A 230686-nucleotide genomic window follows, 5' to 3' on the forward strand; every position below is an offset into this window, starting at 1 on the left:
CGCGTTCAATAATAAATTGTCCCCCTCGGGTGTCCGTACTGCTAACGCCGCCCCGCCGCGCCCACCCCCCCCCCCCCACCGAACGGGCGGGTCCGGTCCGGTCCGGTCCGGCGGCATCCTCGGCCGAACGGTCTCCCCGGTCAGTCTCGCGCGGGCGCGAGCAGTACGGGCAGGGAACGGTGACTGTTCATCAGGAAGCTGGGCAGCGGCTGGAGTTCATCCGGTCGGCAGGCGAGTTCCATCCGGGGGAAGCGTGCGAAGAGCGCGGCGAACGCGCTCTCCGCCTCCACCCCGGCGAGCGGAGCTCCCATGCAGCGGTGCGGTCCATGACCGAAGCCGAGGCCGTCGCCGTCCTTGCGCAGCACGTCGAACCGGTCGGCGTCCGGTCCGTAGCGCTCGGGGTCCCGGCCGCCGGCCGCGAAGGAGACGAGGATGGCCTCGCCCTTGCGGATGAGCACCCCGTCCAGGTCGATGTCCTCGACGGCGAACCGCATCGGCGAGTACGCACCGGGCGTGTGCACCCGCATGGTCTCGGTCACCACGTCCTGCCAGGTCGCCCGCCCCTCCCGGACGTGCGCCAACTGCTCGGGCCACCGCAGCAGCGCCCCCACCGCGTTGGTGATCAGGGCGGCGGTGGTGTCCTGTCCTCCGGCGATCATGAGGAACAGGGTGCCCAGCAGTTCCTCCTCGCTGAGCCGGTCGTCCTGGTCACGCGCCTCGATCAGCAACGACGTCAGATCGTCGCCGGGTTCGGCCCGTTTGGCCTTGACCAGCTCCGACAGCCGTACGAAGGCCTCCAGGCGCGCCGCCTCGATCTCCTGCCCGCTGATCGTCGTGCCGAACACCGTGTGCAGCGCCGCGCACAGGGCGTCGGTCGCCTCGCCCTGCGGCACCCCGAACAGCTCGCAGATCACCCGCATCGGCAGCAGCTCCGCGAACGAGGACCGCAGATCCACCGGCGCGCCCGGCCGGGCCACCGCGAGCCCGTCGGCGAGCCCGTCTACGAGTTCGCCCGCGATCTGCACGACGCGCGGCCGCAGCGCCTCCGAGCGCCGTGCGGTGAACGCCGCCGCCACCAGCCGGCGCAGCCGGGTGTGCGAGGCGCCGTAGGCGAACAGCATGTTCTCGTTCACCACCCACGGGTACAGCGGCCACTCCTCGGTGATTCTCCCCTCGATGAACTCGGGCCAATGCAGGCGCGCGTCCTTCGAGACCCGGGAATCGGTCAGCAGCCGCTCCACATACTGCTGCCGCAGCACCGCCCAGGCCACCACACCCCCCGGCAACTCCACCCGTACCGCGGGTCCTTTGGCCCGTAGCATCGCCGCTTCTCCCGCGAGGTCACGTCCCGTCACATCGAGGGCGTAAGGGCAGGCAGTCGTGTTCATCGTCGTACTCCCTGGGGTCGTCTTGCGGGCTTCGGCAGTCGCACTCGCCCGGCGAGCCGTTCACCCCACACCACTCCCCGCGTCTCACCACCCCCAACCGCCACTCCCGACCACCGCCCCGCGGCAGCCGGTCAGCCGGTGGACTGGGGCTGCCTCGCCTCCCCGCTCGACCTCATGGCCTCCTCGTAGACCTGGGCGCCACGGCCCGGCGTCGTGTCCAGCTGCAACAGCACCCCCGGCACCGCGATCCCCGCCATCAGGTGCCGCTGGAGGTCCGCCACCCGCTCCGGCAGGTCGGCGTGCCCGGTCATGACCTTCGACAGCACCTGCACACCGGTGAAAGCCCCCACGAACATCCGCGCGGCGGCGGCCACATCGATGTGCGGGAGCAGCTCTCCCCTGTCCTTCGCCCGCCCCAGCACCTCCGCGTTGCGAGCGATCCACCCGTTCATCGGCACCCGCCGGTCCAGCCCGTCCCGCGGCGCTCCCTGGTCCACCGTCAGACGGATGCTGCCCTGCACCAGCGGGTCACCCATCCACAGCAGATGCGCCAGCACGAACGCCTCGTCCAGTCCCTGCTGCAGCATCAACTCCCGCGTCGGCACGGCCGGAACGGCCTCCAGCTGACAGGCGAGCACCGCCTGCGCGAGTTCCTCCTTGGAGGCGAAGTGGAAGTAGAGAGCGCCCTTGGTCACCCCGGCGCGGGCGAGGATCCCCGCGATCGTCGCCGCCTCGTACCCCACCTCCGCGAACACCGCCGCGGCCGCGACGAGGACGGCCCGCCTCGTTCGCACGGCCCGTTCCTGCAGTGCCACGCCCCACCTCCGAGGTAGCTTCCCCGCGATTTCCGGCTTCGGAAAATATACCGACAGGTCAGTCTCCTGCCACCGCGTGGGGCTCTCGGCCGCTCCCCCGGGACGCCGGAACACGGAGCATCAGCCGTACCAGATCCGCTCATCCGACACAGGCAGCACTGAAATCCCGCCATCTGCGCCCTTGCGGTTTGCCGATTTCTGTCTTGATTACAAAACCGGTAGGTCCGTATCTTCTGGCTCACTGCACATCCAGACATCCAGTTTCCGGATCTGCGACAAACGGGGAGAGGGTTCATGGCCCTTCTGGCATTCCAGAGCGGAGAGCGCCCCACCGGGCCACCGCGCGTCGACGACGTCGGCCCCTCCGCCGAGACCGTCCATGAGCTGACCCGGCTGCTGTTCGACGAGGACGGCGAGGGCGAGCGGGTCCACGCCCCCTGGCGCCGTCTCATCGCCGAGGACGTCTTCCGCCATCGGCCCGGCCTCACCCCCGAGCAACGCGCCGCACAGTCCTACACCTGGCTACGCCTGGTCAACGACACCCTCGACGACCCCGGATCCCTCGCCACCGACGTGGCCCTCCTCACCGCCCTGCACGAGTGGGCGGCCATCGTGGAGGGGGGCGGCGGCCTCACCACCGTCGCCAGCATCCACTACAACCTCTTTCTCGGCAGCCTCCTCGACCACGACGCCGACCCCCTGAGGGACCTGTCCGAGTTCACCGCCCTGAGACGCATCGGCACGTTCCTGTGCACCGAGCTCGACCACGGCAACGACGCACCCGCGCTGGAGACCACCGCCCGTCTGGACCCCGAGACCGGCGGCTTCGTCCTGCACACCCCCCACCCCGGCGCCGCCAAGTTCATGCCCAACACCAGCGCCCTCGGCGGCCCCAAGTCCGCCGTGGTGGCCGCCCGTCTCCTGATCGACGGCCGTGACCACGGCATCTTCCTCTTTCTGACGCCCCTGACCGATCACAGCGGTCCGCTGCCCCACATCACCGTGACCCCCCTCCCGCTGCGTCCGAACGCCCCCGTCGACCACTGCCTCACCTCGTTCGACCAGCTGCCCCTGCCCCGCCGGGCCCTGCTGCAGGGCGAGCACGGACGCCTCGGTCCCGACGACTGCCTCACCAGCAGCCTCGGCAACCGCCGAAAACGCTTCCTCACCTCCATCGCGCGCGTCACCGCCGGGAAGCTCTGCATGAGCGCGGCGGCCGTCGGCGCCTCGCGTGCCGCGCTCGCCATCGCCGTCCGCTACGGCGACCACCGTCGGGTCAGCGGGACCCGGCCCGGTCAGCGCATCCCCATCAACACCCACCGCACCCACCACGGCCGGCTCCTCCAGGCCGTCGCCGGCGCCTATGCCATGACCTTTCTGCACCGTTCGCTCACCGCCGAGTGGACCCGCCACACCGCCGACGACCGCACCCGCCTCGAACGTCTCATCGCCCTCGCCAAGGCCTGGATCACCTGGCAGGCCCGCACCATCGCCCTGGAGGCCCGCGAGCGTTGCGGCGCGCAGGGACTGCTGCCCGCCAATCACCTCGCCGGCTTCCCCGAGTACATCGAGGGGACGATCACCGCCGAGGGCGACAACCTCCTCATCACCACCAAGGCGGCCGCCGAGCTCCTGCACCACCCGCCGACGCCGCCCGCCGCCGACCCCGGCCCGCCGCACCTCACCAACCCGCACTTCCTGCGCAACCTGCTCGCCCACACCGAGCACGCCTTCCACGCCCAGGCCCACCACGCACTGCGCAACGGCCCGGCCCACGACCCGCAGGCCCGCTGGAACACCGCCTCCGCGCCCGCCCTCCAGCGCGCTCACACCCACACCGCTGTCCTGGCGGCCGACGCCCTGCTGGCGGCCCTCACCCGCACCGCCCACCAGCCCACCCGTCAGCTCCTCACCGAACTCACGACCCTCCATCTCCTCGCCCAGCTCACCCCGCACACCGGCATCCTGCTCGCCGACGGGCACATCGCCCCTCACCACATCCACCAGCTGCCGGCGACCGTCGACGCCCTCACCGACAGCCTCCAGCCCCGGCTCACCACCCTCACCGAGGCGTTCGACCTCCCGCCCCAGTACCTCGACGCCCTCCCGCTCATCTCCACTCGATGAGCGGGAGCGGGTCCCGCAACAGGTGTGCCGGTCGGGCAGGCTACGGCTTGCGGCCCACGCCGCAGTAGGCGTCGACGGCGACGGCGAAGTTGGCTGAATCGTCGTGGTCGGCACGCCACTTCGTCACCTGGACGATCCCGGGTTCCACCAGTTCCAGCCCGCCGAAGAAGCCGCCGATCTCCTCGATGCTGCGCACGTAGTAGGGCACGGCGCCGCTGGAGTTGTAGGCCTCCGACGCAGCGATCATGCCCTCGCTGGTGGCCGTGCTGTCGCTGATGACCAGGTGGCTTCCGGACGGCAGGCCCGCCATGAGCCGCCGGACGAGGTCGCGCGCCTGCTCGTAGTCGGCCACGTGGCCCAGCGTGTTGAGGATCATCAGGCCGACCGGCCGGGAGAAGTCGAGGGTGCTCGCGGCGGCCTCCAGAACGGCCTCCGGGTCGTACAGGTCCGCGTCCAGATAGGCGGTCTTGCCTTCCTTCGTGCTCGTCAGGAGGGCGTTCGCGTGGGCGAGCACGACGGGGTCGTTGTCGACGTACACGATGCGGGCGTCGGGGGCGACGCGCTGTGCCACCTGGTGGGTGTTGTCGGCGGTGGGGAGACCGGTGCCGACGTCCAGGAACTGGCGGATGCCCTGCTCTCCGGCCAGGTAGGTCACCGCACGGCCCAGGAAGTGCCGGCTGGTGACGGCCACGTCGACCAGCCCGGGGAAGATCTCCTTGATGTGGTCGCCTATCTCCCGGTCGACCTCGTAGTTGTCCTTGCCCCCGACGAAGTAGTTCCAGAACCGGGCCGAGTGCGGCTTCGACGTGTCGATCCGGCCGGGTGTTCCCACAGTCGCATCGGTCTGGGAGGTGGAATCCGACACAGCAAAGCCTCCTGCACAGGTACGTTGATGATCAGGGGCTCCAACCTAGGCGAACTTCCTTTCGACGCATGGACGTTGAGAGCGCTTGCCGTCGCACGGCATGAGGTTTCGGCCAAGTCGGAGGGCCGGGCGAAGCGGGCCCCGACGGTCGCTTCAGGTGGCGGTGTAGCCGAGTTGGCGTCTCATGTACGGCGTCATGAGGGTCTTCGCCTTGGCCAGTACGGAGGTGCGGCCGCCCAGCACCGCGCTCTCGCCGCCCGGCACCGGCAGCAGGGTCAGTCCGTCGGCCGAGCCGAACGGCACGATGAGCGGCGTGCGCTGGAGCGGCCGGTAGAGGCGGGGCTCCTTGCGGTGCCTGCCGGAACTGTGCAGCTGCATGCGGATGTTGTGGGCGGCGAGGTCGGCCTGGGCGAGCGCGGCGGGGGTGATCTTCAGCTCGGTGGCGTCGTTGACGTCGCCGACCGCGAACACGTCCGGACGGCCGCCGACCCGGAGTCTGCGGTCGACCTTGACGTGGCCGCCGGGGTTCAGCCAGTCGCCGTGTCCGGCGAGGCGCAGCCAGAGCGTGTTGGGTGTGGTGCCGGTCGCCCAGAAGGAGACGTCGGCGTCGATGATGTTGCCGTGTGCGTCGCGGTAGGTGCCGAAGTCGTTGCCGGGGGACATGAACGAGTCGAGGCGGACCTCCACGTCGTGGTACTCCAGCCAGGCCAGCGCCCTGCGCCCGGCCCGCTCGCTGCCCGTGGAGTGGAGCAGGGTCGGCCCGGAGTGGGCGAGCGTGACCCGGGCGTCCGGCCGGGCCAGGCGTATCTCCGCGCTGAGTTCGACGCCGGAGGGGCCGCCGCCGACGACCAGCACGTGTCCGGCGGCGGCGATCTTGCGCTGGTGACCGGCGAACGACTTGATCGTCTCTTCGGTGGTGATCCCGGTGAAACGGGCCGGTTCGGGGTAGTCGGCGCCGGTGGCGATCACGACCACGTCGTACGGGAGCCGCTCGCCCGTCGCCAGGACGACCTGCCGTTCCTCGGTGTCGATGCGGGTCGCCTTCCCCACCACCACGCGACCCTCGTGCAGAAGTCGGTCGTACGGGATGAAGGGGGTCATCGACCACTCCGGGCGCACGCCGGCGCGGAGGGAGGCGATACGGTGGAAAAAGACCTCTTTGCGGTCCACCAGGGTGACCCGTGCGGTCGCGTCCAGCCGTTTCGCCAGCCGGACGCCCGCGTAGCCGCCACCGATCACCACTACGTCGCCGTCGCGCACGCGCGTCTCCTGTGCATGGGGGGAAAGCGAGCGGCACGGCGCGTGGGCTGCCTCGGCCACTCGAACTGCCGACGAGCGTAGCGTTTGAATTCTCAAGTTCGCAGGGAACGATGTGGACGTTCCGTGAAGCACTGCGTGTTGGCAGGTGTCACCAACTTCTGAGGCCGGCGCCGGCGGCCGCCGTGACGACACGGTCCCGTTCGGTCGGTGTGAACAGGCCCTCGGAGAGCCAGTCGTCGGCCAGGCCGCGGACCGCGTCCACGAAGCGGGCGGAGGCCGTGAACGGCGCCTGCGCCCAGAGGACGTCGAGGAAGGTCAGGCCGTCGCCGCGGGCGCGGTTCGGCACGCCCGAGTCGGTCGCGCCGAAGACGACGACGGGCTCCGTGCGCCTGAAGTAGGCGTGGTAGCGGGTGTCGTCCGCGAGGTGGAAGGGGGCCAGGGTCAGGCCGTGCGTGGTGAAGTGGTGCGGGCGGCCCTCGGGGCGGATCGGGTCGGCCAGGTCGCCGCGCAGCGTGAAGTCCTTGTAGAACGAGAACGCCCGCAGGCTCGTCGCCCGGCTCCGCGCGACCAGCAGGATCGGCCCGTGGAACAGCGACTGGACGGTCGGGTCGTCCAGGGCCCGCTCGATGCGCAGACGGTAGGGGGCGGACACCGTGACCCGGTCGCCGCGCTGCCAGGTCCGGCTCAGGGTGAGGTAGCTGCCGGGCACCGCCCGCGCCTGCTGCCGGACCCCGTTGACGGTGACCGTGAAACCGGCCGTGGCCCAGGACGGAACCCGCAGCTTCAGGTCGAGGCTGCCGCCGCCCTCACGGAACGTCAGGGTGCGGACGCCTTCGGTCGGGTAGGCGCTCGTCTGCTCGACGACAAGGCCCCGCTCCGGCCACCGCAGCGTCGAGGCGAGGTAGAGGTTGACGTACAGGGCGGCGCCGTCGGCGGAGCGGAAGTACACCGTGTCCTGGTACTTGGTGTGGTTCTCCATGCCGGTGCCGCCGCAGCAGGTGCCGGTGTTGCCGTACTCGCGCACCACTCCCGGGCCCATGCCGACGAAGTAGGTGACCTCGGGACCGTTCGAACCGGCGGCGTCCCGACGGGAGGCCAGGATGTGGTTGGTCAGGCCCCGTTCGTAGTGGTCCAGGTAGGCGGCGTCCGGCTCGTGGAAGAACAGCTGCCGGCTCAGCTTGAGCAGGTTGTACGTGGCGCACGTCTCGGCGTTGTTGTCGCCCAGGGTGGCCGCGACGGCGCCGCGGGCGCGGAACATCTCGCCCTGGCCGGTGCCGCCCAGGCTGTAGGTGCGGGGGCCCGCGACCATGCCCCAGAAGTTGCGGGCCGCCGCCGCGTACCGCTCGTCCCCCGTGTGGTCGAACAACCGCAGATAGCCGGTGAACTGGGGGATGTGCTGGTTGGCGTGCCGTCCCTCCAGAACGTCCCGGTCGTCGGCGCAGGCGTCCAGCAGCGCGGTGTTGTCGAAGCAGCGGGCGGCGGCGAGGTGTTCCGGCCGTCCGGTGAGGGCGTACAGGTCGGCCATCACCTCGTTCATCCCGCCGTACTCGCCGGCGATGTAGATCGACCACATGCGCTCCAACTGCGCCTTGGGCAGTCGGCCGAGTCTGCTGTGCACCCAGTCGCCCATCTTCGAGGCGATGGCGAGGGCCTGCGCGTTCCCGGCCAGGGAGTGCGCGTCGAGGAGACCGCGCATGATCTTGTGGCAGGTGTAGTAGGGCGCCCAGATGGTGGGGTAGGTCGTGTAGCTCTCCAGCAGGATGAACTGGGTCTCGGGGTAGGCCGCCAGATAGCCGGGGTGGGTCGGCTTCGGCGAGCCGTGTTCCGCGAACGCCTGTTGGCAGAGGGCGAGTTCGGCCACGAGGTGGTCGAGCTTGGCCTTGAGGGCGGCCTCGCGCGTGTCGGCGTACGCCTGGGCCACGAGGGTGAGGAAGTGTCCGGCGTAGTGGCCGCGCAGATTGCCGTCGGCGGTCTCCCAGCCGCCGGGCGGCTGCGCGCCGCGGGTGTCCAGCCCCGCGTTGGCGCGGAAGACGGCCAGGATGCGGTCGGCCGGGTAGGCCCGGGCATAGCCGAGCAGCAGGTCGCGCTTGCGGCGGAACACGCCGTCGCCGAGGGCGACCTGGTCGAGGGGGAAGGGCTGTACCGCCCAGGTGGAGGGGGCCGGTGCCGCCGGGGCGGGTGCGACTCGGCCAGATGTCGCTCGGTCAGGTGTCGCTCGGTCGGCTGCCGCTCGGTCGGGTGTCGCAGCCCGCGCCGCGGGGGCGGCGGCTGCGAGCGGGCCGACGGCGGCGCCGCCTGCGGCCAGTTTCAACACCTTGCGGCGGGTGGGGGGTCGGGACATGTCTCGGACTCCGATCATCGGTCGTCGGTGCTGTCCGGCCGTGCGTCGTGCGTCGGCAGCCACACCCTCATCGTCGAGGGCCCGCGGTTCGCCCAGGAGTGGTACGGGACCAGGACGATCCCCGCGCGCCCGGCGGCCGAGGGGCCGGTGGCGGCGTCGAACGGGCGGTACGGCCAGGGTTCCTCGGACGGTGCGTCGTCAGCGGTCACGTCCCCGTCGACCACGACGGTGCCGCCCGGCCCGTCCTGCGGTGCGGTGGACGGATCCACGCGTACGGCGTCGACCTCGTGGCCGTCCGGGAGGTCCACGGACTCGGCGCAGTACACCAGGGGCCCGCGCTCGACGGCAAGGGTGCCTCGTACGGCGTCGATGCGCGGGTCGGGCGCGGTCCAGCGCGGCCCTACCGGCAGGTCGAGGCGGATCTCGTCGCCGGGGCGGAAGACCTGGGTGACGGTCGCCGTCCCGGGGGCTGCGGCTCGGCGCGATCCGTCGGGGGCGGTGAGCCACGCGGTGCCGCCCCGCGTCCAGTCGGGGACGCGCAGGGACAGGGTCCACGGGTGGTCCGGGGTGCGGTCGACGCGTACGGTGACGCTCCCGCCGTAGGGGTAGTCGGTGCGCACGGTCAGCGCGAGGCCGCCGGTGGCGATCTCCGCGTCGACGTACTGATGCAGTTGGATGCCGTGGTCGTCCGCCGTCGCCAGGTAGGCCGGGAGGAGGGCGAGGGTGCGGGCCACGTTGGTCGGGCAGCAGGACACCGCGAACCAGGGTGCGCGCAGGCTCGACTCGGCGCGCGGGCTGTCGGTGTCGGCCCGGGGGACGGTGCCTCGGCGGCGGCGGTGCAGGGTGTTGGCGTAGAAGAAGGCCCGGCCGTCCTCGGCGGGTGAGGTGGCGACCACGTTGAAGAGGGTGCGTTCGGCGAGGTCGGCGAAGCGTGACTCGCCGGTGGCGAGCAGCAGCCGCCAGCTGAGCATCACGGAGGCCACGCCGGCGCAGGTCTCCGAGTAGGCGCGGTCGGGCGGGAGGACGAAGTCGTCGCCGAAGGCCTCGTCCCGGTGGTGGGAGCCCATGCCGCCGGTGAGGTAGGTACGCCGGGCGACCGTGGCCTCCCACTGCCGTACGACTGCGGCGAGCAGATCGTCGTCTCCGGTCTCCACCGCCACGTCGACCGCGCCGGACGCGAGGTAGAGGGCGCGGACGGCGTGGCCCCGGAACACGGTGGCCTGCCGCACGGGCAGGTCGTCCTGGTGGTAGACGCGGCCGAACTCGCCGTCGGCGAGCGTGCGGTGGCCTCGGCGGTCGACGAAGAGCCGCGCCTGGTCGAGGTAACGCTGCTCCCCCGTCGCCCTGGCCAGTTCGACGAGGGCTGGTTCGATCACCGGGTGCCCGCAGACGCGCTCGATGCCGCCCGGGCCGAAGGCGGCGCACACATGGTCGGCGGCCCGCCGAGCGATCTTCGCCAGCTCTCCGTCACCCTCGGCGCGGATCTGGGCGACCCCTGCCTGGATCAAGTGGCCGTAGCAGTAGAGCTCGTGGCCCCATTCGAGGTCGCTGTACCGGGCCTGCTGGCCCGGCCGGTCGAAGGCGGTGTTGAGATAGCCGTCGGGCTCCTGGGCGGGGGCGATGGCCTCTGTGATCGCGTCGAGCGCGTTGCCGTGTCCGCCCTCCCAGGCCATGGCCTCGAGCAGCTTGTAGACGTCGGAGTCGGCGAACTCCCGTCCGCGCCGCTCGTGTTGGATGCGCCCCGCGACGGCGGCGCGGAAGTTGCCGATCCAGCGGACGCGTTCCATCCAGTCGTGGCAGTGGTCCAGCGTGGCGGTCGCGTTGGTGTGCCGGCGCCGGGCCCAGAAACCTCCGGTGATCCGGACCTCGTCCAGGCCGAGCGGTCGCAGTCGGCCGCGGCCGGGTGCCACCGGCACGACGGATGAGCCCACGGTGTTCTCCTTCACGCATCATCCCTTCAGCGCGCCCGACATGAAGCCCCGCACGTAGTGCCGTTGCAGCAGCAGGAAGAGGAGCAGACAGGGCACGGCGAGGACCACCACCCCGGCTTCGGTGGCGCCGTAGTCGACGGCGCCCATGCTCTGTTGGCGCAGGTTCGCGACGGCCAGCGGCAGGGGCGCCTTCTCGCTGTCCGAGATGAGGATCAGGGGCGCGATGAAGTCGTTCCAGGCCGCGAGGAACGCGAACAGCCCCACCGTGATCAGCCCGGGCCGCACGGCCGGAAGCAGGACCCTGCGCAGCGCGCCCGCCGTGCCGCAGCCGTCGACGAGCGCGGACTCCTCCAGTTCGCGCGGCACCGCCTCGAACGAGATCCGCATCATGAAGGTGGCGAACGGGAGTTGGAACATCGTCAGCACCAGGCTCAGCCCGAACAGCGAGTTCTGCAGGTGCAGTCTGCCGAGCAGCACATAGAGCGGGATGAGCAGTGTGGCGTAGGGGACCATGAGGATGGCCAGGGTGAGCAGGAACAGCAGGTTCTTGCCCGGGAACTCGAAGCGGGCGAAGGCGTAGCCGCCGAGCAGGGACACGCCGAGGGTGAGGGCGACGGTGAGCGCGGAGACCAGGGTGCTGTTGCCGAGGTAGCGCCACAGCCCGGCGTCGTAGTCGAGCAGCGTGCGGTAGTTGCCGAGGCCGTAACCGGTTTCCTGCGCGGTGCCGGGCTGCGCGCCGACCGACGCCCAGGCGTTCCACACCAGGGGAAAGAGAAAGATGACGGCCAGTCCTCCGGCGACGACGTAGTAGGGCGTCCGGCCGAGGGCTCGGGTGAGCACCGGTGACTCCTTTCCGCGAGAGGCGCGGGTCATGACTCGTCGGCATGGCGCAGACCGCGGAACTGCGCGGCGTTGAGCAGCAGCAGTGCGGCCAGCACAAGGATCGACAGGGCCGCCGCGGTGCCCAGGTTCAGCCGCTGGAAGGCCTCGCGGTAGATCAACTGCACGACGGTGACGGTGCTGTTGTCCGGTCCGCCCTTGGTGAGGACGAAGAACTGGTCGAAGGCGAGCAGCGATCCGGTGACGCAGAGCAGCAGGGACAGCGCGAGCGACGGACGCAGCAGCGGCAACGTGATGGAACGGAAGATCTGGCCTCTGCTCGCGCCGTCCGTCCGGGCCGCCTCGTAGACCTCGTGCGGGATGCGCTGGAGGCCGACGAGCAGGATCAGCATGTAGAAACCGGCGAACTTCCAGACGATGAGGAACACCGTCGACAGCAGGGCGGAGGTCGGCGTGCCGAGGAAGGACACCGGGTCGTCGACGAGGCCGAGCTTCTCCAGGATGCTGCTGAGCGGCCCGGTGGTAGGGCTGTACAGGCCCCAGAAGAGCAGGGAGGCGGAGGCGAGGCCGAGGGCGCCGGGCAGGAAGTAGACCGTGCGGAAGAAGCCGGCGCCGGGGCGGGACTCCTGCACGAGCAGGGCGAGGAGCAGGGCCAGGCCGAGCAGGACGACGGTGACGATCCCGGTGTAGAGGAGCGTGAAGCGGACGGCGGGCCAGAACAGGGTGCTGTCGGTGACGTCGGTGTAGTTCTCTGGGGCGTTGGCGCCCTGGTTCCCCGCGAGCAGCGGCCAGTCACTGAGCGACATCTGCCCGACGAGGAGGAGCGGCAGCAGGAAGAAGACGGCCACGAACACGGCCGTGGGGGCGGCGTAGCCGAGGCCCTGAAACGTGCGGGAGGCCCGCACCTCAGTCGGCCAGCGAGGCGGTGACCGCCTTGTTGTCCTTCTCCACCGACGTCCCGTCGCCGAAGACGGCGTCGCGCATCAGGGACAGCCAGGGCCCGTTGGGGTCGTTGAAGGTCTGGCCGAACTTCAGCGCGTACGGGGTGCGGCCGTCCGCCACCAGTTGGTTGATGGCGACCAGGCGTGGGTCCGCGGCCGAGTACTTGTTGGACGCGAGGTCGGTGCGGGCCACGACGTCCTTGTGCGCGGCGACGACGTCGACCTGTGCCTCGTCGCCCAGGGACCAGGCGAGGAAGTTCCAGGCCTGGTCGGCCGACTTGCTGGTGGCCGAGATGCCGATGGCGTCGCCGCCGACGAAGGTGGACCCGCCTCCGTCGGGGCCGGGGATGGGCGCGACGCCGAGGTCCAGGTTCTTGGGCATCAGGCCCAGGGTGGTCGACGGCATGGGCATGACGCCGACCTTGCCCTTCGGGAAGACGCCGGTCCAGGTGGCGCCCGTCTCGTCGCGCGCGCCGGGCGCCACGATGTCGTCCTTCACCCAGCCCCGGTAGGTGTCGTAGACCTTCTTCGCGGTGGCGGAGTCGAGGTTCGCCGCGGTGCCTTCCTCGTTCAGCACTTCGGCTCCCCCGGCCCAGATGGACGGCCACCAGGTGAAGACGCCGCAGCCGCCGCAGTTGCCGCCGAAGAAGGTGCCGTCGACCCCGCCGCCCAGCGCGTCCACGGCCCGCGCCTGCCGGTCCCATTCGGCGAGGGTGGCCGGCGGCTTCGCGGGGTCGAGCTTCGCCTTGCGGTAGAGGTCCTTGTTGTAGAAGAGCACCGACAGATCGAGGGTGTGCGGGACGACGTACTTCTTGCCCTCGTACGTGCCGGCCTTGATGTGCGACCGGGCCAGCTCGTCGGCGAAGGGCAGGGCGTCGATGCGCTCGGTGAGGTCGGCGAAGAGACGGCTGGTGGTGTAGTTCGGCACGAACACCACGTCGGAGGCGAAGAGGTCGGGAAGGTCACGGGACCCGGCGGCCGCGCCGACCTTGGCCTGGTAGTCGTCGGTGGGGATGACGGTCAGTTCGATCTTGTTCTTGTGGCCCGCGTTGTAGGCCTTGACCAGCGCCTCGCTCTGCGGCCGGGTCGCCGCCCGGGTCCACATCGTCAGCGTGGCGCCGTCGTCGACGCCGGTGGCGTCCGCCGGGCTTCCGGCTCCCCCGCCGTCCGAGCCGCCGCCGTCCCCCGACCCGCAGGCCGTGATCAGGCTCGCGGCGGCGAGGAGCGCGACGACGCCGGCGGCGAGCCGGCGGATGGGTCTACGTGGTCCGGTCGTGCTCCCCATGACGATCCCCCTAGTGTGGGTTCTGCGACGGAAAGGAACCGAAAAGGCTTTCTGAAAGCTAGGACCCGGCTGAGGGTCCGTCAATCCCCTTGGCCGGAACCGCAGTCGGGGTGGCGGGCGAGGCATCGCCGAAACCTGTGAAAACGCGTTCGACGCACTCCGCTCGAAACCTTTCGCGTACGGTTTACGCACGCAACGCGAGACAGGAGCCCCTCCATGACACCGGCCGCCGGCCCCTCTCGTTCGCATCCCGCCACGCTCAGCGACGTCGCCCGACTGGCCGGCGTGTCCATCGCCACCGCCTCCAAGGCACTCAACGGCCGCAGCCAGGTGCGCGCCGAGACCCGGCAGCGGGTGATCGAGGCGGCCGAGCGGCTGGCCTTCCGGCCGAACCAGCTGGCGCGCGGCCTGCTCGTCGGGCGGTCGGGCACCGTCGGTCTGCTCACCAGCGACCTGGAGGGCCGGTTCAGCATCCCGATCCTCATGGGCGCCGAGGACGCCTTCGGCGCGGGCGAGGTCGCGGTCTTCCTGTGCGACGCGCGCGGCGATGCGATCCGCGAGCAGCACCATGTCCGCGCGCTGCTCGGACGCCGGGTCGACGGTCTGATCGTGGTCGGCAGCCGCACCGACCCGCGGCCCTCCCTCGGCCGTGAACTGCCCGTCCCCGTGGTCTACGCGTACGCGCCGTCGGACGATCCGGCGGATCTGTCCATCGTCCCCGACAGCGTCGACGCCGGCCGGATCGCCGTGGAACACCTGCTGACCTGCGGCCGGACCCGGATCGCGCACATCACCGGCGACCCCGGGTACCTCGCGGCGCAGGAGCGGGCCGAGGGCGCCGCGGCCGCGCTCGCCGACGCCGGTCTCGCCCTGGTCGGCGAACCGCGGTTCGGGGCCTGGTCGGAGGGGTGGGGCCGGGCGGCCACCGCACTGCTGCTCGACCGGCACCCGGACGTCGACGCGGTGCTGTGCGGCAGCGACCAGATAGCCCGTGGGGTGATGGACGTGCTGCGCGAGCGCGGGCACCGGGTGCCGGAGGACGTGGCGGTCATGGGCTTCGACAACTGGCAGGTGCTGACCGCCGCCTCGCGCCCGCCGCTGACGAGCGTCGACATGAATCTGGAGCAGGTCGGGCGCGCGGCCGCGCACGCCTTGTTCACCGCGATCGGCGGAGCCCGCCGATCGGGGATCGAGACGGTGCGCTGCCGGGTGGTCATCAGGGGCTCGACGGCGCCGCTGTCCTGAAGCGCACGCTGTCTTGATGCGAACGCCGTTCGCTCACAGGTCTCTTGACACCGCATCAACTCGCTTCTACGTTGCGAAAACCTTTTAGGTGCCCTTTCCGTGCCTCTCGTCACCCCCACTCAGGGAGCCTCCGATGAGAAGACCGCACGCCTTGTTCGTCGCCCTGGTGCTGATGCTCACCTCGCTGCTCGCCGCGCCGTCGGCGCATGCCGCGCAGACCATCGGGTTCCCCACCTTCACCGGCCCCGCCGTCCCGTCCCCGCCCGTCGCCTACACCCCCGGCGACATGATGCGGAGCATCTACGACGCGGAGAGTTCGGGAACCGATTTCTGGATGGACCGGCTGCTGGCCCGTACCGGCGACGACCCTGCCGGGCCCTGGCTGATGAGCCGGGGGCGCGCGGTCTTCATGAAGACCCACAACCCCGCGGTGCTCGGTTTCGGCGGTCAGGTCGCCTACTGGGAGAGCATCAGCAACAACAACGCCTACACGGTCGCGATCACCCCGGGCACCTTCACCGAGCAGGTCGCGCAGCGCCGGCAGACGCCCAGTCACTGGAGGAGCGTCCACACCAACGGCTCGATCACGGTCACCCAGACCAAGTTCATCACCGACAACAACGTGGCCGTGACCAACCTGTCGATCAAGAACAACGGCACCGGCTCCAGCACGCTGCAACTGCGCGCGACCTCGCCGTACGCCACCTCGGGCACCGGAGCCGAGCTGACCGGTCAGGTGAACGCCTACAACAACCTCACCACCATCCGGCCGAGGCTCACCGGCGACGGCTTCGGCGTCTCCAGCGGCGGCCTGAACCGCTCCGTGACCGTCGGCGCCGGAGCCACCGTGACGGCCAAGGTGGTGATGGGCTTCGTCACCGACGAGATCCCCGAGTCGCTGACCGAGTACAACGCCTACGCGGGCTACTCGGGCGACACCGCCTTCGCGACCCATGTCAGGGCCTACAACCTGTGGTGGGCGCAGAACGTGCCCTACATCGACGTACCCGAACCGGCGATCAAGAAGAACGTCTACTACCGCTGGTGGCTGATGCGCTTCAACAACCTCGACGCCGACATCCCCGGGCAGACCTTCCAGTTCCCGACGTCGGCCGAGGGCGTCCTCGGCTACAACAACGCGATCGCGCTCACCCAGCCCATGCACATCGACGACCTCAAGTACCTGCGCAACCCGGCCTACGCGTACGGCGACTGGCTCAGCGCCGGCCAGACGTCGAAGGGCGGGCGCTTCCTCGACAACCCCGGGGACCCGGAGAACTGGTCCAACAGCTACACCCAGTACATCGCCGAGGCGGCCTGGAAGAGCTATCAGATCCACGGCGGACAGCCCGCGATCGCCGGCAACCTCGCCCGCTACGCCGAGGGCGACGTCAAGGGACAGCTCGCCTACTACGACCACGACAACAACAAGCTCATCGAGTACGACTGGGGCGCGCTGACGGGCAACGACGCCGACGCGGTCTCCTTCCACTGGAAGCCGGGCAACATGGACCGCGCCGAGTCCGCCTATCAGTACAGCGGCGCGCTGGCCGCCGCCGAGGCCTACCAGGCGATCGGCAACACGGCCAAGGCGACCGAGATGCGGACATTGGCGACCCAGATCAAGGATGCCATCGTCAACGTCCTCTGGAACCCCGACCGGCAGTTGTTCGAGCACCGGCTGAAGTCGACGAACGAGTGGGTGCCCTGGAAGGAGATCAACAACTACTACCCGTTCGCGGTCGGCGCGATCCCCAACACCACTGCCTACAAGCAGGCGTTGCGCCTGTACGACGACCCGGCGCAGTACCCGGTCTTCCCCTTCTACACGGCCAACCAGGTCGACAAGCAGGCGGCGGCCGACGCCGGGGAGCCGGGTTCCAACAACTTCTCGACCATCAACTCGACGGTCCAATTCCGGCTGTACTCCTCGGTGTTGCGCAACTACCCCAACTCGTGGATGAACGCGACCGACTACAAGAAGCTGCTCTACTGGAACACCTGGGCGCAGTATGTCGGCGGCAACACCCAGTGGCCCGACGCCAACGAGTTCTGGGCCGACTGGAACGGCACCGGCATCGACTACCGCTCCTGGATCCACCACAACATCCTGGGCAGCAGCAACTGGACGGTGATCGAGGACGTCGCCGGGCTCCGCCCCCGCAGCGACGCCAAGGTCGAGCTCTCCCCGATCGACATCGGCTGGAGCCACTTCACCGTCAACAACCTCCGCTACCGCAACGCTGATCTGTCGATCGTCTGGGACGACCCGGCCGACGGTGTGGTGCGCTACCCGGGCATCCCGGAGGGTTACTCGATCTACGTCAACGGCAACCGGGCCGCCACCGTCAACTCCCTGGTCCCCTTGACCTGGGACCCGGCCACCGGTGCCGTCACCACCAGCGGCACGGTCACCTACAACACGGCCGTCGCCGGACTCCAGGCACCCAACCAGGTCGTCCAGAGCAGCCCCCGGATGGTCGACATGCTCGCCAAGGCGGGCGTCGACCTCACCGCCGACCTGACCAACCTGGCCACCGGAGCGACCGCTTCGGCCTCGTACACCGGGTCGGGCAGCTCGGTCTCGGGCGCGGTCGACGGCTATCCCACCAACGAGCCGTTCTGGGGCGCGGGCGGCTCCGCCAACAGCCAGGACTGGTACGAGCTGAACTTCGGCGCGGCCCGTACGCTCAACGAGGTGCGCCTGTACTTCAAGGACAGCCGCCCGGCGAGTACGACGTACCGGGCGCCGTCCGCGTACACCATCCAGTACCACGACGGCAGTTCATGGGTGAACGCCCCGAGCCAGACCAAGACCCCGACCGCCGCACGCGCCAACTACAACCTCGTGCAGTTCCCGGCGATCACCGCCCAGCGCGTCCGCGTCCTGGCCACCAACGCCTCCGGCGCGAAAACGGGTCTGACCGAGCTGAAGGTGTTCAACCGGGGCGGCGTCCAGCCACCCCAGCCACCCGCCAACCAGGCGACGTCCGCGACCGCTTCGGCGTCGTACACCTCCCCCTGGGAGAGCGTCGCCGCAGTCAACGACGGCGTCGACCCGCCGTCGTCCAACGACACGGTGAACCCGCGCTGGGGGACCTGGCCGGAGACCGGCCAGCAGTGGGCCGAGCTGACCTGGCCGACCGCGAAGACCCTGAACAAGGCCGAGGTGTACTTCTTCGACGACGACCAGGGCATCGACATGCCGACCGCATGGAAGCTCCAGTACTGGAACGGCAGCGCCTACGTCGACGTACCCGGCGCCGGCGGCTACCCGCTGGCCAAGAACCAGTACAACACCGTCGGTTTCACCGCCACGAGCACCACACGACTACGGGTGCTGCTCACCGGCAACGGCACCAACTCCGTCGGCCTCCTCGAAGCAAAGGTGTACGGACCGTGACCCGTTCCCGATGCCTGTCCGCACTCATCGCCCTGTTCACCGTGGCGGTCGCGTTCCTCGTGGCGCCGCCCGCCTCCGCCGCCGTCGCCTTCACCTCGACGGGCGTGAATCAGAACGGCGGCAACTGCCTGGATCTGCCGGGCAGTTCGACGACCAACGGCACTCAGCTCCGGGCCTTCGCCTGCTCCTCGGGCGCGAACCAGAGCTTCGGCTACACCCTGGTCTCCGGGACGACCGACACCTACACGGTCACCGCCCAGTCCGGTCAGTGCGTGGACGTCTACGGGGCGTCCACGGCGGACAACGCGGCGATCATCCAGTGGCCGTGCCACGGCGGCACGAACCAGCAGTGGCGGCTCGTCCCCGTAGCGATCTCCGGAACGGACAAGACCTTCAACCTGGTCTCCGTGAGCTCGGGCAAGTGCGTCACGCCGAGCGGCGGTTCCTCGGCGTCCGACACCGACCTGGTGCAGCTGCCGTGCGCCACGGCGAGCGGCAGGGTGTGGCGGCTGCCCGCCTTCAGCGGCGGCGGCACGAGTCCGCACACGTTCACCAACCCGCTCTCCCAGCACGGCCCGGACCCCTGGCTCACCTACTACGACGGGTACTACTACCTCGCCACCACGACCTGGAACTCGACGGTCACCATGCGCAAGGCGAGCACCCTGGCGGGGCTGGCCACGGCGACCGACCAGGTGATCTTCAACCTCACCCGGCCGAACGGGGCGGGCACGATGTGGGCGCCCGAGTTCCATCTGCTCGACGGCCCCGACGGCAAGCGGTGGTACTTCTACTACACGGCCGGGCGCGAGCCGTACGACCTGGGGACCCAGCGGATCCATGTGCTGGAGAGCGCCGGCCTGGACCCGATGGGTCCGTACAGCTTCAAGGCCGACCTGCTCGACCCGACGCAGGACAACACCTGGGAGCTGGACCCGGGCATCCTGCAGCTCAACGGCCGGCTGTATCTGCTCGGCACCTTCTACAACGGCTCGCAGCCGATGTTCATCCGGCCGCTGTCGAACCCGTGGACCGCGAGCGGCACCCGCCGTGTGCTGTCCACCCCGACCTACGGTTGGGAGACGGTCGGCGGCGCGGTCAACGAGGGCGCGGAGGTCCTCCAGCGGGGCGGCAGGACGTTCATCGTCTACTCCGCCAGTCACTGCTCCACGCCGGACTACAAGTTGGGGATGCTGACGTACAACGGAACCGGCGACCCGCTCGACTCCGCCTCCTGGGTCAAGTCGCCCAACCCGGTGTTCCAGCGCTCCAACGCCAACGGCGTGTACGGCCCCGGGCACAACGGCTTCTTCAAGTCGCCGGACGGGACCGAGGACTGGATCGTCTACCACGCCAACAACTCGGCGGGCGGCGGCTGCGACATGAACCGCACCACCAGGGCGCAGAAGTTCACCTGGAATGCCGACGGCACTCCGAACTTCGGCACCCCGGTGGCCCTGGGCGTCCCCCTCACCTCGCCGTCGGGCGAGTAGGGGTCTTCGGTCAGCTCAGTCCGGCGAGGAACGGTGCGACGGTGTGGATCAGCGTGTTGTGCGCCGGGGCGGCGAACAGCGGGTCGAGGTGGTTCATCCCGTCGTCGGTCTCGTAGACGGCGTACGGGACCCGGGAGTCCGCCACGACCTCGCGGGTGGCCGAGACGATCGTCCCCTTGGCGTAGCTGGTCTGGAACGCGTACAGCGGGGTGTCGAGAGCCTGGGTGTGGAACAGTCGCAGGCCCAGTGAGCGGGCGAGGTCGGAGTCCGCGTAGGGGTCTGCGACGTCCAGGTCCACGGAGAGGCGGGCCGGCCAGTACCACTCCCACACCGCCGGTGTGGGGCCGCCCGCGTATCCGGCCGCCACACGGCTGAGGGGGGTGATGCCCGTGTCCACCCAGCCGCGTACGTCGCCGCTCTCCGCGAGGTGGCCCGAGTGCACGCTGATGACGTCGGGCCAGCCGAACCCGGCGTCCACCAGGGCGCCCAGCAGGCCTGCGTTGGTGACGGGGACCGGTGGGCGCAGGGCGTCGGGCATCCTGGGTTGCAGGACCGAACGTCCCGCCGGGTCGGTGTGGGCGTACCAGCCCGCGAGCTGGTACCAGATCTGGGTGCTCTCCGCCCGGTCGCCCAGCCCGACACCGCTCAGGGTGAGGTCGAAGACCGCTCCGCCGTCGATGGCGGCGAGGCGTTCGCGCACCTCCTCCGGTGAGTTGCGTATCGGGTCTCCCGTCCCGTCGAAGGCCCCGCGCACCCCGCCGTCGATCAGGACGAGGGCCGTGAGCTCCCGGTGGCCGGGACGGCCGTCGAAGTCCCAGGCGGCGTAGGTCATCGCGGTGGTCGCGCCCCAGGAGTGGCCGCCGAGCACCACCCGGCGACGGCCGCCGCAGGAGGCGGTCCGTACGACCGTGTCGAGATCCTCCAGGGTGCGGGACAGGCCCCACTGCGCGGCGAAGGCGGAGGCTGCGGGGTCCTGCGAGCGGTAGTGGCCGTCCAGGTAGTGGGCGGCCGGGTCGGCGCCGGCGAAGCCGGTGCGGTCGGCGAGGTTCTCCTCGCGCCGGTCGACGGCCCACACCTGCACGCCGGGCACGGACGCGACGAGGTCACGGGCGAGCTGCCGGAAGTCGTTCGCCGCCCCGAAGAATCCCGGGACCAGCACCAGGACGGTGGGCGCGCTGTCGGGGCCGACCTTGAGGACATGGACCCGGTCCGTTCCGGCCGGGCCGCCGCCCGCGCCCACCGCCAAGGGCACGTACGGCTCCGGGCCGACCGCCGAGCGCGGCCGCCCGGCTCCGGCGGCCGGACCGCTCAGGCCTGACGCGAGGGCGAGCCCGCCGGCCGTCGCGCCCAGCAGCGCCCTGCGTGACAGAGGCCGGGTCATGCGGCGCACCCGCCCACGCGCCGGGTGCTCAGCGCGATGTCGTCCATGCGGACGTCGTACGAGGAGGGGGCGGGGTCGGCCTGGTAGAGCTGCCAGCCCAGCTTGAGCGTGTCGATGCGCGGGAAGACGAAGTCGTCCGCCGTGCCGCCGTGCTGTCTCGTGGAGACGGTCAGCTCGGACTGTTCCACGCCGTCGAGGTAGACGGTGACGCGGTTGTCGCTCGCGTCGAGGTGGAACTCGACGCAGGACCAGGCGGCGGCCGTGGCGGGGGCGGAGGTCTTCCAGGACGTCCAGTCGCCGGTGGGGCCGAGATCGGAGCCGACGCCCCAGAAGTTGCCCTGGTCGGTGGGGGCGTACTGGCCGCCCAGCGGGCGGACCAGGGTGGGGACGTCGGAGCCGGAGGCCTCGGCGATCGTCCAGTGCGCCCAGTCGGGGGCCGTGGGGAACCGGTCCACGCGCAGGCGCAGCCGGGCCCAGAAGCTGTTGCCGGCGGGTGCGAGGTCGGAGAGCACGAGGAAGGCGCGGCCGTTGCCTTCGGTGCGCAGCCGCAGTTCGCGGCCGTGGCCGGTCGAGCCGGGTTCGACGGTCAGCGAACCGTGGGAGGTGTCGGTGGTCCAGCCGTGCCCCGCGGTCACCGGACCGAGCGGGAGACGGTCGAAGCTCTCCCTGACGAAGGTTCCGGGCGGGGCGGGGGCGGCCGGGGTGGAGGGACTTGCCGAGGCGGTGGGGGGTATCGCGAGCAGCGCGGCCGAGGTGGCCAACAGCGCGGCGGCGATCTTCCGCATGCGTGTCATGGCCACAGTGTGCAACACGCGACACAGCGGTCACACAGCCTGGTCCCCCAACAGCAGCCCGGGGCTTGCCGGTTGGGGAACGCAGGGCGCACCGGCACAGGCACCGGCATCGCCTTCGCCTTCGGCATCGGCCGGCTTGCGGATCAGGAGCAGCGCCGCGTCGTCGTGCAGGCGGCCGCCTACATGTGCCAGCAGCTCCTCGTGGATCGAGCCGAGCGTGCGGGCCGGCTCGTCGCAGAGGTGGCGCGCCAGTCCGTCGACGAGCGGGTAGAACTCCCGGTCCCGGTCGCGGGCCTCGATGACGCCGTCCGTGTAGAGCAGCAGCTGGTCGCCGTCGGCGAAGGGCAGCGTCTGGAGGCTGGGGGTCTGGTCGGTGAGGGCGCGCAGGCCGAGGGGCGGGGCCGGATGCGCGGTCTCCACCGCCGTGACGTCTCCGGACGCGGGCATCAGCAGCGGGGGCGCGTGTCCGCAGTTCACCATTTCCAGCTGCCCGGGCCGCGGGTATCCGGCGACGACGGCGGTGACGAAGTCGTCGGGGCCGAGGTTGCGGGCGAGGCTGCGCTCGATCCGTTCGACGACGGTGAGGAGATCGGGCTCGTCGTAGGCGGCCTCGCGGAAGACGCCCAGGACGAGTGCGGCGGTCCCCACGGCCGGCAGCCCCTTGCCGCGCACGTCGCCGACGATCAGCCGCACGCCGTAGGGGGTGGGCAGCAGCGCGTAGAGATCGCCGCCGATCCGGGCCTCGGCGGCCGCGGCGCTGTAGCGGACGGCCACCTCGAAGGGGCCGACCGTCGCCGGGACGGGCTTGAGCAGCGCGTGCTGGGCGGCTTCCGCGACCGAGCGGACGGCCGCGAGCACCCGTTCCCGGCGTGAGCGCAGGCCGGCGGCCAGGGCACTGGCCAGGGTGACGGCCGTCAGCGCGGCCAGCACGGCCGCCAGCTCGGGGCCGGGAGCGTCGTCCCGGATGCCGAGGGTCGCGCCGAGTCCGGCGGCGAGGAGGCCGATGCACAGGACACCGCGCGGCCCGTTGGTGGCGGCGGCCAGTGCGGGGCCCGCCGCCAGCAGGGGCAGCCAGATCATCCCCGCTCCGCCGAGGAGGTCGCCGAGCACGACGAGGAAGACGATCAGGACGGGGAGGGCGGGGAGGACGGGGAGCATCGGCAGGACGGCGCCTGCCACTCGGTGTCGGTACAGGTCGTGGTTCCGGGCCTGACTCATGCTTCGTCCGCAGTCCTCATCTGTGCGCCGGGGCAGTGTCGAAATGTCCGTTTCATTCAGGAAACCGGATTGCCCCGGGTCCTTACAAGGATCAGATTTTCAGATAGTGAACGATCATCCGGTGAGCGAAAGACCCCTGGTCACGCGGCTCGCGGTCGGGATCAGCCGGGCCCGGATCTGCTCCAGCCGGGGCAACTGGTCCGCGGGCAGGGAGACGCCCAGCGAACCGAGGGTGTCACCGCTGTAGACGGGGACGGCGACACAGACCGTCCCGAGGGCGTACTCCTCCAGGTCGGTGACGGCCGGGGCCTCGGGCGAGGAGTCCAGCTGCCGGAGCAGTACGGGGGCGCTGGTGATGGTCTTCGGCGTGAGGTCGGACAGACGGTGCCGGGAGAGGTAGTCCTGGCGGGCCTCGTCGTCCAGCTCCCGCAGCACGGACTTGCCGAGCGCGGTGGCGTGCCCGGCGTCCTCGAACCCGACCCACAGGTCGACGCGGGGCGCCCGGGGGCCGTCGACGATCTCGGCGACCCGGATCTCGCCCTCCTCGTAGAAGGTGAGGTAGGCGGCGGTCGCGAACTCGTCCCGCAGCGCGGCGAGCGTGGGGCGGACCCGGCTGAGCAGCGCCTGTCCACGGCTCGTGGTGTGCAGTGACTGCAGCCGGTCCCCCAGGATGAACCCGCCGTCCTGGAGTTTTCGCAGGTAGCCGTCGTGGACCAGGGTCCGCAGCAGGTGGTACGTGGTGGCCAGGGGCAGCTCCGTCTCGCGTGCCAGCTGTTTCGCCGGCGCGCCGTTCTCGTGCGCGCTCACCGCCTCCAGCAGCCGGAAGGCCCGCTGCACGGAGCTGATGAGCGTGGGGCCGTCCCGCGCACCCATACGACCAGCGTGCGCCGTCCACCCGGCACAGGCAAGGCGGTCGAAGATCAAGTCAGGGTGTGGGGCGACAGCGCCGCGGTCGATGCGAGGACCGCGGTCGCGAAGGACTTGCCTCAGGGGGACGGGGCTGAGCGAGCTCTACGGGGGCGGAGAGACCGACGTCGAGGAAGTCCTGCCGCCGCCCGGGACCCGCGAGCTGCCGGGAGCCGACGACACCGCGGAACTGCCGCCCCACCCCGGGGACTGACGGATCAGTTCCTCGTCGAGGGACACGTGGTCGAAGGCCGTCCAGCACATCAGCCGGCTGCAGGTGAAGTGCTGCCGGCCGCCGCGGGTCTCCCAGATGCCCTCGTCGGGGCGGTCCCAGTGCTCGGTGAGCCAGTCCAGCAGGGCGGCCAGGCCCAGCCGGCCGTCGTAGCCGGCCCGATGGGCGAGGTCGTCGGTGCGGGTGAGGGCTCCTCGAAGTCCTCCCGCAGCCCGTCGGCGGTCGGTGCGGCGGGCGGTTCCGCTCCCGTGGCCCACACGGTCAGCACGACGGCCGCCCGCTCGCCGTGGCCCAGCTCCACGCTCCCCCGCACGTCCTGGCCGTCGCGTTCCAAGGCCACCGGCCCCGCGCTCTGCAGGAACGCGTCGGTGCCGGGGCCCGTGAAGTGCGCGATGCCCGGACGCAGGTCGAGCCGGTGGGCCGCGCGGGCGTAGTCGAAACGGACCCGGCCCCGGTTCACCCGCATGACCCGGACCAGTCGGCGGACGGCACAGCACCTCGGGCCGCGAATCCCCCGGCCCCGTGCGTCGCCTCCGCGCCCGGGGGAGGCAGGATGGGGGCATGAGCGTAGTCAAGATCAACGTACTGACCGTGCCGGCCGAGCAGCGGGAGACCCTCGAGAAGAGGTTCGCCGCGCGGGCCCACGCCGTGGAGAACTCCGACGGCTTCGAGTGGTTCGAGCTCCTCCGCCCGGTCGAGGGCACCGACACCTATCTCGTGTACACGCGGTGGCGTGACGAGGAGTCCTTCAAGGCGTGGCTGGAAGGACCGATGAAGGCGGCGCACCGCGGAGGCACGGAGGGCGAGCAGGCCAAGCCCGCGGCTTCGGGCTCGACCCTGTGGTCCTTCGAGGTGGTGCAGCAGGCGGCGCCGAAGAGCGAGTAGCCCCCCGAGGGCCTGTCCGGACGGCGGGTGGACGCGGTGGCGTCCACCCGCCTGGGGCCGTCAACTGCGGTAGACGGCGATCTCGGTCAGCGTCGGGGTGTACTGCTCCGTCGCGATCTTCCCGGTGAGCGCCACCCGCAGCCGGGAGGTCGTCACGGTGCCGAAGCCGGTCACGGTGAGATCGTGCCCGATGCCGGTGGCGCGGCTCGCGAAGGTGACCCAGGCGTCGGTTGCGGCGTTCCATCGCTGCAGGTCGAACGACTGCACCCGCGGGTTGGTGCCCGAGTCGGTGTACTCGTCCAGGTAGACCTCGTCGAAGGCGGTGTCCGCGCCGAGGTCGATGTCGAGGGTGATCGGATAGGTCGCGTCGTCCGCGGCGGCCCAGCGGGTCGTGGGACTGCCGTCGGTCAGCTTGTCCGCGGTGAGCGTTCCGTTCGCTCCCGGGTGGGTCGAGCTCGCCGTGACCGGTCTGCCGAGCGCGAGGTCGACCCGGTTGTCCGTCTCCTCCTCGATCGGGTCGTCGTCCACCGGATCGGGGACCCGTGGGCCGATCCGGCTCTCGGCGATGCCGATGTCCGGTGCGTCGCCGTGGTAGAGGGGCGTGCCGAGGAAGTCCTCCGTGCCCAGGTGCGGGTTGTAGCGGCCGGCGTCGACGAGCGGGGAGTCGTCGCGCAGCGCGAAGTGCGCCGCGGCGTCCCGGATCCGGTCCACGCCCGCTCCGGTGACGTAGTCGGCCGGGTCTCCGACGAACCGGGGATCGGCCCGGGTTCCTCTCGGGTCGGCCGGTTCCTGGGTGGAGTGGGCGCCGCCGGCCTCGTAGTAGTCGTTGTTCGAGAAGACGGCCTGTCGTAGCGCGCCGGTTCTGCGGTACCAGGGCGTCGACGTCGTCGTCGAAGTGTTGTAGAAGATGTTGTTCAGGAAGTAGACCCGGCTCAGGAACGTCTCGTCGTGGACGTAGTCGAGGTCCGCGCCGTCGTAGACGAAGGTGTTGTTCGTGAAGTACGTCGGCGAGTAGTTCGTCGACAGCATGTTCTTCACCAGGACGCCGTTGTCGTTGACGCTCAGGTTGTAGCGGGCGATCGAGTTCGAGCTGTTGCCCATGTAGGCCATCCAGCCCGCGGCGTTGTCGTGCGAGTAGTTGAACTGGTACGTCACGTTGAAGTTGGTGTACTCGAGGTCCCAAGGAGTGCCGTCGTACTCGTTGTTCGGGCCGCCGTAGACCTCGTTGTACTGCATCACCGAGTCGGCCCCGGCCCACAGGTAGAGCCCGCAGGAGACCGCGTCGTAGCGCTTCAGGAACCCGTTGACCTCGTTGTACTCGACCGTCATGTTCTTGGTGTTCGCGAGCTGGATCGCGCCCTGGCCGATGCTCTCGGCGTAGTTGTGGCCGATGTAGACGTCCCGGCTGTACAGGTCGCGGGTGCGCACCCAGAGCTGTTCCCAGCCCTCGTGCCACTTCCCGTTCTCGTCGTACTGGCCGGCGTTCGTGCCGTCGGCCGCGAACCAGTTGAACGCGAACTGGACGGCGTGCAGTTCGACGTTCTCGAAGGTGTTGTTCTCGATCCGGACGTCCTTGAAGTAGTAGCCGCCGGTCGCGTAGTCCTTGTAGCTCTTGCTGCCGAAGACCTGGAAGTCGACGGCGCCGTAGTGGATCTTCTGCCAGTGGCTCGGGCCGTCGAGGTTGTGGACGAACACGTTCGAGATGCGGAAGTGGTCCATGACGCTGTCCGCGCCGGCGGCCAGCAGGTCGGCGTTGATCGAGACCATGATGCCGTCGCGGACGTACGTGCCGTCGGTGATGTCGGTCGCGAAGTCGTCGTCGTTGGACAGTTCGACGTTGTCGATGTCCCAGTACTGCTGGTTGCGCAGCACGATCGAGCCGGTCAGTCCGACGGTGGCCGGGTTCTTGGTGCCGTCGGCCCGGAACGGGCTCGGCACCTTGCCGTTCGTCGCGATGTAGGGCCGGCCCGCGTTCGGGTCGCCGTACGCCGAGACGGTGATCGGCCTGCCCGCGCTGCCCGAGCCCTTCGGCCACAGCTGCTGGTCCTGCCACTGCTCGCCGGCCTTGAGCAGGATGCGGTCGCCGGGCGCGAACGTCGTCGCGTTGGCCTTGGCGAGGGTCCGCCAGGCGGTCGCAGGGGAGGTGCCGGCGGCAGTGTCGCGGCCGAGCGTGGCGTCGAGGTAGTAGTCCTTGCCGCCGGTGGTGTTCGGCGAGTTGCCCGGCCAGACGGCCTTGACGGCCACGCGGGCGGGGGTGCGGTGCGGGGCCGTCGTGGCCTGCGCCGCGGGCACGAGCGCGCCGACGAGCAGCGCGGCGAGCAGGGCGACGAAGCCCGCGTACAGCATCCGTGGGGAACGTGGTGGTCCGGTGTCGACGGGTCTCATGGCTGCACGTCCTCTGCGTTGATGGCGTCCACCGCCGAGGTGTCGACATCGATGTCGCTGTGGTCGACGCGGCGCTGGAGGTACTGGTCGAACTTCTTCTCGACGAGCGACTGACGGATCCGCCGGGAGTACTCGGCGAAGGCCTTGTCGTCGTCGACGTTCTCGCCGACGAGCTCGTAGTAGGTGATCTGGCCGCTGCCCGGGACGGGGGCGGAGATCGCGCCCGGTGCGAGCGGGCCGAGCACCGCCATGAGGTCCTGGTCGTGGGCGTTCAGCCCGGTGGAGCCGCCGCCGTCGTAGGTGCCGGTCGTGAGCCTGGCCCCGGGTTCCCGGGCGGCGACGGCCGCGAGGCTCCCGGCGGCGGTCACCCGCCGTTGCAACGCCGCGGCGTGGTCCGCGGGGGCGCCGGCCGGCACGGGCACGACGAGCTGCTCGTACTCGTAGGTGGTCGCGTTGGCGCTCCAGGCGTCCCGGTCGGCGGCGAAGGCCTTGCGGACCTCGGCGTCGGTGACCTGGAGCGGGGCGTCGGCGCCGCCCGTGCCGAGCTGCTTCTCGAGGTTCGTGGTGAGCTCGGTGAGCCGGTGGGTGTAGTACTCCTCGGGGGAGAACCGCGTGACGCCGTAGACGGTGCTGCCCGCCGCGATGCCCGCGGCACGGGACCGGTTCTCGTCGGACAGCTCGGCGAGGAAGTCCGCGTGGTCCACCGAGTCGACCAGCCCGCGTTCCTTCGCGAGGACGAGCGTGGTCTTGTCCCGCCAGATCTCGTCGAGCGCACGGGTCTCCAGCCGCTGGAGCGCGGTCTTGTCACCGGCCTTCGCGTTCCAGTCGATCGTGCCCTGCAGGTGGTACTCGTTGCGCAGTTCGTTCTGCACGGTCGGCGCCAACCGCCGCATGTGGAAGAGGAGTTCGTCCCGGGTCACGGGGTGTCCGTCGAGGGAGGCGACCCGGTCGGCGGTGCGGTGGCCGAGCAGCGTCAGGCCGACTGCGGTCAGGGCGACGAGCGCGGTGCACAGGCCCGCGACGATCAGGGCGACGGCCCGGCGCGAGAGCCTGCGGGCGGTGACCGGCGCACGGGACGGGCTCGCCGCACGCGAGACGCTCGGCCTGCGCGAGGTCGTCGGCCTGCGGGAAGTGCTCGGCCTGCGCCGGGTGCCCGGTCCGGGCAGCGTGCCCTTCATCGGGCCGCTCCGATCGCGGCCACCCGGGCGACGACGGGGGTGTCCCGCGCCTGCGGCACCTCGACCCGCACGGCGTCGACCTCGGCCGGACGGAACGTCAGGATGCGCTGGTGGCCGACCGCGTTCGCCTCGGCGAGCGTCGTCCAACGGCCCTCCCGCCGGCGGCCCCGGACCACGACGTGCTCGATGCGCTGGCCCTGGGCGATGTCCTCGCCCACGACGACCGCCTCGACCGTGCGGGGTCCCGCGAACTCCAGGGTGACCCCCGGCAGGGGATCTGTCGCGTCCGGCCGCCAAGGGGCGCCCACCCTGCCGGGCCACGCGGTCGCCGCGTCGCCCGCCGTACCGGAGGAGACCGTCACGGTCGCCGCCTCGATCCGCCGCGCGCGGAAGTCCTCGATGCGCCGCCCGAGTTGCTCCAGCACCGCCACATCGGCGTCGCGCAGCCGTCCGTCGGCGGCCGGCGGGACGTTGAGCAGGAAGCAGGAGTTGCCGCCGACGGCACGCTGGTGAACGGTGAACAGCTCGTCCACGGTGCGGACTTCGGCGTCCTCGGCCGGATGGTGGAACCAGCCGGGCCGGATCGAGGTGTTGACCTCGGCCGGGTACCAGACGAGGTCGTCCTCGTGCCCGGCGAGCGCGGCGCGGCTGCCGAGGTCGCGGTCGTCGCTGCGCACGAGCCGGGCGAAGCGGCCGTCGTCGGCCTGCTGGGAGCGGTCGGCGGTGCGCTCGGCGTCCTGGAGCGCACGCGGCACCACGCTCCACTCGTCGGGACGGGTGTCCCCGGCCTCGTTGCCGCACCAGCGGACGTCGGGCCCGCACACGCTGATGACCGCGTCCGGCTGGAACTCGCGGATCACCGCGTAGTACCGCTCCCAGTCGTAGAACTGGCGCTTGCCGTTCGGGCCCTCGCCGTTCGCCCCGTCCAGCCATACGGAGAACACCGGCCCGTAGCGGGTGAGGAGTTCGGTGAGCTGGGCGACGTAGAAGTCGTCGTACGCGGTCCCGGAGCCGTAGGACGCCTCGGTGCGGTCCCAGGGCGAGAGATAGATCCCGAACCGCAGACCGTGCCGCCGGGCCGCCTCGGCGACCTCCGCGACCACGTCGCCCGCGCCGCCCCGCCAGGGCGACGAGGCGACCGAGTAGGCCGTGACGTCGCTGGGCCACAGACAGAAGCCGTCGTGGTGCTTGCAGGTGAGGATCACTCCGGTCATCCCGGCGCTCTTCAACGCCGTGATCCACTGGTCGGCGTCGAGGCCGGCCGGGTCGAACAGCGCCGGGTCGTCGTGGCCCTCGCCCCACTCCCGGTCCGTCATGGTGTTCATGCCGAAGTGCAGGAAGCCGTAGAACTCCATGGTCTGCCAGGCGAGTTGGCGGCCACTCGGGCGGATCTCGGCCGGCGTCCGCCCGGTCTTCGCCGCCGCGGTCACCGGAACCGCCGGTTGTAGGCGGCGAGCAGGGCCAGCAGCGCGGCCAGCGCACCGAGCATGACCGCGAGGTGCCCCCAGCCGACCGTCGTGCGCGCGGTGACGACGAGCGCGACGCATGCTGCCGTGACGAGCGTACGGGCGGCGACCAGCAGCGCCGTACGCGTCGAATCCTTCATGTCTGTTTCCTTCCGGGGTCGCCCACGGGGGCGGTCAGCCCTTCACTCCGCCGGCCGCGATGCCCTCGATGAGCCGGCGCTGGATGACCGCGTAGACGATGAGGACGGGCACGATGACGATGACCATGCCGGCGTAGAGACGCCCGTAGTCGGCCGCCGCCTTCTGTGCGGTGAACAGGTTGAGCAGGCCGACCTGCAGGGTCTTGCCCTCGCCGGGAAGCAGGGTGAGCGAGATGATGAAGTCGTTCCAGTAGGCGAGGAAGTTGAACAGGATGGCGGTGGTGACCGCCGGGCGCGCCATCGGGAGCATGATCCTGGTCATGATCCGGAAGCGGGACGCCCCGTCCAGGGCGGCGGCCTCCTCGTACTCGACCGGTATCGACCGGAAGTACGCGGTGAGCAGGTAGATGGTGAACGGGATCGACGTCGCCGCGTAGACCAGCGACAGGACCGCGGGGTTGTCGATGAAGAAGCCGCCGGGGAAGACGTCGACGAGTGCGCGGTCCCAGTCGACGAGCATGAGGAAGATCGGTACGACGATGTAGTTGACGTTGACGAACAGGCCGCCCAGCAGCGCGATCTCCACGAGGCGGCGGCCGCGGAACTCGTACCGGGCGACGACGTAGGCCGCCGGCACGGAGACCGCCATGACGAACACCAGGCCGAGCAGCGTGACGAGCACCGAGGTCAGGAAGTACCGGCCCATGTGCGCGGTGACGAACGCGTCGGAGTAGTTCTGGAAGTGCAGGCTCCCGGGCAGGGTCCAGGGGCTGCCGAAGAACTCGCCCTTCTGTTTGAGCGAGGCGAGCAGCACCCAGACGACCGGCACGGCGATGGCCAGCGCGAGGGCGACGACGAGGGCGTGGGTGAGCAGCCGGGCGGCGCGGGGGCGAGAGACGGGCGGTGCGGTCATGGGGGTCCGTCCTCAGAACTGGAGGGGCTCGCGTCGCGTCGCCCGGCTCACCAGCAGCGACACGAGGAAGGAGAACGCGAAGACGACGACACCGATGGCCATGCCGTAGCCGTACGAGGAGTTCGTGTACGCCTGCTTGTACATGTAGTTGAGCAGGACGTCGGAGGAGCCGTCGGGTCCGCCGCCGGTCATCGCGCGGACGAGGACGAAGCTGAGGTTGACGGAGCTCATGATGAAGAAGGTCAATGTCGTGCGCAGGGTCTGCCAGATGAGCGGCAGGGTGAGGGCGAAGAACTGGCGGACGGCGGACGCTCCGTCGAGAGCGCTCGCCTCGTAGAGCTCCTCGGGGATGCTCGCCATGCCCGCCATGTAGAGGACCATGTAGTAGCCCAGCGACTGCCAGACCATGGCGATCGCGACGGAGTAGATCACGATCTTCTGGTCGCCGAGCCAGATCTGCTGCAGGCTGTCGAGGGACAGCAGTCGGAGCGTGCCGTTGAGCAGGCCGTTCTTCTGGTCGTACACGGCGGAGAAGATCGCCGCGATGACGACCACCGAGAGCACGTTCGGGATGTAGAGGACGAAGCGGTAGAGGCCCCGGCCGCGCAGCTTCTGCCGGGTCATGATCGCGGCGAGGAACAGGCCCGAGCCCATCGTCACGACGGTCACCACGACGAGGAGCGCGACCGTGTTCTGGAAGGCGCGCACGAACTGGTCGTCGTCCAGGAGGCGGCGGAAGTTGTCGAGGCCCACGAACCGCATGTCCGGGGAGAACCCGCTCCAGGTGTAGAGCGACATCCGGAACACGTTCACGGTCGGGACGACCATGAACACCGCGAAGAGCACCAGTGCGGGCAGCAGACAGGCGAGCACGAAGCCGGTGTTGCCGCGTCTGCGGGCCGGGCGGGGCTTCGCCGGGGGCGGCGTCGCCGGTGCGTCCGGTGCGGGCGGGGTGGAGAGGGGGGTCGCCGTGCCGGTCCGCACCTCAGTCGCCCGCCTCGCGCAGCTTCTCGCTGGCCTCGTTCAGCGCGGACTGCCACTTGTCCTCGGTGGTGTCGCCGCTGATGACGCTGTTGGCGGTGTCGAAGAGCGTGGCCTTGATGTCGACGCCCTCGACGGGCGCGGTGCTCGCGAACCCGCCGACGAGCGCGGCGACCGACGGATCCTCGTACACCTTGTAGAACTCGGCGTTCTCCCCGGTCAGGCCGGCGGCGATGCCCTCGATCGGCTGGACGGCGTTGGACTTGGCGAAGGTCTTCGCCGCCGCGTCGGAGTAGAGGTAGGCGATGAAGTCCTTGGCGGCGTCCTTGTTCTTGGCGGCGCTGGGGACCCAGACCGACTCGACCGACGTCGTGATGTAGCGCTTGCTGCCCGCGGTGACGGCCGGCAGCGGTGTCAGGGCCCACTGGAAGCCCGTCGCGCGCGGGGCGTCCGCCATCTCGCCGACGATCCAGGTGCCGTTCGGCATGAACAGCGCCTTGTCGTCGAGGATCAGCTGCTGGTTCTTGGTGAAGTCCTGCTCGTTGGCGTACCCGACGGTGGTCGGCGCGGCATAGCTCAGCAGCCGCGTGGTGATGTCGAGGGCCTTGCGGGCGTTCGCCGACTTCCAGACGTCCTTCTTGTACGTCATGACGTCGGTGTAGAACTGCTCTCCGCCGATGTCGGCGAGGAGGGCGAAGAAGTACGAGTCGAGGTAGCCGGCGGTGGGGTAGGTGAACAGCGGTATGCCCTGCTTCTTGGCGGTGTCGCCGAGCGCGAACATCTCGTCCCAGGTGGCGGGGACCTTCCAGCCCTTCTGCGTGAACAGGCCCTTGTTGTAGAAGAGTCCGGTCGGCGCGTAGTACATCGGCATCAGATACGTCTTGCCCGCGCCGTAGGGGTCGGTGTTGAGGTTGCCGACGATCCCCTCGGTGAGCTTGTCCCCCACGGTCTTGTCCTCGCCGGGGACCTTCGTCTTCAGCACCGGGGTGAGGTCTTCGAGGGCCTTGTCCTTGATGAGGGTCTCGGTGAGGGCGGCCTTCCGGCCCTGGCCGAGGACCACGACGTCCGGGTAGCGGCCCGCCTTCATGTTCGGGGTGATCTCGTCCTCGATGCTCTTCGAGATCTGCAGCTGGACATCGATGTCGGGGTGCGCGGCCTCGTACTCCTCGATGACCTGCGTGTACATGGCGCGGCCGTAGCCGCCTTCGAGGGCGGCGACCTTGAGGGTCGTCCGGCCGGAGTCCGAGCCGCTCCCGTCGCCGGACGAACAGCCGGCGAGCAGTCCGAGCACGGTGACCGCGGTGCCCGCGGTGCCCGCGAGGACGAGCGATCTCCTCATAGGGGGTCCTTCCCATGGACAGAACAAGCCCGGTAGCCACCCGGATTGTTACGGTGGCACCGATAACATGAGGCCTTACGGTGGCACCGATCCCAGGCGGACGCAAGGGGCCCACGGGAGCCTTTTCGGGATACGGGTCAGGAGCGGCGCGGCGGGGCCGTGGAGTCGCGCACCGACAGCGAGGCGGTGCCGGCCGGCTGGTCGACGCCGGCCTCGTCGCCGTGCAGCAGCAGGGCGACGGCCGCCGCGCCGTAGCGGTAGAAGTCCTGCCGCACGGTCGTCAGCGACGGCGAGCAGTAGGCGGCGAGGGCGATGTCGTCGACGCTGACGATGGACACGTCCTCGGGGACCGAACGGCCGCGCTCGCGCAGGGCGCGGATCACCCCGAAGGCCATCTCGTCGCTGGCGACGAAGACCGCGGTCACCTCGGGGATCATGGCGATGATCTGCCCCTGCCGACGGCCCGAGTCGGGCGACCAGTCGCCCTCCAGGACCGGCGGCGGCTCGATCCCGGCCGCGGTCAGGCACTCCTGCCAGCCCTGCCGCCGCTGCCGTGCCTCGATCCACTCGTCGGGTCCGGAGACGTGCCAGACCTGGCGGTGGCCGAGGTCGAGCAGGTGCTGGGTGGCGATCCGGCCGGCCTCCTGCTGGTCGATGCCGAGGACCCGGGCCCCCGCGGTCCGCGAGCCGTCGAGGGTGACGGTCGGGATGTCGCGGGTGATGTCCTCCATCTTCGGCGTCACGGAGATGAGCGGCACGGCGATGACGAAGCCGTCGACGCCCTGGTCGGCGAGCTTGGACAGGGAGCGCTCCATCAGGCCGGTGTCGAGCGCGGCGATGGTCGCGATGTTGACGGCGTACCCGGCCTCGCCCGCCGCCGCCTCGACGCCGGCGGTCACCGCCGAGCGCGAGTAGTACCCGCCGGACGCCAGCAGCACGAGTCCCAGGGTGTGGCTGCGCCCGGAGGACAGCGCCCGGGCGGCGCTGTTGAACCGGTAGCCGGTGTGTTCCACGGCGGCGAGGACGCGCCGCCTGGTGTCGGGGTTGACGTTCGGCGAGCCGCGCAGCGCGCGGGACACGGTCTGCGCCGACACCCCGGCGGTCCTGGCCACGTCGGCCATGCTCGGCTGCCTCGGCCTCTCGACGCCCTCGGTCATGGCGCGCCCCTCTCCCGCGGCCTGCCCGCGACGTCGTCCCTGTGGCTGATCCTATCCGTCTTGTTACGCATGGCATCGATAACATACGCTCGCACCGTGACTGAGCCGAGCACGACCCCCATCTCCCCGGCCCACACCACGACCGCCGCGCTGACCTGGCAGGGCGGCCGCCTGTACCGGCAGGGCGTCCCCCATCGCATCCTGTCCGGGGCACTGCACTACTTCCGCGTCCATCCCGACCTGTGGCGGGACCGGATCCGTCGGCTCGCCGACCTCGGGCTCAACACGGTCGACACCTACGTGCCGTGGAACTTCCACCAGCCCCATGCGGATCGGGCGCCGCGCTTCGACGGCTGGCGGGACCTCGAACGGTTCGTGCGCACGGTGGACGAGGAGAGCCTCGACGTCGTCCTGCGGCCCGGCCCGTACATCTGCGCGGAGTGGTCCAACGGCGGCCTGCCGAGCTGGCTCACCGGCCGGAACGTCGCGCTGCGCAGCTCGGACCCGGCGTTCACCAACCCCGTCGGCCGCTGGTTCGACGAGCTGATCCCGCGCCTCGCCGCGCTCCAGGCCTGCGAGGGCGGGCCGGTCGTGGCGGTGCAGGTGGAGAACGAGTTCGGCAGCTTCGGCGACGACCAGGCCTATCTGCGCTGGAACCGGCGGGCGCTGATCGCGCGAGGCATCCGGGAACTGCTGTTCACCGCCGACGGACCCACCGAGCTCATGCTGGACGGCGGCACCCTGCCCGGCACCCTGACGGCCGTCACCCTGGGCTCCAAGCCCGACGCCGCCCGGGAGCTGCTGGCCGCGCGGCGACCGGCCGAGCCGTTCGTGGTCGCCGAGTTCTGGAACGGCTGGTTCGACCACTGGGGCGAACGGCACCACGTCCGCGAGGTGGAGAGCGCGGTCGGCACCCTCCGCGGCATCCTCGCCGACGGCGGCAGCGTGAGCATCTACATGGCGCACGGGGGCACCAACTTCGGGCTCTGGGCCGGCGCAAACGAGGACCAGGGGCGACTGCAGCCCGTCGTGACGAGCTACGACTCCGACGCGCCGATCGCCGAGGACGGCACTCTCACCGCCAAGTTCTTCGCCGTGCGCGAGGCCCTGGGCGTCCACGGCCCCCTCCGCTCCCCCGCACGCCTGCCCACGCTGGCCCCGGCCCGCGTTCCGCTCGCCCACCGTGCCGACCTGCTCGCGGGACTGCGCTCGGCGTCGGCGTCGACCTCGACCGGGGCGCGCCCCGCCACCTTCGAACAGCTCGGGCTCGACGCCGGCATGGTGCTGCACACCGCGCATCCGCGCATCCCGGCGGGCGAGCACCGACTGCTCCTCACCGACGTACGCGACCGGGCCCTGGTCTTCGTCGACGGCGCCCTGCTCGGCGTCGCCGATCCCGGTTCCCCGCAACTCCCGCTGCACGGAACGGGCGCGGTCGTACGCCTGGAGGTGCTGGTGGAGAACCTCGGCCGGGTGAACTACGGGCCGGGCATCGGCGGGCACAAGGGCCTGCTGGGCCCCGTGCTCGTCGACCGGCGGATCGTGCAGGGCTGGGACAGCACGCCGGTCGCGCTGCAGGAGTGGTCCGCCGCTGAGTTGTCCGAGGCGGTCCGCGGCGGTCCCGCGACCACGGACGCCGGGTTCGCCGTCGCGACCCTGCAGGTCGACACGCCCGCGGACACCTTCCTCGCGCTGCCGGGGTCGAGCCGCGGCCTCGTCTGGGTCAACGGCTTTCTGCTCGGCCGCTACTGGGAGATCGGGCCACAGGTCACCCTGTACTGCCCGGCGCCGCTGCTGCGGGCGGGCGAGAACACCGTGACGGTCCTGGAACTGGAACGGCTCGGCGGAATCGTGGAGTTGCGCGAGGGCCCCGAGCTGGGACCGCCGCAGGAGTACGTGGAGGAGTTCGACTGACGAGGCTCTCGTGACGACGCCGACGCCGACGCCGCCCGGCCGAGCGCCGTCAGCTCTGGACCGGGGCGAGCACCACGAAGTCCGCGCCGGACGGGTCGAGGCAGACGGCGAGACGGCCCACGCCTTCCGCGTCCTCCGGTCCCATCTGCACGGTGCCGCCGTTGCCGGCGACGGCGGAGACCGCGGCGTCGCAGTCGGTGACGGCGAAGACCGGATGCCAGTACGGCCGTCCGTTCGCCAGGGCGAGGACCTCCTTGCCGACCTCCATCAGACCGCCCTGCATACGTGCCTCGGGCGCAAGCCCCGCCGGGGTGATGAGCGTGTACGTGCCACCGCCGCCCGGCATGGCCATGTCGCCGTACTCCCAGCCGAAGACGGTGCCGTAGAACTCCTTGGCGGCCGCTGCGTCGCTCGTGTAGAGCTCGGTCCAGGAGAGCGAGCCCGGCTGGTCCGCCAGCTCGAAGCCCGCGTCCTGCCCCGGCTGCCAGACGGCGAACTGGCCCCCGAGCGGGTCGCTGTACTGCGCCATCCGGCCCCATTCGTCGAGGTCCCTCGTCGGCACCCGCACCGTGCCGCCCGCCCGCTCGACGGCCTGGGAGGTGGCGTCCGCGTCCGTGACCCGGTAGTAGATCATCCAGGCGGAGCGCGCGCCCTCCTCGGTGAGCTTGCCGAGCCCGGCCACGACCTTGCCGTCCTTGCGGAACATCCCGCCTTCCATGTCCTCCCCCGCGCCCTCCATCTCCATCGGCTCGTACTCCCAGCCGAGCACCGCGCCGTAGAACGCCGCGGTGGCCGGGACGTCGGGGGCGCCGAGGTCCAGCCAACAGGGGGCGCCGGGGGTGAGGTCGGTGGTGATCACGACGGTTCCCTTTCGCAGGTGCTGTGTGTGACCAGCCTGACACCCGACGCCGTCCGTCGCGCGTCGGCTGCCTCCGTCGCCCGTCCCGTGTGTCCCGTCGCCCGCCGCCCGTGCTCAGGTGACGGTCAGTCCGTAGGCCCGGTCGAAATGCTGGGCCACGAGGTGTCCGGCCCCGTCGCAGGAGAGCTGCCAGTCGTTGACGCCGGTCTCGCGGCCGTCGGTGAAGTTCCACAGCAGACGGCCGGAGGCGGCGTCGATCGCATAGAAGCCGTTCTTGTTCTCGAAGGCCGGGACGTAGAGGGTGCGCGCCCCCACCGCGATCGGGTTCTCGACGTTGAGGCGGGGCGTCTCGCAGAACCAGCGCCGGGAGCCGTCGGCCGCGTTGAAGGCGTGGACGCCGTAGGGGTCGGTGCCGGTGGCGTAGACCGTGCTGCCGGCCGCCCCGAGGGAGGCGTACATGCCACGTTCGGCCTTCGTCGACCAGCGGGCCTTCCCGTCGCCCAGGTTCAGGGCGAGGAGCTCGGAGCCGATGGCGAAGACCGTCTGGTCGAGCACGGCCAGACCCGGCCGCAGGTCGTAGCCCACCGGGTGCCGCCAGCGCAGGGTGCCGCCGTCCTGGGTGTCGCGGACCGAGACGTTGCGCAGCCCGTCGGCGTAGACGAAGTACTGGGAGGTGATGACGGGCTTCAGCGGAACACCGACGTCCTCCGGGTTGATCGGTATGACGAGGGCCTGGCGGGCCTTGAGGTTGACGCCGAAGACCGCGCTGGTGGACGTCGCGACTCCTTGTTCCGCCGACCGGCGCTGCAGACTGGCGCCGAGGACCGAGACGGCGTAGCCGTCATAGCCGCCGAGCAGTTGTTCGAACTGGTAGTCCGCGCCGAAGTCGAGGGTGAACCGCTCGACGCCGCTGGCCGGGTCGACCCCGATCAGGGTCGCGCCGGTGCCGAGCGCGACGGCGGCGTCGTCGGTCAGCAGCACGGGGGTGGGCGAGAGGCTGATGCCCTGGTAGACCCATTTGGGCTGGGCGCCGTTCTTCAGATCGAGGCAGATCATGTTGCCGGGGCGGGTCTTCAGCAGGGCCGTGCCGTTGCTGAAGACGGCCGGGGCCTGCAAGAGCGGGCCGCCGCGGTAGACCCAGGTCGGCTCCGGGGCCGGGCCGAGCGGGCGCACCGCCTGTCCGCTGTCCCTTCCCCGGGTGACGAGGGCCGCTCCGCCGACGAGGGCGGTGGCGGCGGCCGCGGCGAGGATCACGCGCCGGGTGACAGCGGAGCGGGCGGGGGCGCGGTGGTTCACGGGCGTGGCGGAACGTTCCGGCAACGCCTCCTCGGGGCGCGAGAAGGACTCCGCTTCCGGCCGCCCTGAGCCCTCCCCTGCCGCCGACTGCGCCACGTCGGCGGCGCCGACGGCATAGGCGGCGACGCCACCCGTTCCTCGGGCGCACCCCTCTCCGGCCCCGCCGTCGTCGGCCGTGCCGTACGCCGACCGCCCCGCCGTCTCCCGACCCGAGCCGTACTGGCCCGCCGTCTCCCGACCCGAGCCGTACCGGCCCGCCATCTCCCCACCCGAGCCGTACCGGCCCGGCGCGACCGGCTCGGGGGCGGGTGCCTCGGCGGAGGCCGGCGAGGGAGCCGGGGCCGGGGCGGCGGCCGGTGCGGACGCCGAGGCGCGGGGCGGCGCAGCGGCGTTCGCCCGGACCGGGGCGGGGGCCGGGGTCCGCGCGAGGTGGTCGAGGTCCCGCGCGGCCGCGCGGTGGTCGGCGACCATGGCGGCCACGCGCGCGGGCAGCCACCCCGGGGTCAGCACCTGTTCGGCGCCTCCGGGAGCGCAGGCCGCCGAAAGGCGGTCGGGGCTGATGCGAAGCGCCGGGTCCTTGGCGTGGCAGAGGCTGATGATCTTGTCCAGCGGCTCGGGCACCCGGGTCAGATCGGCCGAGCCGTGGACCACCTGGTAGAGCAGCGCGGCCACCGCGGCTCCGCTGAACGGCGAGTGTCCGGACGCGGCGAACGCGAGCACCGAGCCGAGGCAGAAGACGTCTCCCTCCGGCCCCATCGGGTCACCGGTGGCCTGCTCGGGGCACATGTACTCCAGGGAGCCGAACAGGCCTCCGGTGCCGGTGAGTTCATAGCCGTCCCGGGCGCGGACGATGCCGAAGTCGATGACGCGCGGGCCGTCCTCGGCGAGCAGCACGTTGGACGGCTTGAGGTCGCGATGCACCAGCCCTTCGGCGTGCACCGCGATCAGCGCCTCGGAGATGCCCGCGCCCAGCGCGAGGACCGTCTCCACCGGCAGCGGGCCGTGGGCGGCGACTGCCTCGGCGAGGGTGGGGCCGGGGACGTAGACGGTGGCGAGCCATGGCGTCTCGCCGTCCGGTGCGGCATCCACCACGGGTGCCGTGTAGACGCCGCCGACCGCCGCCGCGGCCGCCACCTCACGCCGGAAGCGGATACGGAAGTTCTTGTCCTCCGCCATCTCGGGACGGATGACCTTGACGGCGACGGTGCGGCCGGCCGACGACCTCGCCAGATAGACCCGGCCCATACCGCCCGCGCCGAGCCGGGCGAGAAGACGGTAGGGGCCTAGCTGCTCGGGATCTTCTGGGCGCAGTGGCTTCATGCCCTCAGCCGCCTGTTCTTCGTGGTGACGGGTGGGAGTCCCGTGCACGCTGCGGGGGAAGGCCCGGTGGGGGTCTGGGAAACAGACTAGGGGCAGAAGTGGCTGACGAGACCACTTCCCGACGGCCGTCATCGATTACCCGAAGGTAGGCGTTCACCTCTCCTTCCAGCCCTGGAACCCCATTTGACGTGTCGTCAGAGATCGGGTGACACGTGCTCCCCCTGCGGGAACAGTGCGCGATGAGCAACAAGTGCAGGATGAAACCACTCACAGGACCGCAGACGTCCGATGTGCCGAACGTCACCCTGCCCGCCTGCGATCTTGGCGTCGTCCGCCCGGAGACCTTCGGTCACCGTCACGGTCACGGTCGCGGGGCGGCCTCGAGGTGGCCGGCGACGATCTCGGCGAACTCGTCCGGGGTCGCGAGGCGGATGCCGAGCGTCTCGGCCTTGGCCCGCTTGGATCCGGCGTTCTCCCCGGCCACGACCAGAGTGGTCTTCTTCGAGACGCTGGAGGAGGAGCGGCCGCCGGCGCGTTCGATGAGCTCGTTCATCTGGTTGCGGCTCAGTTTCTCCAGCACGCCGGTCATCGCACCGGTGACGACCACGGTCATCCCGGCCAGCGCGCCGTCCGCTGCGTCCGCCCCGTCCGCCCGGCTCGCGCCCTCCGCGCCGCCGCCTTCGCCCTCACCTTCGCCGTCGGCGGTCTCGGCCGTCCTCGGGGCGGGCGGGGTGGCGCCGGGCTCGGTCATGTTCACCCCGGCCGCGGCCAGTCTGTCGATGAGCGGGGCGAGTTCGACGAGTTCGGCGACGATGGACGGGGCCTTCTCCGTGCCGATGCCGTCGACCTGCTGGATCGCCTCGGCGTCGGCGGCCCTGAGGTGGTCCATGGTGGCGAAGTACCGGGCGATACGGCGGGACATGGAGCGGCCGGTGCCGCGGACGCCGAGCGCGCACAGCACCCTCGACAGCGGCTGCGCCTTGGCCGCGCCGATCGCGGCGAGCAGGTTGTCGGTGCTGGTCTCGCCCATCCGCTCCAGCCCCAGGAGCTGCTCACGGGTGAGGGCGAACAGGTCGGCCAGGTCTGCGACCAGGCCCGCTTCGACGAGTTGGACGACGCGGGTGTGGCCGAGGCCCTCGATGTCGAGCTGGTCACGGCCCGCGGCGTAGGAGAGGGAGGCGACGAGATGGCAGTTGCGGCCGTTCTCGCAGCGCCAGCGCTGTTCGCCGGTGTCGATGCCCGAGCCGCACCGCGGACAGGCCTCGGGGAAGACGATGGGCTGTTCGTCTCCGGTGCGCAGATGGGCGACGGGGGCTTCGACGCGGGGGATGACGTCGCCCGCCCGGTGGACCATGACGTGGTCGCCCAGGCGCAGATCGCGGCGGGTGATGTCGGCCGGGTTGTGGAGAGTGGCGTAGGTGATGGTGGAGCCGTCGATCTCCACCGGCTCCAGGACCGCGCGGGGGGCGATGATGCCGGTGCGGCCCACGTTCCACTCGACCGCCAGCAGCCGGGTGATCTTCTCCACGGCCCGCAGCTTGTAGGCGGTCGCCCAGCGCGGTGCGCGCGAACCCGATCCTGCGGCCCGCTGGTCCGCCGCCAGGTCGGCCTTGACGACGATCCCGTCGATCCCGAACGGCAGCGAGGCGCGCAGTGCGGCGATCTCCGCCACCCTGGCCAGGACATCGTCGACGGTGTCGGCGGTCACGCCGGGCACGGCGGTGGTGGCCGTGGTGTTCACGCCGTACCCGGCGGCCCGCGCCATGAGCTCGCTGTGGGCGCAGCTCTCCAGCGTCTCGGCCGATGCCGGGTCGGTGTCGGCGAGGGGCAGCAGGCCGTAGCCGAAGAAGGTCATCGGCACGGTGTAGGCGCGTTCCCTGGCGCGCAGGGTGCCCGCGGCGGCGTTGCGCGGGTTGGCGAACGGCGCGCCGCCGTGCGCGGTGCGCACCTCGTTGGCGTGCTCGAACTGCTCGGTCGTCATCAGGACTTCGCCGCGCACCTCCACCGTGACCGGCTCCGCCAGTTCGTCCGGCAGGCCCACGACGGTGCCGATCGCGTGCGAGACGTCCTCCCCGGCCGTCCCGTCGCCCCGGGTGATCAGCCGCGTCAGCCGGCCGTGGGTGTAGCGGGCCGCGATCGCCAGGCCGTCCAGCTTCGGCTCCACGCTGTAGCGCTCCACCTCCCGGCCGATGCGTCGGGTCAGCGAAGCGGTCCAGGCCGTGAACTCCTCCGGCGAGAACACGTTGTCCAGGCTCAGCATCGGCGCCGTGTGCGGGACGTCGCCCTCGACGGCGCCGCCGGCCACCTTGCCGGTCGGCGAGTCGGCCAGCACCTGCTCCGGGTGTTCGGCCTCCCAGGCCGCGATGGCGCGCACCAGCCGGTCGTAGGCGTCGTCGTCCAGCCCGGACGTGCCGGCCGCGTAATAGGCGGCCGACGCCTTCACCGCATCCTCGACCGCCTGCGCGTAGGCGACGGCATCCACAATCACTGCACCGGGTGTTGTCATGGTCGACATCCTGCCTCCCACCACTGACAACGCCCTGGGACAGCGGCCGCGCCCGCTCCCTGTCCCGTTCCCCGCCCGCGGGCCTCCCGGCAACCGTAGATCCGCCCGGATCGCGGGTCGGCCGCCGCAACTTCCCGTCTCGCCCGGTAACTTGACGCGCCATCATATAGTTGCGAACGGCACGCGGTGATCCCTTGTCCCACGCCGCGCGGCCGGAAACCCACTGGAAAGGCACGACCCTGCGGAACGAACCGCACAGCCGCACCGACGACGCGTCCGCCGCTCTGTCCTCGCCCCGCCGGTCGGCGTTCTCCCCCGCGGCCGACGTGATCGGCTCGGAACTCGACCTGCGTATGACCGGCAGCCACGTCGTGCACGCCCTGACCCCCGGCTTCTGCGACGCGGCCTCCGTGTTCCTGCTGGAGCGCTGGCGTGTCGAGGAGAACGCGCACGTCGGCGTGGACCCGCCCCGGATCGAGGCGCGCCGGATCGCGCTGCGCGTCGGACCGGGCGCGCTGGAGGACTGGGAGGGGATGCTGCCGGTCGGCGAGGTGATCGCCTTCCCCCGCGACACGCCCTACGCCCGTGCGCTCACCGCCGGGCACGCACAGGTGCGCGACACCGTGGACCCGCACACCTCCGAGCGGCTCATCGCCTCCGGGGACGGTGCGGCGCGCGCCGTCGACCTGCTGCGGGTGGCGTCCTACCTGGTCGTCCCGCTGCGGCTGCGGGACGTGGCGATCGGCTTCGTGACCTGCACACGAGGACCGGACCGGCCGTCGTTCACCCCCGCGGACGTGGCCGCCGTGGAGGCGCTGGCCGCGCGGGCCGCCGTAGCCCTGGACAACGCGCGCCGGTACGAGCGCGAGCGGCGCACCGCGCTCGCCATCCGCAACAGTCTGCCGCCCGGCACGGCCCAGGAGTTCGAGGGCTGCCGCACCGCCCACGGCTGTCTGCCCGCGGGGCAGGGCAACCTCGTCGGCGGCGACTGGTCCGATGTGCTGCGGCGGCCCGGCGACCGGGTGAGTCTGATCGTCGGGGACGCCATGGGGCACGGTCCGGAGTCGGCCGTCGCGATGATCCAACTGCGCACCGCGGTCCGTACGTTGGCGGCGCTCGACATCCCGGCGGCCGATCTCATAGGCCGGCTCGACACGCTCGCCGGGGACTCCCCCGGCGTCTCCTTCGCGACCTGCATCTACGCCGAGTGGGACGCCCGGCAGCGCACCTGCACACTGGTCGGAGCGGGCCACCCTCCCCCGTTGCTGCGCGGCCCCGACGGTCTGACGGCCCCCGTCACGCTGACCGGTGCGGGTCTGCCCCTCGGGTTCGGTGCGGGCAACTACGAGGAGACCGTGCTGAGCGTGCCGGATCCGGCCCTGCTGGTGCTCTACAGCGACGGTCTGGTCGAGTCCCGGGACGCCGACATCGACCAGGAGATCAGCCGCCTCGCACGCACGGTGGACGCGGCAGCCGCCGTCGAGCCCGTCGGCGGCGACGGCTCGGACGCGCTGCCGTCACTGCCGTCCCTCTGCCATCGGCTTCTGCACGCGCCCTCCGGCGCGGCCGGAGCCGACGACCGCACCCTGCTGCTGGCCGAACTCACGCCCGTCGGCTGCTAGTTCGGCGGCGGCACAGGTTCGCCGGGTGGATCGGCGCAAGGCGACGCCTTCGTGATCCATACTCTGTGTCGGCAGCTTCGGGGAGGGCATGTCCATGCAGCACAGCGGTGGAAGTGCACGAGCGGTCACGCGAGCGGCGTCCGTCGTCGTTGTCGCCGTCCTGATGAGCAGTTGTTCGTCGGGCGATCCGGCACTGGCCGAGGAGTGGCAGCGGGAGTACTGCACCAAGCTGGGGTCCTGGCAGGACGTCGAGCACGCCTCGACGACCGGCGTGGCGGACGCCGAGTCGGCAGGGCAGGCGGTCATCGACGCCTCGAAGAGGCTTGACCGGGAAGGCCTTGAACACGGTGTCACCCACATCCTCGACGACACCGTCAACGCGGTCGGTGGCGACGTCGGGGCCGAGCGCCGTGCAGTGTCCTACTGCGACAGCTCAGGCTTCGAGACTCTGGTCGACTCGGCCGGCTAGTGCGGTGAGCGCATCGCCCGCCGGTGGCGCACCGAACTCGTGCCGCCCCGGCGCGCGATGTGCCATGCGGTCACAGCAACTGGTCACCGCCCCTGGCTCGCTCAGGAGGTCAGGGTCGCCCATACCGCGTTGCCGCCCGTGAGTCTCGACCGGTCGACGCCCCAGGCCTCGGCGAGTTGCTCCACGAGGAGCAGTCCGCGGCCGCCCTCGTCGTCCGGACCGGGTTCGCAGCGGGGCAGGCCGCGGCCCGTGCGGTCCTGATCGTGCACCTCGAGGCGCAGACAGCCGTCCGTGACCAGCCCGACGCCGCACAGGAACCGGTTGCCGAGTGTGTGCCGTATGGCGTTGGTGGCCAGTTCGGACACGAGCAGGACGGTGTCCGCGCACAGCTCGCCGGGCAGCCGCCATGCACTCAGCCGCGCGCCCATGGAGTGGCGGGCCACCGAGACGCTGGAGCGGTGGGCCGGGAGTTCGAGCCAGTGTGTGCGGTCCGGGCTCCAGGTGTCCAAGGGCTGAGGGGAGATCGTGTGGGGGGTCACGATGGTCGCCTTCCGTGGGGGGCGGGAGCAGCGGCCGAAGGCCGGGGAAGGTGAGCAGAAGGCCTGGGAGGAGGGGGTGTTCCGGGCGGGCCCTGCGCCGTGAACGCCCGAGCGGCCCGACTCCGGCGGGGGTGGGGGAGCTTGCTGCGGGAACGCTCGTGTTCGGCGGCGCGGTTCACACAACTAACTATGCTCGCACCTGAGTTCAGGCTGCAACCGACTGCCTGATAATTTCAACAAGCCGATATCCGTCTGTTCACTTCATCCGGTCACGGTCAGACTGGTGTCGGCGGCAGACCTTCAGGGTGAATGACCTTCAGGGTGAGTGACCTTCAGGAGGCGGAGCGTGAGCGAAGGCCGTTCGGGCACGGGCAGCGGCGGCACCGGCACGCCCACCGTTCTGCGCATGATCCTCGGCCGGCGACTGCAGGAGCGCCGCCAGAACGCGGGCGCGTCGCTGGAGGACGCGGCCAGGGCCCTGCGGGTCAAGCCCCTGACCATCCGCCGGCTGGAGAAGGCCGAGGTCGGCCTCAAGCCGCTCTACGTGGAGATCCTGCTCGAGACCTACGGGGCCGACCCGCAGGAGATCGAGGAGTTCGTCGCCCTCGCCGAGCGGGCCAACGAGCCCGGCTGGTGGCATCCGTACCGCGATGTGCTGCCGAGCTGGTTCAGCGGCTATGTGAGTCTGGAGACCGGCGCCAAGACCCTGCGCACCTACGAACCCCACTACGTCACGGGGCTGCTGCAGACCCCCCGCTACGCGCGCGGGGTCCTGAGCGGGGGCTTCCCCAACGACCACGACGACGATCTGCGGCGACGCGTGGACCTGCGGCTGCGGCGCCAGAGCCTGCTGGAGAGAGCCGACGCACCCACGTTGTGGGTGGTGATGGAGGAGGCCGTGCTGCACCGGGTGGTGGCGGCCCCCGAGGTGATGCGGGAGCAGATCGACCGGCTGCTGGAGGTCTCGGAGCTGGAGCATGTGAGCGTCGACGTCGTGCCGTTCACGGCCGGCGCCCATGTCGGCGCGTGCGCCCCGTTCACCTACTTCCGGTTCGAGGAACCCGAACTGCCCGACATCGTCTACACCGAGATCCTCTCCGGCGCCGTGTACCTGGACCAGCGCTCCGACGTCGCGGCACATCTGGAGGCGCACAACCGCATGTCCCTGCTGACCTCGGACACGGTCAGCAGGGCACTCCTGAACCGTATGCGCAAGGAGTACTCATGACCGGCACCGACAGCCAAGTCCACGACGTCTACAACGGGATGCCCGCCGCCGACCTCGGCGAGCAGGGCTGGGAGTCCCCGTGGAGCGGCCCCAACGGGGGGCAGTGCGTGCAGACGAAGCAACTCTCCGACGGCCGTGTCGCGATGCGGCAGTCGACCGACCCCGCCGGTCCCGCGCTGATCTACACCCCCGAGGAGATGGCCGCGTTCGTCGCGGGAGTCAAACGGGGCCTCGCCGACCACCTCGCGGCCGGCTGACCACCTCGCCGCCCGGCTGACCCCGGCCGAGACCCGAGCACACACCCCCCATGCACACCACCGAAGGGCACCGCACATGACCACCTCGAACGCCTCGCGGGACATCGACACCAGCAGGCCGCACTCCGCCCGGATGTACGACTACTACCTCGGCGGCAAGGACCACTTCGAGGTCGACAAGCAGGCCGCCGAGACCGTCGCCGCGGCCTACCCGGGCATCTTCGTGTGCGCGCGGGAGAACCGCGCCTTCATGCACCGCGCCACCCGGGTCCTCGCGCAGGAGCACGGCATACGCCAGTGGCTGGACATCGGCACCGGCATCCCGACCGAGCCGAACCTGCACCAGGTCGCGCAGTCCGTGGTGCCCGAGGCGCGGGTCGTGTACGCCGACAACGATCCCCTCGTCCTGAAGTACGCCGAGCGGCTGATGCGCAGCACGGCCCTGGGGCGCACGACCTACGTCGAGGCGGACGTCAACGACCCCGACGCGCTGCTCGGCGCGCCCGCGCTGGCCGAGGTGCTGGACCTGGACAAGCCGGTGGCGCTGTCGCTGAACGCCCTCATGCACTTCGTCACCGACGCCCAGGACCCGTACGGCATCGTGAGTCGGCTGCTGGCCGTGCTGCCCTCGGGCAGCGCGCTGGCACTCAGCCACTGCACACCCGACTTCGACCCGGCCACCTGGCAGAAGGTCACCGACATCTACACGGGCGCCGGAACGCCAGTGCAGTTCCGCTCGCAGAACGACGTCGCGCGGTTCTTCGACGGGCTGGACCTGCTCGACCCGGGCGTCGCGGTCGGCCACCGCTGGCGTCCGGACAGCGCCCCGCAGGCCACGGACGCCGAGGTCAGCCTCTGGACGGGCGTGGGCATCAAGCCGTAGCAGGCCGACTGACCGTCACAGGAACCTGAACCGGAACCGGAACCGACTCATGATCCGCCGGACAGGTCCTGATGCTCCCGGGCCGGAAGGCCGTCCAGGCCCGTGTCGAGCATGATGCGGTCGACGGTCTGCGTGAGGGTGCTGTCGGCGCCGATGACGGTCTCGGCGCCGTCCGGCAGCAGATCGAGGTGCCGGTACCAGTCGCGCAGGTCCGCCTCGCCGACCTCGTCGGCGTACGGCTTGGTGGCGTGGCGCACGAGGGTCTCGGCGAACGGCACATGCAGGTAGTAGCCGTGGGTCGGGCCGCGATGGTCCGCGCGCAGGCGCGCGAGCATGGCGCCGTAGCGGTCGGCGTACAGGATGCCCTCGAGGACGACGTGGTAGCCGGCGTCCAGGGAGTAGCGGGCGACGGCGTCGATCAGCCCGATGTTCGCCGCGCCGGGCCGGTCGTGCTCGCGCAGCACGACACGCCGCAGGTTGTCCTGCGCGACCAGGGCCAGGCCCCGGCCGAACCGGTCACGCAGACCGGCCGCCACCGACGACTTGCCCGAGGCGCTGTTCCCGCGCAGCACGATCAGCCGGGTCTCCCGGGTGCCCACCATCACACCGCCACGCTACCGGGACCCGCGACGGTGTCATGAGTACGACGACTCATGACGCGGGCCGCGAGGCACGCGAGGATCGACGCATGACGAGGATGAGACGCACGGAAGTCCGGTTCGCAGTACCGCTGTTGGCGACCCTGGCCGTACTGGTCGCGGGGTGCGGAACCGAGCGGGCGGGGGACACGGCCGGGGACACCGCCGGGGACGGCGGCTCCTCGCGGGCCGCGGCGCGGACGCCGAGCGCGCCGGTGGACTTCACATGCCCCGGCGAGAGCCCCTCACCGACGCCCACGTCGAGCGTGCCCGCCGCCGGCTCCTCCTCCGTCTCCGCCACACCGCCCGTCGACCACTACGCCGAGAACCACGGCTTCATGGTGCCGATCCCCTTGCACGGTGAGCGCCGCTGCGCCGGGCTCGCGGCCGCCGAGCGCATCGAGGCCGCGCTGGAACCGCTGCGCGAGCGCGGCGACTTCGCCCCGGAGAGCACCCGTGGCGCGCTGACCGGCCTCGGCTACTCCGCCGAGAAGGTGCAGTCCTACCAGAACGGCCCCACCGGGGTGAGCTTCCTGGTCGACGCCCGCCCGCTGTGCCTGGAGGGCACGATGAACTCCGGGACCACGAAGGTGGAAGCGTTCGCCGGCTATCCCGACCACACCGGCTGCGACCGTCCCTCCGGCGGCCACTGAACCGTGTACACGTGAAAGCACTGTTCGAGCCGGTCGAAAACGCGAACTGGTGTACGTGAAAGGGTCATTGGGACGTAAGTTGTGGCTCGAACTGCTCACGCCTCGGCTGAAAGACGGACGCACCTCATGACCGACCAGCAGAACATCGACACGTCGGTGCCGCACTCGGCCCGCATCTGGAACTACTGGCTGGGCGGGAAGGACAACTACCCCGTCGACGAGCAGGCCGGCGACGCGTACACCGACGTCTTCCCCGGCATCGTCACCATCGCCCGCAGCAGCCGAGCCTTTCTGCGCCGCAACATCACCCACCTGGTCTCCGAGGCGGGCATACGGCAGTTCCTGGACGTCGGGACGGGCCTGCCGACCGCCGACAACACCCACGAGGTCGCCCAGCGCCTCGCCCCGGAGTCGCGGATCGTCTACGTCGACAACGACCCGCTGGTCCTCGCGCACGCCCGCGCCCTGCTGACCTCCACCGCCGAGGGCGCGACCGCCTACGTCGACGCCGATGTGCTGGACCCGGAGCGCATCCTGGCGGCGGCCGCCGAGACGCTGGACTTCAGCCGCCCCACCGCGCTCATCCTCAGCAACATCCTGGGCCATGTCGCCGACTACGACCAGGCCCGCTCCATCGTCACCCGGCTGCTGGCGGAACTGCCGTCCGGCAGCTACCTCTCCGTCAACGACGGTTCGCGGGGCATCGACCCGGTCTTCGAGCAGGCGCAGGACGCCTACAACGAGAGCGGCGCCGTGCCCTACAACCTGCGCTCCGTGGACGAGATCACCGCGTACTTCGACGGCCTGGAGCTCCTGGACCCGGGAGTCGTCCCGGTCCCCCTCTGGCGCCCGGAGGCCTCCTCACCGGCCCCGGCGGTCATCGGCGAGCACGGCGGCCTGGCCCGCAAGCCGTAGCCGCCGGCATTGGTCAGGCGTCAGCGCGCTGAAGGCCTGCGTCCCGATGTCGTCACAGCGGGACGTAGGCCAGATCGCATTCGACGCGTCGCCGCTGCCGGGCCGCAGAGAGCCACGGGTGGTCCGCCCCGACCACGGCGGTGAGCCCCTCCACGGCCGTTCGTTGGAGTGCGTCGGCCTCGGCTCCCTCGCCCAGTCCCCGGAGGTCGAGGGCGAGGTTGGCGGTGCAGGCCAGCGTCAGCGGGTGCCGTGCGCCGAGTGTCTCGGACAGCAGCGGCAGGTGGGTCTCGTCGATCTCGCGTGCCCGCTCGAAGTCCAGTCCCGCGTATGCCGTGTTGGCCCTGCCGATCGCAACGGTCAGCGCCGTCGGGTGGCGGGGGCCGACCGTCTCGTCCAGCCGGTGCGTGACGTCGTCCTCCAGCTCCCGCGCCTCGTCGAGGAGGCCGAACGCCCGCTGGGCGGCGGCGAGGTTGGCCTTCGCCGCAAGGGTGCAGAGGTGATCCTCCCCCAGGTGTGCGACGAGACGGCCCACGGTGTTCTCGTTCAGCTGACGAGACCATTCCACATCCCGGGCCAGACGACCGTCGACGGCCGCGTTGACCGCGGCCGCGAGCGATTCGAGGTGGTCGGATCCATAGCGGGACGTGCACTGCCACAGTGTCTCCTCGGAGAGCGCGGCGGCTTCGGGGAGCGCCCCGTCCCACCGTCGGCAGACCGTGAGATTGACGGCGAGGCGCAGCGTGAGCCGGTGTTCCTCGCCCAGCTCGGACCGCGCCCGACGGTAGAGGTCCTCCTGGAGTTCGCGGGCGCCGGGGTGGTCGCCGCTCCCCCGCAAGTCGATGGCGAGCGCGTTGAGACTGTCGAGGGTGAACTCGTCGACGGGACCGAACAGCGCGTCAGCGAGGCGGGCGTTCTCCCGGGCCAGCGCCAGAGCCTCCTGGGGCCGTCCGCACAACCGCAGGTCGGCGCCCCAGCTGTGGACGGCCCGCAGCGTGACGGGGTCGTCGGTGCCGAACTCGGCGCGGGCCAGCTCGACGGCCTCCTCGCTCAGGAGCCGTGCCTCCTGGAACCGGCCCTGGTGGCGGCGCGCGTCGGCCAGCCCGCACAGGGACTCGATCAGGTCGTCGGGGTCTTCGCGGCGACGCGATACGTCGAGGGCGTTCTCCGTGAGCGGGACGGACTCCGCGATCCGGCCCGAGCGCCGCAGCAGGGAGGCGTAGGTCCTGGCCATCCGGAGGACTTCTTCGTTCTCCTCCCCGGAGGCCGAGAGCCAGGCGGTCCAGGCGTCCCGCCCGAGTGCGAGGGCGCGATCGCGGTCGCCGCAGCTTTCGAGGAACAGCACGGTCTCGTACACGAGGGCCCGCACCCCCGGGTCCGTGCTGGTCACCGCTCGGGAGAAGAGCAGGTGAGGCAGCAGCGACCAGTAGACGGGCCACTCCTGCGGCGCCGACGGACTGCCGGGCCTGGCCGCGGCGAGCAGTCGGTGGGCGGTCTCGCGCTTCCGCTCACGATGCTCGGGGGGCTGTGCCGCGAGCACGAAGGTCCCCAGCGACCCGGGCAGTCGCAGGGCGCCCTGGTCGGCGTCGACCTGCGCCAGGGAGCACTCGCTCAGGGCGCGCACCGTGCGGGAGAGCCCGGTCCGGTCGTCCGGCGGCGGTTCGCTCTGCGCGAGCATGCCGTCGACGGTTCGCGCCTGGTCCAGCAGGGCGAGCGGGACCGGTTCGGAGGCCAGGTGCGCACAGACGTCCAGCAGCCGGCGCGCGTCCGGGTGCAGTGCGTGGAGCCGCTCCAGCGCGATGTCCCAGGCCGCGGCCAGATAGTACGGGCAGCCCGTGTCCCAGCCGAGCTCGTGGACGGCAGCGCCTCGTTCGTCGAGCAGGGCGAGATACTCGTCGGCCGGACTCCCGGTGAGCCGGTGACAGACGCCCGCCTGCTGCACGGCGAGCGGCACGTCGTCCAGGGCATCGGCGAGCCGGTCGGCATCGTCCGCCCCGAGAGCGGGTGACAGCTTCCGAAGCAGTTCGACCGACTCCTCGCGCTCGAAGAAGTCCAGCCGCACCGTGGCGGCCACCCGCTCCCAGCCGGGATGGCGCGAGGTGACGAGGACCTTCCCGGATCCGCCGAGGGGAAGATACCGGCGTACCGAGTCGATGTCATCGGCGCCGTCCAGGACCAACAGCCATCTGTCGTACGGCGCGCGGGCGCGCAGCGCCTCGAGAACGGCGGGAACGGCCCAGTCGACGGCGTGGACCGCACCGGCCGCGCGGCCGAGGCCCAGCGGGTCCGCGAGGCGTGCGAGGGTCGCCAGGATCAGGCTGTCCAGGTCGGCGGGGATCCAGCACACGAGGTCGTAGTCGTCCGCGTGCCGGTGGACGTACTCGAGCGCCAGCTCGGAGGCGCCCACCCCAACGGAGTGGAGCGGCTGAGGCGGCAGCACACATACGACGTCCCTGACCGCGAGCGCGTCCTCCAGCGCACGGAGCTGGGACGTCCGGCCCACGAACGATCCGTTCCGCGAGGGAACGTTCACCAGGACGGCAGGCGCGTCCGGCCCCTTCGCGGAGCTGCCCGACGACGCCTCGACGGCGGTTTCGGGCGCTGCGGCGAGCCCAGGGGCCGACATGAGCTGCGAGCTGTCCTGTACCGATGACGGACTGCTGACCGTCCCCACGAAGTCGGAGACACCTGTGGCCTCGATCAGCCGGGCGCGCTGCGAGTACGGGCCTGAAAGGGCGCGCATCACTGCCAGTTCGGTCCGCATCCATGCCCGGTCGCTCGGATCGGGCAGTCTGGTCCCCGCCGGGTCGCGCAGCGCCGCGCGCAGGGCGACGCCGTGCTCGCCCGCCGCGGGCAGTTCCCCGAGAAGCAGGACGACCGAGGTCAGTTGGGTGCGCGTCGTCGTGGCCAGGAGCGCTTCGCGGACGCCGTCGGCGAACTCGGCGTGCCGCACCTCGGTCTGGTCCCAGTCGATCAGCCCGCCCATCAGAATCTCGGCGAGGTGTTCCGCTCCGGTGTCCGGCATCGTCCGGTCGCGCAGCTGCCGCACGAGGTCGAACTCGAAAGGAGCGGCCGCGAGGTGTGTGGCGAGCCGGCGGGCCGCGGGGGTGGCCAGGTTGAAGAAGCGGCGCACGGCGACGGCCGCGGCCTGCGGCGGCCGAGGGGGGCGCAGTCCGAGCGCGGGCGTGCCCCGGCTCAGCGTCCCTGCCAGCACGGCGGGCAGCTGACGGCGTACGCCACGCCCTCCGACGACGAGATCGGCCCAGGCGGCGAGGGAACCGGACTTGAAGGACAGCACGGGAACGACTGTGGCTTCGCCGTCGGTCTCCGGCAGGGGCCGCAGCGGGTCCTGCATGCTCGACGGCTGTCTGTAGCCGAGATTGCGGTTGGGCGCGCCGAACCCCCCTGACTCCAGTTCCAGGACATGGGGGTGCAGAGAGGAGCGATGCCTCATGTGGGGTGGCAGCAGGTGGACCAGAGCGGTGGGGCCCGCGCCGCCGAGGCGGCCGAGCAGGATGTCGGCGGCCGCTGCGGCCCAGCCGTGCCCGAGACCGTCGGTGACAACGAGGAAGAGTCGGTCTCCTCTCCCTCCGAGGATCTCGGTCAGGCCCGCGGTGCCCCCTGCCGCGCTCCAGCGCAGCCTCGGCACGCCGACGCCGTCGTGCGGCATCTCCAGCCGGGCGGTGCGGACGGACCGGAAGGCCCCGCTGTGCTCGGCAGCGGTCCCGAGCGCGGCCGTCTCGTCGCGCCAGACAGCCATCGTGGGACTGTCGTCGACGAGGACGACCAGATCGAAGGCTTTGGTGTCGGCGGGCCTCAGATACGGCATCCAGAAGGAGTCGACGACCAGCCGTTCGGCGGTGAGCTCCTCGTCGAGCAGCATGGCCCTGCTGGACGGCACCCGCTTCGCGAGCCGGTGCAGGGCGCGGGCCAGTTGCGCGGAGTGGGCCCCCTGCCCGCGTGCGTGCGGCCGGGTCTCGGGCGGCACGAACGGCCCGGTGTATGCCTCTGGCGCGGCTTCCGGACCGGGGGCCGACATGCTCAGCCCGGCGACGGGACGAGGTCCCCCGTCGGTCGGCCCCTCCCGCTCGGCGGGCGGCGGAGGCAGGAACGAGGGCCTCGCGTCCGCCAGGTCCTCGTCGTCCGCCGGCACGGGCTCACCCAGGGCGGTGCGCCCCGTGCCGATCCGGTGGGCCGCCAGCCAGACGGCGTCGGCCACGTCCTCCCAGCGCGGGGAGACGTCCTCCGCTCCCGGCGCGCGCTCCCGTGGCAGGCCGTCCACTCAGCGGCCCTTCGCCAGGTCGCGCAGCAGCAGCTCGACGAGCCGACGTCCCTCACCGTCGGCCTGGAAACCACCGTCCGTGGTCATTTGCACGGCGTTGAGCAGCTGGTCGAGCGAGTGCGTCCCGCCCGACGCGATCCGTTGCATGAAGTCGTCGACCAGACCCCGTGTCCCCGACGGCAGTGTCCTGAGGTGGTTCGCCACCATGGTGATCAGCTGTTCCCGGGAGGGGAGCCGCATCTCCAGGGGCAGACAGCGCCTGCGGAAGGCCGCCGGGAACTCCCGCTCGCCGTTGCTGGTGATCACCACGACGGGGAACTCCATGCACTCCACCCGCCCGTGGCGCACCGTTGCCGACAGCCCGGGATCGCTGGTGTGCACGCGCGCGCTGTCAGCCCTGTCGCGGATCAGCTCGGGGACGTCGTAACTGCCGTTCTCCAATACGTGCAACAGGTCGTTGGGCAGGTCGACGTCGCTCTTGTCGAGCTCGTCGACGAGCAGAACCCGAGGTCGCTCGAACGGCAGCAGCGCGGTCCCCAGCGAGCCGAGGGTGATGAAGTCGCCCAGGACCGGCGGCCCCTGATCGTCGTCGCCGTCCTCCGGCCGGGGCCCCGGCTGCGCCGCCCGGAGGGCCTGCCGAGCGGCGATGGCCTGCGCACGGCCCAGGGCATCGTAGACGTACAGGCCGTCACGCAGCGCGGTGCGGCTGACGATGTTCCACTCCAGTACGCGCCCCAGTCCCAGTTCACGGGAGATCAGGTAGGCGAGGGTGGACTTGCCGACGCCGGGCGGACCGGTGACGAGCAGGGGTCGGCGCAGCACGAGGGCGGCGTTGACGACGTCGACGGTGTCCTCGTCGAGCTGCGGCACGGCGGTCACGGACCCGAGACGGCGGCGTGCGGCCGCCTCGTCGCCAGGCGGCGCGGGCAGGGCCGGACCACCGCGGAAACTGCGCCAGGGCGGGGCCTGCGGCAGGGGCCGGGGCGGCCCGTCCGGAGCGATGCCGGTGGCGTGGAACACCCGCCAGTCCGGTCCGTCTCCCGGTGTGGTCCCGCTCATGTCCCGCTCTCCTCGTTGTCGATGGTGCCGATGACGTCCGTGTCGATGTCCGTATCGACGTCCGTCCCGATGACTGGGTGGTCCTGCTCGATGTCGACGAGTCGAGTGGGATCGTCCCAGAAGAAGGCGATGTGCCGGCCCAGCAAGTGCGGGCCGCTTCGCTGGAGTTCGGCCGTTCTCCGCAGCCTGTGTATGGCGAAGGGCAGTCGGTCGGCGGTCGGTACAGCGGCGAGGACCGCCGTCACGACTTCCCGGCGCTCCTCCAGGAGCGCGCCTCGCCGGTCCCACAGAGCGAGCCCGATCCCCTGCGCGATGGCCGCCTTCAGGGCCTCCGTCGCCGCGCCCCCGACGGGCGGCGTTTCGAGCACGGCCGCCGTGTACGTGGGCTCGGTCGCGAGAGCGGACTGCCAGGCGTCCGGTCGTTGCCCGTCGGTGTCCCGCCAGTCGTGCACCGTGATCCCGTGCTCCCGCAGCGCCCTCCACCGCTCCTGCCACCGGGCCCTGACCCGTGCGTCGTCGGCACGCATCCGCTCCAGACTTCGCAGGTGCACCCCGTACCTCAACCCCAGGGGCAGCGGCCCCCCCTCTCCGGACCGGGCCGTCAGGCCGGCCAGGTCGTGGTTGAGCAGGTCGTAGGGGAGGACGAACTCGACGTACGCAGGTGCCTCGGATCCGGTGGTCGCCGGTGCGTCCGGCTGGTGCGCGAGCCTGGCCAGCTGTCGCAGAACCCGATCCAGGGCCGTCCCGAGGTCGTCGAGGGTGGTCGTCACGGGCTCGTCGGGCAGGGGGTCCCAGCGACCGGGGACCGTGTTGAGCCAGGGCCGGACGACGACCTCTCCGGATCCGTCGTGGGTGGGTTCCACGACCACGACGAGACACCTCGGGACGGAGGGGTCGGTTGCCGTGCGGGCCCGGACGCGGGCGGCCCGGCGCTCTTCGAGCTGCGCGAGCAGCCCGGCCTGTCCCGCCCAGTCCTGCACCCAGGCGGACAGGGCCGCTCGACGCCCGGGTATCCGGACCGACCCGGCAGCGAGGTCCATGAGCAGCACGGCGGGCGGCAGACCGTCCGGCTGTGCGTTCAACTCCATTACATGGGTGAAGAGTTGCACGGGAGTGAGGCCTGAGGGGAGGTCGATGCGGAGCTCTTCCGCGAGCCGGTCGCGCAGTTCGGTCCCCGGCAGCCAGTCCGCCACGTCGGCAAGGAGCACGAGCGCCGTACTCGTCTCCCGCGGGGACAACGGACCGGGCAACTCCGGTGCCAGGCCTTTCGGAACGGCCCAGGGCGCGAACAGGCGCTCAAGGCCGTCGGCTGCCGCGGGTCCTTCGAAGATCCGCACCACGTCGAGGAGAACCCGCTCTCCCCCCGGCACGTTCAGCGCGGCCCGCACCAGGGTGACGACGTCCTCACGCATTCGCACGCCCCGAACGTCGCAGGGGACGCCCAGCTGATCGCCGAGCACGCCGGCGAAGGTGAGACGCCCGGCCGACTCGTGCATGCACGACAACTCGCACAGCGCTTCGGTCAGCCGGAACAGCCGCGCCATGCCGCTGCTCGACTCCCGCTGGAACTGCCCCATTCCGCCGACGACTTCACCGACCTTCCCCGCCGAGCCGGTACCCCTGCTCGGCGAGTGAAGCTAGCACGCCGGCCGCGAGCCCAGCAGGTGGCTTGCCGACATCCCGCACGACGCTCACACCGCCCCCCGGCGCCGCCGCAGGGCCTCGGACTGGCCCACGTTCTCGGCCCAGGTCCCGGCCCAACGGGCCAGCGCGATCCGGTGCTCCGACGATGACACGAGCCGGGACGCGTGCTCGACGAGCAGCACGGCCGGGGGCAGGCCGTCCGGCTGTGCGTTGCGGTGCAGGAGCCAGGCAAAGAGCGCTTCGAGCGGGAGACCGGCGGGCAGTTCGAGGCCGTTCAGATCGTCGGTGAGCGCGTCGCGCAGACCGCTGACGGAGAGTTCGGCCGCCGCGGCCCTCAGGAGGGTCAGAGCCGCGTCCTCCTCCGCGGCCGACAGCACACCGGGCACGGGAAACCCCGGCCCGGCGGTGACCAGTCGCGCCAACTCGTCGGCCGCCTGGCCTCCTTCGAGAATCCGTACCACATCAACCAGCACCTGCTCCCCGCCCGGCACCTTCAGCGCGGCTCGCACCAGAACGACGACGTCCTCACGGCGTCCGGCGCCCCGGATCTCGATCATCTGGTCCAGCTCGTCCCCGAGGAGATCGCCGAACTGCCTACGTCCCGGCAGATCCGCCACGCACTCCAGCTCCTCCACAGCGTCGACCAGCCGCTGTGCACGTGCGGCGGGCCGACCCCCCGGGGACACGACGGGGACGACGTACACAGCGACCTGCGCCGCCAACTCCTCGGCTGCCGGGCCTCCTTCGAGAATCCGGGCCACCTCGACCAGTATGTGTTCCCCACCAGGCACCTGCAGCGCAGCGCGTACCAGGGCAACGGCGTCTTCGCCCTGCCTGACGCCCCGAATCTCGATCGTTCGGGACAGTTCCTCGCCGAGGATCCTGGCGAACACCAGCCGCCCCTCCCGATCCTGTACACACGCCAGCCCGCCCACGGCTTTGGCCAACCGAGTCACATGCCTGAACCGCGCGTGTTCGAGGGTCCCCAGGCGCCCGGCCTCGATGACCTCGCCCGCGTCCATGCCGCACTGCGCCCACCCGATCCCGAAACCGGCCCCGACCCGAACGGCCCGGCCCTCGACATGAATCGGCTCGATGATGTCCTGCCGCAGCCGCCCGGTGAGAGACGCGGCGTCGACCAGGCCCTGCTCTCCCACGAGGATCACGAAGGCGGCCTCGGCGACGCGGGCCACGGTGTCGTCGCCCCGTACGGCGTCGCGCAGCCGACGGGCCACCTCGGCGAGGACGGCGTCGCCGGCGTCGTGCCCGAATCTGTGGATGACGCTCTCGAAGCCGTCGAGGGTGCAGTACAGCACGGCCAACGCATACCGATCGACCTCGGGATCCTCCGAGGGCACGCGAATGTGCCGATGGTCTGTGGTGTCGTCGGACTGTGGGTCGGCGCACAGCAGACCGGAGAGCTGTTCGCGGAGGGTACGGCCGTCACGCAGACCGGTGACGGGGTCGTGGCGGGCCAGGTAGGCGGGCGTCAGATCCCGTGAGGCGGCCGTTCTCCACGTCCCGACGTCCATGCGTGTGGTCACCAGCACCCGGCCGCGGGTCGCCCCCATCCGGTCGACGAGCCGCTCGACGTCACGTTCGTCCGTGACGTGATCGAGGACGAGCAGCCATCCGCCCCGGGCTGCGAGCCACTGCAGGGTCGCCTCCTCGGCGTCCATGCCCTCCGGTGGAAAGGAGAGACCCCGAAACGCGGTCTCCCCCAGGCTCGCGATGCCCCTCGCCCTGGTTCGTTCGGAACTCGCGTCGACCCACCACACCATTTCGTAGTCGTTGAGATACCTGTGCGCGTACTCCAGCGCGACGGTGGTCTTGTCCGAGCCCGCAGGTCCGCACAACGCCACGGGCACGCGGGCTCCGCGCCCCAGGGTCCGTTCCACCCATGCCACGTCCTTCTCGTGAGCGGTCAGGCGGCGAAAGACTCGACGATCGGGCAGGTTGTGGATGCGCAACCACGGCAGCCGCAGCTGAGCCGCCGTCACCGGCCACAGTTCCGCGAGCGGTGCGCCTCCTCTCGGCAGCGTCAGCGTCCCCGTCCGGTCCGCGATGACCGCGGGGAAGTCCGGTGTGCGGCCGAGGCGCGGGACGATGTAGTCGTTCACCGCGTCGACCGTGCGGTTCGCCGAGCCGGCGGTGACCACCGTGCGCAGCACACCGCGCACGTCCGGTGCGAAGACGAAGACATCCTGGTCCTCCAGCGGTTCGCCCACGTGCATGAGGCCGCTCAGCAAGACCTCCGCCAGACAGACCGGGCTGCTGTCGGGCAGGGCGGCGGCCTGGACGAGCCGCATGACGGGAAGCGTCAGCGGATCGACGGCGGCCAGGTGGCCGGCCAGTTCGTAGGCGTGCGGCGAGGCCGTCGCCCGGAAGGTCCGGACGCGTGCGGCGACGGTGTCCGGCTCACCGGTGACGCCCTCGTCGAGGGGCACGGTTTCGGGAAGGCGACCGGCGTCGACAACGCGCAGGGCGGCCACTGCGCCGTGGGACGCGATCAGGTCGGCCCAGGAACGCAGGCTCGGCTCGTCCAGTTCGAGGACGGGCACGGGCAGGCCGGGTCGCAGACTCTCCGCCGCCGGCAGCCAGGGGTCGTCCGCGGCGAGCAGGCTGTTGGGCGGGGCCGGACCCGTCGTCCGCACGATCATGGGCTCCGCCGCCAGCCCGGTGCCGCTCCACAAGCGGGTCGGGAACAGGTGGAGCACGGCCGTCGGGGCTCTGCGGGCCAGCGCGGCCAGCCGCTCGTGGGCGGCACCGGTGTACCAGTGGTCGCCGACGCCGTCGGTCAGGGCCAGCACAGCGGTCCGGTCGCCGGTGAGGGGGTCCGCCGCGTCGAGTGGACTCACGTGTACGGAGCGGAAGATGCCCGAGCCGGTGAGGGCGTGCACCAGTTCGCCCACGGTGTCCCGCCACACCCGCATGGACGGACCGTCGTCGACGGCGAGCACCAGGTGGAGCCAACGGTCCTCGGCCGGTCGCAGCACGGCGTCGAGGACCCCACTCTCCGCGATGGCCTCCGCGGTGGCGTTCTCGTCCAGCTCGTGGCGGTGCGCGGACGGCACCCTGCGCTTGAGCGCGCGCAGCGCCCGGACGACGCCCAGCGGATGCCTGAGGCCCCGTACTGCGGGGATGCGGAGCGGTGCGCCGGCAGCCCCGCCGACATGGGCGCCGGTCAGCGCGTAGACCGGGCGCCGGGCCGCGTCCGCAGGGGTCTTCCCCCGTCCGGAGCGCTCCGGCGGCGCGTCGGCTTCAGGCGCGGGCGGCGGTGGGCGGACGGCGTCGGACTGCGGTGCGGCTGCCGTCGCCGGACCCGGCGACTCGTGCAGGGCGAGCCACAGGAGGTCGCCGAGTTCCCGGGGGGAGAGTTCCACGCCGGCACTGCGGAGCGAGGCGTGCAGGCGGGAGACCAGGAGCTCGTCCTGCTCACCGCACTCCGCCGCTCCTGAGCTCACGCAGCACCGCCCTTCTGAGGTGCTCGGCCTCGGGGTGGACGCCCTGCCGCAGCAGATGGACGGCGTGCAACAACTGGTCGGTGGCGAGACCACCGAGGCTGCGCCGGTCGGTGAACGTCCGGATGAGCTCCAGCACCCGCGGCCACTGCTCCTCCAGCTCCCGCAGTTCCTGGGCGAAGTGCGCCCGGACGATGCCTTCGAGCTGCTGTGGGCCGGGTTCCGGCAGTTCCAGTCGGATGCAGCGGCGCAGGAAGGCCGCCGGGAACTCCCGTTCGCCGTTGCTGGTGATCACGACGAAGGGAAAATCCCGGCAACGGACGGTGCCCTGCCGCACCCGCACCTTCGCCTGTGAACCCTGCACATGGACATCGATCTCCGCCTGCTCCTCGGGCAGCCGGGCGAGTTCGGGGACGGTGAACTCGCCTTCCTCCAACACGAAGAGCAGGTCGTTGGGCAGATCCAGGTCGCTCTTGTCGAGCTCGTCGATCAGGAGCAGTCGCGGTCGCCCCTCGTGCCGGGTGGCCAACGCGGTTCCCAGGGGCCCCAGGCGGACGAAGCTGCCGATGTCGTCGGTGCCGTCCTGCCGCTCCCGCAGCCGTCCGATGGCGTCGTAGCGGTACAGCGCGTCGGTGAGGTTGGCGCGCGTGTTGACCGGCCAGACCAGGACCGGTCCGAGCCCGAGTTCCGCCGCCACGGCGTGGGCGAGCGACGACTTGCCGGTGCCGGGCGCGCCGGTGACCAGGAGGGGGCGGCGCAGCCGCAGGGCGGCGTTGACCACCTCCACCTGTTTCTCGCCGATCAGATACGGCCGCCGCGGCTCTGCTTCGCCTTCCGGTCGCGGCCGTCGCCACGGCGGCGGCTCGGGCAGCGGCACGGCATCCTCGTAGGCGCTTCCATCGCCGCGGAAGAGCCGTTCCTGCGGGCGTCCGCCGTTCACGCGACGCCTCCTTCCCGTCTCGTCGGGTGGGCCAGGCGTTGACGGGGCGGCGCCCAGCTGGGGTCCTCCCACAACAGAGCCAGATGGGCGCCCATGCGCGTGGTGTCGTGCAAGGCGGCGGCGCGCCGCCTTCTGACCTCTTCCCGCAGGCTGTGCGGCCAGTTCTGGGTGACGACGGTCCGCAGCTCGGCGGCGGTCCCGGGCCCGTGGGCGCTGCGCTGCCACAGGACCACGGGCACCCCCAGCCAACGGCACAGGACAAGCGTGGCGTCGTGCTTGTCGGGCGGACAGCAGGCGACGACGCAGGCGATCTCCTCCCGCTCCGTCAGGGTGCCGTTGGCCGCTTCCAGGTCGTGCAGCAGATACGGCTCCGCCTCGGGGTCACGCCCCTTCTCCCACCGTCTCTTCCGGGCGCCGGCCCGCCGCACGCTCTGCCCGCGCAGGACCACGACCCGGTCCAGGCCGAGCGGGCGCGGCCCGAGCGGTCCGGCGCTGGTGGGCAGCCGGTCCACGGCCAAACCGAAGAACCCCTCCTCCAGCAGGAACTCCACCCCTGACGTGTCGTCGTACTGGTCGAGGTCGTCGACGGCGTCGGTGAGATCGGCGCAGAGGTCGGCCCGGCTGCGCAGGGCGTCGCCGTCCGTCCAGGTGCTGACCTGCTGGCCGTGCTCGTCGTAGAGGCGGATGACGTAGTGGAAAGAGTCCGCGGTGGGCTCGGCCGCCCACAGCCACACGCGGAGCACCGGCTGCGAAGTCCGGGCGGACGCGCGGGACTCGGCGGACCAGCGGCACTGCCGCACCGCCTCCGGGCTGACCCCCAGGCGTGAGCTCACGCGGTCCGACCAGTCCCGCAGGGCGTCTCCGTCCTGCCGCCGGGTCGCGGCGACCTCCTCGACGACCTGGATGACGGGCGGTACGACACCGGGTTCGCCGAGGCGGTCCTCCAGGTCCTCGATCAGTGCGCCGACGCCGTGCGCGCCCGGTGTGGCGCTTGCGCCGAGCAGGGAGATGTGCGGTACGGCCAGGCGGGCCGCGGCGCGCACCTCGGGATCGGCGCCCAACCCGAGCAGCACGCCGAGTTCGTCGTACTCGGTCGGGGTGAGCAGGCGCTGGGCGCCCATCCTCACCGCCGTGTCCCGGACCCGCCGGGCGACCGCAGGATGGGCCGTGAGTGTGCTGAGCAGGACCGGGATGCCCCGCGGGTGGTGCAGGGCCGCGTCGACGAGTTCCTCGCACCGGTGGGGTGTGCGGTTCAGAGCGAGGGCGCGGCGGAGCTGCTCGGCGCATCGCTCCCGGCCGTCTCCGGGCAACTCGCTCAGGGCGTCGACCAGTTCTCCGATCCGGGCCAGGGTCCGGGGGTCGGACACCTGCGCGGCACCGGTCGGCGACACGCCGTGGGCGGCGAGCAGTCCCAGCATGACGGAGGCCCGGATGGCGTATGAGCGGCCGTTGTCGGGCTCCGCGGACACCACCATGCCTGCCACACAGCCGCGTTCGCGGTCCCACAGGGGTGCTCCGCTGTGACCGGGCTGGATCTCCAGCGGGGCGTACCCGGGGTCGAGGATGTACCAGGGGCCCATCTGGGCCTGGACGCGGACGTCCACGAGGGAGCGCTGTGCGCCGTTGGCGTACCAGGTCGTCAGCCGTCCGCCGGACGTCTCACGGACGGGCACGAGTCTGACGTCTGCCTGCCGGGGGTCGAACTTCAGCAGGGCCAGGTCGCCGGTCCACCACTGATCGCCCTCCGGCCTGGGGGCCAGCCACCCTGCCAGTTCCACCGCGTGGCGGTCGTCGCCGAGGGCCGGGAAGGAGGCGGCGACCTGGAGCATGTCCTCGGCGGTCGGTTCGACGGGAGCGAGCTTGGGCCTCCCGAGAGCCGCGTTGATCACATGGGCGCAGGTCAGCAGGAATCCGTCCGCGACGACCACTCCCGCACCCAGGCCCGCGCCGGTCGCGCCTCGGGTGTGCAGGGTGCCCCATGCCCGGCGGATCCGGTCGTCCGGGTCGTCGGCGTAGTGCCGGTGCACGGTCAGACCGTCGGATCGGGGGTTTCGAGGTTCCAGGTCGCCGAGACCGTGAGGCTCGCCTCGCCCTTGTTGGCGACTATGCCGAGCGTCAGGTCGTTGCCGATCCGGACGCCGAGGTCGACGGTAAGCTGCTGAGGGCGCCGGTCCATGGCGGACACCGTGTCGTGCACCGACTGCAGGACCGGCACCAACGGCTGCAGGACCTGCCGCAGTGCGCCGCGGGCGGCCCGCGCCACCCGTCCGCCCCCGTCACCCGCTACCGGCACAAGCGGCGCGGAGCCGGGTGTCGAGGTACCGGGTGCCGCACCGCTCGTCGCGGAACCGACCAGTGGACTGGGAAAGACCTCCAGCAGCACCGTCTGGCCGTCTTCGAAGGTGAACTCCACGAACTCCCCCATGGATCCAACTATGCCATCTCCATGGCCACTTGACCGCCCCATCGATCAATCCCGCTACAGCAGCCGGCGGATCTCCCCCCGCACCCGGTAGAAGCCGCCGGCCGCTGTGTGCAGGGCGTCGACGACGTAGCGCGCCCCGGGTTCGCGTATCTCGCGCGGGAACTGGACGTTCCAGGACGTGTCGTAGCCCCCGGAGACGACGTGCACCCGGACGCGGCCGGCCTCCTGGACGCACTCGACGACGATCGCGCCGGAGGGCGCCCGGTCCAGCGTGGCCACCGCTGCGGCGGCCGTGGCCGAGGCGTAGGTCGGCAGGGCGGCGGCGAGCTTGACGTCCCGGGCCACCGGCACCGTGCCCTGCTGCGCCGCGGCGACGGCCGCCTCGCTCGCGTCCACGCACACCAGTGAGCCGTCCGTGGTCACCAGGTACAAGCGGTCGTCGCGGTACTGCATCGACAGGGCCGAGCCGCCGCCGGTGCCGAGCTTCCACAGGCGCGTGCCGTCCCGGTCGAAGCAGTAGACGGACGACGACGCGTCACCGGCGAACACGAAGCGCCCGCCCGGCGAGGTGGCGCACGAGTACACGGCGCTGTCGCAGCCGTAGGTGGCCTCGACCGTGCCGGTCGCCTTCGCCAGCCGCTGGACCACCCGGTGGGCGGTTCCCGCGTACACGGCGTCGTCCTCCTGCCAGCCGAACAGGACGCCGCCGCGGGTGGGCGTGTGCCAGATTTCGCCGCCGCCGTCGGGGGCGTAGGCGGTGACTCCCGCGTGGTGGCCGTGGTAGACGGCACGGTCGTCGGCGCGGACCATCCAGGCGTGCTCGCCCTGGCTGCGCCGGGCCCACTGGTGTTCGTCCTCGTGGTCGATGACGGTGAGCCGGCCGTCGCGGTCGGACACGTTCAGGATGCCCTCGTGGATGTCCAGCCAGAAGATGTCGACGTCGGCCGAGATGTCGTAGGCGGCGAACGGCAGCTTCGAGGACAGGTCGTAGACCTTGCCGTCGTCACAGCCGGCGTAGATCCAGAACTCGTCGGCGACCAGGCACTTCACGCCGTCCGGCAGGCTGAAGCGGGCGAGGACGCCGCCTTCGTGGTCCAGGGTGTAGACGTCGCCCGACTGGTTGCCGACCCAGCAGTGGTCGTCGTCCACATGGATGCCGAACGCCGAGGAGCCGGTGGCGAACCGCCACAGCACGGGTGCCACGGCACGCGCGGTGGAGGGCGCCGAGGCCACCTGACGGCGGGTCACCGAACGCGGGGCGCGCTGCCCGACGACGGCCGGGGCGTACCCCTTGCGGACCTTCTCCCCGACCTTCTTCGCGGCGGCGGCCCGCGCCTTCTCGGCGGTCGGGAACGTCGTCGTCTGCACCTGGCCGGTGGCGCCGATCCGCCCGTACCGCACCGTCACCACCGCGCCGTCGACGGTCACTTCGTAGAACTTGTGCGCACCGTCGCCGTCCTGCGACAGCTCCAGATACGTCGTCGACACCGTGCTGGACGCGGTAGACATGGCAGGCCCCTCCCCAGGGTGGACCCGCGGCCGTTCCGGCGGGTCCCACTGACAGAACCGTAGGCGCAGGCACTGACAATCGCCCTCGCGGCCTGCCCGCGGTCAGCTCTCGGGGTCCTTCGCCGGCCGGCCGGGCGGGGTCTCGCCGGCGGTGAGGTGTTCGAGGACCTCGACCAGTTCCTGACAGGCGCGTTCCACGGAGCGTCTGGTGTTGCGCTGCTCGGTGATCACCGCGGAGAGCAGCAGGGCGGTCAGTGCCATCGTCCCGTTGAAGGCCTGGAGCTTGATCATCACTTCGATGCGGGACAGGCGGTCGAACGGTCCGACCTCGTCCGTCGCGGCGATCGTGGCCATGACCGAGGTGAAGAGGGCGCACAGCATGCTGCCGGCGAGCTGGAACCGCAGCGCCGCCCAGATCAGCATGGGGTAGACGAGGAACAGCAGGCTGACGGGGCTGTGCGTGGCCAGCGGGACGAGGGCGACGGCGACGAGGACCAGGCCCGAGGCCTCTTTCCAGCGGGACAGCCGCAGGGGGCGCTGTATCGCGTGCAGCACGAGCAGGACCGGCGTCACGATCAGTACGCCCATCGCGTCGCCGACCCACCAGGCCAGCCAGACGGCCCAGAAGCTCTGCGGGTCGAGCCTGCCGGAGAGGACCAGGAGGCCGACGCCCACGGTCGAGCTGAGCAGCATGGCGGTGAGGGCGCCCAGGAAGACCAGGGCGAGGCCGTCCCGCAGCCGGGCGAGGTCGTTGCGGAAGCCCACCTTGCGGAGCATGAGGTACGCGCAGACGGGGGCGGCGGTGTTGCCGACCAGGTTGCCCATCACCATGGGCCGCAGCGAGGTCAGGGACATGATGACGAGGAGGGCTCCGAGGGCGATGCCCGCCCAGGTGCGGAGCCCGAAGATCAGCAGGCAGGCCACCGCCACTCCGGTGGGCGGCCAGATGGGGGTGAAGATCGCGCCTTCGACGACGAGCTCCCGCATGAGTCCCAGCCGCCCGGCCGCGTAGTAGCTGAGCGCGACGGCCAGCGTCAGGACGGCGAGGACGGCTGGTCGGCGCAGATCCGGGGTACCCACCACAGCAGCCATCAGACACCGGCGTGGCGCTGTCGGCGCGGCGAGACGCGCCGTGACGGGCCCCTTGGGGCCCTATGGCTGAACCCGGGGTATCTCCGGCCCCACCAGTCCGTCGTGGCCCACCACGAGTACGGCCGCGTCGTCCTCGTGCCCCACGCGCTCGGCGCCCTTGATCACCGCGGCGGCGAGCGAGCCAGCCGTCATGCCCGCGACGGCGGCGATGCCCGCGAGCCGTACGACCTGGTCCAGGCCCTCCTCGACGGTCAGGGTCGGGCCCTCGACGACGCCGTCCGTGAGCAGCACGAACACTCCGCCCTTGGTGAGCCGGTAGCGGGTGACCGGGTAGTCCATGCCCTCCTGGACCCCGAGGGGCGGTCCGCCCTCGTCCTCGGCGACGCCGGACTTGCCGTCGGCCGTGGCCCACACGCACGGGATATGACCGGCCCGGGCGCTCTCCAGGACCCCGGTGGCGGGGTCGAGCCGCATGAAGGTGCAGGTGGCGAAGAGGTCGCTGCCGAGGGAGAGGAGCAGGTCGTTGGTCCGGGCGAGGAGCTCGCCCGGCTCGCTGGTGACGGAGGCGAGGGCGCGCAGGCCGACCCGGACCTGGCCCATGAACGCGGTCGCCTCTATGTTGTGGCCCTGGACGTCGCCTATGGACAGGCCTATGCGTCCGTCCGGCATGGTGAAGGCGTCGTACCAGTCGCCGCCCACGTTGAGGCCGTAGCAGGCGGGCGCGTACTTCACGGCCAGCCGGAAGCCGGGGGCCACGGGCAGGTCCCTGGGCAGCATTCCGCGTTGGAGGGCGAGGGCCAGCTCGACGCGGGAGCGTTGCAGCTCCGCGCGCTCGCGCGCCTGGGCGGTCAGCGAACCGAGTCTGGCCAGCAGCTCGTCGCCGTCCTCCGTGGGGCGCTTGCGGGACATTGATCACTCCGGCGGGACGGCGGCTCGTCAGGAGGGCAGAGGGCGACCATATCGGGCAAACCTCATATTTTACCTTTACAGGATGATAGCGGCCTCGGGGCCTGGCCCGAAACGGGACCCGGAGAGGAGGATGCCCACCGCGACGGTCTTCGGTCACCGACGGCATCGATACGAACTCCGAGGGGCATCCCAGCGTGAACATATCGATCGAGAACATGCGCGACGCCGATGCTCCGGCTCGCTTGTTCGAGGCCGCCCTGAACCGGACCTCGCTCCTCAAGGCGGTACTGCCGAACGACATCGAGAGCCGACGGGAGCGATTCGTCCGCGACCTGCGGCAGGGATCTCCACGTAGTCCGGTATTCACCTACCCCGGGACGGATGCGACCCGAACCGAGCCCCTGCGGCAGATCGTCGACGATTACGGCGCGCACGACGACCCGTTGATCCGGTTGATGGCGGACGAGGCGTCGAAGCACCTCGCAAGATTCCAGGCCTGTGTGAGCCACGAAGCCGACCGCATCACCCAGGAACTGTCCGCCGAGAACGGGGTGCCCGACGAAGCGCTGCTCGCCGAAGCACTCGCATTCCTTCGCGCGAGAAAAGAACGGACGCCTCCCGAGGAGGAGCGGAGATTCTCCGCCGCGGATGTGCTGAAAGCCGTGGAGAAGACACTCTCCGCGCAGGGGCTGACCGACTGGAAACCCCAGATCCATCCGGAGATGGCCGCCCGCATGAGCGTCCGGTCAGGGAACCGGACGGTGAACATCCGCGCGGATCTGCGCCTCGGGGAGAACGAACTCGTCGGGCTCGTCACACATGAGATCGGCACCCATGTCTTTCGCTGGGAGAACGGCCACCGGGTGGCCGACGTCCTGTGCGTTCGGCTCTCCGGGGCCACCGCCACGGAAGAAGGTCTGGCCGTCTGGAACGAACAGCGGGCGACCGGCGGGAAATCGCTCGATCCGAGATTCGCCCTGCGCGTCGTCGCGGTGCACACGGCGTTGCGCGGGAGTTTTGTGGACGTCGTCCACGCCCTGCTGCCTTTCGTGCCGGTCGAAGCGGCCTTCGACGTGGCGACGCGCGTGAAACGCGGACTCATCGACACCGCCGAGCCCGGCGGCTTCGTCAAGGACCACGTGTATCTGGCCGGCTATCGCATGGTGCGGGAACACCTGGATCGGAATCCCGACGAACACGATCTCCTGATGGCCGGCAAATGGCCGCTGAACCGCCTTTCGCTGCTCCGGGACGCGGATGTCGTCTCCGAACTCGGCGACGACATCCGACGACCCGACGAGCTCTTCATCGAGCGGACGCGCGACATCGTGCGGGACCTCTCCATGACTCCGTGACCGGCCCCGCGACCGGCTCAGCGACCGGCGGGTTCATCCCCTTCGGCATGAGCGCCTCGCTCTTCGCCCACCGGAAGCGGCTCCTCCGGAAGCGGCTCCTCGTCCCCGCTCCGCACGCGCGGCACACGAGCGCCCTCCGCAGGCGCCGGCTCACTGCTCGCGAACGCCGCGGCGACTTTCTCCGTCCATTCCTGGTTCGGCACCTGCTCGTCGATGTCGAACACCCGCCCCTTCTTGAACGTTCCGAAGACGATCGAATCGGCAGGGACTTCGTACTTCATCTCGAACTGCCTGCCGATCCCGGAAAGACCGTCCCGCACGAAGCAGCGAAACCGGAAATGGGCCCGATTGGCGTTGCCGTGCGTACGCTGACCCGCGAGCAGGAGGAGATCCGCCTCCTGTCCGCCGTAGGCGATGGTGTAGGTCCCGAGCTCCTTGTCGTTGATCTTGTCCTTCTTGCGCGCGCTGATCGACATCGGGTCCGGCCGACCTCGGGGAATGAGCTTGCTCTTCGTGGCACCGCGCTCGTTCGGATAGAGGAGCGTCAACTCGAACCGAGGCTCCACGAGCGCACGTCGGGTCTTGTTGGAGATCTTGATGCTGTAGCGAAACTCCTGCTTCTCCTCTGACCACCAGACCGATATTCGAGGAGAGATGTCAATGCGCGGCCTGAGCATACGCAGACCCAGCAGCGAGAGTCCCGAGGCGGCGAGAGCGGATGCGGTCTTCTCTACGATTCCGATCAGCAGATCCATGCGGCAGCGGAGCACCTTCTACGATGACGGATCATGGATGGAGCGTGACTGAGCGCTGAAGTGTGGCACAGCACCAGGCCGCGCGGAACCCGACCCGACGCCGGTAATGAAAGGGTTACGCAATTCTGTCGGAACAGGGCAGAGTTGAGCAGTTTCGCGCATCTTCTGGAGTCGCAAGGGGCCGGGCCGCATAGGTGATGCGGACGACGCCGTCGGCATGCCGTTCCGTGTCGCCCCGCACGCCGAACACCTCGCGCAGGAGGTCCGGCGTCAGGACCTCCAACACCGGGCCGGCCGCCACCACTTCGCCCTCGTGCAGGACGACCAGGCAGTCGCAGAGGCGGGCGGCCAGGTCCAGGTCGTGCAGGACCGCCAGGGTGGTGACGCCGGTGCTGCGGATCAGGTCCAGGAGTTCGAACCGGGCGCGGATGTCGAGGTGGTTGGTGAGTTCGTCCAGGACGAGCAGTTGCGGCCGTTGGGCCAACGCCCGTGCGAGCAGGACGCGTTGGCGTTCGCCGCCGGAGAGCGTGGCATAGTCCCGGTGGGCGAAGGGGCCGACCCCGCAGCGGGCGACGGCTTCGGCCACGGCTTCGCGGTCCTCGGCGCCGTCGCGTCCCAGCAGGCCGTGGTGGGGAGTGCGGCCGAGGGCGACGATCTCGGTCACGGTCAGGCCGGTGGTGGTGCCGGCGTCCTGCAGGACGGCCGCCGTGCGGCGGGCGGCGGTGCGGGCCGGGAGCTCCCACACATCGTCACCGCCCACCCTGACCACCCCGCCGGCCGGCCGCAGCGAGCGGTAGACCGTCCGCAGCAGCGTGGACTTGCCGCTGCCGTTGGGACCCACGAGCCCGACGACATCGCCCTTGGCGGCCTCCAGGGTGACCTCACGGAGGATCGGCTTGCGGTCCAGGGTGATGTGGAGCTGGTCGACGGTCAGTTTCATCGGGGTTCCTCCGTGGATACCCCGGCCTGAAGGCCGGAGTGGGGGGTACCCCCGCTTGCGGGGGAGAACCGGACTCCTGCGGAGCGGGGCAGGGAGAACCGGATCGCCGCCAGGGCGATTCGGTGTCCGCCGGTCACCGGCCTGCACCTTGTACTCACACAGAATCCGATAGCGTGTGAAATGTGACGCAGCAGGTCAAGCGGGCGTTCAAGTACCGCTTTTACCCCACGGACGAGCAGGCGGCAGAGCTGTCGCGCACGTTCGGCTGTGTCCGCCTCGTGTACAACAAGGCGCTGGAAGAGCGCACGCAGGCCTGGTACAGCGAGCAGCGCCGCGTCTCCTACGTGCAGTCGTCCGCCGCGCTGACGGAGTGGAAGAAGACCGGGGAACTCGCCTTCCTGACGGAGGTGTCCTCCGTCCCCCTTCAGCAGGCTCTGCGCCATCTCCAGACGGCGTTCGTCAACTTCTTCGCCAGGCGCGCCAAATACCCGCGCTACAAGTCGCGGAAGAAGTCCCGCGCGTCGGCCGAGTACACCCGCAGCGCTTTCACGTGGCGTGCGGGGAAGTTGACCCTGGCGAAGATGGCGGAGCCCCTGGACATCCGCTGGTCGCGTCCTCTTCCAGAGGGTGCGGAGCCCACGACGGTGACTGTGTCCCGTGACAGCGCGGACCGTTGGTTCGTCTCGATGCTCGTCGAGGACGCCATCGCCCCGGCCCCGGCCACGAATGCGGCGGTTGGCCTGGACGCCGGGATCACCTCCCTGATCACCCTGTCCACCGGTGAGAAGATCACCAACCCGAGGCACGAGCGCCGCGACCGCGACCGCCTCGCCCGTGCCCAGCGGGAGCTGTCGCGGAAGGCGAAAGGCTCCGCCAATCGGGAGAAGGCCCGCCGCAAGGTCGCCCGCGTCCACGCTCGGGTCACCGACCGGCGCCGCGACTTCCTCCACAAGCTGTCGACTCGACTCGTACGTGAGAACCAAACGATCGTGATCGAGGACCTCACCGTCCGCAACCTGCTGAAGAACGGCAGGCTCGCCCGCGCCATCTCCGACGCGTCGTGGACGGAACTCCGGTCGATGCTGGAGTACAAGTGCGCCTGGTACGGGCGTGAACTCGTCGTGATCGACCGCTTCTTCCCCAGCAGCAAGCTGTGCGGGAACTGCGGCACGGTCCGCGGGAAACTGCCGCTGAACGTCCGCGAGTGGACGTGCGACAACTGCGGGACCGTGCACGACCGCGACGCGAACGCGGCACGCAACATCCTGGCCGCCGGGCTGGCGGCATCTGCCTGTGGAGACGGCGTAAGACCTCAACGGGAGTCCTCCCGGACGGGGCAGTCGTCGGTGAAGCAGGAAACCCAGCGAGCAACCGCTGGAATCCCCCGCATTTAGGCGGGGAAAGAAGTCAAACGGTGTCCAGGCCCTTGTTGCGGCGCAGCAGCCACAGGAAGAAGGGGGCGCCCAGCAGGGCGGTGAGGATGCCCAGCGGGAGTTCGTTGGGGCGGGTGAGGGTGCGGGAGAGCAGGTCCACGAGGACCAGGTAGACGGCGCCGAGGAGGGCCGTCAGGGGAATCAGCCTGCGATGGTCGGCGCCCACGGTGAGGCGGACCAGGTGGGGGATCATCAGGCCGACGAAGCCCACCCCGCCCGCGACGGCGATGACCGTGCCGGTGAGCAGCGCGCTGATGACCAGCAGGACGGCCCGCAGTTGGTTCACGTCCACGCCGAGCGCGGTCGCGGACTCGTCGCCGGCCAGCAGGGCGTTGAGCCGCCGCCCGAAGAGGGTCAGCAGCACCGCGCTCGTCAGGACCACCACCGTGACGGTGGGCAGCTGGCTCCACTGCGCGCCCGCGACACTGCCCAGCATCCAGAACATGACCGTCCGCAACTCGGTGGGTGTCGCGAGCAGTTGGACGAAGCTGGTCATCGACAGCAGGACGTAGCCGACGGCGACTCCGGCGAGCACCAGACGGGTCGGGGCCAGTCGGCCGCCTCGCTGTCCCAGGGCGAACACCAGCGCCCCGGCCGCCGAGGCGCCCACGAACGCGGCGCCCGAGACGCCGAGTCCGCCGAGGGCGACGCCGCCGAGGGTGATGACCAGGACGGCGCCGAGCGAGGCGCCGTAGGAGAAGCCGAGGACGACCGGGTCGGCGAGCGGGTTGGAGACCAGGGTCTGGAGCACCGCTCCGGCGACGGCGAGACCCGCGCCGACCAGGGCGGCGAGGGCGACCCGGGGGGCTCGGAAGGTCCACACGATCTGGTCCAGGGCCGGGTCGTCGGTGGCTCCCCGGCCCGTCAGGTGGTGCCCGAGGATGCCCCAGACGTCGGCCACCGGGACGTTCACCGCGCCGATGCTGACCGCCACCACCATGACGGCGACGAGGACGGCGAACAGGGCGGCGCAGGACAGCGGGAGCCGGAGGCCGTTCAGACCTTGTCGGGGTGCAGCATCCCGGCGATCTTCTCGACCGCCAGGTCGTTGCTGGGGCCGAGATACATCGAGTCCGACAGCGCCACGTACGTGTTGTTCTTCGCGGCCGGCCACTGGGGGAACTCCTTCAGCAGTTGTTCGGCGTAGGCCGCCGGGTTCGGGTCGTTGTAGCCGATGACGACGAGGGCGTCGACGTCGGTCGCGGCCACCTTCTCCTTGCTCAGGTCGGCGAAGGACGTCTCGGAGGCGTTCTCGAAGGCGTTGGCGCCGCCGGCCTTGGCGAGGATGTCGTTGTAGATGCCCTTGGCGACGACCGAGCTGAAGTCGTTGCCGCCCATGGCCATGTTGGAGAACAGCACCATGACCTTGGGCTGCTTCTCGCCCTTCACCTTGGCGGCGACGTCGGCGATGCGCTTCTCCGAGGCGGCGATCAGCTGCTCGGCCCGCTCGGAGACGTTGAAGACCTTCCCCATGTCGCGCAGCAGTGTGTAGCTGTCGGCGATGGTCATCTTGGTGGTGTCCTGGTCACAACCCTGCGGCGACACATAGGTGTGGGCGCCGACCTGCTTCAGCTGCTCGCGGGTGGCGAAGCCGTTCTTCTCGTCGAAGCCGTACGACGTGGTGGACAGCACCAGGTCCGGGCGCAGGCCGATCATCGCCTCGCGGGGGATGTCGTAGGCGTCGTTCAGTTTCACGTCACCGGTGGGCAGGGCCTTGATGGCGGCGGCCCGCCCGGAGACCTCCGACATGCCGTAGGTCTGCTGGTTGGCGACGATCTTGTCCTGGACGCCGAGGGCGAGGAGCGTGGAGACCTCGGCGACCGAGGCGCCGTTCATGAGGACGACCCGGCTCGGCTCCTCGGTGATCTTCTCGGAGGCTCCGCAGTTCTCGAGGGTCACCGGGTAGCCGGACTTCGCGGCGGCCGCGGAGGCGTCGCCGCCGGCGGCGCTGTCGGTGCCGGTCGAGGAGTCGGCGCAGGCCGTGGTGACCAGACAGAGGGCGCCGGCCAGGGCGACGGCTACGGGCCGTTTCTTCGACATGCTGGCTCCTTGGTGCGGGGGCTCGTGAAGGGCGGGGGGCTCTGTTGCAGTAGTCGGAAGCGAGGGAGGGTGAGTTCCCGGTGGTCCCCGACTAATTTGCGGAGGACGGGAGTTGACTCGGTGCGGGCAGCGCGCCGGTGCCGACGCAGTGGTCGAGGTAGCGGAAGACGAGGTCCCGGTCGACGGGCGGGGAGGCGATGCCGCTGCCGCGCAGACCCTGCACGACGTTGTCCGCACGGACGCGCCCCAGTCGGAGGTCGCCGTCGGCGCCCCAGGAGTCGAAGAAGGCCAGCGTGGTCGCCGCCGCTCCGGAGGAGTCCGGGAGTTCGGCTCTCCACCGGGCCAGGGGCAGACGGCGCAGCGGATAGCCGTACTCTTCCAGCCAGTCGTGGACGTCGTCGAGCCGCACCGGGGGCGCGGTCGCGTGGTTGAAGACGGTCGCTCCGGGCGGTCCGAGCGCGAGGTGGACGACGGCCCGGGCGGCGTGGTCGACCGGGGTCCAGGTCTCCTCCTCGAACAGTTCGGGGACGATCCCGGCGGGCACCCCCGCGCGCAGCACGCTCCACAGGAAGTCCCGCTCGTTGACGTAGCCGGTCTCGTACGGGCCGACGATCCGGCCGAGCCGGTGCACGGTGACCGGGATCCCCCGCTCGGCGGCCTGTTCGAGGAGCCGCTCGGCCGCCCACTTCGACTGCTGGTAGCCGGAGCGCAGTCCGGGATGGGACGGGAGGAACGCCTCCGGCACCTCGGGGCTCAGGGCGAGCGGCGGGGCGACGGAGAGGGTCGACACGAGGTGCAGGGGGATCGGGCGTACGGCCGCCATGCGCAGCAGGGCTCTGGTGGACTCGGTGTTGGCGGCGCGCAGGGTGGCGTACTCGCGCAGGATGCTGACGGTCGCCGCGTTGTGCAGGATCGCGTCACAGGTGCGGGCGAGCTCGGCGAACTCCCGCTCGTCCAGGCCGAGTCCGGGGCGGGCGAGGTCCGCGGGAAGCGCCGTGATCCGCCGCCGTGCCGCGGTCGGCAGGAGGATCCGGTGGGTGTCCAGGGCCTGGTGCACGCGGGCGGTCGCCTCGGCGGGGCTCGGCGCGCGGACGGTGCAGACGATCTCCGCGGCAGTGCTCGTCAGAAGCCGGGCCAGCAGGTGGACGCCGACGAAACCGGTCGCGCCGGTGAGCAGGATCCGCTCCGGTGCGCCGCCGGTCGCCCGGGGGCCGCCGCCTGGGCGGATGTCCGGGTCGAGGACGGTGTCGGCGAGCAGGGTCTCGGGGAGCAGGGTCTCGGGGAGCGCGGGAGCGGCTGCCCCCGGCCGCTCCCGCAGCAGGCGCGCGAGTCCGGCCGCGGTCGGATGCTGGAAGAGCCAGGCGACCTTCACGTCGCGGCGCAGTGCGACGCCGAGCCGGTTGGCGACCTGGATGGCCTGGAGGGACTGGGCACCCAGGTCGAACACATCGTCCTGGGGGCCGACTTCGGCCACTCCGAGCACCCGTTGCCAGGCTGCGGCGACGGTGTGTTCCAGGGTGCCGGGCTGCCCGGTCGGAGGAGCGGGCGGAGTCTGCGTCTTGAGCGCGTTCCGGTCGATCTTCCCGGTGCCGGTCCTGGGGAGGCTGTCCGGGAACTCGACGGCGGCCGGGATCATCGCCGCGGGCAGCGTCGCGCGGAGGCGGTCCCTGATCGTGGACGCGGCCGGGCCTGCGGACCCGTCGCGGACGACGTGCGCGATCAGCCGCCGGGTGCCGTCCTCCAGCACCTGTCCGACGACGGCGGCCTCGCGGACCCCGGGAACGCCCAGGAGCGCGCTCTCCACCTCGGCGGGGTGCACCCGACGTCCGCCGATCTTGAACTCGGCGTCCGAGCGGCCCAGATGGCGCAGTTGTCCGTCGTCGCCGATCCGGACGAGGTCGCCGGTGCGGTAGGCGCGGGGTGCTCCGGGGAGGGCGTGGAGCGGCGCGAAGCGGGAGGCTTCCGCGGGCGCCTCTCCTCGGTAGCCGACGGCCAGGTTGCCGCCCAGGAGGTGGAGTTCTCCGTCCACGACCGCCGCGCGCGTACCGGGCAGCGGGAGTCCGATGGGCACATCGCCGGGTGCGCGTGCGGGGTCGTGGAGGTCGGCGACGGTGGCGACGACAGTGGCCTCGGTCGGGCCGTAGGTGTTCAGCAGCCGCACGGACGGGTCGACGGCCCTGCGCCAGCGGTCGACCCGTTCGGGGAGGGCGGCCTCCCCGCCGATGACGACGGTCCGCACCTCGGCGGGGAGGGCTGCGGTTCCGGTCGAGACGGCGTGGGCCAGTTCGTGCCAGTAGGCGGTCGGCAGGTCGAGGTAGCTGATCCGCGCACGTGCGCAGGCGGCCAGGAAGTCGGGGACCGAGTCGGTCATGTCGTCGGTCCGCACGACGAGCGTGGCGCCCGCACACAGGGTCAGGAAGATCTCCTCGACGCTCGTGTCGAAGTACAGCGGGGCGAACTGCAGGACCCGGTCGCCTTGTCGGGGCCCGTAGCGGTGTGCGGCGCCGGCGACGAAGTGCGCCAGGGCGTGGTGGGCGATCTCGACGCCCTTGGGGCGGCCGGTGGAGCCGGAGGTGTGCAGGACGTAGGCGAGGTCGTCCGGCGTGGGGGCGGTGGGATCGGTGGGGTCGGCCGGGCCGGGCCCCCGCAGGTCGGTGTGGGCGGCGGGCGTCAGGACGAGTGCGGGGCGGGCGTCCGCCAGCAGCTCGGCGCTGCGCGCCGGGGGCGCGCTCGGGTCGAGCGGGCAGTAGGCGGCTCCGGAGGCGAGGACGCCGAGGACGGCGGTGATCGCGTCGATGCCACGGGGCAGGGCCACGGCCACCAGGTCGCCGGGCCCGATCCGGCGGGCCGCCAGCCGGCGGGCGAGGTCCCGCACCGAGCCGAGGAGCTCCGCGTACGTCACGCTGCGTCCGTCGTGCTCGACGGCGACCGAGTCGCCGCGGCGGGCGGCCTGTTCGGCGATCAGGTCGAGCACCGGACGCACGGGTCCGGGCAGCGGCCCGCCGTCCAGGACCGGGACGGTCTCGCGCGCCCGCAGCTCGCCCAGCGCCCGGTCGGGAGCGGCGACGGCGGCCCCGAGCAGGGCGAGGAGCCCGGCCTGGAACGCGGCGAGGTCCGTCTCTGCGTAGAGGTCGGGGTGGGCGTCCACGGCGATGCGCAGGCCCGCGCCCTCGGAGCGGTCATAGACGTTGACGGACAGGTCGTCGACGGGCCCCGCGGAGACGTTGTGGACCGTGCTGCGGTGTCCGGCGAACCGGAGGTCGTAGGCGAACGGCATGATGTTGACGCCCGGGCCGGACAACCGGCGCTGTCCGCCGACGAGTTTGAGGTCGCGCCGCAGGTGTTCGTAGCGGTAGCGCTGGTGCGGCAGTGCGGCGCGCAGCTCTCGCGAGACCCGGGCCGCGAGCTCGCGCAGGGTGTCCGCGTCGTCGACGCCCACCCGCAGGGGCAGGATGTTGCGGACCGTGCAGGGCACCCGGAGGGCGACGGAGCCGAGTCGGCCCATGACCGGCAGGCTGAGGACGATCTCCGGGGCGCCGGTCGCGTGGTGCAGCCCGGCCGCGGTGACCGCCAGCAGGACGTCCGCCCAGGTGACGTCGAGGTCGTGGGCGACGGCGCGCAGGTCCGCCGTCCGCGCCGCGTCGAGGTCGGCCACCCGGCGGTGGAAAGCGCGCGCGGGCAGGGCCGTGCGGCCGGCGGGGGTCGCCACCGGCGGCCGGTCGGTGAACCGGTCCGTCCAGTAGGCGCGGTCCGCGGCGCGGCGGGGCGACTCGCGGTAGGCGTGTTCCTCCTCCCGCACCGAGGCCAGGGTGCCGAAGCCGCTGTCCTGCACCGGTTCGCGCGCGATCAGGGAGGTGTAGACCTGGGCGACCCGGCGGGCGACCAGCGACAGGCCGAAGCCGTCGAGGGCGATGTGGTGGACGCGGTGGTACCAGAGGTACTGCTCCCGGTCGATCCGCAGCAGGGCGTGGCCGAACAGGGGGCCGCGCGTGAGGTCGACCGGGCGGGCGATGTCCTCGTCCATCCAGGCCAGGGCCGCCGCGTGCGGGTCGGGTGCGGCGGTGAGGTCGGCCGTGTGCAGCCGCCAGTCGCCGGCCGGGGCCGCGGTCTCCCAGGGGCGGCCCTGGTCGTCGGTGACGTAGACGACGTTCAGGGCCTCCGTCTCCGCGACGACGTGGTGCAGTGCCGCGTCGAGGACGGCCGCGTCCACCGGGCCGTGGATGTGCGCGTACTCGGCCGTGTTGTAGGCGGGGCTGTCCGGGTCGAGCCGCTGGCCGGTCCAGATGCCTTCCTGGGCGGCCAGCAGCGGACGGCGCACCGTCATGCGGTCCGCCCCTGCCGTGCGGAGAGCAGCTGCCACCACTGGGCGAACGAGGTGCACTCGGCGAGTTCGACGAAGGTGACGTCCACGCCGGTCTCCCGCCACCGTTCGAGGAGGGTGACGATGCGCAGGGAGTCCAGCCCCGCGTACAGGGGGTTCTCGTCGAGGTCGACCTCGTCGGGCCGCTGGTGCAGGTACTCCGCCAGGTCCGCGCGGAAGCCGTCCAGCGTGAGGGGGGCAGGCATGTCGTTCTCTCCAAGGGCCGAGGGGGGCCGGTCAGTTGACCTTGCGGGCGGAGTCGCTCCAGAAGCGGTCGCGCAGTTCGCGGCGCAGGATCTTTCCGCTGGGGTTGCGCGGCACGACGTCGATGAACTCGTACCGGGCGGGCAGCTTGAAGCTCGCCAGCCGCGGGACGAGGAAGGTGTGCAGCTCCCTGGGGCTGGGCCGGTGGCCGGGCGCCGCGACGACGAAGGCGTGCACGTACTCGCCCCAGCGTTCGTCGGGGGCGCCGACGACGACGGCCTCGGCGACGCCCGGATGAGCTTCGAGCACGTTCTCGATCTCGGCCGGGTAGACGTTCTCCCCGGCGACTAGGACGGCGTCCTTGATGCGGTCGCGGATGAAGACGTAGCCGTCCTCGTCGAGGTAGCCGGCGTCCCCGGTGTGGATCCAGCCGTCGACGAGGGTCTCGGCGGTCTTCTCGGGCAGCCCCCAGTACTCGACCATGCGGGCGGGCGTGGCCAGACAGACCTCGCCGACCGCGCCCGGCGGGAGTTCACGGCCCTCGCCGTCGATCACCTTGGCGCGTACGCCCGGATACGGGCGTCCCGCCGCCTGCATGAGCGGGCCGCCCGGGACATGGGCGGCCGGGGGCAGACAGACGGCGGTGTTGCCGGTCTCGGTGAGGCCGTAGATCTGGGCGAACTCGCAGTCCAGGACGGCGAGGCTCTCCTCCAGCAGGGCTTCGGAGATCGGGGAGCCGCCGTAGACGGTCTTGCGCAGGGTGGTGAAGTCCTTCGCGTCGACGCCGGGCTCGGTCAGCATCATGCGGAGCATGGCCGGGACGACGCAGGCGGTGGTGACGCCGAGGTCGCGGATGAGGTCGACGGCCGTGCGGGCGTGGAAGGCGCGCATTGCGACGACGGTCGTCCCCGCGTCGAGGTTCTGCGTGGCCCACCACAGTCCGCCGATGTGGAAGCCGGGGATGCCGATGAGCGCGATGTCCCCGGGCCGCCAGTCGATCCAGTCCAGCCCCTCGCTCGCCAGGGCCTCGCGGATCGCGAAGAAACTGCGGTGCGCGAGGACCACGCCCTTGGGCAGGCCGGTGGTGCCGCTGGTGTAGAGCTGGGCGACGGGGGTGTCCGGGGTCGGGTCGAACTCCGTCTCCCCGTCGCCGTGTTCGGCGCGCCACTCCTGTATCGAGCCCAGGGGCACGACCGTCTCCGGGGGCGCGGTCGGCATCCTGTCGACGATCGGCGCGAACTCGTCCTCCAGGAACAGGAGTCGGGTGCCGGAGTCCTGGAGGACATGGCCGACCTCGGGGGCGGTGAGCCGCCAGTTGACGGGGACGAGCACCGTGCCGCTCTTGGCGCAGCCGAAGAGGATCTCGTAGTAGTGCTCGGACTCCTTGCCGAGATAGGCGACCCGGTCGCCGGGGGCGAGTCCGGCGGCGCGCAGGGCGTGGGCGATGCGGTTGCTCTCGCGGTGCAGATCGCCGTAGGTCAGGGTGCGGTCCTCGCAGAGCACGGCCGGGAGGTCGGGCCGGTTCTCGGCGTGGCGGCGGGTGGTCTGGACAAGCGTCTTCATGACGGACAGCCCTTCGGCGGTCAGGGGATGTTGACGAACGCGAGGGTCGCCTCGCCGTCGCAGCGGCCGGCGCCCGTGTCCCGGAAGCGGTAGGCGGTCTCGGCGTACAGGAACGGGCTGCCGTCGGCCGATGCGCGCCGGGTGACGGAGCGGAATTCCATCTCCCCCGAAAAGGCGCGGGGGTCGACCGGGCGTCGGAAATTCGACGAGAAGCGGGCGATGAGAATGTCCGGCAGTTGGTGCTTCCAGAAGTCGTCCAGCGTCCATGACGCGAATCCCGTGCCCAGCCCGTCCCGCACGGACCGGGCGACCAGGTAGTACATCATCTGGTTGTAGCAGATGTTCACCTCGACGGAATTCAGATGGCCGGTGTCGTCGATGTAGCACGACTCGGGAATCTCGAAATCGCAGCGGGCGGTGATCCGTCCGGCGTCGCCTTCGGTCACTACGGCCGAACGCAGGTACTTGCAGTGGTCCTTGTACGGCAGCAGCACCTGGGCCAGCAGGGCCTCGTCCGTCATGCCGCCCTGATCCCGTCGTGCAGCCCGCGCTCGTCGTGCACGGTGACGCGGTAGGAGACGGTCGGCTCGGGTGTCGTGGTGTGCCGGGCGCGGTGGACGAGGCTGCGGTTGTCCCAGATCAGAAGGTCGCCCTGGGCGAAGCTCTGGAGGTGGATGTTGTCGTGCTCGAAGGTCTCGTCGAGCTGGCCGGTGGCCTCGAACAGCCGCTTGAGGAGTTCTTCGTCGAGCGGTTCGCCGCGCTCGTCCTCGATGCCGACGGTGAAGCCCTCGCTGACGTAGAGGACCGTCTCGCCGGTCATGGGGTGTGTGAAAGCGGTCGGCTGGACGACGGCCGGGGTCTTCCGCTCGACCTCGTCGATGATCTCGGAAAGGGGGCGGTAAACGTCCTGGGGCCGGATCTTGAAGTACTTGCGCACGGAGTGCCGGCAGCGCGTTCCGGCAATCGCCTGCTGAAGATCCTCCGGCAGTTTCCGGTACGCCCGCCCCATGTCGATGAAATACGTTCCGCGGTTCCTCTGCGGGATGACCTGTGGATATATCAGGGTTATCCCGAAGGGGTCCGGCATGAACTGGTAGTCGGCGTGCCAGAATTTACCGGTCTTCGGTACGCCGATCTGCTTACCGTTCTCCGGGACATTGGAGGAGACGAATATCTCTGTGACCTCGGGGTGCTGGTACATCGGCTCGTAGTAGGTCTCCGGGCGGCCCAGGCGCTCGCCGAGCGCGAGAAACTCCTGGGGAGAGAGGTCCTGGCCTTTCAGGACGGCGATCTTCTTCGTGTACACGGCGTTCTTGAGCGCCGCGATGTCGGCTTCCGAGGCGGTGGTGTGGTCGAAGCCCTCGACCGTGACGCCGAGTTCCTTGCCGGGCTGGTCCTGGATTTCCATGTCTGTGCTTCCTTTCGCTTTCCGTCCGTTTGCGGTCCGGGTTCGGTCGGTGTTCGGTCGGCTTTCCGTCCGTGCTCCGCTTGGTTCAGGCAGTCGCGCGGCGGCGGGCGTCGATGAGTCCGGCCAGGTCGCCGAGGGTGAGGTCGGGTTCGAGTTCGTCGTCGCCGATCCGCACGCCGAGGTCGCGCTCGATGCGGATGCTGATCTCGACCGTCGTCAGGGAGTCGACGTCGAGTTCGCCGAGGGTCGCCGCCGGGCGGATCCGGTCGGCAGGGGCGTCGTGGAGTCTCACGAGGAGTTCGGCGAGTTGCTCGTAGGCGGTGCTCATGGCGTCGTCCGTTCTTGTCGAGGAAGCGAGGAGGGCCAGGTCAGCAGGCAGGAACCCCAGGTGAGGCCGCCGCCGAAGGCGGTGAGCAGCAGTCGGTCGCCGGGGCGGACGATCCCGCGCGCCGCCGCGTGCGACAGGGCGAGCGGGATGGACGCCGCGCCCGTGTTGCCGACGGACTCGACATGCGTCACGCACCGCTCCCGGGGCAGACCGAGGTCGTCGGCCACCGAGTGCAGGATCCGCAGGTTGGCCTGGTGGGGCACGAAGTGGTCGACGTCGTCGATCTTCCAGCCGGCCCGGTCCAGCGCGGCCCGCGCCGACTCGGCCATGCGGGTCACCGCGTGGCGGTAGACCTCCTTGCCCCGCATCCGGAAGTGCCGCTCCTCGCGGCTGGGCTCACCGGGCCGGGAGCGCTGCCGGGAGCCGCCGGCCGCGACCATGATCAGGTCCTCGTGGGCGCCGTCGCTGTGCAGGTCGAAGTGGCCGACCGCACCGGGCTCGGCACGGTGTCCGGCGCGCAGGACGACGGCTCCGGCGCCGTCGCCGAAGATGATCGCGTTGGCCCGGTCCAGCGGGTCCACGATCGTGGAGTACGTGTCCGCCCCGATGAGCAGCACCCGCTCGGCCACACCGGCCGCGATCAGCCCGGCGGCGGAGGCGAGTCCGTAGACGAAGCCGGTGCACACCGCGCCGACGTCGAAGGCGGCCGCACCCGTGAGGCCGAGCCGGGCGGCGACCGCGGGGGCGGTCGCCGGGCAGGTGTGGTCCGGGGTGGCCGTGGCGACGACGACCGCGTCGACCGTGTCCGTGCCGGCGGCGGCGAGGGCCCGCCGGCCGGCTTCGACGGCCAGGTCGGAGGTCGCCTGCCCGGTCTCGACGACGTGCCGCAGGCGGATCCCGGTCCGGGTGCGGATCCAGGCTTCGTCGGTGTCGAGCCTTCGCGCGAGGTGCTCGTTGGTCACCACACGCGGCGGCACGTAGCCGGCCACCCCGCACAGAACGGCGGCCGGAGACGCCGGGGAACCGGCGGCGATGGTGGACATAGAGGTTCTCCTGGCATGACGGAGGACGGACCGGGCGGCCCGGGGACGGGCAGGGCGAGACGGGGAGCAGCAGGGCGAGGCGGGGGGGCAGGCAAGGCGAGGCGGGCGGCGGACAGGGCGAGGCGGGGACAGGCAGGGCTAGACGGGCGGGGGCAGGGCGAGGCGGGGGGGCAGGCAAGGCGAGGCGGGCGTCGGGCTAGACGGGCGGGGGGCAGGGCGAGACAAGGACGAGCAGGGCGAGGCGGGCGGCGGGCGTCGGAAGGGGAGGTCGGAGGTGCCTAGGGACTCGTGCTCCCGGCGGTCCGGGTGGCGTCCGCACCGCCGATGGCCTCACCCGGTCCGGCGGTCGGAGCGCCGCGGCCGAGGGCCGGCAGGACGAGTGCGCCGAGGGCGAGCGCGGCCGCCGTCGTGAAGACGGCGGTGCGGATGCCCTCCAGGAGTCCGGGCCCCGAGGCGCTCTGTCCGACGCCGCCGGCGACCGCGACCAGTGCGGCGAGGCCCACCGCGCCGCCCACCTGCAGGGTGGTCGACGCCAGCCCGGAGGCGACGCCCTGGTCATCGGCGGCCACCCCGGCGGACGCGGCGATCCACATCCCCGTCCACGCGGCGCCCTGGCCGAGCCCGAGCAGCACGATCCCCGGCAGGAGTCCTGGATACGAGCCGTCCGAGGTGAGCCCGAGGCCGAGTGCCGCGGCGCCGACCGCGCCCAGCGCGAAGCCGCCGACCAGCATGCGGCGCACTCCGAAGGCGGACACGGCGCGTTCACCGGCCTGGGTGCCGACGGCGACCACCACCGCGGGCACGAGGAACGCCAGCCCGGTCGCCACCGGGCTGTAGCCGTGGACCGTCTGGAAGTAGAGGGTCAGGAAGTACGGCACCGAGCTGAACGTGGCGCTGAACAGGGCGGTCACCCCCATGGCGACCGAGAGGCCGGGGCGGGCGAACAGCCGTGCCGGTACGAGCGGTTCCCGAGATCGCCGTTCCACGACGGCGAAGAGGGTCAGCAGGCAGCCGGAGAGCGCGGCGCTCGCCAGGGCCACGGGTGTGTCCCAGCCCTCCGCCGGGGCCTGCACCAGCAGGAACACCAGGAGTGTGACCCCGCCCGTCGCGGTCAGCGCGCCCGCCGCGTCGAACCGCCGCGAGCGGTCCCAGGGCCCGTCCGCGGGGAAGAGCAGCCGCCCGGCCACCGCGAGGGCTCCGGCGAGGGGCACGTTGACGAAGAACACCGACGGCCAGCCGAACGCCTCCACGACGACCCCGCCCAGCAGGGATCCGAAGCAGAGCCCGCCGGCCCCCGCGGCCCCCCACACCGCCAGGGCCCGGTTCCGCGCGGGCCCCTCCTCGTACAGGGTGTTGATCAGGGACAGCGTCGCCGGGAAGAGCAGGGCGCCGCCGAGTCCCTGGACCGCCCTGACGGCGACCAGTACGCCCGACGACTCCGACAGCCCGCCCACGAGGGACGAGCCCGCGTACAGCAGCGCCGCCAGCACGAACATCCGGCGCCGGCCCAGCAGGTCGGCCGCCCGGCCGCCCAGCAGCAGGAAGCCTCCGCTGGTCACGACGTAGGCGCTGACCACCCATTGCAGGTCGTGGTCGGAGAATCCGAGGCCCGCGCCGATGTCCGGCAGCGCGACGTACACGATGTTGTAGTCGAGCGAGATGACGAGCTGCCCCAACGCCAGAACAAACAGGGACATCATCCATCACCCCCTCAGGAATCACAGAATCCGGAATTCCAGGGAAGGGAATTCCGAAAGGCAGATCATTTTCCGCCACCGTAGCAGCCCGATTCGAGCTTGGGAATGACCAATTTCTACGACCGCACCTCGGCGTATTTCGCATTCCCGGATATCGGGGCAGCCCTGGGAGCCGACAGTGCGGAACTGCCGGCCGAAAAGCACAGGTATTTCACTGGTTGAATTCCTGCCCCCGCTTAATTCCTACCCCCTTGTCACCGCCGCTCAATTTCCTGTGCTGTCCTGGCCCGGGCGGACGACCACCGCGAGTGTCCTGACGGTGCCGCTGCGTTCGAAGTGCAGGGTGAACGACACGAGATCGCCCGATTCCCAGCCCGACTTCGCCGGGACGACGACGTCCACGCCGTTCGGGGACATGGCGAGGCTCTCGCCGGCCGCGACGGCGACGGAGCCGACCGTCTGCGCAGTGGCCGAGCCGGCGCCGGCCATCCGGTGCCTGCTGAGGCGGGACCCGCCCGTCCCGGCCTCTGCGGAGGTCACCTTCAGCAGCCGGTCCGCCGCGCCCCCGCTGTTGGTGACCCGGAAGAAGGCGGCCGTCTCCGCGACTCCGGCGGAGGGCAGGAACACCTTGCCCTCGGTGACCTCGATACGCGCCGGACTGCCTGCGTTGCCGTAGGCGGTCCAGGTGCTCAGGCCGCCGAGTGCGAGACCGCACGCGGCGACGGGCGCGAGCGCGGTGAGCAGTGTGTCGGCGAGTCGGCGACGGGCGGGCCGCCGAAGCTCCTGTTCGGTCATCCGGCGGCCTTCCTGACGGGCGAGAGCCTGGGCGTGGGCTGCCAGGCGCGCAGCCGCAGACTGTTGGCGACGACGAGCACCGAGCTCGCCGACATGGCCGCCGCGGCGAGCATCGGATTGAGCAGACCGACCATGGCCGGCGGGACGGTGAGGACGTTGTAGCCGAAGGCCCACACCAGGTTGACCCGGATGGTGCCCAGCGTGCGCCGGGCGAGCCGTACCGCGTCCGCGAGGGCCTCGATGTCGCCGCGGACGAGGGTGACGTCGGCGGCCCCGATGGCCACGTCCGTGCCGCTGCCCATGGCGATCCCCAGGTCGGCGACGGCCAGCGCGGCGGCGTCGTTCACGCCGTCGCCGACGACCGCGACCCGGTACCCCTGTTCCTGCAGCTCCCGTACGAGGCCGGCCTTGTCCTCGGGGGTGCGGCGGGCGTGCACCTCGTCGATACCGAGCGCGTCGGCGATGGCCCGGGCGGACGCCTCCCGGTCGCCGGTGGCGAGCACCGGGCGGACCCCGAGCCGCCGCAGCCGGTCCACCGCCCGGTAGCTCCCGGGCCGTACGACGTCCCCGATCTCGATCAGGGCCTCGGCGTGGCCGTCCACCCGGACCAGCACGGGCGTGCGGGCGGCGGCTTCGGCCTGCGCCAGCGCATCCTCGAGGACGGCGGGCAACTCGTCGTCCGGCGCGAGGACTTCGACCAGCCGCCCCGCGGCCCGGCCGCGCACTCCCCGCCCGGGCAGGGCGCTGAACCCGCTCACCTCCGGCAGCCGCTGTTCGCCCGACTCCCGCCGGGCGTAGGCGCAGACGGCCCGGCCCAGCGGATGCTCCGAACCCTGCTCGACGGCCCCCGCCAGCCGCAGCGCCTCGTCGCGGCCGAGCCCGTCCGGCACGGCGGTGACCCGGGCGACGCTCATATGCCCGGAGGTGAGCGTGCCGGTCTTGTCCAGGACGACGACGTCCAGCTGTCGCAGCCCCTCGAGCGCCTGCGGCCCGGTGACCAGGACGCCCAACTGGGCGCCCCGGCCGGTCGCGGCCATCAGCGCGGTCGGCGTCGCGAGGCCCAGCGCACAGGGGCAGGCCACGACCAGGACGGCCACGCTCGCGGTGACGGCCGCCTGCGGAGCGGCCCCGGCGCCCAGCCAGAACCCGAGCGCGGTGACGGCCAGCGCCAGCACCACGGGCACGAAGACACCGGCCACCGAGTCGGCCAGCCGCTGCGCCCGCGCCTTGCCGGCCTGCGCCTCGGTCACCAGCCGGGCGATCCGGGCGAGTTGGGTGTCGGCGCCGACGGCCGTGGCCCGTACCAGCAGCAGCCCGCCGGCGTTGACGGCCCCGCCGACCACCGCGGAGCCCGGTCCCACCTCGACGGGCTCGCTCTCGCCGGTGACCAGGGAGAGGTCGACGGCGGAACTGCCCTCCACCACCTCGCCGTCGGTGGCGACCCGCTCCCCCGGCCGGACGACGAAGACCTGTCCCACCCCCAGCTCCTCGATGGGAACGAGTCGTTCGGAGCCGTCGCCGTCCGCACGGACGGACACCTCCTTGGTCGCGAGCCGGGCCAGCGAGCGCAGCGCCGCCCCGGTCCCGTGCCGGGCCCGCGCCTCCAGGAACCGCCCGGCCAGCACGAACAGCGGTACGCCGACGGCCGCTTCGAGATAGACGTGCGCGACGCCGTCCGAGGCGGTCGGCACCAGCGTGAACGGCATGCGCATGCCGGGATCGCCGGCGCCCCCGAGGAACAGCGCGTACGCCGACCAGCAGAAGGACGCCGTCACGCCCAGCGAGACCAGTGTGTCCATGGTCGCGGCGGAGTGCCGCAGGCCTCGTACCGCGCGCTGGTGAAAGGGCCAGGCGCCCCATACGGCGACGGGCGCGGCGAGCACGAAGCACAGCCACTGCCAGTTGCGGAACTGAAGGACGGGCGCCATCGACAGGACGAGCACGGGGACCGCGAGCAGGGCGGTGACGACCAGTCGGTGCCGCTGCTGCCGGGCGACCTCGGACTCGCCGCCGCCGTCGTCATCGTCCGCGGGCTCCCGCTTCTCGGGCGGCCGGGGCAGGGCGGCCGTGTAGCCGGCCTTCTCGACGGTCGCGACGAGTTCGTCCCGGCTGATGTCCGCGGGATGGCTCACCCGGGCCGACCCGGTGGCGAGATTGACGGTCGCCGTGACGCCGTCCAGCCTGCCGAGCTTCTTCTCGACCCGGGTCACGCAGGCCCCGCAGGTCATGCCGCCCACGGTCAGATCGGTGATGAGCATGGTGCCCACCGGGTCGGCCCCCATCAGCCGCCACCCCCGTGCATGTCCTCCATGCCGCCCATGTCACCCATGTCGCCGGTGTCACCGGTGCCGCCCGAGTCGCCGACTCCCCCGCCGTCGTCGCCGCCGCCCGTGCCGGTTTCGGTGCCGTGCATTCCGGGTGCGACGGGGCCGGCGGCCGCACCGGCCGCGTACGACACCGCGAAGACCAGGGCCAGCAACAGGAGGAAGCCGCAGAGGGCGGGCGGGGGCGCGGCTCTGCGTAAGGCCGCGCCCGCACCGAGCAGGAAGGATTGCCGGGACTCGTCCATCAACCGCGTCTCCAGACCACGTCGTACGACGTCGTCGGGACCGCGCCGTACCGATTCAGTAGTCGGACCGGCCGAGGACCGAGTTCCGCGGCAAAGATGTGGCGCGCGTCACATCGTGGGTGAAGGCGAGTTGCGCCGCTCCCGGGCTCAGCCGGCCAGCGCCGCGTCCACCACGTCCTTGGCCTCCTCCTGGACGCGGCGGAGGTGATCGGGGCCGAGGAACGACTCGGCGTAGATCTTGTAGACGTCCTCGGTGCCCGACGGGCGGGCCGCGAACCAGGCGTTGGCGGTGGTGACCTTGATGCCGCCGATGGACGCGCCGTTGCCCGGGGCCTCGGTGAGCACGCCGGTCACCGCCTCCCCGGCCAGGGTGTCGGCGGTGACCTGCGCGGGCGAGAGCTTGCCGAGCAGCGCCTTCTCCTCCCGGGTGGCCGCGGCGTCGATACGGGCGTAGGCGGGCGAGCCGAAGCGTTCCGTCAGGCCGGCGTAGTGCTCGGACGGCGTCTTTCCGGTGACCGCCGTGATCTCGGAGGCCAGCAGCGCCAGGATGATGCCGTCCTTGTCCGTGGTCCAGACGGAGCCGTCGCGGCGCAGGAAGGACGCGCCGGCCGACTCCTCGCCGCCGAAGCCCAGCGATCCGTCGACCAGCCCGTCCACGAACCACTTGAAGCCGACGGGCACCTCGACCAGTCGGCGGCCCAGGTCGGCGGCGACCCGGTCGATCATCGAGGAGGACACCAGCGTCTTGCCGATGCCCGCGGCGGCGGGCCACTGCTCGCGGTGGGCGTAGAGGTAGGCGATGGCGGCGGCCAGGTAGTGGTTGGGGTTCATCAGGCCCGCGTCCGGTGTGACGATGCCGTGCCGGTCGGCGTCGGCGTCGTTGCCCGTGGCGATCCGGAAGCGGTCCCGCTGGTCGATCAGGGAGGCCATCGCGTACGGCGACGAGCAGTCCATGCGGATCTTGCCGTCCCAGTCGAGCGTCATGAACCGCCAGGTGGGGTCGGTGAGCGGGTTGACGACCGTCAGGTCGAGCCGGTGCTGTTCGGCGATCCGGCCCCAGTAGGCGACGGAGGCCCCGCCGAGCGGATCGGCGCCGATCCGGATGCCGGCCGCGCGGATCGCGTCCAGGTCGAGGACGTTCGGCAGGTCGGCGACATATGTGCCGAGGAAGTCGTAGCGGGCGGTCGTGGGCGCGGCGAGCGCCTGGGCGTAGGGGATGCGCCGGACGTCCTTCAGACCGGCCGAGATGATCTCGTTGGCCCGGTCCTGGATCCAGGAGGTGGCGTCGGAGCCGGCGGGGCCGCCGCTCGGCGGGTTGTACTTGAACCCGCCGTCGGCGGGCGGGTTGTGCGACGGGGTGACGACCACGCCGTCGGCGAGGGCGGCGCTGCGGCCCGCGTTGTGGGTGAGGATCGCGTGCGAGACGGCGGGGGTGGGCGTGTAGCCGTCGGCGTCGTCGATGAGCACGGTCACGCCGTTGGCCGCGAAGACCTCCAGGGCGGTGACCCGGGCCGGCTCGGACAGGGCATGGCTGTCGGCGCCGAGGAAGAGGGGGCCGTCGGTGCCCTGGGCCGCGCGGTACTCGCAGATCGCCTGGCTGGTCGCGGCGATGTGGTCCTCGTTGAACGCCGTGTTGAGCGAGGACCCCCGGTGCCCGGAGGTGCCGAACGCCACGCGCTGCACCGGGTCGGCCGGGTCGGGGTGCAACGCGTAGTACGCGGTGACCAACCGGGCGACGTCGACGAGATCCTCGGGGCCGGCCGCCTGACCCGCTCGCTCGTGCTGCATGTGCCCGCTCCTCCACGTCTGTGATCATTGACCTGCGGGTCCCATCCTCCCTTGTGGGAGCGGCGGTCCGCGAGTACGGGGCCGGTTTTCCGTGCGATGCGTCGACCCGGGGCCGGGATCTGAGTAGCCGTACTCAGGCGCGGGCATCGCCGCACCACCAGACTGGGGCTCCGATCACCTTTCAGCGGAGAGGCTCCCTCGTGTTCAGCCGTGCCGTCATCGCCCTGACGCCGTTCTTCGGGCGGCTCACCGTCACCAGTGAGATCAAGCTGCGTCTGCCCGCGGGGACCATCTTCGTGGCCAACCACGACTCCATGGCCGATCCCGCCGTCGTCATGACCGCGCTGCGGCAGTACGAGCTGGAGCCGGTGGTCATGGCGACGGCGGGGCTCTGGCGCATACCGCTGCTCGGCAGGGCGCTGACCCGCGAGGGCCACATCCCGGTCCGGCGCCGGACGGCGCACGCGGCGCTGGCGCTCGACGCCGCCGCCGAGGCGCTGGCGGGCGGGCGGCACGTCCTTCTCTACGGCGAGGGCGGGCTGCCGCGCCGCCGGGACGCTGCGGCGACTCCGCCCGAGCCGTTCCGCACCGGCCTCGCCCGGCTGGCGCAGACGACGGGTGCGCTGGTCGTGCCGGTGGGCCACGCGGGCGCCCGCCGGATCGCCTCGGGCTCTACGGCGAAACAACTGGCAGGCACCCTGACGGCCCCGATCCGCCGCCCCCACTGCCACGTCCACCTCGGCGCACCCCTGCGCCTCCCCGAGGAGACGGAGAGCGGCACGACAGCCGCCCAGCGCGCGGTCACCACGGCCTGGCGGACAGCGGCCCGCGCCATCGGCGAACACCCGAAGTAACCGGGACCGGCACCCGCCTGCGGCCCCGACTGCCCACCGCGGCGAACAACACCCCGGCTGCCCACCGCGGCGAACAACACCACGCCGGCCGCGCCCCTCGCCTTCCCCGCGGCCCTCGCGCACGGCGAACCCGCGCCGTGCGCGAGCACCCCATGGCGCCCGAGCCCGACCCGCACGCCGAACGCGGCCGCAGCCGCAGCCGCGGCCGCGTCGACCATGCGCGAGCACCACCCCCGCCGGCGACGCCGGGACACCCCGACCCCGGCCGCCGCTACGGCTCCTGCCCCTCCCCCTGCCCGGCGCCCGGCGGCGCCGTGCTGTCCCGAAGTACCAGCCGGGTGGGCACCAGCGTCGTTCCCCGTTCCGAGCCGTCCGGGCGCATCTTGCGGAGCACGGCCTGGACGCAGAGGCGGCCGACCTCGGCGAAGTCCTGGTGCAGGGTGGTGAGCGGGGGCAGGAAGGAACCCGCCTCGGGGATGTCGTCGAAGCCGATGACGCTGACGTCCTGCGGCACCCGGCGGCCCCGTTCGTGCAGGGCGCGCAGCAGGCCCAGGGCCATCTGGTCGTTGGCCGCGAAGACCGCCGTGCACTCCTCCCGGGCCGCGAGCTCCAGGCCCGCCCGGTAGCCGGACTCCGCCGACCAGTCGCCCCGGACCAGGGGCGGCGGGGTGCGGCCCGCCTCGGCGAGGGCGGCGTGCCAGGCGTCCGCGCGGCGCTGCGCGGCGAACGAGTCCGCGGGGCCGCCCAGGTGCCAGACGGTCCGGTGGCCGAGGTCGAGAAGATGCTGGACGGCGGTGCGGGTGCCGCCGGCCTGGTCGGTGTCGACGACGGTGTAGTGGTCGCCGGCGTCGGAGTCGACCACCACCACCTGGACGTGCGGCGGAAGTTTGACGGTCGCCGCGTCCAGCAGGTGCACCTCCATGATGACGATCACCGCGTCGACGGCGAGCTCCTCCAGCCGGGAGAACGCGCCGCGCACCTCGTCGGTGGTGGGCACGGCCACCGGGAGCAGCGTCACCGCGTACCCTTCGGCGGCCGCCGAGGTGGCGATGGCCTCCAGGGTGCGCACATTGCCGGTGGTGGACAGCGTGAAGGTGATGACGCCGATGGTGCGGAACTCCCCGCGCTTGAGGGCGCGGGCGGCGCTGTTGGGCCGGTAGCCGAGCTCCTTCATGGCCTCGAGCACCTGCTGCCGGGTCTCCTCGTTCACTCCCGCGTAACCGTTGGAGACGCGGGAGACGGTCTGCGAGGACACGCCTGCGAGCCGGGCGACGTCCGCCATGGAGGCCGTGGCCCGATGGCGTCCCGGCGCCCTCGCCGGTGTTCTTTCAGCCATGTCCACTCGGTGGGCCCACCTCTCTGTCGGCTCGGGTGTCACGGTCTCCCCAGAGGACCCTCACGCATCGTCAGAGGACCCTTGACCATCGTTATCGGGGCAGTGTAGACATGCCGCCATCAGATGTTTACGTAAACATAACAGTTCACCGAGCCTCTTGCGTGGCTGATGTTTGCGTAAACATCATGGTGTCGGCGGGGCGGCCGGAAACCTCCGCGCAACACCTGCCGGTTCCAGGACTGGACGAGCGAGGAACGACATGACGACGCTGCAACCGCCGGTGGCCGCCGAGCCGCGGCCGGCACCTCCGCCGGCGAAACGGGACCGCCGATCCTGGACGGGGTGGGGCTTCATCGGCCCCTTCGTGGCCGTGTTCGCCCTGGTGTTCCTGGCCCCGATCATGTACTCGATCTACCTGAGCCTCTTCCGTGACCAGCTCATCGGCGGCAACCAGTTCGTCGGGCTGGACAACTACACGCGGGCCCTGCAGGACGACGCGTTCTGGTCGGCAGTCGGCCGGGTGGCGCTCTTCCTGGCGATCCAGGTGCCGATCATGCTGGGCATCGCCCTGCTGGTGGCGCTGGCACTGGACAGCGGCCGGCTCTACGGCAAGAGCTTCTTCCGGATCACGATCTTCCTGCCGTACGCCGTGCCCGCCGTGGTCGCCACCCTGATGTGGGGCTTCATGTACGGCACCAAGTACGGCCTGGTGGGCGACATCAACTCCGCGTTCGGTGTCACCCTGCCCGACCTGCTCTCCCCCAGCTGGGTGCTCGCCTCCATCGGCAACATCGTGACCTGGGAGTTCGTCGGCTACAACATGCTGATCTTCTACTCGGCGCTGCGGGTCATCCCGACCTCGCTGTACGAGGCGGCGGAGATCGACGGCGCGGGTCAGTGGCGGATCATCAGCTCGATCAAGCTGCCCGCGATCCGGGGCGCGATCGTCATCGCGACGATCTTCTCCATCATCGGCAGCTTCCAGCTCTTCAACGAGCCGAGCATCCTGCGTCCGCTGGCGCTGAACGCCATCACCACGGACTACACGCCGAACTTCTACACGTACTCGCTGTCCTTCAACGGTCAGCAGCACAACTACTCCGCGACGGTGGCCATCATCATGGGCGTCATCACGATGATCGTCGCCTACGCCGTCCAGCTGCGCGGCATGCGCAAGGGAGCGTGACCCGTGAGCACCTCTGTCACCGCCTCCCCCGCGAAGAACACCGCCCCGAGGCTGCGGACCCCCCGTAAGAAGCACAGCCCGAGCAAGCCGAAGCGCAATGTGCTGCTGACGGTGCTGATGGGCCTGATGGTCCTCTACACCGTGGTGCCGCTGATCTGGCTGGTCATCAACGCCACGAAGACCCAGTCGGGCCTGGCCGACTCGAACGGCCTGTGGTTCGCCCACGACTTCGCGCTGTGGGACAACATCCGGGACACCTTCACCTACCACGACGGCATCTTCGGCCGCTGGCTGCTGAACACCCTGCTGTACGTGGTGCTCGGTGCGGGCGGCGCGACGCTGCTGGCGGTGCTGGGCGGGTACGCGCTGGCGAAGTTCCAGTTCCCCGGCAAGCGCGCGATCTTCGCCGTGGTGATCGGCGCGGTGGCCGTGCCGGGTACGGCGCTGGCGGTGCCGACCTTCCTGATGTTCAGCAAGATGGGACTGACCGACACCCCCTGGGCAGTGATCATCCCCTCCCTGGTGTCGCCGTTCGGCCTCTATCTGATGTGGGTGTTCGCCGCCGAGGCGATCCCGACCGAGCTGCTGGAGGCGGCCCGGATGGACGGGGCGAGCGAGGTGCGGACCTTCTTCCAGGTCGCGCTGCCGCTGCTGGCCCCCGGGATCGTGACCGTGCTGCTGTTCACCACGGTCGCCACCTGGAACAACTACTTCCTCCCGCTGATCATGCTGAAGGACCCCGACTGGTACCCGTTGACGCTGGGTCTGAGCGCCTGGAGCTCCCAGGCGCAGACCATCGGCGGCGACGTGATCTTCAACCTCGTGATCACGGGGTCCCTGCTCACGATCCTTCCCCTGATCGCCGCCTTCCTGTTCCTCCAGAAGTACTGGCAGTCCGGCCTCGCCGCCGGAAGTGTCAAGGAGTGACCTGGGCCGCGCCCCCAAGCCCCACATTTGAGCAACACCAGCACCACCCCCACCCTCACCTGTCCCGCCCACGAAGAAGTGGAAGCAGCCCCATGCGCAGAACAACGAGCCGCATCCTGCGCGGCATCGCCCTCGTCTCCACCCTCGCCCTGGGCGCCACCGCCTGCGGCGGCTCGGACGACGACTCCGACACGAAGGCCGTCTCCGCCGGCGACATCCAGGCTGCCCTGGACAAGGGCGGCGACATCACGGTCTGGGCCTGGGAGCCCACCCTGAAGACCGTGGCCGCGGACTTCCAGAAGAAGTACCCGAAGGTCAAGGTCAACCTGGTCAGCGAGCGCTCCGGCGACAAGCACTACACCGCGCTGTCCAACGCGATCTCGGCCGGCAAGGGCGTCCCGGACGTCGCCCAGGTCGAGTACTTCGCGCTCGGCCAGTACTCCCTGACCAAGGGCCTGACCGACCTGGCCCCCTACGGCGCCGACAAGCTCGCCTCGAAGTACACGCCCGGCCCGTGGAACGCGGTCAGCGACGGCGACAAGGTCTACGGCCTGCCGATGGACTCGGGCCCGATGGCGCTGTTCTACAACAAGACGGTCTTCGACAAGTACAAGATCGCCGTCCCGACCACCTGGGACGAGTACCTGGACGCGGCCCGCAAGCTCCACAAGGCCGACCCGAAGGTCTACATCGCCAACGACACCGGTGACGCGGGCTTCACCACCTCCATGCTGTGGCAGGCCGGTTCGCGCCCCTACAAGGTCGACGGCACCAAGGTCGCCATCAACTTCGACGACGCGGGCGCCAAGAAGTTCGAGACGGTCTGGCAGACGATGATCGACGAGAAGCTGCTCGCCCCGGTCACCGGCTGGACCGACGACTGGTACAAGGGTCTGGGCGACGGCTCCATCGCCACCCTGGCCACCGGCGCCTGGATGCCCGCCAACTTCGTCACCGGCGTCCCGAACGCCAAGGGCCAGTGGCGCGCGGCGGCGATGCCGGCCTGGACCGCAGGCGACAAGGCGAGCGCGGAGAACGGCGGCAGCTCGCTGGCGGTCCCGGCGCTGGCCAAGAACAAGGAACTCGCCTACGCCTTCGCCGAGTACGCCAACGCCGGTGACGGTGTCGCCACCCGCGTCGGCGAGGGCGCCTTCCCCGCCACCAAGGCGGAGCTGGAGTCGCCCGCGTTCCAGAGCAAGAAGTTCGACTACTTCGACGGCCAGGAAGCCAACAAGATCTTCGCCGAGTCCGCGGCCAACGTGGCGAGCGACTGGTCGTACCTTCCGTTCCAGCCGTACGCCAACTCGATCTTCAACGACACGGTCGGCAAGGCCTACGTCTCCGGCACCAAGCTGGCCGACGGTCTGAAGGCCTGGCAGGACGCCTCGATCAAGTACGGCGAGGAGCAGGGCTTCACCATCGAGAAGTAGCAGTACGGCAGTAGCAGAACAGCAGGAGAGAAGCAGTAAGCGCCGGGCGGCGCGGCACCTTGGCCGCGCCGCCCCCGTGCACCACCTTCGGAAGGACCGCCATGATCTCCACCCTCCAGTCCCGCATGCTGCGCGGGGCGGACGGTGACCCCGCCGCGCCGCGTCTGGCCTACGGCGCCGACTACAACCCCGAGCAGTGGCCCCGGGACGTGTGGGAGGAGGACGTCCGGCTGATGCAGGCGGCCGGCGTCAACGTCGTCTCCGTGGGGATCTTCTCCTGGGCCCGGATCCAGCCGGGCCCGGACACCTGGGACTTCGGCTGGCTCGACGAGGTCATGGACCTGCTGCACGCCGGCGGGATCGGCGTCGACCTGGCCACCGCCACCGCCTCCCCGCCGCCGTGGCTGACCACGGCCCACCCGGAGATCCTGCCGGTGACGGCGAACGGCGAGACGCTCTGGCCGGGCGCCCGCCAGCACTGGCGGCCCACCTCGCCCGTGTTCCGCGAGTACGCCCTGCGCCTGGTCCGTGCGATCGCGGACCGCTACAAGGACCACCCGGCCCTGGTCGCCTGGCATGTCTCCAACGAGCTGGGCTGCCACAACGTATACGACTACTCGGACGACGCGGCCCGCGCCTTCCGCCTCTGGCTGCGCGCCCGCTACGGCACGCTCGACGCGCTCAACCACGCCTGGGGCACGGCGTTCTGGTCGCAGCGCTACAGCGACTGGGAGCAGATCCTGCCGCCGCGGCTGGCCGCCTCGCACCCCAACCCGACCCAGCAGCTGGACTTCAAGCGGTTCTCCTCGGACGCGCTGAAGGACCACCTCATAGCCGAGCGGGAGATCCTGAAGGAGATCACGCCCGGCGTCCCGGTCACCACCAACTTCATGGTGATGGGCAACACCAAGGGCATGAACTACCCGGACTGGGCGGGCGAGATCGACTTCGTCTCCAACGACCACTACGTCCACCCCGGCCCGCAGGACCGCGACGAGCTGTCGTTCTCCGCCAACCTGACCAGCGGCATCGCCGCCGGCCGGCCCTGGTTCCTGATGGAGCACTCCACCAGCGCCGTCAACTGGCAGCCCGTCAACGTCGCGAAGCGGCCGGGCGACCTGGCCCGGGACGCGCTGCTGCACGTGGCGCACGGCGCGGACGCCGTCTGCTACTTCCAGTGGCGGCAGTCGGCGGCCGGCGCCGAGAAGTACCACTCGGCGATGGTCCCGCACGCCGGCGAGGACAGCGACCTCTTCCGCGCGGTGGCCGACCTCGGCGCCAAGCTCGAGGCCCTGGCCCCGGTGGCGGGTTCGGAGCGGGAGTCGGCGGCCGTCGGCATCCTCTACGACTGGCAGTCGTGGTGGGCCAGCGAGCAGGACTCCCACCCCACCTCCCTGCTGGACTACCGGCAGGAGGCGCTCGACTGGTACTCGGCGCTGCTCGCCCTGGGCGTGCGCGCCGACCTCGTCACCACCCGGGCCGAACTCTCCCGCCACCAGGTCCTGATCGCGCCCGTGCTGCACGTCGTCCCGGCCGAACTGGCCAAGGACCTCACGCGCTACGCCGAGCAGGGCGGCCACCTCGTCACCACGTACTTCTCCGGGATCGTGGACGAGAACGACCACGTCTGGCTCGGCGGCTACCCGGGCGCCCTGCGCGAACTGCTCGGCATCCGCATCGAGGAGTTCGGTCCGCTGCTCGCCGGACAGAGCGTGGAGCTGGACGACTCCGGCACCGGCAGCCTGTGGACCGACCGGATCACCGTCACCGACGGCGACACCGAGGTCCTGGCGCACTACCGCACCGGGGACCACGCCGGACGGCCCGCCGTGACCCGCCGCCCGACCGGCGACGGCTCGGCCTCGTACGTCTCCACCCGGCTCGGCGTCGACGGGCTGCGCTCGCTGCTGCCGCGGCTGCTGGAGCCGGCCGGCGTGCGCAGCGAACTCCCGGCACAGGCACGGGGATCGGTCGAGCTGACCGTCCGGCGCGGCGCCGAGGAACGGTTCCTGTTCCTGGTCAACCGGACCGACGACACCGTGCAGGTGCCGGGTCTGGACGGAGCGGCGCTGATCGGCGCCGAGACCGCGGACGGCGTCCTCGTCCTCGGGCCGAGGGAAGTCGCCGTCGTGCGGCAGCCCGGCAACTGAAGTCCCCCTCACGACTCCTCGGCACGGTATGCCTCCGTGCCGGGGGCCATCCCCTCCTGCCCGCCCGGCAGGAGGGGCCCACCACAGCGACCGCACCGCAGTTGGGAGCACAGATGGCACGCCGTACCCGCAGCAGACGGACCCTCGGGGCCGCCGCACTCACCGCACTGGCCACCGGGGCCGCCCTCCTCGCCGTCCCCGTGCAGGCGCACGCCGAGGCCGCCGTCACCGTGACGCCGGACCCGTCGTACCAGCAGGAGAAGTTCGAGGGCTGGGGCACCAGCCTGGTCTGGTTCGCCAACGCCACCGGCGACTACCCGCCGGCGATCCGCGAGAAGCTCGCCAAGCTGCTCTTCGACGACGACGGCCTCGCGCTGAACATCGCCCGCTACAACATCGGCGGCGGCAACGCCCCGGACGTCACGGACTATCTGCGGGCCGGCGGCGCCGTCGAGGGCTGGTGGAACGCGCCCGAGGGCACCACCCGCGAGGACACCGACTGGTGGAGCGCGGACGACCCGGCGGACTGGAACAAGGACGCCGACGCCACCCAGCGCTGGTGGGTCGAGCGCATCAAGAAGGACATCACGCACTGGGAGACGTTCAGCAACTCCCCGCCGTGGTTCATGACGGAGAGCGGGTACGTCTCCGGCGGCTTCAACGCCAACACCGACCAGCTGAAGACCGACTCGGTCGACGACTTCGCCGCCTATCTGGCGGGTGCGACGAAGCGGCTGGAGAAGTCCGAGGGCGTCAAGGTCGACACGATCGACCCGTTCAACGAGCCCAACACCGGCTACTGGGGCACCCGGCTCGATGCGAACGGGCAGCCCGTCGGCGGCCGGCAGGAGGGCGCCCACATCGGGCCCGCGCTCCAGCAGAAGGTGCTCGCCGCGCTGGCGCCCGCGCTGAAGCAGGCCAAGGTCAAGGCCGAGATATCGGCGATGGACGAGACCAACCCGTCGATCTTCGCGACGAACTGGAACTCCTACTCGCAGGAGTCCAAGGACCTCGTCGACCAGATGAACGTCCACACCTACGGCACCGGGCAGCGCACCACGGTGCGCGACCTCGCCAAGGCCGCCGACAAGCCGCTGTGGATGAGCGAGGTCGAGGGCGACTGGGGCGACGGGCAGAGCTTCACCGACATGCGGCCGGGCCTCGGGCTGGCCCAGCAGATGGTGAACGACCTGCGTGAACTGGAGCCCACCGCCTGGGTGTTCTGGCAGCCGGTCGAGGACTACGACAACATGAAGCCGGGCGGCGAGTCCGCCAAGGGCGGCAACTGGGGCTCCATCCAGCTCCCGTTCAGCTGCACCGCGACGGACACCCTGCAGTCCTGCCCGATCTACACGAACACCAAGTTCGACACGGCCCGCAACTTCACGCACTTCATCAAGCCCGGCGACAAGCTGATCAAGGTGGACGACACCTCCAGCGCCGCCGCCGTGACGAAGGACGGCAAGGGCGCCTCGCTCGTCCACGTCAACTCCACCACCGCGGCCCGCACGGTCACCCTCGACCTGTCGAAGTTCCGGAACATCAAGGGCAACGCGACCGTCACCCCGACCGTGACCAGCGCCGACGGCAAGCTCCAGCAGCAGGCCCCGGTCAAGGTCGTCGACGGCAAGGCGACCTACACCGTCCCGGCCCAGTCCGTGACCTCCTTCGCCGTCAAGGGCGTCTCGGGCGTCGCGAAGAACGCCGGCCTGTTCAGCAAGGGGCACTCGTACACGCTGACCGGCGTGCAGAGCGGCAAGGCGGTCACCGTCTCGGCCAACGGCACGAACCTGGTGATCGGGTCGGCCAACGGCACCGTCGCGCAGCAGTGGCAGCTGGACGCCCGGCACGGCAAGAAAGGCGCCCGCCAGCACTACGTCTTCGCCAACCCGGCGGAGGGCAAGCGTCTCGCCGTCCGCGACAACGTGCCGGTGATCGAGCCGGACACGGGCGAGCGTGACCCGGCCACCGAGTGGATCATGTCGACGACCGGTGACGGGACGTGGACCCTGGTCAATGTGGCCACCGGGCGCCTGCTCGAGGTCGGCGGTCAGGCGACGAACGAGGGGGCGGCCGTCACGACCTGGCAGGCCAACTCCGGTTCCAACCAGCGTTGGAGGGTCACGGACGTGACTCCGTGACGCCCTGACCCGACGGTGGCCCGCCGCGCGATCCCTCGCGCGGCGGGCCATTCGCGTCGACGGATCACTCGCGTCGACGGGTCACCCGGGCAGTTCGCCCTGGTCCGTGGCGAAACGCTGGCGCTGCCCCGGGCCCTCGCCGTCGTCGCTGCGGTGCCCCAGCGCGTCCCAGGGCAGTTGGCAGGTGCTGACGTGGACGGCCTGGGCGACCAGCAGGGTCAAGGGCCAGCAGAACACATGACCCGCGGCGGTCCAGTACTTCACGCCGTGGACGAACAACAGGTCGTGTCCGGTGTACTCGTGCCGGTACCAGGTCAGGACGAGCCGACTCAGCGGCCGCCCGACCACCGCGGCGCCGTCCCGGTGGGCCGGGGGCCTCGGCTCGTAGACCAGCCGGTTCGCGATCACCGAGAACGCCTTCAGGTTCAGCGTCCGGCGCACGGGAGCGAGGAGCAGGGCCGCCAGACCCCACAGGGGGTAGGTGAGCCGGTTCATCCCGGTCAGCGCGAAGGACCCGAAGAGCGCCAGGTTCCCGGCCGCCAGCGGAACCCCGACCCAACGGACGGCGACCGACTGCCGGAACAGCTCGGTCCGCGTGAAGTGCTCGCGCATCGTCAGCTCGGACACCTCTTCCGTGGCGTACCGGCTCGGGTCGAACCCCATGCGCCGGGCCCGGAGCCACCGGTCCAGCTGGATCCGCAGAATCAGCAGCGTGGCAGCCGCCGAACACCCCAGGAACACCCACCGCCACATCGCGCCCTCCGCCCCCCGCCGGTCATCCGGGAAGTATGACCGGCAGCGGGCCTCCGGTCTGCGGGTGTGCGGGGGCCGGTACACGTTCCAGCACTCCGCCCGCGAAGACGTCGTACAGCGGCAGCGTCTCCAGGTGGACATAGCCGATGTGACAGTCGCAGACGGCGAGCGGGCAGGGGCGGGGGCGCAGGGCCGCGCGGTAGGAGCCGTCGTAGAGGTTGCCCAGCTCGGCGCGGACGAAGTGACAGCGGCGGACGGTTCCCTCGCCGTCGACGGAGATCACGGACTCGCCGGTGCGGCAGGGCAGTCCGGCGCTGGTGTGCGGACGACGGCTGTACGGGAAGAGCGGGTCGAGGGCGGTCCAGAGGTCGGCTTCGGCGTCGGTGTACGTGTGTCCCTCGGCCGCGTTGATCCACAGGTAGACGTGCGCGGGCAGGTCGGCTCGCAGCCGACGGGCCGCTTCGAGGTGCTCGGCGAGGCCGACGATCCCGACGCTGAAGCGGATGCCCCGGTCCGTCAGGTCACGGCATTTGGCGAGGAAGCGGTCGTAGGGCGTCTGCCCCGGGTGGTAGGTGCACCACAGGGCGAGCGTGTCGGGGTCGGCCTCGGCCAGCCAGTCGGTGCGGCAGCTGAGGTTGGTCTGGATCGCGACCCGGCGGATGTGCGGGAGGTGGGAGAGCTCGGCGAGGGTGCGCCGGTACCAGGAGCGGACCAGTCCCTCGCCCCAGGGGGTGAAGAGGAGGGAGAGCCGGTCGTCGGCCTGGGTAGCGGCCCACTGCGCGAAGCGCTCCAGGGCGGCCCGGTCGGCGCGGAGCTGGGCCGTGGAGTCGCGTCGCTTGGCGAACGGGCAGTAGGGGCAGTCGTAGTCGCAGGAGGCGAGCGGGCCGCGGTAGAGGAGGGTCAGGTCCATGACGGCCGGCTCACTTCCGCTCGTAGGCGGCCATGGCGTCCCGTACGGCCGGGGAGAACAGCTCGGGGCCGATGGCGTCGGAGTGGGCGAGGCCCTCGGGGGTGAGCCGCAGCGTCGTCGGGTCGGCGTCGGTCAGCCAGCCGCGGCCGGCGACGCGTTCGAGTTCGGGGCCGAAGTCGTCGGCGGGCGCGCTGCCGGGGAAGCGGGCGCGGTAGTCGTCGAGGCGCAGGCCCTCGGCCTGGAGCAGCGACTGCAGGAGGTGCCGTCGGCGTGCCTCGTGGGCGTCCATGGCGTAGCCGACCTGCGCGTGCGCGAAGTCGGCGGCGTCGCGGGCGACGTAGTCGTCGATGATGCCCCGGATCTGGTGCATGTCGACGGCGTAGTCGAAGGAATAGTGCAGGCCGGCCGTGTAGGAGCGGGCGCCGCAGCCGAGGCCGATCATGCCGTCGGTCTGGCAGGCGTAGTCGTCGGCGCCCTGCGGCGGGGCGTCCGTGCGGCGGAACATGCGCATGGACTGCTGGGTGTAGCCGCGGGCGAGGAGGTGGTCGCGGCCCGCGCGGTACAGACGCAGCCGCTGTTCGTCCCAGGCCGGATCGGGTCCCGTCCGCCGTCTGTCCAGGCCGGTGAGGGGGCGGACGTAGAGGGGGTAGAGGTAGAGCTCCTCTGGGCGCCAGGCGAGGGCCGCGTCGAGGGAGTGCCGCCAGGTCTGCTCGGTCTGGCCGTCGATGCCGTAGATCAGGTCGATGTTGAGGACCGGGATGCGGGCGTCGCGCACACGGGTGAGGGCCGCCTCCACGTCGGCGCGCCGCTGCGGGCGGACGGCGGCGCGGGCCTCGGAGTCGACGAAGCTCTGCACGCCCAGGCTCAGTCGGGTGGCGCCCCGGTCGGCCAGTACGGCGAGGCGGTCGGCGGTGGCCGTGGCCGGCGAGGCCTCGACGGACAGCGGGACCGCGCGCAGGTCGGCGCCCATACGGTGCTCCGCGATGTCGCAGAGGCGTTCCAGCTCGCCGGCGGTGAGGAAGGTGGGGGTGCCGCCGCCGAAGGCCGCCGTGGCGAACCGGACGTCGCCGGTGTCCCCCAGCGCTTCCCGTACGGCGGTGGCCTGGCGTTCCAGGGCGTCCAGGTAGGCGCCGGTCAGGCCGTCGGGGGCGCCGATGCGGGTGAAGAGGTTGCAGAAGCCGCAGCGGACCTCGCAGAACGGTATGTGCAGGTAGAGGGAGAGCGCGTCCTTGGGTTCGGCCGCCCACAGGTCCCGCAGCAGGGGTCGCTCCCGGAGTGCGCGGTAGGCCGTCTTGTGGGGGTAGGCGTAGACGTAGTGCTGGTAGGGGCTGGTGAGCTGGGCGGTGGTCACAGGGCGGCCTCGGCGGGGTCGAGGAAGAAATGGGCGTACGGCACGGTCCAGACGGACTCGTGGCCGAGGCGGTGGCCGGTGTAGCCGTCGTCGCCGTAGGCGGTGCCGTGGTCGGAGCAGACGATCGCGAAGCAGCGGCGTCTGCTGCTCGCGGCGGCGAAGAGCCGCCCGATGTGCCGGTCCACGTACTCCAGGGCGGCGGCGTGGGTGGCGCGGGTGTCCCCGGCCTCGCGGGTCGCGCCGGGCAGATGGAACCAGTTCGGCTGGTGCAGCGCGGAGACGTTGACGAAGAGGAACAGCCTTTGTTCGGCGGGGAGTCGGGCGATGACCTGTTCGGCGTGGGCGACCTGGTTCTCGAAGGAGTCGGCCGAGGTGACGCCGAACTCCGGTGTCCAGTGGGACTCGTGGAACAGTCCGGGCAGCACCGAGCCCAGTGGGCTTTGCTTGTTGAAGAAGCCCACTCCCCCGATGCAGACCGTGCGGTAGCCGTCCTGGGCCAGACCGGAGACCAGGTCCGGGGTGTCGTAGACGTAGGTCCCCGGGGCGGTCGTCTCGCTGCCCGCGAAGCTCGCCGCGAACAGCCGGGGGTGCGGTCCGGGGGCGGCCGGGGTCGGCAGGAAACCGGCGAAGATCGCCTGGTGCGAGGCGTAGGTGAAGCTGCCGGGGGCGTGCCGCTCCTCCCAGCGGCCGCCGGGGAGATGACGGGCCAGGTTGGGGAGGCGGCCGGCCGCCGCCAGCTCGACGGCGACGTCGTACCGGAGCGTGTCGAGCGTGACGAGGAGCAGGTCGTGGCTGCCCACCACCTCGTTCATGTCCGGCTCAGACACGTCCGGCTCAGGCATGGCGTGTTCCGGCCTCGGATGCTCCGGCATCGAGTGCTGCGGCATGGGGTGTTCCCGCACGGGCTGTTCCGGCATGGGGTGTTCCTGTTCTGTGCCGGCTTCCGTGCCGGGCGAAGTCGCGTAGGACGGCGGCCACCTGGGCGGCGTACGTGTCGAGGCCCTCCGCGCCGCTGCCCGGCAGCCCGGTGAGCCGGGGCAGCAGATCGCCGAAGGCGTTGACCTCGCCGATCGCGGCGCTGCGCCAGCCGACGGCCGGCAGCAGGTCGACGCCGACGCACAGGGTGCGCGGGAAGCAGGCGGCGGCCCGCTCGCACACGCCGAGCACCTCGGCCCAACGCGCGCCGGCCGCCTCGAAGGACCGCCGGACGTCGTCGAGATCGCCCCGACGGCCGCCGAGGTGGAGGTTGGTCATGGGGGAACGGCTGGTGCGGACGACCGCATGGGTGGCCCGGCCGGCCACGACGACGACCCGCAGATCGGCGGCCCGGCCCTCCTGGGAGGCCTTCGGCAGCCAGCGTTCGAGGTGCAGTCCGTCCGGGGCGAGCGCGTCGACGATCGCGGCGATGTCGGCCTCGCTCTCGTAGCGGCGGACCTTGAGCGAGTTGTACAGACAGCCGTCGGCGGCGAGTTCCACGGAGGTGGTGGCTCTGACGCGGCCGCCGCCGCCCGACTCGACGGCGAGGACGCCCGACGCCGACGACCCGTGCGGGGGCTTCACGAAGAGCCGGGGCATCCGGTGCTCGCGCATCGCCGCCCGTACGTCGTCCCAGCCGCGCACCGGCGGGGCCTGCGGACCCGAGGTGGGCGAGGCGGGGACCGGGACGCCCGCGGCGTCGAGGACGCCGTGGCAGAGCCGCTTGTCGAACAGCACGGCGACCTCGTCGGGGTCGTCGAGGCGGACGCCGCCGCGCAGCGTGCGCACGGCGGCGGTGAAGCGGGCGTACCAGCGGGCCGAGCCCGCGACCCGGGTGGGGTCCTGGGCGCCGCGCAGCAGCCGGTCCACCTCGGGGTTCTCGCCGGGCGAGTCGATCCGGACGATCTCGTCGGCGGCGAAGTCGGCTCCCCCCGCGCGCAGTACGTCCGTCCAGGCGACGACCCGCGGGGCGGGCAGACCGGCCGCGCGCACCGCGTCCTCGAACAGGGTGACCCGACGGTTCTCGGGGTTGCCGACGACCGCGAACCGCGGCCCCGGCTCACTCGCCGGCGGCGACACAGTGCCCATGGGTGTGCCGCTCACTCCCCCACGGCCACGTAGCGCCAGACGGTGCCGTCGCCGTCCGCGTCCTCTTCGGCGTCGCCGCGGTCGAGGTCCACTTCGACGCCGGCCGGCTCCAGGGTCTGCCGGACCCGCTGCATCAGCGGTTCGCTCAGGTAGTGGTGGTGCAGGTCGAGCTTCGTGAGGTGGCTGAGCGGCTGGCCGCCGAGCAGGGCCGCCGCGCCCTCGTCGGTCAGGACGCCCATGGAGAGGTCCAGCGTCTCCAGCCGGGCCACGACGGGGGCGGCGGCGACCGCGGCGGCCACGGCGTCCTGCATCTCGCTGTTGCGCAGGGCCAGATGGCGCAGGCTCGGCAGCCGGGCGCCGGACAGGATCGGCTCCAGGTCGGCCGGCTCGCTGTCGCCGCCGTAGTCGGGGGTGCCCAGCCACAGGTCGAGGCGGACCAGCGCGGGCAGGTCGCTGCCGCCGACTCCGCGCACCACCGCCACGGGCAGCCCGCCCGTCTCCACCACGAGCCTGCGCAGCGCGCCGTGGCTCAGAGCGGTGAAGCCGAGCCCGGATCCACCGCGCACGCCGAACTCCTCCAGCTCGGGGAACGCGGCCAGGAGGGGGGTGACATCGGTCTGGTTGATCCAGGAGATCTCGCACTCCTCCCCCACCATGTCCCCGAGGAACACGGCCCGCAGGGCGGGGAACCGCTCCCGGGCCGCCACCAGCGCCTCGATGATCTCGGAGGGGTCCTCCTCGTAGGCGTCCTCCCAGGCCCCGACGATCAGAGCCTTCACCCGGGTGGTGTCGACGGCGGCGCAGAAGCGGGCGAACACGTCCGTCCACTTCTCCTCGGCGTCGTAGGCCGCGCCGGAGACCCGCCAGGCGACGGCGTCCGGTTCGACGGGGCGCGGCTTGTGCTTGATGCCGGGGAACGTGTACGCGGGCAGCCCGTACAGCGCGTCGAGGTGGTCACCGATGGTCATGCGGCTGCTCCTGGGAGGAAAAAGCGTGCGGTCCGTGATGTGTTCGCAGTTCTACCAACAGGCACTGACAACGCCCCTCGGCGGGGCCCCGGGTTCGGGGGCGTTGTCAGTGGCGGCCCGTACGGTCTGGGTTCTGAGGCCGGTGCGCAGCGCACCCGGCGGGAGGGAAGTGCCATGTACCGGCAGGGAGACGTGTTGATCGTGCCCGTCGCCGAGGAGGCGGTGCCGCCGCAGGTGGCGCTCGCGCCGAGGGAGCGGCGGGATGCGCGGGGCCGACTCGTGCTGGCCCTGGGCGAGGTGACCGGGCACGCGCACGCGGTGGTGGGCCCGGGTGATCTGGTGCGGGAGCCCGGGCCGTTCGGTCCGCTGCTGCTGCATCTGCCGCAGGGCGGCCGGGTGGTTCATGAGGAGCATGCGGCGATCGCGTTGCCGAAGGGTTGGTTCCGGGTGATCCGGCAGCGGGAGTACGTGCCCGGATCCGTGCGGATCGTGGCGGACTGAACAGAGGGTGGAGGACGGACAGATGACGACTACGGAGATTTCCGAGGCAGTGGTGGCAGTGGTGGAGGGCACCTCCTCCGACGATGTGCGCGACTGGCGTGCCTGCGCCGCGGCGATCGGGCCCGCCGACCGCGCGGCCGCCGAGGAGGGCGTGCGCCGGGCCTACCGGCAGGCCGGCCTTGCCGAGCCGGAACTCGTGGTGTGGGCCGGTTCGCCGCACGAGGCCGTCACGCTGGTGCGGGACCTGGCGGACAAGGGCGCGAGTGTGCGGGAGGCCGTGCGCAGCGTGCCGTGGGCCCGCGAACGACAGCGACTGCACACGGAGTTGGGCCCGGCGGGCTGGGCGGCGCACTGGGCGGCCACGGGCGGGGGCCTGTGGGAGTCCACCCAGGCGCTCGTCGACCGGATCCGCGCCGGGGTGCTGGAGGAGCTGGTCGCCGGGGAGCGGAGCGGCTCCGCCGCCGAGACGGAGATCCGGCTGATCCTGCTGGACGCCGTGCTCGGCCAGCACGACGCGCCCTGGCTCGCCGCGTTCCCGACCGACCACGGCCCGCTCGAGGGGCTGGCCGCGGTCGGCCGCACCGCCGGCTGGTGGTGGCCGTTCGCCCGCGTGGCGGTGGTGTGCGAACGGCCCGTCGCCCTGCACCGCGACGAGGCGGGCCGGCTCGACCACGGGGACGGCCCGGCGCTGGCCTATCCCGACGGTTTCGCCCTGCACGCCTGGCGCGGGATGCCGGTGCCGGCCGACTTCCTCGCGGAGTTGCCGACGCTCGTACCGGAGCGGATCCGGTCCGAGGAGAACGCCGAACTACGCCGGGTCATGCTGGAGTACTACGGCTACGACCGCTATCTGGCGGACTCCGGCGCACGTCACGTCCACCGCGACGAGACGGGCACGCTGTGGCGGATCGACCTTGCGGACGACGAGCCCGTCGTCATGGTGGAGGTCCTCAACTCCACGCCGGAGCCGGACGGGACCCGTCGCACGTACTGGCTGCGGGTACCGCCGGCGACCCGGACGGCGCGAGAGGGCGTCGCCTGGACGTTCGGGCTCCACCCCGACGTGTACGCGCCCGTGCGGGAGACGTGAGACGGGCCGCCCTCAGACCTGGGCGGCGCGGGCCAGCACATCCCCGACCTGCTCGGTGACCGCCGCCCAGTCGGCGGGCTGCAGGCCGTCCAGGTCGGTGCCGGCCAGCTCGTCGAGAACCCGCTCGGCATCGCTGTCGTAGGGCACGCTCTCGCTGATCACCTCGTACCCGTCGCGCACGGCCACCCTGACCCTGCCTGGGCCGTCGCCCTCGGCGTGCACCGCGGCGGCGACGACCAGGGGCGGCGGGCCGCCCGCCTCGCCCTCCACCTTGCGGTAGCCGCTGGCCAGGGGCGTGCGCCAGCGCAGGGCGAGCAGCACATGGCGCTTCGCCAACAGCTCGCTCAGGTCGGTGTCGTAGACGCCTTCGGGCTCCAGGACGGTCGCCCGGGCGTCGAGGACGAGCGCTGCCGGGAGCAGACAGCGCAGGGTGCTGCCGACGATGTTGCCGCCGACCGTGGCCGCCCGGCGCACCGCGCCCGTGCCCACGCCGGAGGCCGCCCGGTGCAGCACCTCGGGCACGGTCGCGTCGACGCGGTGCAGCAGCACGGCACCCCCGAGTTCCTCGGGGCCGACCACGCCCGCCTCCGGCAGGTTGCGCAGCGAGACGGCCTGCTCGGGGAAGCCGTCCCGCTGCCAGCCGGCCCAGACCAGCGTGGCGCCGCCTATCGGTACCGCTCCCTCGGCCAGACACCGCTGTGCTTCGGCTATGGAGGAGGGAAGACGCAACTGCACGACAACCAACCTGCCTTCCCGGATAGTTCGTGGGGAGGACCGTGGCACTCACCCGCATGATCAATGGCAGAACGGATTCTGCCCAGGCGTGCGGGGGCGCATACAGGGCTCATGGCTGCATCTCGCACAACGTCAAATTGCGTTGCGGCCGGTCCCGTCCGCCCGGACCCTGGACTTCATGTCCTACCTCTTGCGTCCCGCCACGCTCGCCGACGCGCCCGCCGTCACCGACCTGCTCAACGAGATCGACCTGCTGGAGATCGGCCGTCCCGAGACGGATCTGCACACCGTCGAGGCGGATCTGAAGCATCCGGAGACCGATCTCACGCAGGACTCGTGGCTCGCCTTCGACGGGGACCGGCTGGTGGTCTACGGGCTGCTGTGGGACGACTCGGCGGGCGAGCGCATCGACGTCGACCACTATGTGCTGCCCGCTCACCAGGAGGCCGGAAAGCTCGTCCTGGAGGCCATGGAGGCCAGGGCGCTGCGCCGGGCGCAGGAGAACGGCGCCGGGCGGGCGGTGGTGCATCTGCACCTGAACGTGCGGCCGACGCTCGACACCGCTCTGCTGGACGAGCGGGGCTGGTCCGCGGTCCGCCGCCATCACGTGCTGCGCCGCGCCGTGGACCCGACGACCGACCGCGCGCCGCAGCCGCCCGCGGGGATACGGCTGCGGCCCTGCGCCACCGAGGCGGACCGGGTCCGCGTCCACGAGCTCCACCAGGCCACTTTCGCGGAGCACTACGACTTCCAGCCCCGCGAGTACGGGCAGTGGCTGCACGACATCCACGCCGAGGAGCTGGACTGGTCGCTGGTGTGGATCGTCACCACGGACGACCTCGGGGACGCGGGGTTCCTGCTGGCCCGCAACAACCGGGAGGCCATGGGGTGGATCCGCAACATCGGCGTCGTGCCCGAAGCCCGCGGCCGCGGCCTCGCCGGGCTGCTGCTGGGGCACGCCTTCGCCACGTTCGCCGCCCTGGGGCGGGACACGGTGGGGTTGGGCGTGGACACCTCCAACACCACCGGTGCTCCGCAGCTGTACGAACGCAACGGGATGACCGTCCACTTCGCCGTGGACACCTGGGAGGCGGTCCTGCGCTGAACCACCCCCAGGGCCTCGCCGGCCGCCGTCCTCAGCCGTTCGAGGTCAGCCAGGGCTGCGGATCGGCGTAGTAGCCGTCGTAGATCACCTCGAAGTGGAGGTGGGGGCCGGTGGACAGGCCGGTGGAGCCGACCCGGCCGATCGGGGCGCCGGTCTGCACGGTCTGTCCGACGGCGACCTCGATGGCGGACAGGTGGCTGTACGTCGTCTGCAGCGGCTTGCCGTCGATCGCGCCGTGGTCGACGACGATGCGGTTGCCGTACGCCTTGGTCATGGCCGCGAACACGACCGTGCCCTCGCGCGCCGACGAGACCTGGGCGCCCTGGGGCGCGCCGAAGTCCACGCCGGTGTGGAGCTTGGTCACGCCCGTGAGGGGGTGCTGGCGCGAGCCGAACGGGGAGGTGATGGTGAGGGCGGTGACGGGCGCGGCCAGGATCGCGTTCGCCGGTGCGCCGGCGGCGGAGTCGTCCCGGTCGAACTCCTCGTACCGCGCGAACAGCGCCTTCACCTCGGTGAGGTAGGTCTGTGCCTCGGCGGGCACCTTCCCTGCCCCGGCGACCGCGTCCGTGCCGACCGCGTACGCGGCGAGGGTCAGGTCCACGAGTTCGCCGGAGACGGTCCCGTCGGTCCTGAGGTCGGTGATCTTCTCGGCGAGGGAGCAGTCCTGCCGGCCCAGCGCCATGATCGCGTCGGCCTGATCGAGCGGCGAGGAACTGCCGTTGCCGTCGTCGTCCTTGCCCCAGGTCCGCCATGCGGCGTCGGTGAACGCGGCGATGCCCTGCTCGTCGGTGGCGGCACCGGCTGCGGAGGCGGCGGCAGTGGCGGGGGCGTCGGTGGCCGTGATGCTGCCGTTGTCCCAGCCGGAGAGCTGGTCGATCTGGGCGGCGAGGAGGGACGGGGTGACGACCGTGCAGGCTTCGGCCGCCTTGCGCAGCCAGGGCCCGTACGTCGCGTCGACGCCGTTCGCGGCGGACTGCTGCGGGCTTTCGTCCTGCGCCCAGTCCGTGGGAAGGCCGCCGGTGAGGGCGAGGAATCCGGCCACCACCGACAGCGTCAGCAGGCCCGGCAGCACCATCAGGGTGAAAGCGCCGGGCCCGCGTCGACGCGGGGGCGGGGCGGAGGGCCGGGGAGGCGGCGGGGGCGCAGTCGCCGGTTCGTCGGTGGCCGTGCGGGTCTCGACGGCGTGCTCGTCGCTCACGCGGAGAACTCCGGACGGTCCGTCATGAGCCGTTCCGGGAAAGTGCTGTTGTTCACGGCCGGACGTTAGTCCGCCGCCCGGCGCACGTCACCGGACGCAGGGGCAGACCCGCTGTCCGCTGGGGCAGACCTGTCCGTCGGCGGTCCGGCACTGGCCCGCTCCGGTCGGCGGGGCTTGTCGGAGGGGCTTGATAGAACAGGCGGCGCACGGGCCGGGATCGTCGCCGGCCGCCGCACCCCACGGAAGGCTCCTGCCTTGACCCTGAGTCATATATCGGAACTGCACGGTCTGCCGGTCCACGACTTCCCGCTGCCCGGCAACACCGCGGACCTGCCGACGGCGGATTCCGTCGCCTGGAAGATCGCCTGGCACGAGGGGAACGGGGAGGAGGACGACTACGCCGAGTGCTGGGACCGTTTCCTGAAGACGGTGGACCCGGCGGGCGTGCGGGCCCTGGTCCTCGGGGCGGGCGCCTACGGCACCGAGAACGACGCCGCGGACCCGCGCGAGACCGCCGAGCAGCTCGCCGCGGCGGCGGACCGGCTCACCGGTCTTCGGGCGCTCTACCTCGCCGACCTCGAATTCGAGGAGTCCGAGCTCTCCTGGATCGTCCAGGACGACGTCAGCCAGTTCCTCGCCCCGTTCCCGAAGCTGGAGGAGCTCGGCGTACGCGGTTCGGGCAACGGCTTCAGCGGCGGCCCGGGGCTCCAGTTCAAGCCCCTGCGTCATGAAGGGCTGCGCATCCTGCGCTTCGAGAACGGCGGGCTGCCCGCCCATGTGGTGCACGGGCTCGCCGCCTCCGAGCTGCCCGCGCTGGAGCACCTGGACATCTGGCTGGGCGAGGAGTGGTACGGCCGCAGCACGACCGTCGCCGACCTGACGCCGATCCTGGACGGCTCCCGGTTCCCAGCGCTGCGCCGGCTGGGCCTGCAGAACGCCGACATCCAGGACGAGATAGCCGCCGCCGTGGCCTCGGCACCGGTCGTCGCCCAGCTCACGGCCCTGCACCTGGGCCGCGGGGCGCTCGGCGACGCGGGCGCCGAGGCCCTGCTGAGCGGTCAGCCGCTGCTCCACCTCGAGGAGCTGGACCTGTCGCACCACTATCTGTCGGACGCCATGATGGAGCGGGTGCGGCAGGCCCTGGAGCCGCACGGGGTGCGGGTCGACCTCTCCGAGCAGGAGGTCGAGGAGGACGGCACGCGGTACGTGGTCGCCGGCGAGTGACCGCCGGCGACCGCGGTCTCACCCCACGACGACGAGCAGGTCGCCGCCCTCCACCTGCTGGATCCGGTTGATGGCCAGCCGCGACACCGTTCCGGCGTTCGGGGCGGTGATCGTGGCCTCCATCTTCATCGCCTCGATGGTGGCGACCGTCGCGCCGGCCTCCACCGCGTCGCCCTCGGCGACCGCCAGCGTGACGACGCCCGCGAACGGCGCGGCGACATGCCCGGGGTTGCTCCGGTCGGCCTTCTCGGTCACGGGGACGTCGGAGGCCGCCGCCTTGTCGCGGACCTGGATGGGACGCAGTTGGCCGTTCAGGGACGACATCACGGTGCGCATGCCGCGTTCGTCGGCCTCGCCGACGGCCTGGAGCTCGATCAGCAGCCGCACGCCCGGGTCGAGGTCGACGGCGTACTCCTTGCCCGGGCGCAGGCCGTAGAAGAAGTCCTTGCTGTCGAGCACGCTGGTGTCGCCGAAGGCCTGGCGGTGGCTCTCGAAGTCACGTGTCGGGCCGGGGAAGAGAAGCCGGTTGAGGGTGCTGCGGCGGCTCTTCTCCAGGCCCTCGCGGTCCTCGGTGGTCAGGTCCTGCACGGGCTTGGCCGCGGCGCGGCCCTGGAGCGCCTTGCTGCGGAACGGCTCCGGCCAGCCGCCGGGCGGGGTGCCGAGCTCGCCGCGCAGGAAGCCGATGACGGAGTCGGGGATGTCGTAGCGGTCGGGCGTGGCCTCGAAGTCCTGCGGGGACACGCCGGCGCCGACCAGGTGCAGGGCGAGGTCGCCGACCACCTTGGAGGAGGGGGTGACCTTGACCAGGTGGCCGAGGATGCGGTCGGCGGCGGCGTACATCGCCTCGATGTCCTCGAAGCGGTCGCCGAGGCCGAGCGCGACGGCCTGGGTGCGCAGGTTGGAGAGCTGTCCGCCGGGGATCTCGTGGTGGTAGACGCGCCCGGTCGGGGAGGCGAGGCCCGCCTCGAAGGGGGCGTAGATCCTGCGGACGCCCTCCCAGTACGGCTCCAGGTCCCCGACGGCCTGGAGGTCGAGCCCGGTGGGCCGCTCGGAGTGGTCGGTCGCGGCGACGATCGCCGACAGGGAGGGCTGCGAGGTGGTCCCGGCCATCGAGGCCACGGCGCCGTCGACGGCGTCCGCGCCCGCCTGGATCGCGGCCAGGTAGGTGGCGAGCTGGCCGCCCGCGGTGTCGTGGGTGTGCAGGTGCACCGGCAGCTCGAACTCGCGGCGCAGCGCGGACACGAGCTTGGCCGCGGCCGGGGCGCGCAGCAGGCCCGCCATGTCCTTGACGGCCAGGACGTGGGCGCCCGCCTCGACGATCTGCTCGGCCAGCCGGAGGTAGTAGTCGAGGGTGTAGAGGCGCTCGTTCGGGTCGGACAGGTCGGAGGTGTAGCAGAGGGCGACCTCGGCGACGGCCGTCCCGGTCTCGCGGACGGCGTCGATGGCGGGCCGCATCTGGCCGACGTCGTTGAGTGCGTCGAAGATGCGGAAGACGTCGATGCCGGTGGCGGCGGCCTCCTGCACGAAGGCGTCGGTCACCTCGGTCGGATACGGGGTGTAGCCGACGGTGTTGCGGCCGCGCAGGAGCATCTGGAGGCAGATGTTGGGGACGGCCTCGCGCAGGGCGGCAAGGCGTTCCCAGGGGTCCTCGGCGAGGAAGCGCAGGGCAACGTCGTAGGTGGCGCCTCCCCAGCACTCCAGGGAGAGCAGGCCCGGCAGCGTCCGGGCGACCAGCGGGGCAGAGGCCAGCAGATCCTTGGTGCGGACCCGGGTGGCGAGCAGCGACTGGTGGGCGTCGCGGAACGTGGTATCGGTGACGCCGATGGTCGGAGACTCGCGCAGCCAGCGGGCGAAGCCCTCGGGACCGAGGTGGACCAGCCGCTGACGGGAGCCCGCCGGCGGCTCGCCGGCGGGCGGCGACGGCAGCTTCGCGGTCGGGTCGATCAGCTCGGGCCGCTCGCCGTGCGGCTTGTTGACGGTGACGTCGGCGAGGTAGGTCAGCAGCTTGGTGCCGCGGTCGGCGGAGGAGCGGGCGGTGAGCAGATGCGGCCGCTGTTCGATGAACGAGGTGGTGACGCGGCCGGCCTGGAAGTCGGCGTCGTCCAGGACGGCCTGGAGGAACGGGATATTGGTGGCCACGCCGCGGATGCGGAACTCGGCGACGGCGCGCCGGGCGCGGCCGATCGCGGTCTGGAAGTCCCGGCCCCGGCAGGTCAGCTTGACCAGCATCGAGTCGAAGTGCGCGCTGATCTCCGTGCCCGCGTGGGTGGTGCCGCCGTCGAGGCGGATGCCGGAGCCGCCGGGCGAGCGGTAGGCGCTGATGCGGCCGGTGTCCGGGCGGAAGCCGTTGGCGGGGTCCTCGGTGGTGATCCGGCACTGCAGGGCCGCGCCGTGCAGTTTCACGGTCTCCTGGGAGAGCCCGAGGTCGGCGAGGGTCTCGCCGGCGGCGATGCGCAGCTGGGCCTGGACCAGGTCGACGTCGGTGACCTCCTCGGTGACCGTGTGCTCGACCTGGATGCGCGGGTTCATCTCGATGAAGACGTGGTTGCCGGCCGGGTCCAGGAGGAACTCGACGGTGCCGGCGTTGCGGTAGCCGATCTCGCGGGCGAAGCGGACGGCGTCGGCGCAGATCCGGTCCCGCAGCTCGGGGTCGAGGTTGGGCGCGGGGGCCAGCTCGATCACCTTCTGGTGCCGGCGCTGGACCGAGCAGTCCCGCTCGAAGAGGTGGATGACGTTGCCCTCGCCGTCGGCGAGGATCTGCACCTCGATGTGGCGGGGGTCGACGACGGCCTTCTCCAGGAAGACGGTGGGGTCGCCGAAGGCGGACGCGGCCTCCCGGGAGGCGGCCTCGATGGACTCGCGCAGGACGGCCGGGTCCGCGACGCGGCGCATACCGCGCCCGCCGCCGCCGGCGACCGCCTTCACGAACACGGGGAAGCCGATCTCCTCGGCGGCCCGCACGAGTTCGTCGACGTCGTTGGAGGGGGCGGACGAGCCGAGCACGGGCACGCCCGCGGCGCGGGCCGCGGCCACCGCGCTCGCCTTGTTGCCGGTCAGTTCGAGGGTGCGGGCGTCGGGCCCGACGAACGTGATGCCCGCTTCTTCGCACGCACGCGCGAGTTCGGGGTTCTCGGAGAGGAACCCGTAGCCCGGGTAGACGGCGTCGGCGCCCGCCCGGCGCGCGGCGCCGACGATCTCGTCCACGGAGAGGTAGGCGCGCACGGGATGCCCGGGTTCGCCGATCTCGTAGGCCTCGTCGGCTTTCTGCCGGTGCAGCGAGTTGCGGTCCTCGTGCGGGAAGACGGCGACCGTGCGCGCGCCCAGCTCATAGCCGGCGCGGAATGCACGGATCGCGATCTCGCCGCGGTTGGCGACCAGCACCTTGCGGAACATCCTGGACCCCTTCAGCCTGACGGTGACGGGACCCATCGTGGCGGTGAGTGACCGGCTTGGCCATGTGAGTCCGGCCACTCACCGCATGTCTCGCTCGTTCGGACCGTGATCGACTACATTCGACGCCCGATCAGGTCGCCGTGGCCGCCGCCGCGGCCCGTCCGGCCTGGCGCCCCGAGAAGAGGCAGCCGCCGAGGAAGGTGCCTTCCAGGGAGCGGTAGCCGTGGACTCCGCCGCCGCCGAAGCCGGCGACCTCGCCGGCCGCGTACAGGCCGGGCACCGGGTTCCCGGCGGCGTTCAGGACCCGCCCGGAGAGGTCGGTCTGGAGGCCGCCGAGGGTCTTGCGGGTGAGGACGTTGAGGCGTACGGCGATCAGCGGTCCGGCGCTGGAGTCGAGGATCCGGTGGATGGACGCCGTGCGGCTGAGCGAGTCGCCGGTGTAGTTCAGGGCGTTGCGGATGCCCATGACCTGGACGTCCTTGGTGTAGCTGTTGTCGATCTCGCGGTCGCGGGCCTCGATCTGCCGTTTGAGGTCGGCGAGCTGGATCAGGTTGTCGCCGGTGAGCTTGTTCATGCCGGCGACGAGGTCGGTGAGCGTCGTGGCGACGACGAAGTCCTCCCCCTTGTTCTTGAACTTCTCGATCGGCTCCGGGGTCTGCCAGATGCGGGACAGCAGCTGCCAGATGTTCTTGTTGGTGAGGTCCGGGTTCTGTTCGGAGCCGGAGAGGGCGAACTCCTTGGCGATGATCTTCTGGGTGGTGACGAACCAGGAGTAGTCGTAGCCGGAGTCGGTGATGGTCTTGAGGGTGTGCAGGGTGTCGTAGCCCGGGATGTCCGGGGTGTTGAACCGCTGCCCCTTCGCGTCGAACCACATCGAGGACGGGCCGGGCAGGATGCGGATGCCGTGTCCGGGCCAGATCGGGTCGTAGTTGCGCAGGCCCTCGGTGTAGTGCCACATGCGGTCGGGGTTGACGATGCGGCCGCCCGCCTTCTCGGTGATGGCGAGCATCCGGCCGTCGACGTGCGCGGGGACGCCGGTGACCATGAACTTCGGCGGGGTGCCCATCCGGGCGGGCCAGTTCTGCCGTACGAGGTCATGGTTGGCGCCGATGCCGCCGGAGGTGACGACGACGACCGGGGCGCGCAGTTCGAACTCGCCGACGACCGTGCGGGAGCTGGGCTTGCCGCGGGCCACGCTGCTGGGCTCCAGGACCGCCCCGCGGACGCCGGTGACGACTCCGTTGGTGGTGACGACCTCGTCGACGCGGTGGCGGAACTTGAAGATCACCTTGCTGGCGTCGACCGCGGCCCGCACCTTCTTCTCGAACGGCTCGACGACGGCCGGTCCGGTCCCCCAGGTGACGTGGAAGCGCGGCACCGAGTTGCCGTGGCCCGTCGCGAGGCCGCCGCCGCGCTCGGCCCAGCCGACGATCGGGAACCACTGCACGCCGAGCCCGGCCAGCCAGGACCGCTTCTCGCCGGACGCGAACTCCACGTAGGCCTTGGCCCACTGGGCCGCCCAGTAGTCCTGGCCCTTGGGGTCGTCGACGCCCCGGTCGAAGCCGGCCGTGCCCTGCCAGTCCTGCCAGGCCAGGTCGTAGGTGTCCTTCACGCCCATGAGCCGCTGTTCGTCGGAGTTGACGAAGAAGAGGCCGCCGAAGGACCAGAACGCCTGGCCGCCGATGCTCGCCTCGGGTTCCTGGTCGAGGAGCAGCACCTTGCGGCCGGCGGCGGCGAGCTCGGCGGTCGCGACGAGTCCGGCGAGTCCGTGGCCGACGACGATCGCGTCGGCGTCCTGCGCGGCGCCGAAGGCCGGGAAGGCCTGGGCCGCGAGGGTCGCGCCCGCGACGACCCCGCCGGCCACGGTGAGGGCGCGGCGGCGGGTGATGGCTGCGGCTGCGGGGATGTCCATGAGCGGCCCTCCTGGGGAAGTTGCAAGGGGCGGTGCTTGGGCGATGCTTGACCAAGGCTTGGGCGGCACATGGGCGCGTGGCACAGGGGTGTTCCTGCGACAGAGGCACTGTTACCGTCGGTAGCCCACAGGAAACCAGGTCGTCACAGCGGTGCGATAGTGCACGGCAGCCAACACGGACACCGCTTGCTTGTGGCCCGGAGACAGCGGCCGGGCGGGAAGGGATGCATGACCGTCGTTCACGGCCCGGAGCAGATCGCGGCCGTCCTGCGGGGCATGGCCGACGATCCCGAAGTGTGCGGCGAACTCGTCGAGGCCGCCCGCAGCCAGTCCCCGGAGCTGTCCCGGCTCGCCGAGGAGGCGACCCGTTCACATGTGACGGCGATGATCCGGGCGGCCGGCCCCTGGTTCACGGCGCTGGAGCGGCGGGGCGCGGTCGAGGAGCAGGACTTCACGGCCGCGCTGCTGCTGGGCGCGGACCGTGCCGTCCAGGGGGTCGCGATGACCTCGGTGCTGCGCGGGGTGCAGGCGGCGCTGGCGCGCGCGGCGGAGATCGCCGTCGACCGCTGCCGGGGCGCGGGGGTGCCGGACCGGGTGCTGCTGTCGGTGGTCCTGCGGCTGCAGGAGTACGGCAACGCGGTGGAACGGCATGTGGTGCACGGCTATCGCGCGGCCGAGCACGAGGCCCCGCGCGCGATGGGCGCGCTGCGCACCCGCCTGCTGCGCAGGATCCTGCTGGGCGAAGTCACCCCGCATGCCCAGGAGTTGGCGCAGGCCGGGATCCGGGCCGACTCCACCGGCCGGTATCACTGCCTCGCCGCGGTCCCGGCCCGCCGTCGCTCGCTGCGCTCGGGGCACGTGGTCACGGGGACGGTCGACGGACACCTGGCCGGGCTGTGCCCCCGGCCGCCCGGCGCCGACGAGATCGCTGCGGACGCCCTCGTCGTGGTCGCGCCGGCCGCCGCGCTGTCCGAACTGCCCGCGCTGTACCGGCTGTGCGTGCGGGCGGTGGAGCTCGGCCGGGAGCAGGGCCTGCGCGGTCTGTACGACGTCACCGACTTCGCGGCCCGGCTCGCGCTCGCCGAACAGCCGTTGCTGGGTTCGCTGCTGAGCAGCCGGTTTCTCGGGGAGCTCGATCCGGCGAACGAGTTCCATCGCCAACTCGCCCTCACCGCCCTGGCGTTCCTCGACAACGGGCGCCGCCTGGACCAGACGGCCGCGGCTCTGTTCACCCATCCCAACACCGTCCGTTACCGGCTCGGCCGACTCCGGCAGATCACCTCCGCGCCCCTCGCCGAGGGCGCGCTGGGTCCGATGGACGGGCTCCACTGGTGGTGGGCGCTCACCTCCTGGCTGGACTTCCCGGGACCGGCGACGCGCGACTGAGCGGTACGCCTCGGCTCATATCCCTCCCTCATTCCCGATGTTCGACCTGTCGGACATTGTTCGAGATCTATTGACGTGACCCACCACACCGTTTGACACTCTCGCAACATCACGTCACACGGCTGAAACGGCGGGCGCATATGACGCACAGGCAACGACTTCGCGGACGCGCGAGACGCGGGGCGGGACAACTGGCCGCGCTGACCGCCGTTTCACTCCTCGTGGGCCTCGCCGGGGCCGCGGCTCCCGTCCAGGCGACGGAGAGCACGGCCGAGGGCGCGGCCGCGAGCGCCGATGTCACGGACGGCCTCGCCCTCTGGTACAAACTCGACGCGGCCTCCGGCACCACCGTCACCGACTCCTCGGGCAACGGCCGTACGGGCACCGTCAACGGCACCGCCGGCTGGACCAACTCCGGTGAGGGGCTGGCCTTCAACGGTTCGAGCACCTACATCAAGGTGCCGGACAACATCATGAGCGGGCTGAGCTCGATCACCGTCTCGATGGACGTGAAGATCGACTCGACGCAGTCCAACCCGTACTTCGTCTACGGCTTCGGCAACACCAGCGGCTCGGCCGGCAACGGCTACCTGTTCACCACGGGCAACTCCTTCCGCACGGCCATCGCCAGCGGCAACTGGTCGACGGAACAGAACACGCGCTCCGCGGGCACCAACCTCCAGCGCGCCGTCTGGAAGCAGATCACCTACACCCAGACCGGCAGCACGGGCGTGCTGTACGAGGACGGCGTGGAGGTCGGCCGCAACACGGCGATCACCATCACCCCCGGCTCCATCGGCTCGGGCACGACCACCGCCAACTACATCGGCAAGTCGGTCTACCCGGGCGACAACCTCTTCAAGGGCAACATCCGCGACTTCCGGGTCTACGACCGGGCGCTGGCGAACACCGAGGTCGAGGAACTCTCCCTCCCCGTCGCCACGCAGGGCGTCGCCGCCGACAAGTCGGCCCTGACCCTGGGCGACACCAGCGCGGTCATCGCCGACCTCACCCTGCCGAGCGCGGGCCCGGCGGGCGGCTCCGCCATCACCTGGGCGACCGACAACGCCTCCGTGGTGTCCGCGACCGGCGCCGTCACGCGCCCGGCCGCCGGCCAGCCGGACGGCCACGCCACGCTCACGGCGACCCTGAAGAAGGGCCCGGTGAGCGACACCAAGACCTTCGACGTCACGGTCCCGGCCACCTTCGACGACACGACGGCCGTCCAGCAGGCCTCCGACGCGCTGACCGTCCCGAACATCGACGACGTACGAGGCAACATCACGCTGCCCTCGACGGGCCTCTACGGCACGGCCGTCGCCTGGTCCTCGGCGAACCCGGACGTCATCTCGGCCGACGGTGTGGTCCACCGCCCCGCGCACGGCGACGGCGGTACGACGGTCGACCTGACCGCGACCCTCACCAAGGGCACGGCCACCACGACCCGCACGCTCACCGCGAAGGTCCCCGAACTCCCCGCGAAGGAAGCCTTCAAGGGGTACATGTTCAGCTACTTCACCGGCGAGGGCACCTCGGACGGCGAGCAGCTCTACGCGGCCCTCAGCAAGGGCAACGACCCTTTGAAGTGGCGGGAGTTGAACGACGGCAAGCCCGTCCTGACCTCCACGCTCGGCGAGAAGGGCCTGCGCGACCCGTTCATCATCCGCTCCCCCGAGGGCGACAAGTTCTACCAGATCGCCACCGACCTGCGGATCTACGGCAACGGCGACTGGGACGCCTCCCAGCGCACCGGCAGCAAGTCCATCATGGTCTGGGAGTCCACCGACCTGGTCCACTGGACCGACCAGCGCCTGGTGAAGGTCTCCCCCGACTCGGCCGGCAACACCTGGGCGCCGGAGGCGTTCTACGACGCCGAACTCGGCTCCTACGTCGTCTTCTGGGCGTCGAAGCTGTACGACAACGCCGACCACTCCGGCGACACGTACAACCGCATGATGTACGCGACGACCCGTGACTTCCGCACCTTCAGCGAGCCCAAGGTGTGGATCGACCGCGGCTACTCGGTCATCGACTCCACGATGATCAAGGACAAGGACACCTACTACCGTCTCTCCAAGGACGAGCGGAACAACAGCTCCTCGACGCCGAACAGCAAGTTCATCTTCGAGGAGAAGAGCGACTCGATCCTCAACCTGTCCTACACCGCCGTCGCCGAGGGCATCGGCAAGGGCGCGATGAGCGCGGCCGAGGGTCCGCTGGTGTTCAAGTCGAACACCGAGGAGAAGTGGTACGCGTTCCTCGACGAGTTCGGCGGTCGCGGCTACATCCCCTTCGAGACGACGGACCTGGCCTCCGGCGTCTGGACCCCGTCCACCAGTTACGACCTGCCGTCGAAGCCCCGCCACGGCACGGTGCTTCCGGTCACCCAGGCCGAGTACGACCGGCTCCTGAAGACCTACCAGCCGGACCAGATCATCACCGGCGCCGAGGACGTCACGGTCAAGACGCGCATCGGTGAGGCTCCGGTCCTGCCCGCCACCGTCATCGCCGAGTCGGCGGACGGTGTGAAGCGGCCCGTCGCCGTCACCTGGGACGCCGTCGACGCGTCGCAGTACGCGCAGGCCGGCGCCTTCACCGTGAAGGGCGACCTCGCGGGCGACTCCGCGATCGAGGTCAGCGCCGAGGTCACGGTCTCCGCCGAGGGCCCGGACGTCCCGGCCGACCTGCTCCTGCACTACGACTTCGACGAGACCGGCGGCAGCATCGCCCGCGACTCCAGCGGCCACGGCTACCACGGCACCTACGTCCGGACTCCCGACTTCGGTACGGGAGTCGAGGGCGGCTCCTTCAAGATGTCCGGCGGCAACAGCAGCTCCAGCTCGCCGTACGTCAAGATCCCCAACGGCGTGCTCAAGGACACCACCGGCGTCACCGTCTCCACGTACGTCAAGTGGAAGGGCGGCGACAACTTCCAGTGGCTGTTCGGCCTCGGCCCGGACAGCAACAAGTACCTGTTCGCCACGCCCTCCAACGGCGGCGGCAAGCTGTTCTCCGCGATCACCAAGGCCACCTGGTCCGGTGAGAAGCAGATGATCGGCGGCTCGCAGCTCACCGCCGGCGAGTGGAAGCACGTCACCGTCACGCTGGACGGCGCGACCGAGACGGCGATCCTCTACGTGGACGGCGCCGAGACGGCCCGCGTGAACGGGGTCACCATCAAGCCGTCCGACCTGTACGACCCGGCGAAGGACTACTCCGGCTACATCGGCAAGTCCCTGTACTCCCCGGACCCGTACTTCGGCGGCGAGGTCGACGACTTCCGGATCTACAACCGGGCCCTGACGCCCGCCGAGGTCCTGGAGATCAGCGGCAACACCACCGGGATCGCCGCGGCGACCCACCCGGCGCTCAAGGTCGACGCGATCATCACCGACAAGGCCAGCAAGATCGTCCTGCCGCTGACCCCGGGCAGCAACCTCAAGGCCCTGGCACCGCAGTTCACCCTGGCCCACGGCGCGACCATCAGCCCCGCCTCCGGCACCCTGCGCGACTTCACCGAGCCGGTGACGTACGAGGTGACCGGCTCCGACGGCAAGAAGCGCACCTGGACGGTGTCGGCCGTGGAGATGAAGAGCCCGGTGCTGCCGGGTCTCAACGCCGACCCGAACATCGTCCGCTTCGGCGACACCTTCTACATCTACCCGACCACCGACGGCTTCGAGGGCTGGAGCGGTACGCAGTTCAAGGCGTACTCGTCGACCGACCTGGTGCACTGGACGGACCACGGCGTCATCCTCGACCTGGGGCCCGACGTGAGCTGGGCGGACAGCAGGGCGTGGGCGCCGACGATGGCCGAGAAGGACGGCAAGTACTACTTCTACTTCTGCGCCGACGCCAACATCGGCGTCGCGGTGTCCGACTCCCCCACCGGGCCCTTCACGGACGCGCTGGGCAAGCCGCTGCTGAAGGCGGGCGACTTCACCGGGCAGATGATCGACCCGGCGGTCTTCACCGACGACGACGGCCAGACCTACCTGTACTGGGGCAACGGCCGCGCCTATGTGGTCCCCCTCAACGACGACATGGTCTCCTTCGACGCCTCGAAGGTCACCGACATCACCCCGAGCGGCTACAACGAGGGCACCTTCGTCATCAAGCGCAAGGGCACCTACTACTTCATGTGGTCGGAGAACGACACACGTGACGAGAACTACCAGGTCGCCTACGCCACCGGCTCCTCGCCCACCGGTCCCTGGACCAAGCGCGGCGTGATCCTGGAGAAGGACCTCTCCCTGGGCATCAAGGGCCCCGGCCACCACTCGGTGGTCAACGTCCCGAACACCGACGACTGGTACATCGCCTACCACCGGTTCGCCATCCCCGGCGGTGACGGCATGCACCGGGAGACCACCGTCGACAAGCTGGAGTTCGACGCCGACGGCCTGATCAAGAAGGTCGTGCCGACGCTCACCAGCATCGACCCGGTCACCGTCGTCCACGCCGGTCCGGACGCCCAGGGCGTCGAGGGCTCCGCGATCGCGCTGAACGGCACGGTCTCCGGGGCGGGCGGCGCCCAGTGGACGGTCGAGAAGGGCGCGCCGTGCACGGTCGCGGACGCCGCTGCCGCCCGGACCACGGTCACCTGCACCGACGACGGCCTCTACACCGTCACCCTGACCGGCGGCCGCAGCACCGACACGGCCGTCGTCACCGCGACGAACGCCGCGCCCTCGATCACCTCCGCCGCCGGCCCGTCGGCGCCGGTCTCGGTCGCTCGGCCCGCGGTCGTCACCGCCCGGTTCACCGACCCGGGTGCCGGTGACACCCACACCTGCACGGTCGACTGGAAGGACGGCGGCAAGCCGGCCGCCGGCACGGTCACCGCGTCCGGCTGCCGAGCGGAGCACGTCTACACCTCGGCGGGCCTCCGTCAGCCGGTGATCACCGTCACCGACGACGACGGCGGCGCGGTCACCACGACGCTGCCCGAGGTGATCGTGTACGACCGGGCGGCCGGCCCGGTGGTGGGCGCGGGAACCGTCGGCAAGGCGTCCTTCTCCCTCTCCGTCGGATACCTTCCCGGGGGCTCCGCCCCGGCCGGGGCGGTCGCCTTCGACCTCGGTTCGGCCCATCTGAAGTTCCGGTCCGCCAAGACCGACTGGCTCGTGGTCGCCGGCTCCCGGGCGGTTCTCCAGGGCTCCGGCACGGTCAACGGAAAGACCGGCTACAGCTTCCGGATCACCGTGACGGACGGCCCGGACACCTTCCGCATCAAGATCTGGAAGACGTCCGACGGACAGGTCGTCCACGACAGCGGCACCGCGCCGGTCCGCGGCATCGTCACGGTCGGCGTTCGACGCCGGTAAGGCAGCCGTGAACGGTTAAGGTCATGGGCCCCCTGTCCTGCGGCAGGGGGCCCGTTCCGTGGTTCTTCCCTGGGGGTTCGAGGCATGCCGACACCTGACGACATCTGGCAGGACGCCGACCTGCCCACCCGGCGGCTCGCCGGGCTGGCGCTGAATCCCGCCGCTGCGCAGGAGATCCTGCTGCACCTGCTGGCCGAGGCCCCGCTCGCCGTACGGATGGTGCTGTGCCGGGACCAGGTCCTGCCGTCGGCGGTCGTCGACGCCGTGATCGCGCACCCCGACCATCGCACCCGCAGCTTCTTCGCCCGCAATCCCCATGCCGATCCGGCCCAGCGGGCACGGCTCCTGGACGATCCGCACTGGTTCGTCCGCGCCCACCTCGCCGCGGGACCCGGGCTGGACTACGACGGCCCGCCGCTGCCCGACGAAGCCGTCGTGCACATGATCAACAGCTACGAGCAGGAACACCTCGGCGGTTCCTTCTTCCGGCAGTTCTCGGTCGGGCTGCGCCGGTCCATGCACACGCATCCGGATCCGAAGGTCCGCGCCTGGGGCGTCAGCTGGGAGTGGGCGTGGCTGCCCGCCGAGACACAGGCCGCGCTGCTGACGGACCCCGACGACGAGGTCCGGTCGAGGGCCCAGCGGCATCTGCGCAACGAGGACCCCGTGTGGGTCGAGAGCGTCCTGCCCGACAGACCGTGTCACGGCCGCACCGACATCCTGCTGCACCGGGCCCTCAGCAGAACGGTCGTGGACGGGGTCCTCAGCGCGCCGGCCGGCCCGCAGGAGCGGTGGATGATCGCCCGGAACCCGACCCTGCCGCCCGACGTGGTGAGGCTCCTGGCCGCCGATCCGGACCCGGAGGTCCGTGCGGAGATCGCCGGCCGCACCGACCTCGGCCCCGCCGAGCGCGGCGCCCTCGCCGCCGACCCCGTGCCGGACGTGCGCAGGGCGGTCGCACGCCACCCGGACCTCGGCCTCGCCGAGCGGCAGTCCCTCGCCACGGATCCCGACCCGGGCGTGCGGCTGGCCGTCTCCGTGCACCCCGCGTGGAGCGAGGAGGGGCGGGCCGGAATCGACTACGCGGTCCCCTCGGACGGGCCCTTCCTGTTCCGTCCCGAGCCGTTGACGCCGCCGGACCCCGAGGCCGTCCGCCGGGACGCGCTGTCCGGTCACCCGATGCTGCGCCGGAACGCCGCGCGGGTGCACACCCTGCCGGCCGACCTGGTGGCCCGGCTGGCCGTCGACGACGACCTGGGGGTGCGCGTCCTGCTGGCCCAGAACCACCCGGACGCCCCGGCGGACCTGCTGCTGCGCAGCTTCCTCGAGTACACCGGCGATGAGCGCGACCGCCTCCTCACCCGCCCGGACTTCCCCACCGTCGGACTCGCCGGTCACGCCGACGACGAGGATCCCGCCGTCCGGGCGCTGGCCGCCCGCGACCCCGAGGCCCCGGCGGCCACCGTGGAGCGGCTCACCCGGGACCCCGACCCCGCCGCCCGGGCCGCGTTCGCCCGCCATCCGAACCTGCCGCAGTCCCGGCTGGCGGAGCTCCTCGACGACGAGGAGCTGGTCCACCACGCGGCCGCCAACCCGGCGTTGCCCGCACCGACGATCCGCGCTCTGGCGAGCGCCTGCACCGGGTCAGCCGACGGCGAGTAGCGCTTCCAGCGCCGTCGCGGTCTCCGGGTGGCGGGCGAGCAGGTCCGCTCCGGCGGGCGTGGCCTCGGCGCTCTCCCAGGTCCCTTCGCAGCCCAGCAGGTCCGCGAGCGCGTCACAGGTCGCGGGGTGGGCGGCCAGGAGCGGGAGGGCGACTGCGGTGCTCGCCGCCGACTCCAGGCGCAGGCGCGGCGGTTCCTGCGGGAGTCGCCAGGGCGGCACCCAGCGGTCCAGCTCCGCGAGCCGGGCGGGGAAGACCCGGCCGGCCTCGCGGATCAGCAGCGGGGCCAGCTCGCTGCCGCCCGCCCGCAGGCCGGTGATCAGCGTCGGGAGCCAGGGCAGCAGCACCGGGTCCGGGAGGCGGGCGAACGCGTTGGACACCGCCTCGACGACGAAGTCGGCCAGCCCCGGCACCGGTTCCAGGGCGTGCACGAACCCGCTGAGGTAGCGGGGGTAGGCGGGGACCACCAGCGGGTTGCCGAGCAGTTCGGCGCAGCGCGCCCGCAGTGCCGTCCTCGACAGCGTGCCCAGGTGGGTCTGCGCGGCCCACAGCAGTGCGGTGCGGGAGGGCTCGGTGGGGTGGGACTGGGCGAGGGCGAGTTCGAGCTGGGTGCGGTCGCAGCCGAGGGACAGGGCCAGGCTCTCCATGCCGAACAGGAAGCCCAGCATGGCCGCGACCTGGCGGACGGTGGCGTCGTCGTCGGTGAACGCCGTCGGCAGCAGCGTGCAGTAGTGCGCGTAGCCGGCCTTGACGAAGGACTCGATCCAGGGCGGCAGCACCGGTTCGGCGGTGCGGTAGTAGGCCAGCAGCCGGCGCACCCGGCGCAGCACCTCCGGCGCGCCGTCGACGCTGCGTTCGCCCGCCAGCACCTCCAGGGCCCGGGTGCCGAGCTCGTCGGCCAGCCGGCGGCTGCGCAGATGCAGGACGGCGTCCTCGACGGCCTCCAGGACCTGGGCCGCCGTGGCCTGCGGAGCGTAAGCGACGCGGCGCAGCCGCTGTTCGAGGACCTGCTCGATGCTGACGCCCTCGTAGCCGAGCTCGATCAGGGCGCGCTGGTGGGTGCCCAGGGCCAGGTCCCAGGACTCCTGGATGGGGCGCTCGCCCAGCCGCCGCTCGCCCATGATGGGCCGGGCGGCGCCCTCGGGCAGCAGTCGGCGCAGCATCCACAGCAGGTCGGAGCAGTGCTCCAGTTCCGGCCGCGAGGCGATGTCCAGCAGGGCGCGCTGCACTCCGCGCTGCTGGAGCCTCAGGTTCAGCGGGGCGAGCCGGTCGTGCACATCGCGGGCCAGCGGCGGCAGCGCGTCGTACCCGACCTGGCCGACGCGGTCGCCGCCCATCATGATCTCGACCAGCCGGCCGACGTCCCGCCGGCCCGGGACGGCGTCCTTCTCGATGCAGGTGACGGCCGCGTCCTGGAAGTCGTACGGCGTCGGCTTGGCGCGCTCGCGCATCCCGGCCAGCAGGATCGACGTCTCGAAGACGGCGATGGCGTCGGCGGTGGACGCGAGGTAGCCGTTGCGGCGCGCCGCGCGCACGATGTCCACCGACCAGCCGAGCAGTTCGGCCTCGTCGAGGGGGTCGAGCGCGGGCGGGCGCCGGAGGAAGCCGGTGAGCCGGTCGGCGGGCGGCGCCGCCGGGACCGGCGCGGGGAGAGCCTTCTTCGTCGTCGGCTTCTTCGTGCCCGCCTGCCCCTCCAGGCGGAAGGGGCGGACGCCGGTGCGCTTGACGTTCTTCGCCCATTCCGTCGCGGCGATGGACACCGAGCCCGCGGCAAGGCCGAACTGCGCCTCGATCGCGGCGTGGCTGGACGGGATCAGACCGTGCCGCCACTTGGTGGGGCTCGGCGGGCTGATGGTGAAGGTGTCGCTGCCGTGCACGCCGAACTCCTCGACCCGGCTGGCCGCGTGGAAGGCGCCGCAGACATAGAGGCAGTCGGCGGGGTCGGCGCCGGTGGCGGCCAGGTGCTCGCGCATCCGCGTCCACATGTACCGCTCGCGGTCCTCGTCGACCCGCGCCCTGCCCGGGTCGCCGGGGGCGAGACGCCGGAAGAGGCTGCCGATGAGCAGCATCACCTGGCGGTAGGTGTCGTGGTCGCTGTCGCCGAGGGGCAGTTCCACGTACTGGTGCCACCACTCCGACCAGTGGCGGACCCGGCCGTGGCGCAGGAGGTGCTCCTCCAGTTCGGCGAAGCGGGGGCGCAGACGGCCGATCTCCACGCCGACGGCGTCGCCGTGCAGGGCGGACTGCTCCGGCGTCTCGGGAGCGTCGGGGCCGGCGTCGGCCTCGGCCTCGGCCACGGAGTCGGTCTCCCACTGGAAGACGTGGTCCGAGGAGCGGTCGACGAGGACCAGTTCGACGCCCGGGGTGTCGAGCGCGTAGGCGATGGCCTGGTACTCGGCGGAGGCCTCGGTGACCGGGGCGACCACGGAGAGCGGCGCCCACTCGAGGGGGAAGCCCTCGATCTCGCTCGCGAAGGCCTGGACCGCCACCGGAAGACGGCAGTTGCGCAGCTCGGTGAGCAGCGGCGCCATGTCCTCGCACAGCTCCAGGTAGACCACCTTCGGCTGCTTCTCGCGCAGTCGGCGGGCCATGGCGATCGCCGAGGCCGGGGAGTGGTGGCAGACCGGGAAGATCTCCAGAGGCTCGCGCACCGCGCGTTCGACGTCGTCGACGATGCCCCGCAGGATGCCCTCCAGGGCTCCGGGTCCGTCGGCGAACGCGGTTGCCGCCTCGTGCAGTTGACCGCGCAGCGCCTCGAAGGTGCCGCCGCTCATGACAGGGTCGCGATCGCGTCACGGCCGCCCTGGAGGAACTCCGGCCAGGAGCCGCCTTCTTCCTTGCTGCGCGGTTCGACCACGCCGTGCAGGTACTTGTTGAGAATGGCGAGGTCCTCGGGCTCACGCCGGGCCAGCGAGCCGACGAGCGAGGAAGCGAGGGCGTGCGCGGTGAGGGCGCGCTCGCCGAAGAAGTTGCTGTGCAGGATGGCGTCCTCGAGGACGCCGATCTGCTCGGCCGTGGACAGGGCGGACTCCAGCTTCTCGTCGTCGCTGCCGGCGGCGGCCGAGGAGGCCCGCAGGTCGGCGAAGCTCTGCAGCAGCACGTCCAGCAGGGTCGGCGGGACGTCCAGCTCGATCTGGTGGCGGCGCAGCAGTTCCTCGGTGCGGAAGCGGACGATCTCCGCCTCGCTCTTCTTGTTCGTCACCACCGGGATGCGGACGAAGTTGAAGCGGCGCTTGAGCGCGGAGGAGAGGTCGTTGACGCCCCGGTCGCGGCTGTTGGCGGTGGCGATGACCGAGAAGCCGGGCTTGGCGAACACGATGTTGTCGCTGTCCTGGTCGCTGCCCAGCTCCGGGACCGAGATGTACTTCTCGGAGAGGATCGAGATCAGCGCGTCCTGGACGTCGCTGGTGGAGCGGGTGAGCTCCTCGAAGCGGCCGATCGAGCCGGCCTCCATGGCCGTCATGATCGGCGAGGGGATCATCGACTCCCTCGACTGACCCTTGGCGATGACCATCGAGACGTTCCACGAGTACTTGATGTGGTCCTCGGTGGTGCCCGCCGTGCCCTGCACGACCAGGGTGGAGTTACGGGAGATCGCCGCCGACAGCAGCTCCGCCAGCCAGCTCTTGCCGGTGCCGGGGTCGCCGATGAGCAGCAGACCGCGGTCGGAGGCGAGGGTGACGATGGAGCGCTCGACGAAGCTGCGGTCGCCGAACCACTTCTGGGAGATCTCCCGGTCGACGCCGTCGGCGCGCTCGGAGCCCAGGATGAACAGCCGGACCATCTTCGGGGACAGCCGCCAGGAGAACGGCTTGGGGCCGTCGTCGACGGACTCCAGCCAGTCGAGTTCCTCGGCGTACTTGAGCTCGGCGGGGGCGCGCAGCAGGTCGGACATGGAGAAGCCTTTCTCGTAAGAGGCGAGCCGTAAGGGGCGAGCTGTAAGGGGCGAGTCGTAAGGGGGGCGAGGCTCAGGTGAGGAACGTCTTGAGCTCGTGGACGAGCTTGCGGATGTGACCGGAGATCACCGGTGTGCCCTGGTCCTTGAAGCGCTCCCGGAACCACGGGTTGACGCTGCCGCGCCCGGAGCTGGTCACCGAGCCGACGGGGATGAACTTGACCCCGGAGCGGTGCAGGGCGGCCATGCTGTCGAACAGGGGCTGGCTCTGCCACTCGTAGAAGTCGGAGATCCAGACCACGACGGTGTTGCGGGGCTCGGCGACCTTCGGCTGGGCCAGGGCCATCGCGACCGTCCCGTCGGTGCCGCCGCCGAGCTGGGTGCGCAGCAGGCTCTCGAAGGGGTCGTGCACCCACGGGGTGAGGTCGAGCGCCCGGGTGTCGTACGCGATGAGGTGGACGTCCACCTTCGGCAGGCCGGCGAAGATCGACGCCAGGATGGTGCAGTTGACCATGGAGTCGACCATCGAGCCCGACTGGTCCACGACCACGATGAGCCGCTGCGGTGTCGTCTTGCGGGCGGTGTGCCGGTAGTAGAGGCGGTCGACGTAGAGGCGTTCCTCTTCGGGGCTGTAGTTGGTGAGGTTCTTCCAGATGGTGCGGTCGAGGTCGAGGTTGCGGAACACGCGCTTGGGCGGGACCGAGCGGTCGATCGCACCGACCGTGGACTTCTCCACCTGGGTGCGCAGCACTTCGGCGACCTCGTCGACGAAGCGGCGGATCAGCGCCTTGGCGTTGGCCAGCGCGACGCCGGAGAGATTGTTCTTGTCGCGCAGCAACTGTTCGATGAGCGACATGCTCGGGGTGAGCCGCGCGGCGAGCTGCGGGTCGGCGAGCACCTCGCGCAGGTGCATGCGCCGCACGAGGTCGGCTTCCAGGGCGCCGAGTTCGGGGCCGATCGTGGGGATCAGGTTGCTCAGGTCGGGCGTCCGGCCGGCCCCTCCGGAGCCGGCCGGGCCGGCGCCGGGGCCGCCCGGCAGCCGGCCGCCGCGCAGCTCGCCCGGTGCGCAGCCGAGCGCACGCTCCAGCCAGCCGGCGTCGCTCTGCCAACGGGACAGCTGTCCGGCGCCGACGGCTCCGGAGCCGGTGGCGAAGACGTTCAGCAGCACCTTGGACACCAGGGCCGCGCGCCGGACTTCGGCGGCACGGTCGCGAGTGTCGCCGTCGGCCGCGCCCTCGGTGTCGGTCTCGGTGTCGGTCTCGGTCTCGGTCTCGGGGACCATCAACCCGTCGAACTCCGCCGCCAGTTCCGGGTGGCGCTGCACGATCGAGTCGACGGAGGCCTGCGGGTCCAGCAGCGCGGGCGGCAGGCCGATGTCCTCGACGACGGCGAGGCTCGCGGACTCCAGGCCGGCCTGCTCCTCGGGGTCGAAGAGACGGGCGAGCAGCCGCCAGTAGAGGACCTGCCGACGGTTGTCGTCGGGAACTGCCGCCGGTGCCTCGGCCGCGTCAGCCGTGTCGGCCGAGTCGTCCGTGTCGGCTGTGTCGGGCGCGTATTCCATGTCGTGGCTCATTTCCGCAGCAGCCTTCCCGCCCGTTCGCGCAGGACGGTCACGGCGTCGGTGGCGGCCTTCTCGGCCCGGGCGCCGGCCTTGTCGGCGGTGCCGCCGGCCCACGCGCCCGCGTGGAGGGCGACGGCCTTCCTGCGCACGGTGGTCTCGACGGCGAGCGGCTGGAGCCGGAACCCGCCGCCGTCCCAGCGGAGCAGGGCGATGCACGCGCCGGAGGCGGCGACGGCCTCGGGGGTCAACGGGCTCGCGGTCGGGATGCGGTCGGTGTCGACGGGGAGAACGCGGCCGGCCACGGTGAAGGTGAGGGTGTCGCCGTCCCGGCTCCTGTCGTAGCCCTCCAGGAACACCGGCTCGGCGATGCGCGCCGGGTGGCGGTCCAGGGGCGCGGTGGGCAGGGCGGTGGCGGTCGGCAGGACGACCCGCGCGGTGGCGAAGGCGTCTGCGGGGTCGCCCTGGCGGGCCCGGGCGTCGTCCCACAGGAGATCGCCCTCGTCGGTGAGGGGCATCGCGTCGAGGTCCATCGCCCGGCCTTCGCCGAGGGCCGTGAGCAGCGACAGGTGCGGCCGCAGCAACTGCCAGACGCCCGCCTCGACGACGGTGTCCGGCTTCGGCACCGAGACGCTCGCGCGGACCAGTCGGGGTGCCGTGCCGTCGGCGGGTTCGAACACGGCGTGGACCTGGGCCTGTGCGGCGGTGGCGTGTTCGTGCAGGTCCACGCCGAGCGGCAGCAGCCGGCCGGTGACGGCCTCGACCGCGGGCACGTCGGCGGCTCCGGGCCGGGTCAGCAGCAGGGCGCGGGCCCACAGGTCGCCCCAGCGGCGCGCCGGGATCCGGTCCAGGGCCGCGCCGGGGCAGGAGGCGGCAAGCTCGGCGGCGAAACCGTCCAGCAGGGTCGCCAGACGGCGCAGACCCGGGTCGGGCAGCATCGCGGAGACGATCGGCGCGGCCCCGCCGGCCAGTTCGTGGTCGATGCCCTGCCAGCCGGTGCGCGCGAGGTCCGACAGCCAGCTGCGGGCCGCTGCCGGCAGGTTGGCCTCGGGCCGCGCTCCGACGGCCGTCGGCCCTCGCTCCTCCCGTGTGCGGCCCGTCACCTCGTCGACGCCGACCGTCAGTGCGTCGTGCACCGCGCCGAGCAGGGCGGTGCGGGCGGCCGCGAGGGCGACGAAGTGGTCCTCGCTCGCGGCTCCGACCGCGGCCTTCTCGACCGCTTCGGCGACCCGGGCGGCGAGCGGGGTGCCGGCGACGGCGCGGGCGAGCTCGGCGAGGTCCTGCACCCGGTCGGGGCGGGGGCGCAGCAGACCGGCCACGAGGGTCCGGTCGAAGGCGTCGACCGCCGCCAGTGCCTCGTCCAGCCCCGCCACGGGCGCGGTGAGCCGGCCGGTCTCCCCTTCCTCGGCCGGTTCGGGCTCGTCGGCGGGCGTGCCCGTGGCGGCCGCGGCCCGGGTCGGCGGGAACCACTGCAGCTCCGGCAGCGGGGCGGTGACCGGGGCGAGTTCCAGATAGGCCAGATGGCGCAGGAACCGGCTGAAGACGGACGCCGCGGCGGCCTTGCCGTCCGCCGGGGAGGGCCGGGTGCCGGTCATCGCGGCGGTGAGAGCGGCGGCGTCCGCCTGCGCGCCCCCGGGCTCGACGCGCAGATAGCGGGCGACGCGGTCCGCGCCGTACTGCAGCACGGCCTCGGTGACCAGGGCGCGGATGTGGTTGCAGAACGAGCCCCGCGCGCCGCCGCAGGGGCGGTTGTTGTTGGTGCTGCACGCGAAGGCGTACGTGCCGGCGGCGACCGACGAGACGTACACCCGCTCGATGTCCGAGCCGCTGGAGACCACGCCCTGCAGACGTCCGTCGGCCAGTTCGACGAAGGGGACCTTGGCGAGCCCCCGCGCCCTCGCGGGCGGTACCACCCGGGCCGTACTCGACTTCTCCCAGTCCGACACGCACCATCTCCTTTGCGGCACAAGGCTTCGCGCACGCCGGATCGGCGCAGCACAGGGGGGTTGTCGCAACCGATCGGCGCGACACTGACGAACTTACCGGCGACCACTGACAACGCCGTCCGAGCACCCGGCGAGGGGCGACGAGCCCCCGATCGGGTCCCGGCTCTTCTAGAATTCAGATGATCATGCTCGGGGGCGACGGCAGGGGCATACCGAGACGAAGGGGCGGAGTTGAGCGGGGAGCGGGCGGCGTTCGGGGCGCTGCTGCGGGAGTTGCGGATGGCCGCGTCGCAGACCATCGAGGGTCTGGCGGAGGCGTCGGGCGTGAGCGTGCGGGGCATCGGGGATCTGGAGCGGGGACGGCGGGCGGCTCCGCAGCGGCGGACCGTCGCCGCCCTCGCGGACGGGCTGGGCCTGGACGAAGGCCAGCGGCAGCGGCTGCTGACGGCGGCGCGGGCCGGGCGCACCGGGGGCTACAGCCCGGTGGGCGTACGGGCGTTCCCGCGGGGCGTGGACGACTTCGTGGGCCGGGAACGGGAGTTGACCCGGCTGGCGGCGCTCGCGGCGCAGGAGGCGGCGGCCCAGCCGGCGGTGGTGGCGGTGTGCGGTCCGCCGGGCACCGGCAAGACGACGCTGGCGCTGCACGCCGCCCGGGATCTCGCCGACCGTTTTCCGGACGGGCAGTTGGTCCTGGACCTGCGCGGCACGGACGACGATCCGCCCGGTCCCGCCGAACTCGTGCTCAGTGTGCTCAGGGCCCTTCAGGTGGCCGACCGGGACCTGGCGCAGGCCGGGCCGTCGGGTCATCCCGCGCTGTACCGACGGCTGTTGGCGGAGCGGCGCTGTCTGCTGGTCCTGGACAACGCCCGGGACGAGGGTCAGGTGCGCCCGCTGCTGCCGGCCGCGGGCACGGGCATGGTCGTCGTGACGAGCCGGCGGATGCTGACCGGTCTGGACAGCGTGCACCGGCTGCCGCTCGGGGAACTGGACCCCGCGGAGGCGGCCGAATTCCTGACCTCGCTCGTCGGGGCCGAGCGCGCCGCCGCCGATCCGGCCGCCCTCGCCGATGTCGCCGAGCGCTGCGGTCATCTGCCGCTCGCACTGCGGGTGGCGGGCAACTGGCTGGCCACCCGCACCGGGTGGACCGTCCGCCGGCTCGCGGACCGCCTCGCCGTCGAGGACCGCCGGCTGGACGCGCTGGCCGCCGGCGACCTGCGGGTGGCCGCCGCGTTCGACCTGTCCTACCGTCAGCTCACGCCCGCCGCCGCCCGGTTGTTCCGGCGTCTCGCCCTCGTCCCCGGCCCGGACGTGGGCGCGGCCGGGGCCGCCCGGCTGACCGGTCAGCCGCTGTTCGACGCCGAGGACACCCTGGAGGAACTGGTCGAGACCGGGCTACTGGGTGCGCCCGGGGACCGCTACCGGCTCCACGACCTGCTGCGGCTGTACGCCCGCAGCCGCCTCGAGGCCGAGGAGTGCGCGCAGGACGCCGACCTGGCCCGGGCGGCGCTGTACGACTGGCTGCTGGAGACCACGGTCGTGGCCGGCCGCTGGTTCGAGCCGGACCACGGCAGCCCGCCGCCGACCTGGCAGGGCACGGTCGATCTGTCGAGCGCGGACCGGGCGCGCGGGTGGCTCCAGTCGGAGGGCGCCAACTGGCTGGCCGCGCTGCGCGCCGCCGCGGCCGCCGGTGAGCACGCCGCTGTGGTGGAGGTGGCCGAGGCCCTGCACTGGTTCTCCGACCAGTGGATCTTCTGGGGGCACTGGCCCGAGGTCTTCGGCACCGCCGCCGACAGCGCGCGGGCGCTGGGCGATCCGGTCCTGGAGGCGACGCACCTCAACTACCACGCCTGGGCGCTGCTGACCTGCGAGGACCGCCCCCACGACAGCCTGGACCGCTCCGCCGAGGCCCTCGCCGCCGCGCTGCGCGCCGCCGACACCCGACAACAGGCCTGGGCCCACATCTATCGTGCGTGGGCGCTGCGCCGACTGGGCGACTTCATACCGGCCGCCGACCACATGCACCGCGCGGCCCCGTTGTTCGAGGCCGCCGACGACCTGCCCGGCAGCCTCCAGGCCCGGCACGGGCAGGCCTCCCTTCTGCTGGACTCCGACGATCCCGAGAAGGCGCTCGTCGCCTACCGCGACACGCTGGCGTTCGTGGACCGGGCCGGTGACCGGCTGCCGTCGCACATCGGCGACTTCTCCCGGGGCCAGCTGCACTCGGGCATGGGCGCCTGCCATGCCCTGCTGGGGCGGTGGGCGGAGGCCGTCGACGATCTGAGCACCTCCGTGGCGATCTCGCGGGAGAGCGGCAACACGGCCATGGAGAGCCGCCAGCTCGTCGACCTGGGCAACGCGCTGCTGTCCGCCGGTCGGCCGACGGAAGGCCGCGCGGCCTTCGCCCGCTGTGTCTCCCTCGGTCTCGACGCCGACCCGCAGCGCGTCGCCGAGGCACGCGGCGTCCTCGCCCGTCTCGACGCGCCCTGAACTCGCCCTCCCGTCCCCGGGGGCGCCGCACCACGGGGAGGGCGGCGGGACGGTGACGGGCACGCGCCATCGACGGGCGAGGTCCCCTCGCCGTGCCCCCATCCTGGTCCCACGGCCTCCCCCGCGTCTTGTCCCGCAGTGCACCGTGCTGTTCCCTCAGTGCACTGCCGTGCGCGGCTCTGCACAGCCACGGCGGACGGCCGCGCCTGCGCCGTCCGCTCTTTCTGCCTGCTTCCTGCCTGGAGACCGCCTGGGCCGGCTGCTTGGCTGGTGACGGCGGGAGGAACGGGCCGCTGTCCGATCCCTCTCCGCCGGTTTCGCACAGGTGGAGAGGAGAGCCCGGTGGCTCTGGTGGTGACGACTGCTTCGGTTCCCGAGGGAGAGCGACTCGCGTACTGGCAGGACGCACTGGGCAGAGCGCTGGTGCCGATGACCGTCACCGCGCGGGGCGACGGCCCGTTCGAGGGCCGGATCTCCACCGAACGACCGGGCTGTCTGCGCATCTCCACGATCGAGGCCGACGCGCACCGCCTGAGCCGCACGCAGGCCCATGTCGCCGACGCGGCCGCGAGCACGGCCACCGCCGGGGGCTGTGTGGCGGTCTGCGTCCAGACGGCGGGCACGGCGACGTTGATCCAGGACGGCCGGCGCGCCGTCGTCGGCGAAGGCGACCTGGTCGTCTACGACACCGCCCGGCCGTATTCGCTGGACTTTCCGCAGCGCTTCTCCGCCCATGTCGTGCACATGCCCCGGCGGGCGGTGGGCCTGCCCGTCGCGGACCTGCGGCAGGTGGCCGGGACCGCGATCGCGGCGGCGGAGGGTTTCAGCGCCCTGCTGGTGAACTTCCTGACCTCGCTGACCTCGTCGGTCCCGCCCTGCGCCCCGGCCGTGGCCGCCCGGCTGGCCACGGGCGTCGTGGACCTCTTCGCCGCGCTGGTCGACCAGCGCAGCGGGCGGGCCGCGGTGCCGGAGCGCAGCCCCGGCGACCACCATGTGCTGCGCGTCCGCGACCACATCGACCGCAACCTCGGCGATCCGGATCTCTCCCCGCAGACCGTGGCGGCGGCGCACCACATCTCCGTGCGCTATCTGCACCGGCTGTTCGAGGGCGAGGGCGTCACGGTCGCCCGGCTGATCCAGCAGCGCCGTCTGGAGCGGTGCGCCCGCGAGCTGGCCCGGTCCGACGCCATGGCCCCCACGGTGTCGGCGGTGGCGCAGCGCTGGGGCTTCGCCAACCCGGCCCACTTCAGCCGGGTCTTCCGCGCCGCCTACGGGCTCTCCCCACGCGAGTGGCGCGACGCGCGGCACGATCTGCTGCCGACCGGCTGAGGGCCGCGGCCGAGGACCGCGGCGAGGTCGGCTCGACGTCAGGCCGAGGAGCGGTCCCGGCTCGCGGTCCACGCGTAGATCAGGGCCGCCCCGGCGATGGTGGCCGCCGCCGGGCCGACCGCGCGGAAGCCGCCACGGGAGCGCCAGGACAGCACCGAGTCGACCGAGTGCGCGGACAGCGCCGACCTCGCGCTGAGCCAGGAGCCCACGGAGACCAAGGACACGGCGGAGCCGACGGACCCCACGGACAGGAAGCTGCCGACCGAGGCGACGGACAGCGAGCTGCCCACGGAGCCGATGGAGAGGAACGAGTCGACCGAGCCGATCGACAGCGCCGAGTTCTTCGACCACAGCGAACGCCAGGAGTTGTCGGCACGGTCGACGCCGCCGGAGCCGCCGGAGCCACCGAAGCCGCTGGAGCCGTCACGCTTCGTCACGGATCTCGTCATGCTCCGATCATAGGCCCGGAAGGCCGGACCGGTCAGGACGACAGCGGCCAGGACGGCGACCGGTCAGGGCGACAGCCGATCAGGACGGGGGCCGATCAGGACGGCGGCCGGTCGCGGTAGGCGATGCGGGCCAGATCGCGGACCTCGCCGACGGTGCCCCACTCGTTGCCGCCGAGCCGGGCCAGGGGCCGCAGCCGCCGGATGTCGGGGTGGCCGTCGACGAGGACGTCCTCGCGTACGGCGGCGTGCACGACCTCGCCGAGGACGAGCGTGGAGCCGCCGATGCCCAGGGTCGAGTGCAGCCGGCACTCCAGGGCCACGGGCGAGGCGGCCACCCGGGGCGGCTTCACGCGCAGCGAGGGCTCCCGCTCGATGCCGACCGCGTCGAACTCCCCCTCGTGCGCGGGGAAAGCGGTGGCGGTGGCGTTGATCTGCTCCAAGAGCTCCTCCGGCGCGAGGTTGACCACGAACTCGCCGGTGGCCTCGACGTTGCGCAACGAGTCCTTGCGGCCGACGGAGGTGAACTGGACGATCGGCGGGTCGGTGCAGGCGACGGTGAAGAACGAGTGCGGGGCCAGGTTGGCGGTCGTTCCGTCCGCCGCCAGGGTCGACACCCAGGCGATCGGGCGGGGTACGACGACGGCGGTGAGCAGCCGGTAGAAGGCTCCCGCGCCGAGGGACCCGGGGTCGTAGTCGATGCGCATGTCGGCCAGTTCTACCCGACGCGGGCCCCCGGCAGCGGAACCGGCCGCGCGCGGCGCTCCGTAACCGAGGCACACGACAGCGGTCCGTGACGGAGAGAGACGAAGGTCACGAATACGTATCGGACATTTGGCCCTTCAACCTTCACACCAGTCACACATGTTGGCTAGGTTGACGCCTAGCCGTTTTGATTGCCCTTCAGGGCACGGGGCTTGGGGCACCCGCACCAGGGGTCGCCCGGATTCCGCCGCCGACTGGCAGGCGGAGCACGGAAGGAGTACGTCTTCCATGGCGACGGATCGCAGCCCGCGCTCCCCAGGCAACAGCACCGACGAGCCGAGCCGGGCGGAGATCCAGCAGCGGGTCAGTTCCCTCTACGACCGCGCCGAAACCGACACGGGCACCTTCAACGCGACCCGTGCCGCGTCGAGTCGCTCACGCAAGGGCGGCGGCTCCGGCGCGCGCGGGACGGACGATCAGTCACTCGAAGCGGTGGCCAAGCAGTGGTTCGACTCGGCGCGCAGCAAAGTCGGGCCGATCACGCCCGCCGTGCTGCCGGCCGATCGTCAGCCTACGCGCCCGGCCCGGACCGCGCGCCCGGCGAGCGCACCGGAGCGTTCGGCCGACAGCCCCGTGGTGCGGGAGCTGGAGGCCGCCACCCGACGGGCTCCCGAGCTGACCGGCCGCGCCGTCGCCGCACTGCCCGCCGTGCCCGAGCAGCGCCGGGACGAGCCCAAGGCCCTCGCGCCCGCCGCCCTCGCCCTTCCCGCCGCGCCCGCGTCGCCCGCCTCTCCGGCCTCGCCCGCCTCCGCTCCCGCGAACCGGCAGGCCTCGCTCAAGAACACCAAGGAGCAGATCGGGCGGAAGCTCGCCACGGCCCGGGAGGTGCTGGCCCGCGCCATCGCGCAGCCGATACAGCCCCAGGCGATGCAGCCGCAGGCCACGCAGTCCCAGCCCATGCAGCCGCAGGCCACGCAGTCCCAGCCCATGCAGCCGCAGGCCACGCAGTCCCAGCCCATGCAGCCGCAGGCCACGCAGCTCCAGGCCATGCAGTCCCAGACGATGCAGCCGCAACCCATGCAGTCGCAGACCATGCAGCCGCAACCCATGCAGTCGCAGACCATGCAGCCCCAGCCCATGCAGTCGATGCCCGCGTCGGCCATGGTCGCATCGGCCATGCCCACGGCCGTCCTGCCGGTGGTCGAGGCGCAGCCGCCTGCCGAACCGCAGCCGGTCCAGCAGCCCTGGGACACCGCGGAACAGCAGGCGTTCCGGGCGGAGATCACGGCCGCGTGGGCGGGACGGCCGGCTGCCGCCGCTTCCGGAGCGGCTGCACCGGGCGACACAGGGAGCTTCCTCACGACCGGTGCACTCGGCTTCGCCACACCGGCGTCGGGCTTCGCCACACCCGAAGTCGTGGCCCCCGCACCCGCTCCCGCACCTGTTCCCGACTACCGCGCGTCGGAACTCGGCTTCGGCACACCGCCGTTCGGCCTGCCGATCCCCGAACTCGGCCTGGCCGCACCGGGAGCCGCCTTCCCGGCACCGGGCGCCGGCCCCGCCGCGTCCGGCTACCAGCCGTCCCAACTCGACGGGTTCACACCGCCCTCCGGGTTCGTGATGCCCGAGCAACTCCCCCTCATGGCACCGGAGTCCGGCTTCGCGGCAGCGCCCACCGGATACGCCTCCGGCTACCAGACGTCCGAACTCGGCGTCATGGCACCGGCGTCGGACCTGATGACGAACGGCGCCGGTTTCCCGGCCGCTCCCGCCGGTCTCCCCGCCGAGCCGGTCCTACCGGCCGCCGTTCCCCAGGCCGCCGCCCCTCAGGCCACCGCTCCTCCGGCCGCGGCCCCCACCGACCTCACCGCCAGCACGACCGGCACCGCGTACCTCGGGAAGGCGGACAAGGCGCTCGCCTTCGCCCGCGCCCAGATCGGCCGGCCGTGCGTGTGGGGAGCCACGGGGCCGGAGTCCTACGACTGCTCCAGCCTCACGCAGGCCGCCTGGAAGGCCGCCGGGGTGACCCTGCCGCGGGCCGCCATCGACCAGGCCCGGGACTTCACCCGGATCAGCCTGGCCGATCTGCGCCCGGGCGATCTCGTCTTCTTCTTCGACGACCTCAGCCACACCGGACTGTGCACGGGCAACGGCATGATGATCCACGCGCCGGGCCCGGGCTCGTACATCCGCGAGGAGGCGATCCTCCCGTTCGGCGAGGGCGCCCTGCGGGGCGCCGTCCGCCCCTTGTGAGGGCGCACGCGCACAGGGGTGCGCGTGGCCGGTTTTCGCGCATCGCGGGAACCGGCGTCCCGGGGAGACTGGCGTCCGGTGCTGCGAAGCGGAGGACGCCCGATGGGGGACTCACGGGAAAGCGTACGCAAGGTCGAGCGGGGGACCGCCCGGCCGGGCTGCCCGGTGCGCCGCGGGGCGGACGGGACCTGGGAGGTCCGGGGCTACACGGCCGCACGTGAGGTGCTGCGCGGCGCGGAGACGGTGCAGGCCGGTCTCGGGATAGAGACGGTGGAGAAGCTGCCGTCCCGTATCCGCCGTCCCGTGCTCTACCAGGACGGCCCCGGACACCGTGAGCAGCGGCGGCAGACCGCCCGCTTCTTCACTCCCCGGCGCGTGGACGAGCACTACCGCGAGCTGATGACGCGGGTCGCCGAGGAGCAGGTGGCGACGGTCCGGGCCGCCGGTACGGCGCAGCTGTCCGATCTGAGCTTCACCATGGCGATCGAGGTGGTGAGCGACATCCTCGGGCTGACGCACAGCCGTCCGGGGCTGAAGTCCAGGCTGGAGCGGTTCTTCCCCGAGGAGTTCGGTCAGCCGGGGCTGACCAGCCTCCGGGGCCTCTACTGGCTGGTGCGCCAGAACGCGAACTGGCTGCGCATCCATCTCGCCGACGTCCGTCCCGCGATCCGTGCGCACCGCCGTCGGGAGCGGGACGACCTGATCTCCCATCTGCTGGCCGAGGGGTGCTCGGACGCGGAGATCCTCGGCGAGTGCCTGACGTACGCGGCGGCGGGCATGGTCACCACACGCGAGTTCATCTGCGTCGCCGCCTGGCATCTCTTCGACGATCCGCGGCTCCTTCAGCGGTACCGCGCGGCGGAGGAGCCGGAGCGGCTGGAGCTGCTCCGGGAGATCCTGCGGCTGGAGCCCGTCGTGGGACGCCTGTCCCGGCGGGCCACCGCGCCGATGCGGGTCGGGGAGTCGTCGGTCGCCCCGGGTGAGCTGATCACCGTCTTCGTCGACGAGGCCAACGCGGACCCGGACGTCGTGGGCCGCGCCCCGGGCCGCCTGCGTCCGGGGCGGCTGCTCGCACAGGGCGCGGGGACGGCCGGGCTCGCCTTCGGCGACGGCGCTCACCGCTGTCCCGGCGCCGGGGTCGCCGTCCTGGAGGCGGACGTCCTGCTGAGCCGGCTGTTCGCGCTCGACGGTCTGCGGATGACCGGCCGGCCGCGGATCTCGTTCAAGGACGAGATCGGCGGCTACGAGATCCGGAACCTGACGGTGACCACGGCCGCGCCGGGGTGACCGCCTCAGCGCGCCGGCTCAGCGGGTCAGCTCAGCGCGGCGTCTCACTCAGTGCAACGCGGAGTCGGGGCGCGCCTGAGCCCTTCTGGCGTTGTTGTAGGCGCGCAGGAGCAGCTTGGAGACGGCGCAGGGCGACCGGTCGAAGTGGCACTGTCGGCACGTGCGTGCGTGCTCCTCGTAGGCGTTGCGGGCCTCTTGCAGGGCATCCTCGGGAGAGGGCATGGGGGGTCCTCCGAACGGAACGGCGGTTACCCGGGGCTTAGCTACTCACCAGTAGGACCCCGTCAAGAGGATTTGACCATGTTACTCACGGTAGCGGAAAATGCGATCCCCCTGAGGAGGCCGGCTTGACGAGCGAGGACGACAGGCAGCGCGCGGCGCGGGTGTTCGACGCGCTGGGACCCGTGTACGAGAAGGCGTTCGCGCACTCCGAGGCGCATCACAGGTCCCTGGAGTGGCTGCTCGGGCGGCTCGCGCCGAGGAGTTCCGTGCTGGACGTCGGCAGCGGGACCGGGCGGCCGACGGCCGCGACCCTGGCGGGCGCGGGCCATGACGTACTGGGCGTCGACGTCTCGCCCGTGATGGTCGACCTCGCCGCACGCCAGGTGCCCGAGGCGGCCTTCCGCTGCGTCGACGTGCGTGAGCTCCCGCTGGAGGAAGGCTCGTTGCACGCGGTCTGCGTGTACTTCTCGCTGCTCCAGATGGAGCGGGCCCGGCAGGCCGAGGTGATCGGCAGGCTGGCGCGGGCGCTGCGGCCGGGAGGCAGTCTCGTGCTCGCCACCGTGCCGCTGGACGTGGAGGGCGTCGACGCCGTGTTCATGGGGCAGCCCGTGCGGGTCACGAGCTTCGCCGTGCCGGATCTCGTCGACGTGGTCACCGCAGCCGGTCTGACCGTGCTGGCCGAGGAGAACGTGCTGTTCACCCCCGACCATCCCGAGGCCGTGCCCGAACCGCACGTCTTCCTCCACTGCGGCAGGCCCTAGGGGGAGCTCAGCCCTCGTTGCGGGCGGCGAGGGCCAGGACCAGCGCCGCCGAGCCCGTGCCCAGCAGGGCGCCGGCCACCACGTCCCCCGGGTAGTGCACGCCCGTGTGGACCCGGGAGTAGCCCACCGCGCAGGCCAGCAGGCCCAGCGGGACCGCGGTGACCGGCAGGGTCGGGCCGACGGCGGCCGCGAAGGCCACGGCCGAGGCGGTGTGCCCGGAGGGGAACGAGGCCGAGTGCGGCATCGGCACATGCCGCCCCGGGAACGGCGAGTCCTCGGCGCGGTGCGGACGCGGGCGGCGTACGAGCTGCTTGCCGAGCAGGTTGGCGGTCGCCGAGGCGATGCCGATGGCCGCGACGCCCATGGCGGCGGCGCGCCGCTGGCGGCCGCCGCGCACGGCGAGCGCGGCGGCGACCGCGAAGGACAGCTTGGAGTGGTCGGCGGCCGCGGACAGCCGGCGCAACGCGGTGTCCAGGGTCGGCGTCCTGGTCACGCTGACCGCCTCGTACAGCGCCTGGTCCAGGGTGGCGAGGTCACCGACCAGGCGCAGGGTGGGGGGGAGCTTCGGGCGGCGGTCAGACATCGTAGGCCTCCTTGATCGTGCGGGGGTCGGGATGGCCGAGCGCGAGGCGGAAGACGCGCCGCCAGTCGACCGTGGGGGGCGCATACACGGCGCCCGGGCGGTGCCGGGGCACCCGGACCCGCAGCGCGGCGGGCCGTACCGTGCACACGACGGGGGCGGTCAGTTCGAGCGCCTCGCCGTCGACGGCCACCGCGATGCGCTCCCGGTCGGCCTCGACGACGACGCTCCGGGAGGTCACCGAGGTGATGCTGCCCGCGCGCTCGCCGAGCAGGGCGAGTTCCGCGGCCTGGGCCGCGCCCTCGACCCGGATGCCGATCACGCCGAGCAGTCCGGCGTCCAGCCGGGGGCGGCGGCCGCCGCCGAGCGGGTCGGCACGGGCGTAGGCGTTGTTGCTGACCAGGAGTGCCTGCGGCGCGTGCAGACGGGCGTCGTCCGTGCGGACGTCCAGCGTCGCGCCGGAACCGCCGAGGAGCAGGTCGGGCAGGTGTTCGAGGGCGGTGGCGGCCTTGGCGTCGCGGTACTCGGGGCTCTGCACTATCTCCGCGTACGCGCCGAAGGAGACGGTGTTGACGAAGGCCCGGCCGCCGACGTCGCCGAGGTCCACGCGCAGTTCGACGCCGTTGGTGAGGGCGTCCAGACTGCGCACGGGATCGGTGCGGTCGAGGCCGAGGTCCATGGCGAAGTGGTTGCGGGTGCCCGCGGCGACGACCAGGAAGGGCACGTCGTGCTCGGCGGCCACGGCCGCGACCAGCGCCTGGGTGCCGTCGCCGCCCGCGACGCCGATCAGATCCGCGCCCTCGGCGATGGCCCGGCGGGCCTCCACCGCCGGGTCGGTGTAGGTGTCGTCCGTGCCGAGCAGGATCACCTGGGCGCCGAGCGCCTCGGCGTGCTCGACGAGGCCGTGCTTGCCGACCTTGCCGCCGCCCGAGCGCACGTTCATGATCAGGACCGGTCGGCGCGGCGGCGGGGTCTTGCGGCCGTGCGTGCCCTTGGGACGGCGCACGCTGCGCAGCGAGGCCCGGGCCGAGGCCAGGGCGCCCGCCCACAGCGCGATCGCGCCCACCGCCACCGGCCACAGGCCGGAGGTGGCGTACAGCACCAGCACGCCCACGGGCGCGGTGACGGCGACCAGTCCGCCGACCAGCCGGGGTCCGCCCCGGTGCGCCAGCATCCACCAGACGCCCGCGCCGGCCAGGGCGAGCAGGGCGAATCCGGCGAGCAGGATCAGCCAGCCGCCGGAGCCGGCGCCCGCCATGACCACCGCGACGCAGCCGGCCACCAGCACCAGCGCGATCCGGGCCCAGCCCCGCGCGCGGGCGACGGCGTCCTGCTGCGCCGGGCGCAGGTGCGGCAGCGCCCATTTCGTCCTACGTGTCTCGTTCACCGTGCGCCCGCCATGCTCCGAAGCTCCCTGTCATGCGTCTACAGCGCCAACGATCTCTGTCAATTGTCCATGCCACAGCACTCCGATGTGACCTCGCCCGCGCCGTCGGCGGTGGCGTCGAGGCGGCAGAAGCAGGACGCCCGGACCGGTACGTCGGCCAGCGCGGCCGCGAACCTGAGCTGTTGGGCCACGATCCGGGCCTCCGCGTCCTTGCCCAGCCGGACCAGACACTCGTGGAAACCGTGCAGCGACCAGACGTTGCCGGGGTGCTGCGACGGGCGCGGCAGGGTGTCGTCGAGTCCGAGATCGGCCCGGTAGACCGCCTCGGCCTCCGCGATCCTGCCCTGTTCGAGCAGCAGTGCGCCGTAGGCGTGCCGGGTGGGCTGCATCCAGCCCCAGGGCTCGTCGTAGGGGAGGGCGTCGTCCAGTGCGACGGACCGCTCCAGGGCGGCGAAGGCCAGGTCGTGGTTGCCCTTGCGGTACTCCAGTTCGCCGTCGAGCATCGCGGACGCGATCGCGAGGACGTCCTGGCAGGTGTTGTTGAACAGCATGCGGGTCTCGGGCACACGGTCGACCGCCGCGTGGAACAGGACGCGTTCGGCCTCGGCCTCGGGGACGCGGCCGGTGGCGGAGAGGGCCACGCCGCGGGCGTAGTGGAACATCGCGGTGGTCACGCTGTAGAGGACCGGGTCGGCGGGCGGCGGCACGTCGAGGACGTCCTGCCAGCGGCCGAAGCGGATCAGCACATGGAACCGCATGGTGAGGAAGGCCTCCAGCCAGTCGGCCATGGGCGGGCTCGGCACGCGCAGCAGTTCCTCCGGGATGGAGGCCTCCAGCCGTTCCACGGTCTCCAGGGCGGTCCCGGCCTGGCCAAGGAACATCGCGCCGTAGATCTTGAAGTGGTAGTCGTGCGACCGGTAGAGCGTGTAGAAGTTCATGGCTCCGGACCGTGCCCGGTACTTCTCGTCGGCTGCGATCGCGGCGGTGTTGTCCGTGACGACGCGCCGGTAGTCGCCGCACAGCACGTCCAGATGCGAGGGCATGTGCTGGAGGTGCCCGGCGTCGGGCACCAGGTCGCGCAGCCGGTCGGCGACCTGGAGAGCGGCCTCGGGGGTGGGCGACATCTCCATGAGGTGGATGTAGAAGTGCAGGACGCCGGGGTGCCGGGCCGCGGCCGCGTCGGCGAGCGCACGGTCGAGCACCGCCTTCGCCTCCCGGGTGCGGGCGCCCTCGGCGGGCTCTCCGGTGCGCAGGTCCCACAGCTGCCAGGGGGTGAGGTTCATCAGGGCGTCGGCGTACAGGGCGGCGACGTCGAGATCGTCGGGGGCGAGCTCGTGGACGGCCCGCATGGCGTCGGCGTAGGGCTCGTTCCACACCGCGCAGTCCTCGGCGGGGCGGGTCTGCGGGAAGCGGGCGCGCAGCGCGCCGATCAGGGCCCGTTCGACGGGGGTGGCGGTCGCGGCCTTCTCGTGGGCGAGCTCGACCGCGGCGTGGGTACGGGCGACGGTCGTCGTCAGGTCCTCCTCGTCGAAGAACTCCCACGGCTTGTTGTAGTTGGGGCCGAGGGCGTAGGCGATGCCCCAGTGCGCCATGGCGCAGTCGGGGTCGGCGCGCACGGCGGTCTCGAAGCAGACGACCGCCTCCTCGTGGTGGAAGGCGTACGACCAGACCAGTCCGCGGTCGAACCACAGCTGGGCCTCGGGGGACGAGGTCGTCACGGACCGGCCGTGACTGCCGAGGTCGTAGTAGTACTCCCCCAGGTCTTCGCCGGTGTGCTCCCCGCTCTCGTTGCTGTCCTTCATGGGTCTCCCGTCGTCGCGCGCTGTTCGAGTCGAGCGACGTATACCGCGTGATCCGGCGCCCGGGCGGTTTCTTGCGTGCGGGAGCACCCGTACGGGGCGGGGACGGCGCGAGCGAGGGGCCCGCCGGCGGTGCGGCGGGCCCCTCGTCGGGTGTTCAGGCCGGAGCTCAGTTGCCTCGGGTGCTGCGGCGCAGGACCACGAAGCCGCCGATCACCAGCAGGGCGCCGAGCGCGCCGGGCCACAGGCTGGCTCCGGTCTCGGCGAGGTCGCCCTGGACCGCCTGCGGTTCGGTCCCGCCGGGGAGGGTCCCGGTGCCCGTGTCGGCCGGCGGCGTCGTCTGCGCCGGGGTGGACACGGTCGGCGGAGCGGTCGCGGGCGAGCCGATCTCGCCGCCCGACGCGCCGGACGCGGCCGACGCGGCGGCGGGCGCCGAGGTGGCCGCCTTGGCCGACGGCTTGGTGTCGCGGGTGGGGTCGGTGGTGACGGGGACGCCGCCGGCACCGTCGTCGCCCGTGTCGGGCTCGGTGTCGACAGGGTCGGTGGTGGCGGGTGCGGTGGTCGCGGGCTCGCTCGCGGGCGCCTCGGGGCTCTGGGACGGCTGCTGGCCGCCGTCGTCCGAACCGTTGTCGTCGCCGTTGCCGCCGCCGTTGTCCCCGTTGCCGTTGTCTCCGTTGTCGCCGTTGCCGTTGTCGCCGTCGCCTGCGCCGTCGTCCGCGCCCGCTCCGCAGGTGCGGCCCTCGTTGATGCAGTCGACCATCTCCCGCATCAGCTTCTCGTCGAAGACGTTGATGAAGTCGCCGTGGTCGGTGACCGGCTTGTGCAGCTGCTCGGGGAAGGAGTCCACCGCGAACAGCGGAGTGGTCTTCCCGCCGTCGTTCAGGCTCGGCGCGTCGACGTCGTACACGATGCGCTGCACCAGCTGGGGAACGGCCTCGAAGCCGGCCGGGCAGGTGCCGTCGGCGGCGGCGAAGGCCACATGGGTGCGGTGGTTGGCGCTGTCGATGTTGGCGCCGTCCCAGCAGCTCTGGAAGCGGAAGGTGCGCACCACGTCGCTGCCGGCCGGGCAGAGCGGGTACTTGTCCTTGAGCTGACGGTCCTCGAACCCGGTGCAGCTCCAGGACGCGTTGGCGTTGGTGGTGCCGTTGACGAAGGCCTTGGCGTCACCGGTGATGATGCGCAGCAGCCGGGGCATCTCGGTCACCTTGGAGCTGGGGTTGCCGACGAAGGTCAGCGTGACCTGCTTGGCCGTGACGATCTCGCCCGCGTTGCCCTCGATGCCGCCGCCGGGGCTGTTGGCGTCCTTCTCCTGGGCGCCGTTCTGCAGACGCAGGACGGGCCAGTAGTAGGTGGACTTGTCGCTCTGGTCCACACAGCTCGTCTCGGCCTTCGCGAGGTCGTCGTCGGAGGCGAAGGCGTTGTTGGACTGGTTGCCGATGTAGTCGTGGAAGTGGTGGGCGCCGTTGGTGACGCCCGGCGCGACGATCACGTTGTCGGAGTTGAACAGCCCGTTGGCGTTGACTCCGCAGCTGGTGACGAAGGTGCCGCGGGAGGGGCCCGAGCGGGGGTCGGGAAGCTGCTGGGTGGCCGCGACGGTCTTGATGTCGACGTAGTCCCCGGCGACGGGACCGTTGCCGGCCTGACCGCCGTTGCCCTGCTGGCCGTTCTGACCGGGCTCCTGAGCCGAGCCCTGTTCCTGGCCTGCGTCCTGCCCCTGCTCTTCGCCCTGCTGTCCGCCCTGCTCCTGCTGCTTCTGCTCCTCGGTGATGCGCAGGGAGCAGGCGGCCAGGGCGTCCACGCCGTCCGGACGGTCGCCCTCGCGGTCGATGGCCTCGGCGATACGGCCGATCGTCGCGCCCCGCTTCTCCTTCAGCGGATTCATCACCGCGTTGTCGGCGAAGCCGGGGTCCTGCCGCACCGCCTGCGCCTGGTCCTGCAGTTGCCGGTAGGCGGCGGCGATCTGTTCGTCCAGGAGCGCGAGTTCACGGTCGACCTCGGTCCTGGCGCCCTCGGGAACGCTGGTGAGGCTGTTGCCGACGTCGGGACAGTCGATGGTGACCGAGCCCCCTCCGGCCAGTTCCACCGTCTCGCCGCTGGAGGTGGCCGAGGCGTAGACGTTCGCCGCCATCAGCCCTCCCCCGCCGAGGATCAGGGCGACCGCGGCGAAGGTCGCCCGCCGCCCACCCGTCTGGCGTCTGCGCCTGTTCTGTACCAAGGAGTGCTCCTACGCGTTGTCGGCGGCCACGGCCATGAAATCCCCCGGCCCAATACGCAGCCGGAGGCGGAAGTGTTCAACCGCCCCACGAATTCATAGCAACATCTCAGGCAAGCGCCGCACCTCGCCCCTCCGAAGCGGCCGTGACCTGCCTCTTACGGCGGGCGCGTTCGTGCAGCAGACCCATGACGACGGCGGCGGCCACCGCGATCAGATGCTCGCGGCCGGCGAGGTTGGGTTTGGCGATCGACTCCAGCACCATCGAGCCGCCGGTGAGCGTGAACACGATGGGCGCGCGGCGGACGACCGACAGATAGGTGAAGAGTCCGACGACCGCGGCGGACGGGCCGGTGTCCAGCACCTGTCCGACCTCGGGCGGCAGTCCGAGGCCCCAGCGGTCCGGCCCCAGCGCCAGCATCACCCGCACGGTGAGGGTGCCGGCCAGGGTGGACGCGTAGGCGATCAGCAGGGTCCTGCGGCGGCCCAGGGCGAGCTCGGCCAGCGCGAAGGCGAGGAACAGCTGGGTGATGCCGGCCCACACCGGCAGGTCCAGGGCCGGGACGTAGAGGGAGACCGGGGTGCGCAACAAGGCCAGCCACAGAGGCAGGTCGCCCTGGACCCCGCCGAGGATCCGCACCGCCGCCGCGCCGGCGGGGTGCTGGGCGATGGCATGGAAGAAGATCACGCCCGCGCAGGCCACGAACGCCAGCAGCAGCGCGCCGGGCCCGCGTCGGCGCAGCTGCCGCAGCGGATCGACGACGATGCCGTTCCACTCGTCCCGCAGCGTCCGGCCGACGAACGCGGCCAGGCGCGCCGGTGCGCCGCGGCGCGGCCCACGGTCGGCCCGGCGGTCCACGGCGCGGCCGTCGCGAGGCTCGTCCTCCACGCGGTCGCCGTGCGGCCGCTCCACTTCCGGACGCAGGATGCTCAAGGTCGTCCCCAAACACTCGTCGCACGATGTTTCGTGCGAGTCACGTCATGGAAGACGCGAAGACGGCCCGGCAGGATCATCCGGCCCGCAAGCCGTCTACCTCACATTTGCCTCGCCGCCGGGCGGCCCGACCTGCCTACGGGCGCTGCGCGCTTGCTGACTCCCGGTCACGCCGCTGTAACTCAAGTGGGCTAATGTCACTTCTGTGGAACGCACTGACCAGCGGAACATGACCCCGGCCAGGTTACGTCGCACGGCGGGACCGACCACCGTCGAACCCGTGCCGACCCTGCTCGCCGACGGCGTCCTCACCGAAGAACTGGCCCTGGCCGTGCCCGAGGGCACCCGGGTCGCGGTGGCGAACTACGCGATTGCGCCGGGCGGTTCGCTGCCCTGGCACTACCACGAGGGCCGGGTCGTCGCCGTGGTGACGGCCGGCGTGCTGACCCGGACCCTGGCGGACGGCTCCGAGTGCGTGACGCCGGCCGGCGGGTGCATCGTCGAGCCGGTGGGACCGCAGGGTGTGCACATGGCGGAGAACCGGGAGCCGGAGCCCCTGCACATCTGCGCCCTGTTCTTCCTCCCGCAGGGCAGTGCGTTGTCTACGCGCGCAGAACCCCCCGAGGCGCTCGCCTACGGCTGACCGGCGCCGGGGATCAGCGTTGCGGTCGGCGACCCGTCTCCTGGGCCGGGAACGTCTGCTCGGCGCCCGGCAGGGTGGGCTTGGGCAGGGTGGCGACCTCCGTCTGCGCCTTCAGCAGCAGTTCCATCGTGTCGTCGGGCAGCACGGGCGGGCGCGGGGCGGTGGACGCGAAGCGGAACGCGGAGGTGAGGTCGCCGAAGGCGTCCCGCCGCCAGGAGCTGATGTTGGGCTCGGCGACCCCGGTGAGCCGCTCCAGGAACCGCAGGGTCGAGGTGTGGTCGAAGGTCTCGGTGGCCACCCAGCCGCCCACGGTCCAGGGCGAGACGATGATCGCGGGGACCCGGAAGCCGCCGCCGATCGGCAGCCCCCCGACGAACTCGCCGGACGTGCCGGCGGGCGGGGTGGGCGGCGGCACATGGTCGAACAGGCCGTCGTTCTCGTCGTAGTTGAGGATGAACGCGGTCTTGGCCCAGACCTCCGGGTTGGCCGCGATGGCCTCGATCTTCGAGGCGACGAAGGCCGCGCCGGCCGCCGGAAGATAGTCCGGGTGCTCCGACTGGCGGCCCGGCGGCATGATCCAGGACACCGTCGGCAGCCGGTCGCTCAGGGCGTCCTCCTCGAAGGTGCCCTCCGGCTGCGGCCGTACGCCCCGCTCGTACAGTTCGGAGCCGGGCTGCGCGTTCTTGAACGCGGCGAACCGTTCCAGCACGTTGCAGCCGTAGTCGTCCACCTGCTGGTAGACCTTCCAGCTCACCCCGGCCGCCTGGAGCCGTTCGGCGTACGTCGTCCAGCTGTACGGCGTCGGCGCGGAGTTGCTGGTGACGGGGCCGCCGGCCACCCCCAGCGGGTCGATGCTGCCGGTCATCCACATCAGGCGGTTGGGGCAGGTCGGGCCGAGCACCGAGCAGAAGTAGTGGTCGCAGAGGGTGAAGGTCTCGGCGAGGGCGAACTGGAACGGGATGTCCTCCCGTGTGTAGTAGCCCATGACATAGGGGCCGTTCGCGCCGTCGGCCTTGCGGTGGGCGGGCAGCCAGCGGTCCATCCGGCCGCCGTTCCACGCGTCGTGCTGCACCGCCCAGGAGTGGCTCGTGGACGGGATGGCCTGGGCGCTGGAGGTGTGGGTGTCCAGGTGGAAGGGCAGCAGGTAGCCCTTCGGGTTCTCGGCGTCGGGCTGATAGAAGACGGAGCGTCCGGTGTCGAGGGTGAGCGCGTCGGGGTCGGCGAAGCCGCGCACCCCGGACAGGGTGCCGAAGTAGTGGTCGAACGACCGGTTCTCCTGCATCAGCAGGACGACGTGCTCGACGTCGGCGAGCGAGCCGCGGCGCGGCTGTCCGGCCGCGACGGCCCGCTGCACGCTCGGCGGGAGCAGGGTGAGGGCCGCGGCGGCGCCCAGCGTGCCGGCGGCCGAGCCCAGGAGCCTGCGACGGGTCAGTTCGGCCATGTGTGGTGTGCCCCTCGGATCGGCGCGGTCCAGCTCATGCCGCTATGCGTTCCCGGTCGGGCCCAGATCTGACGGTGCGTCACTCTTCCGCGCCGGGGCAACCGGGCCGGGCGCCGGAAATCTCGGTGGCGAGGGCCATGACCTCCTCGGTTACAGTGCTCCGCCGGCATCGCGCCGGCGTCGAGAGGAGACACAGCGGTGCGCTTCGGGGTGGGGAACGTGGGGAACGTAGGGCGGGGGCTGACGCTGGCAGCCCTGTTGACCGGGCTGGTCACGGGATGCGGAGCCGAGGACGCCGACTCGGACACGGCGTCGGGGGCGTCGGCGAAGGCGACCGCCAGGACGTCGGCGAAGGTCGCCGAGCGCGGCGGGTCCGTCGGGGCCTCCGGGTCCGCCTGCGAGCTTCCGGTGACCTTCGACATCGCCGAGTTCTGGAAGGCCGAGGCCGTCGACACCACGGAGGCGACCGCCGGCGGCGACCTGGCCGAGCTCGTCGACGCGTTCGCGCGCCAGGGCCCGGTCACCATGGCCTGTGAGATCGACGCCAAGCCCGCGGGGAAGATCGGCTTCCTCCGGGTGTGGACCGGCAAGCCCGGCGACGCCGACGCGCGCACCGTGCTGGAGGCCTTCGTGGCCGCCGAGCCGGAGGCGAGCGGGGCGAAGTACAGCACGTTCGAGGCGGGCGACGTCACCGGCGCCGAGGTCGAGTACGTGACCACGAGCAAGGTCCTCGAGGAGTCGAAGACGGAGCACGCCCTCGCCGTCACGACCTCGGCGGGTCCCGTCGTCCTGCATCTGGGCGGGCTGGACACCGACGAGCACAACGCGATGCTCCCGGCGTACGAGCTCGCCAAGAGCACGCTGCGCGCCTCCGCCGCCTGACCGGCCCGGGCCGCTCCGCCACCTGCCCGGATGCACATCCGGGCAGGTGTGGCGCATTCTTGCTGTGAGGCACACGCGGCGGCGCACGGACGAGGTAGGGCCGATGACTGGGAGCGCCGGGGACGAGCGAAAGCCGTCCGGACCGTCGCCCGCGCTGCTGACCGGGGTCGTGGCGGACGCGCTGCGGGCGGCGGGCGGCAACGCCGGGGGCGTCTACCTGTGCTCGGGCACGTCCGGGCTGCTGCGCCTCGCGGTCCTGGCGGGGCTGCCCGGGAAGCTGTTCCGCCCCTGGTGGCGGCTGAACGTGGACCGGCCCTTCCCGGTGGCCGATGTGCACCGGACGGGCATCCCGGTGGTGCTGGCCAACGCCACGGAGACCATGCGCCGCTATCCGCAGTTCGCGGCGGGGCTGCCCTTCCAGTTCGGTTCGCTCTACGTGCCCGTCGTGGCCGAGGGCCGGTCGTTCGGTGTGCTCACCGTCCTGCGCCCGGCGGCGGCCGACGCGGCGGAGATCCTGGCGGAGCGTGAGCGGCTGACCGCCGTCGCGGACGCCATGGGCGCGGCCCTGCTGCGTCTGGAGGACGACGGCGAGGCCGTCACCTGGGACGACGAGCCGCTGTGCGTCCGGCCGCCGATCGCGAGAGCGGCCCCCGGGCGCGCCGGGCAGTTCTCGTGGGACCCGGTGACCGACGCCGTCACCGTGGACGAGCGGGCCCGCGCACTGTTCGGACTGCGCCCGGGCGACGCCCACGGCACGCTGGACGCCCTGACCCGGGCTCTCGAACCGACGGACGCCCATCGGCTCCCCGGTCTGCTGCGCCGGACGGCCCAGGGGCGGCCCCCGCCGCTGCCGATCCAGATGCGCACCGCCGAGGGCGCGCTACGGCTGCTGGAACTGTGGGAGGCGACCGACGAGGGGGCGGAGCCGGCCGACGCCCCGTCCCGCCCCCTCGTCGGCGTGCTTCTCGACCCGGGCCCGGGCTCCCTCGCCGACGGAGCCGCCGACCTCCTTCCGGAGGGCGTGTTCTGCCTCGACCGGCTGGGGATCGTCGTCTACGCCAATCCCCGGGCCGGGCACCTCCTGGGCGTGCCCCTGGACCGGCTGGTCGGCCGGCCGCTGTGGGAGGCCGTGCCGTCGCTGAACCAGCGCACCTACGAGGAGTACCTGCGCGCCGCCCTGCTGTCCCCGGAGCCCGCGCACTTCCATGTGCGGCTGCCCACCGTCGCCGAGCGGCCCGCCGTCCCGCCGGCGTACGAGGGCGACTGGCTGCGCATGTCCCTGTATCCCGGCGCGGATCTCGTCACCTGGACGGCGGTCCCGGCCAACCGGGTGCCGGACGACGGGGCCCCCGAGCCGGTGGACGCGGACGTCCCGGCGCCGGGCGCCGCCGCCACCGCTCCCCTGTACCGGCCCATCGTGCTGGCCATCGCGCTGACGGAGGCGGTGACCGCCCGGCAGGTGTCGGCGGTGGTCATGAAGGAGCTGCTGCCCGCGTTCGGCGGCCGCATGCTGGCCATCTACCTGCTGCACGAACGGCATCTGTACCTGGCGTGGGAGTCCGGCTTCCCCGAGGGCTTCCTGGCCCCCTTCGAAGGGGTCGGACTGGACGCCCGGCTGCCCGGCGTGGAGACGCTCACCACGGGACGGCCGCTCTTCTTCGACTCGATGCGGAAGCTGGCGGCCGCCTATCCGGGCATCGAGCTCGACGCCCCGGTGGGCGCCCGCGCCTTCCTCCCGCTGATCGCCTCGGGCCGCCCGGTCGGCTCGTGCATCCTCGGCTTCGACCGTCCGCGCAGCTTCAGCACCGAGGAACGCACGGTGCTCACCGCGCTCGCCGGGCTGATCGCCCACGCGATGGAGAAGGCCCAGCGCTACGACACCGAGGCCGCCCTCGCGCGCGGGCTGCAGCAGGCCCTCCTGCCCCGGCGGCTGTCGCAGCACCCGCGCGTGGAGACCGCGGGCCGCTATCTGCCGGGCACCAAGGGCATGGACGTGGGCGGCGACTGGTACGACGTCGTGGAGGCCGGGGACGGGCTGGCCCTGGTCATCGGGGACGTCCAGGGGCACGGGGTGCAGGCGGCGGCCACCATGGGGCAACTGCGCAGCGCGGTGCGGGCGTTCGCGCTCGGCGACCGGCCGCCCCAGGAGGTCATGGGCGGCACGAACCGCCTCCTCATCGACCTGGACCCGGGTCAGTTCGCCAGCTGCTGCTACGTCCGGCTGGATCCGGCCACCGGTGTGGCCCGGGCGGCCCGCGCCGGGCATCTGCCGCCGCTGCTGCGCCATCCCGACGGCCGTACCCAGGTCGTGGAGCTGCCCGGCGGGGTCGTCCTCGGGGTGGACCCGCGCGCCCACTACCCGGTGACGGAGCTGCGGCTGGAGCCGGGCGCGATCCTCGCCCTGTACACGGACGGGCTGGTGGAGCGGCCCGGGCACGACATCGACGAGGGCATCGCCGCCCTGCGCGGGGCGCTGGCCTCGGCCGACATTCCTGCGAGCCGTTCCCTCGGGGATGTCGCGGACCGGCTCACCGCGATGGCCCGGCAGACCGCGGACCGGCCCGACGACATCGCCCTGCTGCTGGCGACACGGCGCGACGGCGAGGCGGCTCCCCCGGGGTGAGGGCAGGGCAAGGTCGGACACGGCCCGGGGGGACGACGCGGCCGGTGACCCTCTGTGACGCCTCTCGCCTCACGCGGCCGGGCAGTGTAGACATGGCACATGGTCCGACTCCTGGGGCGCTCGGATGCCCGGCCGGCCCGTCGTCCCCGGGGCCAGCGGGGCCGGCGCACTCCCGAGTCCGCGCTGGGCGGGCGCAGTCTCGCCGCGCAGGTGTTCGTCCTGCAGGTCGTCGTCGTGCTGCTGCTGGTCGTGGCCGCAGTCGTGGCGCTGCTGCTCCAGGTGCGGCACGACACGACCCAGGAGGCCCGTAACCGCTCCGTCGCCGTCGCCCAGACGTTCGCCAACTCGCCGGGCATGGTCGCGGCGCTGGCGAGCCCGGATCCGACGGCGATCCTGCAGCCCCGGGCGGAGGCCGCCCGTGAGGCCTCGGACATGGACTTCATCGTCGTCATGAACACCGAGGGCATCCGCTACACCCACCCCAAGCCGGACCGCATCGGCAAGAAGTTCGTCGGGAACATCCAGCCCGCGCTGGACGGCGGCGTCGTGGTCGAGGAGGTGAACGGGACCATCGGCAGGCTGGTCCAGGCCGTCGTGCCGGTGAAGGCCTCCGACGGGCGGGTGGTCGGGCTGGTGTCGTCCGGCATCACCACCGAGCATGTCGGCGGCAACGCCGACCGCCAACTGCCGCTCGTCCTGGGCAGCGCCGCGGTGGCCCTCGCCCTGGCCACCCTGAGCACGGCGCTGGTCAGCCGCCGGCTGCTGCGCCAGACGCACGGACTCGGACCGCGCGAGATGACCCGTATGTACGAGCACCACGACGCGGTGCTGCACGCCGTGCGGGAAGGCGTGATCATCGTCGGCGACGAGGGCGATCTGCTGCTCGCCAACGACGAGGCGCAGCGGCTGCTCGACCTGCCCCCGGACGCCGAACGCCGGCAGGTCGTCGACCTGGGCCTCGACCAGGACACCGCCGAGCTGCTGGCCTCGGGGCGGATGGTCACGGACGAGGTGCATCTGGTCGGGGACCGGCTGCTCGCGATCAACCAGCGGCCCACCGACCTGGCGGGCGGACCGGCCGGCAGCGTGGCCACCCTGCGCGACTCCACCGAGCTGCGCGCCCTGTCGGGCCGGGCGGAGTCGGCTCGCGAGCGCCTCGACCTGCTGTACGCGGCCGGGGTGGGGATCGGGACGAGCCTGGACGTGGCCCGTACCGCCGAGGAGCTGACCGAGCTGGCCGTGCCGAGGTTCGCGGACTTCACGACCGTCGACCTGTTCGACGCCGTCCTGGACGGCGAGGAGCCGGAGGCGCGGGGCGCGCTGCGGCGCACGGCGATCAGCGGGATCCGCAAGGGCGCGCCGCTGTATGTGGTGGGCGAGCGGATCCGGTTCGTGGACTCCGCCCCGCAGGCCCGCAGTCTGCACGGGGAACGGGCTGTCCTGGAGGCCCACCTCGCCGAGTCGCCGGGGTGGCGCGCGCAGGACCTCGAGCGGACCGAGCAGGTCGTGGAGTTCGGCATCCACTCGCTGATCACCGTGCCCGTGCGGGCCGGGTCGCTGATCCTGGGCGTGGTCAGTTTCTGGCGTTCGGAGCGGCCCGACCCCTTCGACCCGGACGAGGTGGCGCTCGCGGAGGAGCTGGTGGCGCGGGCCGCGATCTCCATCGACAACGCGCGCCGCTTCACCCGCGAGCACGGCATGGCCGTCACGCTGCAACGGAGTCTGCTGCCCCGCAGCCTGCCCGCGCAGAACGCCCTGGACATCGCCTACCGCTATCTCCCGGCGCAGGCGGGCGTCGGCGGCGACTGGTTCGACGTGCTGCCGCTGTCGGGGGCCCGGGTCGCCCTGGTCGTCGGCGACGTGGTGGGCCACGGGCTGCACGCGGCGGCCACCATGGGGCGGCTGCGCACCGCGGTCCACAACTTCTCCGCGCTGGATCTGCCCCCCGAGGAACTCCTGGGGCTGCTGGACGAGTTGGTGGCGCGCATCGACCAGGACGAGGAGGACGACGGCGCGGGCGCGCCGGTCTCCGGGGCGACCTGTCTGTACGCCATCTACGACCCGGTCTCCCGGCGCTGCACGATCGCGCGGGCCGGCCATCCGCCGCCGGCGCTGGTCCATCCCGACGGCCGGGTCGAGTACCCCGAGGTGCCCGCCGGGCTGCCGCTCGGGCTGGGCGGGCTGCCGTTCGAGACGGTGGAGCTGGAGCTGGCCGAGGGCAGCTCGCTGGTGCTGTACACCGACGGGCTGGTGGAGGACCGGGAGCGGGACATCGACACCGGCCTGGAGCTGCTGCGCACCGCCCTGGAGCGGGGCGCCGACGGCTCGCCCGCGCAGACCTGCCAGGCCGTCCTGGACGCCCTGCTGCCGCCCCGCCCGAACGACGACATCGCGCTGATCGTCGCGCGGACCCGGGCGCTGGACGCCGACCGGGTCGCCGAGTGGGAGGTGCCGGTGGATCCGGCCGCGGTCGGTGAGGTGCGGGCGGCGGTGGCCCGGCAGCTGGCGCGCTGGGACCTGGAGGAGCTGTCCTTCACGACGGAACTGATCCTGAGCGAGCTGGTCACCAACGCGATCCGCTACGGCAGCGCGCCGGTGCGCGTCCGGCTGCTGCGCGACCGCACCCTGATCTGCGAGGTCTGCGACGGCAGCAGCACCTCGCCGCATCTGCGGTACGCGGCCATGACCGACGAGGGCGGGCGCGGCCTGTTCCTCGTGGCGCAGCTCACAGACCGCTGGGGCACCCGCTACACCCCGACGGGCAAGGTCATCTGGGCCGAACAGCCGCTGCCGCGAGGCGCGTTGGACCGACCGTCGGAGGGCCGTCGGACCGGCCGCCCGACCCCGGATGACTCATAAATGATGTTTATGAGCCCATAGACCGGACCCGCGTACCGGGTAAGGCTTGCCTTAGCTTAGGCTTCCCCCGAGTCGATCTGTCGTCACTCGAAGGGAACCTGATCATGCCCCGCCCCCTGCGGGTAGCCATTGTCGGAGCCGGCCCCGCCGGGATCTACGCCGCCGACGCGCTGCTCAAGTCCGATGTGGCCGCCGAGCCCGGTGTCTCCATCGACCTCTTCGAGCGCATGCCGGCCCCGTTCGGCCTGATCCGCTACGGCGTCGCCCCGGACCACCCGCGCATCAAGGGCATCATCACGGCCCTGCATCAGGTCCTCGACAAGCCGCAGATCCGTCTCTTCGGCAACGTCGACTACCCGACCGACATCAGCCTGGACGATCTGCGCGCCTTCTACGACGCCGTGATCTTCTCGACCGGCGCGACGGCCGACCGCGAGATGACGATCCCGGGCATCGACCTCGACGGCTCCTACGGCGCCGCGGACTTCGTCTCCTGGTACGACGGCCACCCGGACGTGCCGCGCACCTGGCCGCTGCACGCCGAGAAGGTCGCGGTCCTGGGCGTCGGCAACGTCGCGCTCGACGTGGCCCGCGTCCTGGCCAAGACGGCGGACGAACTGCTGCCGACGGAGATACCGGCCAACGTCCACGAGGGCCTGAAGGCCAACAAGGCGCTGGAGGTCCACGTCTTCGGCCGCCGTGGCCCGGCGCAGGCGAAGTTCTCGCCGATGGAGCTGCGGGAGCTGGACCACTCCCCCAACATCGAGGTCGTCGTCGACCCCGAGGACATCGACTACGACGACGGCTCGATCGCGACGCGGCGCGGCAACAAGCAGGCCGACATGGTCGCCAAGACGCTGGAGAACTGGGCGATCCGCGATGTCGGCGACCGCCCGCACAAGCTGTTCCTGCACTTCTTCGAGTCCCCGACGGAGATCCTCGGCGAGGACGGCAAGGTCGTGGGCCTGCGCACCGAGCGCACCGCGCTGGACGGCACCGGCAACGTCAAGGGCACCGGCGAGTTCAAGGACTGGGACGTCACGGCGATCTACCGCGCCGTCGGCTACCTCTCCGACAAGCTGCCCAAGCTGCCCTGGGACCTCGACTCGGGCACGGTCCCGGACGAGGGCGGCCGGGTCATCCAGGAGAGCGGCGAGCACCTCCAGTCCACGTACGTCACGGGCTGGATCCGGCGCGGCCCGGTCGGTCTGATCGGCCACACCAAGGGCGACGCCAACGAGACGGTGTCCAACCTGCTGGCCGACCACGCGAACGGCCGTCTGCACACGCCGGCTTCGCCCGAGCCGCAGGCCGTGGACGCGTTCCTCGCCGAGCGCGAGGTCCGCTTCACCACCTGGGAGGGCTGGTACAAGCTGGACGCCGCCGAGAAGGCGCTGGGCGAGCCGCAGGGCCGCGAGCGCGTGAAGATCGTCGAGCGCGAGGACATGCTGCGGGAGAGCGGCGCGTAACCGCCGCACCGGGGGGCTCGGAAAGGCCTCGGCCGACCGGGCCCCCGCCTGTTAGCTTCCCGGGGTGTTCTCTCTCCACGAGCCTCCCCTCTTCACCCGGCTGCGCGACGCGCGCCGGGTGCTCGTCGCGGGTGCGGGCGGCGGTTTCGACGTGTACGCTGGCCTTCCGCTGGCGCTCGCCCTGCGGTCGGCGGGCAAGGAAGTCCATCTGGCCAACCTCTCCTTCGCCGACCTGTACGGCCTGCCCACCGAGTTCTGGCTGCAGCCGGACGTCGCGGCCGTCGGGCCCGAAGTCCCCGCCCACGGCGACTACTTCCCCGAGCGCACCCTGGCCCGCTGGCTCGACCGGCAGGACCTCCCCGCCACCGTGTACGCCTTCCCGCGCACCGGCGTGGCGCCGCTGCGGGCCGCCTACCGGGCGCTCGTCGACCATCTCGGCGGGGTGGACGCCGTCGTCCTGGTGGACGGCGGCACGGACATCCTGATGCGGGGCGACGAGCACGGTCTGGGCACGCCCGAGGAGGACATGGCCAGCCTGGCGGCCGTGCAGGGCCTCGACGACGTGCCGCAGCGGCTGGTGGCCTGCCTCGGCTTCGGCGTGGACGCCTACCACGGGGTGAACCACTCCCTCGCCCTGGAGAACCTGGCCGCGCTCGACCGCGAGGGCGCCTACCTCGGCGCATTCTCCCTCCCCCGCGACAGCGCGGAGGGCGCGCTCTACCTCGACGCGGTCGCCGACGCCCAGGCCTGCACGCCCGGCCACCCGAGCATCGTCAACGGCTCGGTCGCCGCCGCCGTGCGCGGTGACTTCGGCGATGTGCGCTTCACCGAGCGGACCCGCGACAGCGAGCTGTTCGTGAACCCGCTGATGGCGGTGTACTTCTGCGTAGACGCCGTGGGGCTGGCCCGCCGCAACCTCTACCTGGACCGCCTGGCGGACACCGTCCTCATGCGTCAGATCAGCACCCGCATCGAGGAGTTCCGGGACGGGCTGCCCGTCCTGCGGCAGCCTCGGGCGTTCCCCCACTGAACCGAGTCGGGGCCGGCCGGCACGGACTGTCGGCACGGACTGTCGGCACGGACTGTCGGCACGACGGCACACCGTGTGGCCGCCGCTCAGCAGGACACCCTTCGCGGTGAGGCGTTGAATGGTCGGTATGAGTGTTCGACGCGGGACGCGGCACCGCCGAGGGAGGCTCCGGGCGGCGGCCCTGGCGCTGGCGCCGCTCCTCGTCGTCCCGGGCGCACTCGCCGCCGCTCCGCCGCCCCAGCCGCCTCCGCAGCTGACCGGGTCGGAGGTGGACGCGGCCGTCGGCAAGCTCGACTCCCTCGTGCGGGCCGGGATGGACCGCACGGGCGTGCCCGGGGTCGCCGTCGGCGTCGTGTACAAGGACAAGGTCGTCTACCTGAAGGGCTTCGGCGTCCGGCACGCCGGGCGGTCCGCGCAGATCGACCCGGACACGGTGTTCGAGCTCGCGTCGCTGTCCAAGCCGCTGACGTCGACCGTCATCGCCGGATCGGTGGGCGACAAGACCATCGGCTGGGACGACCCCGTGGCCGGCCGGCTGCCCGGCTTCGCCCTCAAGGACCCCTGGGTCACACGGCAGGTGACGGTGGCCGACCTGCTCTCCCACCGCAGCGGCCTGCCCGACCACGCGGGCGACCTGCTGGAGGACCTCGGCTACGACCGCACCTACATCCTGAACCACCTGCGGTACGAGCCGCTCACCCCGTTCCGCGCCTCGTACGCCTACACCAACTACGGGCCGACGGCGGCCGGGCAGGCGGTCGCCGACGCCGCGGGCACGACCTGGGAGAAGCTCGCCGAGGACACCCTCTACAAGCCCGCCGGAATGGACTCCAGCAGCTATCTCTTCGCCGACTACCAGGCCGCGAAGAACCGGGCCGACGTGCACGTCCAGGCCGCCGACGGCGTCTGGAAGGCCCAGTACGTGCGCGACGCCGACGCCCAGGCCCCGGCGGGCGGCGCCAGTTCCTCGGCCCGTGACATGTCCCGCTGGCTGCGCCTGCAGCTGGCGAACGGCAAGCTCGACGGCGAGCAGATCATCCCGGCCGAGCAGCTCGAACACACCCACGTCCCCGCGATCGTCTCCCAGCCCCCGCCGGCGCCTGCGGGCCGCACCGGCTTCTACGGCCTCGGCTGGAACGTGAGCTACGACGACCTCGGCCGGCTGCGCCTGAGCCACTCGGGCGCCTTCGCGCTCGGCGCGAACACCAACGTGACGATGCTTCCCGGCGAGGAACTGGGCATCGTGGTCCTCACCAACGGCAAGCCCGTCGGTCTCGCCGACTCCATCGCGCAGAACTTCTTCGACACCGCCGAGCACGGGAAGCCCACGACCGACTGGCTCGACCTGATCGGGAAGGTCTACGCGCAGCAGGAGGACGCGGAGCGCTCGCCCACCGACTACTCCGAGCCGCCCGCCGACGCGGCCGCGGCCCGCCCCGACGCCGCCTACACCGGGACGTACGCCAACCGCTACTACGGTCCGCTGACGGTCTCCGTGTCGGGCGGCGAACTGACCATGCGGCTGGGCCCGAAGCCGACGACGTTCCGGCTGACCCACTACGACGGGGACACCTTCAGCTTCGCGACCGTCGGCGAGAACGCCGTCGGGCTGTCCGGCGTCACCTTCCGGGGCGACCGGGACGGCAAGGCGACACAGGTGACCGTGGAGGCCTTCGACGAGAACGGACTCGGCGTCTTCAGCCGCTGACGGAAGGAACCGGGTCAGCCGTCGTCGCGGGGGTGGGTCTCTATCACCCGACCGTGCACATCGGCCTCGATCCAGGCGCTGCCGTAGTCGTCGGACAGGTAGACGCTCATCGACGGATCACTGTCGAAAATGGTGGAGGCGGGGCTGATCGACAGGTAGCGCGCCGTGGGCTCCGCGATGTTGAGGGTGGTGTCGGCCTTGGCCAGCAGCGCGGGCACGGCGTCCCAGTCGAAGATGCCGAGGTCGACGGGGACCGCTCCCCTCATGATCGTGCCGCCCGGTCCGTCCTTCACCGCGACGTCCCCGCCCCGGTAGGTGTACCGGTCGTAGAGCTTGGGGTGGCCGGGGACCGGGGCGTTGGCCATGGCGTACTCCCCGTACACGGTGAAGCTGGTGACCTTCGTGGTCCCCATGGCCGCGGTCAGCTTCGCGACGGCCGTCTTGACGCCGTCCGCGTCGAGCAGGTCGACCTTCTCCGCGGAGACTCCGCCGGAGGAGGCCCCGGACGATCCGGACGATCCGGACGTCTGCTTCGCGCTGGGCGAGACCGAGGCACTCGCCGACGCCGTGCCGCCGGCGCCACTGCCGCTGCCGCTGCTCCGGTCGTCGGTCTTCGTCTGCGGGAGCAGCGACCAGACCAGGGTGCCCGTCAGCGCTGTGGCGACGACGGCTCCGGTGACGGCCATGACACGGGCCCGGCGCGCTCGTGGCGGGGAGCCGGCGTTCGGGGCGGTGGTGAGGTGGGGGTGCGGGGCGGGCGTCACATCGGCGACGGCCGCCGCCGCGGGCGGGAAGAGCGGGTAGGACGTCGGCGTCGCGGCGTGTCCGGCGGTCTCCGGCGTCGACGACTGCGGCTGCGGCTGCGGCCGGCCGTCGATCACGGCCGCGAGCATCCGGTCGACCTCCGCCGCCTCGGGGCGGGCCTGCGGGTCCCGGACGAGCAGTGCCGTCAGGACGCCGGTGAGCGGACCGGCGCGGACCGGCGCGGGAACGTCCTCGCCGAGCACGGCGGCCAGCGTGGCGAGCGTGCTCTCCCGGCGCAGCGGATGGTGGCCCTCCACGGCGACGTACAGCAGCATCGCCAGCGACCAGAGGTCGGCGGCGGGACCGCCCTCCTTGCCCCTGACCCGTTCCGGGGCCATGAAGTCGGGCGAGCCGATGACGGCGCCGGTGGCGGTGAGACTGGCGGACTCCCGGATCGCGGCGATGCCGAAGTCGGTGAGCACGGGCCGTCCGTCGGGGCGCAGCAGGACGTTGGCGGGTTTCACATCGCGGTGTTCGATGCCGACGGCGTGCGCGGCGCGCAGCGCGGACAGCACCTCGCGCCCCAGCCGTGCGGCCTCGATCGGGGTCATCGGGCCCTGCTGGAGCCGGTCCTGGAGCGAACCGCCCTTGACCAGCTCCATCACGATCCACGGATACGTGTGCTCGCCGCCGTCGACGATGTGATGGATGGTGACGACGTTGGGGTGGTGGACGCGGGCCAGCGCGCGGGCCTCCCGCAGGACGCGCTCCCGCAGGGTGCGGGCGCCCTCGGGGTCGTATTCGGCCAGGTCCGGGTCCGGGGGCCGGACCTCCTTCACGGCCACGTCCCGGTGCAGCGCCAGATCGTGGGCCCGCCACACCAGGCCCATGCCTCCGCCGCCGAGTCGCTTCACCAGTTCGAAACGGCCGTCGACGACGCGTCTGTGGGGTCCCCCTGTGCTCATGGGAGGGAGCTTAGGGGTACCGACCGACAGCCGGTGTGTCGGCCAGAGGGGGCACACCGCGAATGGTCCGCGGGGCCACGGGCATGCTGTGAACGAGGTCACATCCGGTGGGCCGTACCGGGCCTGCCTGGCCGTGCCTGGCCGTGCCGGAACCCGGACCGCTCCCCACTCGCACCCCCGCTCGCACCCCGCTCGCTCACTTCCCTCCCCTCTCCCTCCCCTCTGCCCACGAAGGACAAGTGCTTTGGCTCTTATGCACCCTGACGCCCCCTCGCCCTCGGCCCGCCGCCCGGGCCGCTGCTGGACGATCCGTGTGGTCGGGCACCGGGACCGCACTGCCTCGGTCACCTGCTCCTCGGCGTGCGCGATGCCGCCGCGCTCGCGGGACCTGCCGGCCCTGCGCCGCTTCGCGGTGGCCCACGCGGCCGCGCACGCCAAGGCGGCCGCGGTGCATCCCGACGCCGCCTGCTGGTGCCGCCGCCAGCGGTGCGCGCTGCACGAGGGCGCCCGGGTGACCTGCGCGGGCGCGGTCGTCCTCGTGCTGCGGCACGACCCGGCGGTCGGCCAGGTGTGGACGCTCAGCGAAGTCTGCTCGGCGTGCGCCGCGTCGCTGCCTCACGCGCGCGTGCTGAGCCGGTCCGCTCCGCCGCGCCCCCGGGTCGCGGAGGCGAGGCCCCCGGCCGTGGGGCCGCGGCGCCTCGTCCCCGGCGGCTTCAGCGCGCCCTCGGCGGAGGCGGAGGCGGAGGACGGCGCGGCGTGACGGGCTCCGGGTGCGGCTGGCTCAGCGCTCGCGCCGGGACTGCGGCGGGATACGGATGGGCAGGGCCCCGAGGAGTCGTTCGCGGGCCGGCGGCGGGGTGGGCTCGCCGTCTGCGCCGACGGGCCGGTCGTCCGTGAACCGGGCGGCCGCCACCAGTTCGGCGATGCGCGCACCGCTGCGCCGCCCCTCCAGGTGCAGCCGTCCGACGTTGGCCCGGTCGTCGGCGAGCAGGGTCAGAACGGCGCTCGGTCCGGCCGCGTACGTCGCGAGGTAGCCGTCGGCTCCGCGCACCAACAGCTCGCGGAACTCGCCGCGGGCCGCGAGGTCGACCATGCGGCTGCCGACGCCGAGCGCCGCCGCGGTGAGCGCGGCCAGCCCTTCCGGCTGTACGTCCGGCATGTCCTGGGCGAGGACGAGACCGTCCACGCTGGCCGCCAACGCCCCCGTCAGCTGCGGCATACGGGCGCGCAGCCGGTGCAGTTCGTGCAGAACCTCGGCCTCGACGGCCATGACCGGTGTCCCTTCGGCGCGTTGTCGTGCCTCCGAGGCTGAGGCTACGGAAAACAACGGCCGGAATCCATGACTTTGGCATTTTCCAAAGGAACATGCTGCACAGCGTGCAGTGATCCCAACCCGCGTACGGAGCAGTCGAGTTGATGGTTGCGTGACCGCCGCGGAGGTTTCATGCCGGCCGCATCACCGAGGCCGGGTGGGTGAGAGCTGCTACAAATTTTCTACTCATTCATAGTCATTTCTAGTCATGTGTCTCACGTACTTTGGTCTCGTGAAGCTTTCGGAGTGGGCCCGTCAGCAGGGCGTGAGTTACCAGACCGCCTGGCGGTGGGTGAAGGACGGGAAGATGCCCGTCCCGGTCCGCCAGGCGCCGTCCGGGACGTGGCTGGTCGACGAGGTCGCCGTCCAGCCGTCCGGGCGTGTGGTGGCGTACTGCCGTGTCTCGTCCGCTGACCGGAAGGCCGACCTTGAGCGGCAGGCCGCCCGGGTCGTGTCCGGCGCGAACGGGCTCGGTCTGGCTGTCTCCGAGGTTGTCACCGAGGTCGGCTCGGGGCTGAACGGGCAGCGCCGCAAGCTGCACCGGGTGCTGTCCGACCCGCAAGCGGCGGTGATCGTGGTCGAGCACCGCGACCGGCTGGCCCGGTTCGGCGTCGAGCACCTCGAAGCCGTGCTGTCGGTGTCCGGGCGCCGGCTGGTCGTCCTTGAACCCACCGAGACCGCTGACGACCTGGTGTGCGACATCACCGAGGTACTCACCTCGATGTGCGCGCGCCGGTACGGGCGCCGCGCGGCGAAGAACCGCGCCGCCCGCGCGGTGGCCGTGGCGACCGGCGAGGCCGCCGAGTGAAGAAGTTCCAGCCGCAGCCGGGGTTCGTGGTGCAGGCGTTCCGGTTCGCGCTGGACCCGAACGCCGTGCAGGATGCCGCGCTGCGCTCGCACTGCGGTGCGGCGCGTGCCGCCTACAACTGGGCGGTGGGCTGGGTGTCGGCGTCGTGGTGGCAGCGCCGCGCGGAGGAGTCCTACGGCATCGCCGAGGCACAGCTGACCCAGTGGCGGCCGTGGTCGCTGCCGTCGCTGCGGAAGGCGTTCAACGCCGCCAAGCACATCGATCCGAGGTTCGTGGCCTGGTGGGAGGCCAACTCCAAGGAGGCGTACTCCATCGGGCTGGCCAACGCGTCCGCCGCGTTCGACAACTACGCGAAGTCCAAGCAGGGCAAACGGCGCGGTAAGCGGATAGGCGCGCCGCGGTTCAAGTCGAAGCGGAAGGCGCGCCTTGCCTGCCGGTTCACCACCGGCACGATCCGCGTCGAGCGCGATGGTCGGCATGTGACGCTGCCCCGGCTGGGCACACTCCGCACCCACGAACCCGCCGTCGAGCTCCTCAACCACATGAACGCGGGCACGGCTCGGATCCTGTCCGCCACGGTGCGCCACGAACGCGGACGCTGGTTCGTCTCCTTCCAGGCCGAGGTCAAGCGCGACCTCGAACGCGTGGCCCGCCCGGACGTGGCGGTCGGCATCGACCTCGGGGTGAAAACCCTCGCGGTCATGGCCGACAGCACTGGCGAGATCCGCACCGTTGCGAATCCCGGGCACTACGACGCCGCGCGCAACCAGTTGCGCCCCGCCTCCCGCGTCGTCTCCCGACGCCAGGGCCCCGACCGCAGGACCGGACGCAAGCCGTCGAAGCGGTGGGAGAAAGCCAACGCCGCCCGCAACCGCGTGCACCACCGGGTGGCGAACCTCCGCGAAGACGCCCTGCACAAGCTCACCACGGGCGTCGCGGCCGAGTACGGCACCGTCGTGGTCGAAGACCTCAACGTCGCCGGCATGCTCCGCAACCGGCGCCTGGCCCGCCGGATCGCCGACGCCGGATTCGGCGAGATCCGCCGCCAGCTCACCTACAAGACCCACCAGCGCCACGCCACCCGCATGATGGTGGCCGACCGCTGGTACCCGTCCTCGAAGACCTGCTCCGGATGCGGCGCGGTGAAAGCCAAGCTGCCGCTGCACGTCCGGACGTACGAATGCGACGCCTGCGGCCTGGTCATCGACCGGGACGACAACGCCGCACTCAACCTCGCCGCACTCGCGGCAGCCGTAGTAGCTGGTACCGGAGTGGCCGGAGACCAGGACACCACCTCGGTGGCGTCGAAGCCTCGTGGAGCCGACCAGAAGACCCGCGCCGCCCGCCCCCGCCGCAAGGCGGAGGCGGGGCGGGCAGGTGGCGCAATCCTGCCGCACCAGCGGCAGACAGAAGCGAGAGACCGTCCTCAAGCCGAGTCCCTGACGCTCTGGTGACGAGACGGACCTTTCGGGCCGAAATGCCCGGAGTGCTGAGACCTGACTACGGTCTCGGCAACGGATGGGCTCCTACGCCGAGCCCCAACGCCACGGACGACGTGCTGGGCATCATCGGCGAACCCGGATGGGAGATCGCGGGCTCACGCGACTACGTCAAGTACGCGAGCGGTGTGGGCTACGCCTGTGTGCGCACCCTCAAGGCCCCGCACCCCGGCGAACCGGGCGGCGGCAGCATGGACATCGACGTCGGCGAGTGCCTGGAGGCCTCGGACACGGGAGAGAAGTACGAGGAGGTCCCCTGCGAAGGCGCGGAGACCGCCCCCGACGGCAAGATCGTCGACACGACGGACGCACACGGCAAATGCCCACGCCCGGACGACACGGTAGTGGTAAGGAACTCACTCGGCTTCAGCCTCCTGGACGGCCTGGGGTACTGCTTGCGCGCTTACACGCAACCGTGAAGCGGAACTGTGCAGAACCGTGAGGACGACCGACCTGCGTCGGCGGGGCGCACCGAGCGTATTTCTACTCCAGCAGCTTTCCGGGGGTGAAGTAGCTTGCCGACGTCGCCGTCAGTCACCCGCTGCCCCGCAGCAGAGCCCCCGGAGAGTCGCCCATGCCCCGAGAGGCGCCGTACCTTGCCGTGGCCGACTCGCTGCGCGCACGGATCCTCGCGGGAGAGTGGGCGGTCGGCGAGCGACTGCCGTCCCGGGCGCGGCTCGCCGAGGAGTACGGGGTCGGGCGCAACGTCACGCACAGAGCCGTGGACCGCTTGATGTCCAGCGGCCTCCTAGAAGGACGCGCGGGATCCGGCACCTACGTCCGGACGCCGCACGAGCGACTGCGAATGGTCCGCTCACGACACCGCCGGAGCCGGGGCGGCCTCCCTTCCCGCGTCGGCATGGAGGAGCGGGGCGGGGCCAACGCCTGGGATTCGCACAGCCAGGCGCGCGTCCCCGCCCCCGAGGCGATCGCCGAGCGGCTCGCGATCGGTCCCGGAGACCTCTGCGTCACCACGCACTACGAATTCCTCGCCGACGGCCGACCCGTCCAACTCTCCGCGTCCTGGGAGCCGATGGCCATCACGGACGGAACACCGATCGTACTGCCCGAGAGGGGCCCTCTCGCGGGAAAGGGGGTGGTCGAGCGCATGCGCTCCATCGGCGTGGACGTCGAGACCGTGGTCGAGCTTCCGCGCCCGGCCCGGGCCACCCAGGCACAGGCGAATCTGCTGGGGATCAGCGTCGGGGACCTGGTGCTCCAGATCGAGCGGACCATCTACGACACCGACGGCCGTCCGGTGGAGACCGCCGACATCGTCATCGCGGACGTACGCCGGGAAGTGGCCTACGAGTTCGTGGTCGACAGGCCGTAGCCGTTGAAACGAGCGGAGCGACCTTTCCCCATCCGGCTCGGACTCCTGCGTGATCCGGACTTCGGGCGTCTGTTCGCCGCCACGGCGCTCGGCCAGTTGGGCGATCGCATCATCTTTCTGGCGTTGCCGCTGGTCGCCATCATGGCCCTGGACGCGGACGAACTTCAGGTCGGAGCGCTGACCGCGCTGACCACGGCGGGCTCGCTCCTGGTCGGGCTACCGGCGGGCGCATGGGTGGACCGCATGCGGAAACGGTCGGTGATGATCAGCACCGATCTCGCGAGGGCGCTGGTCCTCCTGACGATTCCGACGGCGTGGTGGGCAGACCTGCTGACCATCTGGTGGCTCTACGCCGTCGCCCTGGTCCACGGCGTGCTGACCGTGTTCTTCGATGTCGCGTACGTCAGCTGCCTGCCGCACTTGGTGGGCCGTGGAAATCTCGTCGAGGGGAACTCGATGCTTTCCGCCATCCGTTCGGTGACGAGCATCGGCGGACCCGCGGTGGCCGGTCCGCTGGTCGGCTGGGTCGGAGCCCCCGCAACGCTCTTGGCGAGTTCTGCGGGGATGGCCGCATCGGGCCTGCTGGCCATCGGCATCCGCACGCACGAACAGAAGCCGGAGCCGGAGCCGTGGGAGGGCCCGCGCGGGCATCCGCTGCTGCTTCGGGAGATCACGGAGGGCTTGCAGTTCGTCCTCACGCAGCCGGTGCTGCGCGCGACCGTGCTGGGGGACGCGATATTCAACCTCTTTCTGGTCATGTACCAGACCATGCTGCTGGTCTTTCTGGAGCGGGAACTGGGGCTCGACTCCTTCGGCATCGGCCTCATGCTGTCGGGGATGGGCTGTGGCGCCCTGCTCGGCGCTCTCTCGGCGACGAGGCTCTCGCGGCGGGTCGGACCCGGTCCGGTCATCTGGCTCGCGCCGCTGGTCACCTGTCCGTCGACAGCCCTGATGCCGTTGGCGCGCCCCGGCTGGAGCGTGTGCGTCGCGGCGATCGGCCTCGCGGCGCTCTCGCTGGGCGGAGTCGTCCGCGTCGTGGCCCAGTCGAGCGTCCAGCAGGCCCTCACGCCGGATCGGCTCCTGGGCCGGATGAGCGCGACAGCCCGCTGCGTGTCCTGGGGCGGCCTTCCGCTGGGCGCGCTCCTGGGCGGGGCGTCGGGCACCGTGTTCGGAGCGACGACGACCTTGTGGATCGGCGCGGTCGGCATGACGGTGAGCTTCCTCCCGAACTGCCTGTCACCGCTGCGCACCATGCGCGTACTGCCTGCGGACGACGCCTGAGCGAGGCAGTGTTGCACCCGCCCGATCCCTCGGCCCCGAGCCGCCCTCGCCGCGGACACGGCGGCGGGCTGGCGAGTCGGGCGCGGACAGGGACCGCCCCGACGCGGATGGTGGGCGGGCCCTGTCCGCCGGGTCCGATTCTCGGGTCCCGGAGCCCGGCGGGCCCATGAGTGCGGGCCCGCCGACCGTGGTGAACGGCGCGCACCCCGTACGGGCGACGCACACCCGTACGCGATCCCGGGGATCCGGACGCGTGGCGGGCCTCGCGTCGGGGAAGGCGCACCTCGACGGGGCGTCTTCGGCGCCCGCGCCGCCGACCCGCTTGATCGCGCACGCCTCGCGGCGCGCGATACTGGCATGCGTACCTCGCCGCCATGTCGTCGCCGCCCTCACGAATGGACTCATGCACATCTCCGCGACCGTTCCGTCCACGGCTCCCGCCACGGTGTGGCAGTCCCGTGGCCGCCACACCGGCCCCACCGCGCCGGACGTCCTGCGCAAGAACCTCCAGGCCCTGAAGGTCGCCGAGACCGTCCAGGACTTCATGGAGCTGCCCGACGCCGACACCCCCGAGGGGGCGACGGCCTTCGAAGCCCGGTGGCTGGTGGCGGACGATGTGACCGTCCGTGCCCGGCTCACCCTCGCCGAGTGGTCGGGCCAGGGCCAGGAATGGACGCTGACCGCGGAGGCGGAGCAGCCGTGGGATCTGCGCTGGCCGTCGCCCGCCGGCATGTTCTGGCCCTGGGAGGCGGACGCGGCGTGGGGGCACGAGACCGTCACCGGTGAGCGCTACCTGCGTACCAACCCGCTCCCCGCGGACGAGAAGGAGCTGCGGCGCACGCTCCGCAACGCCCTGCGCGACGCCTGGACCGTCCATGTCGTCGTCCACGAGGCCATGACGCCGGACGAGCGGGGCCGGCGGTCGCTGGTCCCGCTGCTGCCGCCCGGGCTGCATCACCGGGTCGTCGAGCACCGGGCCGCCCCGCACCAGCTGCGCACCGTGAACTGGGCTCTCAAGGAGTCCGGGGTGGAGGTGCCGCGCGGCGGTGCGCTGGTGCTGCCCGGCGCTCCGGCTCCGGCCGACTACGACGTCGCCGACTTCTCGGTGCGCAGCGTGTTCCTGGACGGCACGCATCCCACCGAACTGCTCGACGCGGTGCGCCGCTTCGCCGCCCTGCCCCAGCCGCTGCCGGAGGGCGCCGAGGCCGCGCTCACCGAACTGCGCGAGCAGTGGCAGCTGCTGACGCTGGAGGAGGAGCTGGCGCGCGAGCGCAAGCTGGTGGTGATGTACAAGGAGGCGCTGGAGGCGATGACGGAGTCCCGGGACCTGTACCGGGAGGCCGCCGAGCACGCCCACGAGGCGCTGGCCGCTTTCCGGGAGGCGGCCGCCGAGGTCGGTGAGTTCCGGCAGGCGCCGGCCAGGAAGAGCGGCTCGCCCTTCCAGCAGCTGGGCCGGACGCTGGAGCGGCTCAAGGAGACGACCATGGGTCTGCGCCCGGCGTCGACGACGTCCTCCGCCGCCCCGCCGGCCGACCCGCCGGAACCCGCGGACACCGCCTCGGACGCCGCCTCGGACGCCGGAGCCGGCGCCGGCGAGCCGAGGACGAGCGAACGGTAGAACCCCGGCGGGCAGCCGCCCCGGACGGCGCGAGCGCGACGCCGCCGATCCCGCGTAGGACGCGCAGGACGCGTCCAATGCGGTAATCCCGCCGGAAACGGGAATTCGGAACCCCGAAGCGGGGAAATCGTCAGAGAGACAAACAGAGCAGACGCCGCGCGACGGACCATATGGGAGGGCCCGTGGATGCGCCAACCAAGCTCGTCGTCGTCGCGGCGGTGATCGCCGCCGTCCTGTTCGCCGTGGCCGCCACGGTGCTGGTGCGTCTGGTCCGGGCCCGCCGGGGCCTCAGACGGGCGGGACTGCCCACCGGCCCGCGCTGGGTGTTCTGGGGGGCGGTCGCGTACTTCGTGCTTCCGGCCGACGCGCTCCCCGACCCCGTCTACCTCGACGACATCGGCGTCCTCCTGCTGGCCCTGCGTTCGCTGCGCCGAGCCCCTGAGAACGCCCCGACCCAGGCTCCCGACTGACGTTCTCCGAAGCCGATTTCAACCCTGCCCGAGCCCGATCTCCCCTGCTCCGCGCCCTGGTCGAGGCCCAACTCCCCGATGATCACGGAGAGTAAGGAAACCAACCACCCGTTCGATTCGTATAAGTGACTGAAGGACGCACACATCCAGCAGCACTGAAGCGGGCCCGAGTGACGTCGCACAGCGGCACCGCTTGATCGAGGCAGTACCGACGAGGGAGAGACGATGCAACCGTTCACGCTCAACTACGCACGCCCTGCGGCCGAGTTGGAGTTCGCCACTCCGTACGCCTATGACCCCGGACTGCAGTTGAACGTGACTCTCGACGGCCGGATCGCCGCTCGTGATCACGCTCTGCTGAGAGAACTCGGGACCACGACCTCGACTGCGGGCTCCAAGACCCACTTCGACGACTGAACACGGACCGACGAAAATGACCGTGCTCATTCTGACCTGTGAAGAGGACGTCACGGCGGACATGGTGGTCGTGCACCTGAACGCCGCGGGCGTCCCGGTCGTCCGACTCGATCCCGCCGATCTGACCTGTTCCGTCGCGCTCTCCGGCGAGTACGTGCACGGAGCCTTCCGGGGCCATCTGTCGTCCGCCGGGCGGCTGGTGAGCCTCGACGGCGTCAGGTCGGTGTGGGTCCGCCGGCCGGGCTCCCCCGCGGCCAAGGCGCCCGAACCGTCCGCGTGGCTCACGGAGGAGGCCTCGCAGGCGCTGTACGGCATGCTCCGCGGTACCGGCACGCGCTGGATGAACCACCCGGACGCGTCCCTGCGGGCCCGGCACAAGCCCTGGCAGCTCCGGCTCGCGCAGCGCAGCGGCCTGCCCGTGCCGGCCACCCTCATCACCACGTTCCCGCAGGCGGCCCGCGAGTTCGCGGACCGCTATCCGGATCTGGTGGTCAAGCCGGTGTCCGGGGCGCACCCGCAGGATCCGCCGCGTGCCGTGCCCACCACCAGGGTCCCGGCGGACGCCGACTTCGCCACGGTCGCCTACGGTCCGACGCTGCTGCAGCGCCGGGTGGCGAAGCGGGCGGACATCCGGCTGACCGCGGTCGGCGACCGTCTCCTGGCCGCCCGCAAGGAGACGGCCCCCGGAAGCGACCCGGAGGTGGTGGACGTGCGCTTCTCGCCGTCCACCACCCCGTGGCGCCCCGTCGACGTCCCGCCGCGCCTCGCCGAGGCCGTGCGGAGGTATCTGCGGGAGGCCGAACTGGCCTACGGCGCCTTCGACTTCGCGGAGGACACCGACGGGACCTGGTGGTTCCTGGAGTGCAACCAGTCCGGACAGTTCGGCTTCGTGGAGGTGGACACCGGCCAGCCGATCGCCCGCACCATCGCGGAGTGGCTGGCCGGGTCGCCCCCGGAACGCGCCGCCCGGCGAACCGACCGGTGCGGCTCGGCGGCCGGCTGAGACACCTGGGTTCCTGGCCGTCCTCGGACGGCCAGGGACAGTCCGCTCTCCGATTTCCCGGCGGGCACCCGCTCAGACGGCGGCGTCCAGCTCCGCGAGTTCGCCGGCGGTCAGGACGAGGTCCGTCGCGGCGAGGGAGTCGAGGATCGTCCCGGGACGGCTCGCGCCGGGAATGGGCACCACCACCGGCGACCTGGCGAGCATCCAGGCCAGGCAGACCCGCTGCGGGCTGACCCCGTGGGCCTCGGCCACATGGGCGAACGGCGCGTAGGAGGAGCCCAGTTCGCGGGCCCGGGCGATGCCGCCGAGCGGGCTCCACGGCAGGAACGCGATGCCGAGCTCGTCGCACAGACGCAGTTCGGGCTCACTGGAGCGGAAGGCCGGGGAGAACTGGTTCTGCACGGCGACGAGCCGGCCGCCGAGGATGTCGTTCGCCTGCCTGATCTGCTCGGGGTCGGCGTTGGAGACGCCGGCCGCGCGGATCTTGCCCTCGTCCAGCAGTTCGCGCACCGCGCCGACGGACTCCGCGTACGGGATCCGCGGGTCGGGGCGGTGGAACTGGTAGAGGTCGATCGCCTCCACCCCGAGCCGGCGCAGCGAGGCCTCGCAGGCCGCCTTGAGGTGCTCGGGGCTGCCGTCCAGGGTCCAACTGCCGTCGCCGGGGCGCAGATGGCCGCCCTTGGTGGCGACCAGGACGTCCCCGCCCCGGTCGTGGGAGGCGAGGGCCTTGGCGATCAGGGTCTCGTTGTGGCCGACCTCGTCGGCGCCGAGGTGGTAGGCGTCCGCGGTGTCGATCAGCGTCACGCCGGCGTCCAGCGCGGCATGGATCGTGGCCAGGGAGCGGGCTTCGTCCGGGCGTCCCTCGATCGACATGGGCATGGCGCCCAGACCGATCGCGCTGACGTCCTGGTCACCGATGCGGCGGGTCTGCATGGGCTCGCGACCTCTTTCGGAGTGCGGCTGCGGGCGGGCGAGGGGAAGTCCGGTGCACCGGAAGGCGAGGGCGGAACACCGGAGGTCCTCCAGCCTGACCCCGCCGTCGGCCGCGGGTCCAACGCGAGAAAGCGATTGCAGTCAGCAGCACGGCCGCTCAATCGCCGGGAGCGCGTCGTGCGGAGCCTGGCGGCGTAGGGTTCCGGCCGTTCTGTGCCGTCCCCCGAGGACGAATGCCCGGCGCGGGGCCAGTCTGGAAGTGTCACCTGCCGCGGTGACGGCGCCTACTCGCCCGAAGGAGACCAGGACGTGCCGCTTCCCGCCGAGAACCATCACAGCGACGCCACGCCCGTCACGACCGTCGCGCTCGCCGTCCGTCAGGCCGTCGCGGACGGGCTGATCGGGGAGGACCGGCCGGTGGCCGGGTTCGTCGACGTACGGGGCGTGCGCGACACCGTCGCCGGGCTGCACGAGGCGTTCGCGCAGGTGCCGGACGTGCTGCACGCCTTCGCCGCCAAGGCCTGTGCGCTGGTGCCCGTGCTGCGGCTGCTCGCCGACGCCGGGATGGGCTGCGAGGTGGCCGGCCCGGGCGAGCTGCGGCTGGCGCTGGACGCGGGGTTCGCCCCGGCGCGCATCGTGCTGGACTCGCCGGCCAAGACCCGCCGGGAGATCCGCGAGGCCCTCGCCCTGGGCGTCGCGCTCAACGCGGACAACCTCGACGAGCTCGACCGGATCGACGCGCTGCGCCCCGCGGACTGCGCGTCCGTGCTCGGGCTGCGGGTCAATCCCCAGGTCGGCGGCGGATCCATCGGGGCGATGAGCACGGCGACGGCGACCTCCAAGTTCGGCGTGGCGCTGCGCGACCCGGGGGCCCGCGCGCGGGTCGTCGAGGCCTTCGCGCGACGCCCGTGGCTGACCCGGCTGCACGCGCACGTGGGCTCGCAGGGCTGCCCGCTGTCCCTGATCGCGGCGGGCCTCGCGGCGACGCACCGGCTCGCCGAGGAGATCAACGCCCACGTCGGGCGCCGCCAGGTGACCAGCCTGGACCTGGGCGGCGGGCTGCCGGTGAACTTCGCCGACGACACGGTCACGCCGACCTACGCCGAGTACGTCGCCGCGCTCACGGCGGCCGAGCCCGCGCTGCTGGACGGCCGCTACCAGGTGGTCACCGAGTTCGGCCGCTCCCTGATCGCCAAGAACGGCTTCACGGCGGCCCTCGTCGAGTACGTGAAGGACGCGGGCGGCCGCCGGGTCGCGCTCACCCACGCGGGCGGGCAGGTGGCCACCCGTACGGTCTTCATGCCGGAGGCCTGGCCGTTGCGGGTGTCCGCGTTCGGGCCGGACGGCACGCCCAAGCGGACACCCCTCCTACGGCAGGACGTCGCCGGGCCGCTCTGCTTCGCCGGGGACGTCGTGGCCCACGACCGGCCGCTGCCGGAGCTCGCCGAGGGGGACCTGGTCGTGCTGCACGACACCGGCGGCTACTACTTCTCGGCACACTGGTCGTACAACAGCCTGCCCAGGCCCGCCGTCTACGGCTATCTGCTCGACGGCGGTCACGTCACGTTCGCCACCGTCCGGCCCGCGCAGACGGTGCGGGAGATCTCCCAGGAGAGCGGTCTGGCCGAGGCGGACGCCCTGCTCACGGGCTTCACCGCGGCGGCCCGCCCCTGAGACGGGGCTGTCCAGGGCGTCGCTGCCTGTGCGAGGCTCGCCCACGGCAGAGATCACTTGAATGTTGGACAGCAGCAGGGAGAGTCAGCGGTATGCGCATCGGTCTGCTCGGCACCGGCCCTTGGGCCCAGATGGTCCACGCGCCCGTCCTCGCCGCCCACGACGACCTGGACTTCGTCGGAATCTGGGGCCGGCGCCCGGAGGCCGCGAAGGAACTGGCCGACCGCCACGGGACCCGGGCCTACGACGAGGTCGACGCCCTGCTGGCGGACGTGGACGCGGTGGCCGTCGCCCTGCCGCCGGACGTCCAGGCGCGGCTCGCGGTGCGGGCCGCCGGGGCCGGCTGCCATCTTCTGCTGGACAAGCCCGTCGCGGCGACGGTCGCGGGAGCGCAGGCCGTGGTGCGGGCGGCGACGGAGGCACAGGTCGCCTCGGTCGTCTTCTTCACCAGCCGGTTCGGGTCCGAGCCCAGCGCCTGGATCGCCGAGCAGGCGGCCGTCGGAGGGTGGTTCACGGGACACGCCCAGTGGCTCGGGGACGTCTTCCACAGCGACGGCGACAGCCCGTTCGCCACGCCCTGGCGCGGTGAGAAGGGCGCGCTGTGGGACGTCGGTCCGCACGCGCTGTCCATGCTGCTGCCGGTCCTCGGCGACGTCCGCCGGGTGACGGCCGCGGCCCATGGCCCCGGCGACACCGTCCACCTCGTCCTGGACCATGCCGCCGGCGCCTCCAGCACGCTGACGCTCAGTCTGACGGCCCCGCCCGCGGCGACGGGCGCGAGCCTCGAACTCCGCGGCACGGCCGGGGTGATCCAGCTGCCCCGGAGCACGGGAGACGCCCACACCGCCCTCACCCGGGCCGCGGACGAACTGCTCGCCGCGGCCCGCGACGGCCGCCCCCACCCCTGTGACGCGGCTTTCGGGCTGCGCGTGACGGAGATACTGGCCGAGGCCGAGGCCCTGCTGGAGGCCGGGACGCGCTGACTCAGTCCGCCCGGTCCGCTTCGAAGGGCTCGTCGCTCCACCGGAACCAGGCCACGTCGTCCTCGATGTGCAGCAGGAACTCCGGGACGGGCCCGCGGGGCGAGATCAGCGACACCCGGCGGCGTATCTCGGACTGGAGGAGTTCCCACTCCTGCCAGTCCTCGGCCTCCATCAGCACCAGCTCACGGGTGAACAGGGGCTCGACGGCGTGGTACGCCGGTCCGGCGGTGAAGCGCCCCGACAGCCAGGGGAAATCCGCCTCGGCGACGACGATCTCGCCGAGGTCCGCCCGGCCGGCGAGGTCGCGGACCTGCCAGACCTCGCCGTCGAACCCCATCACGCCTCCGTCAGCCGAAGATCACCCGCGGGATCACCCGCCGATCTCGAAATTTACCCGTTCCCGGACGATCGGGTAGCCGGCCCGGGCGAAGTGGGCCGCCATCGGGAAGTTGCCCTGGTCGGTGGCGGCGGCGATGAACTCGGCGCCCCGCTCGACGAGATAGTGGGTGCACTCGGCGAGCAGGTCGTAGGCGTACCCGTGGCCCCGCTGTTCCGGCAGGACGCCGATGAAGCCGACGCACGGGCCGGAGGGGTTGTGGGCCGGGATGTGGATGCCGGCCAGGTCGCCGTCCGGGGTACGGGCGACCTGCCACCACTCGCGCGGGGACGGGCACCAGCGGAAGAAGTCCATCTCCTCCTGGGCGGCCCGGTCGACGCCGCCTTCCTTGATGGCCTTGCGGGCATGGGCGTCGAGGGTGTCGGAGTGGATGCGACGCAGGGCGTCGAAGAAGACCGCGTCGTCGGGTTCGGGCGAGAAGGTCAGCCGGCCGGGGCGCTCGGGCAGGCCGCACTGCGGGGTCCAGCGGTACACGAAGCGCTCGACCAGCGGGGTGTGGCCGGCCGCGCGGGCCACGGCGTGCCGGGCCTCGACGGCGGCTCGCATGGCGGGGTCGTCCCGCCAGCCGCCGGGCATGACCAGCTCCAGGCCGACCTGCCAGGGCGCGGTGCGCAGGAGTTCGGCGGCGGCCTCCTCCTCGCCGTCGGCGAAGTCGAACCACTCGACGACGAGGGGTTCGGCGTCGTCCGGGCCGCCCCACCAGACGGCGCGGGCGACGACCCGGCCGTCGCGCAGGGCGACGCGCTTCCACTGCGGGCGGTAGGCGATTTTGCCGAAGGCCTCGGCGGCACGCAGCGGGTCGGGCAGGGTGTCGAACAGATGAACGTCGCTCTCGTCGAGAGCGCGGATGACCAGATCGGTCACGGATTCCTCCGGGATGCGTACGGCTTGGGTGCGCTCCCGGGCATCTGACACGGAGGTCAGACGGGACACGCCGGGGTCACGGGGTGGGAGCGCGGGACTGGTGTGAACTTCATGGCGCTCGCCTCCTTCCGTGGGTGTCCGGGCGTGCGCTCACACGTTAGGGGGTCGTTCTCGCTCGCGTCCATCGGTTTTCTCGGCGTGCGCGGGCCCGTGCCGGGGTGGAGCGTGGGGGTGTGGCACGACAGGACGGGGACCGGCCGGACGGGCCGGACCGGCGCGGGTGGCTGCGGGGCGCGCCGCCGCCGCGCTGGGTGCGGGCGCTGCCGCTCGTCCTGATCGCGGGCGTCTGCGCCGCCACGCTGGCCAGCCCCGACCCGCTGGACATCGGCTTCGTGCTGGGCGCGATCCCGCCGCTGGCCGTCCTGTCGTACGGGCCCGTGGCGACCGCGCTGCTCGGTGCGGCGGTCGTCGTGATGCTCAACGTGCCCGCGTTCCAGCTGGACCGGCCGGGGCAGACCGATGTGCTGACGGTGTGCTTCGTCGCCGTGCTGAGCGTGTTCGTGGCGTTCGTGCGCCGCCGCCGGGACGTCCAGCTGGACACCGAGCGCACGATCGCCGAGGCCGCGCAACGCGCCCTGGTGCCGCCGGTGCCCGAGCGGGTGGGGCCGGTGCGCTGCGCGGGCCTGTACCGGGCGGCGCAGGAGGGGACGCTGGTCGGCGGCGACTTCTTCGACGTGCGGACGAGCGCCCACGGGGTGCGGGCGGTGCTGGGCGATGTGCAGGGGCACGGGCTGGCCGCGGTGGCGACGGTGTCCGCGCTGCTCGGCGCGTTCCGGGAGGCGGTGCTCGACCTGCCGACCCTGGAGGAGGTGGCCGCCCGTCTCGACCGGCGGCTGGTGGTGGACTCGGCGCGGGTCGCCCATGCCGAGCTGTTCGCGACGGCCGTCCTGCTGGAGTTCACACCGGACGCGGACGCCGTGCGTGTCGTCGTCTGCGGGCATCCGCCGCCGGTGCTGCTGCGCGAGGGGCGCGCGAGCGAGGTGGACGCCGTCCCGTGGACGCCCCTGGGGCTCGGCCTCCCGCAGGGCGCCGCGCTCACCGCGCACGTCCTGCCGCTGCGCCCCGGCGACCGGCTCTTCCTCGCCTCGGACGGCGTCTCGGAGGCCAGGGACGACGCCGGCGTCTTCTACCCGCTCCTCGACCGGCTGCCCGCCCTCGCCGCGGACGGCGACCCCGACCCGGCGGCGACGGCCGACCGGGTGTGGGCGGACGTCCTGCGGCACTCGCCCACCGTCCGCGACGACGTCACGATGCTCGTCCTCGCGCCCCGGGGCCCTGATCGGTGAGGGTCTCCGCGTCGCCCTCGGCGTCGATGTGCGGCAGGATCCGGTCCAGCCATCGTGGCGTCCACCAGGCGTGCTTCCCCAACAAAGTCATCACGGCGGGCACCATGAGCAGCCGTACGACGGTGGCGTCGATCAGCACGCTGACCGCGAGGCCCAGGCCCAGCATCTTGACCACGATGTTGTCGCTGATGATGAACGCCGCGAACACGCTCACCATGATCAGGGCGGCGCAGGTGATGACCCGGGCGGTGATCTCCAGGGCGTGGGCGACGGAGTCCTTGGCGTCGCCGGTGCGCAGCCAGTTCTCGTGGACGCGGGAGAGCAGGAAGATCTCGTAGTCCATGCTCAGGCCGAAGATGATCGCGAACATCATCATCGGCACATAGCTCTCGATGGGCACGTCGCCGTTGACGCCCAGCGCGGGACCGCCCCAGCCCCACTGGAAGACGGCGACGACGACGCCGTACGAGGCCGTGATCGACAGGACGTTGAGGACGGCGGCCTTCACCGCGACGAGGAGGCCGCGGAAGACGGCGAGGATGATCAGGAAGGCCAGGCCGACGACCACACAGATGATCAGCGGCAGCCGGCTGGCGACGATGTCGCGGAAGTCGACCTGGGCGGCCGTGGTTCCGGTGACATAGCCCTTGGCGTCGTAGCCGGAGACCGCGTCCGGCAGGGTCGTGTCCTTGAGCCGGTTCGTCAGCTCGGTGGTGACGGCGTCCTGCGGGGCCTGGGCGGAGTAGACGGTGGCGAGCAGGACGTCGCCGTCCTGGGTGGGCGTCAGCGGGGTGACGGTGGCCGCGTCGGGAACGGCGTTCAGGCTCTTCTGCGCCTGGGACTGGAGGTCGGAGCGTTTGTCGGAGGGGACGGACGTCTGGTCGATGACGACGGTGAGGGGCCCGTTGGAGCCGGGGCCGAAGGCGTCGGTCATCAGGTCGTAGGCCCGCCGGTCGGTGAAGGAGGTGGGATCGGCCCCGTCGCCGATGTGACCGAGCTGGATGGAGAAGACGGGGATGGCGAGGATCGCGATGACGGCGACGCCGCCTCCGAGGTACTGCCAGGGTCTGCGCTCGACGCGCTTGGCGTAGCGGTGCCAGGTGCCGTGCGGGGTGGCGCCCGGTGCGGCGTCGGTCTCGGCGACGGGCTTTCGCACGTGCCAGCGGTCGATGTGGTGGCCGATGAGCCCGAGCATGGCGGGGACGAGGGTGAGGGCGCCGATGACGGCGGAGACCACGGTGATGGCGGCGGCGAGGCCGAGTTTGCCGATGAAGGACACCCCGGACGCGTACAGGCCCATCAGCGCGATGATCACGGTGGTGCCGGAGACGAGAACGGCGCGGCCGCTGGTGGCGGTGGCGTGTCCGGCGGCCTCGGCGGGGTCGGCGCCGTTCATCAGGTTCTGCCGGTGCCGGGTGATCAGGAACAGGGCGTAGTCGATGCCCACGCCGAGGCCGATCATGGTGGCGAGGGTCGGTGAGACGGTCGCGAAGGTGAACGCGGCGGCCAGCAGCCCGAGGACGGCGAGTCCGCCGACGACCCCGACGAGCGCGGTGACCAGGGGCAGTCCGGCCGCGATGACACTGCCGAAGCCGATGAGCAGGACGACGACGGCGACCGCGAAGCCGATCGCCTCGCTGATGAAGTCGTTGGCCTTGGGCCGGGCCAGTTCGCCGAGCGTGCCGCCGTACTCGACGTCGGCGCCGGCCGCGCGCAGCGGCTGGACGGCCTGGTCGACGCCGGTCAGGTAGTCGTCGCCGAGGGTGTTGGGCTGCTCGTCGAAGCGGACGGTGATGTAGCCGGTCTTTCCGTCGCTCGACACCGGACCGACCTTGGTCGGGCTGACCGAGAGGGGGTTCTGCACCGAGAGGACATGGGGCAGTTTCTGCAGGTCGCCGACCGTGGTGGACATCTGCGAGCTCAGGGCGCTCAGGGCATGTTCGTCGTCGTGCAGGACGATCTGGGCGCTGTATCCGCCCGCCTGCGGGTCGTGCTCCTTGAGGACGTCGAGGCCCTTCTGGGACTGGGTGTCCGGCAGTTGGAAGTTGTCCTCGTAGGTTCCGCCGACGGTGCGGTCGAGCACCTGGAGGGCGACGAGGGCCACCAGCCAGGCGACGATCACGAACAGGAAGTGGCGGGCGCACCAGGCGCCGAGCCTGCGCAGTCCCCCGCGTCGCGGTTTCCCAGCGGTGGTGGGTGCCATGGGCCCATTACACGTCCACCCGATCTTCGCGGCATCTCGGACGCACCCGATCCGGAACTGATCGCGATTGCAGGGTGCGGCCACAGGATGAATGGTGTTAGTACATTCCTTCGGACCCGAGGAGCAGATGCCATGCCGAAGCCGAAGCCAGGCGCCTCCGGGCCGTCCCCGGACCGCGTCACCCCGGACGACCTGCTCCACACCCGCACCGGCACCGAGGTGTCACCGGAGGACATGGTCCTCGTCACCGGGCGGGACCTCACACCGCGCAACCTCGAGTGGGCGCGCCGCAAGCTCGACGAGGAGGGACCCTCCGCCATCGAGAAGCTGCTGCCGTGACGTAGCGGCCTCTTCCGCCGCGGGCACCGCAACTGTCAGACTGCGGAGGATGCCCGACTTCGACATGCTCGTCCTCGGATCAGGTCCCGGCGGTCAGAAGGCCGCCATCGCCGCGGCCAAACTGGGCCGCCGGGTCGCCGTCGTCGACCGCCCCGACATGGTCGGCGGGGTCTCCCTCCACACCGGCACGATTCCCTCCAAGACGTTGCGCGAGGCGGTGCTCTATCTCACCGGGCTCACCCAGCGCGACCTGTACGGCCAGAGTTACCGCCTCAAGGAGAACATCACCGTCGCCGACCTGACCGCCCGGACCGAGCATGTGGTCGGGCGGGAGATCGACGTCATCCGCAGCCAGTTGTCCCGCAACCATGTCGCGCTGTTCGCCGGCACCGGCCGGTTCGTCGACGCGCACACGGTCGCCCTGCGCGAGATCACCGGGCAGGAGCGGCTGATCAGCGCCGAGCACATCGTGATCGCCACCGGGACGCGGCCGGCCCGGCCGGACAGCGTGGAGTTCGACGGGCGGACGATCCTCGACTCGGACAACGTCCTGACGGTCGAACGGGTGCCGCAGTCGATGGTGATCGTCGGCGCCGGGGTGATCGGCATGGAGTACGCGTCGATGTTCGCCGCGCTCGGCAGCAAGGTGACCGTGGTGGAGAAGCGGGCCGGGATGCTCGACATGTGCGACGTCGAGGTCATCGAGTCGCTCAAGTACCACCTGCGGGACCTGGCGGTGGCCTTCCGGTTCGGGGAGACCGTGGCCGCCGTGGAGCGGCATCCCCGGGGCACGCTGACCGTGCTGGAGAGCGGCAAGAAGATCCCGGCGGACGCGGTGATGTACTCGGCCGGCCGACAGGGCCTGACCGATGAACTCGACCTCGACAAGGCGGGGTTGGCGGCCGATCCGCGCGGCCGGATACCCGTCGACGAGCACTACCGCACGCAGGTGCCGCACATCTACGCCGTCGGTGACGTCATCGGCTTCCCGGCGCTCGCGGCGACGTCGATGGAGCAGGGCCGGGCGGCCGCGTACCACGCCTGCGGCGAACCCGTCGGGCAGATGCACCACCTCCAGCCGATCGGCATCTACACCATCCCGGAGATCAGCTTCGTGGGGCGGACGGAGGACCAACTCACCGAGGAGCGGGTGCCCTTCGAGGTGGGCGTCGCCCGGTACCGCGAACTGGCCCGCGGGCAGATCATCGGCGACGCGCACGGCATGCTCAAACTGCTGGTCTCGCCCGAGGACCGCAAGCTGCTGGGCGTGCACTGCTTCGGCACCGGGGCGACCGAGCTGATCCACATCGGTCAGTCGGTGATGGGCTGCGGCGGGACCGTCGACTACCTGGTCGACGCGGTGTTCAACTACCCGACGCTGGCGGAGTCGTACAAGGTCGCCGCCCTGGACGCCACCAACCGGCTACGACAGTTGGACCGCATCGGGGACTGAACAGGGACCGAGCAGGGTCCGAGGGGGAGAGCGAGCGGGGGCCGAGCAGAGACCGAGCGGGGGCCGAACCGGCGGTCATGAACATTACCCACCCGTCAATCTTGAAAGCTCAATCGGTGGGGCTATAGTCACTCGCACACTCGGTGTGACCGTCCGCCGACACAGAGCTGGAACGGTATCCTCCGCGCGCCCGCCGCCGACGTTTCCCGAGGTCACCCCCTCGCGATGCGCGGCGGTGCTCCACTCCTCACCCCCCATACGCCGTCGGGTCCTCCCCGCATCGGGCGGCGTGCACGACGGAAAGCGGCACAACGATGAGCAACAGCACCGGAAGAGGGCTCCAGGCGAACGTGCTGGGCACCTTCGACACGGTGGTGATGGCGGTCGCGGGCAGCGCCCCGGCCTACTCCATCGCCGCCACCACGGCGGTCCTGGCCGGCGCCGTGGGCCTGGCCGGTCCGGCCGCGCTGCTGTACTGCGCGATACCCATGCTGGGCATCGCGCTGGCCTTCAGCCGGCTCAGCCGGATCGACGTCAACGCAGGCGCCAGCTACTCATGGGTGGGGCGCACGCTCCACCCCTTCCTGGGCTTCATCAGCGGCTGGGCGCTGGTCATCTCGGCGACCATCTTCATGGTCGCGGGCTCACTGCCGGCCGGTTCGATGACGCTCGCCCTGTTCGACGAGGACCTCGCCGACAACACCGCCCTGTCGACCGTCGTCGGCGCCGCCTGGTTCCTGGTGATGCTGGCGGTGGTGCTGGGCGGGGCCCGGCTCACCGTACGCGCACAGTTGATCATGTCGGGTGTGGAGCTGGCGATCCTGGCGCTGTTCGCGGTGCTCGCCGTCTTCCACACGGACAAGGCACTGCCGTTCGACTGGTCCTGGCTCGGTTTCGGTCACTTCGACGGGGTGTCCGGCTTCGCCTCGGGCGCACTGGTCGCCGCGTTCTACTACTGGGGCTGGGACGTGACCAGCAACCTCAGCGAGGAGACCCGCAACAGCCGCCGGACGACCGGTCTCGCCGGACTCATCGGCGTGGGCATCGTCTTCCTGCTGTTCGAGGTCTTCACCATCGCGGTGAACATCATCCTCAGCTCGCGGCAGATCGAGGACAACGGCGCGAACGTACTGGCGGCGCTGGGCGAGGAGGTGTGGCCCGGCTGGGGCGGCAAGCTGCTGATCGTGGCCGTGATGCTGTCCACCGTCGCCACCCTGGAGACGACCCTCATCCAGGTCACCCGCTCGCTGTTCGCGATGGGCCGCGACCGTACGATGCCGTCCGCGCTGGGCAAGGTGCACCGCGAGTGGAACACGCCCTGGGTGGCGATCTCGGTGGTGGGCGGGGTGGCGCTGGTGCTGTTCGTCGCCTCCAACGCGCTGGGCTCGGTGGGCGACATCCTCGGCGACGCGATCTCGGCGATCGGTCTGCAGATCGCCATCTACTACGGCCTGGCGGGCCTGGCGGCCGTCGTCGCCTACCGCAAGACGCTGCTGAAGTCGCCGTCCGACTTCCTCCTCGGCGGGCTGTGGCCGCTGTTCGGCGCGCTGTTCATGTTCTGGATCTTCGTGGAGTCGCTCGGTGAGCTGGACCCCGCGGCGATCGCCATCGGCATCGGCGGACTCGCCCTGGGGCTGGTGCCGATGCTCTGGTACTGGCGGCAGGGCAGCGACTACTACCGGCCCGCCCGGCTGGACGCCTCGCAGACGGTCGAGACCGACTACCTGCCGGACGGTGACAAGGCCGGGCAGAGCCCTGTCCACGAGGGTCTCTCCACCGACTTCTGAGAGGGGACCCGATGGCGCGGGACCGCTTCGCCCCCGATTTCGACCCCGACTGCGGGGACGCCGCCCTCTCCTCCACCCGGCACGACATCGTCATCGGCCGCTGGCAGGGGCTGCGGGAGCTGCTGCGCACGACCGGACCCGACTGGCTCGTGCGCGGTCACCGGGTGCGGCTGCTGGCGCAGGCCTGCGCGGGCAGTTCGACGGTGGAGACCTGGCTGGCCGCCGAGCCGCACAGCGCCGACGCGCTGGTGCTGCGGGCGGCCACGGAGACCGCCCGGGCGTTCAACGTCGCCATCGCGGCCGGCCGGGGCGCGCCGGTCGACCGGACCCGTGTCGACGCCGCGGTGCTGGCCTGTCTGGCCGCGACCGAGGCGTATCTGGACGACCCCACGCCGTGGACCTCGCTGATCTCGGTCGCCCGGCTCTACCCGTCCGGGGTCCGGCGGCAGGAACTGGCCCGCTGGTGGGACGAGTTGCACCGGCGGGACCCTTACAGCATGGAGGGCCACCTCCAGGTCCTGCACTACTACTCGGCCCGCTGGCACGGCTCGCACGGCCTGATGTACGACTTCGCCCGGGACGCGGCCGGCGTGGCCCCGCCGGGCTGTCCGCTGCCGGTGCTGGTGCAGTACGCGCGCGTCGAGGAGTTCCGCCACGCCCTCGACGCCGCGCAGGGCCGTTCCGCCTCGGTGGCCCTGAGCCAGCACTGGAAGAACGACGGCGCCGTCAGCGACGTCCGCCGCACCTGGGAGCGCTGGATCATGGGCCGCTCGGGAGAGGCCGTCGCCCCGGGCGAGCTGCGCGACTTCAACTACCTCGCGCACGCCGCGTGTTCGGCGGGCGCCCCGGAGGTGGCGGCGCCGCTGCTGCGGGCCGTCGGCCGCCGGGCGACCCGCGCTCCCTGGTCGTTCACCGGGGATCCCACGCAACAACTCGTCAAGTGGCGCAAGGAGTGGGGGGTACGCGACTGAACCGGGCGCTCGGCCCCGGCCGGGTCACGGAGCGGCGTTCGGGCCGTCCGGCCGGCTGCTGCGGCGCTCGACCATCTCACGGCTGAGCGCCTCCGTCTCCGGCTCGGGCAGCCGCTCGAAGCCCTCCTCGGTGATCACCGAGACGATCGGGAAGATCCGGCGGCTGATGTCGGGGCCGCCGGTGGCGGAGTCGTCGTCCGCCGCGTCGTACAGCGCCTGGAGCGCGGCGAGGGCCGCGTCCCGCCGCGACATGTCGGCGCGGTACAGCTTCTTCAACGCCCCGCGCGCGTACGGGGAGCCGGAGCCCTCGGCGTGGAAGGGCGACTGCTCGTACAGGCCGCCGGCCACGTCGAAGCTGAAGATACGGCCCCGGGCGCCCGAGACGGCGGCCGCGGTGTCGTAGCCGACCAGGAGCGGGACGACGGCGAGGCCCTGCATGGCCTGACCGAGGTTCTGCCGGATCATCGTGGCCAGCCTGCGCGCCTTGGCGCCGAGGGTCATGGCGACGCCCTCGACCTTCTCGAAGTGCTTGAGCTCGACCTGGTACAGCTTCACCATGTCCAGCGCGAGGCCGACGGTGCCGGCGAAGGCGACGGCGGTGTGGTCGTCCGCCGGGTGCACCTTCTCCAGGTCGCGCTGGGCGATGACGTTGCCCATGGTGGCGCGGCGGTCACCGGCGATCAGCACCCCGTCGCGGTAGGTGAGGGCCAGCACGGTGGTGCCGTGCGGGAAGCTGTCCGGGGCGGCCCGGACGCCGTCCGGGAACGGCGGGCGGGTCGGAAGCAGCTCGGGGCGGTGCACCGCCAGGAACTCGCTGAACGACGAGCCTCCCGCCGTGAAGAACTCGTCGGCCAGCCGGCCCTCCTGCCCACGCTCGCCCATACCGCTCATGTCATTCCTCTCGCCGCCCGCTCCGACATCCCCTACCTACCAGCGGCCCACGGCCGGGAAACTCAGTCGTGCGGGAACGAATGGTGCTCGTGGGCGATCAGCCAGCGGCCGCGCTCCTTGCGCAGGCCGAAGGTCAGCCGCAGCCGCAGGGTGGGCTGCGCGGCCAGTTCCTGTGGTGTGCCGCAGCGCAGCAGGGCGTGTGCGTAGGCGACGTCGTGCCCGGCGGTGACGTCGAGCGTGTCGATGTCGAACCGGGCGCCCTGCGCCTGCCAGGCGAAGAACGGCGGCCAGCAGGCCCGGTAGGCGGCCAGTCCGCGGATGCCCTCGTGCGGCGCCGGCACGTCGTACATGACGAGGTCCTCGGTGTGTCCGGCGACGACGGTTTCGAGGTCGCCGCGGTGGACGGCGGCGGCCCAGCGGCTGATCAGGACGCGGATCTGCGTCTCGTCGTCGTACACGGTCGTCCTCCTTTCGGTACGGGGGTCTCCTTCCAGGAGACTGCGACACTCGGCTGTGTGCTCACTTTCGACGATCTGCTGTTGCGCGCCCGTGCGCTCGCCGGGGACGGGCGGCGACGTGTGCTGCTCGGCATCGCGGGCAGCCCCGGCGCGGGCAAGACCACTCTGGCCGAGCGTCTGGCGCGGGAGCTGGACGGCGCCGCGCACGTCCCGATGGACGGCTTCCACCTCGCCGACGCGGAGCTGGACCGGCTCGGCCGCCGCGACCGCAAGGGCGCGCCGGACACCTTCGACGCGGCCGGGTACGCGGCCCTGCTGCGGCGGCTGCGGGAGGACACCGACGAGGTGGTGTACGCGCCCGGCTTCGAGCGGGTGCTGGAGCAGCCGATCGCGGGTGCCGTCCCGGTGGCGCCGTCCGCCCGGCTGATCGTCACGGAGGGCAACTACCTGCTCCTCGGCACGGGCGTGTGGACGCGTGTGCGCGCCGAGCTGGACGAGGTGTGGTTCTGCGAGACCGACGAGGAGGAGCGGGTCCGCCGTCTGGTCGCCCGGCACGAGCAGTTCGGCAAGGGGCACGCGGAGGCGGTGGCCTGGGTGGAGCGGAGCGACCGGCGCAACGCCGAGCTGGTGGCGACGACGCGGGAGCGGGCGGATCTGGTGGTGCGCGTACCCGTCTGACGCCGACCGCGTTGTCAGTGCCTGCCGTTACGGTCGGTGGCATGACTGAGGGAATCGTGTGGCTGGTGGACGACAGCGGCTGGACGTCGGGGGTCGTCTTCGCGCGGGGCGTCTCACCCGAGGAGCTGGCCGTGCGGATGGGAGGCGCCCCGGGCGGCGCGACGGAGCCGATCACCCACGCGGAGGTGTCGGAGCTCGAGATGGAGATCTACCGGCCGGGCGCGGACGGGGACGGCGTGATCCGCGTGGGCCGGTCCGGGGAGTGGTCCTTCGCCTTCGAGTACGGCGACTCCACCGGCACCGACCTGCTCGAGGAGATATCCGCGGACGGCGTCGAGGCCGTGCACTACGTGCCGCCCATGGAACACCCGCCCGCCACGTTCCGCTACGCGCGCGACGGTGTGTTCGTGACCGGGTACGGCCTGACGGAGGAGATCTGGCGTTGGGGGCAGGAGCCTGATCTGCTCCTGCCCGACCTGGTCGCCGCGGGGATCCTGAGCGCCGACGGGAAGACGTACCTCCCGCCGGAGGACGAGCACTACAAGAAGGCGTACCGGCGCAGCCTGGGCGTCGTGGAGCGGCGGTTCGGGCTGTCCCTGTCCCCCGCGTTCCTCCAGGACGTCCGGCTGCCCGCGTACGCGGTGCGCGGCGAGCCGGACATGGACCTCAGCAGCTGACCGCCCGCAGCGTGAGCTGCGGCTCGGCGTGCGCGTCGGCAGGGCCGAGTACGGCGGTGAAGCGTTCCGTGGTCAGGACGAGCCCGTCCGCGCCCCACGCCGCCGACACCGCAAGGGGCTCCTCGACGCCGTGGCGCACGGCGAAGACGTGGAGGTCGTCCGGCGCGTCCGCGATCGGGCCGGCCTCCAGGGCGCTCGAACTGACCAGGTGGGCCCATCCCTTGTCCGGGTTCCCGTAGCCGCGCGGGTCCTCGGCGAGGGCGAACGCGGCCTGTTCCTGGGTGAGTTCGGCGCGGGCGTCGAAGTGGTCCGGGCCCTGCGCCTCGGGGTGGGTCAGGCGCAGGGCGCCCGCCGAGGAGACGGCCGCGTGGGCGGTGCGCCGGACCCGGTCGCCGTCGTCCTCGGCGTAGGGCAGTCCGGCCAGCAGGTACGGCGTGCCGGGGAGGCGCTCCACGGCGACCGTCGTCCACAGGGTGGTGCCGTCGGTGACGTACAGGGAGCGCACGGACCGCAGGACGTGGTCGCGGCCGACGACCGGCTTGGTGACCAGTTTGGCCGTGAGGCCGTCGGCCCGGGCGTCGCGGACGCGGACCTCGCCCATGGGGCGGCAGAGCAGGAACCCGTCGGTGACGGGGCCGAAGCCGTGCTGTCGGCCGACCGCGGCGGGCAGGCAGTAGGTACCGGCCGCCTCGATCACCGCCGGGGTCATGTGGTCGTCGAAGGCCACCGAGACCGTGCCGGCGCGCAGTTGGTGCCGTGCGGGCGCGGCCGAGGGGGTGCGGTGCCAGGGTGTGTCGTCCTGGATCTGCCAGACCAGCATCCACGCGAAGTGGCCGTCCACCCCGCCGTCCGCCTTGGCCGCGTGCCGGGCCCAGCGGCTGTCGCCCCGGTAGCGGCCCAGGTCGGAGCCGATGCGGGCGCCGAAGTAGCGCAGGCCGAGGACCGACTCGAAGGCGGAGTGCTGCTCGCTGTAGCGGGGGCCGCCGTTGTCGAAGCCGCCGCCGGTGAGGCGGGCGTCGAGGTAGCGGGCGAGGGCGTCGCCGTCCTCGGCGAAGATCTCCTCGCCGCTGACCCGGTGGGCCTGGGCGAGGAAGGAGAGGGAGATCGGGCCGTAGTTGTTGTCGTAGGCGCCGCCGTGCTCGGGGGGCAGCAGTGCGCCTCGGTCGCGCACCCGGTGGGCGCGGATCTCGGTGGAGTACAGCTCCAGCGCCCGGGCGCGGACCTCGTCCCCCTCGGTGGCGGGCAGCAGGGCAGCCAGCATCAGGCCGCCGACCACACAGCCGATCGCCTGGTTGCCGGCCTCCTGCGGGTTGAAGAAGGTGGCCTCGGTGAGCCAGCTCCAGTAGCCGCGCGCCACTTCCAGCAGTTCGGCGCGCTGGTCGTCGTCGATCAGGCCGTCGGCCGTGTCGAGGACGTTCACGGCCTGGAGCAGCGCCCACACCGTGCTGGGCCAGTCGCCGATGGGGTGTGCGCCGGCCGCCAGGGTGTAACGGGCGTACGGCAGGCCCGAGGCGCGCACCCGCAGGTTCGGGTAGCCGGGGTTGTCGTCCCGGTAGACCCGCTCGCGCAGATGGAAGGCGAGGCTGCGGCGGACCGCGTCCGGCAGCCGCGGGTCCTTGCCGCGCTGCCAGGCCAGGGCCAGCAGGGAGGTGATGCCGAGGGAGGTGTCGCCGATGTCGTCGACGCAGTCGGGGTGCTCGAGGTCGCCCTCCGGCGTCAGCCGCCGCAGGGCCTGCTCGGCGACGTCGGCGAGGACGGCGTCGTATGCCTCGGGGGTGCCGGGCAGGTCGTGCAGCGGGCCGCGCTGGTGGAGAAGGTGCACGCGGGATCAGCCCTTCATGCCGGAGGTCGCCAGTCCTTCGACCAGCCTCTTCTGGAAGATGAGGAAGCAGATGAGCGTCGGCAGGAGGGCGAGTGTCGACATGGCGAACATCGCGCCGTAGGACGAGCCGCTGGTCTGGTCCAGGAAGAGGGTCAGGCCGAGGGGAACGGTGAACTTGTCGTTCTGCTGGAGGTAGACGAGCTGGTGCAGGAAGTCGTCGTACGTCCAGATGAAGGTGAAGATCGTGGTGGTGACCAGGGCCGGCTTCATCAGCGGCAGGATGATCTTCCAGTAGATCTGCCAGGGGTTGGCGCCGTCCATCATGGCCGCGTGGTCCAGCTCGCGCGGGATGGAGCGGATGAACTGGACCATCAGGAAGATGAAGAAGGCGTCCACCGCGAGGAACTTCGGCACGATCAGCGGCAGGTAGGTGTTGATCCAGGTCAGGTTGTAGAAGATCGTGTACTGCGGGATCAGCACGGCCTGGGTGGGCAGCATCAGCGTGCCGAGCATCAGGCCGAACCAGATCTTCTTGCCGCGGAACTCGAAGCGCGCGAAGGCGTAGGCGGCCAGCGAGCAGGAGACGACGTTGCCTATCACCGCGCCGATCGTGACGATCAGCGAGTTGGTGATGTACAGCGAGAAGGAGTTGCCGGAGCCGCTCCAGCCGTCCGCGTAGTTCTGCGGGTTCAGCTTGTTCGGGATCAGACCGGGGTGGGTGAAGATCTCGGTGTCGGGCTTGATCGAGCTGCTGAGCATCCACAGCAGCGGGTAGAGCATGACGATCGCGACGCCGATGAGCACGGTGTGGATGAAGATGCGGCGGGCGCCGGTGGCCGAGCGGAGCTTCTGCAACGGCGAGGCGTTGGGGGTGATGGCGGACATGGTGGGAAGGGACTCCTCGCTCAGACGTCAGGCGTCAGTCGTCGTAATGGACCCAGTAGCGGCTGGCGATGAAGTTGACCGCCGTGAAGCCTGCGATGACCAGGAACAGCACCCAGGCCAGGGCCGAGGCGTATCCCATCTGGAGGTCGGTGAAGCCCTTCTTGTACAGGTAGAGGGAGTAGAGCATCGTCGAGTTGAGGGGACCGCCGGTGCCGTTGCTGATGACGAAGGCGGGGGTGAACGTCTTGAACGCGTCGATGATCTGGAGCACGACGTTGAAGAAGACGATCGGGGTCAGCAGCGGCAGGGTGATCTTGAAGAAGCGGGTGACGGGGCCGGCGCCGTCGATCGCGGCGGCCTCGTACACGTCCCGCGGCAGCTGCTTGAGGCCGGCGAGGAAGATGACCATCGGGGTGCCGAACTGCCAGACGGCCAGCAGGATCAGCGTGTAGATCGCGGTGTCGGGGCTGGAAATCCAGTCCTGGCCCTCGATGCCGAACCAGCCGAGGAAGTCGTTGAACAGTCCGTCGCCGCCGAAGACCTGGCGCCACACGATGGCGACGGCCACCGCTCCGCCGAGCAGCGAGGGCAGATAGAAGGCGGCCCGGTAGAGGCCGATGCCCCTGAGGTCCCGGTTGAGCAGCATCGCCACGCCGAGGGCGAGCGCGAGCTTCAGCGGGACGGAGACGACCACGTACAGGAGCGTGGCGTGCACCGTGTCCCAGAAGACCGGGTCGTGGGCGAACATCCGCTCGTAGTTGTCCGTGCCGACCCACTTCGCGGGCGTCAGCAGGTCGAAGTTGGTGAAGGACAGGTACAGCGAGTCGAGCATCGGGTAGATCGTCAGGCCGAACAGGCCGACGAACCAGGGGGCCAGGAAGAGGTACGGCCACCAGCCCCCGCCCCGCCGTCTGGCGAGGCGGCGGCGCATACGGTCGCGCTCCCGCTGGTCGGACGGGGTCGCCGGGGTCGGCGCCTCCTTCACGACCTCGTCGGTCTTCGCGGTGGTCATACTCATCTCCCTGACCCTCTCCCGGTGTTTCTGCGTGCTGTGCGGGCCGCCGTTACGCGGACAGGATTCCTGCCGCCTGGTCGAAGAACTCGCTGAGCTGGGCCTTGATCGACTTCTTGCCGAAGGCGACAGCGAGGTTGGACTGGAACAGCAGGTCCCAGACCTGGTCGGCGCCCTGCGGCGGGGGCACCGGGTTGGGCAGCGCGTTGGTCGCCTTGGCGACGCGCTGGGAGATGTAGTCGGCGTTCGCCATGTTGAGCTTGTCGGTCTCGGTCAGGCCCGCGGAGATCAGGTTGCGGGCCTTGTCCGTCGGCGGGATGCCGCGCAGCAGCTGGAAGTCCTTGATCGCGCTCTCGTCCTGGGCGATGAACGAGATGATCTTGACGGAGTCGGCGACCTTCGTGCTCTTCTTGGTGGCGCTCAGCAGCACACCGCCGTTGACGAAGTTGCCCTCGCGGGCGCCGGAGAAGTCACCCTGCGGGGTGGGCAGGAAGTCCAGCTGCGCGTCGGTGATCGAGCCGCCCGCGCCGTAGACGCCGGAGTCGAAGGTGAACAGCGCCTTGCCGATGACGACCGCGTTCTTGGTGAGGTCGTTGTGCGCGGCGGAGGTGATCGCCGGCGGCGGGCAGGCGTTGACCTTGCGCATCTCGGTCCAGTACTCCCACCACTCCTGGAGGGTGTCGGAGGTGAAGCCGACCTTCTTGCCGTCGTCGGAGAAGAAGGTCTGGCCCTTCTCCCGGGCGAAGACCTCGAAGCACTGGAGGGTGCCGCCGCCGCCGTCGTCGACGCCGTAGATCTTGCCGCCGCTCTTCTTGTAGACGTCCGTGGAGATCGCCTTGAGGTCGGCCCAGGTCCACTCGCGGTCCGGCAGCTTCAGACCCAGCTTCTCCAGGCCGCTGCGGTTGACGGTGAGCTGGTTGACGCCGATGCCGGACGGGACGCCGTACAGCTTGCCGTCGACGGTGCCGTTCGCCAGGAGCGTCTTGGAGAAGCCGGTGAGGTCGAGGCTCTTGCCGACGTACTCGTCGAGCGGGGCGAGGACGCCCTTGCGGGCGTACTGGGCGACCAGCGCGGTGTCCATCTGCATGAGGTCGGGGGCGCTGCCGCCGGCGACGTTGGTGTTGAACTTGTCGAAGTACCCGTCGTACCCGGAGTAGGTCTCCTGGATCTTGATCTTCGGGTTGGCCTTCTGGAAGGTGGCGAGGGCCTTCTTGTACGCCGCGTGGCGCTCGTCGCTGCCCCACCAGGTCATGGTCAGCTTGCTGCTGGTGCTGCCGGCTCCGGTACCGCCGGAACAGGCGCTCAGCGAACTGCCGAGCGCGCCGGCGACGGCGAGACCGCTCGCAGTGCGGAAGAGGGTTCTGCGCGAGATCTGGTGACCCACCGGGTCCTCCCTGGATGTGCGTGACGGATTTCCGGGCCGGTCGCTGCGGCACGGGTGCATTGTGCGGGAATGTGCGCCTTCCGGGGGGCGCGGCCTCGCCCGGCCGCGTCGTTCCTTGCGGGTGGGGTCCCCGGCCTTCAGGCCGTCGCCCAGCGAGCACGCCCTCGCATGGCTGCCGTACATCTTCGTGTACCGGCGGGACGCTACCCCAAGCCGGTGTCCCGACCGACTTAGAAAGCGCTTGTCCGGACATTGGCAGACTGAGTCCGAGGCCGTCAATCCTTAGCCCCCGCGGCCTCGGTCACGGTTTGGACTCCCCGGGCGACCGCGAGCCGCGCGGCGCCCGCGACGGTGCCGGCATCCCCCACCGTGCTGCTGACCACCTCGGTGGGCCAGCTCAGCCGCGCCAGCTCGGCCCGCACACCCGGCAGGAGCTGCGGATCCGCACCCGTGCTGCCCCCCAGCACGATCAGGCCCGGGTCCAGCACGGCGGTCACGGCGGCGGCCAGCCGGCCCACGTCCGCGGCATGCCGTGCGACGACCTCGAGGGCCGAGGCCCGGCCCTCGCCGGCCAGCGCGAAGAGCCGCTCGGTGGTGCGGGGACACGGGCCGTCGGCGCGGCTCCAGGCCGCCGCGGCCCGGCGCAGCAGGGAACGGGCGCCGATGTACTCCTCCAGGGCCTCCTGGCGCGGCTCACGGGCCTCGTCCCACGGGTAGGGCAGCCGGGCCAGCTCACCGGCGGCGCCGTTCGACCCGCGCAGCACCTGGCCCCCGACGACGATGCCGAGGCCGATGCCCACGCCGATCCGCAGGTAGCCGAAGGTGTGGCGGCCGTGGGCGGCGCCCTCGTGCAGCTCCGCGAGCGCGGCGCAGTTGACGTTGTTCTCCAGGTGGACGGGCACGCCCGGCGGCAGCGCGACGGTCACGGCGTCGAAGACGGGACCGGCCTTGGCCGTCGCGGGCCGCATGCCGCTGCCCTGCCGGTCCCGCTCGGCGACGTCGCCGACCGCGACGACGATGGAGCGCAGCGGAAGGCCCGCGGGCAGCGCGCCGAGCGCCTCGCGCACGGCGCTGGCTGCGTCCTTGCGGGAGGCGGTGGCCTCGGCGAGCAGCGCGCCGTCCAGGGCGCAGCCCCTGACCCGGGTGAGGGCGGGCCCCAGGTCCACGGCGAGGACGGCCCCGGCGGCCGGCCCGAGCCGGTATACGGCGGGAGAGCGGCCGGTGCCGCCGGACACGGTGCCCGAGTGCGCGGCGAGCCGGACGCCCTCCAGTTCCGCCACCGCGGAGGACACCGTCGGCTTGGACAGCCCCGCCATGCTCGCGAGCTGCGGCCGGGTCGCGCTGCCCGCCCGGGCCAGCACGGCGAACACCGCACTGGCGCTCTCGGTGAGGCGGGGGGCTTCAGCCACGTCGAGTTCCACAGTTTCCCCCACACGGGTACAGGGCCGCGCGCCCGGACCGATCGGCTCGGCGGGCTGCGGCGATGGGATGCACCGACGTCGCGCGTTCCCGCCCCGCGACGGCCCCGAAGGCCCCGCGACGGTCGAGTGCGCGATAACTCTTGACGCACTGTACTTCGTTAGTTAACTTCCTAACGAACTTCACGGTACTCGCCTACCGTGCTTCGTCAGAAGCCCGTCCCGGGGCTTCCCTAGTTCACCGAAACCCGGCTTTTTGCAGGTCACGGTTCGCCCGCCGTCGTATGTCAGCGCATCGACGAAAGAGGATCCGTGCAGGACTCTCCCCCTTCGAGCCCCCTCGTGGTCGGCGTCGACGTGGGCGGCACCAAGACGCATCTGCGCGCGCTCGCCGGCGCGGAGGTCGTCGCCGACCATGTCCGCGCCAGCACGGGCTGGCGGCCGCACGACCCGGCCGCCGCCGCGCGCCGGCTGGTCGACCTGCTCCATGAGGCACTGCCCGCAGGCCTGCGCCCCTCCGCGATCGCCGTGGGGGCACACGCCTGCGAGACCCCTCTTCAGTGCGCGCGGATCCGCGTCGCGCTCCAAGAACTTCTCGGCGTTCCCGCACACATCGTGGGCGACGCCGAACTGCTCGTTCCCGCCGCCGGGCTGGAGCAGGGCGTCGGCCTGGTGGCCGGCACCGGCTCGGTCGCGGTGGGCACCGGCCCCGACGGCCACCCCGTCCAGGTGGGCGGCTGGGGCGCGGTCCTCGGCGACGAGGGCGGCGCCGCCGGTCTGGTCCGCGAGGCGGCCCGGGCCGTATGGGCGGCCCATGACCGCGGGGAGGCGCCCGACGCCCTGGCCCGTGGTCTGGTCGCCGCGTTCGGCGTGCCCGAGGTCCCGGCGCTCGGCGCCGCCCTGGAGGCCGCCTCCGACGTCTCCGCCGAGTGGGGACGGCACGCGCCCGTCGTCTTCGCGGCCGCCGCCGAGGGCTCCGCGTCGGCCCGGTCCGTGATCGCCGAGGCGGGCCGGGACCTCGCCGCGCTCGTCGCCCGGCTCGCCGCCCGCGGGGTCCCGGTCGACGACGTGGTGGTGGCCGGCGGCACCGTGCTCGGCCAGCCCGCGCTGTACGAGGCGTTCACCGTCGCCCTCGGCGCGGCCGTACCGGGAGCGCGGCCGCAGCCGCTCACCGTGCCGCCGGTCGAGGGCGCGGTGGCGCTGGCACGTGCACTGCTGGCGCGTTCCCTCCTGTGAGACGCCGGTCTCACGTTCACCTGGAGGACATGCTCCGGTCGCCGGGCCATCGCAGAAGAGTCACAGCCTGGCCGTAGATCTTCGCTCGTACGCGTCATCCGGCTCACAGGTCGTCAGAAGACCCACAGGCCGCAGGTGATCGCACCTCTTCCCTCTGGCCCCTCGGCCGAAGAACTCAAGAGAGGCATTCCCATGCCGTCAACCACCGGGACCCACACCTCCTCGGCCGTGAACAGAAGGCGCTTTCTGAAGGTCTCCTTCGGTGGCTCGGCGGCCCTGGTCGCCGCCCCGACGCTGGTGTCCTGGCTGGGCGCCGCCGACGCCAAGGCCGCCACGAGCCTCCCGTTCGTCGACGACTACAAGACGAACCTCACGACCAACCTCACGCCCGAGACCAACGCCGTGGTGCGGATCCTCGGCGGCTTCGCCCAGGTGTGGAAGACGGGTTCCGCGTGGAACACCGGTACGCCGCTGCGGCCCGAGATCCTGCGCGCCAACGTGCGCTACTCGATCAAGATCACCAAGGCCCGCACCGAGGCGCAGGGCAGGGAGGCGTTCGTCTACGACCGCCAGCACCAGAGCTACGCGATGATCGCCGCCCTCGGTCCGCTGACGGAGCTGTACAAGACCGGCGCCAAGGCCGTCACCTCGATCACCAGCGCGCCGGACACCACGCCCGCGACCACGATCAGCGACGCCGTGCCCGCCGGCGCGCCCGCCGGTTCCGCGATCGGCGCCGGCTCGTACACCTCCGACCTGGGCCAGGTCGCCAAGCTCGTCGACACCGTGCGCGGCCCGTTCGCCTCGGGCAACCCGGGCAAGTACGCCTTCCAGTACCCGCGGCCGTGGCGCATGAACGAGAACAGCCAGGTCGTCGACACCGGGAAGACCGACGCGCTCGGCTACCCGGTGTACGACTCCGAGGTGGTCGTGGTCCCGCAGCTGCTGCGCCAGCGCAGCACCTCCCCCGTCGACGACGGCGGCTTCCCCAGCGGTCACACCAACGCCTTCCACCTGGCCTCGCTGGCGTTCGCGTACGCGGTGCCCGAGCGGTTCCAGGAGCTGGTGACCCGCGCGCTGGAGCTCAGCCACACCCGGATCATGTCCGGCATGCACTCCACCGTCGACGTCATCGGCGGCCGCATCATGGCCACCGCGCTGGCCGCCGCCACGCTCGCCGACCCGGCCAACGCCGACCTCAAGGCGGCCGCCCGCGCCCAGGCCCTGGCCTACTTCACCGCGCAGACCGGCGCCACCGCCGACACCCTGGCCGCCTACGCGCACTCCGACGCCTCGGACAAGTACGCCGACCGGGACGCCAACGCGCGCGCCAACGAGCCCCGCTTCACCTACATCCTGAAGCGCGAGGGCCGCAAGACGCCGCTGACCGTGCCCAAGGGCGCGGAGGTGCTGCTGGAGACCCGTCAGCCGTACCTGACGGCCGAGCAGCGCCGCGCGGTGCTGCGCACCACCGCGCTGGACGCCGGCTATGTGCTCCTCGACGGCTTCGAGCAGTGGGGCCGGCTGAACCTGTTCGCCGCAGCCGACGGCTACGCCTCGTTCGAGTCGGACGTGACGGTCACCCTGGACGCGGCCAAGGGCGGCTTCCACGCGGCCGACGCATGGCGCAACGACATCGACGGCGAGGGCGGTCTGACCAAGCGCGGCTCCGGCACACTGACCCTGAGCGGGCACAACGGCTACCACGGCGCCACCGTGGTGGAGGCGGGCACGCTGGTCGCCGCCCACGCAGGCGCGCTCGGCCGGGGCGACGTACGGCTCACCGGCGGCACGGTGCGCGCCGAGCTGCCGGTGCGGGTGCGCGGCAGCTGGACGCAGACGAAGGGCGCGACCCTCGACCTGCCGCTGCGCCGCAACCACGGCGCCGTGGTCACCGTGTCCGGCCGGGTCACCCTCGGACAGGGGTCGGTGCTGTCGCTTCGCCTCGACGACAAGCAGCCCGCGGTCGCCGGGACCGTCGTCCCGGTGATCGACGCCAAGCTGCGCGGCCAGTTCGACAAGGTGGAGCTGAACTCCGACAAGCTGCGAGCCGTACCCGTGTACACGGCAGACGGTCTGTCGGTACGACTCCTCAAGCGGTAACGCCCTCGGCGGCGGGAGCTGATGCAGAGTAGGCCCATGAGGCCACTCCAGGATCGCTCCCGCCACCGCCCGGCCGGTTCACCGCGGGGCGGATGATGGCGCACCGACCGCACTCGGTCCTGGAGACCGCCCCCGACGCGCGACCGGCACGGCCCGCCGCCCGTCGGCTCCTGCGCCTGCGCCCGGCGCTGCTCGTCCCGGTCCTGGCGGTCGTCCTGCTCGGGCAGCTGGCCGTCGCGATGGTCACCGCCGCGGTGCAGGAGACGCCGACCATCGACGAGCCGGTGTACGTCGCCACGGCGGCCGAGTACCTGCACGAGCACCGTGTGCGCCACAACCCCGAGCACCCGCCCCTCGGCAAGCTCGTCGTCGCGGTCGGCGTGGCCCTCGCCCACCCGCATGTCGACCCCTCGTTCTCCGGCAGCCAGGAGGAGGCGGGGCAGCACCTGTTGTACGAGTCGGGCAACGATCCCTGGCGGCTGATGCTGTGGGCCAGGCTGCCGGTGATCGTGCTGACGCTGCTGTTCGGCCTGGTGGTGTTCGGCTTCGCCCGCGACCTGGGCGGCCCCGCGCCCGCGCTGACGGCGCTCGCCCTGTACTCCCTCACCCCCGACGTCGTGGCGCACGGCTCGCTGGCGACGCTGGACGTCCCGGCGGCCGGCTTCGTGCTGACGTCGGCGTGGCTGCTGTGGTGGGCCCGCCGGGGCAGGCCCGGCCTGTGGCTGCCGCTCGCCGGGGTCGCGCTCGGCGCCGCGCTCGCCACGAAGATGAGCACACTGGCCGCGGTCCCCGTCATCTTGGCCCTGGCCGCGCTGACGGTGTGGGTCCGGCGGCCTCGCGACGTCCGCGGCTGCCTGCTGGGGGCGGGTGTCGTGGCGGTGGCCGCCGTGGCCGTCGTCTGGGCCGCGTATCTCGCGGTCGATCCGCGGCTGCGCTGGGATCCTCGGGCGGCCCAGGTGCCCGCCGTGCACGGGCTGCACGGGCTCCTGGTGCGGGCCCTGCCCTTCCCGCAGGCGTACCTGGACGGCATGCGGATCCAGTTCGGTCTGGAGAACCGGTCGTGGCAGGGCTTCCTGTTCGGGCACGTGTACTCCGGCGGGCGCTGGTACTACCTGCCGGTCGCGCTGGTGGTGAAGACCCCGCTCGGCATGCTCGCCCTGTGGACGGCCGGGGCGGTCGCGATGATCGCGGTGCGCCGGCTGCGGCCCGCCGCGCCGTACGTGCTCCTCCCGGCCGCCGTGCTGCTCGCCTCGGCCATGACCGGGGCCCGGGATCTGGGCACCCGGTACGCCGTCTTCCTGCCGATGTTCCTGGCGGTGGCCGCGGGCTGCGTGCTGGCGGTGCGCCGGCGCTGGACGCCGGTGACGGCCGCAGTGCTGGTGGCGTTCGTCGCCGTCAGCTCGCTGCGCACGTTCCCGTACTACCTGCCGTACTCCAACGAGGCGTTCGGCGGACCGGCCAGGACGCATCTGCGGCTGCACGACTCCAACGTGGACTGGGGCCAGGACCTGGGACGGCTGGCGGTCCGGCTGCACACCCGGTACCGGGGCGAGCGGGTGTGGCTCGTGTACAAGGGCAGCGGCGAGCCCGCCTACTACGGCATCCGCGCCGGCGATCCGCTGCGGGCGCCCGCGCGCACGGTGCACGGACTGCTGGTGGTGTCGGACTCCGCCGCCGCCAAGGCGAAAGGCCGGCTGGCGGTGCTGCTGCGCACCAGCCGACCGGTCGACGAAGTGGGGTACTCCATCACGCTGTACCGGCGGTAAGCCGCGATCACCGGGTGTACGAAGGGGTCCTCTTCGCCCTCCCTGGCCGACCCGGTCCCTGAGCTATGTTGAGCTTCGTGGAAGACAAAGGAGGCGCACCGGTGCCATCGCCTCAGCAGGCACGCGCACAGGCATCCGCGATCACCTCGGGCAGAACCGGTCCGGAGACGGAGGCGTCCCCGACCTCCCGGCTCCGGGCCCTCTTCGACGGACCCCATCTGTCCCCGGGGCAACGGCGCATCGCCCAGTATCTGATCGAGCACATCACCGAGGCGGCGTTCCTGTCGATCACCGACCTCGCGGACCGGGTCGGCGTCAGCCAGCCGTCGGTGACCCGGTTCGCCGCGGCGGTCGGCTTCAGCGGGTATCCCGCGCTGCGGGAGAAGCTCCAGTCGATCGCGCTGGGCACCCTGGCCGCCGGCGGCCCCGCGGCGGCGGAGGTGAACCGGAGCAACGAACTCCAGGCGGCGGTCGACGCGGAGATCGAGAACCTGGAGAACCTGCGGCGCGACTTCGCCGACCCGGACCTGGTGATCGACGTCGGCCGCCGGCTGTCGCAGTCGACGCCGCTGACCATCCTCGGGCTGCGCATCTCCGCCTCGCTCGCCGAGTACTTCGCCTACGCCGCCCGCCGGGTCCACCCGGACGTACGGCTGGTGACCCGGGGCGGCAGCGTCGCCTACGACGCGCTGCTGCAGTCCAGGGAGGCGGGCGGGACCTGGGTGCTGGCGTTCTCGATGCCCCGGCACGCGCAGGAGACGCTGACGGCCGTGCGGGTCGCGCGCAGCGCCGGTCTCAAGGTCGCGCTGGTCACCGACCTGGCGCTGGGGCCGGTGGCCGACGAGGCCGACGCCACGTTCGCGAGCGGCACCGGGTCCCGCCTGGTCTTCGACTCCTACGCCGCCCCCGGCGTGATGGCCGCGGCGCTGCTCCAGGCGATGAGCGACGCGGGCCCCGAACGCACCCAGGCGCGGCTGGAGGAGTACGAACAGATCGCCGAGCAGCACCAGTTCTTCCTCCGGGAGTGACCCGGTCCACGCGACCTCCGGACCCCCCTCCACAGAAAAAGACCAAAGGGATCATTGCGGGTATTTCGCGTATGAATGTTTTCATACGCCTTGCAAAGCCGACGGCATATATAAATACTGCTCACGGCCGCACCCGCCCGCGAAGGGCTCCTGTACGGGCACCCGAAGCCGCCGTCCCCTACCCGCGTCGGCGCTCGAGGGTGTTCGGGGCCTCGCTTGCGCGAGCGCCCGTGGCGGCGGCCCCGGTCATCCCCTGGACCGGGGCCGCCCCGAACCGTCGGACCACCGTCACGACGCCATACACCCGGAAGCGATGATCATGACCCTGACGACGACGCGCATCAGCTCGGACTGGCCGTGCCAGGTCAAGACTCCCGGCAGCTACGACTGGGAGCGCTCGGCCGCCAAGTGGCTGCGCGAGCTGGTGCCCGCGCGCTACGCGAGCTACCCGGCCCTGATGCGCCACCCGGTGCTGCTCGCCCGTCACGCGCAGATCCAGGTCCAGAACGAGGTCCGGGTGGCCCGCACCGCACTGCAGACCGCCCGCGCCGACCTGCCCCGGCTCGGCCTGCCGGAGTCGGTCATCGAGCACACGATCAAGATGTACGCGGCCGAGGTCATGCAGTTGCAGCACATCGCCCGCAGCGTCCGCGCGGTCACCCAGGCCCTGGTGGACCAGAGCACCGGACGCTGAGCGCTCCGCTTCAGGTGCTGCCGCGATGTGCCGTCGTTCCGCTGCGGCACCGTCGTGGCTGGTCGCGCAGTTCCCCGCGCCCCTGAAGGGCGCTGCCGAACCGCAGCCGACCTCCCCGGTCAGGCTCCCGAGGCGGTACGGGACTCCAGGTCGCGGCGGGTGTCGTCGCCGTAGACGCCGGTCTCGTCGCCGCGGATGCCGTACCAGAGCTGGAAGCGCGCCACGGCCTCGGTGAGCACGGTGTCGTAACGGCCGTCGGTGGGGCCGTTGTCGTACACGTTCGGGATCCTCAGCAGGCGCTGCTGGAGGTCGCTCACCTCGGGGCCGCTGTCGCCCTCCCGGAGCGTGCCGGCTCCGTCGGGGTCGGCGGACGCGGTCGCCGGAGCGGTGACGGTCGGAGCGGCCGCGGGCGTGGACGGTTGGGTCTGTGCGGCCGCTTCGTTGCCCCGGCCGGGCAGCAACAGGGCGCAGGCGAAGCCGACGAGCGCCGCCCCGAGCACGGCGACCGCGGCCACGGCGGCGCGCGGCGGCCCGGAGTCCCGTCCGGAGCGCGGACGGCGTTCCCGTCGCGGCCCGCCGCCCCGGTCGGTCACGGGCGGCAGTTGCTGGGTCACGTCCTCGTTGCCGAGCGGCTCCCTCGGCAGCTGCACGGCCTCGTAGCTGCCGGTGGCGTCCTCGGTCATCTCGCGGAACAACTCCGCGAGGGCGTCGGTGTTGCGCGGTCGCAGTACCCGGATGGGTTCCAGGACCGGGCGTTCGTGCGGCTTTCCGGGTTCCTCCGGCGTCGGCACGCTCGTCTCCCTCCCGTCGGTCCCCCGGGAGAGATACGTGTGGACCGGCGGCCGGGTTCAGCTGGCGAGGAAGCGGTGCAGGGAACGTGTCGTCGCGGCGACGAAGGCGTCCCGTCCGGCGTCGTCGAGGGCGTCCAGGGACAGATACGGGTTGAGGTCCTCCAGCTCCACCAGCAGCAGTTCGCCGTCGGGGGCACGGCAGGCGTCGACGCGCTGGATGCCGTGCGCGAGGCCGTTCCAGTCGACGAAACGCCGGGCGAACTCCAGGTCCCGCACGGTGGGCCGGTACGGCTGGAGCTCCCAGCGGCGGTCGGGGCGCGGGGCGTACAGGGCGTACTGGAAGTCGTGGTCGACGTAGTAGAAGGACACCTCGTAGACGAAGTCGACGCACGGCTGGACGAGGACCGAGCCGTCGGCCAGGGCGGACAGGGCGTCGGCGGGGACGATCCGCAGGCCTATGGAGTCCGCGCCCAGCTTGGGCTTGACGACGTACCGGTCGGCCTCGGGCAGCCGGTGCAGGTCCTCGGGACGGTCGACGGTGGGGATCACCGGGAAGCCCTCGGCGCTCAGGTCGAGGAGGTACTGCTTGCCTGCCATGTCGGCGCGGCCGGTGAGCGGGTTGTAGACGTGCACGCCGTCCTGGAGGGCGCGCTCCCGGAAGGCGTCGTACTCCTTCTGATAGCCCAGGACCGGGCCGCTGTTGCGGACCAGGACGCCGTCGAAGGACCCCATGAGCGCGGCCGCGTCCAGCGGATGGCACAGGGCGAGGTCGAAGTGGGCGCGCAGCCGGGAGGCGAGGAAGACGTCCTCGTCGCAGTAGCGGCGCCCGCGGGCCTCGTAGGCCAGGTCCGTGACATGGAGAAGACGGGGGCGGGCGGCAGGCATGCGGGTCTCCCGGTGGGCTGCGGAGCGGTGCGGAAAGGTTACGTCAGAGGGCGAGGGACGGGGCGGGGCGGTACGGCCGCGACGGACGGGACTCCTGGGCGGCGCCGTACGAGCGGGTCGTACGATGACAGGACCGCCGTTTTCTCCCGAAGGGCTCGTCGACTCCCGTGACCACCGCAACCCTCCTCGACGGCAAGGCCGCCGCAGCCGACATCAAGAGCGAACTCGCCCTCCGCGTCCAGGCGTTGAAGGAGCGCGGCGTCACCCCGGGACTCGGCACGATCCTCGTCGGCGACGACGCGGGCAGCCGTTCCTACGTGGGCGGCAAGCACCGCGACTGTGCGCAGGTCGGCATCGCCTCGATCCGCTTGGAACTGCCCGCCGACGCCTCCCAGGCCGACGTCGAGGCCGCCGTGCTGCGACTCAACGCCGATCCGGCCTGCACCGGCTTCATCGTGCAGCTCCCGCTCCCCGCGCACATCGACACCCACGCCGTGCTGGAGCTCATCGACCCGGTCAAGGACGCCGACGGCCTCCACCCGACCAACCTGGGCCGTCTGGTGCTGGGCATCCCGGGCCCGCTGCCCTGCACCCCGCGCGGCATCATCGACCTGCTGCGCCGCAACCTCGTGCCGATCACGGGCCAGCAGTTCTGCGTCATCGGCTGCGGTGTCACCGTGGGCCGGCCGCTGGGCCTGATGCTGACCCGCAGCACCGAGCACGCCACGGTGACCCTGTGCCACGAGGCCACCCAGGACACGGCCGCGCACGCGCGGGAGGCGGACGTGGTGGTGGCCGCGGCCGGAGTGGCCCACATGGTCCGGCCGGACTGGATCAAGCCGGGTGCGACGGTGCTGTCCGTGGGCCTGACCCGCACGGTCGAGGGCATCCTCGGCGACGTCCACCCGGACGTGAGCGATGTCGCCGGCTCCTTCGCGCCGCCGATCGGCGGGGTCGGGCCGATGACCCGGGCGATGCTGCTGACGAACGTCGTGGAGGCGGCGGAGCGGATCTGAGGTCCGCGCGCTTGCTTGGGCACTCGGTTCCCCTTCCGAGGGAACTGAGTGCCATCGACACCTCCCAGATGCTACGTTCCCGTCCATGAGCACCACCCACAAGGCCGAGGCCAAGCCGCCCATGCGGGACGCCCTGGTCGCGGCGGCCTTCCGGCTGTTCCTGGAGCGGGGCTACGAACAGACCACCGTCGACGACATCGTGGCCCTCGCCGGGGTCGGCCGACGGTCCTTCTTCCGCTACTTCCCCTCCAAGGAGGACGTGGTCTTCCCCGACCACGAGCGGTGCCTGGCCGACATGACCGCGTTCCTCGCGGCGAGCGGGACGGAGCACGAGCCGGTGCGACGCGTCTGCGACGCGGCCCGGCTCGTGCTGCTGATGTACGCGGAGAACCCCTCCTTCTCCGTGCAGCGCTACCGGCTCACCAAGCGGGTGCCCGGGCTGCGCGCCTACGAACTGTCGGTGGTCTGGCGCTACGAGCGCGCCCTCGCCGACTATCTGCGGGGCCGTTTCGCCGGCCGGCCCGACGGCACCCTGCAGGCCGACGTGATCGCGGCCGCGGTGGTCGCCGCCCACAACAACGCGCTGCGCTCCTGGCTGCGTTCGGACGGCCAGGGCGAGGCGACCGCGACCGTGGACCACGCGCTGGAGTACGTGCAGTCGGCGTTCGGCACCGCCCCGGCACCGGTGTCGACGCCGCCTCCGACGCCGATGCCGATGCCACATGTCGGCGCAGGGCCGGAGGACGTCGTCGTGGTGGTCTCCCGGCGCGGGGCGCCCCTGTGGCGCGTGGTCCAGGAGATCGAGACGACCCTCGGGCGGAGCTGACCCCTAACTTCAGATTAGGGGTACGCAGTGCCTTTACGGGTGACACTGAGTGCCATACCCTGTGGGCGTGCACGGTGGCACGGCGAACCGGGCACGTGCGTGCACGGGTGAGCCGCGCACGTGGATTCCGGCCGAGTGCAGGGAGTTGACCCGCGTGTACCACTACTCAGGAAACGCCGTTCAGCAGGTCGCCGGCTCCGCGGCGGGCGTCCTCGACCGCGTGAGCGCCGACGGCGACACGATCCTCTTCCAGCGCTGCACCTGGTGCGCCACCGCCATGTACCACCGGCTCCTGTGCCCGGTGTGTCAGGGCAGCGACCTGCGCACCGAACGCAGCGAGGGCACCGGCACGGTTCGCCACGCCACGGTGGTCAACCGCAACACCCCCGGCGCACGCAACGTCTCCCTCGTCGAGATGGCCGAGGGGTTCGTCGTACGCGGCCGGGTCATGGGCCCGCTGATCGGCATCCACAGCGGCGACCGCGTCCGGCTCTCCACGGTCAAGGACCCGGTACGGGGCGAGCCGGTCTTCCAACTCCTCGACGAGCCGTTCCGAGCCTGGCACTAGGACCTGTCCGGTCGATCAACTCGCAGGACCGCACGGTCGGTTCCGGTGACCGGTTTCTTGTCCTTCCCGGGCAGAGTCCGCCGGCACAGGCAACCCACAGGTCCCCTTTCGCTTCCTTCGGGGTGCGAGGGGCTCCCGGTACGGAGGGGGCTCCCGCACTCCGAGTGTTGAGGAGCGGACCTTGATCCGTGCCCGGCGAATAGGTGTCACCGCCGTGGCCGCGCTCGCGGCCCTGGCGGGAACACCGGGACTGGCACAAGCCCAACAACCTTCCGAGACAAGAGCATCGACCGCTTCCGCCGACAGCGGGCTGCCGCCGGGGTGGCAGGTCAGCGGGGCGGGAGCGGCCCGCACGCTGGTGTGGCGGTCGCCCACCCCCGTGCCCATGGGCGACGCCCGCGTGGAGTTCCACGCGGGCGACCGGCTGCTCGGCGTGCCGAAGGCGGGGAAGGACGGCCACACCTTCCGGCTGCCCCTCGCCGACGCCGGCGACGCCCAGCTGAAGGACCTGCAGGTACGGGCGAGCGGGCGGCGTCTGGACGCGCCCGCCGACAACTCCGCCGCGGGCGAGCAGCGTTCACGAAAGAGCGGGCAGCCGCCGGCCTCGACCCCGCAGGCCCCGGCCCAGGCCCCGGCCAACTCCGTCGACCCCGGCAAGCCGGGCTCGTACCGCACCGCAACCGGCGAGTACGACCTCGCCCCGGTACGGCTGCCGGGCTACGCCGAGCCGGTCGAGATGCAGGCCGTGGTGGTCGCGCCCAAGGGGGCCACCGGCAAGCGGCCGCTCGCGCTGTTCCTGCACGGCCGCCACTCCACCTGCTACAAGCCGGGCGCCGAGGACGACGTGAGCGGCGAGTGGCCCTGCCCGGCCGGCACCAAGGAGATCCCCAGCTACAAGGGCTATCTGAAGGACCAGCAACTGCTGGCCTCCCAGGGCTATGTCACGGTGTCGATCTCCGCCAACGGCATCAACGGCCAGGACTACCTGGCCGAGGACGCGGGCGCCCAGGGCCGCTCCTCGCTGGTCCGCAACCACCTCGCGAAGTGGGCCGCCTGGTCCGCCCGTCCGAGCACCGCCCCGGCCGGGGTGCCCGACGCGACGAAGGCCGACCTCTCACGCGTCCTGCTGGTCGGCCACTCGCGCGGCGGCGAGGGTGTCAACCGGGCCGCGATGGACAGCCTCTACCCACCGCCCGCCGACCAGGACGGCTACCGGGGCCCGGTCCGCTGGAAGATCCGTGGAACCGTGCTGGTCGGACCGACGATCTTCGGCCAGAATCCGGTCGCCGACGTGCCCTCGGCCACGATCCTGCCCGGCTGCGACGGCGATGTCTCCGACCTCGAGGGCGAGACCTACCTCGACGGCACACGCGGCATCAGCAACGGAAGCGCACTGCACAGCGCGGTGTACGTGGTCGGCGCCAACCACAACTTCTTCAACAGCGAGTGGACCCCGGGCCAGTCCGAGGCCCCGGCCTGGGACGACTTCTACGACGACCCGGAGCAGCCCGACCAGGTCTGCTCGAAGAGCGCGGCGACCCGGCTGACCGCCGACCAGCAGCACCAGGCCGGCGCGACCTACATCGCCGCCGCGGCCCGGCTGTTCGTCGCCGGCGACGACCGGGTGCGCCCGCTGCTCGACGGCACCGGCAGGCGCGCCCCCTCCGCCGACCCGGCACGCGTGCTGACGCATGCCGTCGGCGCCCGTCGCACGGGTGGTTTCGTGCCCGACGGCGGGGTCACGGTGACCGGCGGCCGGGTGTGCTGGGCGGACCCCGACCCGGACAGGGCCTGTCTGGGCGCCGACGCCCTGGGGCGGTCCCCGCACTTCGGCTGGTGGGACCTGGAGAAGGACAGCGGCAAGAGCGCGGTCGCGATGCAGTGGTCCGCGCCGGGCACGCCGACGAGGATCACCTCCACCGCTCCCGTCTCCCTCTCCGGCGCCAAGAGCCTGGCGCTGCGGGTGTTCGTACCGCCGAACACCACCGGCACCGCGCTGGACGTGTCCGTCACCGACTCCGCCGGCCGCCGTGCCGCGCTCGGCCGGGTCCAGGTCGACGGGCTGCCGGGCTCCGCCTCCACGGCCTCCTACTGGGCCCGTGAGCTGCGCGTCCCGCTGACCGCCGCCACCCGCGCCGGACTCGACCTGAGGCACATCAAGTCCCTCGACCTGACTCCGCGTTCGGGGTCCGGGGAGGCCTGGTTCATGGACGCCTGGGGCTGGTCCCCCGGTCTGCCCGCGGTGCGGGCGGCGGCGCTGCCGCGCGTCGACATCGGCCGGCTCACGGTCAAGGAGGGCGACTCCGGGACCGCCACCTACCACATCCCGGTCAAGGTGTCCGGACACGGCAGCGGCACGGTCCGCTTCTACATCGTCGCTCCGGACGGCGTCGAGGCCGAGGAGAAGGTGCTCCCGGTCCGGGCCGGCAGTGCCCCGATCGACGTTCCGGTCGAGGTGAAGGGCGACACGCGCTTCGGCTACGACGAGGCGCACGACCTCCTCGTGAAGGCCGTGCGCGGCGCCGTCGTCGGTTCCCACCGAGGCGGGGTGACGACGGAGAACGACGACCCGGCGCCGAAGGTGACCATCGCTCCGGTCGCCGACCGGGTGACCGAGGGCGAGTCGCTGACCTGGCGGATCTCCCTCTCCGAGTCCGCCGACGTGCCGATCTGGGAGATGCTCCGGATACTCCCGGTCGCCGCGGGCCCGGAGCTGTCCACCAAGGACGTGGACCCGCAGTGGCTGCTGGACCAATCCGGTGAGGAGGCCGACCCGGAGCGTGCGCTGTCGCAGGCGGACGTCTGGGTGTGGCTGGGCATCGAGCCCGGCGAGACGAGCATCGAGTTCACGGTGCCGACGGTGAAGGACCAGGTGGCCGAGCCGGCCGAGGCCATGAGCTTCGCGCTGACCGACGACTTCGCCGAGCCGCTGCCGGGCCTGCCGGTGCTGACGGGGACCGTCGTGGACGCGCCCTAGCAGCGCACGGAGCTGCCGCTCCACAGGGCGACGGGGGCACGGACCGTACGGTCCGTGCCCCCGTCGCCTTCCCGCTCCTTCGCGCTCACAGGGTGATGCGGATCCCGACGGTCCCGTCCGGGCCCCGCCGCAACCGGCTGCCGAAGAGCGTGAGGCGGCCCACGACGCCGTACTTGCGGGCGAGCAGCGTGCGGTAGCGGGCCGTGGTCGCCGGGTCGCAGATCTCCGCGGTGGCCGGGATCTGCTCGCCGGTCGGGTTGCCGCGGACATCGCAGGGGCCGACGAGGACGTCGCCGCGGGCCCGGATCCGCTTCACCTTCCAGGAGTCCGCGACGGACCAGGCCCCCAGCGCATCCCCGTCGCGCACCACCCACACGGGGGTGGCGACCGTGGTTCCGTTCTTCCGGTAGCTGGTGATCAGCAGGTATTTGCCCGTCGCCAGCCGGTCGAGCGCCTTGTCATCCATTCCCGCAGTCTAGGCACCCGCGCGCCTCACCACCTCGGCAGCAGCAGCTCGTGGTCCGGCTGGAACCGCCGCAGGTACCCGGTGTCGTCGCGGCCCCGCATCCCCGAGTCGAGGTAGCGGCGGTGCAGCCGGTCGAGGGCGTCGTGGTCCAGCTCGACGCCGAGGCCGGGCCCGGTCGGCACCTTCACCTCCCCGTCCTTCAGCTCCAGGACCCCGGGGACGATCACGTCGTCGGCGCTGTTCCACGGGTAGTGCGTGTCGCAGGAGTGGTCGAGGTTGGGGATGGCCGAGGCGACATGGGTCATGGCGGCGAGGCTGATGCCCAGGTGCGAGTTGGAGTGCATGGACAGGGTGATCCCGAACGCCTCGCAGACGGCGGCCAGTTCACGGGTGCGGCGCAGTCCGCCCCAGTAGTGGTGGTCGGTGAGGAGGACCTGGATCGCGCCCTGCTCGATCGCCGGCCTGAGGTGTTCCCAGGCGATCACGCACATGTTGGTCGCGAGCGGCAGCGGCGAGTCCCGGGCGACCGCCGCCATGCCGTCGATCGTCGCGGTCGGGTCCTCCAGGTACTCGAGCACACCGTCGAGCCGGCGGGCGACGTACTTCGAGGTCTCCACCGTCCAGGCCGTGTTGGGGTCCAGGCGCAGGGGCTGTCCGGGGAACGCCTCCGCGAGCGCGTGGATCGCGGCGATCTCCTCGTCCGGCGGGAAGACGCCGCCCTTGAGCTTGAACGAGCTGAATCCGTACCGCTGTTGCATCAGCCGGGCCTGTTCGACGATCCCGGCCGGGTCGAGGGCCTCGGGCCAGTCGTCGGCGATGGCGGGGCGGCCGTCCAGCTCCGGGTGCTCGGCCCACTTGTAGAAGAGGTACGCGGCGAAGGGCACGGCGTCTCGGACCCGGCCGCCGATCAGATCGCCGACGGGGCGGCCGAGCAGCTTGCCCTGGGCGTCGAGGCAGGCGACCTCGACGGCCGAGACGGTCCAGCCGCGTTCATGGGAGCTGGGCACGGTCGGCAGCAGGGCGTCGTCGATCGCGGCGCAGACGGCCGTCGGGTCGAAGACGTCCAGCCCCACGACGGTCCGGGCGGCGATCTCGAGTCGTTCGAGTCGCACCGTGCCGCCCGTCGACTCGCCGAGGCCCACCGTGCCGTCCTCCAGGACGAGTTGGAGGATCACGCGGAGCGCGAGCGGTTCGTGCACGCCGTTGGAGTTGAGCAGCGGCGGGTCGGAGAAGGCGATGGGTGTGACGACGAGTTCGCGGATGCGGGTGGCTGACGTATTCACTCCGTTCATATTCGTGAACTTACTTCACGAATCTAAATTGAGACGTCCAAGCTACGAATCGTTTCGGATACATGTCAAGACATGACGGCGGCCGCCATCCGCCGCACGCCCTCAGTCAGGATCTCCGGCGAGGTGGCCAGGTTCAGCCGTACGTGCCCGGCCCCGCCGGCGCCGAAGGTGAGCCCGGAGTTGAGCGCCACCCGGCCGCGCTCCAGGAAGACCGCGGCCGGATCGTCCCCGAGGTCCAGCGCCCGGCAGTCGAGCCAGGCGAGGAAGGTGGCCTCGCCCGGCCGGTACCGGACACCGGGCAGCCGCTCGGCGAGAAGGGCGGCGAGCAGCCGTCGGTTGTCGTCGAGACCGCCGAGCAGGGCGTCCAGCCAGGCCGTGCCTTCGCGCAGGGCGGCGGTGTGAGCGAGGATCCCGACGTGGCTCGGTCCATGACTCACCTCCTCGGGCAGCCGGGCCAGGTCGGCCGCGGCCCCGGGACCGGCGACGGCCAGCGCCGCCTTGAGCCCGGCCAGGTTCCACGCCTTGGAGGCCGACATCACCGACAGCCCGCTCTCCGCGCCCGGGACCGCGAGGTACGGCACGAAGGCGACCCCCGCGGCGGTGAGCGGTGCGTGGATCTCGTCGGCCACGACCCGGACGCCGTACCGCCGGGCGAGCGCGGCGACGGCCGACAGCTCCCGGGCCGTGTGCACGGTGCCGGTCGGGTTGTGCGGGCTGCACAGCAGGTGCGCGGCCCGCCCGCCGCCCGCGCCGGCCCGCCGGTAGGCCTCCTCCAGCGCATCGAGGTCGAGCCGCCCGTCCGCGCCGAGCGGCGCCTCGGCGATCCGCCGGTCCAGGTGCTCGACGAACTGGAAGAACGGCGGATACACGGGCGGGTTGACGACCACCGGATCACCGGGCCCGGTCACCAGTTTCAGCATCTCGACGACGCCCAGCATCAGATCGGGCACGATCGCCGTCCGCTCGACCTCGAGCCCGTCCCAGCCCCACCGCTCGGCGGCGAACGCGGCCAGCGCCTCGGCGTAGGCCGTGCCCACCGGATATCCGGTGTCGCCGAGCGCGAGCGCCTCCGTCACCGCGCGCACGATCGGCTCGGCGAGGGGTACGTCCATCTCCGCGACCCACAGCGGCAGGACGTCGGCGGGATAGGTGCGCCATTTCATGCTCGTCCGACATCGAAGCTCGTCGAGACCGAGGGCTTGCAGCGGGTTCGGTTCACCCGGCGTCTCGTGCGGGAAGCTGGTCATGGGGCACAAGATAGGGGGCTGTGGTGTGACCTGGGATCATACGAACGGGACATTCCTGGAAGTGGCGTGCGACGAATCGGGTTCCGACGGGGAGAACCTCACCGGAGGGAACACGGATGTCTTCGCACACGCCAGTGTGCGGCTGCCTACGGATTACGCGGTCGCGCAGGTGCAGAAGATCCGCGATCGTATCCGTTCGCCCGCCGAGGAGTACAAGGCGAACCATTTGCTGCGGGAGAAACACCGGCCGGTCCTGGAATGGCTGCTCGCACCGTCCGGCCCGCTGTACGGGCATGCCCATGTGCACCTCGTCGAGAAGGCGTTCTTCGTCGTGGACCGGGTCGTCGACCTGCTGCTGGACGATCCCGAGGCGGCCGTCGCCTTCTTCCGGCAGGGCCGTCGGACCTTCACCGAGGCGGAGTGGCGGACATTCCTGGAGGCGGCCAACCGATTGCTGTGGGTACGGCCCGAAGGCGCACCGGACGAGCCCGTCGAGTTCTTCTTCCGGACGGTCGAGGAACTGCGGCAGCGGTATTCGGGAACACCCGCGGCAAAGACTCTCGCGCGGCTCTCGGCGGAACGTCCTCGCGCGCTCGCCTATCGCACCGGAATTCAGGACGGGCCCTTCGTGCTCGCCCCGGTCCTCAATCCTCTTCTTCCCTCGATCCTGCACACGGCCGCCCATTGGAGCGACGGCGGACGCCCGGTCCGGCTCGCGCACGACCGGCAGAACATGCTCACCCCGGAACGGATCGCCTGGATCGAGGACACGGCCCGGCGGCGGGGCATCCGGCTCGCCGGGCTGCGGCTCGTCGTCGCTCGGCACGACGCGCGGGTGCAACTCGCCGACTTCCTCGCCGGCATCGCCCGCAGCATCGCCTCCGACGAGCTGGGCGGCCGCGGCGACCCCGCGCTGACCGCGCTGCTGCGCCCGTACACCGGCGCGTCGGCGGTGTGGGGCGACGAGCGGAGCGGGGCGCGACTCGGCCAAGCCGCGGCGCAATCCGATGGTCCCGCACCTGACGTCAACTCCCCTGTCTAGATTGCTTGTTGACCGCGCACGATCGCTTGCTGACTGCGCACGTCATCCATCGTCCGCGCCCCTGCCCCTTTCCCGTCGGAGCCGAGCCATGACAGAGAACACCCGTATCGACACCACCCAGCCGCACACCGCACGCATCTGGAACTACTGGCTGGGCGGCAAGGACAACTACGAGGTCGACCGGACGGCCGGCGACCGCATCCGTGAGTTACACCCCGGCATCGGCGAGTACGCCCGCGCCGACCGGCTCTTCCTGGGCCGTGTGGTGGAGCACCTGGTGACCGAGGTCGGCATCCGCCAGTTCCTCGACATCGGGACCGGTCTGCCCACGGCGGACAACACGCACGAGGTCGCCCAGCGGCTCGACCCGCAGGCCCGGATCGTCTACGTCGACAACGACCCGCTGGTCCTGGCCCACGCCCGCGCCCTGCTCACCAGCACGCCCGAGGGCCGCACCGACTATCTCGACGAGGACCTGCGCAACGTCGACGCGATCATCGAGCACGCCGCGAAGACCCTGGACTTCGACGAGCCCGTCGCGCTGATCCTGCTGGGCGTGGTCATCTTCATCGGCCCCGACGAGGACCCGTACGGCCTGGTCCGGCGGCTGGTCGACCGGCTGCCGACGGGCAGTCATCTGGTGCTGTCGCACACCATCACCAGCCCGGCGATGCCCGATGTGGACGAGGCCGTGCAGTTCTGGAACGAGCACGGCACGCCGAAGCTGACCCAGCGCACCCCCGAGGACCTGGCGGGGTTCTTCGACGGTCTGGAGCTGCTGGAACCGGGCGTGGTGTCCTGCTCCCGCTGGCGTCCGCAGGACACCGGGGACGGGGCCGAGCCGGCGGAGGTCGCGATGTTCGGCGGGGTGGCCCGCAGACCCTGAGGGGATCGCTCCCGCGCTGAACGCCGGCGGGCCGCCGCACGTATGAAGGTCAGGGCGCTCAACGACCGGAGAGCCCCGCGGTGTTGAGTCCGCGCGTTGAGGGTTTCGGGAGCCATGCATGAGGCACGTACGACGACGGACCGTCCGGCGAGTGACACGGCTGGCGGCGGTCGGCGGACTCCTCCTGGGAGGGGCCATGGTCACGCAGGCGGCCATGGCCAGCGAATCGCCCGGCACGTCCGCGTTGCCGCGCACCACGGCGGATTCCGTCGTCACGAATCCGGGGACCGCTCTCGTCGAGAAGCTCGGCACCGCGCGCACGGCGGGCACCTGGATCGACTCCGAAGGGCGTCCGGTGGTCGCGGTCACGGACGCGAAGACGGCCGACGCCGTCAAGGCGGCGGGCGCCGAGGCGAAGGTCGTCCCGCACAGCATGAACGAGCTCAAGTCGGCGGCGGCGACCCTGCGTTCGGCGCCCAAGGTGGCCGGCACGGCGTGGGTGATGGACTACCGGACGAACCAGGTGATCGTGCAGGCCGACAGCACCGTGTCAGCCTCGGACTGGGCGCGGCTGACGGACACGGCCGCCGGCATCGGCAGCTTCGTGCGCATGGAGCGCACCACTGGCGAGTTCACCACCCGGATCAACGGCGCGCTGCCGATCCTGTCCACCGCCGGACGCTGCTCGGCCGGCTTCAACGTGACCAACGGAACGAACGACTTCATCCTCACCGCCGGGCACTGCGGGCCGACCGGTTCGACCTGGTTCTCCGACAACCAGGCCAAACAGCAGGTGGGCCAGACGGTCAACCAGAGCTTCCCCGTCAACGACTTCTCGCTGGTGCAGTACGCGAGCGGCAAGGCGGGCGCCGGTGCCGACGTGGTGGCGGTCGGCAACGGCAACGGGGTGCGCATCACGGGCACCGGCGACGCGGCCGTCGGCCAGCGGGTGTTCCGCAGCGGCAGCACCACCGGGCTGCGTGACGGCGAGGTCACCGGACTGGACGCGACGGTGAACTATCCGGAGGGCACGGTCAGCGGGCTCATCGAGACGACCGTGTGCGCCGAACCGGGTGACAGCGGCGGCCCGATGTTCTCCGAGGGGATCGCCCTCGGCATCACCTCGGGCGGCAGCGGCGACTGCACGACGGGCGGCACGACGTTCTTCCAGCCGGTGACGAAGGCGCTGGCCCAGCTCGGTGTGCAGCTGATCGTGGCGGCGCCGTCCGCCGGCGCGCAGGGCGGCGCGGCGACCTCGTCGACCGGTCCGGCGCCGTCCTCCTCCCCCACCCAGGCGGCGCTCGCCCCGGGGGCGGCGTCCCCGGGCTCGACCACGCCCGCGACGGGCGTCGGGGGCGGTGTGGACCTCGCCGCGCGGCTCACCGACCCCAGGAACATCGGCCCGGGTCTGCTGGTCATCGCCGGCAGCATGGTGGCGCTGGTCGCGACCCGGTACATCCGTGCCGAACAGGACCGCAAGGCCTACCAGCGGTACTACTCGGCGACGTGGGGCTGAGCCGGACAGCAGGAAGGGCACCCGGTCGGGGTGCCCTTTTCGGTGAGGGAAGCTCGGGGAGCGTCAGGCCGCTTCGACGGACTGCGGCGCGGCGGCCCACTCCAGGACGAGCCGGCGGTATTCCTCGCGCTGCTCGACGCTCAGTGTCCCGCCCGACCGGAGCCACAGGGCCCTGATCTGGTCGTTCACCTCTGCGGCCGATCGCCCGGAGAGGGATTCAACAGTGGTGGACATGGTGTGAATCTTACGGCGTCCGGGGTGAAGGCCGCGTGAGTCATCACGAACGAACCGGACATACCGGACGTGTTACTGATCACGTCCATCTGTCAACCCCTACAGGCCGGTTCAGCCCTCCGTGACCGCCTCCACTGCCCCCAGGACCAGCACCTGGATGGCCAGCACGGCGGCCCCGCGCGCCCAGTCGTGGAAGTCGGACACCTTGGTCTCCAGGGCCACCGGGGCGGCCAGCGGATGCCGGTGGGCACGCACGGTCGCCTCCACCGTCGCCCCGCCGACGTCCATCAGACCGACGCCCTCACCGGCCAGCAGGATCTTCTGCGGCATGACGAAGTTGGCGATCTGCGCGACCAGCGTGCCCAGGGCGCGGGCCGCCTCGTCGACGACCCGGGCGGGCATGGGCTCCCCGGCGGCGGCGAGGGCGAGGATCTCCTCGTAGGTCCGCTCCCGGCCGGTGGCGGCCTGGACCTGGTAGCGGATGTTGGGGATGGTCAGCAGCGAGACGGCGCTGCCGCGTTCGCCGTCCGGGGTGAGCGGGCCGCTGGGGTTCAGGATCCAGTGCCGGCCGAAGTCACGGTCCTCCTCGGCGCAGGGCACCCGTTGGCCGGCCAGGACCAGTCCGTAGCCGATGCCCGCGCCGATGGTGAGGACGACGAAGCGGTCGAGGCCGCGACCGGCCCCGAACCATGTCTCGGCCTCGACGAGCGCGGCGACGTCGTTCTCGACGACCACCGGCAGTCCCGTGCGCTCCTCGACCAGGGCGGCGAGCGGAACGTCCCGCCACCCCAGGAAGGCCGACTCGCCCACGACGGCACGGTCCTGGACCAGCCCGCCCACGCCGATGCCGATCCCCGCGAGGCGGGGATGGGCGCCGGCCAGTTCATCCGCCATCTCCCCCAGCACGGCGACGACCTCGTCGGGGTCGTGCGAGGCGAGCGGACGGTCGTGGCGGGCGACGACCTGGCTCCTGAGGGTGGTGACGACGCCGTACACCATGTCCGCGGTGATCTTGAAGCCGATGAACGAGCGGGACTCGGCGACCACGTCGAGCGGCTGCGAGGGGCGCCCCTGCCGGGCCTCCGCCGCACCGCCCCCCTCAGCCGCCTCGATCAGCAGGCCCGACTCGATCAGCGGCTTGGTCAACCGGGTGAGGCTGCCCGCGGAGAGGTTCAGCCGCCGCGCCAGATCGGTGCGCGAGAGCGGGCCGTGGACGAGCACCTCGATCGCGACGGAGCGCTCCCCCGCGCTCAGCGGCAGCCAGCTGGCGGTACCTGTGGTCATGAGGGTCAGACTCCCACACGATTTCTTCTGCCCGATTTCTTTTGCCATGGAAGTATCCAGGTCACTATAGGCACCCGCAGCCTGCCGGAAAAGATGTTCCCCTACCTCTTGACGTCTGGATTCTTTCGGCTCAAAAGTAAGTGGCGCCGAGAAGCAGCCGCCGTAGACGAGGGAGTCTCCCGATGACCATCGCGTCCAGCAGTCCCCCGTCGCGTCGAGAGGGCCGGGGCGACGGGTGGCTCGCCGCGCTGTTCCTGGCCCCGGCCATGCTGGGATTCCTGGTCTTCCTGCTCTGGCCGACGCTGCGGGGGATCTATCTGAGCTTCACCCGCTTCAACCTGCTGACGCCGGCGGAGTGGGTGGGGCTCGACAACTACGACCGGATGATCCACGACCCCATCTTCTGGGACTCGCTCAAGGTCACCGTCGAGTACGTCGCCATCAACATCGGCGTCCAGACCGTCGCGGCCCTCGCCATCGCGGTGCTGCTCCAGCGGCTCACCCAGTCGGCCCTGCTGCGGGGCGTCGTCCTCACCCCGTATCTGATGTCGAACGTCGTCGCCGGTCTCGTCTGGCTGTGGATCCTCGACACCCAGCTCGGCATCGGCAACGAGATCATCGGCGGCCTGGGCCTCGACCGCATCCCCTTCCTGGCCGACGAGACCTGGGCGATCCCCACCATCGCGCTGATCAACGTCTGGCGGCACGTCGGGTACACCGCGCTGCTCCTGTTCGCCGGGCTCCAGGCGATCCCGAGCGACATGTACGAGGCCGCCAAGGTCGACGGCGCGAGCGAGTGGCGGATGTTCTGGCGGATCACCATGCCGCTGCTGCGGCCGGTCCTGGCGGTGGTGCTGATCATGACCGTGATCGGTTCGTTCCAGGTCTTCGACACCGTCGCGGTGACCACCGCGGGCGGTCCGGCGAACGCCACCAACGTCCTGCAGTTCTACATCTACGGCTCCGCCTTCGGCCGCTTCCAGTTCGGCTACGCCTCGGCGATGTCCGTCGCCCTGCTGGTCGTGCTGAGCGCGATCACCATCCTCCAGTACCGGCTCACCCGGGCCGGCCGGACCGATCTCGGATGACGGAAGGAGTCACCGTGGCTGCCGTGACGACAGTGCCGACCGCACCGCCGACGACCACGACCGGCACACCGCCGGCCCGGCGCAGGCTCACCCTCGGGCGGGCCGCCGCCTGGACCGTGATGGGCGCGATCGCCCTCATCACCCTGCTGCCGTTCTACTGGATCCTGCGCACCGCCCTGTCCACCAACGCGGGACTGAGCGCCGACCCCACCAGCCCGCTGCCGGTCGGCCTCACCACCAGCGGCTTCGAGCGGGCCCTCGGGCTCCAGTCGACCGAGGAGGCGATCGCACAGGGCGGCGCGGGCGGCGGGCTGGACTTCTGGCGCTACCTGCTCAACTCGGTGATCGTCTCCACGCTGATCACCGGCTGCCAGATCTTCTTCTCCGCGATGGCCGCCTACGCCTTCGCCCGGCTGCGCTGGCGCGGCCGGGACCAGGTCTTCGGCCTGTTCCTGGCCGGGCTGATGGTGCCGACCATCTTCACCCTGCTGCCGAACTTCGTGCTCATCAAGCAACTCCACCTGGTGGACTCGCTGTTGGGCATCGCACTGCCCAGCCTGTTCATGACCCCGTTCGCGGTCTTCTTCCTGCGCCAGTTCTTCATGAACATCCCCCGCGAGGTGGAGGAGGCGGCGCTGCTCGACGGCGCCGGAAAGATCAAGATCTTCTTCCGGGTGATCCTGCCGATGGCGGCCACTCCGGTCGTCACGCTGTCCGTGCTGACGTACATCACCTCCTGGAACGACTACTTCTGGCCGCTGATGGTCTCCTACAGCGACAGCTCACGGGTGTTGACGGTGGCGCTGGCGGTGTTCCGCGCGCAGACCCCGGCGGCCGGCACCGACTGGTCGGGTCTGATGGCGGCCACCCTGATCGCCGCGCTCCCGATGCTGGTGCTGTTCGGACTCTTCGCGCGCCGCATCGTCAGCTCCATCGGCTTCACCGGGATCAAGTGAGGGAACCGAGATGCGACTTCGTACGCTGACCGCGCCGGCCGGAGCGCTGGCGCTGTCCCTGTCCCTGTCCTTGTCCCTGGTGAGCGGCTGCGCGAACGGCGACTCCGCCGGATCGTCCTCGGACACGGTGACGTACTGGCTGTGGGACGCCAACCAGCTGCCCGCCTACCAGGCCTGCGCCAAGGGGTTCGAGACGGCGAACCCCGGGCTGAAGGTGAAGATCACCCAGTTGGGCTGGAACGACTACTGGACCAAGCTCACCGCCGGTTTCATCGCCGGTACCCAGCCGGACGTGTTCACCGACCACATCCAGAAGTTCGGCCAGTTCGTCGATCTGAAAGTGCTGGAACCGCTCGACGACCTGGGCATCGACGAGTCCGACTACCAACCGGGGCTCGCCGCCAACTGGCTGGGCCAGGACGGCCACCGCTACGGCGCCCCCAAGGACTGGGACACCGTCGCGCTGTTCTACAACCAGAAGATGACCAAGGCGGCCGGTCTCACCGCGGAGCAGCTCAACGGCCTCTCCTGGAACCCCGAGGACGGCGGCACCTTCGAGAAGGCGATCGCCCACCTCACCGTCGACAACAACGGCAGACGCGGCGACGAGCCCGGCTTCGACAAGAACGACGTCAAGGTCTACGGGCTGGCCACCAACGGCGGCGGCGACGCCGACGGCCAGACCCAGTGGAGCCCCTTCACCGGCTCGGCCGGCTGGAGCTACACGGACAAGGCACGCTGGGGCACCGACTACCAGTACGACAGCAAGACCTTCCAGTCCGTGGTCAAGTGGTACTTCGGCCTGGCGAAGAAGGGCTACATGGCGCCCTTCACCGACTACAACATCCAGTCGAACCAGTCGAACGTCCAGGTCGCCTCCGGCAAGGCCGCGACCTCCTTCGACGGCGCCTGGATGATCTCCACGTACACCGGCTTCAAGGGCCGGGACGTCGCCACGGCGCTCACCCCGACCGGGCCGACCGGCAAGCGGGCCACGATGATGAACGGGCTCGCCGACTCCGTCACCAAGGGCGCGCACAACAAGGCGGGCGCCAAGAAGTGGGTGGCCTACCTCGCCTCCGACGCCTGCCAGCAGGTCGTCGGGAAGTACGGCATCGTCTTCCCCGCCACCCCGGCCGGTACGCAGGCCGCCGTCGCCGCCTACGAGAAGAAGGGCGTCGACGTCTCGGCGTTCACCGAGCCCGTCGCGGACAAGAAAGCCTCTCGGACCTTCTCGTACCCGATCACCACCTACGCGGCCGACGTCTACGCCCTGATGCATCCCGCGATGGAGGACGTCTACGGCAACGGCGCGCCCGTGAGCGGCCTCGACGAGGTCAACGACCAGATCAACTTCATTCTCGACCAGTGACGACTCACCCGGTAAAACCAGTAAGAAGGGGCTCCACCCACATGACGTTCTCCCTCGGCATCGTCGGCGCCGGGCAGTTCTCCGGCCAGTTCGCCAAGCTGTTCCTCGCCCACCCGGGCGTCGGCGATGTCTTCGTCACCGATCTTCTCCCGGAGCGCGCCGAACAGCTCGCGGCCGCCGAGGGGCTGTCGGGGACCTTCCCCTCGTACGAGGCCATGCTGGAGTCGAAGGCGGTCGACGCCGTCGCGATCTTCACCCAGCGCTGGACCCACGGCCCGCTGGTGGTCCAGGGGCTGAACGCCGGCAAGCACGTCTACTCGGCGGTGCCCATGGCGATCACCCGGGACGAGATCGCGGCGATCATCGACGCGGTACGGGCCACCGGACTGACGTACATGATGGGCGAGACCAGCCAGTACAACCCGGCGACCGTGCACGCCCGCAACCGGATCGCCGAAGGCGCCTTCGGGCGGCTCTTCTACGCCGAGGGCGACTACGTCCACGACATGGACCTGGGGTTCTACGAGGCGTACCGGTACAGCGGCGGCGAGAACTGGAAGGCGACCGCCAGCTATCCCCCGCTGCTCTACCCCACGCACTCGGTGGGCGGGGTCCTCGGCGCCTGGCAGACGCACGCGGTGAGCGTGTCCGCGATCGGGGTCGAGGACGATCGTGGGGACGGGGTCTTCGACCGGGACGTCAGCCAGTTCGGCAACGACTTCTCGAACGCGACCGCGCTGTTCGAGGTGGCGGGCGGCGGCTCGTTCCGGACCAACGAGTTCCGGCGGGTGGGCTATCCGTCGCATATCCGGGAGTCGCGGTTCCGGTTCTTCGGGACGGAGGCCAGCATGGAGCAGCTCGCCACGGTGGCGTTCTGGCAGGACAAGAAGGGGGTGAAGGACATCAGCGAACTCCTCGAGCCCAAGCCCACGATGTCGCCGGACGACCCGTCGCTCCAGCACATCGCGCCCGAGCTGCGGGCCGCCTTCACCTCGGGCTCGGCTCCCGTGCACGACCGGGCACGGCTGCCCCGGGAGTTCGACCACCTGCACAACGGGCACGAGGGCAGCCACCACTTCCTGGTGGACGACTTCGTCACCGCGGTGAACACGCGCTCGCTGCCGTCGGTGAACGCGTGGGTGGCCGCCCGCTACACCCTGCCGGGCATCGTCGCGCACGAGTCCGCGCGGCAGGGTGGGGCGAGGCTGGCGATCCCGGACTTCGGGGACGCGCCGCAGAACTGAGACCGCCGACAGTTCCTGGCCGTCGGGGCCGGGCGCCGTCAGGTGCCCGGCTTGCGACCGTAGACGAAGACGTCGTCGCCGTTCTTCAGCAGCGACCAGTACTTCTTGGCGGCCGTCGAGGTCATGTTGACGCAGCCGTGCGAGCCCGGCGGGTTCCACATGCTGAGACCGACCGAGTGGAAGGCCTGACCGCCGTCGAAGAACTGGCTGTAGGGCATCGGCACGTTGTAGATGGTCGAGACGTGGTTCAGGTTGCGCCAGTAGATCTTCTTCAGACCGGTGCGGGTCTCGTACCCGTTACGGCCGGTGCGGACCGGGACGGGGCCGTAGACGAGCCTGCTGCCGTCCTGGATCCAGCTCAGCTGGAGGGTCAGGTTGACACAGGCGATGCGGCCCTTGTTGGTGGGGCACGTGCCCGCCTTGTTGGGCTTGTTGCCCACCGCCTTCTGCTTGTTCATGAGGTCCATCACGCCCCAGGTGACGGGCCCGGCGTAGCCGATGTTCGGGGTGATGCCGTGCTTGTTCTGGAAGGCCCGGATGGCCTTGCAGTCGGCGGTCGACTGCTTGCCGTCGACGGGCCGGCCGAGGAACTTCTCGACCTGCTTCTGGTACGGCCCGGCCGTCGTCGTACAACTCGCGGCCTGCGCCGGTCCCGCACCCAACGCGAGCGTCAGCGGCGCGACCAGGCCGGTGACGCCGAGCAGGACGGCTCCTCGTCTGCGTATGTCCCCCATGGCTGCCCTCTCCCTGGCACAGTGGTGGCGATCTCGTCCTTCTAGACCGTCTTGTACGGGCACCGGTTGTAGACAGACTCAAGCTGTGACAAAACAGTGAACTATCTGCTCGTCCGGTCGTCGGCCCCCGTCGAAATCACGGTGGGTCCGGGCAGGTCGGGGGACTCCTGGGGCGGGAGTTCGCGCCGGGTGCGGACCGGTGAGAGGAAGACGGGCAGGAAGTTCGCCGCCAGCAGCGCGCCGCCCACCCAGAGGGCGACCCGTACGCCTGCCAGTTCGCCGATGAGGCCGGAGAGGGCGGCGCCGACGGCCAGCGCCCCGGTCAGCAGGAATCGGAACGTGGCGTTCATCCGGCCGAGGAGGGCGTCCGGCGTCATCCGCTGACGCAGGCTCACACCGAGGACGTTGTCCACGCCGGTCTTGAACAGGATCAGCACCCAGGCCGCCCCGGCGAGCCACAGCCAGGGCCCCCGGTCGATCAGGGGCACGAGCAGGGCCGCGGGCGCCAGGACCGGTCCGACGACGCCGAGCGCCCGCCCGTGCCCGAGGCGCCCGGCCAGCGGACGGGCGCACCAGGCGCCGAGCAGCAGCCCGACCCCGCCCGCCGCCCAGAACAGGCCCAACGCGCCTGCGGAGAGGTGGAGTTCACGGACGAAGAGGATCGGCAGCATGGCGGTGATGACCTGCGAGCCCAAATTGGTGAGCGCGGCGGTGAGCGCGAGCGCGCGCAGTTCCGCGTTGCCCAGCACATGCCGGACGCCCTCCGCGATCTGGGCGTGCAGCCCGGCCCCGGGCGGCGGCTGGGGCGTGTCGTCGCCCCGCCGGAGCGCGAAGAGCTGGAGCGCCGAGACGAGATACGCGCCCGCCGCGCACACCACCGCCACGGGCGCGGTGAGCAGTTGGACGAGTCCGCCGCCCGCCCCGCGTCCGGCGATGTTCCCCACCGCCTGGAGGCTGACGACGGCCGAGTTGGCGCGTACGAGGGCGGCGGGGCCGACGAGTTGGGGCAGCGCGCTCTGCGAGCCGACGTCGAAGAACACGGTCGCGCACCCGTTGAGCAGGACCACCGCGTACAGGTGGACGAGGGTGAGCGCGTCGAGCTGCCAGGCGACGGGCACGGACGAGAACAGCGCGGCCCGGGTCAGGTCGGCGACGGTCAGGATGCGGCGGTGCCGCAGCCGGTCGACCCAGACCCCGGCCGGCAGTCCGATGAACAGGAACGCCACCGTGCTCAGCGTGGCCAGGGCGCCGATCTGCCCGGGGCTCGCGTCGAGCGCGCTCACCGCGACGAGAGGCACCGCGACATAGCTCACGTTCGTGCCGAGCTGGCTCAGTGCGGTGGCCGAGAACAGGACGCGGAAGTCGCGGACGCGCCAGGGTGAGGCGGTCGGCTCGGTGGGGGTCTGCACGCTCGAACGCTGCCCGACGAGCTCCCTGCACCACAAGTGAAAAGATCTACACGGACCGTTAAGCGCCGCTACGAGTACGGCTCAGCGATAGCCCGTGGTGTTCGCCGGCTTCCCCGGGTCCTGGACCTCGACCATGTAGCGCCAGGCGTCCGGGCGGCTGCCGTCGAGGTCGGTGAAGCCGTACACCGGGGCGAGGCCGCCGCTGGAGAGGGACCGACCGTTGTAGCGGGCCACTTCGGGGTCGGCGGCGAGCGCGGCGACGGCCCGGCCGACATAGCGGGGCGTCTCGGAGATGGCGAAGTGCGGGATGCGCTCGACGGCGTCGCGCCAGTTGTCCTCGCGGACGCCGAAATGGTCGAGCATCATCTCCGAGCGCAGCCAGCCCGGGGTGAGCGCCACGGCGGTGGCGCCGCGCGGCCCGAGTTCATGGCCGAGGGCGAAGGCCATCCGCAGCACGGACGACTTGGCCAGGTCGTAGAACAGGTTGATGCGGTAGGTGTCGCGGTTGTAGTCGTTCGTGCCGTCGGTCATCTCGACGACCAGGCCGCCCGGCCGGCGCAGCAGGAGCGGGAGGGCGTGGTGGCTGGTGATGGCGTGGGTGTCGACGGCGAGCCGGAGCAGCCGCAGGCCGTTGTCGAGGTCGTGCTCCCAGACGGGGGTGTCCCACTCGAAGAGGTTCTCGCCGCCCCAGACGTCGTTGACCAGGACGTCGAGGCGGCCCTGTTCGTCGGCGACGCGGTCGACGAGGGCGCGGACCTGTGCGGGGTCGAGATGGTCGGTGGGCACGGCGACACCGCGGCCGCCCGCCTCGGTGACGAGGTCCGCGGTGTCCTCGATCGTCTCGGGACGGTCGTACTCGGAGCGCCGTTCGCGGGTGCTGCGTCCGGTCACATAGACGGTCGCGCCGGCCGCGCCCAGTTCCACGGCGATGCCCCGTCCCGCTCCCCGGGTGGCCCCCGCGACCAGGGCGACCTTGCCTTCCAGACTGCCTTGCAGCGGCGCCGACATGTCCGGCCTCCTTCACGTGTTCCCTCGGTGTCCGTTCTCGTCGAGGGTCGCGCGGAAGCCGGACATCTCCTGTCGCCATTCCTGGGAAGTCACCCGGTGGGGCGCAGCCAGGTGTCGAGTTCGCCGTCGTCGGTCACGAACCAGAGCTGGCGGCCGTGGTTCGCCTCGCGCACGAAGTCCCGCAGGGCGGAGCTCTCGGCGAGATGCCGGGAGATGTCCCCGACGACGGCCAGCCGGATCCGGTAGTTCGCGAACTTCTGCACGACCGCGCCCGCGACCCCGGACCGGAGCCGGAAGAACTCCTCCCCGCAGCGCTCCGCGGGGATCACCACGAATTCCGCGTCGTGTCCCATGGCGTCGCCGATGAGATCGAGCGCGGCGCGCTCGCCGTCGAGCGCCGGCCCGTCGGGGGCGCAGCGCAGGACGCGGGTGTCGTGCAGGGTCACGAGTGCAGTGGTCATGCCCGTGAGACTACGGTCGGCCGGGGCGCGGGGCCTCCCGGTTTTCCGCCCCGTGCCTCCCGGTTCTCGGTCAGTGCCCCCGGGCGATCCATTCCTCCAGGTGGGGTGCCTCCGCGCCGATGGTCGTCGCTTCGCCGTGTCCGGTCAGCACCTTCGTCCCGGGCGGCAGGGCGAGCAGCCGGTCCTTGATGGAGGTGATGATCGTCGGGAAGTGGGAGTAGGAGCGGCCGGTCGCGCCGGGGCCGCCCTGGAAGAGGGTGTCGCCGGTGAAGAGCACCCCGAGCCCGGGTTCGTACAGGCAGACCGCGCCGGGCGCGTGCCCGGGGGTGTGCAGGACGGTGAGGTCGGCGCCGGCGGCCTCGATGACCTGGCCGTCGGCCAGGTGGGCGTCGGGCTCGCGGTGCGGGTGGGTGAGCTTCCACAGCGGCAGATCGTCGGGGTGCAGCCAGATCGTGGCGCCGGTCGCGTCGGCCAGGGCCGGCGCGGCGGAGATGTGGTCGTTGTGGGCGTGGGTGCAGACGACGGCCGTCAGCCGGCGGTCCCCCACGGCGGCGAGGATGGCGTCGGCGTCGTGGGCGGCGTCGATGACGATCGCCTCGTGGTCGTCGCCGACGATCCACACGTTGTTGTCGACGTCCCAGGTGCCGCCGTCCAGGCTGAACTGGCCCGAGGTGACCAGGTGTTCGATGCGTGCGGTCATCACAGCACCACCACCGAGCGCAGGACGTCTCCGTGGTGCATCCGCTCGAACGCCTGCTCCACCTCGTCGAGTCGGATGGTCTCGGTCACGAACGCCCCCAGGTCCAGGCGGCCCTGGAGGTGCAGGTCGATGAGCATGGGGAAGTCGCGGGAGGGCAAACAGTCGCCGTACCAGGACGACTTCAGCGCGCCGCCGCGTCCGAAGACGTCCAGGAGCGGCAGTTCGAGCTTCATCTCCGGCGTCGGCACGCCGACCAGGACGACCGTGCCGGCCAGGTCACGACCGTAGAAGGCCTGCTTGTAGGTCTCCGGGCGGCCGACGGCCTCGATGACGACGTCCGCGCCGAACCCGCCGGTCAGCTCGCGGATCGCCTCGACGGCGTCCGTGTTCTTGGAGTTGACCGTGTGGGTGGCGCCCATCTTCCTGGCGGTCTCGAGCTTGCGGTCGTCGATGTCGACGGCGATGATCTTCGCGGCGCCGGCCAGGTTCGAGCCGGCGATCGCCGCGTCTCCGACGCCGCCGCAGCCGATCACCGCGACCGTGTCGCCGCGACCCACGTTGCCGGTGTTGATGGCCGCCCCGATACCGGCCATCACCCCGCAGCCCAGCAGCCCGGCCACCGCCGCCGACACCGAGGCGTCGACCTTCGTGCACTGTCCGGCCGCCACCAGGGTCTTCTCCGCGAAGGCTCCGATGCCCAGCGCCGGAGACAGCTCGGTGCCGTCGGTCAGGGTCATCCGCTGCGTGGCGTTGTGGGTGTCGAAGCAGTACCAGGGGCGGCCGCGCAGACACGCCCGGCACTGCCCGCACACCGCACGCCAGTTCAGGATCACGAAGTCACCGGGAGCGACGTCGGTGACGCCCTCGCCGACCGACTCCACCACGCCCGCCGCCTCATGACCGAGCAGGAAGGGGAACTCGTCGTTGATCCCGCCCTGCTTGTAGTGCAGGTCCGTGTGGCACACCCCGCAGGCCTGGATCTTCACCACGGCCTCGCCGGGACCGGGGTCGGGGATCACGATCGTCTCCACCCGCACCGGCTCGTTCTTCCCCGGCGCGATCACTCCGCGCACTTCCTGCGGCATGAGGCTGCCCCTTTCATCGGCGTCGTCCGTCCCAGGTCCGACCCTACGCGTGACTGATCGGTAAGGGCACGGCGGACAGTCCCGGAAGCCCTCCTTCCGGCCAGGGCGCGAGGCCTGCGACGTAGCCTGGGGCTCCGACGCACTCCCCGAGGAGCCCCGTGGCCATCGCACAGACCGCCGACGACCGACCCCCGTGGCGGCTGCTGCTCGACTACGTGCGGCCACACCGCTGGACCCTGCTCGCCGGCGCGGTGCTGTCGCTCGTCACCGGCGCGACCGGGCTGCTGCTGCCGCTCGTGGCAAGGGAGTTGATCGACGACCTGGGCCACGACCGGGCGATAACCGGTGCGTTGCTCGCGCTGTCCGCGCTGGTCGTCGCCAACGCGACGGTGGGCGCGCTGGGTTCGTACGTGCTGCGACGCACGGCGGAGTCGGTGGTGCTCGGTGCGCGGCGGGCGCTGTCCTCGTATCTGCTGCGCCTGCGGATCACGGCCGTCGACCGGAGCGAGCCCGGCGATCTGATGGCCCGCATCACCTCCGACACGACGCTGCTGCGCGAGGTCACCACCGACTCGCTGGTGGGCCTCGGCACCGGCGGGCTCACGCTGGCCGCCACGGTCGTGATGATGGGCCTGGTGGACCCGGTGCTGCTGGGGGTCACGCTGGCCGTGATCCTGTGCGCGGGCACGGTCCTCGGAGTGATCGTGCCGCGCATCAACCGGGCGAGCCGTCGCGCTCAGGACGCGGTGGGCGTGATGGGGGCCTCCCTGGAGCGGGTGCTGGGCGCGCTGCGCACGGTGAAGGCGTCGGGCGCCGAACACCGTGAGGAGGCGACGCTGCACGCGGCGGCCGAGGAGTCCTGGCGGCAGAGCGTGCGCGCCGCCAAGTGGGCGGCCGCGGCGGGCAACACGGCCGGGCTGGCGATGCAGACCGCGTTCATCACCGTCCTCGCGGTCGGCGGGGCGCGGGTCGCCACGGGCGCGATCGAGATCGGCACGCTGGTGGCGTTCCTGCTGTACGTCTTCTATCTGATGTCGCCGATCCAGCAGGTCGTCGGGGCGATCACCCAGTACCAGACGGGCTCCGCGGCGCTGAGCCGTATCCAGGAGGCCCTGCGCCTGCCCGCCGAGCCGGCCTCCCGGCCCGCGCCGCTGCCGTCACCGGCCGCCGAACCGGCCTCGCTCGCCTTCGCCGACGTCCGCTTCCGGTACGCCGACGATCTGCCGTACGTCCACCACGGGGTGACGTTCGCGGTGCCGGCCCGGGGCATGACCGCGTTCGTCGGCCCCTCGGGCGCGGGCAAGACCACGGTGTTCTCGCTGATCGAGCGGTTCTACGAGCCCGAGTCCGGCACGATCTCCCTCGACGGCCGCGATCTCGTCGACTGGGATCTGTCGCAGCTGCGCTCCTCCATCGGCTATGTGGAGCAGGACGCCCCCGTGCTGTCGGGCTCGCTGCTCGACAACCTGCTGCTGGGGAACGCGGAGGCGGACGAGGACGCCGTACGGCGCGTGCTGAAGACGACGCGGCTCGACGGCCTGGTCGCACGGCTGCCGCAAGGTCTCGACACCCTGGTCGGACACCGTGGGACGAAGCTGTCCGGCGGTGAGCGGCAGCGGGTGGCCATCGCCCGCGCCCTGCTGCGTCACCCCCGGCTGCTGCTGCTCGACGAGGCGACCTCGCAGTTGGACGCGGTGAACGAGGCGGCGTTGCGCGACACCGTCGCCGACGTCGCCCGGACGACGACCGTCCTCGTCGTCGCCCACCGGTTGTCGACGGTCACGATGGCGGACCGGATCGTCGTCATGGACGCGGGCCGGGTCCGTGCGCTGGGCACGCACCGTGAGCTCGTGGCGGGCGATCCGCTCTACGCGGAGCTTGCGGCGACCCAGTTCCTCGCGACGGTCGAGTGACGCGGGTTGTGGGCTCGGGCGGGTACGCGAGATCGTTCGAGGCGATCCTGCCGGTGTCTGAAGGAAGCCGACGAGTGCTGAACGTGCGCGGGGCCGCCCGGTCGTCCGGACGGCCCCGTGGGTGAAGGTGCGAGGCTCGGCTACTCGATCGAGGGCAGCAGCCCGGTGACGGGGCCGGCGAGGTCGGTGACCTGGTGCAGTTCGTTCAGCTGCTGCAACTGACTCACGTTCTTCACCTCGCGCACCTGCTGGGAGACCGTCGGGAGGGCGGCCCGGTGCTCTGCGGGAATCTGGCTCGTGGCGAGCGTGTCCAGCGTGGTGATCGGGTTGAACCGGCCGGCGTCCGGGCCTTCGGCCGCGTTCGCCATGGGCGCCGCGAGGCCAGTGACCCCGGCGGCGAGAGCGGCGATGGCGGCGATGCGTCGAGTGGAGATCATGCCCTCAGCAACGCGGCGGGCGCTGTCGTGGACACGGGCGGGCGGCCCCGCTCACCCGACGGGTGGAGCGGGCCGCCTGCGCTTGCCGAGCGCGGCGGGCCGGAGGAGCCTCGAAGGTGAGGGACCGGCGGTCCGTCCTCCCCTGGGCCGCGCCCCTCGAAGGAGGTCACCATGAGCACCGCGGCAGGCTCCGCCTTCGACACCGAGACCCTGCGCAGGGGCGTCGAGGGACAGACCGCGACGACACTGCTGTCGCTCTACGCCGACGACGCCGAACTGCGCGTCATCGACCACAACACCCAGCCCAGCCGCCCCAGGGTGCTGCACGGCCGGGACGAGATCGCCCAGTTGCTCGAAGACGTCTACAGCCGGGACATGACCCACAAACTGGAGGAGTGCATCGTCCAGGGCGACCGTGCCGCCTACAGCGAGTCCTGCCTGTACGCGGACGGTGTGCGCGTACTCGCCGAGTCGATGATCACTTTGCGTGACGGCAAGATCGTCGACCAGACGTTGATCCAGGCATGGGACGAGTAGGAAGAAAGTCCGCGGGGATCCAGGTCACCTCCCGGCTGACCTGGAACTTCGCGGTGCGCGCGAGTCTGGGGCGGTCGCGTCCGGCCCGGTCTCCGCTGCCAGCACCAGTCTTCGCAGCAGGTCGGCGAGTGTCTCTCGCTCTGCTGCGGACAGCGCTGAGAGCAGCGCGCGCTCACCCGCCTCCTCCGAGGCCGCGTGCCGTTCGAACGCGGCACGGCCGGCGTCGGTGAGCCGTACCCGCACCCGTCGGCGGTCGCCGCTCTCATGGGTGCGGACGATCAGACCCGCGTCCTCGACGGGGCCGAGCCGTGCGGAGAGCGCTCCGCGGGTCAGGCCGAGCAGGTCGGCGAGGTGGGACGGACTGCTTTCGTAGGGCGGGCCCTGGCGGCGCAGCATCAGCAGGATCTTGAACTGTCCGTGGGCCGGCCCGTCCGACTCGAGGGCGTCGCGGCGGGTCTGCTGCAGGTACCGGGCCAGTACCGCCAGCCGGGCGACGATCTGCTCCTTGACCGGGTCCATCCAGTCGAGTTCCTTCGCCCACACGGCGACATGCCGGTCGACCGAGTCCTCCATGCGCTGCCCCTTCGCTGTCCGCCACA

General features: G+C 71.7%; 182 protein-coding genes and 1 pseudogene. 77 read left to right on the forward strand and 106 right to left on the reverse strand.

What is annotated here, in order from left to right:
- Nucleotides 1-140: 140 nt before the first annotated feature.
- A complete protein-coding gene (locus ACWD4O_RS19695) occupies nucleotides 141-1388 on the reverse strand; it encodes a cytochrome P450 family protein (RefSeq protein ID WP_451281337.1) in 1248 nt (415 codons plus the stop codon).
- Between the two features lie 131 nt (nucleotides 1389-1519).
- Complete coding sequence (locus tag ACWD4O_RS19700; protein ID WP_450945040.1) at nucleotides 1520-2203, reverse strand: ScbR family autoregulator-binding transcription factor; 684 nt, start codon at nucleotides 2201-2203, stop codon at nucleotides 1520-1522.
- Between the two features lie 294 nt (nucleotides 2204-2497).
- Between ACWD4O_RS19700 and ACWD4O_RS19705 the strand changes: the two genes are divergently transcribed.
- Nucleotides 2498-4330, forward strand: coding sequence for an acyl-CoA dehydrogenase family protein (locus tag ACWD4O_RS19705; protein ID WP_451281339.1), 1833 nt, complete (start codon nucleotides 2498-2500; stop codon nucleotides 4328-4330).
- Nucleotides 4331-4370: 40 nt separating this feature from the next.
- On the opposite strand, the gene ACWD4O_RS19710 is transcribed toward ACWD4O_RS19705, so the two are convergent.
- The 7 genes from ACWD4O_RS19710 to ACWD4O_RS19740 all read right to left on the reverse strand — a co-directional run bounded on the left by ACWD4O_RS19710 (nucleotide 4371) and on the right by ACWD4O_RS19740 (nucleotide 13793).
- Nucleotides 4371-5195 (reverse strand): SAM-dependent methyltransferase, encoded by an 825-nt coding sequence (locus ACWD4O_RS19710; protein WP_451281341.1) that lies wholly within the window; start codon nucleotides 5193-5195, stop codon nucleotides 4371-4373.
- 153 nt (nucleotides 5196-5348) lie between these two features.
- Nucleotides 5349-6455 carry an NAD(P)/FAD-dependent oxidoreductase gene (locus ACWD4O_RS19715; protein ID WP_451281343.1) on the reverse strand — a complete coding sequence of 369 codons (1107 nt, stop codon included), beginning with the start codon at nucleotides 6453-6455 and terminating at the stop codon, nucleotides 5349-5351.
- A gap of 148 nt (nucleotides 6456-6603) precedes the next feature.
- On the reverse strand, nucleotides 6604-8796 hold the full coding sequence (locus ACWD4O_RS19720; RefSeq protein ID WP_451281345.1) for a glycoside hydrolase family 127 protein: 2193 nt from the start codon (nucleotides 8794-8796) through the stop codon (nucleotides 6604-6606).
- Nucleotides 8797-8810: 14 nt separating this feature from the next.
- The gene (locus ACWD4O_RS19725; protein ID WP_451281347.1) at nucleotides 8811-10727 is read right to left on the reverse strand and encodes a glycoside hydrolase family 127 protein; all 1917 of its coding nucleotides are present in this window, start codon (nucleotides 10725-10727) and stop codon (nucleotides 8811-8813) included.
- A gap of 18 nt (nucleotides 10728-10745) precedes the next feature.
- The gene (locus ACWD4O_RS19730) at nucleotides 10746-11567 is read right to left on the reverse strand and encodes a carbohydrate ABC transporter permease (protein ID WP_451281349.1); all 822 of its coding nucleotides are present in this window, start codon (nucleotides 11565-11567) and stop codon (nucleotides 10746-10748) included.
- A gap of 29 nt (nucleotides 11568-11596) precedes the next feature.
- Nucleotides 11597-12472 carry a carbohydrate ABC transporter permease gene (locus tag ACWD4O_RS19735; protein ID WP_451281351.1) on the reverse strand — a complete coding sequence of 292 codons (876 nt, stop codon included), beginning with the start codon at nucleotides 12470-12472 and terminating at the stop codon, nucleotides 11597-11599.
- Nucleotide 12473: 1 nt separating this feature from the next.
- Nucleotides 12474-13793 (reverse strand): ABC transporter substrate-binding protein, encoded by a 1320-nt coding sequence (locus ACWD4O_RS19740; protein WP_451281352.1) that lies wholly within the window; start codon nucleotides 13791-13793, stop codon nucleotides 12474-12476.
- Between the two features lie 216 nt (nucleotides 13794-14009).
- Here ACWD4O_RS19740 and ACWD4O_RS19745 point away from each other — a divergent pair, with 216 nt between their 5' ends.
- The 3 genes from ACWD4O_RS19745 (at nucleotide 14010) to ACWD4O_RS19755 (ending at nucleotide 19934) form a co-directional block, all read left to right on the forward strand.
- Nucleotides 14010-15038 (forward strand): LacI family DNA-binding transcriptional regulator, encoded by a 1029-nt coding sequence (locus tag ACWD4O_RS19745; RefSeq protein WP_451281354.1) that lies wholly within the window; start codon nucleotides 14010-14012, stop codon nucleotides 15036-15038.
- Between the two features lie 133 nt (nucleotides 15039-15171).
- Nucleotides 15172-18441: a discoidin domain-containing protein gene (locus tag ACWD4O_RS19750; protein WP_451281356.1), complete on the forward strand. Its 3270-nt coding sequence runs from the start codon at nucleotides 15172-15174 to the stop codon at nucleotides 18439-18441.
- Complete coding sequence (locus ACWD4O_RS19755; RefSeq protein ID WP_451281358.1) at nucleotides 18438-19934, forward strand: family 43 glycosylhydrolase; 1497 nt, start codon at nucleotides 18438-18440, stop codon at nucleotides 19932-19934. Before ACWD4O_RS19750 ends, ACWD4O_RS19755 begins: the two co-directional genes overlap by 4 nt.
- Before the next feature lie 10 nt (nucleotides 19935-19944).
- On the opposite strand, the gene ACWD4O_RS19760 is transcribed toward ACWD4O_RS19755, so the two are convergent.
- The 5 genes from ACWD4O_RS19760 to ACWD4O_RS19780 all read right to left on the reverse strand — a co-directional run bounded on the left by ACWD4O_RS19760 (nucleotide 19945) and on the right by ACWD4O_RS19780 (nucleotide 24722).
- The gene (locus tag ACWD4O_RS19760; RefSeq protein ID WP_451281360.1) at nucleotides 19945-21315 is read right to left on the reverse strand and encodes an alpha/beta fold hydrolase; all 1371 of its coding nucleotides are present in this window, start codon (nucleotides 21313-21315) and stop codon (nucleotides 19945-19947) included.
- Nucleotides 21312-22109, reverse strand: coding sequence for a hypothetical protein (locus ACWD4O_RS19765; RefSeq protein WP_451281362.1), 798 nt, complete (start codon nucleotides 22107-22109; stop codon nucleotides 21312-21314). The genes ACWD4O_RS19760 and ACWD4O_RS19765 overlap by 4 nt, the downstream gene beginning before the upstream one ends.
- Nucleotides 22110-22139: 30 nt before the next feature.
- Entirely contained in the window at nucleotides 22140-23267 is a 1128-nt protein-coding gene (locus ACWD4O_RS19770) for a PP2C family protein-serine/threonine phosphatase (RefSeq protein WP_451281710.1), read from the reverse strand.
- 174 nt (nucleotides 23268-23441) lie between these two features.
- Nucleotides 23442-24200, reverse strand: coding sequence for an IclR family transcriptional regulator (locus ACWD4O_RS19775; protein ID WP_451281363.1), 759 nt, complete (start codon nucleotides 24198-24200; stop codon nucleotides 23442-23444).
- A 138-nt stretch (nucleotides 24201-24338) separates the two neighbouring features.
- On the reverse strand, nucleotides 24339-24722 hold the full coding sequence (locus ACWD4O_RS19780) for a glycoside hydrolase family 15 protein (protein ID WP_451281365.1): 384 nt from the start codon (nucleotides 24720-24722) through the stop codon (nucleotides 24339-24341).
- A gap of 304 nt (nucleotides 24723-25026) precedes the next feature.
- Between ACWD4O_RS19780 and ACWD4O_RS19785 the strand changes: the two genes are divergently transcribed.
- Nucleotides 25027-25350, forward strand: coding sequence for an antibiotic biosynthesis monooxygenase family protein (locus ACWD4O_RS19785; RefSeq protein ID WP_451281366.1), 324 nt, complete (start codon nucleotides 25027-25029; stop codon nucleotides 25348-25350).
- Nucleotides 25351-25410: 60 nt separating this feature from the next.
- Here ACWD4O_RS19785 and ACWD4O_RS19790 read toward each other — a convergent pair whose 3' ends face one another.
- From ACWD4O_RS19790 to ACWD4O_RS19825, 8 genes are all read right to left on the reverse strand, one after another.
- Nucleotides 25411-27735, reverse strand: a complete 2325-nt coding sequence (locus ACWD4O_RS19790; protein WP_451281367.1) for a discoidin domain-containing protein — start codon at nucleotides 27733-27735, stop codon at nucleotides 25411-25413.
- Nucleotides 27732-28913 carry a hypothetical protein gene (locus ACWD4O_RS19795; RefSeq protein ID WP_451281369.1) on the reverse strand — a complete coding sequence of 394 codons (1182 nt, stop codon included), beginning with the start codon at nucleotides 28911-28913 and terminating at the stop codon, nucleotides 27732-27734. The genes ACWD4O_RS19790 and ACWD4O_RS19795 overlap by 4 nt, the downstream gene beginning before the upstream one ends.
- Complete coding sequence (locus ACWD4O_RS19800; protein ID WP_451281371.1) at nucleotides 28910-30343, reverse strand: alpha-L-fucosidase; 1434 nt, start codon at nucleotides 30341-30343, stop codon at nucleotides 28910-28912. The genes ACWD4O_RS19795 and ACWD4O_RS19800 overlap by 4 nt, the downstream gene beginning before the upstream one ends.
- Entirely contained in the window at nucleotides 30340-30519 is a 180-nt protein-coding gene (locus tag ACWD4O_RS19805) for a DUF6903 family protein (RefSeq protein ID WP_451281373.1), read from the reverse strand. The genes ACWD4O_RS19800 and ACWD4O_RS19805 overlap by 4 nt, the downstream gene beginning before the upstream one ends.
- Nucleotides 30520-30553: 34 nt before the next feature.
- Entirely contained in the window at nucleotides 30554-31432 is an 879-nt protein-coding gene (locus tag ACWD4O_RS19810; protein ID WP_451281375.1) for a carbohydrate ABC transporter permease, read from the reverse strand.
- Nucleotides 31433-31444: 12 nt separating this feature from the next.
- Nucleotides 31445-32416 carry a carbohydrate ABC transporter permease gene (locus ACWD4O_RS19815; protein WP_451281376.1) on the reverse strand — a complete coding sequence of 324 codons (972 nt, stop codon included), beginning with the start codon at nucleotides 32414-32416 and terminating at the stop codon, nucleotides 31445-31447.
- A gap of 1 nt (nucleotide 32417) precedes the next feature.
- Nucleotides 32418-33752, reverse strand: coding sequence for a carbohydrate ABC transporter substrate-binding protein (locus ACWD4O_RS19820; protein WP_451281378.1), 1335 nt, complete (start codon nucleotides 33750-33752; stop codon nucleotides 32418-32420).
- Nucleotides 33753-33889: 137 nt separating this feature from the next.
- The gene (locus ACWD4O_RS19825; RefSeq protein ID WP_451281380.1) at nucleotides 33890-34909 is read right to left on the reverse strand and encodes a LacI family DNA-binding transcriptional regulator; all 1020 of its coding nucleotides are present in this window, start codon (nucleotides 34907-34909) and stop codon (nucleotides 33890-33892) included.
- Nucleotides 34910-34978: 69 nt separating this feature from the next.
- Here ACWD4O_RS19825 and ACWD4O_RS19830 point away from each other — a divergent pair, with 69 nt between their 5' ends.
- Complete coding sequence (locus ACWD4O_RS19830) at nucleotides 34979-36823, forward strand: glycoside hydrolase family 35 protein (RefSeq protein WP_451281382.1); 1845 nt, start codon at nucleotides 34979-34981, stop codon at nucleotides 36821-36823.
- Between the two features lie 49 nt (nucleotides 36824-36872).
- Here the strand turns inward: ACWD4O_RS19830 and ACWD4O_RS19835 are convergent, their stop codons facing one another.
- The 3 genes from ACWD4O_RS19835 to ligA form a co-directional block, all read right to left on the reverse strand.
- Nucleotides 36873-37682, reverse strand: a complete 810-nt coding sequence (locus tag ACWD4O_RS19835; RefSeq protein WP_451281384.1) for a VOC family protein — start codon at nucleotides 37680-37682, stop codon at nucleotides 36873-36875.
- A gap of 114 nt (nucleotides 37683-37796) precedes the next feature.
- Nucleotides 37797-40298 (reverse strand): protein kinase domain-containing protein, encoded by a 2502-nt coding sequence (locus ACWD4O_RS19840; protein WP_451281386.1) that lies wholly within the window; start codon nucleotides 40296-40298, stop codon nucleotides 37797-37799.
- Nucleotides 40299-40659: 361 nt separating this feature from the next.
- Nucleotides 40660-42804, reverse strand: a complete 2145-nt coding sequence (gene ligA / locus ACWD4O_RS19845; RefSeq protein WP_451281388.1) for an NAD-dependent DNA ligase LigA — start codon at nucleotides 42802-42804, stop codon at nucleotides 40660-40662.
- Between the two features lie 353 nt (nucleotides 42805-43157).
- On the opposite strand from ligA, the gene ACWD4O_RS19850 reads away from it, so the two are divergent.
- Nucleotides 43158-44426: a PP2C family protein-serine/threonine phosphatase gene (locus ACWD4O_RS19850; protein ID WP_451281712.1), complete on the forward strand. Its 1269-nt coding sequence runs from the start codon at nucleotides 43158-43160 to the stop codon at nucleotides 44424-44426.
- 88 nt (nucleotides 44427-44514) lie between these two features.
- On the forward strand, nucleotides 44515-44895 hold the full coding sequence (locus ACWD4O_RS19855; protein WP_451281390.1) for a hypothetical protein: 381 nt from the start codon (nucleotides 44515-44517) through the stop codon (nucleotides 44893-44895).
- Between the two features lie 101 nt (nucleotides 44896-44996).
- On the opposite strand, the gene ACWD4O_RS19860 is transcribed toward ACWD4O_RS19855, so the two are convergent.
- A complete protein-coding gene (locus tag ACWD4O_RS19860; protein ID WP_450945009.1) occupies nucleotides 44997-45434 on the reverse strand; it encodes an ATP-binding protein in 438 nt (145 codons plus the stop codon).
- Between the two features lie 346 nt (nucleotides 45435-45780).
- Between ACWD4O_RS19860 and ACWD4O_RS19865 the strand changes: the two genes are divergently transcribed.
- The 3 genes from ACWD4O_RS19865 to ACWD4O_RS19875 all read left to right on the forward strand — a co-directional run bounded on the left by ACWD4O_RS19865 (nucleotide 45781) and on the right by ACWD4O_RS19875 (nucleotide 47802).
- Nucleotides 45781-46662, forward strand: coding sequence for a helix-turn-helix domain-containing protein (locus tag ACWD4O_RS19865; RefSeq protein WP_398420597.1), 882 nt, complete (start codon nucleotides 45781-45783; stop codon nucleotides 46660-46662).
- On the forward strand, nucleotides 46659-46919 hold the full coding sequence (locus tag ACWD4O_RS19870) for a DUF397 domain-containing protein (protein WP_451281392.1): 261 nt from the start codon (nucleotides 46659-46661) through the stop codon (nucleotides 46917-46919). The genes ACWD4O_RS19865 and ACWD4O_RS19870 overlap by 4 nt, the downstream gene beginning before the upstream one ends.
- A 76-nt stretch (nucleotides 46920-46995) precedes the next feature.
- Entirely contained in the window at nucleotides 46996-47802 is an 807-nt protein-coding gene (locus tag ACWD4O_RS19875) for an SAM-dependent methyltransferase (protein ID WP_451281393.1), read from the forward strand.
- A gap of 47 nt (nucleotides 47803-47849) precedes the next feature.
- On the opposite strand, the gene ACWD4O_RS19880 is transcribed toward ACWD4O_RS19875, so the two are convergent.
- On the reverse strand, nucleotides 47850-48404 hold the full coding sequence (locus tag ACWD4O_RS19880; RefSeq protein ID WP_451281714.1) for a kinase: 555 nt from the start codon (nucleotides 48402-48404) through the stop codon (nucleotides 47850-47852).
- An 86-nt stretch (nucleotides 48405-48490) separates the two neighbouring features.
- Here ACWD4O_RS19880 and ACWD4O_RS19885 point away from each other — a divergent pair, with 86 nt between their 5' ends.
- Nucleotides 48491-49093, forward strand: coding sequence for a hypothetical protein (locus ACWD4O_RS19885; protein WP_451281395.1), 603 nt, complete (start codon nucleotides 48491-48493; stop codon nucleotides 49091-49093).
- A gap of 126 nt (nucleotides 49094-49219) precedes the next feature.
- Nucleotides 49220-50008, forward strand: a complete 789-nt coding sequence (locus tag ACWD4O_RS19890; RefSeq protein ID WP_451281396.1) for an SAM-dependent methyltransferase — start codon at nucleotides 49220-49222, stop codon at nucleotides 50006-50008.
- A gap of 52 nt (nucleotides 50009-50060) precedes the next feature.
- On the opposite strand, the gene fxsT is transcribed toward ACWD4O_RS19890, so the two are convergent.
- From fxsT to ACWD4O_RS19940, 10 genes are all read right to left on the reverse strand, one after another.
- Nucleotides 50061-54287, reverse strand: a complete 4227-nt coding sequence (fxsT, locus tag ACWD4O_RS19895; RefSeq protein ID WP_451281398.1) for an FxSxx-COOH system tetratricopeptide repeat protein — start codon at nucleotides 54285-54287, stop codon at nucleotides 50061-50063.
- The gene (locus ACWD4O_RS19900; protein WP_451281400.1) at nucleotides 54288-55346 is read right to left on the reverse strand and encodes an AAA family ATPase; all 1059 of its coding nucleotides are present in this window, start codon (nucleotides 55344-55346) and stop codon (nucleotides 54288-54290) included.
- Nucleotides 55343-56923, reverse strand: coding sequence for a VMAP-C domain-containing protein (locus ACWD4O_RS19905; RefSeq protein ID WP_451281402.1), 1581 nt, complete (start codon nucleotides 56921-56923; stop codon nucleotides 55343-55345). The genes ACWD4O_RS19900 and ACWD4O_RS19905 overlap by 4 nt, the downstream gene beginning before the upstream one ends.
- 114 nt (nucleotides 56924-57037) lie before the next feature.
- Nucleotides 57038-60454 (reverse strand): SAV_2336 N-terminal domain-related protein, encoded by a 3417-nt coding sequence (locus ACWD4O_RS19910; protein ID WP_451281403.1) that lies wholly within the window; start codon nucleotides 60452-60454, stop codon nucleotides 57038-57040.
- Nucleotides 60426-61391, reverse strand: a complete 966-nt coding sequence (locus ACWD4O_RS19915) for an AAA family ATPase (RefSeq protein WP_451281405.1) — start codon at nucleotides 61389-61391, stop codon at nucleotides 60426-60428. The genes ACWD4O_RS19910 and ACWD4O_RS19915 overlap by 29 nt, the downstream gene beginning before the upstream one ends.
- A complete protein-coding gene (locus ACWD4O_RS19920) occupies nucleotides 61388-63418 on the reverse strand; it encodes a VMAP-C domain-containing protein (protein ID WP_451281407.1) in 2031 nt (676 codons plus the stop codon). Before ACWD4O_RS19920 ends, ACWD4O_RS19915 begins: the two co-directional genes overlap by 4 nt.
- Nucleotides 63419-63420: 2 nt before the next feature.
- The gene (locus ACWD4O_RS19925) at nucleotides 63421-63816 is read right to left on the reverse strand and encodes a CU044_2847 family protein (RefSeq protein WP_451281409.1); all 396 of its coding nucleotides are present in this window, start codon (nucleotides 63814-63816) and stop codon (nucleotides 63421-63423) included.
- Between the two features lie 54 nt (nucleotides 63817-63870).
- Nucleotides 63871-65325, reverse strand: coding sequence for a WGR domain-containing protein (locus ACWD4O_RS19930; protein WP_451281411.1), 1455 nt, complete (start codon nucleotides 65323-65325; stop codon nucleotides 63871-63873).
- 102 nt (nucleotides 65326-65427) lie between these two features.
- The gene (locus ACWD4O_RS19935; protein ID WP_451281412.1) at nucleotides 65428-66417 is read right to left on the reverse strand and encodes an MASE1 domain-containing protein; all 990 of its coding nucleotides are present in this window, start codon (nucleotides 66415-66417) and stop codon (nucleotides 65428-65430) included.
- Between the two features lie 60 nt (nucleotides 66418-66477).
- Nucleotides 66478-67326, reverse strand: coding sequence for a PP2C family protein-serine/threonine phosphatase (locus ACWD4O_RS19940; protein WP_451281414.1), 849 nt, complete (start codon nucleotides 67324-67326; stop codon nucleotides 66478-66480).
- A gap of 194 nt (nucleotides 67327-67520) precedes the next feature.
- Here ACWD4O_RS19940 and ACWD4O_RS19945 point away from each other — a divergent pair, with 194 nt between their 5' ends.
- The gene (locus ACWD4O_RS19945) at nucleotides 67521-68681 is read left to right on the forward strand and encodes a tyrosine/phenylalanine carboxypeptidase domain-containing protein (RefSeq protein WP_451281416.1); all 1161 of its coding nucleotides are present in this window, start codon (nucleotides 67521-67523) and stop codon (nucleotides 68679-68681) included.
- 17 nt (nucleotides 68682-68698) lie between these two features.
- On the opposite strand, the gene ACWD4O_RS19950 is transcribed toward ACWD4O_RS19945, so the two are convergent.
- Nucleotides 68699-69436, reverse strand: coding sequence for a hypothetical protein (locus tag ACWD4O_RS19950; RefSeq protein ID WP_451281418.1), 738 nt, complete (start codon nucleotides 69434-69436; stop codon nucleotides 68699-68701).
- A 115-nt stretch (nucleotides 69437-69551) separates the two neighbouring features.
- Nucleotides 69552-70376 (reverse strand): ABC transporter ATP-binding protein, encoded by an 825-nt coding sequence (locus ACWD4O_RS19955; protein ID WP_451281420.1) that lies wholly within the window; start codon nucleotides 70374-70376, stop codon nucleotides 69552-69554.
- A gap of 182 nt (nucleotides 70377-70558) precedes the next feature.
- Here ACWD4O_RS19955 and ACWD4O_RS19960 point away from each other — a divergent pair, with 182 nt between their 5' ends.
- Nucleotides 70559-71770, forward strand: coding sequence for an RNA-guided endonuclease InsQ/TnpB family protein (locus ACWD4O_RS19960; RefSeq protein ID WP_451281422.1), 1212 nt, complete (start codon nucleotides 70559-70561; stop codon nucleotides 71768-71770).
- A 13-nt stretch (nucleotides 71771-71783) separates the two neighbouring features.
- Here ACWD4O_RS19960 and ACWD4O_RS19965 read toward each other — a convergent pair whose 3' ends face one another.
- From ACWD4O_RS19965 to pgm, 14 genes are all read right to left on the reverse strand, one after another.
- A complete protein-coding gene (locus tag ACWD4O_RS19965) occupies nucleotides 71784-72749 on the reverse strand; it encodes a FecCD family ABC transporter permease (protein ID WP_451281424.1) in 966 nt (321 codons plus the stop codon).
- Nucleotides 72750-72805: 56 nt separating this feature from the next.
- On the reverse strand, nucleotides 72806-73849 hold the full coding sequence (locus ACWD4O_RS19970) for an ABC transporter substrate-binding protein (protein ID WP_451281426.1): 1044 nt from the start codon (nucleotides 73847-73849) through the stop codon (nucleotides 72806-72808).
- Between the two features lie 91 nt (nucleotides 73850-73940).
- Entirely contained in the window at nucleotides 73941-78173 is a 4233-nt protein-coding gene (locus tag ACWD4O_RS19975) for an amino acid adenylation domain-containing protein (RefSeq protein WP_451281428.1), read from the reverse strand.
- A complete protein-coding gene (locus tag ACWD4O_RS19980) occupies nucleotides 78170-78415 on the reverse strand; it encodes a phosphopantetheine-binding protein (protein WP_351913575.1) in 246 nt (81 codons plus the stop codon). The genes ACWD4O_RS19975 and ACWD4O_RS19980 overlap by 4 nt, the downstream gene beginning before the upstream one ends.
- 31 nt (nucleotides 78416-78446) lie before the next feature.
- Complete coding sequence (locus ACWD4O_RS19985) at nucleotides 78447-79976, reverse strand: long-chain-fatty-acid--CoA ligase (RefSeq protein ID WP_451281430.1); 1530 nt, start codon at nucleotides 79974-79976, stop codon at nucleotides 78447-78449.
- A gap of 20 nt (nucleotides 79977-79996) precedes the next feature.
- Nucleotides 79997-80497 carry a (2E)-enoyl-ACP glycyltransferase gene (scoD, locus tag ACWD4O_RS19990; protein WP_451281434.1) on the reverse strand — a complete coding sequence of 167 codons (501 nt, stop codon included), beginning with the start codon at nucleotides 80495-80497 and terminating at the stop codon, nucleotides 79997-79999.
- A complete protein-coding gene (scoE, locus tag ACWD4O_RS19995) occupies nucleotides 80494-81384 on the reverse strand; it encodes a (3R)-3-[(carboxymethyl)amino]fatty acid oxygenase/decarboxylase (protein ID WP_451281436.1) in 891 nt (296 codons plus the stop codon). The genes scoD and scoE overlap by 4 nt, the downstream gene beginning before the upstream one ends.
- Nucleotides 81385-81469: 85 nt before the next feature.
- Nucleotides 81470-81712 (reverse strand): acyl carrier protein, encoded by a 243-nt coding sequence (locus ACWD4O_RS20000; protein WP_450944990.1) that lies wholly within the window; start codon nucleotides 81710-81712, stop codon nucleotides 81470-81472.
- Nucleotides 81709-82755 carry a beta-ketoacyl-ACP synthase III gene (locus ACWD4O_RS20005; protein ID WP_451281438.1) on the reverse strand — a complete coding sequence of 349 codons (1047 nt, stop codon included), beginning with the start codon at nucleotides 82753-82755 and terminating at the stop codon, nucleotides 81709-81711. Before ACWD4O_RS20005 ends, ACWD4O_RS20000 begins: the two co-directional genes overlap by 4 nt.
- 278 nt (nucleotides 82756-83033) lie before the next feature.
- Nucleotides 83034-84452 carry an MFS transporter gene (locus ACWD4O_RS20010; RefSeq protein ID WP_451281716.1) on the reverse strand — a complete coding sequence of 473 codons (1419 nt, stop codon included), beginning with the start codon at nucleotides 84450-84452 and terminating at the stop codon, nucleotides 83034-83036.
- A 264-nt stretch (nucleotides 84453-84716) separates the two neighbouring features.
- Nucleotides 84717-85247, reverse strand: a complete 531-nt coding sequence (locus ACWD4O_RS20015; protein ID WP_451281440.1) for a copper chaperone PCu(A)C — start codon at nucleotides 85245-85247, stop codon at nucleotides 84717-84719.
- On the reverse strand, nucleotides 85244-87529 hold the full coding sequence (locus ACWD4O_RS20020) for a heavy metal translocating P-type ATPase (protein WP_451281442.1): 2286 nt from the start codon (nucleotides 87527-87529) through the stop codon (nucleotides 85244-85246). Before ACWD4O_RS20020 ends, ACWD4O_RS20015 begins: the two co-directional genes overlap by 4 nt.
- The gene (locus tag ACWD4O_RS20025) at nucleotides 87529-87816 is read right to left on the reverse strand and encodes a hypothetical protein (RefSeq protein WP_451281444.1); all 288 of its coding nucleotides are present in this window, start codon (nucleotides 87814-87816) and stop codon (nucleotides 87529-87531) included. The genes ACWD4O_RS20020 and ACWD4O_RS20025 overlap by 1 nt, the downstream gene beginning before the upstream one ends.
- A gap of 147 nt (nucleotides 87817-87963) precedes the next feature.
- Entirely contained in the window at nucleotides 87964-89604 is a 1641-nt protein-coding gene (pgm, locus tag ACWD4O_RS20030) for a phosphoglucomutase (alpha-D-glucose-1,6-bisphosphate-dependent) (protein WP_451281445.1), read from the reverse strand.
- A 200-nt stretch (nucleotides 89605-89804) separates the two neighbouring features.
- On the opposite strand from pgm, the gene ACWD4O_RS20035 reads away from it, so the two are divergent.
- Nucleotides 89805-90458 (forward strand): lysophospholipid acyltransferase family protein, encoded by a 654-nt coding sequence (locus ACWD4O_RS20035; RefSeq protein WP_451281446.1) that lies wholly within the window; start codon nucleotides 89805-89807, stop codon nucleotides 90456-90458.
- Nucleotides 90459-90729: 271 nt separating this feature from the next.
- Here the strand turns inward: ACWD4O_RS20035 and ACWD4O_RS20040 are convergent, their stop codons facing one another.
- Nucleotides 90730-91794, reverse strand: a complete 1065-nt coding sequence (locus ACWD4O_RS20040; protein ID WP_451281447.1) for a LacI family DNA-binding transcriptional regulator — start codon at nucleotides 91792-91794, stop codon at nucleotides 90730-90732.
- A 259-nt stretch (nucleotides 91795-92053) separates the two neighbouring features.
- Here ACWD4O_RS20040 and ACWD4O_RS20045 point away from each other — a divergent pair, with 259 nt between their 5' ends.
- The 5 genes from ACWD4O_RS20045 to ACWD4O_RS20065 all read left to right on the forward strand — a co-directional run bounded on the left by ACWD4O_RS20045 (nucleotide 92054) and on the right by ACWD4O_RS20065 (nucleotide 99628).
- Nucleotides 92054-92980 (forward strand): carbohydrate ABC transporter permease, encoded by a 927-nt coding sequence (locus tag ACWD4O_RS20045; protein WP_451281448.1) that lies wholly within the window; start codon nucleotides 92054-92056, stop codon nucleotides 92978-92980.
- A gap of 3 nt (nucleotides 92981-92983) precedes the next feature.
- A complete protein-coding gene (locus ACWD4O_RS20050; protein ID WP_451281450.1) occupies nucleotides 92984-93907 on the forward strand; it encodes a carbohydrate ABC transporter permease in 924 nt (307 codons plus the stop codon).
- 92 nt (nucleotides 93908-93999) lie between these two features.
- The gene (locus ACWD4O_RS20055) at nucleotides 94000-95337 is read left to right on the forward strand and encodes an ABC transporter substrate-binding protein (protein ID WP_451281451.1); all 1338 of its coding nucleotides are present in this window, start codon (nucleotides 94000-94002) and stop codon (nucleotides 95335-95337) included.
- A gap of 101 nt (nucleotides 95338-95438) precedes the next feature.
- Nucleotides 95439-97487 carry a beta-galactosidase gene (locus ACWD4O_RS20060; RefSeq protein ID WP_451281452.1) on the forward strand — a complete coding sequence of 683 codons (2049 nt, stop codon included), beginning with the start codon at nucleotides 95439-95441 and terminating at the stop codon, nucleotides 97485-97487.
- 113 nt (nucleotides 97488-97600) lie between these two features.
- Nucleotides 97601-99628 (forward strand): glycoside hydrolase, encoded by a 2028-nt coding sequence (locus tag ACWD4O_RS20065; RefSeq protein WP_451281454.1) that lies wholly within the window; start codon nucleotides 97601-97603, stop codon nucleotides 99626-99628.
- A gap of 81 nt (nucleotides 99629-99709) precedes the next feature.
- Here ACWD4O_RS20065 and ACWD4O_RS20070 read toward each other — a convergent pair whose 3' ends face one another.
- Genes ACWD4O_RS20070 through ACWD4O_RS20095 form a run of 6 tightly spaced genes read right to left on the reverse strand, consistent with a single transcriptional unit; the run spans nucleotide 99710 to nucleotide 105674 of the window.
- Nucleotides 99710-100381, reverse strand: coding sequence for a hypothetical protein (locus ACWD4O_RS20070; protein WP_451281456.1), 672 nt, complete (start codon nucleotides 100379-100381; stop codon nucleotides 99710-99712).
- A 22-nt stretch (nucleotides 100382-100403) separates the two neighbouring features.
- Nucleotides 100404-101291, reverse strand: a complete 888-nt coding sequence (locus tag ACWD4O_RS20075; protein ID WP_451281458.1) for an STM4011 family radical SAM protein — start codon at nucleotides 101289-101291, stop codon at nucleotides 100404-100406.
- A 10-nt stretch (nucleotides 101292-101301) separates the two neighbouring features.
- Complete coding sequence (locus tag ACWD4O_RS20080) at nucleotides 101302-102642, reverse strand: STM4012 family radical SAM protein (RefSeq protein ID WP_451281459.1); 1341 nt, start codon at nucleotides 102640-102642, stop codon at nucleotides 101302-101304.
- On the reverse strand, nucleotides 102639-103454 hold the full coding sequence (locus tag ACWD4O_RS20085) for an STM4013/SEN3800 family hydrolase (RefSeq protein WP_451281718.1): 816 nt from the start codon (nucleotides 103452-103454) through the stop codon (nucleotides 102639-102641). The genes ACWD4O_RS20080 and ACWD4O_RS20085 overlap by 4 nt, the downstream gene beginning before the upstream one ends.
- Before the next feature lie 22 nt (nucleotides 103455-103476).
- A complete protein-coding gene (locus tag ACWD4O_RS20090; protein ID WP_451281461.1) occupies nucleotides 103477-104706 on the reverse strand; it encodes an STM4014 family protein in 1230 nt (409 codons plus the stop codon).
- A gap of 11 nt (nucleotides 104707-104717) precedes the next feature.
- Nucleotides 104718-105674 carry an STM4015 family protein gene (locus ACWD4O_RS20095; RefSeq protein WP_451281463.1) on the reverse strand — a complete coding sequence of 319 codons (957 nt, stop codon included), beginning with the start codon at nucleotides 105672-105674 and terminating at the stop codon, nucleotides 104718-104720.
- 174 nt (nucleotides 105675-105848) lie between these two features.
- On the opposite strand from ACWD4O_RS20095, the gene ACWD4O_RS20100 reads away from it, so the two are divergent.
- Nucleotides 105849-106175 (forward strand): hypothetical protein, encoded by a 327-nt coding sequence (locus tag ACWD4O_RS20100; RefSeq protein ID WP_451281465.1) that lies wholly within the window; start codon nucleotides 105849-105851, stop codon nucleotides 106173-106175.
- Between the two features lie 22 nt (nucleotides 106176-106197).
- Complete coding sequence (locus tag ACWD4O_RS20105; protein WP_451281467.1) at nucleotides 106198-107265, forward strand: DUF6745 domain-containing protein; 1068 nt, start codon at nucleotides 106198-106200, stop codon at nucleotides 107263-107265.
- A gap of 12 nt (nucleotides 107266-107277) precedes the next feature.
- On the opposite strand, the gene ACWD4O_RS20110 is transcribed toward ACWD4O_RS20105, so the two are convergent.
- Nucleotides 107278-108000: an FAD binding domain-containing protein gene (locus tag ACWD4O_RS20110; protein WP_451281469.1), complete on the reverse strand. Its 723-nt coding sequence runs from the start codon at nucleotides 107998-108000 to the stop codon at nucleotides 107278-107280.
- A gap of 178 nt (nucleotides 108001-108178) precedes the next feature.
- On the opposite strand from ACWD4O_RS20110, the gene ACWD4O_RS20115 reads away from it, so the two are divergent.
- A complete protein-coding gene (locus tag ACWD4O_RS20115) occupies nucleotides 108179-109105 on the forward strand; it encodes a GNAT family N-acetyltransferase (RefSeq protein ID WP_451281471.1) in 927 nt (308 codons plus the stop codon).
- 31 nt (nucleotides 109106-109136) lie between these two features.
- On the opposite strand, the gene ACWD4O_RS20120 is transcribed toward ACWD4O_RS20115, so the two are convergent.
- Nucleotides 109137-110303: a M23 family metallopeptidase gene (locus ACWD4O_RS20120; protein WP_451281472.1), complete on the reverse strand. Its 1167-nt coding sequence runs from the start codon at nucleotides 110301-110303 to the stop codon at nucleotides 109137-109139.
- Between the two features lie 255 nt (nucleotides 110304-110558).
- Between ACWD4O_RS20120 and ACWD4O_RS20125 the strand changes: the two genes are divergently transcribed.
- The gene (locus ACWD4O_RS20125; RefSeq protein WP_451281474.1) at nucleotides 110559-111527 is read left to right on the forward strand and encodes an STM4015 family protein; all 969 of its coding nucleotides are present in this window, start codon (nucleotides 110559-110561) and stop codon (nucleotides 111525-111527) included.
- An 18-nt stretch (nucleotides 111528-111545) separates the two neighbouring features.
- Here ACWD4O_RS20125 and ACWD4O_RS20130 read toward each other — a convergent pair whose 3' ends face one another.
- Nucleotides 111546-114920 (reverse strand): pyruvate carboxylase, encoded by a 3375-nt coding sequence (locus tag ACWD4O_RS20130; protein ID WP_451281476.1) that lies wholly within the window; start codon nucleotides 114918-114920, stop codon nucleotides 111546-111548.
- A gap of 130 nt (nucleotides 114921-115050) precedes the next feature.
- A complete protein-coding gene (locus tag ACWD4O_RS20135; RefSeq protein WP_451281478.1) occupies nucleotides 115051-116832 on the reverse strand; it encodes an FAD-binding dehydrogenase in 1782 nt (593 codons plus the stop codon).
- A gap of 228 nt (nucleotides 116833-117060) precedes the next feature.
- Here ACWD4O_RS20135 and ACWD4O_RS20140 point away from each other — a divergent pair, with 228 nt between their 5' ends.
- The 3 genes from ACWD4O_RS20140 (at nucleotide 117061) to ACWD4O_RS20150 (ending at nucleotide 125207) form a co-directional block, all read left to right on the forward strand.
- Entirely contained in the window at nucleotides 117061-118218 is a 1158-nt protein-coding gene (locus ACWD4O_RS20140) for a helix-turn-helix domain-containing protein (protein ID WP_451281480.1), read from the forward strand.
- 140 nt (nucleotides 118219-118358) lie between these two features.
- Complete coding sequence (locus tag ACWD4O_RS20145; RefSeq protein ID WP_451281481.1) at nucleotides 118359-123545, forward strand: family 43 glycosylhydrolase; 5187 nt, start codon at nucleotides 118359-118361, stop codon at nucleotides 123543-123545.
- Nucleotides 123546-123629: 84 nt separating this feature from the next.
- The gene (locus ACWD4O_RS20150; protein ID WP_451281483.1) at nucleotides 123630-125207 is read left to right on the forward strand and encodes a hypothetical protein; all 1578 of its coding nucleotides are present in this window, start codon (nucleotides 123630-123632) and stop codon (nucleotides 125205-125207) included.
- On the opposite strand, the gene ACWD4O_RS20155 is transcribed toward ACWD4O_RS20150, so the two are convergent.
- The 5 genes and pseudogenes from ACWD4O_RS20155 to ACWD4O_RS20175 all read right to left on the reverse strand — a co-directional run.
- On the reverse strand, nucleotides 125190-127979 hold the full coding sequence (locus ACWD4O_RS20155; protein ID WP_451281485.1) for a hypothetical protein: 2790 nt from the start codon (nucleotides 127977-127979) through the stop codon (nucleotides 125190-125192). The two genes, ACWD4O_RS20150 and ACWD4O_RS20155, sit on opposite strands and share 18 nt — an antisense overlap.
- Entirely contained in the window at nucleotides 127976-129100 is a 1125-nt protein-coding gene (locus ACWD4O_RS20160) for an ATP-binding protein (protein ID WP_451281487.1), read from the reverse strand. The genes ACWD4O_RS20155 and ACWD4O_RS20160 overlap by 4 nt, the downstream gene beginning before the upstream one ends.
- 73 nt (nucleotides 129101-129173) lie before the next feature.
- The gene (locus tag ACWD4O_RS20165) at nucleotides 129174-130661 is read right to left on the reverse strand and encodes a VWA domain-containing protein (RefSeq protein WP_451281489.1); all 1488 of its coding nucleotides are present in this window, start codon (nucleotides 130659-130661) and stop codon (nucleotides 129174-129176) included.
- A gap of 8 nt (nucleotides 130662-130669) precedes the next feature.
- Entirely contained in the window at nucleotides 130670-132031 is a 1362-nt protein-coding gene (locus ACWD4O_RS20170) for a hypothetical protein (protein ID WP_451281720.1), read from the reverse strand.
- 69 nt (nucleotides 132032-132100) lie between these two features.
- Nucleotides 132101-132604, reverse strand: a pseudogene (locus ACWD4O_RS20175) (hypothetical protein); the annotation flags it as partial.
- Between the two features lie 231 nt (nucleotides 132605-132835).
- On the opposite strand from ACWD4O_RS20175, the gene ACWD4O_RS20180 reads away from it, so the two are divergent.
- Both ACWD4O_RS20180 and ACWD4O_RS20185 read left to right on the forward strand, forming a co-directional pair.
- Nucleotides 132836-135091, forward strand: coding sequence for an ATP-binding protein (locus ACWD4O_RS20180; protein WP_451281491.1), 2256 nt, complete (start codon nucleotides 132836-132838; stop codon nucleotides 135089-135091).
- A gap of 342 nt (nucleotides 135092-135433) precedes the next feature.
- Entirely contained in the window at nucleotides 135434-136420 is a 987-nt protein-coding gene (locus ACWD4O_RS20185) for an AraC-like ligand-binding domain-containing protein (RefSeq protein ID WP_451281493.1), read from the forward strand.
- Between the two features lie 38 nt (nucleotides 136421-136458).
- Here the strand turns inward: ACWD4O_RS20185 and ACWD4O_RS20190 are convergent, their stop codons facing one another.
- Together ACWD4O_RS20190 and ACWD4O_RS20195 are read right to left on the reverse strand one after the other, a co-directional pair.
- Nucleotides 136459-136869 (reverse strand): hypothetical protein, encoded by a 411-nt coding sequence (locus tag ACWD4O_RS20190; RefSeq protein ID WP_451281495.1) that lies wholly within the window; start codon nucleotides 136867-136869, stop codon nucleotides 136459-136461.
- 95 nt (nucleotides 136870-136964) lie between these two features.
- The gene (locus ACWD4O_RS20195; RefSeq protein WP_451281497.1) at nucleotides 136965-137573 is read right to left on the reverse strand and encodes a flavin reductase family protein; all 609 of its coding nucleotides are present in this window, start codon (nucleotides 137571-137573) and stop codon (nucleotides 136965-136967) included.
- Between the two features lie 286 nt (nucleotides 137574-137859).
- Here ACWD4O_RS20195 and ACWD4O_RS20200 point away from each other — a divergent pair, with 286 nt between their 5' ends.
- On the forward strand, nucleotides 137860-139824 hold the full coding sequence (locus ACWD4O_RS20200; RefSeq protein ID WP_451281499.1) for an NlpC/P60 family protein: 1965 nt from the start codon (nucleotides 137860-137862) through the stop codon (nucleotides 139822-139824).
- Between the two features lie 102 nt (nucleotides 139825-139926).
- A complete protein-coding gene (locus tag ACWD4O_RS20205) occupies nucleotides 139927-141111 on the forward strand; it encodes a cytochrome P450 (protein ID WP_451281501.1) in 1185 nt (394 codons plus the stop codon).
- Nucleotides 141112-141159: 48 nt separating this feature from the next.
- Here ACWD4O_RS20205 and ACWD4O_RS20210 read toward each other — a convergent pair whose 3' ends face one another.
- Nucleotides 141160-141333, reverse strand: a complete 174-nt coding sequence (locus tag ACWD4O_RS20210) for a hypothetical protein (RefSeq protein ID WP_450944951.1) — start codon at nucleotides 141331-141333, stop codon at nucleotides 141160-141162.
- Between the two features lie 125 nt (nucleotides 141334-141458).
- On the opposite strand from ACWD4O_RS20210, the gene ACWD4O_RS20215 reads away from it, so the two are divergent.
- Nucleotides 141459-142094, forward strand: coding sequence for a class I SAM-dependent methyltransferase (locus tag ACWD4O_RS20215; RefSeq protein WP_451281502.1), 636 nt, complete (start codon nucleotides 141459-141461; stop codon nucleotides 142092-142094).
- 7 nt (nucleotides 142095-142101) lie between these two features.
- Here ACWD4O_RS20215 and ACWD4O_RS20220 read toward each other — a convergent pair whose 3' ends face one another.
- The 5 genes from ACWD4O_RS20220 to ACWD4O_RS20240 all read right to left on the reverse strand — a co-directional run bounded on the left by ACWD4O_RS20220 (nucleotide 142102) and on the right by ACWD4O_RS20240 (nucleotide 148931).
- Nucleotides 142102-142677 carry a phosphatase PAP2 family protein gene (locus ACWD4O_RS20220; RefSeq protein WP_358801646.1) on the reverse strand — a complete coding sequence of 192 codons (576 nt, stop codon included), beginning with the start codon at nucleotides 142675-142677 and terminating at the stop codon, nucleotides 142102-142104.
- The gene (locus tag ACWD4O_RS20225; protein WP_451281505.1) at nucleotides 142670-144061 is read right to left on the reverse strand and encodes a diacylglycerol/lipid kinase family protein; all 1392 of its coding nucleotides are present in this window, start codon (nucleotides 144059-144061) and stop codon (nucleotides 142670-142672) included. Before ACWD4O_RS20225 ends, ACWD4O_RS20220 begins: the two co-directional genes overlap by 8 nt.
- A gap of 59 nt (nucleotides 144062-144120) precedes the next feature.
- Nucleotides 144121-145863 (reverse strand): hypothetical protein, encoded by a 1743-nt coding sequence (locus ACWD4O_RS20230; RefSeq protein WP_451281507.1) that lies wholly within the window; start codon nucleotides 145861-145863, stop codon nucleotides 144121-144123.
- A gap of 166 nt (nucleotides 145864-146029) precedes the next feature.
- Complete coding sequence (locus ACWD4O_RS20235; RefSeq protein WP_451281722.1) at nucleotides 146030-147988, reverse strand: DUF1996 domain-containing protein; 1959 nt, start codon at nucleotides 147986-147988, stop codon at nucleotides 146030-146032.
- A 193-nt stretch (nucleotides 147989-148181) separates the two neighbouring features.
- The gene (locus ACWD4O_RS20240) at nucleotides 148182-148931 is read right to left on the reverse strand and encodes a hypothetical protein (RefSeq protein WP_451281724.1); all 750 of its coding nucleotides are present in this window, start codon (nucleotides 148929-148931) and stop codon (nucleotides 148182-148184) included.
- Between the two features lie 280 nt (nucleotides 148932-149211).
- On the opposite strand from ACWD4O_RS20240, the gene ACWD4O_RS20245 reads away from it, so the two are divergent.
- Nucleotides 149212-149649 (forward strand): cupin domain-containing protein, encoded by a 438-nt coding sequence (locus ACWD4O_RS20245; RefSeq protein ID WP_451281508.1) that lies wholly within the window; start codon nucleotides 149212-149214, stop codon nucleotides 149647-149649.
- Nucleotides 149650-149662: 13 nt separating this feature from the next.
- Here ACWD4O_RS20245 and ACWD4O_RS20250 read toward each other — a convergent pair whose 3' ends face one another.
- Complete coding sequence (locus tag ACWD4O_RS20250) at nucleotides 149663-151090, reverse strand: alkaline phosphatase family protein (RefSeq protein WP_451281510.1); 1428 nt, start codon at nucleotides 151088-151090, stop codon at nucleotides 149663-149665.
- 219 nt (nucleotides 151091-151309) lie between these two features.
- Between ACWD4O_RS20250 and ACWD4O_RS20255 the strand changes: the two genes are divergently transcribed.
- The 6 genes from ACWD4O_RS20255 to ACWD4O_RS20280 all read left to right on the forward strand — a co-directional run bounded on the left by ACWD4O_RS20255 (nucleotide 151310) and on the right by ACWD4O_RS20280 (nucleotide 161661).
- Entirely contained in the window at nucleotides 151310-151972 is a 663-nt protein-coding gene (locus tag ACWD4O_RS20255) for a lipoprotein (RefSeq protein ID WP_451281512.1), read from the forward strand.
- 103 nt (nucleotides 151973-152075) lie between these two features.
- Nucleotides 152076-154595 carry a SpoIIE family protein phosphatase gene (locus tag ACWD4O_RS20260; protein WP_451281513.1) on the forward strand — a complete coding sequence of 840 codons (2520 nt, stop codon included), beginning with the start codon at nucleotides 152076-152078 and terminating at the stop codon, nucleotides 154593-154595.
- A 99-nt stretch (nucleotides 154596-154694) separates the two neighbouring features.
- A complete protein-coding gene (locus ACWD4O_RS20265; RefSeq protein WP_451281515.1) occupies nucleotides 154695-157454 on the forward strand; it encodes a SpoIIE family protein phosphatase in 2760 nt (919 codons plus the stop codon).
- Between the two features lie 104 nt (nucleotides 157455-157558).
- Nucleotides 157559-158923 carry an FAD-dependent oxidoreductase gene (locus ACWD4O_RS20270; protein ID WP_451281517.1) on the forward strand — a complete coding sequence of 455 codons (1365 nt, stop codon included), beginning with the start codon at nucleotides 157559-157561 and terminating at the stop codon, nucleotides 158921-158923.
- 64 nt (nucleotides 158924-158987) lie between these two features.
- Entirely contained in the window at nucleotides 158988-159953 is a 966-nt protein-coding gene (locus tag ACWD4O_RS20275) for a DUF1152 domain-containing protein (protein WP_451281518.1), read from the forward strand.
- Nucleotides 159954-160080: 127 nt separating this feature from the next.
- Entirely contained in the window at nucleotides 160081-161661 is a 1581-nt protein-coding gene (locus ACWD4O_RS20280; RefSeq protein ID WP_451281520.1) for a serine hydrolase, read from the forward strand.
- 14 nt (nucleotides 161662-161675) lie between these two features.
- On the opposite strand, the gene ACWD4O_RS20285 is transcribed toward ACWD4O_RS20280, so the two are convergent.
- The gene (locus ACWD4O_RS20285; RefSeq protein ID WP_451281522.1) at nucleotides 161676-163370 is read right to left on the reverse strand and encodes a serine/threonine-protein kinase; all 1695 of its coding nucleotides are present in this window, start codon (nucleotides 163368-163370) and stop codon (nucleotides 161676-161678) included.
- Nucleotides 163371-163623: 253 nt separating this feature from the next.
- Between ACWD4O_RS20285 and ACWD4O_RS20290 the strand changes: the two genes are divergently transcribed.
- Entirely contained in the window at nucleotides 163624-164130 is a 507-nt protein-coding gene (locus ACWD4O_RS20290) for a hypothetical protein (RefSeq protein ID WP_451281524.1), read from the forward strand.
- A gap of 21 nt (nucleotides 164131-164151) precedes the next feature.
- On the opposite strand, the gene ACWD4O_RS20295 is transcribed toward ACWD4O_RS20290, so the two are convergent.
- On the reverse strand, nucleotides 164152-164640 hold the full coding sequence (locus ACWD4O_RS20295; protein WP_451281526.1) for a roadblock/LC7 domain-containing protein: 489 nt from the start codon (nucleotides 164638-164640) through the stop codon (nucleotides 164152-164154).
- 274 nt (nucleotides 164641-164914) lie between these two features.
- On the opposite strand from ACWD4O_RS20295, the gene ACWD4O_RS20300 reads away from it, so the two are divergent.
- From ACWD4O_RS20300 to tgmB, 9 genes are all read left to right on the forward strand, one after another.
- Complete coding sequence (locus ACWD4O_RS20300; RefSeq protein ID WP_451281527.1) at nucleotides 164915-165490, forward strand: IS607 family transposase; 576 nt, start codon at nucleotides 164915-164917, stop codon at nucleotides 165488-165490.
- Complete coding sequence (gene tnpB, locus ACWD4O_RS20305) at nucleotides 165487-166944, forward strand: IS607 family element RNA-guided endonuclease TnpB (protein ID WP_451281529.1); 1458 nt, start codon at nucleotides 165487-165489, stop codon at nucleotides 166942-166944. Before ACWD4O_RS20300 ends, tnpB begins: the two co-directional genes overlap by 4 nt.
- Before the next feature lie 32 nt (nucleotides 166945-166976).
- On the forward strand, nucleotides 166977-167408 hold the full coding sequence (locus tag ACWD4O_RS20310; protein WP_451281530.1) for a hypothetical protein: 432 nt from the start codon (nucleotides 166977-166979) through the stop codon (nucleotides 167406-167408).
- A 155-nt stretch (nucleotides 167409-167563) separates the two neighbouring features.
- Nucleotides 167564-168322 carry a GntR family transcriptional regulator gene (locus ACWD4O_RS20315; RefSeq protein ID WP_451281532.1) on the forward strand — a complete coding sequence of 253 codons (759 nt, stop codon included), beginning with the start codon at nucleotides 167564-167566 and terminating at the stop codon, nucleotides 168320-168322.
- Between the two features lie 3 nt (nucleotides 168323-168325).
- A complete protein-coding gene (locus ACWD4O_RS20320; protein WP_451281534.1) occupies nucleotides 168326-169603 on the forward strand; it encodes an MFS transporter in 1278 nt (425 codons plus the stop codon).
- Nucleotides 169604-170006: 403 nt separating this feature from the next.
- Nucleotides 170007-171221 carry a hypothetical protein gene (locus ACWD4O_RS20325; protein WP_451281536.1) on the forward strand — a complete coding sequence of 405 codons (1215 nt, stop codon included), beginning with the start codon at nucleotides 170007-170009 and terminating at the stop codon, nucleotides 171219-171221.
- Between the two features lie 182 nt (nucleotides 171222-171403).
- On the forward strand, nucleotides 171404-171691 hold the full coding sequence (locus ACWD4O_RS20330; RefSeq protein ID WP_451281537.1) for a DUF1232 domain-containing protein: 288 nt from the start codon (nucleotides 171404-171406) through the stop codon (nucleotides 171689-171691).
- A 225-nt stretch (nucleotides 171692-171916) separates the two neighbouring features.
- Nucleotides 171917-172108 carry a putative ATP-grasp-modified RiPP gene (tgmA, locus tag ACWD4O_RS20335; RefSeq protein WP_351911565.1) on the forward strand — a complete coding sequence of 64 codons (192 nt, stop codon included), beginning with the start codon at nucleotides 171917-171919 and terminating at the stop codon, nucleotides 172106-172108.
- Nucleotides 172109-172124: 16 nt separating this feature from the next.
- A complete protein-coding gene (gene tgmB, locus ACWD4O_RS20340; RefSeq protein ID WP_451281539.1) occupies nucleotides 172125-173111 on the forward strand; it encodes an ATP-grasp ribosomal peptide maturase in 987 nt (328 codons plus the stop codon).
- A 72-nt stretch (nucleotides 173112-173183) separates the two neighbouring features.
- Here tgmB and ACWD4O_RS20345 read toward each other — a convergent pair whose 3' ends face one another.
- Nucleotides 173184-174044 carry an aldo/keto reductase gene (locus tag ACWD4O_RS20345; RefSeq protein WP_451281541.1) on the reverse strand — a complete coding sequence of 287 codons (861 nt, stop codon included), beginning with the start codon at nucleotides 174042-174044 and terminating at the stop codon, nucleotides 173184-173186.
- 309 nt (nucleotides 174045-174353) lie between these two features.
- On the opposite strand from ACWD4O_RS20345, the gene ACWD4O_RS20350 reads away from it, so the two are divergent.
- Nucleotides 174354-175718: a diaminopimelate decarboxylase gene (locus ACWD4O_RS20350; RefSeq protein ID WP_451281543.1), complete on the forward strand. Its 1365-nt coding sequence runs from the start codon at nucleotides 174354-174356 to the stop codon at nucleotides 175716-175718.
- A gap of 92 nt (nucleotides 175719-175810) precedes the next feature.
- Complete coding sequence (locus tag ACWD4O_RS20355; protein ID WP_451281544.1) at nucleotides 175811-176701, forward strand: Gfo/Idh/MocA family protein; 891 nt, start codon at nucleotides 175811-175813, stop codon at nucleotides 176699-176701.
- 1 nt (nucleotide 176702) lies between these two features.
- Here ACWD4O_RS20355 and ACWD4O_RS20360 read toward each other — a convergent pair whose 3' ends face one another.
- Nucleotides 176703-177038 carry a hypothetical protein gene (locus tag ACWD4O_RS20360; RefSeq protein WP_451281546.1) on the reverse strand — a complete coding sequence of 112 codons (336 nt, stop codon included), beginning with the start codon at nucleotides 177036-177038 and terminating at the stop codon, nucleotides 176703-176705.
- A gap of 33 nt (nucleotides 177039-177071) precedes the next feature.
- Nucleotides 177072-177962, reverse strand: a complete 891-nt coding sequence (locus ACWD4O_RS20365) for a GNAT family N-acetyltransferase (RefSeq protein ID WP_451281547.1) — start codon at nucleotides 177960-177962, stop codon at nucleotides 177072-177074.
- Nucleotides 177963-178195: 233 nt separating this feature from the next.
- Here ACWD4O_RS20365 and ACWD4O_RS20370 point away from each other — a divergent pair, with 233 nt between their 5' ends.
- Nucleotides 178196-179308, forward strand: a complete 1113-nt coding sequence (locus tag ACWD4O_RS20370) for a PP2C family protein-serine/threonine phosphatase (RefSeq protein ID WP_451281549.1) — start codon at nucleotides 178196-178198, stop codon at nucleotides 179306-179308.
- On the opposite strand, the gene ACWD4O_RS20375 is transcribed toward ACWD4O_RS20370, so the two are convergent.
- On the reverse strand, nucleotides 179268-181511 hold the full coding sequence (locus ACWD4O_RS20375) for an MMPL family transporter (protein WP_451281551.1): 2244 nt from the start codon (nucleotides 181509-181511) through the stop codon (nucleotides 179268-179270). The genes ACWD4O_RS20370 and ACWD4O_RS20375 overlap by 41 nt on opposite strands.
- 132 nt (nucleotides 181512-181643) lie before the next feature.
- On the opposite strand from ACWD4O_RS20375, the gene ACWD4O_RS20380 reads away from it, so the two are divergent.
- The 4 genes from ACWD4O_RS20380 (at nucleotide 181644) to ACWD4O_RS20395 (ending at nucleotide 186061) form a co-directional block, all read left to right on the forward strand.
- Nucleotides 181644-181850: a hypothetical protein gene (locus tag ACWD4O_RS20380; protein ID WP_450944926.1), complete on the forward strand. Its 207-nt coding sequence runs from the start codon at nucleotides 181644-181646 to the stop codon at nucleotides 181848-181850.
- Between the two features lie 49 nt (nucleotides 181851-181899).
- Nucleotides 181900-183303 carry a Si-specific NAD(P)(+) transhydrogenase gene (gene sthA, locus ACWD4O_RS20385; protein ID WP_451281553.1) on the forward strand — a complete coding sequence of 468 codons (1404 nt, stop codon included), beginning with the start codon at nucleotides 181900-181902 and terminating at the stop codon, nucleotides 183301-183303.
- Between the two features lie 314 nt (nucleotides 183304-183617).
- The gene (locus ACWD4O_RS20390; protein WP_451281555.1) at nucleotides 183618-185090 is read left to right on the forward strand and encodes an APC family permease; all 1473 of its coding nucleotides are present in this window, start codon (nucleotides 183618-183620) and stop codon (nucleotides 185088-185090) included.
- 11 nt (nucleotides 185091-185101) lie between these two features.
- Nucleotides 185102-186061 carry a hypothetical protein gene (locus tag ACWD4O_RS20395; protein ID WP_451281557.1) on the forward strand — a complete coding sequence of 320 codons (960 nt, stop codon included), beginning with the start codon at nucleotides 185102-185104 and terminating at the stop codon, nucleotides 186059-186061.
- Between the two features lie 24 nt (nucleotides 186062-186085).
- On the opposite strand, the gene prcB is transcribed toward ACWD4O_RS20395, so the two are convergent.
- Entirely contained in the window at nucleotides 186086-186943 is an 858-nt protein-coding gene (gene prcB / locus ACWD4O_RS20400; protein WP_451281726.1) for a proteasome subunit beta, read from the reverse strand.
- A gap of 71 nt (nucleotides 186944-187014) precedes the next feature.
- Entirely contained in the window at nucleotides 187015-187410 is a 396-nt protein-coding gene (locus ACWD4O_RS20405) for a YybH family protein (RefSeq protein ID WP_450944922.1), read from the reverse strand.
- A 57-nt stretch (nucleotides 187411-187467) separates the two neighbouring features.
- Here ACWD4O_RS20405 and ACWD4O_RS20410 point away from each other — a divergent pair, with 57 nt between their 5' ends.
- Both ACWD4O_RS20410 and ACWD4O_RS20415 read left to right on the forward strand, forming a co-directional pair.
- On the forward strand, nucleotides 187468-188088 hold the full coding sequence (locus ACWD4O_RS20410) for a nucleoside/nucleotide kinase family protein (RefSeq protein WP_451281559.1): 621 nt from the start codon (nucleotides 187468-187470) through the stop codon (nucleotides 188086-188088).
- Nucleotides 188089-188129: 41 nt separating this feature from the next.
- Entirely contained in the window at nucleotides 188130-188765 is a 636-nt protein-coding gene (locus ACWD4O_RS20415) for a DUF6461 domain-containing protein (RefSeq protein ID WP_451281561.1), read from the forward strand.
- Here ACWD4O_RS20415 and ACWD4O_RS20420 read toward each other — a convergent pair.
- From ACWD4O_RS20420 to ACWD4O_RS20440, 5 genes are all read right to left on the reverse strand, one after another.
- Complete coding sequence (locus ACWD4O_RS20420; RefSeq protein ID WP_451281563.1) at nucleotides 188755-190587, reverse strand: hypothetical protein; 1833 nt, start codon at nucleotides 190585-190587, stop codon at nucleotides 188755-188757. The two genes, ACWD4O_RS20415 and ACWD4O_RS20420, sit on opposite strands and share 11 nt — an antisense overlap.
- Nucleotides 190588-190593: 6 nt before the next feature.
- On the reverse strand, nucleotides 190594-191472 hold the full coding sequence (locus ACWD4O_RS20425; RefSeq protein ID WP_450944918.1) for a carbohydrate ABC transporter permease: 879 nt from the start codon (nucleotides 191470-191472) through the stop codon (nucleotides 190594-190596).
- A gap of 34 nt (nucleotides 191473-191506) precedes the next feature.
- Nucleotides 191507-192484, reverse strand: coding sequence for a carbohydrate ABC transporter permease (locus tag ACWD4O_RS20430; protein WP_351911545.1), 978 nt, complete (start codon nucleotides 192482-192484; stop codon nucleotides 191507-191509).
- 52 nt (nucleotides 192485-192536) lie between these two features.
- Complete coding sequence (locus ACWD4O_RS20435) at nucleotides 192537-193868, reverse strand: ABC transporter substrate-binding protein (protein ID WP_451281566.1); 1332 nt, start codon at nucleotides 193866-193868, stop codon at nucleotides 192537-192539.
- 275 nt (nucleotides 193869-194143) lie between these two features.
- Entirely contained in the window at nucleotides 194144-195289 is a 1146-nt protein-coding gene (locus ACWD4O_RS20440; RefSeq protein ID WP_451281727.1) for an ROK family transcriptional regulator, read from the reverse strand.
- Nucleotides 195290-195598: 309 nt separating this feature from the next.
- On the opposite strand from ACWD4O_RS20440, the gene ACWD4O_RS20445 reads away from it, so the two are divergent.
- The 5 genes from ACWD4O_RS20445 to ACWD4O_RS20465 all read left to right on the forward strand — a co-directional run bounded on the left by ACWD4O_RS20445 (nucleotide 195599) and on the right by ACWD4O_RS20465 (nucleotide 202113).
- Complete coding sequence (locus tag ACWD4O_RS20445; protein WP_451281568.1) at nucleotides 195599-196522, forward strand: N-acetylglucosamine kinase; 924 nt, start codon at nucleotides 195599-195601, stop codon at nucleotides 196520-196522.
- Nucleotides 196523-196714: 192 nt separating this feature from the next.
- A complete protein-coding gene (locus ACWD4O_RS20450; RefSeq protein ID WP_451281570.1) occupies nucleotides 196715-198625 on the forward strand; it encodes a phosphatase PAP2 family protein in 1911 nt (636 codons plus the stop codon).
- A gap of 92 nt (nucleotides 198626-198717) precedes the next feature.
- On the forward strand, nucleotides 198718-200391 hold the full coding sequence (locus tag ACWD4O_RS20455) for an ArnT family glycosyltransferase (protein WP_451281571.1): 1674 nt from the start codon (nucleotides 198718-198720) through the stop codon (nucleotides 200389-200391).
- A 101-nt stretch (nucleotides 200392-200492) separates the two neighbouring features.
- Nucleotides 200493-201419 (forward strand): MurR/RpiR family transcriptional regulator, encoded by a 927-nt coding sequence (locus ACWD4O_RS20460; RefSeq protein WP_451281573.1) that lies wholly within the window; start codon nucleotides 200493-200495, stop codon nucleotides 201417-201419.
- A gap of 313 nt (nucleotides 201420-201732) precedes the next feature.
- On the forward strand, nucleotides 201733-202113 hold the full coding sequence (locus ACWD4O_RS20465; protein WP_451281575.1) for a hypothetical protein: 381 nt from the start codon (nucleotides 201733-201735) through the stop codon (nucleotides 202111-202113).
- Nucleotides 202114-202232: 119 nt separating this feature from the next.
- Here the strand turns inward: ACWD4O_RS20465 and ACWD4O_RS20470 are convergent, their stop codons facing one another.
- Both ACWD4O_RS20470 and ACWD4O_RS20475 read right to left on the reverse strand, forming a co-directional pair.
- The gene (locus tag ACWD4O_RS20470) at nucleotides 202233-202904 is read right to left on the reverse strand and encodes a peptidoglycan-binding domain-containing protein (protein WP_451281577.1); all 672 of its coding nucleotides are present in this window, start codon (nucleotides 202902-202904) and stop codon (nucleotides 202233-202235) included.
- Between the two features lie 57 nt (nucleotides 202905-202961).
- Entirely contained in the window at nucleotides 202962-203789 is an 828-nt protein-coding gene (locus tag ACWD4O_RS20475) for a hypothetical protein (protein WP_451281579.1), read from the reverse strand.
- 167 nt (nucleotides 203790-203956) lie between these two features.
- Here ACWD4O_RS20475 and ACWD4O_RS20480 point away from each other — a divergent pair, with 167 nt between their 5' ends.
- From ACWD4O_RS20480 to ACWD4O_RS20495, 4 genes are all read left to right on the forward strand, one after another.
- Nucleotides 203957-204805: a bifunctional methylenetetrahydrofolate dehydrogenase/methenyltetrahydrofolate cyclohydrolase gene (locus tag ACWD4O_RS20480; RefSeq protein WP_451281580.1), complete on the forward strand. Its 849-nt coding sequence runs from the start codon at nucleotides 203957-203959 to the stop codon at nucleotides 204803-204805.
- A gap of 121 nt (nucleotides 204806-204926) precedes the next feature.
- The gene (locus tag ACWD4O_RS20485) at nucleotides 204927-205631 is read left to right on the forward strand and encodes a TetR family transcriptional regulator (protein WP_451281729.1); all 705 of its coding nucleotides are present in this window, start codon (nucleotides 204927-204929) and stop codon (nucleotides 205629-205631) included.
- Between the two features lie 154 nt (nucleotides 205632-205785).
- Nucleotides 205786-206199, forward strand: coding sequence for a Zn-ribbon domain-containing OB-fold protein (locus tag ACWD4O_RS20490; protein WP_450944907.1), 414 nt, complete (start codon nucleotides 205786-205788; stop codon nucleotides 206197-206199).
- 181 nt (nucleotides 206200-206380) lie between these two features.
- Complete coding sequence (locus tag ACWD4O_RS20495; RefSeq protein WP_451281582.1) at nucleotides 206381-209176, forward strand: alpha/beta hydrolase family protein; 2796 nt, start codon at nucleotides 206381-206383, stop codon at nucleotides 209174-209176.
- A gap of 85 nt (nucleotides 209177-209261) precedes the next feature.
- Here ACWD4O_RS20495 and ACWD4O_RS20500 read toward each other — a convergent pair whose 3' ends face one another.
- The 3 genes from ACWD4O_RS20500 to ACWD4O_RS20510 form a co-directional block, all read right to left on the reverse strand.
- Nucleotides 209262-209642: a PPOX class F420-dependent oxidoreductase gene (locus ACWD4O_RS20500; protein WP_451281584.1), complete on the reverse strand. Its 381-nt coding sequence runs from the start codon at nucleotides 209640-209642 to the stop codon at nucleotides 209262-209264.
- Nucleotides 209643-209668: 26 nt separating this feature from the next.
- Nucleotides 209669-210934 (reverse strand): glucarate dehydratase family protein, encoded by a 1266-nt coding sequence (locus ACWD4O_RS20505; RefSeq protein ID WP_451281585.1) that lies wholly within the window; start codon nucleotides 210932-210934, stop codon nucleotides 209669-209671.
- 65 nt (nucleotides 210935-210999) lie between these two features.
- The gene (locus tag ACWD4O_RS20510) at nucleotides 211000-212181 is read right to left on the reverse strand and encodes a MalY/PatB family protein (RefSeq protein ID WP_451281587.1); all 1182 of its coding nucleotides are present in this window, start codon (nucleotides 212179-212181) and stop codon (nucleotides 211000-211002) included.
- Between ACWD4O_RS20510 and ACWD4O_RS20515 the strand changes: the two genes are divergently transcribed.
- The 3 genes from ACWD4O_RS20515 to ACWD4O_RS20525 all read left to right on the forward strand — a co-directional run bounded on the left by ACWD4O_RS20515 (nucleotide 212180) and on the right by ACWD4O_RS20525 (nucleotide 215625).
- Nucleotides 212180-213223, forward strand: coding sequence for a hypothetical protein (locus ACWD4O_RS20515; protein WP_451281589.1), 1044 nt, complete (start codon nucleotides 212180-212182; stop codon nucleotides 213221-213223). The genes ACWD4O_RS20510 and ACWD4O_RS20515 overlap by 2 nt on opposite strands.
- A gap of 88 nt (nucleotides 213224-213311) precedes the next feature.
- A complete protein-coding gene (locus ACWD4O_RS20520; protein WP_451281591.1) occupies nucleotides 213312-214109 on the forward strand; it encodes an SAM-dependent methyltransferase in 798 nt (265 codons plus the stop codon).
- A 118-nt stretch (nucleotides 214110-214227) separates the two neighbouring features.
- Nucleotides 214228-215625, forward strand: coding sequence for a S1 family peptidase (locus ACWD4O_RS20525; protein WP_451281593.1), 1398 nt, complete (start codon nucleotides 214228-214230; stop codon nucleotides 215623-215625).
- Between the two features lie 63 nt (nucleotides 215626-215688).
- On the opposite strand, the gene ACWD4O_RS20530 is transcribed toward ACWD4O_RS20525, so the two are convergent.
- Both ACWD4O_RS20530 and ACWD4O_RS20535 read right to left on the reverse strand, forming a co-directional pair.
- Complete coding sequence (locus ACWD4O_RS20530) at nucleotides 215689-215859, reverse strand: hypothetical protein (protein ID WP_451045362.1); 171 nt, start codon at nucleotides 215857-215859, stop codon at nucleotides 215689-215691.
- A 111-nt stretch (nucleotides 215860-215970) separates the two neighbouring features.
- Nucleotides 215971-217143 carry an ROK family protein gene (locus ACWD4O_RS20535; protein ID WP_451281595.1) on the reverse strand — a complete coding sequence of 391 codons (1173 nt, stop codon included), beginning with the start codon at nucleotides 217141-217143 and terminating at the stop codon, nucleotides 215971-215973.
- Nucleotides 217144-217325: 182 nt separating this feature from the next.
- On the opposite strand from ACWD4O_RS20535, the gene ACWD4O_RS20540 reads away from it, so the two are divergent.
- From ACWD4O_RS20540 to ACWD4O_RS20555, 4 genes are read left to right on the forward strand one after another with little or no spacing between them, the layout of a single operon-like run.
- Nucleotides 217326-218231 carry a carbohydrate ABC transporter permease gene (locus ACWD4O_RS20540; RefSeq protein ID WP_451281597.1) on the forward strand — a complete coding sequence of 302 codons (906 nt, stop codon included), beginning with the start codon at nucleotides 217326-217328 and terminating at the stop codon, nucleotides 218229-218231.
- Nucleotides 218228-219187, forward strand: a complete 960-nt coding sequence (locus tag ACWD4O_RS20545; RefSeq protein ID WP_451281598.1) for a carbohydrate ABC transporter permease — start codon at nucleotides 218228-218230, stop codon at nucleotides 219185-219187. The genes ACWD4O_RS20540 and ACWD4O_RS20545 overlap by 4 nt, the downstream gene beginning before the upstream one ends.
- Nucleotides 219188-219197: 10 nt before the next feature.
- A complete protein-coding gene (locus ACWD4O_RS20550) occupies nucleotides 219198-220559 on the forward strand; it encodes an ABC transporter substrate-binding protein (protein ID WP_451281600.1) in 1362 nt (453 codons plus the stop codon).
- Nucleotides 220560-220600: 41 nt separating this feature from the next.
- Nucleotides 220601-221803 (forward strand): Gfo/Idh/MocA family protein, encoded by a 1203-nt coding sequence (locus tag ACWD4O_RS20555; protein WP_451281602.1) that lies wholly within the window; start codon nucleotides 220601-220603, stop codon nucleotides 221801-221803.
- Nucleotides 221804-221841: 38 nt separating this feature from the next.
- Here the strand turns inward: ACWD4O_RS20555 and ACWD4O_RS20560 are convergent, their stop codons facing one another.
- From ACWD4O_RS20560 to ACWD4O_RS20585, 6 genes are all read right to left on the reverse strand, one after another.
- Entirely contained in the window at nucleotides 221842-222537 is a 696-nt protein-coding gene (locus ACWD4O_RS20560; RefSeq protein ID WP_451281604.1) for a L,D-transpeptidase family protein, read from the reverse strand.
- A gap of 101 nt (nucleotides 222538-222638) precedes the next feature.
- Nucleotides 222639-223946, reverse strand: a complete 1308-nt coding sequence (locus ACWD4O_RS20565; protein WP_451281606.1) for an MFS transporter — start codon at nucleotides 223944-223946, stop codon at nucleotides 222639-222641.
- An 81-nt stretch (nucleotides 223947-224027) separates the two neighbouring features.
- Nucleotides 224028-224954 (reverse strand): SDR family oxidoreductase, encoded by a 927-nt coding sequence (locus ACWD4O_RS20570; RefSeq protein WP_451281607.1) that lies wholly within the window; start codon nucleotides 224952-224954, stop codon nucleotides 224028-224030.
- 89 nt (nucleotides 224955-225043) lie between these two features.
- Entirely contained in the window at nucleotides 225044-225415 is a 372-nt protein-coding gene (locus ACWD4O_RS20575; protein WP_451281609.1) for a DUF4180 domain-containing protein, read from the reverse strand.
- A 70-nt stretch (nucleotides 225416-225485) separates the two neighbouring features.
- Entirely contained in the window at nucleotides 225486-226115 is a 630-nt protein-coding gene (locus ACWD4O_RS20580; protein ID WP_450944891.1) for an MBL fold metallo-hydrolase, read from the reverse strand.
- Nucleotides 226115-227200, reverse strand: coding sequence for an S-(hydroxymethyl)mycothiol dehydrogenase (locus ACWD4O_RS20585; protein WP_451281612.1), 1086 nt, complete (start codon nucleotides 227198-227200; stop codon nucleotides 226115-226117). Before ACWD4O_RS20585 ends, ACWD4O_RS20580 begins: the two co-directional genes overlap by 1 nt.
- 158 nt (nucleotides 227201-227358) lie before the next feature.
- On the opposite strand from ACWD4O_RS20585, the gene ACWD4O_RS20590 reads away from it, so the two are divergent.
- Nucleotides 227359-229113 (forward strand): ABC transporter ATP-binding protein, encoded by a 1755-nt coding sequence (locus ACWD4O_RS20590; protein WP_451281614.1) that lies wholly within the window; start codon nucleotides 227359-227361, stop codon nucleotides 229111-229113.
- Between the two features lie 140 nt (nucleotides 229114-229253).
- On the opposite strand, the gene ACWD4O_RS20595 is transcribed toward ACWD4O_RS20590, so the two are convergent.
- On the reverse strand, nucleotides 229254-229550 hold the full coding sequence (locus ACWD4O_RS20595) for a hypothetical protein (protein ID WP_451281615.1): 297 nt from the start codon (nucleotides 229548-229550) through the stop codon (nucleotides 229254-229256).
- Between the two features lie 171 nt (nucleotides 229551-229721).
- Between ACWD4O_RS20595 and ACWD4O_RS20600 the strand changes: the two genes are divergently transcribed.
- The gene (locus ACWD4O_RS20600; protein WP_451281616.1) at nucleotides 229722-230087 is read left to right on the forward strand and encodes a nuclear transport factor 2 family protein; all 366 of its coding nucleotides are present in this window, start codon (nucleotides 229722-229724) and stop codon (nucleotides 230085-230087) included.
- A 24-nt stretch (nucleotides 230088-230111) separates the two neighbouring features.
- Here the strand turns inward: ACWD4O_RS20600 and ACWD4O_RS20605 are convergent, their stop codons facing one another.
- Nucleotides 230112-230660, reverse strand: a complete 549-nt coding sequence (locus tag ACWD4O_RS20605) for a MarR family winged helix-turn-helix transcriptional regulator (protein WP_451281618.1) — start codon at nucleotides 230658-230660, stop codon at nucleotides 230112-230114.
- Between the last annotated feature and the right edge of the window lie 26 nt (nucleotides 230661-230686).

The sequence above is a fragment of the Streptomyces sp. NPDC002623 genome (genome assembly GCF_053592635.1).

What these genes read in the sequence shown, in the direction of transcription:
- ACWD4O_RS19695 (WP_451281337.1), bottom strand. Translation starts at nt 1,388, where the DNA reads ATGAACACGACTGCCTGCCCTTACGCCCTCGATGTGACGGGACGTGAC.
- ACWD4O_RS19705 (WP_451281339.1), top strand. Translation starts at nt 2,498, where the DNA reads ATGGCCCTTCTGGCATTCCAGAGCGGAGAGCGCCCCACCGGGCCACCG.
- ACWD4O_RS19720 (WP_451281345.1), bottom strand. Translation starts at nt 8,796, where the DNA reads ATGTCCCGACCCCCCACCCGCCGCAAGGTGTTGAAACTGGCCGCAGGC.
- ACWD4O_RS19740 (WP_451281352.1), bottom strand. Translation starts at nt 13,793, where the DNA reads ATGGGGAGCACGACCGGACCACGTAGACCCATCCGCCGGCTCGCCGCC.
- ACWD4O_RS19745 (WP_451281354.1), top strand. Translation starts at nt 14,010, where the DNA reads ATGACACCGGCCGCCGGCCCCTCTCGTTCGCATCCCGCCACGCTCAGC.
- ACWD4O_RS19750 (WP_451281356.1), top strand. Translation starts at nt 15,172, where the DNA reads ATGAGAAGACCGCACGCCTTGTTCGTCGCCCTGGTGCTGATGCTCACC.
- ACWD4O_RS19760 (WP_451281360.1), bottom strand. Translation starts at nt 21,315, where the DNA reads ATGACCCGGCCTCTGTCACGCAGGGCGCTGCTGGGCGCGACGGCCGGC.
- ACWD4O_RS19765 (WP_451281362.1), bottom strand. Translation starts at nt 22,109, where the DNA reads ATGACACGCATGCGGAAGATCGCCGCCGCGCTGTTGGCCACCTCGGCC.
- ACWD4O_RS19770 (WP_451281710.1), bottom strand. Translation starts at nt 23,267, where the DNA reads ATGCTCCCCGTCCTCCCCGCCCTCCCCGTCCTGATCGTCTTCCTCGTC.
- ACWD4O_RS19775 (WP_451281363.1), bottom strand. Translation starts at nt 24,200, where the DNA reads ATGGGTGCGCGGGACGGCCCCACGCTCATCAGCTCCGTGCAGCGGGCC.
- ACWD4O_RS19785 (WP_451281366.1), top strand. Translation starts at nt 25,027, where the DNA reads ATGAGCGTAGTCAAGATCAACGTACTGACCGTGCCGGCCGAGCAGCGG.
- ACWD4O_RS19790 (WP_451281367.1), bottom strand. Translation starts at nt 27,735, where the DNA reads ATGAGACCCGTCGACACCGGACCACCACGTTCCCCACGGATGCTGTAC.
- ACWD4O_RS19795 (WP_451281369.1), bottom strand. Translation starts at nt 28,913, where the DNA reads ATGAAGGGCACGCTGCCCGGACCGGGCACCCGGCGCAGGCCGAGCACT.
- ACWD4O_RS19805 (WP_451281373.1), bottom strand. Translation starts at nt 30,519, where the DNA reads ATGAAGGATTCGACGCGTACGGCGCTGCTGGTCGCCGCCCGTACGCTC.
- ACWD4O_RS19810 (WP_451281375.1), bottom strand. Translation starts at nt 31,432, where the DNA reads ATGACCGCACCGCCCGTCTCTCGCCCCCGCGCCGCCCGGCTGCTCACC.
- ACWD4O_RS19820 (WP_451281378.1), bottom strand. Translation starts at nt 33,752, where the DNA reads ATGAGGAGATCGCTCGTCCTCGCGGGCACCGCGGGCACCGCGGTCACC.
- ACWD4O_RS19825 (WP_451281380.1), bottom strand. Translation starts at nt 34,909, where the DNA reads ATGACCGAGGGCGTCGAGAGGCCGAGGCAGCCGAGCATGGCCGACGTG.
- ACWD4O_RS19830 (WP_451281382.1), top strand. Translation starts at nt 34,979, where the DNA reads ATGGCATCGATAACATACGCTCGCACCGTGACTGAGCCGAGCACGACC.
- ACWD4O_RS19840 (WP_451281386.1), bottom strand. Translation starts at nt 40,298, where the DNA reads ATGAAGCCACTGCGCCCAGAAGATCCCGAGCAGCTAGGCCCCTACCGT.
- ligA (WP_451281388.1), bottom strand. Translation starts at nt 42,804, where the DNA reads ATGACAACACCCGGTGCAGTGATTGTGGATGCCGTCGCCTACGCGCAG.
- ACWD4O_RS19850 (WP_451281712.1), top strand. Translation starts at nt 43,158, where the DNA reads ATGACCGGCAGCCACGTCGTGCACGCCCTGACCCCCGGCTTCTGCGAC.
- ACWD4O_RS19855 (WP_451281390.1), top strand. Translation starts at nt 44,515, where the DNA reads ATGTCCATGCAGCACAGCGGTGGAAGTGCACGAGCGGTCACGCGAGCG.
- ACWD4O_RS19870 (WP_451281392.1), top strand. Translation starts at nt 46,659, where the DNA reads ATGACCGGCACCGACAGCCAAGTCCACGACGTCTACAACGGGATGCCC.
- ACWD4O_RS19875 (WP_451281393.1), top strand. Translation starts at nt 46,996, where the DNA reads ATGACCACCTCGAACGCCTCGCGGGACATCGACACCAGCAGGCCGCAC.
- ACWD4O_RS19880 (WP_451281714.1), bottom strand. Translation starts at nt 48,404, where the DNA reads ATGGTGGGCACCCGGGAGACCCGGCTGATCGTGCTGCGCGGGAACAGC.
- ACWD4O_RS19885 (WP_451281395.1), top strand. Translation starts at nt 48,491, where the DNA reads ATGACGAGGATGAGACGCACGGAAGTCCGGTTCGCAGTACCGCTGTTG.
- ACWD4O_RS19890 (WP_451281396.1), top strand. Translation starts at nt 49,220, where the DNA reads ATGACCGACCAGCAGAACATCGACACGTCGGTGCCGCACTCGGCCCGC.
- ACWD4O_RS19900 (WP_451281400.1), bottom strand. Translation starts at nt 55,346, where the DNA reads ATGAGCGGGACCACACCGGGAGACGGACCGGACTGGCGGGTGTTCCAC.
- ACWD4O_RS19905 (WP_451281402.1), bottom strand. Translation starts at nt 56,923, where the DNA reads ATGGGGCAGTTCCAGCGGGAGTCGAGCAGCGGCATGGCGCGGCTGTTC.
- ACWD4O_RS19925 (WP_451281409.1), bottom strand. Translation starts at nt 63,816, where the DNA reads ATGGGGGAGTTCGTGGAGTTCACCTTCGAAGACGGCCAGACGGTGCTG.
- ACWD4O_RS19930 (WP_451281411.1), bottom strand. Translation starts at nt 65,325, where the DNA reads ATGTCTACCGCGTCCAGCACGGTGTCGACGACGTATCTGGAGCTGTCG.
- ACWD4O_RS19935 (WP_451281412.1), bottom strand. Translation starts at nt 66,417, where the DNA reads ATGGCTGCTGTGGTGGGTACCCCGGATCTGCGCCGACCAGCCGTCCTC.
- ACWD4O_RS19940 (WP_451281414.1), bottom strand. Translation starts at nt 67,326, where the DNA reads ATGTCCCGCAAGCGCCCCACGGAGGACGGCGACGAGCTGCTGGCCAGA.
- ACWD4O_RS19950 (WP_451281418.1), bottom strand. Translation starts at nt 69,436, where the DNA reads ATGGATCTGCTGATCGGAATCGTAGAGAAGACCGCATCCGCTCTCGCC.
- ACWD4O_RS19955 (WP_451281420.1), bottom strand. Translation starts at nt 70,376, where the DNA reads ATGAAACTGACCGTCGACCAGCTCCACATCACCCTGGACCGCAAGCCG.
- ACWD4O_RS19965 (WP_451281424.1), bottom strand. Translation starts at nt 72,749, where the DNA reads ATGGTGGTGGCGGTCAGCATCGGCGCGGTGAACGTCCCGGTGGCCGAC.
- ACWD4O_RS19970 (WP_451281426.1), bottom strand. Translation starts at nt 73,849, where the DNA reads ATGTCGAAGAAACGGCCCGTAGCCGTCGCCCTGGCCGGCGCCCTCTGT.
- ACWD4O_RS19975 (WP_451281428.1), bottom strand. Translation starts at nt 78,173, where the DNA reads ATGACGGTGCGCCGTCCGCTGCTGGCCGCCCAGGAAGGCATCTGGACC.
- ACWD4O_RS19980 (WP_351913575.1), bottom strand. Translation starts at nt 78,415, where the DNA reads ATGCCTGCCCCCCTCACGCTGGACGGCTTCCGCGCGGACCTGGCGGAG.
- ACWD4O_RS19985 (WP_451281430.1), bottom strand. Translation starts at nt 79,976, where the DNA reads ATGAAGACGCTTGTCCAGACCACCCGCCGCCACGCCGAGAACCGGCCC.
- scoD (WP_451281434.1), bottom strand. Translation starts at nt 80,497, where the DNA reads ATGACGGACGAGGCCCTGCTGGCCCAGGTGCTGCTGCCGTACAAGGAC.
- scoE (WP_451281436.1), bottom strand. Translation starts at nt 81,384, where the DNA reads ATGGAAATCCAGGACCAGCCCGGCAAGGAACTCGGCGTCACGGTCGAG.
- ACWD4O_RS20000 (WP_450944990.1), bottom strand. Translation starts at nt 81,712, where the DNA reads ATGAGCACCGCCTACGAGCAACTCGCCGAACTCCTCGTGAGACTCCAC.
- ACWD4O_RS20005 (WP_451281438.1), bottom strand. Translation starts at nt 82,755, where the DNA reads ATGTCCACCATCGCCGCCGGTTCCCCGGCGTCTCCGGCCGCCGTTCTG.
- ACWD4O_RS20010 (WP_451281716.1), bottom strand. Translation starts at nt 84,452, where the DNA reads ATGTCCCTGTTTGTTCTGGCGTTGGGGCAGCTCGTCATCTCGCTCGAC.
- ACWD4O_RS20015 (WP_451281440.1), bottom strand. Translation starts at nt 85,247, where the DNA reads ATGACCGAACAGGAGCTTCGGCGGCCCGCCCGTCGCCGACTCGCCGAC.
- ACWD4O_RS20020 (WP_451281442.1), bottom strand. Translation starts at nt 87,529, where the DNA reads ATGGGGGCCGACCCGGTGGGCACCATGCTCATCACCGATCTGACCGTG.
- ACWD4O_RS20025 (WP_451281444.1), bottom strand. Translation starts at nt 87,816, where the DNA reads ATGGACGAGTCCCGGCAATCCTTCCTGCTCGGTGCGGGCGCGGCCTTA.
- pgm (WP_451281445.1), bottom strand. Translation starts at nt 89,604, where the DNA reads ATGCAGCACGAGCGAGCGGGTCAGGCGGCCGGCCCCGAGGATCTCGTC.
- ACWD4O_RS20040 (WP_451281447.1), bottom strand. Translation starts at nt 91,794, where the DNA reads ATGGCTGAAAGAACACCGGCGAGGGCGCCGGGACGCCATCGGGCCACG.
- ACWD4O_RS20045 (WP_451281448.1), top strand. Translation starts at nt 92,054, where the DNA reads ATGACGACGCTGCAACCGCCGGTGGCCGCCGAGCCGCGGCCGGCACCT.
- ACWD4O_RS20055 (WP_451281451.1), top strand. Translation starts at nt 94,000, where the DNA reads ATGCGCAGAACAACGAGCCGCATCCTGCGCGGCATCGCCCTCGTCTCC.
- ACWD4O_RS20060 (WP_451281452.1), top strand. Translation starts at nt 95,439, where the DNA reads ATGATCTCCACCCTCCAGTCCCGCATGCTGCGCGGGGCGGACGGTGAC.
- ACWD4O_RS20065 (WP_451281454.1), top strand. Translation starts at nt 97,601, where the DNA reads ATGGCACGCCGTACCCGCAGCAGACGGACCCTCGGGGCCGCCGCACTC.
- ACWD4O_RS20070 (WP_451281456.1), bottom strand. Translation starts at nt 100,381, where the DNA reads ATGTGGCGGTGGGTGTTCCTGGGGTGTTCGGCGGCTGCCACGCTGCTG.
- ACWD4O_RS20075 (WP_451281458.1), bottom strand. Translation starts at nt 101,291, where the DNA reads ATGGACCTGACCCTCCTCTACCGCGGCCCGCTCGCCTCCTGCGACTAC.
- ACWD4O_RS20085 (WP_451281718.1), bottom strand. Translation starts at nt 103,454, where the DNA reads ATGAACGAGGTGGTGGGCAGCCACGACCTGCTCCTCGTCACGCTCGAC.
- ACWD4O_RS20090 (WP_451281461.1), bottom strand. Translation starts at nt 104,706, where the DNA reads ATGGGCACTGTGTCGCCGCCGGCGAGTGAGCCGGGGCCGCGGTTCGCG.
- ACWD4O_RS20095 (WP_451281463.1), bottom strand. Translation starts at nt 105,674, where the DNA reads ATGACCATCGGTGACCACCTCGACGCGCTGTACGGGCTGCCCGCGTAC.
- ACWD4O_RS20100 (WP_451281465.1), top strand. Translation starts at nt 105,849, where the DNA reads ATGTACCGGCAGGGAGACGTGTTGATCGTGCCCGTCGCCGAGGAGGCG.
- ACWD4O_RS20105 (WP_451281467.1), top strand. Translation starts at nt 106,198, where the DNA reads ATGACGACTACGGAGATTTCCGAGGCAGTGGTGGCAGTGGTGGAGGGC.
- ACWD4O_RS20115 (WP_451281471.1), top strand. Translation starts at nt 108,179, where the DNA reads ATGTCCTACCTCTTGCGTCCCGCCACGCTCGCCGACGCGCCCGCCGTC.
- ACWD4O_RS20130 (WP_451281476.1), bottom strand. Translation starts at nt 114,920, where the DNA reads ATGTTCCGCAAGGTGCTGGTCGCCAACCGCGGCGAGATCGCGATCCGT.
- ACWD4O_RS20135 (WP_451281478.1), bottom strand. Translation starts at nt 116,832, where the DNA reads ATGGACATCCCCGCAGCCGCAGCCATCACCCGCCGCCGCGCCCTCACC.
- ACWD4O_RS20140 (WP_451281480.1), top strand. Translation starts at nt 117,061, where the DNA reads ATGACCGTCGTTCACGGCCCGGAGCAGATCGCGGCCGTCCTGCGGGGC.
- ACWD4O_RS20145 (WP_451281481.1), top strand. Translation starts at nt 118,359, where the DNA reads ATGACGCACAGGCAACGACTTCGCGGACGCGCGAGACGCGGGGCGGGA.
- ACWD4O_RS20150 (WP_451281483.1), top strand. Translation starts at nt 123,630, where the DNA reads ATGCCGACACCTGACGACATCTGGCAGGACGCCGACCTGCCCACCCGG.
- ACWD4O_RS20155 (WP_451281485.1), bottom strand. Translation starts at nt 127,979, where the DNA reads ATGAGCGGCGGCACCTTCGAGGCGCTGCGCGGTCAACTGCACGAGGCG.
- ACWD4O_RS20160 (WP_451281487.1), bottom strand. Translation starts at nt 129,100, where the DNA reads ATGTCCGACCTGCTGCGCGCCCCCGCCGAGCTCAAGTACGCCGAGGAA.
- ACWD4O_RS20165 (WP_451281489.1), bottom strand. Translation starts at nt 130,661, where the DNA reads ATGGAATACGCGCCCGACACAGCCGACACGGACGACTCGGCCGACACG.
- ACWD4O_RS20190 (WP_451281495.1), bottom strand. Translation starts at nt 136,869, where the DNA reads ATGACGAGATCCGTGACGAAGCGTGACGGCTCCAGCGGCTTCGGTGGC.
- ACWD4O_RS20195 (WP_451281497.1), bottom strand. Translation starts at nt 137,573, where the DNA reads ATGCGCATCGACTACGACCCCGGGTCCCTCGGCGCGGGAGCCTTCTAC.
- ACWD4O_RS20200 (WP_451281499.1), top strand. Translation starts at nt 137,860, where the DNA reads ATGGCGACGGATCGCAGCCCGCGCTCCCCAGGCAACAGCACCGACGAG.
- ACWD4O_RS20205 (WP_451281501.1), top strand. Translation starts at nt 139,927, where the DNA reads ATGGGGGACTCACGGGAAAGCGTACGCAAGGTCGAGCGGGGGACCGCC.
- ACWD4O_RS20210 (WP_450944951.1), bottom strand. Translation starts at nt 141,333, where the DNA reads ATGCCCTCTCCCGAGGATGCCCTGCAAGAGGCCCGCAACGCCTACGAG.
- ACWD4O_RS20220 (WP_358801646.1), bottom strand. Translation starts at nt 142,677, where the DNA reads ATGTCTGACCGCCGCCCGAAGCTCCCCCCCACCCTGCGCCTGGTCGGT.
- ACWD4O_RS20230 (WP_451281507.1), bottom strand. Translation starts at nt 145,863, where the DNA reads ATGAAGGACAGCAACGAGAGCGGGGAGCACACCGGCGAAGACCTGGGG.
- ACWD4O_RS20235 (WP_451281722.1), bottom strand. Translation starts at nt 147,988, where the DNA reads ATGGCGGCGAACGTCTACGCCTCGGCCACCTCCAGCGGCGAGACGGTG.
- ACWD4O_RS20250 (WP_451281510.1), bottom strand. Translation starts at nt 151,090, where the DNA reads ATGGCCGAACTGACCCGTCGCAGGCTCCTGGGCTCGGCCGCCGGCACG.
- ACWD4O_RS20260 (WP_451281513.1), top strand. Translation starts at nt 152,076, where the DNA reads ATGACTGGGAGCGCCGGGGACGAGCGAAAGCCGTCCGGACCGTCGCCC.
- ACWD4O_RS20265 (WP_451281515.1), top strand. Translation starts at nt 154,695, where the DNA reads ATGGTCCGACTCCTGGGGCGCTCGGATGCCCGGCCGGCCCGTCGTCCC.
- ACWD4O_RS20270 (WP_451281517.1), top strand. Translation starts at nt 157,559, where the DNA reads ATGCCCCGCCCCCTGCGGGTAGCCATTGTCGGAGCCGGCCCCGCCGGG.
- ACWD4O_RS20280 (WP_451281520.1), top strand. Translation starts at nt 160,081, where the DNA reads ATGAGTGTTCGACGCGGGACGCGGCACCGCCGAGGGAGGCTCCGGGCG.
- ACWD4O_RS20285 (WP_451281522.1), bottom strand. Translation starts at nt 163,370, where the DNA reads ATGAGCACAGGGGGACCCCACAGACGCGTCGTCGACGGCCGTTTCGAA.
- ACWD4O_RS20290 (WP_451281524.1), top strand. Translation starts at nt 163,624, where the DNA reads ATGCACCCTGACGCCCCCTCGCCCTCGGCCCGCCGCCCGGGCCGCTGC.
- ACWD4O_RS20295 (WP_451281526.1), bottom strand. Translation starts at nt 164,640, where the DNA reads ATGGCCGTCGAGGCCGAGGTTCTGCACGAACTGCACCGGCTGCGCGCC.
- ACWD4O_RS20315 (WP_451281532.1), top strand. Translation starts at nt 167,564, where the DNA reads ATGCCCCGAGAGGCGCCGTACCTTGCCGTGGCCGACTCGCTGCGCGCA.
- ACWD4O_RS20325 (WP_451281536.1), top strand. Translation starts at nt 170,007, where the DNA reads ATGCACATCTCCGCGACCGTTCCGTCCACGGCTCCCGCCACGGTGTGG.
- tgmA (WP_351911565.1), top strand. Translation starts at nt 171,917, where the DNA reads ATGCAACCGTTCACGCTCAACTACGCACGCCCTGCGGCCGAGTTGGAG.
- tgmB (WP_451281539.1), top strand. Translation starts at nt 172,125, where the DNA reads ATGACCGTGCTCATTCTGACCTGTGAAGAGGACGTCACGGCGGACATG.
- ACWD4O_RS20345 (WP_451281541.1), bottom strand. Translation starts at nt 174,044, where the DNA reads ATGCAGACCCGCCGCATCGGTGACCAGGACGTCAGCGCGATCGGTCTG.
- ACWD4O_RS20355 (WP_451281544.1), top strand. Translation starts at nt 175,811, where the DNA reads ATGCGCATCGGTCTGCTCGGCACCGGCCCTTGGGCCCAGATGGTCCAC.
- ACWD4O_RS20360 (WP_451281546.1), bottom strand. Translation starts at nt 177,038, where the DNA reads ATGGGGTTCGACGGCGAGGTCTGGCAGGTCCGCGACCTCGCCGGCCGG.
- ACWD4O_RS20375 (WP_451281551.1), bottom strand. Translation starts at nt 181,511, where the DNA reads ATGGCACCCACCACCGCTGGGAAACCGCGACGCGGGGGACTGCGCAGG.
- ACWD4O_RS20380 (WP_450944926.1), top strand. Translation starts at nt 181,644, where the DNA reads ATGCCGAAGCCGAAGCCAGGCGCCTCCGGGCCGTCCCCGGACCGCGTC.
- sthA (WP_451281553.1), top strand. Translation starts at nt 181,900, where the DNA reads ATGCCCGACTTCGACATGCTCGTCCTCGGATCAGGTCCCGGCGGTCAG.
- ACWD4O_RS20390 (WP_451281555.1), top strand. Translation starts at nt 183,618, where the DNA reads ATGAGCAACAGCACCGGAAGAGGGCTCCAGGCGAACGTGCTGGGCACC.
- ACWD4O_RS20395 (WP_451281557.1), top strand. Translation starts at nt 185,102, where the DNA reads ATGGCGCGGGACCGCTTCGCCCCCGATTTCGACCCCGACTGCGGGGAC.
- prcB (WP_451281726.1), bottom strand. Translation starts at nt 186,943, where the DNA reads ATGGGCGAGCGTGGGCAGGAGGGCCGGCTGGCCGACGAGTTCTTCACG.
- ACWD4O_RS20415 (WP_451281561.1), top strand. Translation starts at nt 188,130, where the DNA reads ATGACTGAGGGAATCGTGTGGCTGGTGGACGACAGCGGCTGGACGTCG.
- ACWD4O_RS20425 (WP_450944918.1), bottom strand. Translation starts at nt 191,472, where the DNA reads ATGTCCGCCATCACCCCCAACGCCTCGCCGTTGCAGAAGCTCCGCTCG.
- ACWD4O_RS20430 (WP_351911545.1), bottom strand. Translation starts at nt 192,484, where the DNA reads ATGACCACCGCGAAGACCGACGAGGTCGTGAAGGAGGCGCCGACCCCG.
- ACWD4O_RS20450 (WP_451281570.1), top strand. Translation starts at nt 196,715, where the DNA reads ATGCCGTCAACCACCGGGACCCACACCTCCTCGGCCGTGAACAGAAGG.
- ACWD4O_RS20455 (WP_451281571.1), top strand. Translation starts at nt 198,718, where the DNA reads ATGATGGCGCACCGACCGCACTCGGTCCTGGAGACCGCCCCCGACGCG.
- ACWD4O_RS20465 (WP_451281575.1), top strand. Translation starts at nt 201,733, where the DNA reads ATGATCATGACCCTGACGACGACGCGCATCAGCTCGGACTGGCCGTGC.
- ACWD4O_RS20475 (WP_451281579.1), bottom strand. Translation starts at nt 203,789, where the DNA reads ATGCCTGCCGCCCGCCCCCGTCTTCTCCATGTCACGGACCTGGCCTAC.
- ACWD4O_RS20485 (WP_451281729.1), top strand. Translation starts at nt 204,927, where the DNA reads ATGCGGGACGCCCTGGTCGCGGCGGCCTTCCGGCTGTTCCTGGAGCGG.
- ACWD4O_RS20500 (WP_451281584.1), bottom strand. Translation starts at nt 209,642, where the DNA reads ATGGATGACAAGGCGCTCGACCGGCTGGCGACGGGCAAATACCTGCTG.
- ACWD4O_RS20505 (WP_451281585.1), bottom strand. Translation starts at nt 210,934, where the DNA reads ATGAACGGAGTGAATACGTCAGCCACCCGCATCCGCGAACTCGTCGTC.
- ACWD4O_RS20515 (WP_451281589.1), top strand. Translation starts at nt 212,180, where the DNA reads ATGGGGCACAAGATAGGGGGCTGTGGTGTGACCTGGGATCATACGAAC.
- ACWD4O_RS20510 (WP_451281587.1), bottom strand. Translation starts at nt 212,181, where the DNA reads ATGACCAGCTTCCCGCACGAGACGCCGGGTGAACCGAACCCGCTGCAA.
- ACWD4O_RS20520 (WP_451281591.1), top strand. Translation starts at nt 213,312, where the DNA reads ATGACAGAGAACACCCGTATCGACACCACCCAGCCGCACACCGCACGC.
- ACWD4O_RS20525 (WP_451281593.1), top strand. Translation starts at nt 214,228, where the DNA reads ATGAGGCACGTACGACGACGGACCGTCCGGCGAGTGACACGGCTGGCG.
- ACWD4O_RS20530 (WP_451045362.1), bottom strand. Translation starts at nt 215,859, where the DNA reads ATGTCCACCACTGTTGAATCCCTCTCCGGGCGATCGGCCGCAGAGGTG.
- ACWD4O_RS20535 (WP_451281595.1), bottom strand. Translation starts at nt 217,143, where the DNA reads ATGACCACAGGTACCGCCAGCTGGCTGCCGCTGAGCGCGGGGGAGCGC.
- ACWD4O_RS20540 (WP_451281597.1), top strand. Translation starts at nt 217,326, where the DNA reads ATGACCATCGCGTCCAGCAGTCCCCCGTCGCGTCGAGAGGGCCGGGGC.
- ACWD4O_RS20545 (WP_451281598.1), top strand. Translation starts at nt 218,228, where the DNA reads ATGACGGAAGGAGTCACCGTGGCTGCCGTGACGACAGTGCCGACCGCA.
- ACWD4O_RS20550 (WP_451281600.1), top strand. Translation starts at nt 219,198, where the DNA reads ATGCGACTTCGTACGCTGACCGCGCCGGCCGGAGCGCTGGCGCTGTCC.
- ACWD4O_RS20555 (WP_451281602.1), top strand. Translation starts at nt 220,601, where the DNA reads ATGACGTTCTCCCTCGGCATCGTCGGCGCCGGGCAGTTCTCCGGCCAG.
- ACWD4O_RS20560 (WP_451281604.1), bottom strand. Translation starts at nt 222,537, where the DNA reads ATGGGGGACATACGCAGACGAGGAGCCGTCCTGCTCGGCGTCACCGGC.
- ACWD4O_RS20570 (WP_451281607.1), bottom strand. Translation starts at nt 224,954, where the DNA reads ATGTCGGCGCCGCTGCAAGGCAGTCTGGAAGGCAAGGTCGCCCTGGTC.
- ACWD4O_RS20575 (WP_451281609.1), bottom strand. Translation starts at nt 225,415, where the DNA reads ATGACCACTGCACTCGTGACCCTGCACGACACCCGCGTCCTGCGCTGC.
- ACWD4O_RS20580 (WP_450944891.1), bottom strand. Translation starts at nt 226,115, where the DNA reads ATGACCGCACGCATCGAACACCTGGTCACCTCGGGCCAGTTCAGCCTG.
- ACWD4O_RS20585 (WP_451281612.1), bottom strand. Translation starts at nt 227,200, where the DNA reads ATGCCGCAGGAAGTGCGCGGAGTGATCGCGCCGGGGAAGAACGAGCCG.
- ACWD4O_RS20595 (WP_451281615.1), bottom strand. Translation starts at nt 229,550, where the DNA reads ATGATCTCCACTCGACGCATCGCCGCCATCGCCGCTCTCGCCGCCGGG.
- ACWD4O_RS20600 (WP_451281616.1), top strand. Translation starts at nt 229,722, where the DNA reads ATGAGCACCGCGGCAGGCTCCGCCTTCGACACCGAGACCCTGCGCAGG.
- ACWD4O_RS20605 (WP_451281618.1), bottom strand. Translation starts at nt 230,660, where the DNA reads ATGGAGGACTCGGTCGACCGGCATGTCGCCGTGTGGGCGAAGGAACTC.